Genomic DNA, 221,794 nt, shown 5'->3' on the forward strand with positions numbered 1-221,794 from the left:
AACGGGCCGTCGCTCCAGACCAGGTCGTAAACGCTGTCTACGCCCTGAATGTACATCGCCAGACGTTCCAGGCCGTAGGTGATTTCACCGGTGATAGGCTTACATTCCAGACCACCCACCTGCTGGAAGTAAGTGAACTGCGTCACTTCCATCCCGTTCAGCCACACTTCCCAACCCAGACCCCAGGCACCCAGCGTCGGGTTTTCCCAGTTATCTTCAACAAAGCGAATGTCGTGAATGGTCGGATCCACGCCCAGCGCTTTCAGCGAACCGAGATACAGTTCCTGAATATTGTCCGGTGAAGGCTTAATCACCACCTGGAACTGATAATAGTGCTGTAAGCGGTTCGGGTTTTCGCCGTAACGACCATCGGTAGGACGACGCGACGGCTGCACATAGGCAGTAGCCATCGGCTCGGGTCCCAATGCACGTAAACTGGTCATCGGGTGTGAAGTGCCTGCGCCCACTTCCATGTCCAAAGGTTGAACGATGGTGCAGCCCTGGCGAGCCCAGTAATCCTGTAAAGTCAGGATCAGGCCCTGGAAGGTCTTGGTATCAAACTTTTGCATAGTTTTTCGTGCTGGATACGTGTGTTTTGAATGGAAGCGATCAGTATACCCGCTGACCGGAAGATATACAGTACGAAACGGGTTTGTTTAAGGAAAATTGGGAAATAAGCTTTTTAGCGTACCGCGCGCCGCTGACGACCTGCGCTAGCGCATAGAGAGATGCAAAAACTGCCCTTCCGCGTCGAATGAACAGACAAAGCTCTCTTTACGATCGGTATAACCGCGCATCTCATAGCTGCCCTGGAACTGCTCGAAGCCGGTAACATCGACTTTTTGCGCGCCGGTATTGTAACGATGCGCCGCCTGATCCTTGCAAAGATGTTCCATATTTAATGACCGTTCCGGGCTGACTTTACTTTTTTGCGCTTTCTGCGCCGGGGCGTCATCCGGTGTACTGCATCCTGCCAGTGACAGGACAATAAACAGTGATACAGCGCGCTTCATCATCATTTTTATTACCGCCTTATGTTCTGGCTGTTATTTTTAGTCATACGCTTTATAGATTATGGCGCCGCATTCTGCGAATCTCCCACCCGCGACACAAGGCAGCGGAAACAAACTCAGAATTATCCAGTGAGAGACCGGCCAGCAATGAGAGTCAGACCATTTTTACCATGGAGTCAGAGGAACTGATGCAGTCAAAAATTAACTGGATAGATAATTTGCGAGGGATAGCCTGCTTAATGGTGGTGATGATCCATACCACGACCTGGTATATCACCAACGCCCACAGCATCAGTCCACTGAACTGGGATATCGCCAATATCCTTAACTCTGCCTCCCGCGTCAGCGTCCCGCTCTTTTTCATGATTTCCGGGTATCTCTTTTTTGGCGAGCGCAGCGCGCAGCCGCGCCATTTTGTCCGTATCGCCTTATGCCTGCTGTTTTACAGCACCGTCGCGTTGCTCTATATCACCCTGTTTACCTCGATAAACGCGGAACTGTCGCTGAGGAATCTGCTGCAAAAACCGGTTTTCTATCATCTGTGGTTTTTCTTCGCCATTATCGTTATCTACCTGGTTTCTCCGTTGATTCAGGTAAAAAACGTGGGCGGCAAGATGCTGCTGGCACTGATGGTGGTCATTGGGCTGCTCGCCAACCCCAATACCCTGTCGCAGAAAGTGGGCGGATTTGAATGGCTGCCGGTCAATCTGTATATCAACGGCGATACGTTTTACTACGTGGTTTACGGCTTACTGGGCCGCGCTATCGGCATGATGGAGACGCAAAAGCCACGGCTGACATGGCTTTGTGCCGCGCTGTTTATCGGAGCGGTAGTGGTGATTTCGCGCGGGACTTTACATGAGCTGCGCTGGCGGGGGAATTTTGCCGATACCTGGTACCTCTACTGCGGCCCGATGGTCTTTATTTGCGCCGTCTCTCTGCTCACGCTGGTGAAGAACACCCTGAATACGCGTCCGCTGCCTGTGCTGGGATTGATTTCGCGACACTCATTGGGGATTTATGGTTTTCATGCGCTGGTGATCCACGCCCTGCGCACGAACGGCGTGGAGTTCAAACGCTGGCCGGTGTTCGATATCGTCTGGATTTTCACCGCGACGGTCCTGGTGAGCCTGCTGCTGTCGGTGCTGCTGCAAAAGCTCGATACGCGTCGCTTTGTCAGTTAACGAGCCGTTGTTTCGCCCGGTGAAACTGACGCGGAGAGGAGAATCCGGCCGCGATGGCCGCGTGCTCCACGCCGCGTCCCTGCCGCAGCCACTGTTGCGCGATGGCCAGTCGAAGCTGTTCCAGGTAATCGCGCACGCTAATACCTAAATGTTCCTGAAAAAGCCGGGTTAAATGGCGGGGGCTGACGTGCGCCATAGCGGCGATATCGGCCAGATGCCAGCCTCTTTGCGGCTCTGCCGTTAACGCATCCTGTGCACGGTGTATCGCCGGATGAAGGTGATTACGATAACGCAGCCAGGGTGAAAGTTGCGGGTCATCACCCGAACGCCGGAACCAGACGACCATTTCGCGCGCCACCGCCAGCGCCTTTTCCGGGCCGCACAAACGGTTGATCAGATGCAGGGCCAGATCTATTCCGGAAGTAATACCCGCGCTGGTCCACAAATTATCATCCTGCACGAATATTCGATTTTCTTTGATGACCGCCCCCGGTGCGGCAGTACGCAGTCGCGCGATCACATCGTGATGCGTCGTACAGTGCTTACCGTGCAGCAGGCCGGACTTTGCAGCCAGTATCGCGCCCGAGCAGACGCACATGACGGTGATGGCCTGCCGCTGAATATCAGGCTGCTGTCGCATTAGCCAGTGCTGAACGGCCAGCGCTGCGGGGGTAGAAAAGTGTAGGGAAGAGTCGGCAACGCCCGGCAACACCAGCAAACTGCCTGCCGGCAGGCGCTCTGGCAGCGGGGCGATACCGCTCATCGTCAGGCCAATCGAGGTCGCCACGTCTGTCTGTGGGCCAATGTAATGCAGGCGAAACGCATCGCCTGCCAGCGCAAAGGTTTCTGCCGGACCGGTCATATCCAGCGAAAGGACTCCCGGCAACATCACAAACCAGACGTCAATACTCATCAGAATGACTCCAGCGTCTCCGCAACGGTTTTAATTTCAGCAAAACGTCCGGCCAGCACCGTTTCAGTCCGGTGGCGTAAATCGTGGGTATCAAGGGTTATGCCCCGGTACGTCATGGGAAACGTCAGGGTTGCCTCGCTGACAAAGATAACGCGATAGCCAAGATCCGACGCCACACGTGCTGTGGTTTCACAACACTGCTCCGTACGCAGCCCGCAGATAATCAGACAATGAATGTCCCGTTCGCGTAACCAGCGATCGAGCCCCGTATCGGTAAACGCATTATGGACATGTTTCTGGAAAATTACCGCCGGTTTATGACGTAAAAAGGACATGGGTTTGACATGGCCGCTTTGCAGCGAGAAAGGCCCGCTGTCGTCAACATGGAAGATATCCACTACCGGTATGCCACGAGATTCACACCCTTCGATAAGGCCCAGCATCGCCTGCTGGAACGCGCCAAACCCCGCCTCCTGCCAGTACTCGCGATGATGAAAGGACTGCTGAGTGTCGATATTTATTAATGCCGTACGCGTCATGGTAACTCTCCTCGCCGATGGGTGTAACCCTATACTGACGAGGAGATCGCGCGCTGAGAAGACCAAAAAAGGACATCCTCATGCCGCTGAAGGCCAGGCTGTTGTTATGACATCAGTGGCAAAAGCTGTTGGTAAATTTTGCGGAAAACGTCGCGTTGTCTGGCATAGCGCGCATGACGTTCCGCATCCGGACGATGGGACTGCTCCAGTGGCAATTGCGGCAGAAGTTCTGTCAGGGCTTTGCCCGGATTCATGGCGATTTGCGCCAGACGTGCTGCTCCCAGCGCCGGGCCGACGTCACCGCCGGTGCGATAATCCAGCGTCAGGCCGCTGATATCTGCCAGCATTTGTCGCCAGTAGCTGCTCCGCGCACCGCCGCCAATCAGCGTAATGTGCCCGGGCTTCAGGCCGCAATCGTGCACCACGTCCATTCCATCGGCCAGAGCATATCCCACGCCTTCCAGCACCGCACGGGCCAGCTCGGCAGGGCCATGCTGATGGGTTAAACCAAAGAAAACACCCTTGGCCTGCGGGTTATTATGCGGCGTACGTTCGCCGGAAAGATACGGCAGGAACCAGACAGGGTCGGCCTCTTCATCCGCCTGCTGTGCCGCCGCAATCAACGCCGGGACATCGTCTGCGCCGGTGAGTTTGGCCGCCCAGTCCAGACAAGATGCCGCACTGAGCATGACCGACATCAGATGCCATTTACCCGGCAGCGCATGGCAAAAACTGTGCACCGCGCTTTCAGGGTTGCTGAGATACCCTTCACTGACGGCAAAGTAGACGCCCGACGTGCCAAGCGACAGCATCGCCTGACCCGCATCGACCATCCCGACACCCACCGCACCGGCGGCATTATCGCCGCCTCCGGCCACGACAGGAATAGCGGGTAAATTCCAGCGTTCGGCCACTGAGGCTAATAACGTCCCCGTCACCTCACTGCCTTCAAAAAGTGCAGGCATGTGTTCGCGCGTGAGATGACACGCCGCGAGCATTGTCTCGCTCCAGTCGCGTCTGGCGACATCCAGCCACAGGGTGCCAGCCGCATCGGACATGTCGCTGGCAAACTCACCGGTCATCCGAAAACGCAAATAGTCTTTAGGTAACAAAACCTTCGCTACCTGTTGAAAAACCTCCGGCTCATGACGCTGAACCCACAGCAGTTTCGGTGCCGTAAACCCCGGCATCATCAGGTTGCCGGTAATATCGCGTGAGTCAGGCACCTGCGCTTCAAGAAGGGCGCACTCTTCGGCGCAACGACCGTCATTCCAGAGAATCGCCGGGCGCAGCACGCGGTTTTCGCGATCAAGCAGCGTGGCGCCATGCATTTGTCCGGCAATCCCTAACGCCTTAACGTCGCGCAGGCTGTGCTGTTCGCCCAGGGCTTTTATTGCACGATCCGTTGCCAGCCACCACTGCTCGGGATCCTGTTCTGACCATAACGGGTGCGGACGCGAGACGTGCAGCTTTTCCGTTTGCGAGGCCACCACCTCTCCCTGTTCGCTTAAAAGAATGGCTTTCACACCCGATGTGCCAAGATCGATCCCGATATACATTGCGGTGACTCCTTTAAAAGAAATGCCCGGTTGCACAACGCTGACCGGGCTTATCCACGTCTTTCCCGACGAATTACTTATCGAACAAGTAGTAATTCACCAGGTTTTCCAGCAGCTCCTGATGCCCACTCTGGTGCTGCGGTGCCAGGTTGTGTTGTTCAGCGTACTTCGCAATATCCGCCAGGGATAACTGGCCTTTTAAAATTTGCTGACCCAGCTCACTGTTCCAGCCGGCATAACGCTTCGCAACGCGCTTATCCAGCTGGCCGTCTTCAATCATGCGCGCCGCGACTTTCAGCGCCAGCGCCATGGTGTCCATCGCGCCGATGTGACCATAGAACAGGTCGTATTTATCGGTGCTTTGACGGCGGACTTTGGCATCGAAGTTCAGACCCCCCGTCGTGAAGCCACCTGCTTTAACAATTTCATACATTACCAGGGCGTTCTCTTCGACGCTGATCGGGAACTGGTCAGTATCCCAGCCCAGCTGCGGATCGCCGCGGTTGGCATCGACAGAGCCGAAGATACCCAACGCGATAGCAGAAGCAATCTCATGATGGAACGAGTGGCCCGCCAGCGTGGCGTGGTTCGCTTCAATGTTCACTTTGATCTCTTTTTCCAGACCGAACTGCTTCAGGAAGCCATACACGGTCGCCACATCGTAGTCGTACTGGTGCTTGGTGGGCTCTTGTGGTTTAGGTTCAATGAGCAGCGTGCCGCGGAAACCGATTTTGTGTTTATGGTCGACAACCATCTGCATGAAGCGGCCAATCTGCTCGCGCTCCTGGCGCAGATCGGTATTGAGCAGCGTTTCGTAACCTTCACGTCCTCCCCACAGTACGTAGTTTTCACCGCCCAGCTTGTGGGTTGCATTCATTGCGGTGACCACCTGCGTAGCGGCCCAGCTGAACACTTCCGGGTCAGGGCTTGTCGCGGCACCCGCGCCGTAACGTGGATTGGTGAAGCAGTTTGCCGTGCCCCACAGTAATTTCACGCCGCTTTGTTGCTGTTTTTCACCCAGATAGTCGACCATCTGCGCAAAGTTGTTCAGATACTCTTTCAGCGATGCCCCTTCCGGAGAGACGTCCACATCGTGGAAACAGTAGTAAGGCACATTCAGCTTGTGGAAGAATTCAAATGCGACATCCGCTTTGCGTTTCGCCAGCTCCAGCGCCTCGCCCGGCTGCTGCCACGGACGATCAAATGAACCGACACCAAACATGTCCGCGCCGTTCCAGCAGAAGGTATGCCAGTAACACGCGGCAAAACGCAGATGATCTTCCATGCGCTTACCCAGCACCAGCTCGTCCGGATTGTAATGACGGAATGCTAAAGGATTGGTGGATTTCGGGCCTTCGTAGCGAACGCGATCGAGTTGGTCGAAATAAGCTTGCATATTGAACTCCATAATCAAGAGGTGCGGCGAGTAATCGATACTGCAGTAATAGTGAATACTCATTTCACGTTGCTCAATTACGTTATTTCACACTGGCATTCAGAGAATGCACAAACGTGCGCTGGCTCGCAAAAACAATACGCCTGCAAACGATTTTTCGGCGTTTATTCCAGAATCATGTGTAATTAATAAGTTACGCATTTGAAAATCAGATCGCGGTCATAAATTGACAAATAAACCAAATATCGTAACGAGAAGATAAAAATCAGTAATTGCCAGTTTGCCATTCCACGTTAAGAATTTGCTGCGTATCCGGCAGTGAATGATTCTTTTGTCTCCGTTTCACCACCCTACAAAAAAGGTAATATAATGATGATGATAAAAAACCTGTGCCTGACTCTCTGCGCCTCGCTACTGCTGACGAGCGTTGTGGGCCATGCCAAAGAAGTCAAAATTGGGATGGCAATTGACGATCTTCGCCTCGAACGCTGGCAAAAAGATCGCGATATTTTTGTGAAAAAAGCGGAATCCCTCGGTGCAAAAGTGTTTGTTCAGTCCGCCAACGGAAATGAAGAAACACAAATATCGCAAATCGAAAATATGATTAACCGCGGTGTTGATGTGCTGGTTATTATTCCTTACAACGGTCAGGTATTAAGTAATGTTGTTAAAGAAGCCAAACAAGAAGGCATTAAGGTATTGGCTTACGATCGTATGATTAATAATGCTGATATTGATTTTTATATTTCTTTTGATAACGAAAAAGTGGGCGAAATTCAGGCGCAAAGCCTGGTCAATAAGGTGCCGCAGGGAAATTATTTCCTGATGGGCGGTTCGCCTGTTGATAACAATGCCAAATTGTTCCGCGAAGGCCAAATGAAAGTCCTCAAGCCCTATATTGACGAGGGCAAAATTAAAATTGTCGGCGATCAATGGGCTGACGGCTGGCTACCGGAAAATGCGCTAAAAATCATGGAAAATGCGCTGACTGCCAACAATAACAAAATCGATGCCGTGGTGGCATCCAACGATGCTACCGCAGGCGGCGCCATTCAGGCTTTAAGTGCGCAAGGGCTGGCAGGTAAAGTGGCGATCTCCGGACAAGATGCCGACCTCGCTGGGGTAAAGCGTATTCTCAACGGCACGCAGACCATGACCGTTTATAAACCTATTACTCAGCTTGCTAACACGGCCGCAGAGATTGCCGTTGAACTGGGTAATGGCCAACAGCCGAAAGCCGATTCCAGCTTAAACAACGGCCTGAAAGATGTGCCTGCACGTTTACTGACGCCTATTGAAGTGAATAAAGAAAATATCGACGCCACCGTTGTGAAAGACGGCTTCCACCAAAAGAGCGAACTCTAACCCCTCGTGGCCCCTGATTTCAGGGGCACGTCGACATGTACGGTTTTTCCTTCAGGTTATGTGGAGCCGTTATGCCTTATTTACTCGAAATGAAAAGTATCACCAAAGCCTTTGGTGTGGTGAAGGCTGTGGACAATGTCAGCCTGCGGCTCAACCCCGGTGAGATCGTCTCGCTGTGTGGTGAAAATGGTTCCGGCAAATCCACGCTGATGAAAGTGCTGTGCGGCATTTATCCCCATGGCAGCTATGACGGCGAAATCATCTTTTCTGGCGAAACGCTACAGGCCACCCATATCCGTGATACCGAACGCAAAGGTATCGCCATTATACATCAGGAGCTGGCGCTGGTTAAACACCTGACAGTGCTCGAAAACATTTTCCTGGGCGCAGAGATTTCCCGTCACGGCGTGCTGGACTACGACACCATGACGCTACGCTGTGAAAAGCTGCTGGCACAGGTGAGCCTGGCCATTTCGCCCAATACGCGCGTGGGCGATCTGGGGTTAGGCCAACAACAGCTGGTTGAAATTGCCAAGGCACTGAATAAACAGGTGCGCCTGTTGATTCTCGACGAACCGACCGCCTCGCTGACCGAACAGGAAACGGCGGTTCTGCTCAATATTATCCGCGACCTGCAAAACCACGGGATCGCCTGCATTTATATTTCGCACAAACTCAATGAAGTGAAAGCCATATCGGACACCATCTGCGTTATTCGCGATGGACAGCATATCGGTACGCGCGATGCCGCAGGCATGAGCGAGGATGACATCATCACCATGATGGTGGGTCGCGAGCTGACGGCATTATACCCCTCGGAACCGCATGCCGCCGGCGCAGAGATCCTGCGTGTCGAAAACCTGACGGCGTGGCATCCGGTTAATCGCCATATCAAGCGCGTTAATGACATCTCATTTTCCCTGAAGCGTGGAGAGATTCTGGGGATTGCCGGGCTGGTCGGGGCCGGTCGGACGGAAGCCGTACAATGTTTGTTTGGCGTCTGGCCGGGGCGCTGGGAAGGAAAAATCTTTATTGATGGCCAACAGGTGCAAATCGCTACCTGCCAGCAGGCGATTACCCACGGCATTGCTATGGTGCCGGAGGATCGCAAAAAAGACGGCATCGTACCGGTCATGGCGGTGGGGAAAAATATCACACTCGCCGCGCTGGATCAGTTTTCCGGCGTGTTGAGCAGCCTGGACGATGCAGCAGAACAGCAGTGCATACTCCAGTCGCTGGACCGACTCAAAGTGAAAACCTCCTCTCCCGAGCTGGCGATAGGACGCCTGAGTGGCGGTAATCAGCAAAAAGCCATTCTGGCGCGCTGCCTGTTGCTCAATCCCCGTATTTTGATCCTTGACGAGCCGACGCGAGGAATCGATATCGGCGCGAAGTACGAAATCTACAAACTTATCAACCAGCTGGTCCAGCAAGGCATCGCCGTTATTGTGATCTCCTCTGAGCTTCCAGAAGTGCTCGGGCTGAGCGATCGCGTGCTGGTAATGCACGAAGGCAAGCTGAAAGCCAACCTGATTAACCAAAACTTGACCCAGGAAAAGGTAATGGAAGCCGCATTGAGGAGCGAACGTCATGTCGAAAAGCAATCCGTCTGAGGTAAAAGTCGCTGTTCCGACGCCCGGCGCGTTCACAGGGTTGAAAGCGTTAAACCTGCAAGTCTTCGTGATGATTGCCGCCATCATCGCAATTATGCTGTTTTTTACCTGGATGACCGACGGCTCTTACTTAAGTGCGCGCAACGTCTCTAACCTGCTTCGCCAGACCGCCATCACCGGGATTCTGGCCGTGGGCATGGTGTTTGTGATTATCTCGGCCGAGATAGACCTCTCGGTGGGCTCCATGATGGGATTGCTGGGCGGCGTTGCGGCAATCTTTGATGTCTGGCTGGGCTGGCCCCTGCCGTTGACCGTGGCGGTCACGCTGGTGCTGGGTCTGCTACTGGGCGCATGGAATGGCTGGTGGGTCGCCTATCGAAAAGTCCCCTCGTTTATTGTCACTCTGGCGGGAATGCTGGCGTTTCGCGGTATCCTCATCGGTATCACTAACGGCACCACCGTGTCTCCCACCAGCGCGTCGATGTCGCAGATTGGACAGAGCTATCTCTCTGACGGTCTGGGCTTTACGCTGGGCGCGATCGGTTTGATGGCATTTGTCGGCTGGCAGTGGCGCGGACGTATGCGTCGTCAGGCCTTAGGCCTTGCTGCGCCCGCCTCCACCTCTGTGGTGGGGCGCCAGGCCTTAACCGCCGTGATCGTATTAGGGGCCATCTGGCTTCTGAACGATTATCGCGGTGTGCCTACGCCCGTGCTGATCCTGACGTTGCTGTTGCTGGCCGGTATGTTTATGGCGACCCGTACGGCGTTTGGACGGCGGATCTATGCCATCGGCGGCAATCTGGAAGCGGCGCGCCTGTCAGGGATCAACGTCGAACGCACCAAGCTTGCGGTATTTGCAATTAATGGCCTGATGGTGGCCATCGCCGGGCTGATCCTGAGCTCACGTTTAGGGGCAGGTTCACCTTCTGCGGGGAACATCGCCGAGCTGGATGCGATCGCGGCCTGTGTGATTGGGGGAACCAGCCTTGCAGGCGGTATTGGCAGCGTGGCGGGGGCCGTCATGGGTGCATTTATCATGGCGTCGTTGGATAACGGAATGAGTATGATGGACGTGCCGACGTTCTGGCAGTATATCGTTAAGGGCGCCATTCTGTTACTGGCCGTATGGATGGATTCCGCAACGAAAAGACGAGCCTGAGAATCACTTTTTTGGGGAAAGGTAAGCCATGTTTGAAAAGCGTCACCGCATTACGTTGTTATTCAATGCCAACAAAGCCTATGACCGCCAGGTTGTGGAGGGCGTAGGTGAGTATTTGCAGGCGTCGCAATCCGAATGGGACATCTTTATAGAAGAGGACTTCCGGGCCAGTATCGAAACCATAAAAGACTGGCTGGGTGATGGCGTCATCGCAGATTATGACGATCCTGATATCCAGCGGATGCTGGTCGGTGTCGACGTGCCGATTGTCGGCGTCGGCGGCTCTTTCCATTCTCCCGAGAAATATCCGCCGGTGCATTACATCGCGACGGACAACCACGCGCTGGTTGAAAGCGCGTTTCTGCACCTGAAAGAAAAAGGGGTACACCGCTTCGCCTTCTACGGCCTGCCCGCGTCCAGCGGGAAAGGCTGGGCGATGGAGCGTGAATATGCGTTTTGCCAAATCGTGGCGCAGGAGAAGTATCGCGGTGTGGTCTATCAAGGGCTGGAAACCGCGCCGGAGAACTGGCAGCACGCACAAAATCGTCTCGCCGACTGGCTGCAAACATTGCCTCCACAAACGGGCATCATCGCGGTTACCGATGCCCGGGCGCGTCACATCCTTCAGGTATGCGATCATTTGCATATCCCCGTCCCTGAAAAACTGTGCGTGATTGGCATTGATAACGAAGAGCTGACCCGCTATTTGTCACGCGTGGCGCTGTCGTCCGTAGCGCAGGGCACTCGTCAGATGGGCTATCAGGCGGCAAAACTACTCCATCGCCTGCTGGATAATGAATCACTTCCTCTGCAGCGTCTTCTGGTCCCGCCCGTTCGTGTCGTTGAACGACGCTCTACGGACTATCGCTCGTTAAACGATCCGGCGGTCATCCAGGCAATGCACTACATACGCAATCATGCCTGCAAAGGCATCAAAGTTGATCAGGTGCTGGATGCCGTGGGAATTTCGCGCTCCAATCTGGAAAAACGCTTCAAAGAAGAGGTTGGCGAAACCATCCATGCGGTGATTCATGCTGAAAAGCTGGAAAAGGCCCGCAGCCTGTTGATATCCACGTCATTGTCGATCAATGAAATTTCGCAGATGTGCGGTTACCCATCGCTGCAATATTTCTATTCGGTCTTTAAAAAGGAGTATGACACCACACCGAAAGAGTATCGGGAGCGGTACAGCGAAGTGCTGGTGTAATGCTTTTGGAATAAAGAAAAACGCCTTCCAGTGGAAGGCGTTTTTTTTGGCAATTACATATGTGCGGCAATTAAGCGCTGATTATCCTGATACATGGCGAAGAGATAATTGTTATAGCTCTTGCCCTGTGTGGAATACCCTTTCAGCTTGTGAATCATCGTGCTTGCTGTCACTTCCTGATCCGCCTTACGCAGCTGAGCGCGTGACTTACGGAACGACGAATAGGCCGGATGCGTGTTCAGATTCACCACATAGGCGTTCACGGAATCTTTAACCGATTCAAACTGTGAGTACCCTTTCACTTTTCCTGGCGCGTTCGTACAACGCCCCTTGGCGCATTTCATGCCAAAGAGATTATTGTTGTTACGAGCAAGCTTAGACGTACCCCAGCCACTTTCGGCGGCGGCCATGGTGGCGACCATGCTGCCCGGGATAATATCCACGCGCTCAAGCAATGTGTTCCACGGAACACGACGCGTATTACCGTTCCAGCTCACTTTATAGCGTTTCGCAATGTCCTTCAGGCGATTGCGTTCCGTCGGTGACCAGCGGCTTTCGTACTGTTTTGAGATCAGCCAGTTACGATCCGCGGTAATCGCAGAGTTTTGGCTTGTAATATAAGGCATTACCGTCCGGAGAAACGCTTTTTTCCTTGGTGTTCCGGAAGGGTATTTTCGCAAATCAGGCAGTGAACGACTTTTTACACTATTGCGAGAATACTCTTGTTTACTGCTAACCTTACTCTTACTGTTTACTGTCGTCGTCTTTATGACGTGGGCTTTCTTACTCGTTGTGTCCGTGTGCGTCTTCGCAAGCACCTCACCTGAAAATGTCACGGTGAGCAACATGAGTATCGTAGCCCCAAATCGTCGTATGGGAGTCGATATCATTAGGTCTCCTGGTCGGATATAAACGTTCCAACCCTTTATTTTTTTCACAAAATTGAGAGCTGAATCTCAAATCATATCAAAAATAACCTTTCAGAGCACTCAAAGAAATAGTCCATTTCCGAAACTATGTCACCTGAAACTTGCTCACTTAAACATCATTTCTGCAAATTTGTGTGCGATCTCGCAGATAAACGCTTAATTTTGCGCGGGATCACTCATCCTTGCGCCTCCTCCTGGCAGAAACGGACGGAGGAGGAGTCAGTCATTTCAACCTGATGGCACACTGGTTAAAATAGCCGCAACAGGAAGATGGAATGCAACGCGCCGCTTTAGCCCTATTGCTTTTACCTACAATCGCCTCTGCCGAGTGGGCCTCAACGGGATTCTCTGCGTTTAATTCACAAGGCACGGGGATATTTACCAGCCATGCCGAGCTCGCGAAGGGTACCCGACCCCTCACGCTACATCTTGACCAGACGTGCTGGCAGCCCGCAGAAACCATAAAACTCAATGTGATGCTCTCTCTTAAACCCTGCGAAGGCACGCCGCCTCAATGGCGATTGTTCCGCGATGGGCGCTACCAGATGCGCGTTGATACGCGATCCGGTACGCCAACGTTGATGTTGACGGTAGAAAGCGAGGCCGAAACCTCCGTCGCCAGTGTGATTCGTCAGTGCCCAAAATGGGAGGGTAACCCCCTTACCCTGACGGTTTCAGACACCTTCCCGGAAGGGACCGTCGTCCGCGATTTTTACAGCAAACAAACCGCAACGGTGCAGCAGGGCAAAATTACGCTACAGCCCGCCGCGAACAGTAACGGATTATTGTTGCTGGAGCGGGCAGAAACCGACAAGGCCGCGCCGTTTAGCTGGCAAAACGCCACGGTCTACTTTGTGCTGACCGACCGCTTTATGAATGGCGACCCCACCAATGACAATAGCTATGGTCGTCATAAAGACGGCATGCAGGAGATCGGCACCTTTCACGGCGGCGATTTAAAAGGGCTGGCGAGCAAGCTCGACTATTTACAGCAGCTCGGCGTCAATGCGCTGTGGATCAGCTCACCGCTGGAGCAGATCCACGGGTGGGTCGGCGGCGGGACGAAAGGCGATTTTCCGCATTATGCCTATCACGGCTACTACACCCAGGACTGGACGAAGCTCGACGCCAATATGGGCACCGAAGACGATTTACGTCATCTTGTCGACGAGGCGCACAAGCGAGGGATCCGCATTCTTTTTGACGTCGTCATGAACCATACCGGCTACGCTACGCTGGCGGATATGCAGGCGTTTCAGTTCGGGGCCTTATACCTGCAGGGCGATGAGCTGAAAAAAACGCTGGGCGAACGCTGGACCGACTGGACGCCGAAAGCCGGGCAAACCTGGCACAGCTTTAATGATTATATTAATTTCAGCGACAAGGCGGGATGGGACAACTGGTGGGGCAAAAAATGGATCCGTACCGATATCGGCGATTACGACAATCCGGGCTTTGACGATCTGACGATGTCGCTGGCCTTTTTGCCGGACCTCAAAACAGAATCGACGACCCCGTCTGGTTTGCCAAACTTTTATCGTCATAAGCCCGACACACAGGCTAAGGAAATCGCCGGTTACACGCCGCGCGATTATCTGACCCAGTGGTTAAGCCAGTGGGTGCGCGATTACGGCATTGATGGATTCCGCGTCGATACCGCTAAACACGTTGAGATGGCGGGATGGCAGCAGTTGAAAGCGCAAGCCACCGCCGCGCTACAGGCCTGGAAGCAAGCCAACCCGGATAAAAAGCTCGATGACGCCCCCTTCTGGATGACCGGTGAATCCTGGGGCCATGGCGTAATGCAAAGCGAATACTATCGTCATGGTTTCGACGCGATGATCAACTTTGATTATCAGGAGCAGGCCGCAAAAGCGGTTGATTGCCTGGCAGACATGGATTTGACCTGGCAGCAGATGGCAGAAAAGCTGCAAAGCTTTAACGTCCTGAGCTATCTCTCATCGCACGATACGCGCCTGTTCCGCGAGGGCGGTCAGCGTGCAGCCGAACTGTTACTGCTTGCCCCTGGCTCGGTACAGATTTTCTACGGTGATGAATCAGAACGTCCCTTTGGCCCGACGGGGTCCGATCCGCTACAGGGAACCCGTTCAGAGATGAACTGGCAGGACATTACCGGTTCGCAGGCGCAAACGGTGGCCCACTGGCAAATTCTGGGGAAATTCCGTGCTCGTCATCCCGCCATTGGCGAAGGAAAACAGACGACCTTGTCTATGAAGCAGGGCTATGGCTTTGTGCGCCAGCATGAGGGCGATAAGGTGATGGTAGTCTGGGCCGGAAATCAGTAACCGCTGTAGCTCTCCTCTTCCGATGGTAGAGGAGAGCCTGACGGAACGATCGACTGCTTAATCAGCAATCCATAACATTAAACAATAACCCGCCCCGCTTTTCCCCATTTGCACCCGCGCATCTGCCGCGTTATGGTGGCCCACTCTTAGAATAAGCACGATAGATCACCTGTTATGACCTTTTCACTTTTCGGCGATAAATTCACCCGCCATTCAGGTATTACACGCCTGATGGAGGACCTTAACGACGGGCTGCGCACACCGGGCGCAATCATGCTCGGCGGCGGTAACCCGGCGCAAATTCCGGAGATGAACGAATACTTCCAGACCCTGCTGGCAGAGATGCTGGAAAACGGCAGCCTCACCGAGGCGCTGTGCAACTATGATGGTCCGCAGGGGAAAACAGCGCTTCTCGCTTTGCTCGCCAACATGCTGCGCGAGGAGCTGGGATGGGATATCGAACCGCAGAATATTGCACTGACAAATGGCAGTCAGAGCGCATTTTTCTACTTATTTAATCTCTTCGCCGGACGTCGCGCCGACGGCACCACCAAAAAAGTGCTTTTCCCTCTCGCGCCGGAATACATTGGCTACGCCGATTCCGGTCTGGAAGAAGACCTGTTTGTCTCTGCGCGCCCTAACATCGAGCTTCTGCCAGAGGGCCAGTTCAAGTATCACGTCGATTTTGAGCATCTGCATATTGGCGAAGAGACGGGCATGATCTGCGTGTCGCGCCCTACCAACCCCACGGGCAACGTGATCACCGATGACGAGCTGATCAAACTCGATGCGCTGGCGAACCAGAACGGTATCCCGCTGGTCATTGATAACGCCTATGGCGTCCCTTTCCCGGGCATTATTTTTAGCGAGGCGCGACCGCTGTGGAACCCAAACATCGTGCTGTGTATGAGCCTGTCGAAGCTCGGCCTGCCAGGCAGCCGCTGCGGGATCATTATCGCGAATGAAAAAATCATCACCGCCATCACCAACATGAACGGCATTATCAGCCTGGCGCCAGGGGGAATGGGCCCGGCAATGATGTGCGAAATGATCAGGCGTAACGATCTGCTGCGCCTGTCAAACGACGTGATTAAACCGTTCTATTATCAGCGTGTTCAGGAAACGATCGCGACGCTTCGCCGCTATTTACCCGAAGAACGCTGCCTGATTCATAAACCGGAAGGAGCCATCTTCCTCTGGCTCTGGTTTAAAGACCTGCCGATCTCCACCGAGCTGCTTTACCAGCGCCTGAAAAAACGCGGCGTGCTGATGGTGCCGGGGGACTATTTCTTCCCGGGTCTCGATAAACCCTGGCCGCACACGCATCAGTGTATGCGCATGAACTACGTGCCGGACCCGGAGAAAATCGAAGCAGGCGTGAAGATTCTGGCCGAAGAGGTCGAGCGCGCCTGGCATGAGGGCGATCTGTAACGGTTTACGCCAAATGACGCAGACGTTCAGCGCGTAATCTGGCGGGATCGACCAGGCGTAATGCGCGGGTTGGACAGGCCGCCACACAGGCCGGTCCCTCCTCGCGATGCGAACACAGATCGCATTTTAGCGCCTGCACCTTCTCCCCGGACCATTCGACCTGCATGGCGCCGAACGGGCACGCCATCATGCAGCTTTTGCAGCCAATACAGCGCGCCTGGTCCACGCACCAGGCCCCTGAGCGAAGACCTATGGCATGGGTTGGGCACGCACTGGCACAGGGCGCATCTTCACACTGATGGCAGGCCACTGCCGTCGTAAACGCCCCGCCCTTCACGACCCGAATCCGCGCGGCAAACTGAGAAACCGTGGCGCAATCCTGCTTGTCCTGATGAGCAACGACGCAGGCCACTTCGCAGGTGCGACAGCCTATGCATTTCGTTGGATCTGCCATGATAAAGTGATTCATTCACGACTCCGATCGGACAGTAAATCCCAGTTCGCGCGAAATGGCGTCCGCCGTCTCACGCAGAGGTTTCAGCAAATTCTTTTCACCCACCTGCTTCATACGCGATGTCGATAAGGAAATTGAGATGGCGTACGGCACGCGGCCATGAATATCAAACACCGGCACCGCAATACAGGAGACGCCCAGCTCGTTTTCTTCTTTGTCCATCGCCATGCTGCGCTGACGAATTTCTGCCAGCTCATCGTACATCGCATGCAGGTCGGTGATGGTATTACGGGTGAGCGGTTGAATAATGTCCTGGTGGCTCTGCCAGTAACTTTCCACATAATCCTGATGGCCGAACGCCATGTAAATCTTACCCATAGCAGAGCAATACAGCGGCATGTGTTGGCCGATGTAGGCTCGCGTGCGCAGCATGCCCGTCGTCGGCTCAAGCTTATAAATCAGAATCGCATGATCGTCTTCCCGGCTGGAAAAGTTCACGGTTTCGCCCGTCACCAGATTCAGCGTTTCAAGGTGCGGCGCCGCCACGTGGATAATATTCAGTGATGACAGAGCCTTCTGCCCAACCGCGATAAATTTTGTGGTCAGCCGATAGCTGCCTGCCGCAGGCGCTGGCGTCACATAGCCACACGACTGCAACCCCTGTAACAGTCGATGCACGGTGCTTTTGTTTAACCCGGCAAGTTCAGATAAGTGTGCAAGCGGACAACCGTTTGGATAGTTACTCAAAATTTCAATCAGCATCAGGCCGCGAAACAAGCTCTGGCTGCCTGCTGGCCTCTCTTTTTCTTGCGTCGTTTCGCTCTCTTTCATGCTCATCAAATTGCTCTCCATTAATCGCGCCCTGATGGTAGCGCAAAGTGTGGTTCAGTTCACGATCTCAACAGAAAAATCACAATCCATTGATTTTAATCGATTTTGAAAATCATGAATGTCGTTGATCTGGCAAAAATTGATCGCTATATTTGAAATCAGATTTCGCATAGTGAAATTTAGCGATAAAAAAGCACACACTTGCCCGCCAAAAATTCAGGAGACCAGGGATGAAAGTGACCTTTGAAGAGTTAAAAGCCGCCTTTAATGAGGTGCTGCTCAAGCGCGGCGTAAAAGCGGATACCGCGGATGCCTGCGCCGAGATGTTTGCCCGCACAACCGAATCCGGCGTCTATTCCCACGGCGTGAACCGTTTTCCCCGTTTTATTCAACAGCTCGATGCCGGGGATATCATCCCTGATGCCGTCCCCAGGCGAATCACCACGCTGGGCGCAATTGAGCAATGGGATGCCCAGCGCGCTATTGGTAATTTGACCGCGAAAAAGATGATGGATCGGGCCACTGAGCTGGCCTCCGATCATGGCATCGGCCTGGTGGCGCTACGTAACGCCAATCACTGGATGCGCGGCGGCAGCTACGGCTGGCAGGCAGCAGAGAAAGGTTATATTGGCATTTGCTGGACCAACTCCATTGCCGTGATGCCGCCGTGGGGAGCCAAAGAGTGTCGTATTGGCACCAATCCCCTGATTGTCGCTATTCCCTCAAGCCCTATCACCATGGTTGATATGTCGATGTCGATGTTCTCCTACGGCATGCTTGAGGTTAATCGTCTGGCCGGGCGCGAACTGCCGGTTGATGGCGGCTTTGATGACGAAGGCCACTTAACCAAAGAGCCGGGCGTGATTGAGAAAAACCGTCGCATTCTGCCGATGGGCTACTGGAAAGGATCGGGCTTATCTATCGTTCTGGACATGATTGCCACCCTCCTCTCAGACGGTGCCTCCGTGGCAGAAGTTACCCAGGACAACAGCGATGAATATGGCGTCTCGCAGATCTTTATTGCCATTGAAGTCGACCGGCTCATCGACGGCGCGACCCGCGATGCCAAACTCCAGCGCATCATGGATTTCATCACCACCGCTGAACGTTCCGATGAAGAGGTTGCGGTCCGTTTGCCAGGGCACGAATTTACGCGCCTGCTTGAAGAGAACCGTCGCAACGGCATTACCATCGACGACAGCGTGTGGGCGAAGATTCAGTCGCTGTAAGGAGTGACGCCATGATATTCGGACATATTTCTCAACCCAACCCATGTCGGCTGCCGGTAGCAATTGAAAAGGCGCTGTCATTTTTACGCAACACCGATTTCACCACTCTCGAACCCGGCGTGGTTGAGATCGACGGGCGCAAGATCTTTGCGCAGATACTGGATCTGAAAACCAAAGCCCAGGCTGAAAATCGTCCTGAAGTGCATCGTCGCTATCTTGATATTCAGTTTCTGGCGTGGGGAGAAGAAAAAATTGGTGTGGCTATCGACACCGGAAATAATCCCGTAAGCGAATCACTGCTTGAAGAACGCGATATTATTTTCTATCAGAAGATGGAAAATGAAACGTTTATAGAATTAGTACCAGGGCATTACGCCATATTTTTTCCACAGGATGTGCATCGTCCTCAATGTCATAAACACAAGGAATCGGCCATTCGTAAAATTGTCGTTAAAGTGGCTATCAGCGAATTAGTTTAAAGCGATAAAATAAACAGGAAGGCGAAATGACTCACACCGATTTTATTATTGGTGCGTACCCCTGCGCACCGTCGTTTCACCAGAGAGGGGAACAAGAAGAGGCCCATTTCTGGCGTGAACTTGCCGATACGCCATACGTGCGCGGCATTGAACAACCCATACTGGAAAATATTCACCCTTATGGGGATGACTGGCTGTTTCGCCACACTCCGGCAGAGTGGCGCATCGTCGCAACAGCCGTTATGGAAACGATGCGTCGGCGGGGCAGCAACGGCGGTTTTGGCCTGGCCTCAGCGGATGAAGCGCAGCGTCGTGAAAGCGTGGAATTTTATCGGCATCTCCTGCAAAAAGTCTCAACGATAAATACCCGTTTTCCCGGCAAAGTGATTGCGCTCGAAATGCAGGCAGCCCCACAAGCGGGCAACGCGTCAGTAGCCCAGGCCACGGACGCGTTTGCGCGCTCAATTAACGAGATTGCCGCCTGGGACTGGCCCTGCGATCTGATTCTTGAACACTGCGACGCGATGACGGGAAGCGCGCCGCGCAAGGGTTTCCTTCCCCTTGAGCAGGTTCTGGAAGTCGTGCGTGAAACGGATATCAGTCTCTGCATCAACTGGGCGCGGTCGGCAATTGAAGGTCGCAACACCACCCTGCCGGTTCAACACGTTAATGTGGCCGTAAAAGCCGGCAAACTGGGCGCGCTGATGTTCTCAGGCACGACCGCAACCGGGGAGTACGGCCAGTGGCAGGATCTTCACGCGCCCTTTTCTTCGTTCTGCCCTGAAAGTTTAATGACGACGGAACATGTCAGCGAACTGTTTACTGCGGCCAGTGCCGCAACCTTGAAATTCTCCGGTATTAAGTTACTGGAAATAAATGCTAATGCTGACGTCAGCCATCGCATCGCTATTTTGCGCGACGGTATTAGCAACCTGAAAAAAGCATAAAAATAATAAAACATAATTTCGTTACACCTCCAGATACATTAACGAGACAAAAATTATGAATACTTCTTCTGATACTCTACACGCGGATATTCCGCGCCAACGCTGGTTAAGAATAATTCCACCCATTCTTATCGCCTGCATAATTTCTTATATGGATCGCGTGAATATTGCGTTTGCGATGCCTGGCGGTATGGATGCGGAATTAGGGATCACCGCCACGATGGCCGGGCTGGCGGGGGGGATATTTTTTATTGGTTATCTGTTCCTGCAGGTTCCTGGCGGCAAGATAGCCGTTCACGGCAGCGGCAAAAAATTTATCGGCTGGTCGCTGGTCGCCTGGGCAGTTATCTCCGTACTCACAGGGCTTGTCACCAATCAGTATCAACTGCTGGCATTGCGCTTTTTACTCGGGGTCGCGGAAGGGGGCATGTTGCCCGTGGTACTCACCATGATCAGCAACTGGTTCCCGGATGCCGAACGTGGACGCGCTAATGCCATTGTGATCATGTTCGTGCCGATTGCGGGGATCATCACCGCCCCCCTCTCCGGCTGGATTATTACGGCTCTCGACTGGCGCTGGCTGTTCATTATCGAGGGGCTACTGTCCATCGTGGTGCTGGTGTTGTGGGTAAATACCATCTATGACCGACCGCAGGAGGCCAAATGGATTTCAGAAGCAGAGAAAAACTATCTGGTTGAAACGCTGGCCGCGGAGCAGCGGGCGATTGCCGGTAAAGAGGTCATCAATGCTTCGCTGGGGTCGGTGCTCTCTGACAAAACCATGTGGCAGCTGATCGCGTTGAATTTCTTTTATCAGACCGGAATTTATGGCTACACCCTCTGGCTGCCCACCATTCTGAAAGAGCTTACCCATTCCAGTATGGGTCAGGTAGGAATGCTGGCCGTGTTGCCTTATATCGGTGCCATTGCCGGCATGTTCTTGTTCTCCACGCTGTCCGATCGTACCGGCAAACGCAAGCTGTTCGTCTCCCTGCCGCTCATCGGCTTCGCCCTGTGTATGTTCCTCTCGGTGGCGCTGAAAGAAAACATCTGGCTGGCCTATGCCGCACTCGTGGGCTGTGGCTTCTTCCTGCAATCTGCAGCGGGGGTGTTCTGGACCATTCCGGCGCGTCTGTTCAGTGCCGAGATGGCCGGAGGTGCACGCGGCGTGATTAACGCCCTGGGCAATCTCGGCGGTTTCTGCGGCCCTTATGCGGTCGGGGTATTGATCACCCTGTACAGCAAAGATGCCGGTGTTTACTGCCTGGCGGTATCACTGGCGCTGGCGTCCATTTTAGCCCTGCTTCTGCCCGCCAGGTGCGATGCCGGATCGAACCGTCGTGCCACGGTGAATCCGCAAAAGCACGCGGCCTGATGACCTGCCCTCTCCCCCCGGAGAGGGAGTCGGACAAGAGAGTCAACAATGACCGAAAAAGCATCCTTCTGGCTGGGTATCGATTGTGGTGGTACCTATCTCAAAGCCGGTTTATACACCCGCCAGGGAAAAGAAGTCTGTATTGAGCGTTGCTCCGTCGCCACGCTCAGCCCGCGTCCGGGCTACGCCGAACGGAATATGAACTCACTCTGGGAGCATTGCTACATCACCGTTGCCAGACTGCTGAAACAGGCCGACGTTGTCGGCGAGCAGATCAAGGGCGTGGGTATCTCGGCTCAGGGCAAAGGGCTATTCCTTCTGGATAAAAATGACCAGCCGCTGGGCAATGCGATGCTCTCCTCAGACAGACGCGCACTGGCGATTGTGCAGCGCTGGCAGCAGGACCTGATCCACGAAAAACTGTATCCGCATACCCGCCAGACGCTGTGGACGGGACACCCGGCTTCGCTTCTGCGTTGGGTGAAAGAGAACGAACCGCAGCGGTATCAGCAGATTGGCTGCGTGATGATGGCGCATGACTACCTGCGCTGGTGTCTGACCGGAAAGAAAGGCTGCGAAGAGAGCAATATCTCCGAGTCTAACCTCTACAACATGCGCACCGGTCAATACGACCCACAGCTCACCCGTTGGCTGGGTATTAATGAAATTGACGGTGCTTTGCCACCCGTTGTTGGTTCAGCAGAAATTTGCGGGGAAATCACCGCTCAGGCAGCCGCATTGACCGGTCTCGCGGCGGGTACGCCCGTTGCAGGCGGTCTGTTTGATGTGGTTTCCACCGCACTTTGCGCCGGACTGCAGGATGAACATACGCTCAATGCGGTGATGGGCACCTGGGCCGTCACCAGCGGCCTGGCCAACGGCCTGCGCGACCATGAACCCTACCCGTATGTCTATGGTCGCTATGTTCATCCGCAGCAATACATTGTGCACGAAGCCAGCCCCACCTCCTCGGGCAACCTCGAATGGCTGACGGCGCAATGGGGAGATCTGTCGTTCGAGGAGATTAACGAGGCTGTCGCCAGCCTGCCAAAAGCCGAAAGCGAAGTGCTCTTTCTGCCGTTTCTCTACGGCAGCAACGCCGGTCTTGAAATGACCAGCGGCTTTTATGGCATGCAGGCGATACACACCCGCGCACATCTGCTTCAGGCGGTTTACGAAGGGGTGGTGTTCAGCCACATGACCCATCTTAACCGGATGCTGGAACGCTTTACCCACGTGCGGACGCTCCGCGTGACGGGTGGCCCGACGCACTCTGACGTATGGATGCAGATGCTGGCGGACGTCAGCGGACTGGCGATTGAGCTCCCCCAGGTTGAAGAGACGGGCTGCGCCGGTGCCGCGCTGGCTGCGCTCGTGGGCACGGGAATTTATCCCGACTTCCGCACCGCCCAGCGCCATCTTAACCACCCGATCCGCGTAATTGAACCCGACATGCAGGCACACCTCGCCTACCAGCGCAAATATCACCGTTATCAGTTACTGATTGCCGCTTTACAGGGCTATCACGCCCACATTAAGGAGCACGACCTATGAGCCGACCATTACTCCAGCTGGCGCTCGACCATACCAGCCTGAAGGCCGCACAGCATGACGTTACCTTGCTACAGGATCACGTCGACATCGTCGAAGCCGGAACCATTCTGTGCCTGACTGAAGGGTTACCCGCCGTACGCGCCCTGCGCGAGCAGTGTCCGGATAAAATTATCGTCGCCGACTGGAAAGTTGCCGATGCCGGGGAAACGCTGGCCCAACAGGCATTTGATGCCGGTGCAAACTGGATGACAATTATCTGCGCCGCACCGCTTGCAACGGTAGAAAAAGGACATGCGGTGGCAGTGGCGCGCGGCGGCGAAATCCAGATGGAACTGTTTGGCAACTGGACGCTGGACGATGCCCGGGCGTGGTATCGCCTGGGTGTAAGACAGGCGATCTATCACCGTGGACGTGACGCCCAGGCCAGCGGTCAGCAGTGGGGCGAGGCAGATCTCGCCAGAATGAAAGCGCTGTCTGATATTGGCCTGCAGCTCTCCATCACCGGCGGTATTACGCCAGCCGACCTGCCGTTGTTTCAGCAGATCAACGTTAAAGCCTTTATCGCCGGCCGTGCCCTGGCAAATGCCGCACAACCTTCGCAGGTGGCGCGGGAATTTCATGCGCAAATCCACGCCCTCTGGGGAGAATAACCATGCGTCAGCATCCGTTAGGTATTTATGAAAAAGCGCTGTCAAAGGATCTCTCCTGGCCCGAGCGGCTGGTTCTGGCAAAAAGCTGCGGTTTTGATTTTGTTGAGATGTCGGTAGATGAAACCGACGAACGTCTGTCACGCCTGGACTGGAGTACCACGCAGCGCGCCTCGCTGGTAGAGGCAATGCTCGAAACCGGCGTCGCCATTCCGTCTCTGTGTCTCTCCGCCCACCGCCGCTTTCCGTTTGGCAGCCGTGATGAAGCTGTGCGTGAACGCGCCCGCGCCATCATGACCAAAGCGATCAAACTGGCGCGCGATTTGGGCATTCGCACCATCCAGCTGGCAGGCTATGACGTGTATTACGAGGAGCACGACGCCGGGACACAGCAGCGCTTTGCCGAGGGACTGGCATGGGCAGTGGAGCAAGCCGCCGCCGCACAGGTCATGCTGGCCGTGGAGATCATGGACACCGCCTTTATGAACTCCATCAGCAAGTGGAAAAAGTGGGACGAGATGCTGGCCTCGCCGTGGTTCAGCGTGTATCCGGACGTCGGCAACCTGAGTGCGTGGGGCAATGACGTCACCGCTGAGTTAACGTTAGGCATTGACCGCATTGCCGCGATCCATTTGAAGGATACCCGGGCGGTCACAGCGGACAACCCGGGTCAGTTCCGCGACGTACCATTCGGAGAGGGCTGCGTCGATTTTGTTGGCGTATTCCAGACCCTGAATAAGCTCAACTATCGCGGCGCGTTTCTCATTGAGATGTGGACAGAAAAAGCAAAAGAACCGGTGCTGGAAATCATTCAGGCACGACGCTGGATCGAAGCCCGTATGCAGGAAGGAGGCATGACATGTTAGAAGCGTTAAAAGCAGAAGTCCTGGCGGCAAATCTGGCGCTGCCCGTCCACCAGCTGGTGACGTTCACCTGGGGGAACGTCAGCGCCATCGATCGCGCGCGTGGGCTGATGGTTATTAAACCCTCCGGCGTAGAGTACGACGTCATGACGGCAGAGGATATGGTGGTGGTCGACATTGCCAGCGGTACGGTGGTGGAAGGCGCTAAAAAACCCTCCTCGGATACCCCGACCCATCTGGCGCTCTACCGCCGTTATCCGGAGATCGGCGGTATCGTGCACACCCACTCGCGTCATGCCACCATCTGGTCGCAAGCCGGGCTGGATCTCCCCGCCTGGGGCACCACGCATGCCGACTATTTCTACGGCGATATTCCCTGTACGCGGAAAATGACGCCCGCGGAAATCGCGGGCGAGTACGAGTATCAAACCGGAGAGGTGATCATTAAAACTTTCGAAGAACGTAACCTGAGTCCACAGCAGATCCCGGCGGTATTAGTCCATTCACATGGTCCTTTTGCCTGGGGCTGCGATGCCGCCGATGCCGTACACAATGCGGTTGTGCTGGAAGAGTGTGCTTATATGGGGTTGTTCTCACGCCAGCTCTCACCGCAATTGCCCGCCATGCAGCAGGATTTACTGGATAAACATTACCTGCGTAAGCACGGGGCAAACGCCTATTACGGGCAGTGATCAACCGGAATTGATGTGTTCTTTCGAGTACCGCCGTTTCCAGACGGCGGGCGTTAATCCCGTATGTTTGCGAAAAATCTGCCGAAAATAGCCGACATCATTAAAGCCACAGCGGTTTGCCACCTCGGTGAGTGAAGAGGCGTTATCCAGTAAAAGCTTCTCAGCCGCTCTGACACGCTGGCGATGGATGGCCTCGGTCAGGGTGAGATGGAAATTGCGCCGAAATACCCGGCCCAGATAATCGGCATTACAGTGCAACTCTTTCGCCAGCCAGGAGGTAGAAATCGCCAGATGATATTTGGTAAGTATTAATTGTTTGGCTTTCCACGCCATTGAAGCGCCCGCTTCGTCACTATTTTCTTCTACCCCTCCCGACTGCGCAATTTGCTGAAGAATTAACAGCAAAATAAACTCTAACGCCACACTGCGTTTAAGCTTTTCCTGCTCGCTTAAAAACTGACGGAACAGCGAAATAACATACTGTGCGTCATGGACATGGCAATATTGCTCAATGGCTAATAACGCAAGATTATTGTGGTTATTATCCATGGGTTCAACATCAAAATGGAGCCAGTAAAACTTCAGATCGGCCGGAAAATCCTCCACCCCCACGTGGCGTCGGTTTGGCCACAGCAGCAAACTCTCTCCGGCACTGACGTCAAACACGCGATTCTCCTCCTGAATCGTTAATGTCCCCTTTTCGACAAAAATGATTTCCCACGAGGTCAGTTTTCGGGAGGGATGACGCCCTGTACCGCGGGAAATAAATAACCCGCCATTCTGGACTTTAATCGGAAGCGCTATGGATAATTCTAGCATCGGTATTCATTATCTCGCTTTTATGCACCATTTTTAATTTCTTGCTGGTTGATTATTAGTAAATAATTGACCGCGTGCCCGATCTAAATCACATTTTTATTATCAGGTCGGAATCCTCACCTTTTTATACTTTTCCCTTCCCTTGTTGCTTCGATGATTCAGAGCAGAATTAATGGGTACCCAACACAAACACAATAAAAACTCGTTAACCGAGGAGTGACCTCATGACTTCCACGCCGATAACACGCTCTGACGTCGTGCAGCAGAACGTCGACGACCGCCTCTCCATCCGCGAAAAAATCGGCTACGGCCTGGGCGACGCGGGTGGGACGGTGATTACCTGTCTCATCATGAATTTTTTAACCTTTTTCTATACCGATGTGTTTGGCCTGACTCCTGCGCTGGTGGGCACGTTGTTTATCGCCCTGCGCGTTTTTGACGCCGTCTCCGACCCGATCATGGGCGTCATAGCGGACCGGACCCAAAGCCGCTGGGGGCGTTTTCGTCCCTGGCAGCTGTGGATTGCCCTCCCGATTGGCATCATTGGCGTGCTCACCTTTACCGTCCCGGACGCCAGCATGGGGGTGAAAATTGCCTGGGCATTTGGCACCTACCTGCTGCTCTCCGTGGGCTATACCGCCATCAACGTGCCTTATTGCGCGCTGATCAACACCATGACCACGCGCCACAATGAAGTGATATCTTGCCAGTCCTGGCGTTTTGTCCTGTGCGGCGTGGCGGGTTTCCTGGTCTCCGTAGGGTTACCGTGGCTGGTAGATGTCCTGGGAAAGGGCAACGTGGCGCAAGGGTATCAGCTGGGGGTCGGCGTGTTGTGCGCCATCGCCGTGGTGATGTTCCTGTGCTGTTTCTTCTGGGTTCGCGAACGTGTGCCGCTGGCCTTGATGGGCCGCTTTACCCTGCGTGAGCATCTGGCCGGCCTGCGCAAAAACGATCAGCTTTTATTGATGCTGGTGATGTCGTTCCTGTTGATTAACGTCTTTAACATCCGCGGCGGCGGATATATGTATTTCATCACCTACGTGCTCCAGGGCAGCACCGCCTATACATCGCTGTTCTTCACCATGGTGACCTTTGCCGCCATTCTGGGCGCGGTCATCGTGAACCCGCTCACGCGTCGTATTGATACGGTGAAACTGTACTACTACACCAATCTGGTACTGGCCGCGCTCGCGGTGGGAATGTGGTTCTTACCGGGTGGCCCGGCCTATCAGACGCTGTGGCTGCTGGTCATTCTGGCGAACGGCGTGATCCTTGGCTTTACGCTGCCGCTGCACTTCTCATTGATGGCCTTCGCCGACGACTACGGCGAATGGAAAACGCGCGTGCGCTCTTCCGGCATGAACTTCGCCTTTAATCTCTTCTTTATCAAGCTGGCGTGGGCCTCCAGCGCGGGCATTATCAGCCTGATTTTTATCTCTGTCGCTTATCAGCCTGGCGCGGGCAACCAGACGGCCGCCTCGCTCCAGGGCATTACGGCCATGGAGACATTACTCCCTGCCCTCTTCCACCTGCTTTTAGCGGTCTCTATCCGCTGGTGCAAGCTCAATAACCCTATGATGACGCGCATTGCAACCGATCTGCGCCAGCGTCACGTTCAGTCCTGAGGAGAACACGATGTCCATAATGGAACCCGATCTGCACAAGCTTAAAATCAACGATCCGTTCCTGGGTCAGTATCAACGTCTGGTTCGCGATGTGGTGATCCCCTACCAGTGGGATGCGCTTAACGACCGCGTGACGGAGGCCGAACCGAGCCATGCCATCACCAATTTCCGCATTGCGGCGGGGCTGGAAGAAGGCGAGTTTTACGGCATGGTATTCCAGGACAGCGACGTGGCGAAATGGCTGGAAGCAGTGGCATGGTCGCTGTGCCAAAAACCGGATGCGGAGCTTGAAAAAACCGCCGATGACGTGATTGAGCTGGTGGCCGCCGCACAGTGTGAAGATGGCTATCTGAACACCTACTTCACGGTGAAAGCCCCCGGCGAACGCTGGACCAATCTGGCTGAATGCCATGAATTGTACTGCGCCGGACATATGATTGAAGCGGGGGTGGCGTATTTTCAGGGCACCGGCAAGCGTCGCCTGTTAGAGGTTGTCTGTAAGCTTGCGGACCATATCGACGCCGTCTTTGGCCCTGGTGACAATCAGCTGCACGGCTATCCCGGTCATCCGGAAATCGAACTGGCGCTGATGCGGCTTTACGATGTCACGCAAGAACCACGCTACATGGCGCTGGTGAAATATTTCATCGAAGAGCGTGGCGCTCAGCCCCATTTTTATGACATCGAATATGAGAAGCGTGGCCGGACGTCGCACTGGAATACCTACGGCCCGGCGTGGATGGTTAAAGATAAAGCCTACAGCCAGGCGCATCAGCCCCTTTCAGAACAGCAAACGGCGATCGGCCACGCGGTCCGCTTCGTCTACCTGATGGCAGGCATGGCGCATCTGGCGCGTTTGAGTCATGACGAAGGCAAACGTAAAGACTGCCTGCGCCTGTGGAACAACATGGTACAACGCCAGCTTTATATCACTGGCGGTATCGGCTCACAAAGCAGCGGCGAGGCCTTCAGCAGCGATTACGATCTGCCAAACGATACGGTTTATGCCGAAAGCTGCGCCTCGATTGGTCTGATGATGTTTGCCCGCCGCATGCTGGAGATGGAGGCGGACAGCCAGTATGCCGACGTGATGGAGCGTGCGCTTTACAACACGGTACTGGGCGGGATGGCGCTGGATGGCAAGCACTTTTTCTACGTCAATCCGCTGGAAGTTCATCCGAAATCACTCGCCTTCAACCACATTTATGACCACGTTAAACCGATCCGCCAGCGCTGGTTTGGTTGCGCCTGTTGCCCGCCGAACATCGCTCGCGTCCTGACGTCTCTCGGTCATTATATCTTTACCGCACGTCCGGATGCCTTGTTTATCAATCTCTACGTGGGGAATGACATTGCCATACCGGTAGGCGATCGGGCATTGCAGTTACGGATTAGCGGCAACTATCCGTGGCATGAACAGGTGAATATCAACATTACGTCTCCGGTTGTGGTCACCCACACGCTGGCGCTGCGCCTGCCGGACTGGTGCGAAAACCCTACTGTGACGCTGAACGGCGAAGCGGTTACCGGTGATGTGGTACGTGGTTATCTCTACCTCACCCGCAACTGGCAGGAAGGGGATGCATTAACCCTGACGCTGCCGATGCCGGTTCGACGCCTTTACGGAAATCCGCAGGTCCGACAGCAGGCGGGTAAAGTGGCGATCCAGCGCGGTCCGCTGGTTTATTGCCTGGAAGAGGCCGATAACGGACCCGGCCTGCATAATCTGTCGCTGCCTGCTGACAGTGAATTCAGGGTCTTTGAAGGAAAAGGCATATTTGCGCACAAGATGCTGATTCAGGTGCAAGGGGTGGCGCATCGCGCGTCAGACGCGGGTTCACAAGCGCTCTGGCAGTACGATCGCTCGCCGGTTAAACCTGAGTCCCATACGCTGACATTTATCCCGTGGTTTAGCTGGGCCAATCGGGGTGAAGGCGAAATGCGGATTTGGGTGGACGAGGCCTGATGCCCTCACCCCGCCCCTCTCCCACGGGAGAGGGAGTTTAAACCGGGCCAGCTGAAGCCGCCGTCCGGTGGCTCACGCGCTAAAATCTGTCAGCCCCCTCCGTGGGGGCATTGTTAACCATCAGAAACGCCAGGTCAGGCCGGTCATCAGGGCAAAGCTCTCCTCACGATCGATCATCGGGCTGTTCTTCACGTCATCGGGGAGCACCGTGTAAACCGCGCTGGCATGAAGGTACAGTTTTTGTGTCAGCTGGTATTTCGCCGCGAGTCCAACATAGGGGGTCCAGCTGTCACCGGCGGTGTATTTATTCAGGCCGGAGCGACGGGACTCGTTACCGGATACGCCGTAGTAGTAATCGTTATAACTTTCGTCACTGTAAAACACGCCAAAGGATGGCGTCAGGGTCAGGCGTTCCATACGGATCGGACGGAAGTAAGAGATCTCGCCTACCACACCGCCGCTTTCGTCCATAGCATCGCCGGAGGCGGCAATTTTCAGGCTACCCCACCGTTCATGGCGGTAATAAGCGCCGCCCACAAAAGCAGAGGCTTTACGTTCATCCAGGGTTTTCATCTGACGATCGTCGTTGTTATCCGGGTCAAAATGCAATGGCATCCAGGATGCGGTGAAGCTTAATTCATTTTTCTCGTCTTTCCACAGAATCCAGCCGCCCGTCGTCTGACGAATGTAAAAACGATCGCCTTCGTAGCTAATTAAAGGCACTGCTGAAGTCGTCTCATTATACCCTTTGTAAGGCGATTCATTAAATACGGCGCCCGCCCCAAGAGAGAACTCACCCGCCATAGCCGATGATGTCGCAAATAACGCGGTGATAATCAGTAAATTCTTTTTAATAGTCATTTATTGCAATCCATTTAGACGCCAAACAAGCGAGGCGATTCTAATGGTTACAAATTTGCCAGTGCAATAAAGCAGTTTATATAATATTATATATATAATCATATAGATGGGCGTGCATAATGAATAAATTACAATTAAAGCCGCGTGAATTAAAGATTATTTCCGTCATCGCCGCAACACGCAGCATCGGTGATGCCGCCGCGCTGTTGGGCATGGCGCAGGCCAATGTGAGCAAGTATCTGTCTGATTTTGAAACACGCGTGGGGCTGAAAGTTTTTGAACGCACCACTCGCCAGCTCGCCCTCACTCAGTTTGGTGAGGCACTCCTGCCGTACGTGAATGCCACGCTGGATAAAAATAGCCAACTGATTAATTTTATCGCGGACTACAAACATGAGAAGCGTGGAAGAGTCACCCTTTACGCCCCAACCGGTATTGTCACTTATCTGGCACGCCATGTTATTCATCAGATCGAAGAATTAGGTGATATTCATCTCTCGTTGAAAACCTATAATCTCGATCGTAATGAATTTTCCGAGGGTGTGACGTTTCCTGACGACTGCGATATTTTAATTACTTACACCCAGCCCAAAGATGAAAATTTGGTTGCTACCGTTCTGACAAAATACTCTATTACCGCGTTTGCTTCCAAAGAGTATTTAAACAGGCACCCTCTTTCCGGCCCTGAAGAGTTAATTAATCACTCGTGTATTTTAATTGACTCCATGCTCGTTGACGATGCCAACATCTGGCGGTTTCGCGTTCACGGCAGCGATGAAGTGCGCGATTACAAAGTGACGGGAAACTATATCTGCGACAATACGCAGACGGCCCTTGAGCTGGCAAGAAATAACCTCGGGATCGTTTTTGCGCCAAAGGAGAGCCTGAAAAAAGAGTTATCCCAGGGCATGCTGGTGCCTTGCTTCCCCCATGAAGAGGAGTGGTGGCTTAATTTAACCGCGATATTCCGCAAACGTGATTATCAACCGTGGCGGGTGCAATATGTTCTGGATGGCGTGCTGAACTGTCTTCGCCAGCAAATTGCTCAGGCCGCATCAGGGCGGCCTGAGTCTGAGGATCAAAACAGCCCGAGCGGCTTATCGGAATAACTGACCAGTAAGCATTTGGTTTGCTGATAATGGTCCAGCATCATTTTATGGGTTTCACGGCCTATGCCCGACTGTTTATAGCCGCCGAACGCCGCATGAGCAGGGTATGCGTGATAACAGTTAGTCCAGACGCGCCCGGCCTGAATACCGCGCCCCATCTTATACGCCAGATTACCGTTGCGGCTCCAGACGCCCGCCCCCAGCCCGTATTGCGTATCGTTTGCCAACGCCAGCGCCTCTTCCATGGTTTTAAAGGTCGTCACCGCCAGCACCGGGCCAAATATCTCCTCCTGGAAGACGCGCATATCGTTTTTGCCGTAGAGAATGGTCGGCTCGAGGTAGTAGCCCTCTTTCAGTTCACCCTCAAGCAGTTTACGACGGCCCCCGGTTAGCACATCCGCGCCCTCTTTTTTACCGATATCAATATAGTTGAGGATGGTTTCAAGCTGTCCATGTGACACCTGCGCCCCCATTTGTGTCCCGCTGTCGAGCGGGTTACCGCTGCGGATGGACTCTACGCGGCGGATCGCACGCTCCATAAAGCGCTCATAAATGGACTCCTGCACCAGCGCCCGGCTTGGACAGGTACAGACTTCGCCCTGGTTAAACGCAAACAGCGCAAAGCCTTCCAGCGCTTTGTCAAAGAAGGCATCTTCCTCGTCCATGACGTCCGCGAAGAAGATATTCGGCGATTTACCGCCCAGCTCCAGGGTGACCGGAATAATATTCTGCGTGGCGTACTGCATAATTTGCTGGCCCACTTCCGTGGAGCCGGTAAAGGCTACTTTGGCGATACGTTTTGAGGTAGCCAGATATTCGCCAATTTCACCGCCCGCGCCGTTGACCACGTTAATCACCCCTGGCGGCACCAGATCGCCAATGATTTCCATCAGCAACAGCACAGACAGCGGGGTCAGACGTGCGGGCTTCAGCACCACGCAGTTACCTGCGGCTAATGCGGGGGCCATTTTCCAGCTCGCCATCAGCAGCGGGAAGTTCCACGGGATAATTTGCCCTACCACGCCGAGTGGTTCATGGAAATGATACGCCACGGTTTCACTGTCCACTTCGCTGATCCCGCCCTCCTGCGCACGAATACAGGACGCAAAATAGCGGAAATGGTCGATGGCCAGCGGCACATCCGCCGCCGTCGTTTCACGGATGGGTTTACCGTTATCCCACGTCTCTGCAGCCGCCAAAAGCTCCAGATTTTGCTCCATGCGATCGGCAATTTTAAACAATATCGCCGCCCGGTCCTGAATGGACATCTGTCCCCATTTGTCTTTTGCTTTATGCGCCGCATCCAGCGCCAGATCGATATCTTTTTTACCCGAGCTGGCTATCTCACACAGCGGCTGGCCGGTGACGGGCGTCAGGTTGGAATAATATTCGCCGTCGACGGGGGCCACCCAGTCGCCGCCGATAAAGTTGTCATAACGGGGCTTAAGCTTCAGGGGATAACCATACTCGCCGGGCTGCATACGCGTTGAGGGAGGATTATTCGTCATGACCGTCTCCTTGCTGTGAATGTCTTACAAGGGTAGTCACGACTGATGCTTTTCTCGCCAGTTGATAACAGCTTTACGATAAGTATCACGGATTACCTTACTTTACGTTTCGTTTTTGCTACTCAGCCATACTTAGGATTAACGAAATGGGTGAGGGTACAACGATGGGGCTGTTTATCGGATTTGACGTGGGGGGCACCCATATTAAGCATGGCGTGATTGATGATGAGGGTAACGAGCTGGATTGCGATGAGTTTGATACCCCTGACAACGCGGAATCCTTCAAAGAGCAATGGCAGAAGGTCGTGGAGTCCTGGCAAAAATCCCATGACATCCAGGCTATTGGCGTCAGTTTCCCCGGCCATATCAATACCCATACCGGCCAGGCAGCCAAAGCAGGTGCCCTCAGTTACCTGGATGAGGTGAATCTGTATGAACTCTTTGGCGGGCTGACCGATCTCCCCGTTATCGCTGAAAATGATGCTAACTGCGCGGCACTTGGCGAGCGCTGGCGCGGGGCCGGACGCCATTACGAGAGCTTTGTCTGCATGACGATTGGCACCGGCATCGGCGGCGGCATTGTGACGGAAGGCGATCTCTACCGTGGCGCGCATTACCGCGCCGGTGAGTTTGGCGTCATTCCCGTGGGGAATAAGGGCGAATGCATGTATGAAGTCGCCTCGGCGCGCGGGCTGATGGAGGCCTGTCGTAAGGCGCTCGCCCTGTCAGAAGACGATATGCCCGACGGCGAGGCCCTCTTCACGCGCATGAACAGCGACGTCCATCTGCGTGAGGCCATCAATGAGTGGGCGTTGTACCTGTCACGCGGCGTATATAGCGTGATATCCATGTTTGATCCGCAGGCGGTGCTGATTGGCGGCGGGATTAGCGAGCAGGAAAAGATATATACCCTGATGGAAAAGCACCTGGAAACGTTCGAAGAGTGGGATGCGCTGCGCGTCCCCATTATGCCCTGCGAGTTAGGTAATCAGGCGGGACGGCTGGGTGCAGTCTGGCTGGCCCGGCAAAAATGGGCATCCCGCGCCTGATTCAGGGTTTGGTTGTCTCCGGAAAGAGCATTGCATCACGCAGCAGGTGATCGTTACCGCGACGGCGGGTAAAGCCAATGCGATTAAAATATTCCAGTATCTGAATCGCCAGCTTGCGTCCGACGTTGAGACGATCGCGGAAATCCGCCGCGCAGGTGGAGCCGCGCGCCTGATCCAGTTCACGGATCAGGCTGGCGAAGGTGACAATACGATCGTTGCGATAGTAACGATCTTTCACGATCGCGGTAATCAGCCCTTGCTGCGCCGCATGCCGCAATACCTGGCGCATTAAGGCTTCATCTGCGCCGGTTTCACGAGCCAGATCGCGCACCCACCAGGGTTCATCGCCAAACAGCGGCGCGGCTTTTTGCCAGATGGCCTCTTGCTCTGGCGTAAATCCGGCTTTGTGATCGGGTAAATGCAGCCAGCCGTGATGACTTTGAATCACGCCGCTCTCGCGCATCTGCTCGATTAACAGCAGCACCAGCGCATCGTCTTCCATCGGCAGCGCCATGCGGCGCAATCTCTCGCGCCCCGGCCCGGGTTCATCCTGATGCTGTTCATGATAGGTCGCCAGGGTTGTGAGCACTTTACGCTGCCAGCGCGCCGCGACGGGGGCACTCAGTAAGCTATTTCCCGCCTGAATAAAACCGGGCTGCTGCGTCAGCTGCCGTAGGCCTTCGCCATTAAGCTGGCGTGCCCAGGCAAAATCAGCAAGGTTTACCGCACCGCGCTCAAGACGTACCGCCAGCGCGGCGTCATCACCTTTTGCCAGCGCCAGCGCCGCCAGCCATTGCAGATAGTCTGGTTTACGTTTGCCGCGGCGGGGCGGATTGAGCATCACGACACGGGCCCCCGCCAGGGTTTCGCGAGCAGAGATATCACGCAGCACCAGTCTGTCGTTGTCCGCCAGCCAGAGCGGCGTGTCGAACACCAGCTCCGCAAGATCGTTTTCCAGCAGCGAAACGCGGCCGGTGACGTGGCTGGCAGCATGGTGGATATGCACCGGCTGCCATTGGGTGAGCGCCCCGAGCGTGTGTAGCGAGACAACCACCCGTTCAGACGGCTCAGGCGGCGCATCGGCCAATAGCCAGTCGCCGCGATTGAGCTGCTCTTTTTCCGCATCGCCCGCAATATTTAAGGCGATGCGTTGCCCCGCAGACGCACGTTCCGCAGGTTGGTTTTGCGCATGCAGGCCGCGCACGCGCATCGGTTTGTTGACCCCGGTTAGCCAAAGGGTGTCACCCACGTTTACGTCACCGCTGAGTGCGGTGCCGGTGACCACCAGCCCGGCCCCTTTGACGGTAAAGGCCCGATCGATTGCCAGGCGGAAGCGATGATGGCTGGCCTGCTCACGGGAAGCGAGCTGCGTGAGGTGTTCGCGGAGGGCCTCAATACCGCGGCCTTCCGTCGCCACCGTGACAAAAACGGGGGCATCGTCAAAACCATATTCGCCCAGCACGCGGGCGATCTGGTGACGAACCTCGTCAACACGCGCCTCATCCACGCGGTCGGCTTTGGTGAGCGCGACGGTGAGTTGAGGGTTGCCGGTCAGTTGCAGGATCGCCAGATGCTCGCGGGTCTGGGCCATCACGCCGTCATCGCAGGCAACCACCAGCAGGGCATGATCGATACCGCCGACGCCTGCCAGCATATTGGTGAGAAATTTTTCGTGGCCGGGGACATCGATAAAACCCAGCACGCGTCCATCCGGCTGCGGCCAGTAGGCATAGCCCAGATCGATGGTCATGCCGCGTTTTTTTTCTTCCGGCAGGCGATCGGCGTTTATCCCCGTGATCGCCTGTAATAGCGTGGTTTTACCGTGGTCGACATGACCCGCAGTGGCAATAATCATTTCAGCAACATCTCCAGAAAACGCTGTTCATCTTCAAGACAGCGTAGATCCAGCCATAAACGTCCGTCGTATATCCGACCAATGACAGGAGCGGGCAGCGCGCGCCAGCGCATCGACAAGGCCTCAAGCTGGCTTCCTCGACCGTCCTTCGGCGTAAACGTTAACGCCGCGCTGGGCAGCCTGTCCACCGGCAGCGAGCCGCTGCCGATTTGTGACTGACACGGCTCAACGCGAACATCGAACTGCGCAAAATGTGGCGCAATCTGCGCCTGCAAGCGCACGCCCTGGGCATGAATGGCGTCGGCATCGCGGGTCAACAGCCGCAGCGTGGGCAGACGTTCGGCCAGCTTCTCGGGGTGCAGATAGAGCCGCAGCGTGGCATCCAGCGCGGCGAGCGTCATTTTATCGGCGCGAAGAGCACGTTTCAGTGGATGAGCCTGCAACTGCGCGATCAGGTCGCGCTTGCCAACGATAATCCCCGCCTGCGGCCCGCCCAGCAGTTTGTCACCGGAAAAGCTCACCAGGCTGACGCCCGCGGCGATCATCTCCTGTGGCATCGGCTCCTTTGGCAAACCGTAATGGCTCAGATCCACCAGCGAACCGCTGCCTAAATCGGCAATGACCGGCACGTTCAGTTCGCAGCCCAGCGCGGCAAGCTCGGCTTCATCCACCGCTTTGGTAAAGCCTTCAACCTGATAATTGCTGGTGTGGACTTTCATCAGCAGCGCGGTATTGTCATTTACCGCGGCACGATAATCTTTGGCATGCGTGCGGTTGGTGGTGCCGACTTCATGCAGCACGCACCCGGCCTGACGCATCACGTCGGGAATACGAAAGGCGCCGCCAATCTCCACCAGCTCACCCCGCGACACCACGACCTCTTTACCCGCCGCCGTCGCCGCGAGCATCAGCAGCACGGCAGCGGCGTTGTTATTCACAATGCAGGCATCTTCCGCGCCCGTGATCTGGCAAAGCAATTCGGCCAGCGCGCGATCGCGATGCCCGCGTCCCGCGCCGTCCAGATCGTACTCCAGGGTAACGGGCGAACGCATCGCCTGGGTGACGGCCTCTATCGCCTCTTCGGCCTGCTGCGCACGGCCAAGATTGGTGTGCAGAACCGTGCCGGTAAGGTTAAACACCGGCTGCAGCGCCCCCGCCTGCCGTTGTTCGAGCCGTGCCTGTACCGCCTGAGCCCAGTTATCGTTCCATTCAGGCAGAATGCCTTCCTCACCAATCGCCCGGCGTGCGTCGTTTTGCAGCGTTCTGAGCGTATTCACCACGCGCGTATGCCCGTACCGGTTCAGTAACGGTTCAAATGACGCGTCACGCAGTAAGCGGTCCGTAGCGGGAAGGTGTCGGTAGAGCGAGCGGGAATCCGGTTTCATAAATCTGCCTGAGAATAAGAAAACTGCGGCTATTTTAGCAGGTTGATGCGTACGAGTCCTGAAAGGTGCAGCGAGCCTTTATCCAGATCAATTTATAAAATAACCCTCCCCCGCAAAGGAGATTTTCGCTAAATCACCTGCAATTAAAAGTGATTAACCCGCTGAATTTAATAGTACATTAAGCCGACGCTGTTATCCGCTGGGTCAGCGTGATCAGAAATAACAGCGACACGCGATAAAAAATAAACGATGTACAGAGCGGTAAGCGTCACCCGCTCTGGATAAATAACCCAATGAAGAAAGACAGTTAAATGATTAGGCTTTTGGCGGCTCGGTGCGTGCGAAGCTATCCCGCTGGAAAAGCGTCTCGGCCAGCTTAACCAGCAGCGGGCGTTCGACGCACCAGCCCGGCGCAACGCGGCGGAAATTGAGGTAGCCAATGGCGCAGGCGATGGCGATGGTGGCCAGATTGACGGCATCAGGCTCAATTTTACCCTCGCGGATCAGCGCTTCGCATCGGTCCAGGCTCCGGTTGATTTTCTCTCTTTGACGCAGCAATTCCGTTTCTGATTGTTGTGCAACCGGACGCGCCTGCTCACGAACGGAGGTCAGCGCGGCATCCATAATCCCATCGGCAAGAGCTTCAATCTGCTTAATAACCAGCGCGGCTTTCGGCTCACGCGGCATCATGGCCGGCGCGATGCCCAGCAGTTCGATGTATTCCGCAATGATGGGCGAATCAAACCAGGTCTCACCGTCATCGGTGACCAGCGCCGGTACTTTGCCTAACGGGTTATAAAGCGCCACGCCGTTTTCCGCATTGTAAGGCTGCTCGTTAATAAACTCGAAGGTGATGCCTTTTTCCAGCAACAGCACGGAAATTTTACGCACGAAGGGGCTGGTATAGCTGCCGATAAGTTTCATTGCCTGATCCTTGAACACTCAAAACGCTAAGTATGGATCAGACAATGAAAAATGGCAGGCGTTAGTGATCGAGATAGAGGTAATGCATCCAGCTGGTCATGCGCAGTAAAACTTTACGCATCACCGACACGTGCGAGAAGTGGTCGGAATAGACCGCCACCTGCGCATAAATGCCGTCTGGCAGGGCATCAACATCGGCATTTGGCGCCAGTTCAATGGTCCCCAGCACACCGTCAGTTCCCGGGGTAACCGTCAGGGACTGTAGGGCACCCTGCGCCTGATAAGAGCCTCCCGGCACCACCGGCAAAATGCTGGTGAGCTTACCGGCGAACACCTGGCCGGGCAGCGCGCTGAACACTACTTCGGCTTCGTCGCCCGGTTTAAGACGCAGCAACGAGTTCTGGCGGAACTGCGCGATAATCTGACGTTTCTGTTCAGGGATAAAGACCATCACCGGACGCAGCGGCAGTGCGGCTGCATACGTGCCCGGACGGATGAGCACCTGGGTGACATAACCATTGCTCGGTGCCCGCACCACGGTCTGATCAAGATTGTATTTGGCTTCTGCAAGCTGAGCACGCAGTGAAGCAATCTGCGACTGCTCGCCGTTGACCATGCTGTCCAGCTGACTCTGAATTTGTACCTGGTCTGCAACGGACCCTTTTACCATGGCATCCTGCGCCAGGTAATTTTGCCGCGCGTTGTCGATATCGCTTTCAGAGAACGGGTTAACCTTCGCCCGGCTGCCTTTCAGATAGCGTTGATAATCTTTATACAGACGGTCACGCTCTGCGGACACGCGGCTGGTGTTGGCGACCGCCTCCGTAAGCTGCGCTTTCAGGACGTCAATATTATGGGTGGCAGTGACTAAATCAGCATTCAGTCTGTCGACGCGCGCCTGATAACGGCCAGGGTCAAGTTTAAATAACACGTCGCCTTTTTTAATGAGTTGATTATTTTTATCGGTGACTTCGCTAACAATTCCCGTTACCTGCGGCGTAATCGGAATGGAAATAACCGCTTTTTGCGCCGTAAAAGTATAGGGATGGTTGTAGTTCATTAATAAAATAAGCCCGGCAACAATAAATACTCCGCCTAACGTGGCGGTTGCCAGTGTCCACTGGTTTACCGGAATGCGGAATATTTTAAAAATGGCCCAGGCGAAAGCCACATAGGTCAAAATAATGAGCAAATCCATGATTAATGCTCCTGGGTGTTCTGGGCAGCGGTCGGTTGCAGCGTGGCCAGTTTGTTTTCCAGCTCGGCGACGCGTAAGGCAAGCGCATCGACCTCAGGAAGCCGGTCTGACTCCAGACGAGGGTTTTGCATTCCCCAGCCACGCTCAGGCTGATAGAGGGTTGCCCAGATCCACAGAAATGGCCAGATAGCATGTAACGTAAACAGGCTAATCCAGCCCGCCGTATGAATCGCATCCGCATGAGGATGTTGACGTTTTTTTGCGATGTTATAGGGAATATCATGGATGGCGATGATTCCGTAAAACAGAACCAGAAAAACAAAAATCAATACACCCAGGGCAAAATAATTGAGAAACATATTTTCCTCACATAAACTGCGTAAACTCATTAACTTTGTAAAATGATAAGCAGCCAAATTAATTTGATTTAAGCGCAACGCTTGCACTTATTACGTAAGCGTCGTGGAGTATTGTTTTTTATTATAACTGCGTGCAAGTTTATAAGCGTGTCAAAATATAACATGAATAATAATATACTTAATCTTACACTGAGCGTAATGCAGGTTAAGACTTTTCGCCATACTACATAATGGAGGAATTTTTTTAGCATTGAATGTGAATTAATAACACTTGCAGACCCTGCCGTAAGACAGAGTTTGACATTAATCACATCCAGATAACTCCGCATAAAAATATTTTGTGAATTCAGTCACATTACAGAAACAAAGCCGCCCTTGTAAATTGTGACGCGCATCACAAAAGAAGGGCCGAAGCGCCTGTTTTTTGCCCGTTGTATTTTTTTTATTCGCCATTTATGTGATGGAGATCACTCTATAAATTACCCTCCCCCCTACATTTACGTGATGGAGATCACACAAAATTCCTCTGTCTGGACAGTTGAACGATTCAGTGCCAGATTTCACAGCATCAGAACAGGGCTCGGCTACCTCTCTGCCGCCGCGCATTAACAATAAACCTCGGGCCGCAAGCCTAAGCGTAACCAGAAGAAGGGGTGTTTTATGTCATCCGATTTCAAGATCAAAGTTCAAAGCTTTGGTCGTTTCCTCAGCAATATGGTGATGCCAAATATCGGCGCGTTTATCGCGTGGGGTATCATCACTGCCTTATTTATTCCAACAGGATGGATGCCAAACGAAACGCTGGCGAAGCTTGTTGGCCCAATGATTACTTATCTGCTGCCACTGCTGATCGGTTTTACCGGTGGTCGTCTGGTTGGCGGTGACCGCGGTGGCGTGGTGGGTGCCATTACTACGATGGGCGTGATCGTCGGTGCGGACATGCCGATGTTCCTGGGCGCCATGATTGCCGGTCCTCTGGGCGGCTGGGCGATTAAGAAATTCGACGTCTGGGTTGATGGCAAAATCAAATCCGGCTTTGAAATGCTGGTGAACAACTTCTCCGCGGGCATCATCGGGATGATCCTCGCGATTCTGGCGTTCATGGGCATTGGCCCTGCGGTTGAAGTGCTGTCCAAAGCCCTGGCGGCGGGCGTTAACTTCATGGTTATCCATGACATGCTGCCGCTGGCGTCTATCTTCGTTGAACCGGCAAAAATTCTGTTCCTGAACAACGCCATTAACCACGGTATCTTCTCACCGCTGGGCATTCAGCAATCCCACGAACTCGGCAAGTCTATCTTCTTCCTGATTGAAGCGAACCCGGGTCCCGGTATGGGCGTACTGCTGGCCTATATGTTCTTTGGTCGTGGTAGCGCGAAACAGTCTGCTGGCGGCGCGGCAATCATTCACTTCCTGGGCGGTATCCACGAAATTTACTTCCCGTACGTGCTGATGAACCCACGTCTGATTGTGGCCGTTATCCTGGGCGGTATGACCGGCGTGTTCACGCTGAGCGTGCTGGGCGGTGGTCTGGTCTCTCCTGCCTCTCCAGGCTCTATCCTGGCGGTACTGGCGATGACGCCAAAAGGCGCTTACTTCGCGAACATTGCTGCTATCTGTGCGGCGATGGCGGTCTCCTTCGTGGTCTCCGCAATTCTGCTGAAAACCAGCAAAGTGAAAGAAGAAGACGATATCGAAGCAGCGACCCGTCGTATGCAGGATATGAAATCTGAATCGAAAGGCGCGGCGACCCCGCTGTCTGCGGGTGACGTTTCTAACGACCTGAGCCACGTGCGCAAAATCATCGTTGCCTGCGATGCAGGTATGGGTTCCAGCGCCATGGGTGCAGGCGTACTGCGTAAGAAAGTGCAGGATGCGGGGCTGACCAACATCTCTGTAACCAACAGCGCGATCAACAACCTGCCACCGGATGTTGACCTGGTGATTACGCACCGCGATCTGACCGAGCGCGCCATGCGTCAGGTTCCTCAGGCGCAGCATATTTCACTGACCAACTTCCTGGACAGCGGTCTCTATACCAGCCTGACCGAGCGTCTGGTGGCAGCACAACGCCATGAAACTAACGAAGTGAAGGTGCGTTCCAGCCTGCAGGACAGCTTTGATGAGAGCAACGCTCACCTGTTCAGGCTCGGCGCGGAAAACATCTTCCTGGGCCGCACGGCAAGCCACAAAGAAGAAGCCATTCGCTTTGCGGGTGAGCAACTGGTGAAAGGCGGCTACGTTGAGCCAGAATACGTTCAGGCCATGCTGGACCGTGAAAAACTGACCCCGACCTATCTGGGCGAGTCAATTGCGGTTCCACACGGTACGGTTGAAGCGAAAGACCGCGTGCTGAAAACCGGCGTGGTATTCTGCCAGTATCCGGACGGCGTGCGCTTCGGTGAAGAAGAGGACGACATCGCCCGTCTGGTGATTGGTATCGCTGCCCGTAACAACGAGCATATTCAGGTGATTACCAGCCTGACCAACGCCCTGGATGACGACACGGTCATTGAGCGTCTGGCCAATACCACGAGCGTGGAAGAAGTACTGGCCCTGCTGAACAAATAAGCATGTCCTGACCCCTCTCCCTTCGGGAGAGGGTTAGGGTGAGGGAAATGCCTCACCCCAGCCCTCTCGGGTACAAACATTGATGAAGGTTAATACGATGAAAGCATTACATTTTGGCGCAGGTAATATCGGTCGTGGCTTTATCGGCAAACTGCTGGCAGACGCGGGCATTACGCTGACATTCGCCGATGTGAACCAGGTGGTGCTCGACGCCCTGAATGCCCGTCATAGCTACCAGGTCCATGTCGTTGGTGAAAACGAACAGGTTGAAACAGTCTCTGGCGTAAACGCAGTGAGCAGCATTGGCGACGACGTCATCGATCTTATCGCCACCGTCGATCTGGTCACGACCGCCGTCGGTCCGGTTGTTCTTGAGCGCATCGCGCCTGCCGTGGCGAAAGGCCTGGCTAAACGTAAAGCACAGGGGAATGAAGCCCCTCTGAACATCATCGCCTGCGAGAACATGGTGCGCGGCACCACGCAGCTGAAAGGGCACGTACTCGCCGCTGTTGCCGACGAAGACAAAGCCTGGGTGGAAGCACACGTCGGGTTTGTCGATTCCGCCGTTGACCGTATCGTTCCGCCGTCAGAATCCGCGACCCACGATCCGCTGGAAGTGACCGTAGAAACCTTCAGCGAGTGGATTGTTGATAAAACCCAGTTTAAAGGCACGCTGCCCACTATTCCGGGGATGGAATTAACCGATAACCTGATGGCCTTTGTCGAACGCAAACTCTTCACGCTGAACACCGGGCATGCTATAACCGCGTACCTCGGAAAATTAGCCGGTCATCAGACCATTCGTGACGCGATTCTCGATGAGAAAATCCGTGCGGTGGTAAAAGGGGCGATGGACGAGAGCGGCGCGGTACTGATTAAACGCTACGGTTTTGATGCCGAAAAACACGCGGCATATATTCAGAAAATCCTCGGTCGTTTTGAAAACCCGTATCTGAAAGATGACGTTGAGCGCGTTGGCCGTCAGCCTTTGCGTAAACTGAGCGCGGGCGACCGTCTGATCAAACCGCTGTTGGGTACGCTGGAATACAGCTTGCCGCACGCCAACCTGGTAAAAGGGATTGCCGCCGCGATGCACTATCGCAGCGAGCAGGATCCACAGGCACAGGAGCTGGCGCAGCTGATTGACGCGCAGGGTCCGCAGGCCGCGCTGGCGCAGATTTCAGGGCTCGAGGCGAACAGTGACGTGGTTGCGGAGGCGGTTAACGCATACAACGCCACTAAATGATGCAGAATACGGCGCAGGTCATCCTGCGCCCGAACAACAGATTGTCAGATATGCAGGCAATAATGGAACAAACCCAGGCCTTTGAAAATCGTGTGCTTGAGCGTCTGAATGCTGGCAAAACCGTACGAAGTTTCCTGATCACCGCCGTGGAGCTATTAACCGAGGCGGTCAATATTCTGGTGCTTCAGGTGTTTCGCAAAGACGACTACGCGGTAAAATATGCTGTAGAACCGTTACTGGACGGCGACGGACCGCTGGGCGATCTCTCTGTGCGTCTGAAGTTGATCTACGGCCTTGGCGTACTCAGCCGTCACGAATATGAAGATGCTGAACTGCTGATGGCCCTGCGGGAAGAGCTTAATCATGATGGCAATGAGTACGCGTTTACCGATGACGAGATACTCGGCCCCTTTGGCGAACTTCACTGCGTAAGCGCCCTGCCGCCTGCACCGAATTTTGATAAAAGCGATCCCGAGCTTCATGCGATGCAAAAGCTGAGGTATCAGCAAGTTGTGCGTTCCACCATGGTCCTTTCCCTGACTGAGCTGATTTCCCGAATCAGCTTAAAAAAAGCGTTTCAGAAGTAAGACAGCGCGCATTGGTGTATCCTTCCCTGTAATTCCCCCGATTTTAGAGCTATATGTGATGAAAGAAGTCGAAAAAAACGAAATTAAACGCCTGAGCGACCGCCTGGATTTGATCCGCCATCAGCAAGCGGGTCTGTCCTTAGTGGAGTCTGCCGATAAGTTCGCCGAGCTTGAGAAAGAGGTTGCCACCCTGGAAGCCGAAATCGAGCGCCTGCGCGCCGTTAAAGGCCATAAGCTGAGCAAAGAAGCCCAGAAGCTGATGGACATGCCGCATCGTCGAGCGATCACTAAAAAAGAACAAGCCGACATGGGTAAGCTGAAGAAAAGCGTCCGTGGCCTGGTGGTCGTTCATCCAATGACCGAACTTGGCCGTGAAATGGGCCTGAAAGAGATGACGGGCTTTTGTAAGACGGCATTCTGAATAATTTAACTTAAAGTAAATTTTTAAGCCTGATATATTCATTATGTGTATATATCAGGCTTTTTTATTGATCAAGATAGTAATTGTGATTGATTAATCTTCTGCAATAATGATAACGATGGGTTCACAATCCCTTTCCAGAAGAGTACAGTAAATACTTACCTTATAAATCTAAATAATACACCCAATAAACCTCTGAAATATAATATATTCAAAGGTTTGATGGTTAGTCATTGAATTAGGTTATCAATCTATGAACTCTACTGAACACACAGCCTTTCAAAACAGTGCACTTTCATTAGAACAAAAACTTGAAAAAGCCAGAGCTGAACTGCTTGATCTGGGTGCCAGAAATCGTTTACTTAACATCCCAAGATCTAAAAATACTCGCTTCCTTGAAGTTATAGACGAACGTTCCGATCTCATTTATGACCTGCTCGTCAATGAAAAAAAAGCATTCACTTTTCTCCATGGAAAATCGGGAAAAGAAGAAGACATCGAGCTGAAAGATGAGGATAACTCCTCAGATGAGAAAAAATTCGTTTATCAGTTTGATGAGACAAGTACCGAGACAAGGTCACAGCACCTTGACACAAAGCTTCAAACCCGTCTTACACCTAAAGGCTTACAGTCACGCCTGCTTGATCTCTATCATGACTCAAAAACACTAGAAGAAGAGCAAGGTGCCAATATTCTTTTTCTCGCACTGGGAACACTTAAGTGGATCGATCCCGCTAATAAAGAAAATATACGCTATGCGCCTTTGATACTTGTGCCTGTGAGCCTTGAACGAGGCAATGCAGGTGAACGTTTCAAACTAAGAGCACGTGCAGAAGACATTATATCGAATCTTTCACTGGAAGCATTTCTTGAACGGGTTCACCATATAAGCGTGCCTGAAATGCTGTGTGATGATAATGATAACATTGACGTAAAAAGTTACTTTGAAGCTGTTAAACAGGCAATAGCTTTAAAGACCGATTGGGAAGTCAATGACAACGATATTATCCTCGGTTTATTTTCGTTCTCTAAATTTTTGATGTACCGGGATTTAGATCCTGCAAATTGGCCTGATGGAGAAGCGATTACCTCCCAGTACCTTATACGCGCGCTTATGGAAGAGGGTTTTGAAGAAAGCGATGGACTTATCTCAGACGAGAGTTCTATAGATCCCATTATCTCACCAAAAGACATGCTGCACATTATGGACAGCGATAGCTCACAAACACTCGCTATTCATGAGGTGAGAAAAGGCAAAAACCTGGTGATACAAGGGCCACCGGGAACGGGTAAGTCACAAACCATAGCCAATATTATTGCATCTGCTATCGCAGATGGAAAAACAGTGCTTTTCGTTGCTGAGAAAATGGCAGCTCTGGAAGTAGTAAAACGACGTTTAGACCAAACGGGCGTTGGCGATGCTTGTCTTGAGTTACATAGTAACAAGGCCAATAAGCGTATTTTATTAGAAGAGTTGAAACGTGTATGGGAGCTGGGATCGCCTCGTGGAGAATATCCTGACGAGCTGATCGAAAATTTAACTGAGGCCCGTGATACTTTAAATGAACACCCTGCTCGATTACATAAGATTTTTACCCCATCCAAATTAAGCCCATATCAGGTGATTGGGCAACTTGTTCGCTTACGTCAAAACGGACAAGCACCTACCGACTTCCATCTCCATGGCTTTGCTGAATGGAGTAACACTGATCTGTTAAAACGCCTGGATCTCGTCAAAGAAATTATTGAGCGTATCGAGGATATTGGCCTACCTCAGAATCATCCATGGAATGGGGTCAAACGGGAATCGATTTTGCCGAGCGAAACGGAAAGGCTGATTCCCAAAATAGATGCATTACTAAGCCAGACGAAAATCTTCCATGAGTTAATGTTATCTACAGCCTCTCTTATCGGATTAAATCCAAAGCCCACCTACTTTGATGATACGGTTAAAATTACAGAGCGCGCTACTGCCCTTAATCAAGCTCCAGAATTTGAAGAGTCTGCTCTCATTGCACCAGTTTGGTCGAATTCATCCTCCAAAATAAAAGACCTGATTGATAAAGGTGAAACTTTCACCAAAGGTTACGATGAAGTACAAAGCTTCATTTATCCAAATCAATTTGATACCGACCTTCTTGAACTTCGTGATGAATTACAGTCTCTCCCCTGCCCCCTTCAGCCTGGTGCCTTCGCTTCTGCCAAAATGTTGCTGCCCTTACTTCCGCAAATCAGCACAGCTGTGACAAATCTTGCAAAAGAACTTGGTACAGATGCTCAATACATTTCGAGTAGAGACATCAAAAACCTTATCACCCTCAGCCAGCGAGTTGCAGACGCACCAGATGCAAGCCCTCAAGCATTTATTGCTTCTGTGTGGGAACATGGTGTTGAGCAAGCCATGGATCTGGTCGAGGCCATTGCCAGTTTCAATTCTCTGCGAAAAAAACTTAATCCCCTTGTATTTGAAACTGTATGGGAAACGGAGCTCACGCAAATCAGGCATCATCTCGCCGTCAATACAGGCGTGTTTAAATTTCTGAACGGAGATTGGCGACGCTCCCGAGCGCTTTCGAAAACACTGATTCGTGATACGAATCAACCCTTAGTTCAGCAAATTGAAATCCTGGATAATATAATTCAGGCACAAGCACTCAGAAAAAAAATCTCGGGCTGTAATGAATTTGGTAGTAACGCATTTGGTCCACATTGGCGTAGTGAAAATAGCGACAGCATTGCTCTCAAAGCTTTAGTCGAGTGGATGGCTACGATTAAGGACGTCGGTCCGGAAGCACGTATGCTAGCGAGCCAACTTTCAGATCGCGAGATGCTTAAGCATCTCAGCGGCCAGTTGTCACTGCTTTTGGAGAGCGCCAATGTCGAACTCAATCTACTGTGGAAGGCTTTCGGCCCATCACCAGAGCCTTGGTTTGATAACAATTATTCTGTCAAACGGGTTCCCCTGAATTTCATTCAGGCTCTCATACAAAAGCTTGTTCGTCTTGATACATTGTCTCACCAGATTATGCAATGTCCGGCAGATGACTTGGGCGAACGTCTCAGTCTGATCAAAAAAATCATTGATCTGCAATACCAGAAAAAATCAATCGAATCTCAATCAGAATTAGGAAACGCTGCATTTGGAAAAGACTGGTTAAGCTATCACTCAAGTTGGGATCGACTAAAAAAAGATTATGACTGGATGGTTGAATATGGTGATTTACGATTTATCAGCGCAACTATCAAAGACCGTGATGAATTAATGGAGACGGTAAACCAACTTACTACAATGAATTCGACCATTCTTGACGGACTGAAAATACTCGCTAAAGAGCTCCACTCCGGATTTGATGATCTTTTCTGTTCAGATAATAATGCCTTAATAAGTATTCAGCGCCTCTCTGACAAACTTGAGTCCTGGATCGAGCACTCAGAACAGCTATCAAAATGGGTTGCATGGCAGCATCGGCGTAATCAGGCTAACCAGTCGGGGCTTTCGGAAGTCATTGACAGAATTGAAGATGGGCGCTTGCCTCTTAATGAATGCTACACCTCCGTTGAATATTCTTATTTCGATTCGCTGTTTACTTTAATGGCTGAAAATATACCTTCTCTTTCTCGTTTTGATGGTGAGCTTCATACGCGAAAAGTGAACTCGTTCGCAGAAATGGACCTGCGACGTATTAAGTCTTCCAGCCTTGAAGTTGCACGAGCCCACCATCGGCGCATTCCTTCTAAAATGGGTGCTGCAGGGCCTGTAGGCATTTTGCGAGCTGAAATGGCAAGAAAAAGAGGGCATATGCCTATACGTCAGCTCATGCTCAAAGCTGGCCCGGCAATACAGGCATTAAAACCAGTAATTATGATGAGTCCGCTTTCCGTTGCGCAATTTTTGATCCCAGGAAAACAAAAATTTGATCTGCTCGTGATGGATGAAGCCAGCCAGATCCAGCCCGTTGACGCTATTGGTGCTATTGCACGTTGTCGGCAAGTCGTCGTCGTAGGTGATGAAAGGCAATTACCGCCGACCAGCTTCTTCTCACGAATGACCGAAGCCAGTAACGATGGGGATGATGACGATGCAACTCAAGTTGCTGATATCGAGAGCATCCTGGGTCTATTCGTGGCCAGAGGATTACCTCAACGGATGCTACGATGGCATTATCGCAGTCGCCATCAATCTCTTATTGCCGTCTCAAATAGCCAGTTCTATGAGAATAAGCTCTTTATCGTACCAAGCCCCTATACGGAAGAAGCGGGAATGGGTTTACGATTCCATTATGTTGAACAGGGTGTTTTTGAATCAGGAGGCAGTAACTCCAATCCCATTGAAGCCAGGAGAGTTGCAACAGCAATTCTGGAGCATATCCAGTCAAATCCGGAACTTTCGCTGGGTGTTGCAACATTTTCCGTTTCCCAACGCAAAGCGATCCAGGACGAGCTAGAGTTCCTTCGCCGATTGAACCCGCAATACGAAGATTTCTTCCAGTCCCATCATGGCGAGCCTTTCTTCATTAAAAATCTTGAGAATATCCAGGGTGATGAGCGAGATGTCATCATGATCTCAGTAGGGTATGCCCGAAATGCTCAAGGTTATCTCGCTATGCGATTTGGCCCACTTGGTTCACAAGGTGGAGAACGGCGCTTAAATGTTTTAATTAGTCGCGCAAAACGTCGCTGCGAAGTCTTTGCCTCCATTACCGATGAAGATATCGATCTCGAACGTGCAAAAGGTATTGGCGTACTGGCGTTCAAACTTTTCCTTCAGTATGCCCGTACAGGCCGTTTATCAATGTCAACGCCTTCAGGGCGTCCCATGGATAGCATTTTCGAAGAACAAGTTGCAGCAGCGCTGCAAGCTAAAGGCTATCAGGTGCATCCGCAGGTTGGGATAGCAGGTTTCTTCATTGATCTGGCCATTGCCGATCCTGACATGCCGGGACGTTATCTCCTCGGAATTGAATGCGATGGGAGCGCCTACCATTCTTCGCGCTCGGCCCGAGAGCGAGATCGCTTACGCCAGGCGGTGTTGGAGGATCATGGATGGTTCATCCATCGCATCTGGAGTACCGATTGGTTCCAGCGCCCAGAAGAACAGCTTCAGAAAGTCATCAATGCTATCGAAAATGCAAAGGACCAGCTGAAAAACAGAGCGCAACATGCATCTTCTCATTTACGTGCGGTTCCCATTGAGATAGTGACTGTTGAACGAGATAACGTCATTGAAGTCGGCTTAGATAAATCTAATCCCGCAAATGACCAATCGATTAACTATGAAGAATCGAAGCCTGAAGCTAATTTTGCCTATGCTTTACACGAAATGCCTACAGGTGTTCTTGCAGACATGATCGAAAAAATCGTCTCCGTTGAAACCCCTGTCCACTTAAGCGAAATCATCACCCGTCTGCGTACCGCATGGGGATTGCAACGTGCTGGCGCTCGCATTGAAAACGTCGTTAGCCAGTCTGCCCAATTAGCATGTAAAAAGGGCAAGATCTCAGAAGAAAATGGCTTCTTTTTCTATACGGGAGCGGCCATTCAGCTTCGCAATAGACAAAATGTGTTATCAGCAGGCCTACGCAAACCAGAGATGATTGCTCCGGAAGAAATTGCCTCAGGCACGGTTGAATTCGTTAAAGTCGGCTTGGGTGCCACAGAGGATGAAGTTATTACCGCGGTTTCGAGAATGCTGGGTTTTAAATCGACGAGTAGCCTTCTGAAGCGAGTCATTTCTGACGTAGTTGAGCAGTTGATCAAAGATCACAAGCTTAAGCAAAGTGACGGTTTAATAACTTACGCGGAGGAAGAGGACAGTAAAAAAGTCATTTGAGCCCTCCTGAAGGCCAGTTTCGCGGGGAGTCGCCGTATTGCCCGCCTCCCGTGAAATTGGCCCAACCAATTCCCCTTTTGATTGTCCCCTGGTTCACACTTCTGCCATTTCTGCTCACAAAACCATTGCTCATGCATAACAATTGATTAACCATTTGTTGTCATTAACCCTACATCACCCTATTGGCAGGACCACTTTTACACTGACTGTGACGCAGAGATGAGCACAGACTCACCGCCGAACCGATCGTGTGGTCCTCAGGAGACCTGCATGAGCCTCTGGCAACAAAACTACGATCCGGCCGGGAATATCTGGCTGTCGAGCCTGATCGCATCGTTACCTATTCTGTTCTTCTTTTTTGCGCTGATTAAGCTCAAATTGAAGGGCTATATCGCCGCCACCTGGACCGTGGCCATTGCCTTAGTTGTGGCCCTCCTCTTCTATAAAATGCCTGTCGATCGCGCGCTGGCGTCGGTCGTTTATGGCTTTTTCTACGGTCTCTGGCCGATAGCCTGGATCATCATCGCTGCCGTATTTGTCTATAAAATCTCGGTGAAAACCGGGCAGTTCGACATTATCCGCTCGTCGATCCTCTCCATCACCCCTGACCAGCGTCTGCAAATGCTGATTGTCGGGTTTTGTTTCGGTGCGTTTCTGGAAGGTGCCGCAGGATTTGGCGCGCCCGTAGCGATTACCGCCGCGCTGCTCGTGGGGCTGGGCTTTAACCCCCTTTATGCCGCGGGCCTGTGCCTTATCGTGAACACGGCGCCGGTGGCCTTTGGCGCAATGGGTATTCCCATTTTGGTTGCCGGACAGGTGACCGGGCTGGATAGCTTTGAAATTGGTCAGATGGTGGGTCGTCAACTGCCGTTCCTGACCATTATTGTGCTGTTCTGGATCATGGCGATTATGGACGGCTGGCGCGGGATTAAAGAGACCTGGCCTGCGGTCGTCGTGGCGGGCGGTTCATTTGCTATCGCCCAGTACCTCAGCTCAAACTTTATCGGCCCCGAACTGCCGGACATCATCTCGTCGCTGGTTTCTCTTGTGTGTCTGACGCTGTTCCTGAAGCGTTGGCAGCCGGTACGCACCTTCCGCTTTGGCGACATGGGCGCCTCGCAGGTGGATCAGACGCTGGCCCGGACGCACTACACTCCCGGACAGATTATCCGCGCCTGGTCACCGTTCCTCTTTCTGACGGCCACGGTTACGCTCTGGAGCGTTCCACCGTTCAAAGCGCTCTTTGCGCCAGGTGGCGCGCTCTACGACATGGTGTTCAATATCTCTGTGCCGTTCCTCGACAAAATGGTCGCGCGGATGCCGCCGGTCGTTCACGACGCGACGCCGTATGCGGCGGTCTATAAATTTGACTGGTTTTCTGCCACCGGCACCGCCATTCTGTTTGCCGCTATCCTGTCTATAGTGTGGTTGCGCATGAAGCCGGCCGCCGCGATACAGACCTTTGCCAGCACGCTGAAGGAACTGGCGCTGCCGATTTACTCTATCGGCATGGTGTTGGCGTTCGCCTTCATCTCCAACTATTCCGGCCTGTCGTCGACGCTGGCGTTAGCGCTGGCCCATACCGGCCATGCGTTTACCTTCTTCTCGCCGTTCCTCGGCTGGCTGGGGGTGTTCCTGACCGGATCGGATACCTCATCTAACGCCCTGTTTGCGGCCTTACAGGCCACTGCCGCACAGCAGATTGGCGTGTCGGATGTGCTGTTAGTCGCCGCCAATACAACGGGTGGCGTGACGGGCAAAATGATCTCCCCGCAGTCCATCGCCATTGCCTGCGCCGCGGTGGGACTGGTCGGTAAAGAGTCGGACCTGTTCCGCTTTACCGTAAAACACAGCCTGATATTCACCTGCATGGTCGGGATAATCACCACGCTGCAGGCCTATGTCTTAACCTGGATGATTCCATGATAGTGATGCCCAGACGCCTGTCCGACGAGATCGCCTCTCGCGTGCTGGCGCTGATTGAAGAACAACAGCTTGAAGCGGGCATGAAATTGCCCGCCGAGCGCCAGCTTGCCGCACAGCTTGGCGTCTCGCGCAATTCCCTGCGTGAAGCACTGGCAACGCTGGTCAGTGAAGGCGTTTTACTGAGCCGTCGCGGGGGCGGCACCTTTGTGCGCTGGCAGCATGATGACTGGTCCGGGCAAAACATCGTTCAGCCGCTGAAAACGCTGATGGAGAACGATCCGGACTACAGCTTCGATATCCTTGAAGCCCGGCATGCTATCGAGACCAGTACCGCCTGGCATGCCGCTATGCGCGCCACGGATGCGGACAAAGAGAAACTTAAAGCCTGCTTCGAGGCGACCCAAAGCCGCGATCCGGATATCGCGTCGCAGGCCGATGTGCGTTTTCATCTGGCGATTGCCGAAGCGTCGCACAATATTGTCCTGCTGCAGACCATGCGCGGTTTTTTTGACCTGCTGCAATCCTCCGTGAAGCAGAGCCGTCAGCGCATGTATCTGGTGCCCCCCGTTTTTGCCCAACTGACCGAGCAGCATGAAGCCGTTCTGAACGCCATTCTGGCAGGGGATGCCGAGGCCGCTCGCAAAGCGATGATGGCGCATCTGGGCTTTGTGCATACCACCATTAAAGAGTTCGATGAAGATCAGGCCAGGCAAGCGCGTATTACCCGTCTGCCCGGCGATCATGATAATTCCCGGGAGAACAATGCATGATTATTTCCGCAGCCAGTGACTATCGCGCCGCGGCGCAGCGCATCCTGCCGCCCTTTTTGTTTCACTACATTGACGGAGGCGCTTACGCTGAATACACCCTGCGCCGAAACGTAGAAGATCTCTCTGAAGTGGCGCTGCGTCAGCGCGTGCTGAAGAATATGTCGGACCTGAGCCTTGAGACGAAACTGTTCAACGAGACGCTCTCCATGCCCGTTGCGCTGGCCCCCGTGGGTTTGTGCGGCATGTACGCCCGGCGGGGCGAAGTACAGGCCGCGGCGGCGGCGGATGCAAAAGGGATCCCGTTCACCCTGTCCACCGTGTCGGTCTGCCCTATCGAAGAGGTTGCTCCCACCATTAAGCGACCTATGTGGTTCCAGCTTTATGTCCTGCGCGATCGCGGTTTTATGCGCAACGCGCTGGAGCGAGCCAAAGCAGCAGGCTGTTCAACGCTGGTGTTTACCGTGGATATGCCCACGCCCGGCGCACGTTATCGCGATGCGCACTCCGGCATGAGCGGTGCGAATGCGGCAATGCGACGTTACTGGCAGGCGGTGACGCATCCACAGTGGGCCTGGGACGTCGGGGTTAATGGCCGTCCCCATGATTTGGGGAATATCTCGACCTACCTCGGTAAGCCGACCGGGCTTGAAGACTATATTGGCTGGCTGGCGAATAACTTCGATCCGTCTATTTCGTGGAAGGACCTTGAGTGGATCCGGGAATTCTGGAATGGCCCGATGGTGATCAAAGGGATCCTGGATCCGGAAGATGCCCGCGATGCCGTGCGGTTCGGCGCGGATGGCATTGTCGTTTCCAACCACGGCGGTCGTCAGCTGGATGGCGTGCTGTCTTCTGCACGCGCGCTCCCTGCTATTGCTGATGCGGTAAAAGGGGATATTGCGATTCTGGCCGATAGCGGTATTCGTAACGGCCTGGATGTCGTGCGCATGATTGCCCTGGGTGCGGACACCGTACTGCTGGGCCGCGCGTATTTGTATGCACTGGCGACGCACGGCCAGGCGGGCGTGGCGAATTTGCTTAACCTGATTGAGAAAGAGATGAAGGTGGCGATGACGCTAACGGGAGCAAAAACGATCGGGGAAATCAGCAAGGATTCGCTTGTGCAGGAGCTGAGTAAATTACCCGCGGCGCTGGCACCGCTGTCGCAGGGGGATGCGGCGTAACCGTGGTGCGGTGTTGTGCGGCCTGATGCCCTCACCCCGGCCCTCTCCCACAGGGAGAGGGAGAAAAACCTGTGCCATCACTCGACCCTGTCCCACAGGGAGGGGGAGAAAACCAGTGCCTGTCCCACGGGGAGCGGGAGGTAGAAATATTCCCTCTCCCTGCGGGAGAGGGTTAGGGTGAGGGCAAAACTCTGCTATTCTGCCCCCGCATATAAGGGGGCAGCATGCTTAACATCGTTTTATTCGAACCTGAAATTCCACCTAATACCGGTAATATTATCCGCCTGTGCGCCAATACCGGTTTTCGTCTGCATATTATCGAGCCAATGGGCTTTGCGTGGGATGACAAACGTCTGCGTCGCGCAGGGCTGGATTATCACGAGTTTACTGCCGTGATGCGTCATCAGGATTACGCCGCCTTTATTGAGGCAGAAAAGCCGCAGCGCATGTTTGCCCTGACGACAAAAGGCACGCCAGCGCACAGCGCAGTTAGCTATCAGGACGGTGACTATTTGATGTTTGGCCCGGAAACACGTGGTCTTCCGGCGACTATTCTGGATGCCCTGCCGCCCGCACAAAAAATCCGAATCCCCATGATGCCGGACAGCCGAAGCATGAATTTGTCGAACGCGGTGTCGGTGGTGGTGTATGAAGCATGGCGCCAGTTAGGTTATCCCGGCGCCATTCTCAGAGATTAAATCCCGTCGCCATACTCAAAGGTATGGTGGATGCCGTTAAAGTGCTGATCCATATCCATCGACGGCTTATCGCTGTCTGGTTTGCCGACGATACGCGCCGGTACGCCAGCAGCGGTTGTGTGTGGCGGAACGGGTTGTAACACCACGGAGCCCGCGCCAATCTTCGCGCCACGCCCCACTTCAATGTTACCGAGGATCTTTGCACCAGCGCCAATCATAACGCCTTCGCGGATTTTAGGGTGACGATCGCCGCTGGTTTTGCCCGTACCGCCCAGGGTGACCGATTGCAGAATAGAGACGTCATCTTCGATGACGGCGGTTTCACCCACCACGATGCCCGTCGCATGGTCGAGCATGATGCCACGACCAATCGTCGCAGCCGGATGGATATCGACCTGAAAGGTCACGGACACCTGGTTTTGCAGAAAGATAGCCAGCGCGCGGCGGCCTTCATTCCATAGCCAGTGACCGATACGGTAAGCCTGCAAGGCATGAAAACCCTTGAGATAGAGCAGCGGCGTAGAATATTTATCTACCGCGGGATCGCGCGTGCGCACGGCCTGGATATCGCAGGCGGCAGAAGCGATCATTTCAGGATCGGCGGCGTAGGCCTCTTCCACCACTTCACGAATGGCAATGGCCGGCATAATCGAAGAGGCCAGCTTATTGGCGAGCATATAGCTCAGCGCGCTGCCAAGGTTTTCATGCTTAAGTAGCGTTGCGTGGTAGAAGCTGGCGAGCATAGGCTCGCAGTCGGCTAAAGCCCGGGCTTCAGCTTTAATATTATTCCAGACGATATCCAGTTCTTCACACGGCATTGCTTACTCCAGACGACAGGTTAATGACCAGCCAGTTCTGCGCTGGCTGGGTCATTCAGATGACTACGGTTCCGATTAGTTATTGCTACGCTCGTCCTTGCGTGAGCGACCCAGTAAGGTCAATGCTGCCTCGCGCGCATTTTTTCCGCAATACAATACCTGATAAATTTCCTCGGTTATTGGCATTTCGACACCAAAGCGGTGCGCCAATTCGCGAACTTCTTTGGTATTGCGGTAACCTTCCACGACCTGGCCAATCTTTTCCTGTGCGCCAATCACGTCCATGCCCTGGCCGAGCATCATGCCAAAGCGGCGATTACGAGACTGGTTGTCGGTACAGGTCAGCACCAGATCGCCTAAACCCGCCATCCCCATAAAGGTGGTGGGATCGGCGCCAAGCGCGGTGCCCAGACGAGACATTTCGCTCAGGCCACGGGTGATCAGCGCCGTACGGGCATTTGCACCAAACCCGATACCGTCGGACATGCCTGCACCAATCGCAATCACGTTCTTCACCGCCCCGCCCAGCTGCACGCCGATAAAATCGGGATTGCTGTAGACGCGGAAGCTCTTACCGCAATGCAAAAGCTGCTGCAGATCGTCCGAGAACGCCCGATCGGTAGACGCCAGTGAAATGGCCGTCGGCAGGCCTGCCGCCAGCTCTTTAGCGAAGGTTGGCCCGGAGATTACCGCCAGCGGAATATCATCACCCAGAACTTCACGGGCTACGTCCTGCAACAGACGTCCGGTTTCGGCTTCCAGCCCTTTCGTGGCCCACACAATACGCGCGTCGGCGCGCATCAGCGGTTTGATCTGATGTAAAACCTGGCCAAAGACATGGCTCGGGACGACAACCAGAATATTGCGGCTGGCTGCCAGCGCGGTCGCGAGATCGCTTTCGAGATGCAGCGAGTCGGGGAAAGGGACATCCGGAAGAAAAGCCACGTTGCAGCGATCGTGTTGCAACGTCGCAATGTGTTTGGGATCGTGGCCCCAAAGCACCACTTCATGGCCATTTCGGGCCAGGGTGATGGCAAGAGCGGTGCCGTACGAGCCGGCACCGATCACTGTCATTGACGCATTAACAGTACTCATCAGGCATCCTGATGTTGTTCAGTACCTTCGCCAGCTTGCTGTTGCAGATAGTTCATGAACAGCGCATCAAAGTTAACTGGCGCAAGGTTCAGTTGCGGGAATGTACCGCGAGAGACCAGGCTGGTGATGCATTCACGGGCATACGGGAACAGAATGTTCGGGCAGTATGCACCCAGGCAATGCGCCATCTGGTTGCCTTCAATGCCGCCGATGGAGAAAATCCCGCCCTGCTGAACTTCACACAGGAACGCAGTTTCTTCGCCCAGAGAAGCGGTAACGGTCACGCGCAGCACGACTTCGTATACATCGTCTGCCAGTTGGGTAGACGCGGTATCAAGATCAAGTTTAACTTCAGGCTGCCAGTCTTTCTGGAAAACCTGTGGTGCATTTGGAGCTTCAAAAGAGACATCTTTAGTATAGATGCGCTGGATCTGGAAGCTCATTTCGTTGTTGTTTTGTTCTGACATGGAAATACCCTTTTTAATTATCCTAAAACGCCTTAGCGCAGCAGGGGTTCTAGTCCACCGCTTGCATCAAGCGCATACAAGTCATCACAGCCGCCAATGTGCTGCGCATCAATAAAAATCTGCGGAACCGTGGTACGGCCACTACGTTTAATCATCTCTTCACGTTTTGCCGCATCGCCATCAATAGGCAGTTCCTGGAAGGTCACGCCTTTACTGCTCAGCAGAGCTTTTGCGCGATGACAGAACGGGCAGGTCGCTTTGGTATAGATTTCAATATTGGCCATAACGTATTCCTCTTATTTGCCGCGAACCAGCGGCAGGTTTTCACCGCTCCAGCCGGAGACGCCGTCTTTCAGTACATACACTTTTTCGAAGCCCGCTTTGATAAGCGCGCTTGCCGGATCCTGTGCCTGCATTCCGGTACCATCAACAACGATGATCGGTTGAGCTTTATGCTTTTCCAGTTCACCTACGTTGTTGGCCTTGATTTCAGCGGGTAACAGGTTGATAGCACCGGCAATGTGACCTTTGCGGAAATCGTCGCGCTGACGCAGATCCACAACCACCGCATCTTCTTTATTAATCAGACGCGTTGCTTCACCACGGGTAATCACCTTAACTTTAGAAGTCAGGCCTTTAAATGTAGTAAACAGCACAGCGGCCAGTAAACCAATCCACGCGATACTCAGTACCGGATGGCGGCTAACAAATTGCATAATTTCTTGCATGGGGGGTAACAACTCCCGACGTAGTGATAAAAAAACCAGGACAGGAGTATACCTGTGCGTTGTGGCAAATACAGCCAGCGAGAATAAGCTAATCCATTTTCTGCGGCATGCCACGAAAAAAATGACCCAAAATGGTCTTTACGGGCGCTTGCCCCCACGCTTTCTTTGATCTTCTGCGGCTATTTGATCGATTCAGCTGTAGTAAAATTACGCAAATTTTTTTATCTCTTGAGCATGAGGTTGTCGCAATGTCGGTTTCTAAAAAACCTATGGTACTGGTGATTCTGGATGGCTATGGCTACCGTGAAGATAGCCAGGATAACGCCATTTTCAACGCAAAGACCCCGGTCATGGATGCCCTGTGGGCGAAACGTCCGCATACGCTGATTGATGCATCTGGCCTGGAAGTGGGTCTGCCAGACCGTCAAATGGGTAACTCTGAAGTGGGTCACGTCAATCTGGGTGCGGGCCGTATCGTCTATCAGGATCTCACCCGTCTGGACGTTGAAATTAAAGAACGCACCTTCTTCTCAAACAACGTGCTGACCACCGCCGTCGATAAAGCCGTTAAGGCCGGTAAAGCGGTACATATCATGGGCCTGCTCTCCGCCGGTGGCGTACACAGCCATGAAGATCACATTCTGGCAATGGTTGAACTGGCGGCTGAACGCGGCGCAGAAAAAATTTACCTGCACGCTTTCCTGGATGGACGTGATACGCCTCCTCGCAGCGCAAAATCTTCCCTGCAAACTTTCGAAGATAAATTTGCCGCGCTCGGTAAAGGTCGCGTCGCGTCTATCATTGGTCGTTACTACGCCATGGACCGTGACAACCGCTGGGATCGCGTTGAACAAGCGTATGATCTGATGACGCTGGCAAAAGGTGAATTCCAGTTTGATTCCGCGGTGGCCGGTCTTGACGCCGCGTATGCCCGCGATGAGAACGACGAGTTCGTTAAAGCGACGGTCATCCGTGCAGAAGACCAGCCAGACGCGGCAATGGAAGACGGCGATGCGCTGATTTTCATGAACTTCCGTGCTGACCGTGCCCGTGAAATCACCCGCGCCTTCGTGAACGCTGATTTCGACGGTTTCGCTCGTAAAAAAGAGGTTAACCTCGATTTTGTGATGCTGACGGAATACGCCGCTGACATCAAGGTTCCGTGCGCTTACCCACCAGCCTCTCTGGCCAATACCTTTGGTGAGTGGATGGCGAAGAACGACAAAACCCAACTGCGCATCTCCGAAACGGAAAAATATGCTCACGTCACCTTCTTCTTTAATGGCGGCGTCGAAGAGCCGTTCAAAGGCGAAGACCGTATTCTGATTAACTCACCGAAAGTCGCGACCTACGATCTGCAGCCTGAGATGAGCTCAGCCGAATTGACCGAAAAACTGGTCGCCGCCATCGAAAGCGGTAAGTACGACACCATTATCTGTAACTACCCGAACGGCGATATGGTGGGCCACACGGGCGTGATGGAAGCGGCAGTAAAAGCCGTTGAGACGCTGGATCATTGCGTTGAACAGGTGGCTAAAGCGGTCGAGTCCGTAGGGGGTCAGTTGCTGATTACGGCCGATCACGGTAACGCAGAGCAGATGCGCGATCCTTCTACCGGTCAGGCCCACACGGCGCACACTAACCTGCCTGTGCCATTGATTTATGTCGGTAATAAATCACTGAAAGCGGTCGAAGGCGGCAAGCTTTCCGACATCGCGCCAACGATGCTGACGCTGATGGGTATGGAAATCCCGAAAGAGATGACTGGCAAGCCGCTGTTCATCGTGGAATAATCCTTCCCCATGAGGGGAAAGGCGATTTTTTCAATCACATGGGCCGTGAAGCCGTTTCGGTTATCCATCAGGCCTGTGCTTTACGCCAGCGCGCTTAGCGCTGGCGTATTGTTGTGCGCCGCTTCCGCCCATGCGGACGACCGCGATCAGTTAAAATCAATCCAGGCAGATATCGCCGCCAAAGAGCGTGCGGTACGCCAGCAGCAGCAGCAGCGCTCCTCGCTGCTTGCGCAACTTAAGCAGCAGGAAGAGGCGATCTCCGCTGCCACCCGTAAATTGCGCGAAACGCAGAACACCCTCTCCCAGCTCAATAAGCAAATTGACGAGATGAATGCGTCCATTGCAAAGCTGGAACGTCAGCGAGATGCGCAGGAGCGCAATCTGGCGGCCCAGCTCGATGCGGCGTTCCGCCAGGGCGAACACACTGGCATTCAGCTCATCCTGAGCGGTGAAGAGAGCCAGCGCGGCCAGCGCTTACAGGCCTATTTTGGCTATCTGAACCAGGCACGCCAGGAGACCATCGCGCAGCTTAAGCAAACGCGGGAAGAGGTCACCTCGCAGAAAGCCGAACTGGAAGAAAAACAGAGTCAGCAGCAAACGTTGCTGTATGACCAGCAGGCGCAGCAGGCGAAGCTCGAGCAGGCGCGTAACGAGCGTAAGAAGACGCTCGCCGGGCTGGAATCCTCTATCCAGCAGGGCCAAAGCCAGCTCAGTGAAATGCGCGCTAACGAATCTAAGCTGCGCAACAGTATTGCCCGCGCCGAAGCGGCAGCAAAAGCCCGTGCAGAGAAAGAAGCGCGTGAAGCGCAGGCGGTGAAAGATCGCCAGCAGGAAGCCTCCCGCAAAGGGACCACCTACAAACCAACGGAAACGGAACGTTCGCTGATATCACGTACCGGCGGACTGGGCGCACCGCGCGGACAAGCCTTCTGGCCCGTTCGCGGCACAATTCTGCATCGCTATGGCGAACAGCTACAAGGTGAGCTACGTTGGAAAGGTATCGTTATCGGTGCGTCTGAAGGGAGTGAAGTCAAAGCTATCGCCGATGGCCGCGTCATTCTCGCCGACTGGTTGCAGGGCTACGGGCTGGTCGTGGTGGTTGAGCACGGTAAAGGCGATATGAGTCTTTACGGCTATAACCAGAGCGCGCTGGTCAGCGTGGGTACGCAGGTCCGTGCTGGACAACCCATCGCCCTTGTGGGCAGCAGTGGCGGTCAGGGCCGCCCGTCACTCTATTTCGAAATCCGTCGCCAGGGTCAGGCGGTCAATCCACAGCCGTGGTTGGGAAGATAGGTTTTGCTTCAATTTCGTCGTTTTGTTTTCTCCATCGTCAGTGCACTGGCGCTGGCTTCTCCGGTATACGCAGGCAAACTTGCCATTGTGATTGATGACTTTGGTTATCGTCCGCACACGGAAAATCAGGTGCTGGCCATGCCGCAGGCCATCTCCGTCGCCGTGTTACCCAATGCGCCACACGCGCACGAAATGGCGACCAAAGCACACAATAGCGGGCACCAGGTCCTGATTCATCTGCCGATGGCCCCCCTCAGTAAGCAACCGTTAGAAAAAGACACGCTTCGCCCGGATATGAGCAGCGACGAGATCGAACGCATTATTCGCGATGCGTATAACAAAGTGCCGTTTGCGGTCGGACTGAACAACCACATGGGCAGCGCGATGACCTCCAGCCTGTTTGGAATGCAAAAAGTGATGCAGGCGCTGGAACGCTACAATCTCTTTTTCCTCGACAGCGTAACCATCGGAAATAGCCAGGCGATGCGTGCCGCACAGGGCACGGGTGTGAAGGTGATTAAGCGTAAAGTCTTCCTGGACGACACGCAGAACGAAGCGGACATTCGCGTCCAGTTTAATCGCGCCGTTCAGCTGGCGCGGCGAAATGGATCCGCCATTGCCATTGGGCATCCGCATCCGTCCACGGTGCGCGTATTGCAGCAAATGCTGCCGACCCTGCCCTCTGATATCACGCTGGTCCGTCCGGGCGATCTGCTGAACGAACCACAGGTGGATACCTCACGACCACATACCCCGCCGCCGGCTACGGCACCGCGTAATCCGTTCCGGGGGGTGAACATGTGCCAGCCGAAACAAACGCCTGAGCCGGTCTACGCGACGCGCTTCTTTACGGTGATTGGGGAGAGTATGAGCCAGAGCACACTGGTGCAGTACTTTAAGCACCAGTGGCAAGGCTGGGGTAATAAAGCTTAATTATTCAACAAGATGAGAGTCCGTATGCTCCTTAGCAACGGGCTCTTTTTTGTCTTCATGTTGATACCAGGCTTTAAAGTATTTCAAAAAGCTGTATGAAGTGGCGTACAGGCCCGTCACGACACCCACCTTCCCCTGCCGCCAGGCTCCGCTAAAGAGATACCATTTGAAGAACGCGCCAATGGCGCTGACGATCCCTCGGCCAATGGACGGGCGAACGTTCTGGTATTTCACCAGCCGCGAGGTGTAGCTGTTCAGCTTATTGAAGACTTCGTGCAGCGTATAAAAGGTGTCATGGCGCACGCGCCCTGGCATTTTCACGGTGTGCAGCCTGCCTTCCACCTTGTCATCCACGGGGCGATGGTTAAATCGCGCCTGGGTCCGGTTAAAAAGCCGCACCGGGAAATCGGGTGACGAGACAGGATAAAGGGTTCGCACCTCCTGCCCCAGCACGTGCCAGTAGCGGGTGATACGCCAGGCGTTGTCCACCGCAGGCTCTTCACCGGCCTTTAGCGCCAGAATAAAATCGATCGTTTCAGCATCCAGAATTTCATCGCTGTCCATGCAGAGCACCCAGTCATTGGATGCCAGGCCAATGGCATGATTCATTTGCATACCGTGCATGGCGTAAGGATGTAGATGCGGGGTCAGGCCATATTCATGGCAGATATCCAGCGTGTTATCCGTACTGCCGGAATCCACCACAATGATTTCATCGCCCACGATCAGCAAGGGAGGCAGGACTTCGCGCAGGAGTCGCGCTGAGTTACAGGTCAATAAACAAACGGTCAGCTTGAACATAGTCACTGTAAAGGTAAACGGGAGTTAAACAAACTTTATAAGCGTGTGGATAAAAAAGCGAAATAAAACTCGAAATAATCCGATTGCGGATCGCAAAATTGTGAAGACGCTGCAAAAAAAAGCGCCCGCAGGCGCTTTTCAGGGGTTAATCCCAGCTTAAGATGACCTTCCCGGACTGGCCAGAGCGCATCGCATCAAAGCCCTTCTGGAAATCATCAATGCCGAAATGGTGCGTAATGATCGGCGTCAGATCCAGACCAGACTGAATCAGCGCCGCCATCTTGTACCAGGTTTCGAACATTTCGCGACCGTAGATACCTTTGATGAACAGCCCTTTAAAGATCACTTTGTTCCAGTCGATGGACATATCGGACGGTGGAATACCCAGCATCGCAATACGACCACCGTGGTTCATGGTGTCGAGCATGGTACGGAACGCCGGTGGGGCGCCGGACATTTCCAGACCCACGTCAAAACCTTCGGTCATCCCCAGCTCGGCCATCACGTCGTTCAGGTTCTCTTTAGAGACGTCCACCGCGCGGGTTACGCCCATTTTGCGCGCCAGCGATAAGCGATACTCATTGACGTCAGTGATCACGACATTGCGTGCACCCACGTGTTTCGCCACGGCCGCCGCCATAATGCCGATAGGGCCTGCGCCAGACACCAGCACATCTTCACCCACCAGGTCAAAGGAGAGCGCCGTGTGCACGGCGTTGCCGAACGGGTCAAAGATAGAGGCCAGGTCGTCAGAGATGTTGTCCGGGATCTTGAACGCATTGAACGCCGGGATCACCAGGTATTCAGCAAAGCAGCCCGGACGGTTTACGCCAACACCGACCGTATTACGGCACAGATGGGTTCGTCCGCCGCGGCAGTTACGACAATGGCCGCAGGTAATGTGACCTTCGCCGGAAACGCGGTCGCCAATTTTAAAGCCTTTCACTTCCTGGCCAATGCCAACCACTTCGCCGACGTACTCGTGACCGACAACCATCGGTACCGGAATGGTTTTTTGCGACCACTGATCCCAGTTATAAATGTGAACGTCAGTGCCGCAAATGGCGGTTTTACGAATTTTGATCAGCAGATCGTTATGACCGACTTCCGGCTCCGGCACGTCGGTCATCCAAATCCCTTCTTCCGCTTTCAGTTTGGATAACGCTTTCATCACACGTCCTCAGGCAACTACGCCCAGTTGTTTGCCGATGCGGGTAAAGGCTTCTACCGCACGCTCAATTTGTTCAGGCGAATGCGCCGCAGACATCTGGGTGCGAATACGCGCCTGACCTTTTGGCACCACCGGGAAGAAGAACCCGGTGACGTAAATCCCTTCTTTTTGCAGCTCGCGAGCAAATTTCTGCGCCACCACTGCATCGCCCAGCATCACCGGGATAATGGCATGATCGGCACCCGCCAGGGTGAAGCCCGCGGCACTCATTTTTTCACGGAACAGACGGGCGTTTGACCACAGACGCTCGCGCAGCTCTGCGCCGGATTCCACCATCTCCAGCACTTTGATGGAGGCGGCAACAATCGCGGGTGCCAGCGAGTTAGAGAACAGATACGGACGGGAACGCTGACGCAGCCACTCCACCACCTCTTTACGCGCCGCGGTATAGCCACCGGACGCGCCGCCGAGCGCTTTACCCAGCGTGCCGGTGATGATGTCAACACGGCCCATCACGTCACAGTATTCGTGCGAACCACGACCATTCTCGCCCACAAAGCCGACCGCGTGAGAGTCGTCGACCATCACCAGCGCATCGTATTTGTCTGCCAGGTCACACACGCCTTTCAGGTTGGCGATCACGCCGTCCATGGAGAACACGCCATCGGTGGCGATCAGCACGTGGCGGGCGCCCGCTTCACGCGCCTCCTTCAGACGTGCTTCCAGCTCGGTCATGTCGTTATTGGCATAGCGGAAGCGCTTCGCTTTGCACAGACGTACGCCGTCGATAATGGAGGCATGGTTCAGTGCGTCAGAAATGATCGCGTCTTCTGCACCCAGCAGCGTCTCAAACAGACCCCCGTTGGCGTCAAAGCAGGAGGAGTACAGAATCGCATCTTCCATGCCCAGGAAATCAGCCAGCTTTTGCTCAAGCTGCTTGTGGCTGTCCTGCGTGCCGCAGATAAAGCGCACGGAGGCCATACCAAACCCGTGGGTGTCCATGCCGTTTTTGGCGGCGGCAATCAGCTCAGGGTGATTAGCCAGACCTAAGTAGTTGTTCGCACAGAAGTTGATCACATGGCTGCCGTCGGCAACGGTGATGTCCGCCTGCTGAGCAGACGTGATAATACGCTCTTCTTTAAACAACCCTTCCGCACGTGCGGTATCGAGGTCGCTGTTTAACTGTTTGTAAAAATCACCACGCATTGCAATTCTCCAGACTCGGCAAATTTCGGCACATATTACCCAAAGCTATACGTCTATACGAGACGACGCATTATCTCTTCTCGTTTTTGCAGCATAAATCACGCGTAACCTTTTTAGACATACACAAAATCATTCACGTTGCATCAAGGCGGCAAGAGAAAAAATCCCCGGGAGCATAGATAACTATGTGACCGGGGTTTCTGAACGCCGCCAACGCCGGGGCAGCGTGAAGGATGAAGTGTATGTCGGTGAATGGCTGAAGACAGGGCATTGTGATGATATGATAAGAACATTAGCGTCCGGGATTGTGCCCGGGCTCCACACTTCAAAGGTTACAGTTATGATTATCGTTACCGGCGGCGCGGGCTTTATTGGCAGCAATATTATCAAGGCCCTCAATGATAAAGGCATCACCGATATTCTGGTGGTGGACAACCTGAAAGACGGCACCAAGTTTGTTAACCTGGTGGACCTGAACATCGCTGACTACATGGATAAAGAAGACTTCCTTATCCAGATTATGGCGGGTGAAGATTTCGGCGAGATCGAGGCTATCTTCCACGAGGGCGCGTGCTCTTCCACCACCGAGTGGGACGGCAAGTACATGATGGATAACAACTATCAGTACTCAAAAGAGATCCTGCATTTCTGCCTGGAGCGTGAAATTCCCTTCCTGTACGCCTCTTCTGCGGCGACCTACGGCGGACGCACTTCTGACTTCATTGAATCCCGTGAATATGAGCAGCCGCTGAACGTCTACGGTTACTCCAAGTTCCTGTTCGACGAATACGTCCGTCAGGTTCTGCCAGAAGCAAACTCTCAGATTGTTGGCTTCCGTTACTTCAACGTCTATGGTCCGCGCGAAGGCCACAAAGGCAGCATGGCGAGCGTGGCGTTCCACCTGAACACCCAGCTTAATAATGGCGAAAGTCCGAAACTGTTCGAAGGCAGCGACGGCTTCAAGCGTGACTTCGTCTATGTGGGCGACGTGGCGGCCGTGAACCTGTGGTTCTGGGAAAACGGCGTGTCCGGTATCTTTAACCTGGGTACCGGCCGTGCAGAGTCCTTCCAGGCCGTTGCGGATGCCGCGCTGGCATACCATAAAAAAGGCAGCCTCGAGTACATTCCGTTCCCGGAAAAACTGAAAGGCCGCTATCAGGCGTTTACCCAGGCTGACCTGACTAACCTGCGCAAAGCGGGCTATGACAAGCCGTTCAAGACCGTTGCCGAAGGCGTAACGGAATATATGGCCTGGCTGAATCGCGACGCGTAAGTATGAAAATTCTGGTGATCGGCCCGTCATGGGTGGGCGACATGATGATGTCGCAAAGTCTCTATCGCACGCTCAAGGCGCGTTATCCCCAGGCGATAATTGATGTGATGGCACCAGCCTGGTGCCGTCCGCTGTTATCGCGTATGCCGGAAGTGAACGAGGCGATCCCAATGCCGCTGGGCCATGGGGCGCTGGAAATCGGCGAACGCCGCGCGCTTGGTCATAGTCTGCGCGAAAAACGCTATGACCGCGCTTACGTCCTGCCCAACTCCTTTAAATCTGCCCTCGTGCCCTTCTTTGCGGGCGTGCCGCACCGCACCGGCTGGCGCGGGGAGATGCGCTACGGTCTACTAAACGACGCGCGCGTACTCGATAAAGACGCCTGGCCTCTGATGGTCGAGCGCTACGTGGCGCTGGCGTACGACAAAGGCGTGATGCGCAGCGCAAAAGATCTGCCGCAGCCGCTGTTGTGGCCGCAGTTACAGGTGAACGAGGGCGAGAAATCGCAGACCTGCGGTGCCTTTAATCTTTCGGCGGAACGCCCAATCGTAGGCTTTTGCCCTGGCGCGGAATTTGGCCCGGCGAAACGCTGGCCGCACTATCATTATGCGGAACTGGCGAAGCAGCTGATTGACGAAGGGTATCAAATTGTCCTGTTTGGCTCGGCGAAGGACCACGAGGCAGGGAACGAAATCCTCGCTGCGCTCAGTACCGAACAGCAGGCCTGGTGCCGTAACCTGGCAGGGGAAACCCAGCTTGAGCAGGCGGTGATTCTGTTGGCCGCCTGCAAAGCGGTGGTGACCAATGACTCGGGCCTGATGCACGTAGCCGCGGCGCTTAACCGTCCGCTGGTGGCGCTGTATGGCCCAAGCAGTCCCGACTTTACGCCGCCTCTTTCCCATAAAGCGCGCGTCATTCGGCTGATCACCGGCTATCACAAAGTGCGAAAAGGCGATGCGGCTGAAGGATATCACCAGAGCCTGATCGACATTACGCCAGAACGTGTCCTTGAAGAGCTCAACGCGCTACTGTTGAGTGAAGAAGGATAACGAATGCGGGTATTGATCGTTAAAACCTCTTCAATGGGCGATGTGTTGCATACCCTCCCGTCGTTGACGGACGCTGTGCAGGCGATTCCCGGCATCCGTTTTGACTGGGTCGTGGAAGAAGGCTTTGCGCAGATCCCGACCTGGCATGCGGCGGTAGACCGCGTGATCCCGGTTGCGATCCGTCGCTGGCGTAAAGCGTGGTTTTCCGCGCCGATTAAAGCCGAGCGCAAGGCCTTTCGTGAGGCGGTGCAGGCGCAGCGTTACGATGCGATTATCGATGCCCAGGGGCTGGTCAAAAGCGCCGCGCTGGTGACCAGACTGGCGCACGGCGTAAAGCATGGTATGGACTGGCATTCGGCCCGCGAGCCGCTGGCGAGCCTGTTCTATCATCGTCGCCATGCGATTGCAAAGCAGCAGCACGCCGTGGAGCGCACGCGTGAACTGTTCGCCAAAAGCCTGGGTTACGCCAAGCCCGCAAGTCAGGGCGATTACGCCATATCGCAGCATTTTCTGCACGATTCCCCGCAAGAAGAGACGCCTTATCTGATTTTCCTTCATGCCACCACCCGCGACGACAAGCACTGGCCGGAGTCCCACTGGCGCGAGCTGACAGGCTTACTGCGTCACGCAGGCGTTCGCATTAAGCTTCCGTGGGGTGCGCCGCATGAAGAGGCGCGGGCCAAACGTCTGGCTGAAGGGTTCGACTACGTGGAAGTATTGCCGCGCATGAAACTCGATGGCGTGGCGCGAGAATTAGCCGGCGCCACGGCGGTGGTCTCCGTTGACACCGGGTTAAGCCACCTGACGGCGGCGCTCGATCGTCCTAATATTACGCTCTATGGCCCGACGGATCCGGGTCTTATCGGCGGCTACGGAAAAAACCAATATATCTGCCGTCCGGAACATTCAACGCAGTTAGGCGACCTCAATGCCGCTGCGGTTTTTGCGCAATTAGCGCCTTTGCTGGCAGCAGAGAGAGCCTATGACTGATTTTTTCTCAGCAGAGCGCCCACCTAAGCGCGTGCTGATCATCAAGCTGCGTCATCACGGTGACGTCCTGCTTACGTCACCCGTTTTCACGGTACTGAAAAGAAACTGGCCGGATGTTGAAGTCGATGCCCTCGTGTATGACGACACGCAGGCGATGCTGACCAGCCATCCTTATATCGATCGGGTGCATACCATTGGGCGTAACTGGCGTAAACAGGGCTGGTTTGCCCAGTTCCGCCTGTATCGGGCGCTGGTGAATACCCTGAAAGCGCGAAATTATGATGTGCTGATTAACCTGACCGAGCACTGGCATGGCGCCCGTCTGGCGCGTCGACTTAAGCCTCGCGTCTCCGTGGGCTTCAAGCCGGAAAAACGCAGCGGTCTGGCGCGACGTCGCTGGGTGAAGTCCTTTACCACGCTCTATCCGGCCATTCAGGACAACAGCCGTCATATGGTTGAGGTCAATCTGGATGCGCTGCGCCGCATCGGTATCCACCCGCAAAACGTGGAAGATAAATACACGCTTTTTGTCCCGGGTGAGGAAGCAGAAGCCTCCGTCGCTGAAAAACTGGCGGCCTTCGGTGTCGCGAATAATTCATATATTCTGGTGCACCCGACTTCACGTTGGATGTTTAAGGCCTGGGATATCAAAAAGCTGGCAGCCACTATCGATAATCTGGCCTCGCGAGGCTTGCCGATCATCCTGTCCGCTGCGCCGTCAAAAGAAGAGACCGCCTACATGGATGAGCTGCGCGCGGCCCTGACCCAGCCGGTGTTTGATCTGAGCGGTCAGCTGAACCTGAAGGAGCTGGGGGCGCTGATGAAGCATGCCCGCGTCTATTTTGGCGTCGACTCCATGCCAATGCATCTGGCAAGCGCCGTCGGAACCCCCACCGTCGCCATCTTTGGCCCTACCGGCGCCATTAAGTGGGCACCGTGGGGCGTGAGATATCGCGTGATCACCGCCGGATTTACCTGTCAGCCCTGCGGCAAAGCGGGTTGTGGTGACAGTGGGGTATCGGACTGCATCACGGCGATCTCTGCCCAGCAGGTCCTGAGCGCCATTGATACTCTGCTACTGGAAAACCCGGCATGAAACTGGCGATCGTCCGACAGACCTACAACCCCAACGGCGGCGCGGAGCGCTTTGTCTCCCGTGCGCTGAACGTGCTGGCACAGGATACTTCGCTGGATGTGACGTTGATTGCCCGCCAGTGGGAAAACGCCGCCGGCTGGCAGACGTTAACGGTTAATCCGCCTTTCCGTAATCGTGTTGCGCGCGAATCCGGCTTCGCCACCGAGGCGGCTGCCCATTTTTCTCAGTTCGATATTGTGCAGAGCCACGAACGCATCCCGGGCGCGACCATTTTTCGCGCCGGCGATGGCGTCCATGCTACCTGGCTTGAACAATACAGCCGTATCCTGTCGCCGCTGGCGCGTTGGGCACAGTCACTAAGTCGTTATCATCGTTATATTTTGCAGGCTGAAGCGCAGATGTTTCAGCATCCGCAGCTTCGCAACGTCATTTGTAATTCAAGAATGGTGCGCGACGATATTGCCCGCCGTTTTGGCTTATCGGACGACAAGCTCACCGTCATCTACAACGGCGTCGATACCGGGCATTTCACCCCCGATGTAAAGGCGTTCTCACAGCGTGAGGCGCTGAATATTCCGTTGGATGCCCCCGTTTTAGCCTACGTCGGCTCCGGCTTTAGCCGCAAAGGGGTTGCCACCGCGTTGCGTGCCATCGTGCCGCATCCCGGGGTCTTTTTGCTGATCGCCGGACGCGATAAACAGGCGCGGAAATATGAAAAGCTAGCCTCCTCGCTGGGCGTTGCTTCACGCGTGCGTTTTCTTGGACCGGTTGCAGAAGTGCGTGAAGTATACGGTACCGCCGATGCGCTGATTTTACCCACGCTCTACGATCCGTTCCCGAACGTGTGTGTCGAAGCCCTGGCCTGCGGGTTGCCGCTGATGACGAGCCACGGCTGCGGCGCCGCCGAATGGATTGAAGAAGGGGTCAATGGCTGGGTGCGGGATGCTCTCGACAGCGAAGGTTATCAGCAGGTGATTACGGCGTGGCTCACAGGGCGCGAGCAGGGCACAAATTACTCAGCCGCCGCAAGGGCGACCGCTGAGCCGTACACGCTGGACAATATGGCGAAAGAGTTACAAGCGCTTTATCGCGATCTGTTGCGCTGAGCCGCATCGGAGAAGACTTTCTCCATCGCATCTAGCATACATTCACGGGTTAAATGGGCACACAGGTAGTCATACCCCTGCTGCGCCAGCGTCTCGCGTAAGGCGGTATCGTTATACAGTTTCAGTATCGCGTCCTGAAGCGCCGCCTCGTCGCGCTGGGCAATCAATATTCCCGTCTTGCCGTTAATCACTGCATCTGCCGTACCGCCCGCATCGGTCGCGATGGTCGCCACGCGCGAAGCCAGTGATTGCAGGACGCCTTGCGGCACCCCTTCCATATCATGAGATGGGCTAAGAGCAATATCGAACGCCGGGAACCACTGTTCAGGATCGCTGCGGTGCCCCGCCATCACCACGCGCTGCTGCAAGCCAAGCCCCATAATCTCCTGTTCCAGCGTCGCTTTATGCGGGCCTTCACCGACAATGACCAGTTTGATCCCGGGCTGGTCGATTTTCGCCAGCGCACGCAGCAGAACGCTGTGGCCCTTATTGGGGCGCAGATGCGACACCACGCCCAGCCAGAAATCGTCCTGTGACAAATCACACTGCGTTCTGGCCTGGTGTTTATCCGCCGGATGAAAGCGCTCCGTGTCCACGCCGCTCGGCACTGAGGTGCTCTGAGACATCGGCACGCCGATATCGGCCATCTGATGACGCAGCGCCTCACCCGTGGTCACAATGTGCGCACAGGCTTTGCGGAACAGCCAGCGCGTGGTCCAGTTGTTACGCGGTACGCCCGAGGCATGACGCGTCCGCACCAGGGGTACCGGGTCCGGGAGGGTTAAATTGGCAAGGGCCACCAGCCAGGTATCGGCAGAATTGTGACTATTTATTACATCAATAGTTTTACGATGTTCTGTCAGCCAGCGCCGCAACAATTTCAGGTTGTTCAGGTTCTTACGCTTTAACGGAAGCGTCACCACCGTCAGGCCGGCTTCCCGCGCCAGCGCGTGCAGCGGCGCCGTGTCCGGGCAGAGAATGGTCACCTGATGTCCACGATGAATCATCCCCAGGGATTCGTTGATGATGCGTAAAGGTTGTCCGCCTTTACCGCCGTCTGCTTCAGTGTGAACAATATGCATATATTTCCTGTCGTTGGACTTAACCTGCCTGAGCGAGGATTATAACCCTTGTAAATGCCGGAATGCACAAACGGATTAGTCTTGCTTACAAACTTTATCCTTCTGTAGTTATGGCATCTGTGGTAATTTTCACGGGCTTTTATTCCGTCTGGAATGACCTGGAATTTGCGAACAGCAATGTTAACTAACCGGTTAAAATACCGAAATCCTTAACCAGTACTAAAACTATGAAAAATATTCGTAACAATCTGACAGGCCTTTTAATCCTGTCGGTACTGGCTTTATGTTTTATCTGGCCAATCCCGAATGACCAACTTCCTTTCCATCGTAATGGCCTGATTTACCCAAATATTGTAGTGACGCTCGGACTCTTTTTCAGCTCACTCGCCGCACGAAGCTCGCTCAACTTAAACAAAATTAAGTTCGTTCTCATTGTGATATGGGTATTAACCTTCTTTATCCTGATCAACGGGCTATTTGTCGCCCCTGATATTAAAGAGATGGTTTCGACCTGGGACGGACAATGGCTCCGGCCGGTATTACTGTTCTGTATGGGGCTGGTGCTTGTACCGGTGATTCAGGACAAATTTCCGTCCATGTCTGCCGCCCGTTTCTTTACCCTGATCGTCCTCTTCTTCTGGGGCGTCGTGTGTATCCATTTGCTTGATACGATTTGGCTTTACTGGCGCGATGGCGTGATCCATTGGGGTGAAACGCGTATTGTCTTCAACCGTACGCGCATGAGCTTCCAGGTGAATATGATCACCGGTTTTATGCTGGCGGAACTGCTTGCACGCGGCCTGCTGCAGCAACGTTTCTTACGCCTGAAGACGCCTGTGCTGGCCTTTATGCTGCTCTGCAACCTGGTTTGCACCGCGCTGGTGGATACGCGCTGGGGCACTATCGGCCTGGTAGGGAGCCTGTTCTCCTCCTTTGTGCTGTTGAGTTTGCACAGCATGCGCCGCAGCCGCGTGCTCTTAACCGGTGGGATTCTTATCGGCATCATGGTGACCTCTGTGCTGCTGGGCTATGCCTCCTGGAAGACCGACCCGCGCTGGCAAAGCCTTGAAGACGATGCTGTTACCGGCTGGAATGCTCCCTTTACGAGCTATTGCTATAACAAAACGAACGGCATCGTTCCTTTGAACAGCCAAGGTCGCCCGATGGATCACTCCAACGGCTGTCGCGCCAGTTTCTTCCATCAGGGCTGGGCGCTGGTGGCTGAACATCCGGCAGGGATGGGTCCGCGTAAAGAAGCGTTCCGCTACGTGTTACGTCGGGATACGCAAGATAAACGTATCAATATCCCTCACAGCCACTACGGCCTGATTGAGTTTGGTATTCAAAACGGGATTGCCGGTATCGCAGGCTGGCTTATTTTGCTGGCGGGCTGCTGGTATATCGGCTGGCGTGAATTCCGCCACGGCAACACCATGGTGGGGATGTTCCTGCTGCTATTTACCGTCGGCTTCTTCTCCAGAACGCTGGTCGATCACAACCTGAAAGATCACTATCTGGAGCAGTACCTGTTCTTGACCGGACTGCTGATTGGGATGTGCGCATTGCGCCCCAGAACACCTCAGGACACACCTTCCTGATGGTTTAAACAGGATGCCGGGGGGAGTCAGCCCCGGTCACCTGTTTCCAGAGAACTCTTTTGCCTGCCGGCTGTCGAAAAGCCATCGCACGTTACAGTAAGACATTGATCGTACGTTATCGCGTAATAATACGGAGTAAGCATGTCTGGAACGCCTCAATTAAGCCTGATTGTCGCCGTCTATAATGGCGAAAATTTCCTGAGCGCTTTTTTTGACAGCATTAAAAAACAGAACCTGCCTGACCTTGAGCTTATCATTGTGAATGATGGTTCCACCGATGCATCGGCTGAAATTATTGCTCGCTATGCCGGCGAATTTGCTGATTTTAAGGTCATCGATCAGGCTAACGGTGGCGTCTCCGCCGCCCGTAATACCGGGCTTGCCGTGGCGAAAGGCGAGTATGTAGCCTTTCCCGACATTGATGATGTGATTTATCCGGGCATGTATCCGCGCTTGCTGGAAATCGCCCACGCCGGGCAATTGGATGTCGCCACCTGCAACGGGACCTATATTTACGACGACGGACGTCCTTCGAAAAAGATTTTCCCGTCTGACAAGCTTGCGTCAACCGGCGTGCTCGATGGCCCAACCTGGCTGCAAATGGCGCTGGAGTCGCGTAAGTTTCTTCATGTCACCTGGCTGAATATCTATCGCCACGCCTTTATCAAAGAGCAGGGCTTTACCTTTGAACACGGCCTGCGTCATCAGGATATTCCCTGGACAACGGAAGTGCTGCTCACGGCCAAACGCGTGCAGTACATCGATGAAGTCTATTACGACTACCTGATCCACTCGGCATCGGTCTCTCATACGCCGGGCACCGACGATACGCGTATGCGCTCTTCACGCCACTATATGAAGATCCTGGAAATGCTCGATGCCATCAATAATCGGCATCCTGAACAGGTCAAGCGCGTGCCAGCCTGCCACTGGCAAATTGCGAAAGAAGGGCTGGGCATTCTGCACAGCATCAACAATATCGATGATATGGCGAAGAAACGTGAAATCACCCGCGAGCTTTTCGAGCGCGGTATCTGGCGCATGATCTGGCAAAACGCCCGTGGTTTTCGTCAGCGCTGGCGTCTTGGACGTCGTTACTTCCGTCTTAAAAAAATTCTCGGCTAACGGATATTATGAGCAAACTCAAATTACACGCGGTTTCTCGCGCGGACTTCATCGCTAAAAACTATGCAGATTTCCAGACGCTGCTGGATAACCGAGTTAATCCGGACAGCATCCCTGAACGCTTTTATTGTGGCGGCCGTGGCGGCTGGACTTTCCAGACTACGCTTGCGCTAAAGCACTATTACGGCGACGAGATCGAATGCTCGTTTGGTTCTGAATGCCGGGCGGATGCCATCAATCTGATGCATAACGACGACTTCGGCTCGCGCGTGAAACCCTGGCGCGGCGTTACGGTGGTGGCGCGTGCCGATCGTCCACCGGTGGTCGGCGCGGATGTTGTGGTGGATCAGAACCCGGAAGTCGATGGTCACAGTAACCGCATATTTGTGCCGTACTGGCCACAGCCGGGCGTCAAACCGCGTCAGCGTACCGATGAAACCGTCAAGACCGTCGCCTTTTTTGGCCGCGTTGACAGCTTCCCGGACGAGTATCGTGACGGCAATTTCAAACAACGTCTTGCCGAACAGGGCATCGAACTGCGTATCTCCTTTGATAACTGGACGAACTACCAGGACGTGGACGTTTGTATCAGCTTCCGCAAATCACATGACCACAAGTTAGCCCGCAAGCCCGCCAGTAAGCTGATTAATAACTGGCTCGGTAAAACCGTCATGGTCTGTGATGATGAGCCGTCTTACCGCGCGATTCGTGAAAGCGAACTGGATTACCTGATCGCTAAAAACCCTGACGAAGCCTTCGAGGCGATCATGAAGCTCAAAAATACCCCTGAGCTTTATCGTCAGATGCGCGAGCAGGGAGATAAACGTTTACAGGTCTACTCCCGCGAAGCGGTTGCCGCGCGCTGGTTTAACCTGTTTGAGGAGACCTGGCGTAAAGGATTGCATAATCGCCCAACATGGGTTCGCGCACTGCGCTTTGGCTTTGGCAAAGCCATTCGTCCGCTGACTAAAAAGTTCTGACCGGGATTGAGTTCTTTCATGTTCAAAACATCTACACGTTCTTCACTCACCATGCGCAGCAACCTGTTGCGTACACTGGGGCTGACGCTGGCTTTTCTGCTGCTGTTTTCGCTATCCGAAATCATCATTCTGTTAAAAGACCACGTGTATCAGCCAAAAGCGGGCGATATTTCGCTTTATCTCATCATTTCGCTGCTTGCTGCGGTCAGTGCACGCTTTTTCCTGACGCGCCTGCTGCTGGCGGTGACATTCATCGTCCAGATCTCTGAAGCCGTCTATTACCAGTTTTATGGGCAATTTTACGGTCCCAGTGAAGTCTGGCTGGCCTTTGTCGAAACGAAAGATATTGCCAGCGGCATCACCGACAGCCTCGGATCGCTTGGCATCTATTTCGCCATCATGGCCGTTGCGGTTATTTTTGCCCTGGTCTTTACGCGCCGCCTGGCTCCCCTGTGGCATAAATGGCTGGCGCTGCCGTGCCTGCTTGCCATCGTGGTCATGTTTGCCGGGCAGTTCTATAAAGCGATTGACGGGCAAATGTACAAGTTCAACCCGGATCTGCGTCATTCCCTGCTACGTAATGGTCTCTCGGCGATGAGCTTTAGCGCGATCCGTTTGATTCCGGAAGCGCTGTCTGGCGAAAACCAGAGCGTCACCCATTACGATCCATACAAGGTCACGCCGATTGAAGGCACACACGCGGGTAAATACTCCATCATTCTGGCCATCGGCGAGAGCCTGAACCCGCATCATGTGAGTGCGCTGGGCTACGAGCGCGACACGACGCCAGAGCTGAAAGCGCTGCTGAAACAGTATCAGGGAACCGGTCGTCTGATCGTCTCTAATGCCGTCTCCACGCGCGTGGCGATTCCTATGCTGGTCAACAACCTGCGTGAGCCTGATAACTACGGCGCCTACAAATCAAAATCGACCAATATTTTTGCCAACGCGAAAAAGCACGGTTACCAGACGGCCTTTATCTCGGCCCAGGGTCTGGAAGGACTGAGTAACTGGATTGGCATCCACGATATCGATCTGTGGGAAGACACGCAGATTCGTCCGGCTCCGGATGTCGGTGCCGACGTGGTGCTGACCCCCTCTGTCGAAAAAGCGACCCTGGACTGGAACAAACCGTTCCTGATGGTGCTGAACAGCCGCGCGCCGCATATCCCTTACGAACGCAACATCCCGCAGGGTTTTGCCAAATTCTCTACGCCGCGCCTGAACGATGACGTTGCGCAGAAGAAAAACGAGTATGACGATGCGGTTCGCCTGTACGACAAAGAGCTGGCCTCGGCGATTCGCACGGCGATGGCTAAATCGGCACTGCCTGTCCTGGTCTTTATCACTTCCGACCATGGCGAACGCGTGGGTGACGGCGGGCTGTTTGGCCATTCAGTTGTCGAGATGCCGATTGCTCAGGTACCGTTCTTGTACTTCAGCAACGATCCCGCCTACTCCATGCAGGCGATAGGCCCGCAGGTCCCGCTTAACCATTATCAGGTGGCGACCTTAATCAATAAAATGCTGGGCTATACGGTCAGTAATCCCAACCAGAAAGATGACAGCTTCTTCATCACCGGGGGCGACATTCGGGGCCTTTCGGAGCGAGTCACCTATCATCTGAACGCGCTTCCTGAAGCAGAGCGTTAATCCAGAAGACATTGAACGGGCAAGCAATTGCCCGTTTTTTTATCCGCAAATGCCTGTAACACCGTCAAATGGACAAGCAAAAGCGCCAAAGAGATAGCTTTAGACGGCCTAAATGCTTAGAATTTGCCCGCCGAAACTAAAAAACGGATAATCGCTTGGAATTGTTGTATACCGCTCTGCTCTACATCATTCAGCCACTGGTGTGGCTGCGACTATTGCTTCGTAGCCGTAAAGCGCCTGCGTACCGAAAACGCTGGGCCGAACGTTATGGCTATTGCCGCAATAAGGTGGCGCCGGACGGTATTCTGCTGCACTCCGTATCTGTCGGCGAAACGCTGGCGGCCATCCCGCTGGTTCGCGCCTTGCGCCATCGCTATCCTTCGCTTCCGATCACCGTGACCACCATGACGCCTACCGGGTCGGAACGCGCGATGTCGGCCTTTGGCAAAGACGTCCATCACGTTTATCTGCCTTACGACCTGCCCTGCGCCATGAACCGTTTCCTCAACACCGTGCGACCCAAGCTGGTGATTGTGATGGAAACCGAACTGTGGCCGAACATGATTTCTGCACTGCATGCCCGCAAAATCCCGCTGGTCGTGGCCAATGCCCGTCTTTCAGAACGTTCAGCGAAGGGTTACGGAAAGCTCGGGAAATTTATGCGCCGTCTGCTGAGTAAAATTACGCTGATTGCCGCGCAAAACGACGAAGATGCCGCGCGCTTCCTTTCCCTGGGCCTAAAGCGTAACCAGCTTGCCGTTACCGGCAGCCTCAAATTTGATATTTCAGTGACGCCAGAGCTGGCGGCACGCGCGATCACGTTACGCCGCCAGTGGGCGCCGCGTCGTCAGGTCTGGATTGCCACCAGCACCCACGATGGCGAAGAAGAGATCATCCTGCAGGCGCACCGTCGCTTGCTGGAGAAATTCCCGGACTTACTGCTGATTCTGGTTCCACGCCATCCGGAGCGCTTCAAAGACGCACGGGAACTGGTGCAAAAAGGGGGATTCAGCTTCACCCTGCGCAGCACCGGCGAAATCCCGTCTAACAGCACCCAGGTGGTGATTGGCGATACCATGGGTGAATTGATGCTGCTTTACGGCATTGCCGATCTGGCCTTCGTCGGCGGAAGCCTTGTCGAACGGGGCGGACATAACCCACTGGAACCTGCCGCTCATGCGATTCCGGTTCTGATGGGCCCGCACATCTTTAACTTCAAAGATATCTGCGCGAAATTGCAGCAGGCCGATGGCCTGATTACCGTTACCGATGCGGACTCTGTCGTGAAAGAGGTTTCCACCCTGCTGACCGACGAAGATTACCGCCTGTGGTACGGCCGCCATGCGGTTGAAGTGCTGCATCAGAATCAGGGCGCTTTAACGCGCTTACTGGAACTTCTGCAACCTTATCTGCCTCAGCGGAGCCATTAATGCCACTGCGCCTGTCGGTCGTGATGATCGCCAAAAACGCTGCCGACCTGCTGCCTGACTGTCTGGCTTCTGTCGCCTGGGCCGACGAAATTGTGCTGCTTGATTCCGGCAGCGAGGACGCAACCCCCGACGTCGCCCGTGCGGCAGGTGTAAAGGTTTATACCAATACGGACTGGCAGGGTTACGGCATTCAGCGTCAGCGCGCGCAGGCGTATGCAACCGGCGATTACGTGTTGATGATTGATACAGACGAACGCATCACGCCGGAACTCAGGCAATCCATTCAAAACGTGCTTCACGCGCCCGCCCCCGGTGCGGTTTACAGTATCGCCCGTCGTAACTATTTTCTGGGCCGCTTTATGCGTCACAGCGGCTGGTACCCCGATCGTGTCACGCGCCTTTATGCGCGTACGGACTATCAGTACAACGATAACCGGGTGCATGAATCGCTGGCCTGCGACCATGCGCAGGTGGTTGCCTTACGCGGGGATTTGCTCCACCTGACCTGTCGCGATTTCGCCAGCTTCCAGCAAAAGCAGCTGAACTATGCCACCGCCTGGGCACAGGAACGGCATCAGCGCGGCAAGAAGACCAGCCTGACGGGGATCTTTACCCATACGCTTGGCGCGTTCCTGAAAACATTGCTTTTACGGGGTGGCGTGCTGGACGGTAAGCAGGGCTGGTTACTGGCAGTGGTGAATGCGCAGTATACTTTCAATAAATACACCGAGCTGTGGGCGCTAAACCGCGGCTATTCAGAGAAAGCGTAAACGATGAGCACAAAAGCGATTTATCCGGGCACGTTTGATCCCATCACCAACGGCCACGTCGATATCATCACCCGCGCGGCAAGCATGTTTGGTACCGTCATCCTGGCCATTGCCGCCAGCCCCAGCAAAAAACCGATGTTTGACCTCGACGAGCGCGTTGCGCTGGCCAGGGAGGCGATTGCCCATTTGCCAAACGTCGAAGTGGTCGGGTTTAGCGATCTGATGGCGAACTTCGCCCGTGCGCAGCAGGCGAATATCCTGATACGCGGCTTACGGGCGGTTGCAGACTTTGAATACGAGATGCAGCTGGCCCATATGAATCGTCATCTGATGCCAGAACTGGAAAGCGTCTTTCTGATGCCGTCGAAAGAGTGGTCGTTTATCTCTTCCACGCTGGTCAAGGAAGTGGCGCGTCACCAGGGTGACGTCACGCACTTCCTGCCTGCAAACGTGCACAAGGCGCTGATGGCAAAGCTGAAATAGCTTATTTCTGACACTGGCGGCAATAGAAGGTGGCGCGCTGCGCGTGCTTCGTCGCCACAATCGGTGTGCCGCAGACTCTGCACGGCTCGCCTTTACGCCCATAGACCTGTAGTTCCTGCGCAAAATAACCTGGCTTACCGTCACTTTGCAGGAAGTCTTTCAGCGTCGTGCCACCCTGCTCAATCGAGCGCTGCAACACCGCCTTAATGACCTTGACCAGCAATTCGCACTCGGCGTCCGACAGGGAAAGCGCAAGCCGATCGGGATGGATCCCGGCGGCAAACAGCGATTCGCTGGCGTAGATATTCCCTACGCCCACCACCAGCTTGTTATCCATCAGCCAGGGTTTGATCGCCGTTTTCTTCTTCGCGCACTGTGCTTTCAGGTAGGTGGCGTCAAACGCCTCGCTTAGCGGCTCTGGCCCAAGATGGGCCAGCACGTTATGGCCGGCAAGCTCTTTAGTCCATAACCACGCGCCAAAGCGGCGAGGATCCGTATAACGCAGCACTTTGCCGTTGCTCAGCACTAAATCCACGTGGTCGTGTTTTGCCGCAGGCAACTCTTCCGTCAGGATGCGCAGGCTGCCGGACATCCCCAGGTGGATGATAATCCAGCCGTCAGGCAGCTCCAGCAGCAGGTATTTGGCGCGACGCTGTACGCTCAGCACCGGTTTATCGCTTAATGCATGTATCTCATCAGAAACGGGCCAACGGAGACGGCCGTTACGCACAATGGCATGCAGAATCGTTGCGCCGACCAGATGCGGCTCGATACCGCGGCGGCTGGTCTCTACCTCAGGTAATTCAGGCATGTTTCCTCCTTTGAGATACATAGAATGCAAAAAACCCGGCCGAAGCCGGGTTTTTCATACAAAGGAAACCAAAATTATTTGATTTTAGCTTCTTTGTACAGTACGTGCTGGCGTACAACTGGATCGAATTTTTTCAGTTCCAGTTTTTCCGGCTTAGTACGTTTGTTCTTCGTGGTGGTGTAGAAGTGACCTGTACCAGCAGAAGAAACCAGCTTGATTTTCTCACGAATACCTTTAGCCATGATCTATTTCCTCTTTAAGTACTTAGTACTTTTCGCCACGGGCACGCAGTTCGGACAGAACTGTATCGATGCCTTTCTTATCAATTACACGCATACCTTTAGCAGATACACGCAGGGTGACAAAACGCTTCTCGCTCTCAACCCAAAAACGGTGAGAGTGCAGGTTCGGCAGGAAACGGCGTTTAGTCGCGTTCAGTGCGTGGGAACGGTTGTTACCGGTCACCGGACGCTTGCCAGTAACTTGGCAGACTCGGGACATGTCTATTCTCCAAAAATCAAATTAGCTCGAGCTTCGTATGGGGTATCGGCGCCTCGTCAGGCTTTACAGCCCGGTCATCGCATAGTTCTAAGTGAACTCTCGATTGCCAGGCCCAAATGCCAAACCCGAGATTCTCAAAGGTGGCGTAGTATACGCTGACTCGGCGATGTGCTCAAGTCCCGAACAGACAAAGATCCCAATGGATCGCGAGAACGGGGTTAAATCCAACCCCGCTCTGCAAAAGAGACGTACTCTCCACGGCCAATTATCAGATGGTCTAAGACACGAATATCCATGAATTGACAGCATTTAATAATACGATCGGTGATCTGTCTGTCGGCTTTACTCGGTTCGGCACAGCCCGAGGGGTGATTATGCGCGAGGATCACCGCCGCTGCATTCACTTTTATCGCTTCTCGCACAATTTCTCGCGGATGTACCTCAACATGACTCAGTGTTCCCGAAAAAAGACGGCTGTGTTTGAGCACATGATTTTTATTATCCAGAAAGATCACCATAAAGATCTCGCGTTCCGCATCCGAAAGCTGGCTTTGCAGAAAATCACGCGTCATTTGGGGGCTGAGCAGCAATGACTCCTCCTGCATACGCACGTTGTAAAATCGCCGTGCCAGCTCTGCAATCCCCTTAAGCTGGGCGAATTTGGCTAAGCCGATGCCCTCAACGTGCTTAAATTCCGCGTGCTCCGCGGTGAGCAGGCCGTACAACGAGCCGAAATGATGTAGCAGCTCCTGCGACAGCATATACACGCTCTTTCCCGGTATGCCTGTCCGTAAAAACAGCGCCAGTAACTCGGTATCCGTCAGTGATGTGATGCCGTGATTGAGCATCTTTTCACGCGGCAATAGTGGCAATGTCGTATCCATGTCCCTCTCCTTTTGCCGCCACTTTGCCATAGCCCTTTCAGCCCTTCGACGGACCCGTTTTCTTCTTGCGTAGCGCCTCGCAAAGTGGAACGCGTACAAAATCACGTCGCTTTTCTTATTGTGATAAAATGCCCCTCTCTGGTGAACCCCAACAGGAAAGAATCAACATGAGCCTGGCCGGTAAAAAAATCGTACTTGGCGTCAGCGGCGGAATCGCTGCGTATAAAGCGCCAGAACTGGTGCGTCGCTTGCGCGACCGTGGCGCAGACGTGCGCGTCGCGATCACAGAAGGGGGCAAAGCCTTTATCACCCCTTTAAGCCTGCAAGCCGTATCAGGATACCCGGTTTCGGATAGCCTGCTCGACCCGGCTGCAGAAGCGGCCATGGGCCATATTGAACTGGGCAAATGGGCAGACCTCGTTATCCTTGCCCCCGCTACCGCCGATTTAATCGCCCGCGTCGCGGCTGGCATGGCAAACGACCTGGTCTCAACCATTTGTCTGGCCACGCCTGCGCCCGTTGCCGTGGTGCCCGCCATGAACCAGCAGATGTACCGTAACGCGGCGACCCAGCACAATCTCGCGACGCTGGCCTCGCGTGGCATGTTGATTTGGGGCCCGGACAGCGGCAGCCAGGCCTGTGGCGATGTCGGCCCTGGCCGTATGCTCGATCCCCTGACGATTGTCGATATGGCCGTCGCGCATTTCTCGCCTGTCAACGATCTGCAACATCTCAACATCATGATTACGGCGGGCCCCACGCGTGAGCCGCTGGATCCGGTGCGCTATATCACCAACCACAGTTCGGGCAAGATGGGCTTTGCGATTGCTGCCGCAGCGGCTAAACGCGGGGCAAACGTCACGCTGGTGAGCGGCCCGGTCTCGTTACCGACGCCGCCGTCTGTGCAGCGTATTGATGTTACCACCGCACTGGAAATGGACGCTGCGGTGCAGGCGCATGCACAGAATCAGCAGATTTTTATCGGTTGTGCCGCCGTCGCAGATTACCGTGCCGGGACAATTTCGCAGGACAAAATTAAAAAGCAAGGCGATGAATTAACACTAAAAATGGTGAAGAACCCCGATATCGTTGCAGGGGTCGCCGCATTAAAAGAGCATCGACCTTACGTTGTTGGGTTTGCCGCCGAAACGAATAATGTGGAAGAATATGCCCGGCAAAAACGTAGCCGCAAAAACCTCGATTTGATTTGCGCGAACGACGTATCGCTGGCCACACAAGGTTTTAACAGCGACAGCAACGCATTGCACCTTTTCTGGCAGGATGGAGATAAACGCTTACCGCTTGAGCGTAAGGAACTCCTGGGCCAACAATTACTGGACGAGATCGTTACCCGTTATGATGAAAAAAATCGACGTTAAGATTCTGGACCCGCGTGTAGGTACGCAATTTCCCCTGCCAACCTACGCCACCTCCGGCTCTGCCGGTCTTGACCTGCGCGCCTGTCTCGATGACGCCGTAGAGCTGGCGCCGGGTGTCACCACCCTGGTGCCAACTGGCCTTGCCATTCACATTGCAGACCCGTCACTGGCGGCGGTGATTCTGCCGCGTTCGGGTCTGGGCCATAAGCATGGCGTGGTACTGGGTAACCTGGTCGGCCTGATCGACTCTGATTACCAGGGCCAACTGATGGTTTCCGTCTGGAACCGTGGTCAGGACAGCTTCACGATTGAACCGGGCGAGCGTATCGCACAGATGGTCTTTGTACCCGTGGTACAGGCAGAATTTAACCTGGTGGCAGACTTCGACGCCACCGATCGTGGCGAGGGCGGCTTCGGCCATTCCGGGCGCAAATAAGCCCGTTAAGACGTCTTACACAGCGTATTAATGCAATAACATACCGCAAACACCTGTTTGCGGTCGCTGTGTGGATGCCAGCCTGACAGGCGCTTATTTTCAGGGGTATTTTGTAACATGGCAGAAAAACAAACCGCGAAACGGAATCGTCGCGAAGAAATACTTCAATCTCTGGCACTGATGCTTGAATCCAGTGATGGTAGCCAACGCATCACCACCGCTAAACTTGCCGCCTCTGTTGGGGTTTCTGAAGCGGCGCTGTATCGCCATTTCCCGAGCAAAACGCGGATGTTTGATAGCCTCATTGAGTTTATCGAAGATAGCCTGATTACCCGTATCAACCTCATTCTGAAAGACGAGAAAGATACCACCGCCCGATTACGGCTAATTGTTTTGCTGATTCTGGGTTTTGGTGAACGCAATCCGGGCCTTACGCGGATCATGACGGGCCATGCGCTGATGTTCGAACAGGACAAGCTGCAGGGGCGTATCAACCAGCTTTTCGAACGTATCGAAGCGCAGTTACGTCAGGTTCTGCGTGAAAAGAAAATGCGCGAAGGAGAAGGCTACGTCACGGACGAAAATCTGCTGGCGGGGCAACTACTGGCCTTTTGCGAAGGGATGCTCTCACGCTTTGTGCGCAGCGACTTTAAATATCGCCCTACGGACGATTTTGATACCCGCTGGCCGCTGGTGGCCGCGCAGTTGCAATAACCGTGTTGCCGGAGGGTGGACGTCCCCCTCTCCGGCTTACACGTCAGGCAGGCCCGGCAAGCATAGCGTCGCCGGGCAGCATGCTTAAACGCCGAATGCTTCCCGATACTCACGCACCGACGCCAGATGATCCGCCATCTCAGGCTTCTCTTCCAGGTAAGCAATCAAATCCTTCAGCGTGATGATAGAGATCACGTTGCAGCCATAATCACGTTCCACTTCCTGAATGGCCGAGATATCGCCGCGCCCGCGCTCCTGGCGGTCAAGCGAGATCAGTACGCCCGCCAGCGTCGCATTCTGCGCCTGGATAATCTCCATCGACTCACGGATCGCCGTCCCGGCAGTAATGACATCATCTACCAGCATCACGCGCCCCTGCAACGGGCTCCCGACCAGATTACCGCCTTCGCCATGCGTCTTGGCTTCTTTGCGGTTAAAGCAATAAGGGACATCGCGATCGTGATGCTCCGCCAGCGCCACCGCAGTGGTCGTGGCAATCGGAATGCCTTTATAGGCCGGGCCAAACAGCAGATCGAAATCAATCCCGGAATCCGCCAGCGCTTCGGCGTAAAAACGGCCTAACAGTGCCAGGTCGCGCCCGGTGTTAAACAGGCCGGCGTTGAAGAAATAGGGGCTTTTGCGCCCAGATTTCAGCGTAAATTCGCCAAACTTAAGGACCTGCTTGTTAAGCGCAAACTCAATAAACTGGCGCTGATACGGTTTCATGGATTTGCTCCTTCAGACTTTTTACGGACAAAAAAAAGAGCGACAACGTCGCTCTTAAAATTAATTTTCTAACGCCGCTTTCTGAGTCGTGACAATGGATTCGATTCCCCCTCGGGCTAACGCCAGCAGGGTAAGAAGCTCTTCATGGGTAAACGGCTCGCCTTCTGCGGTGCCCTGTACCTCGATGATGCGGCCATCTTCGGTCATCACCACGTTCATGTCGGTTTCCGCTGCGGAATCTTCAACGTATTCCAGATCGCAAAGCGCTTCGCCATTGACGATGCCCACGGATACCGCAGCCACCATGCCTTTCATCGGGTTCTTTTTCAGCTTACCGGCGGCAACCAGTTTGTTCAGCGCATCGGCCAGCGCCACACAGGCACCGGTAATTGACGCCGTACGCGTGCCGCCATCGGCCTGAATCACGTCACAGTCGAGCGTAATGGTGAATTCACCCAGGGTTTTCAGATCGACCGCGGCACGCAGCGCACGCGCGATCAGTCGCTGGATTTCCATGGTACGGCCACCCTGTTTACCCTTCGCCGCTTCACGGGCGTTACGGGTATGGGTCGCACGCGGAAGCATGCCATATTCAGCGGTGATCCAGCCTTGCCCCTGGCCTTTCAGGAAGCGCGGCACGCCTTCTTCAATCGATGCGGTGCACAGCACTTTGGTGTCACCAAATGCAACAAGCACGGAACCCTCAGCGTGTTTTGTATAGTTACGGGTCAGGGTGACGGGGCGCACCTGATTGGCGCTACGGCCTGATGGACGCATGGTGTTATCTCCGGCTTGAAACGAATGTGGCTGCGCATTATACGGATTAAACGCGCTTATTCCTATCCTGACAAAGCCCCGAAAGCTATAATCCCCCCATCTCTCCTTCAAAAACGGGAATGTCTATGATTCGCAGTATGACCGCCTACGCCCGGCGTGAAATCAAGGGTAGCTGGGGTAGCGCTACCTGGGAAATGCGCTCGGTAAACCAGCGCTATCTGGAAACCTATTTCCGTATGCCGGAGCAATTCCGCAGCCTGGAGCCCGTCGTACGTGAGCGAATTCGTGCGCGCCTGACGCGTGGCAAGGTCGAGTGCAACCTGCGCTTTGAACCTGATGCGAGCGCACAAGGTGAACTGATCCTTAACGAAAAGCTGGCTAAACAGCTGGTCAACGCGGCGAACTGGGTCAAAATGCAGAGCGATGAAGGGGAAATTAATCCTGTCGACATTCTGCGCTGGCCGGGCGTAATGGCCGCCGGCGAGCAGGATCTGGATGCGATTACCGCTGAAATCCTCGGTGCGCTTGACGGCGCGCTGGACGACTTTATCGTGGCCCGCGAAACCGAAGGTCAGGCGCTTAAAACGATGATTGAACAGCGTCTGGAAGGCGTCAGCGTTGAGGTACAGAAAGTGCGCGCGCATATGCCAGAAGTGCTGCAATGGCAGCGCGAACGTCTGGTCGCCAAACTGGAAGAAGCCGAAGTGCAGCTGGAAAACACGCGTCTTGAGCAAGAACTGGTCCTTATGGCCCAGCGCGTTGACGTGGCCGAAGAGCTTGATCGCCTCGAAGCGCATGTAAAAGAGACGTACAACATTCTGAAGAAAAAGGAAGCCGTTGGCCGCCGTCTGGACTTTATGATGCAGGAGTTCAACCGCGAATCGAATACGCTGGCGTCAAAATCCATTAACTCTGACGTGACGAATTCCGCGATTGAGCTGAAAGTGCTTATCGAACAGATGCGTGAGCAGATTCAGAATATCGAGTAACCGTTACGTTTTCTTAATGCGTAAAGTCTTATCGGTTAACAAGGTCATAATTCATTATGACCTTTTATTTTTTACATTTATTCACCATTGAAGGTTCTCCTTAAGCCCTCTTTGCCCATCTCAGCCCAGGAATTTCTTTAGATTATTTGATACACTGCGCTTCGCCTTCCCTATCCAAAATGTTTAATGTCCAGGAAACATAATGGCAAACATCAACTTATCACTTGAGGAATCCCGAAGCCTCCCGGTTGATCGTGAGTTCCGGCAGGACATTAACCTGCTGCGTGGAATTGCCATTCTCTCTGTCGTGTTTTATCACTTTGCCGCCACGCTGCTCCCGGGCGGGTTTGTCGGCGTCGATGTCTTTTTTGTGATATCCGGCTTCCTGATGACCAAAATTATCGCCACGGCACTGGATAAGCGAACCTTCAGTTTCTTTACCTTTTATGCGGCACGCTGTAAACGGATTATTCCGGCACTATTAGTTATGTGCCTAATATTATCCGCTGCAACCTATTTCTGGTTACCCACCAGTGAATATAAAAAACTGGGTAATTACGTTGGCTACGCCGCTTTATTTATTTCCAATCTCAAATTGAACAAAGAATCGGGAGATTATTTCGCTACCGACTCTCACGAAAATTGGTTCCTGCACACCTGGTCTCTGTCCGTCGAATGGCAGTTTTATCTGGTATTACCCTTCATTATGATGGCCTTATATCCCCTCAGGAAACGGGTGGATATGGGATTGTGCCTGTTAATACTGGCTGTGGGTTCGTTATGGTTTAGTTTAACCAGCGCCACGGTAGATGCTTCTACACGCTTTTATCTCATGCCGTATCGTGCCTGGGAGATGCTCTGTGGCGGGGTCGTCTGGTACGCCGCAAAGCGCTTTACTCCGCCGATGTCCCTGCGTCCCCTTGCGGCGATCGCGGGATATTCGCTGATTCTTCTGTCTCTGCTGTTTATCCATGCTGAAGATGCCTGGCCTGGCCTGCTGACAGTGATCCCGGTAACGGGGGCAATGCTTGTGATCTTCAGCCATTATTCCCCGCTGGTGAACGTGATTGACCGCAACTTCCGCTGGGTCGGGCTAAGTTCCTATTCTGTATATTTATGGCACTGGCCCATTGCCGTCTTTTTAGTGTATGCCGGCCATCAGCATGACGTTTTATGGGTGTTTAGCGCTATCGCGCTCTCATTCGTTGCCGGGTGGTTATCCTGGGTGCTGGTTGAACAACCGGCAAAAGAGTTTTTAAATCAGCGCTCGGCCGTGGCGTTTTGGTCGGTCCTGTTTGGTTTTATCGGTATTGCCTGGGTATTTAGCTATCTGGTCAAAAATGAATATCTTGTCAGCCGCCCCGATCCCATGGTCGATAAAATCGCTGCGCAAGCGCATAACAAGAACTTTGCCGTCGACCCTAAAACGCATTTAAGTTATTACGGTACCGGCGAGCCTGCCGCCATTATTATTGGCGACAGCCATGCAGAGGCCACGGCCACCGCGCTCGCAGAAGCGGCCAGGGAGTCTGGTTCCGTTATTGGCATAACCTACTCAGGCTGCCCTACGCTTGCCAATGCCGAGCTGACGGAGCATAACCGTTGCGGGAAATTTAACCGTTCACTGACTAACAAACTGCGTGAATACCCGGCGAATGTCCCGGTGGTCATTGTGAATCGCCTGACGCACTACGCTGAAAATAAACAGGTTATCTTTAAATCGGCTGCTCAGAATGCAGGCTCTTATCAGACACAGTATGCTGATTCTATTGTGGAGATGGCTTGCACGCTTAACCGCGATCACCCTGTTTATCTGGTCCATCCCGTTCCTGAAATGGGCGAAAACGTGCCACGGACTTTGTCTCACCGCCTGATGACCCAGGGAACTGCCCAGGATATTTCTTTGCCGCTAACGGTGTATCAGCAACGAAACCGCATGGTGATTGATGCGCAAAATCGGGCTGCACAACAGTGTGGCGTGAAGGTTCTCGCCCCAGATGATTATCTTTGTACGTCAGGTCGCTGCATGGGGAGCCATAACCTACAGCCCCTCTATTTTGACGATAATCATCTCAGCGAGACGGGGAACAAATGGCTCGTACCCATGTTCCAGACCATCTTTAACAAACACTGACTCAATACATGAGTAAATCTAATGGCTGATTTAGTTTATTAGCCACCATGAGCAGCAATAAGCGCAAACATGAATAAGAAAAACTAAGGGTAACAACCTCGCACAAGAAAATCTCAATCGTGACGCTGCTCACGAAACGTTACCCTACCGCCCTCAACTCTGGGGGATGAATGCTTCTACATACTCTTTATCTGATCGGCATCACGGCTGAAGCGATGACTGGCGCGTTAGCTGCCGGACGCCGCCGCATGGATACTTTTGGCGTCATTATTATCGCCACAGCGACAGCCCTTGGTGGGGGGTCGGTTCGCGATATTTTGCTGGGCCATTATCCCTTAGGCTGGGTGAAGCACCCTGAATATGTCGTGATCGTCGCGGCTGCGGCGGTGTTAACAACGCTGGCAGCGCCTGTCATGCCCCATTTAAGGCGCCTGTTTTTAGTGCTGGACGCACTGGGTCTGGTTGTTTTCTCCATTATCGGTGCGCAAATTGCACTGGATATGGGTGAAGGCCCGATCATCGCGATAATTGCTGCTGTGGTTACCGGCGTGTTTGGCGGCGTATTGCGCGATATGTTCTGCAAGCGCATCCCCCTTGTTTTTCAAAAAGAGCTTTATGCGGGCATATCATTTGCCTCAGCTGTTCTGTACATCGCTTTGCAGCATTATGTGTCCAATCAGGAGGTCGTGGTCATTGCCACATTGCTGTTTGGTTTTACCACCAGACTGCTGGCCCTGCGATTGAAGCTAGGTTTACCGGTATTTCATTACACGCATGACACGCATTGATTTCTTAACGGAACGACAACAGGTCCGAAAAAGCACATGAAGTGCATAAATCAGCCTCTTAAAGCGGGATATACTGCTGAGCGCCTGCATCCATAAAATAGCTCTAAGAAATAATGTCATTTGCTAAAGCCTCCGCGCTCACGATAAATAAAAAACTCAGCGGTCACTTTTTGATTTTGCTGATGCTCTCAGTCGCAATCCAGCTCTGGCCGGTACTGTTCACGCAACCCGTCCGCTTTGCTATTCGCATCGCACTCTGCAATGTATTTCTCCTGCTGGCCGCCGCGGGGATCTATCGTTATCTGCCAGGTAAGATTATCGCCCTCATTCTATCGGCGCTGCTGACGCTCAATTTTGCCATTGCGTTCAGCACCTGGAATGTTTACCAGAGCGAGTTCAATACCGTTTTTGCGATGAGTATTCTGGCAACCCATCTGGCAGAAGCCAAAAGTATGTCGGGGCTTTATCTCCGTTCTATACCCGTCGTGCTGGGGTATTTTCTCATCACCTGGTACGCCATTAAATCACTGAGCGAGAACCTGTCTGGCCGGATAAAGACGGTTGGGGTCATTCTGCTTGTGATTTATATGGGGTGGTACTCAACCGCCAACTGGTTAAAAAAGCGTAAAGACCTTGAGGTTTATTACCCACTCAGCGCCAGAATTCTGACTAATACACCGTTTTACACGGGGGCTGAATTTATCATTGCCCACCGCGATAATGCTCTGGCTGAGAAAATCAGCCAGGAAAGCGTGCATTACCCTGCGCTGCAGTATCACGAAACTGGCATTGAGAACTATGTCGTGATCGTGGGGGAATCCGCGCGCCGCAGCAATATGCAGCTCTACGGCTTTAATCAGGAAACAACCCCGGTCGAATCTGCTTTTAAAAATAATGCGTTAATTTTTAGTCATGCCACCGCACCAGCGTCTGCCACCGTTTTAGCCGTACCCATGATTTTAAGCAAAGCCGATCCGGATCACTTCACAGCCGATAAACTGGCCGATAATATCGTCAGCATTGCGCGTAAAACGGGCTATCATACCGAGTGGATTAGCGCGCAAGGCCACTCAGGCAAAAGTAATAATTACATTGTGGCAATCGCGTCCACCAGCCAGAAAGCCCAGTGGATAGATACACAATACGACACCGAGCTGTTGCCTGCTCTTGACCAGGCGCTCACCGTACCCGGCAAAAAATTTATCGTTCTGCATATTAATGGCAGCCACGAAATTGCGTGCGATCGTTATCCCCCTTCCGCCAGCGTGCTTAATTCGGGCGATAAATTCGAAGACTGCTACAACAATGCCATCCGATTTACGGATTACTTTATCGGCGAAGTGGCAAAACGTCTGCAGGGCAGCGCCTCCTCGATACTGTACTTCTCCGATCACGGCCTGGAAAAAAACCCCCAGCTGGACTCCCTGTATATGCACGGATCGCGCAACCCGAGCAAAGAGGCCTATGACGTTCCGCAGTTCATCTGGTATAGCCAAAAAGCGCTGGATAGCCAGAAGCGAAAGCTCGGCTGGGTGCAGGAAAACTGGCCAACGACCCATAATTACGAGCTGATGCTGAGCTGGCTTGGCATTTCAACCGGCATTGAAAATTGCCAATCTTTACTTGAGACCTGCTATCAGGGTTCGACGCTTTTATCCGTTATGGACGGGGGACGTCATATATTCGATTACGATCAGCTTCGCGATACGTTCAGTTCTCCTGCCAGGGATACCCCCTGGCGTAAGGCAAAAGCGAACTCGCTTTAAAACCCCTGGACGCCCTGCTCGCCCAACCAGCGCGACAGGGCGTCCAGCGTGGGATGATGGATAAACTCGACTATCTTGCGCGCTTTTTCCGGCCCCACGCCCGGAAGGCGATGCCAGCTTTCAGCATCCCGTTCCCGTAACTGCTGCCACGTTTGCTGCCCCAGTGCCTTCACCGCAGCTTGCGGTAAAGGCAAACCTAACGCATTTATCCAGCGAACAAAGGGTTGATGGCGAGCAAACTCAAAACGATGCCAAAGCTGCAAGCCGCGCGATGCGCTCAGACCGGGGGTGTTTTGCAGTTGTTCTTTGGTCAGCGCCAGCCATGAGAAAATATGGTCAAAGCGCCAGGCCTGATGCAGCGTCCGCCAGCCTGACTCACCTAAACCGCTTATATCCAGTACCGGCGATGAACCTAACCAGACAAGCCTTGCGATAAACTGCCGGGCGCACGCCGGCGAAGCGTAAAAGCAGGTGAGTGTCGTAAATCGCGCCGGGGGAGGCACTGGCTTCGTTCTGTCGACGCCGCGCCACACCACCTTATCCACCCGGGGAATGCCCTGGCCTGCCAGACTTAACAAAACCTGATCCCCCGGGGCGATATCCAGCGTCTGCCAGCGCCCTGTTGAGCCAAGGTTGACGCGCTGAACGCGTTTATCATCCAGTTGTACGGGCGCTAACGCAGCGACGACGGAAATTTTCCCCGTTCTCCCCACGGCAAACAGAATATCGTTTACCTCTGCTATCTGAGCGACGGGGGTGTACTTCCAGGCAACAAGCCAGCTACCGGAGCCGGGCAGCCAGCGCTGGCCGGACGGCTCCTGCGCCGAACGCACCACAATGCCATCGGTGACAAAAGGCAGCGGCGACGTCAGCCAGTGCTGGCGTTGTTTTTCAACCTCGTCAGGTGAACTCACCGGCAGCGTATAGCGGGCGGTTAAGGTAAAGCCTGCCTGCGTTAACGCTTTAAGCCGCTGCGGCATGGCCTGCGGCCCATCTGGCCACGCCCAGATAAACAGGCCTATCGTCTTCAGCGCGGTCTTGTCCTCATGACGCATCAGGGCACCAGCCACAACAGCCCGTGCATTCATTCCGCCCATCTGTTTCTGGACATGGCCGTCGCGCTGTAAAAAGAGCTCACCCTGCAGCACGCTATCCGCCAGCGGGCCACTTATGTTATCCGGGACGGAAGGAATGCCTCGCACCCGGGCTGTCCAGTCTTCCCCTTTCTCGCCATCACCCCGACTGATTGCGCGCACCAGCTTGCCCTTCTGATAAACCAGCGTCACCGCTACACCGTCTACTTTAGGCTGAACCCACAGGTCGTGATGATTCAGCATCCACTGGCGCAACTCTTCTTTCCCCGCCACTTTGTGCACGCCGGTATGGGCGACCGGATGGCTGAGCGAGCCATTTTTTGGGGGGATATCCTCAGAGGGTTTGTCACCAAAACAGCGCTGCCACTGTTTCAGGCGGGCGTTGAGCTGATCGTAAACATCGTCACTCACCTCGCTTTTGCCCTGCTTCCAGTATGCCTCGTCCCACCGGGTAATCTGTGCCTGCAGTCCCGCCATCTCCTGTGCCGCTTTGGCCGGCGACCAGACGGGGCACACGGCCATACCGTTTACGCTCCACAACATCAATCCTATGCAAACGCCTTTCCACATCGCCTGTCCTCCCTGTTTTGCGAAGGGTATACCCCGTCTTGCCACGCCTGACGACCAGAAAAGCGCAGGTTCTCGGGATGGCTTCTGTCTTTAATTTTTGTTGCTGCAAATGACAGGAAAAACAGGATAACGGTGTGCAAAATTCTTTTATTGAATGGAAAAAGTGTGACAAAGGCTACGTCACGAGGCGGCGACGTGTATAATAAGCCCGTATGTAGGACTTCATCGCTAACACATACGAAAGACTCTCATGGCTCAAGGCACGCTTTATATTGTTTCTGCCCCTAGTGGCGCGGGTAAATCCAGCCTGATTCAGGCATTGTTAAAAACCCAACCGTTATACGATACGCAAGTTTCTGTTTCTCATACCACGCGCCAGCCGCGCCCGGGTGAAGTACACGGTGAACACTATTTCTTTGTGAATCACGATGAGTTTCGGTCGATGATCGGCAGAGAAGCGTTTCTTGAACACGCCGAAGTTTTCGGTAACTACTACGGGACGTCGCGTGAAACCATTGAGCAGGTCCTGGCGACGGGCGTAAATGTGTTCCTGGATATCGACTGGCAGGGCGCGCAACAAATTCGCGCTAAAATGCCCCAGGCACGCAGTATCTTTATTTTACCGCCGTCAAAAGAAGAGCTGGACCGCCGTCTGCGTGGACGCGGCCAGGATAGCGAAGAAGTTATTGCAAAACGTATGGCCCAGGCAGTTGCAGAAATGAGCCATTACGCCGAATATGATTACCTGATTGTGAATGATGATTTTGATACCGCCCTTGGCGATCTTAAGACTATTATTCGCGCCGAACGTCTGCGCATGAGCCGCCAGAAGCAGCGACATGACGCATTAATCACCAAACTGTTGGCAGACTGAACCCACATTCAGTATCATGCCCAGTCATTTCTTCATCTGTGGAGCATTTTAAGTATGGCACGCGTAACTGTTCAGGACGCTGTAGAGAAAATTGGTAACCGTTTTGACCTGGTACTGGTCGCCGCGCGTCGCGCTCGTCAGATGCAGTCCGGTGGTAAAGATCCGCTGGTACCAGAAGAAAACGATAAAACCACCGTTATTGCGCTGCGTGAAATCGAAGAAGGTCTGATCAACAGCCAGATCCTCGACGTACGTGAGCGCCAGGAGCAGCAAGAGCAGGAAGCCGCAGAACTGCAGGCCGTCACCGCCATTGCTGAAGGTCGTCGTTAATTAATCCTGCGGGTCGCCCTTGTATCTGTTTGAAAGCCTGAATCAACTGATTCAAACCTACCTGCCTGAAGACCAAATCAAACGTCTTCAGCAGGCGTATCTCGTTGCACGTGACGCTCACGAGGGTCAGACACGTTCAAGCGGTGAACCCTATATCACGCACCCGGTTGCAGTCGCCTGCATTCTGGCCGAGATGAAACTCGACTATGAAACGCTGATGGCTGCGCTTCTGCATGACGTGATCGAAGATACCCCCGCCACCTACCAGGATATGGAACAGCTGTTTGGCAAAAGCGTTGCCGAACTGGTGGAAGGGGTCTCTAAGCTTGATAAGCTGAAGTTCCGCGATAAGAAAGAGGCGCAAGCCGAAAACTTCCGCAAGATGATTATGGCGATGGTGCAGGATATCCGCGTCATTCTCATCAAACTGGCTGACCGCACCCATAACATGCGCACGCTGGGCTCTTTGCGCCCGGACAAACGTCGCCGCATTGCTCGCGAAACCCTCGAAATCTACAGCCCGCTGGCGCACCGTTTAGGCATACATCACATTAAAACCGAGCTGGAAGAGCTGGGTTTTGAAGCCCTGTATCCAAACCGCTATCGTGTGATTAAAGAGGTGGTGAAAGCCGCACGCGGCAACCGTAAAGAGATGATTCAAAAAATCCTCTCTGAAATTGAAGGCCGTTTACAGGAAGCGGGAATTCCGTGCCGCGTCAGCGGTCGCGAAAAGCACCTGTACTCCATCTACTGCAAGATGGTGCTTAAAGAGCAGCGTTTTCACTCCATCATGGATATCTACGCATTCCGCGTGATCGTTCATGATTCCGACACCTGTTATCGCGTACTCGGTCAGATGCACAGCCTGTACAAACCGCGTCCAGGGCGCATGAAAGATTACATCGCCATTCCAAAAGCGAACGGCTATCAATCTTTGCACACCTCGATGATCGGTCCCCACGGCGTGCCTGTCGAAGTACAAATCCGCACTGAAGATATGGATCAGATGGCGGAAATGGGTGTTGCTGCACACTGGGCGTATAAAGAGCACGGTGAAACCAGCACGACCGCGCAAATCCGCGCCCAGCGCTGGATGCAAAGCCTGCTGGAGCTGCAACAGAGCGCCGGTAGCTCGTTTGAATTTATCGAGAGCGTTAAATCCGATCTCTTCCCGGATGAGATTTACGTTTTCACGCCAGAAGGCCGCATTGTCGAACTGCCCGCAGGCGCTACACCGGTCGATTTCGCCTATGCCGTTCATACCGATATCGGACATGCCTGCGTGGGCGCTCGCGTCGACAGACAGCCTTATCCGCTGTCGCAGCCGCTGACAAGCGGCCAGACGGTCGAAATCATTACCGCCCCGGGCGCTCGTCCGAACGCGGCGTGGCTGAACTTTGTTGTCAGCTCGAAAGCGCGCGCCAAAATTCGTCAACTGCTGAAAAACCTCAAGCGTGACGACTCCGTCAGCCTTGGGCGTCGTTTGCTTAACCACGCGTTGGGCGGCAGCCGTAAGCTGGCCGAAATCCCGCCAGAGAACATTCAGCGCGAGTTGGACCGCATGAAGCTCGCCGTCCTTGACGATCTGCTGGCTGAAATTGGGCTGGGCAATGCGATGAGCGTTGTGGTGGCGAAAAACCTGCAGCAAGGTGATGCTTCCGCGCCAGCGACCACCACGCAGGGTCAGGGTCATCTGCCGATTAAAGGCGCCGATGGCGTGCTGATTACCTTTGCAAAATGTTGCCGACCGATTCCTGGCGACCCGATTATTGCCCACGTCAGCCCGGGTAAAGGCCTTGTTATCCATCACGAATCCTGCCGTAACATCCGTGGCTATCAGAAAGAGCCTGAGAAGTTTATGGCGGTCGAATGGGATAAAGAGACCGCACAAGAATTTATCACCGAAATTAAGGTCGATATGTTCAACCACCAGGGTGCACTGGCAAACCTGACGGCGGCAATCAATACGGCCACTTCCAACATTCAGAGCCTGAACACGGAAGAGAAAGATGGCCGCGTTTACAGCGCATTTATACGCCTGACGGCCCGCGATCGTGTCCATCTGGCGAACATCATGCGCAAAATCCGCGTGATGCCGGACGTCATCAAAGTGACGCGTAACCGAAACTAGCCTTATGAATGCACAGCGTTATGCGCGGATTTGTGAAATGCTCGCCAGGCGTCAGCCTGACCTCACGGTGTGCATGGAGCAGGTCCATAAACCTCATAACGTCTCTGCCATTGTGCGTACCGCCGACGCCGTTGGCGTGCATGAAGTTCACGCCGTCTGGCCGGGGAACCGCATGCGCACCATGGCTTCCAGCGCCGCAGGCAGCAACAGCTGGGTAACGGTAACCACGCATTCCACCATTGCAGATGCCGTGTCGCAGCTCAAGGCGCGCGGTATGCAAATCCTTGCCACCCACCTTTCCGATGATGCCGTTGATTTTCGTGAGATCGACTATACGCGCCCGACCTGCATCCTGATGGGTCAGGAAAAAACCGGGATCACGCAAGAAGCGCTGGATCTGGCGGATCGGGACATCATCATCCCGATGACCGGCATGGTGCAGTCGTTGAACGTCTCCGTCGCCTCAGCGCTGATTCTGTATGAAGCCCAGCGCCAGCGTCAGAATGCGGGCATGTATAAGCGCAGCAACAGTATGTTGCCGGAAGAAGAGCAACAGCGTTTGCTGTTTGAAGGCGGTTATCCCGTGCTGGCCCGCGTGGCAAAACAGAAAAATTTGCCTTACCCCCACGTTAATGCGCAGGGCGAGATCGAAGCCGATGCTGCGTGGTGGGCCACGATGCAATCGGCGAAGTTAAGATGAAAGGCCGTCTGCTGGACGCGATACCCCTTAACTCGCTGACCGGCGTAGGTGCGGCGCAAAGTAACAAACTGGCCAAAATCGGCCTGCACACCGTTCAGGATTTACTTCTTCATCTCCCCTTACGCTACGAAGATCGCACGCAGCTTTATGCCATTGGCGATCTCCTGCCGGGTATCTACGCCACCGTCGAAGGCGAAGTCCTGAACTGTAACGTGACGTTTGGCGGTCGCCGAATGATGACCTGCCAGATTAGCGACGGCTCCGGCATTCTTACCCTGCGCTTTTTCAATTTCAGCGCAGCAATGAAAAACAGCCTCGCCACCGGGCGACGCGTGCTGGCTTACGGCGAGGCAAAACGCGGCAAATACGGCGCGGAAATGATCCACCCTGAGTATCGGGTACAGGGCGATCTCAGCACCCCAGAATTGCAGGACACGCTGACGCCGGTCTACCCCACCACCGAAGGCATTAAGCAGGCGACGCTGCGCAAACTCACCGACCAGGCGCTTGAACTGCTCGACACCTGCGCCATCGCTGAACTGTTACCGCCTGAGCTGGCACAAGGCATGATGAGCCTGCCGGAGGCGCTGCGCACGCTGCATCGCCCGCCGCCCACCCTGCAGCTCAGCGACTTAGAAAGCGGGCACCACCCTGCCCAGCGGCGGCTTATCCTTGAAGAATTACTGGCGCATAACCTGAGCATGCTGGCGTTACGCGCCGGGGCACAGCGGTTTCACGCCCTGCCGTTAAAGGCGAAGGATGATTTAAAAGATAAGCTGCTGGCCTCATTACCCTTTAAACCTACCGCGGCTCAGAAACGCGTCACCGCAGAAATTGAACATGACCTGGCGCTTGATATTCCTATGATGCGTCTTGTTCAGGGCGACGTGGGATCGGGTAAAACGCTGGTGGCGGCGCTCGCCGCACTGCGCGCCATTGCGCTGGGTAAACAGGTGGCGCTCATGGCGCCGACGGAACTGCTCGCCGAGCAACATGCGATCAACTTCCGCAACTGGTTCGAACCGCTTGGCATTGAAGTGGGCTGGCTTGCCGGCAAGCAAAAAGGGAAAGCGCGACTTGCGCAGCAGGAGGCGATTGCCAGCGGTCAGGTGCAGATGGTGGTCGGGACGCACGCCATATTCCAGGAACAGGTGCAGTTCAACGGTCTGGCGCTGGTGATCATTGATGAGCAGCACCGCTTTGGCGTTCATCAGCGGCTGGCGTTGCGCGAAAAAGGCCAACAGCAAGGATTCCACCCGCATCAGTTAATCATGACGGCCACGCCGATCCCGCGTACGCTGGCAATGACGGCCTATGCCGATCTCGACACCTCCACCATCGATGAGCTGCCTCCGGGACGTACCCCTGTTACCACGGTCGCGATTCCGGACACCCGCCGCAGCGAGATTATCGAGCGCGTGCGGCAGGCCAGCACCACGGAGAATCGTCAGGCCTACTGGGTGTGTACGCTGATTGAAGAGTCCGACCTTCTGGAAGCCCAGGCGGCAGAGGCCACGTGGGAAGAGTTAAAGCTGGCTCTGCCAGAACTCCGGATTGGGCTGGTCCATGGGCGAATGAAACCCGCAGAGAAGCAGGCGGTGATGCACGCCTTTAAACAGGGCGAGTTGCATTTGCTGGTTGCTACTACCGTGATTGAAGTGGGCGTGGATGTACCTAATGCCAGCCTGATGATTATTGAAAATCCGGAGCGCCTCGGGCTTGCGCAACTCCACCAGCTGCGTGGTCGGGTGGGTCGCGGATCGGTGGCGTCTCACTGCGTGCTGCTCTTTAAATCGCCTCTTTCCCGAACCGCACAGATGCGCCTGCAGGTTCTGCGCGACAGTAATGATGGCTTCGTCATCGCGCAAAAAGACCTCGAAATTCGTGGCCCCGGTGAACTCCTCGGCACCCGCCAAACGGGTAATGCGGAATTTAAAGTGGCGGATTTGATGCGCGATCAGGCCATGATCCCCGAAGTTCAGCGTCTGGCACGCCATATTCATGAACGTTATCCGGAACAGGCGGCAGCGCTGATTGAACGCTGGATGCCGGAAACCGAACGCTACTCCAACGCCTGAAACTGCTTACCGAATCTGGTGATAAAAATTATAAATGCAATCGTTTGCTTTTACCGTCTGGTCAGATAAAATGCCCGCTTTTCCACCGTGGGATTGCCGCCGATGTCCAGTAACGCCTTAGAGTCCGCTGATGCGCAACCGATTGCGCACGCGCAGCATAATAGTGAATTGATCTACCGCCTTGAGGATCGTCCTCCGCTGGCGCAAACGCTGTTCGCAGCCTGTCAGCATCTGCTGGCCATGTTTGTTGCGGTCATCACCCCCGCTTTGCTGATCTGCCAGGCTCTCGGTTTACCCGCTCAGGACACGCAGCACATCATCAGCATGTCGCTGTTCGCCTCTGGTGTCGCCTCCATTATTCAAATAAAAGCCTGGGGGCCGGTGGGCTCGGGTTTACTCTCCATTCAGGGCACCAGCTTTAACTTTGTTGCCCCGCTGATTATGGGTGGAACGGCGCTTAAAACCGGTGGTGCGGATGTGCCAACCATGATGGCGGCCCTGTTTGGTACGCTGATGCTGGCCAGCTGTACCGAGATGGTTATCTCCCGCGTACTTCATCTGGCACGCCGCGTGATTACGCCGCTGGTCTCCGGCGTGGTGGTCATGATTATCGGCCTGTCGCTGATTCAGGTTGGCCTGACCTCTATTGGCGGCGGTTATGCGGCAATGAGCGATCACACCTTTGGCGCGCCGAAAAACCTGCTGCTCGCAGGCGTCGTGCTGGGCATTATTATTTTGCTCAACCGTCAGCGTAACCCTTACCTGCGTGTTGCCTCGCTGGTGATCGCCATGGCGGCCGGTTATCTCATGGCCTGGGCGATGGGGATGTTGCCGGCAACGACCCCACAGACTGACGCGCCGTTGATCATGGTGCCGACGCCGCTGTATTACGGTCTGGGCATTGACTGGAACCTGCTGCTGCCGCTGATGCTGGTCTTTATGATCACCTCCCTGGAAACGATCGGCGACATTACCGCCACGTCTGACGTCTCTGAACAACCCGTCTCAGGCCCGGTCTACATGAAGCGCCTGAAAGGCGGCGTGCTGGCAAACGGGCTGAACTCTTTTGTCTCTGCGGTATTTAATACCTTCCCGAACTCCTGCTTCGGTCAGAATAATGGCGTCATCCAGTTGACCGGCGTCGCAAGCCGCTACGTGGGCTTCGTGGTGGCACTGATGTTGATCGCGCTGGGCCTCTTCCCGGCCGTGAGCGGTTTTGTACAGCACATCCCAGAGCCCGTGCTGGGCGGCGCCACGCTGGTGATGTTTGGGACTATCGCCGCCTCCGGTGTGCGCATTGTCTCCCGCGAGCCGCTGAACCGTCGTGCCATTATGATTATTGCGCTGTCGCTGGCCGTGGGCCTGGGCGTCTCTCAACAACCGCTGATCCTGCAGTTTGCCCCGGACTGGGTGAAAAACCTGCTCTCTTCCGGCATCGCTGCCGGGGGGATCACCGCCATTGTACTGAACCTCGTTTTCCCGCCTGAAAAGAATTAATTCCCCTTCACGGCAGGCGGTCAATGCCTGCCGTGACATCTTATTACACCATTCCCGGCTTGAGGATTGCGCATAAATCGTGCATAACTCCTAGAGGTGCGTTTGACGGGATGGAAGACCATGAAATTTATTGGAAAGCTGCTTATCGGGTTTTTGATGGCGATACTGGTCGCGATCCTGGCGGTGTATATTCTCATTCAGACTCGCTGGGGCGCCGCACAGGTCAGCAGCTGGGTCAGCGTTAACACGGATTACGAACTCAATTTCGACCAGATGGATCATCGTTTTTCCACGCCTTCGCATATCATTCTGGAAAACGTGACCTTTGGCCGTGATGGCAAACCGGCCACGCTGGTCGCCAAAAGAGTCGATCTCGGTTTGAGCAGCCGACAAATTACCGATCCGATGCATATGGATACCATTACTCTGGTAGATGGGACGCTCAATCTTTCACCCGAAACGGCGCCCCTTCCCTTCCAGGCCGATCGCCTGCAGTTGAAAAATATGGCTTTCAATAGCCCCAATATGGCCTGGGATTTGAGTGCGCAAAAAGTCACAGGGGGCCTGAGCCCGTGGCAGCCCGAAGCGGGCAACGTGCTCGGCAAAAAAGCCCAGATTCAGATGAGTGCGGGTTCGATGACGCTCAATGGTGTCCCCGCCAGCAACGTGCTCATTCAGGGCGAAATCAACGGTCAGGAAGTGGTGTTGAGCACGGTTGGTGCTGATATGGCGCGTGGCTCGCTCACCGGTAACGCACGCCGCAACGCGGAGGGCGGCTGGATAGTCGATACCCTGCGCCTGAACGATATCCGTCTGCAAAGCGACAAATCGCTGCAGGCGTTCTTTGCCCCAATCGCTACCCTGCCGTCTTTGCAGATTGGTCGACTGGAGGTCACCGATGCCCGTCTTCAGGGGCCGGACTGGGCGGTCACCGAACTTGATTTAAGCCTGCGGAATCTGACGTTAACGCAGGGAGACTGGCAAAGTCAGGACGGACGGCTCTCAATGAATGCCAGTGAATTTATCTTTGGTTCACTGCACCTGTTCGATCCCATTTTCAATGCCGAGTTCTCCCCGCAGGGGATCGCGCTGCGCCAGTTTACATCACGCTGGGAGGGCGGCATGGTGCGCACCTCCGGCAACTGGTTGCGTAAAGGCAAAGCGCTGGAGCTGGACGATGTCGCCGTCGCCGGGCTGGAATACACCCTGCCAGAAAACTGGAAAACGCTGTGGATGGACCCGTTACCGGAATGGCTGAACAGCGTCGTGCTGAAAAAATTCGGCCTGAGCCGTAACCTGGTTATCGACATCGATCCGACCTTCCCCTGGCAGATCACCTCGCTTGATGGGTACGGCGCGAATCTGCGGCTGGCAAAAGATCGTCAGTGGGGCGTATGGGGCGGAAATGCCACGCTGAATGGCGCGGCGGCAACGTTTAATCGGGTGGATGTCCGGCGGCCTTCGCTGGCGCTCGCAGCGAATGCGTCTACCGTAAATATCAGCGACCTGAGCGCCTTCACTGAGAAGGGGATCCTGGAGGCTACGGCCACCGTGTCTCAGCTGCCACAACGCCACACCACCGTCAGCCTGAATGGTCGCGGCGTGCCGCTTAATCTTTTACAGCAGTGGGGATGGCCAGCCTTATCCATCACCGGCGACGGGAATATCCAGCTGACGGCCAGCGGTCAACTTCAGGCGAAAGCGCCTCTGAAGCCGACGGTGAATGGAAAACTGAGCGCGGTCAACATGGATAAACAGCGCGTCACGCAGACGGTGGTCAATGGCGAGGCGACAGATAACGCCATCGCACAGCCTCAGTAATCGTTCGCCAATAAATCCGCCTGACGGCGCGTCGCTGCTCAGGCCCGCCGGTTCAGGTAACTCACTGAAATCACGCTACCAGTAGGCCGGGCGTCGCCGCCCGGCAAACCAGGCAACCCGTTAAAGGTGAATAACCAGCTCGTTGCCTTCAGGTTTTACCACCACACCCCATTCGCTGCCCGTATGGGATGCGCCCTCAACGCGGCTCACCTGCTGAATGTTACGCAGACAAATCGACCAGTTTTGCGCTTCGCCCTCCCCTTTCACCGTCAGGGTCTCGCCGTTTCGCGTCGCCGTTAACCGGAACGCCACTGACCCATCCGCTGCCGGTACGTGGCTCGCTGCCGTACAGCCCTCGCCCAGGTTAAACAGCTGGAATGCCGTGCCGTCGTTCCACGCGTAGTCCGGCTTCTGGTTATTGCTTCCCAGCGCCAGCAACGTGTTTTCCCGGACATAGACCGGCAGGCTCTGGAAGTCGTGCTGCTGTTTATGCCACCGCCCCCCCTGCACGTCGTCGTTGTGCCACAGATGCGTCCAGCGCCCTTCCGGCAGATAAAACTGCACGTCGCCCGCCTCGCTGAAGACCGGCGCAACCATAATGGCATCACCCAGCATGTACTGGCGATCAAGATAATCGCACGCCGGATCGTCCGGGAACTCCAGCATCATGGCGCGCAGCATCGGTGTACCCACTTCACGGGCCAGCGCCGCCTGACGATACAGATAAGGCATCAACTGGCATTTAAGCTGCGTAAAGTGGCGCACCACGTCGCAGGACTCATCGTCATAAGCCCACGGCACACGGTAGGATTTGCTGCCGTGCAGGCGGCTGTGGCTGGAGAATAACCCGAAGGCGCACCAGCGTTTATACACATGCGCGGGCGCGGTGTTTTCGAACCCGCCGATATCATGGCTCCAGAAACCAAAGCCCGACAGACCAATCGACAGGCCGCCACGCAAGCTTTCCGCCATGGATTCGTAGTTGGCGTAACAGTCCCCACCCCAGTGCACCGGAAATTTCTGTGCCCCCACGGATGCCGAGCGTGCAAACAGTACTGCCTCCTCTTCGCCCACCGTCTCTTTCAGCACATCCCAGACCAGCTCGTTATAGATATAGGCGTAATGGTTGTGCATCTTCTGCGGGTCAGCGCCATCAAACCACTGCACGTCCGTTGGAATACGCTCGCCAAAATCGGTCTTAAAGCAATCCACGCCGATATTCACCAGCCCTTTTAGCTTATCGGCATACCATTGACAGGCGTCCGGATTAGTAAAGTCATAAATCGCCAGACCCGGCTGCCATTTATCCCACTGCCACACGGCGCCGTCCGGGCGTTTCAGCAGATAGCCTTTCTCTTTCAGCTCGTTGAAGACAGGAGATTTTTGCCCGATGTAGGGGTTAATCCAGACGCAGACCTTTAGGCCTTTCTCTTTCAGGCGGCGAATCATGCCTTCCGGATCGGGGAAGGTGACCGGATCCCATTCAAAGTCGCACCACTGGAAGGCCTTCATCCAGAAGCAGTCGAAATGGAAAACGTGTAGCGGCAGATCGCGCTCCGCCATCCCGTCGATAAAGCTGTTAACCGTCGCCTCGTCGTAATTCGTGGTAAACGAAGTGGTCAGCCACAGGCCGAACGACCAGGCAGGCGGCAGCGCCGGGCGGCCTGTGAATTGCGTATAACGGTTCAATACCTCTTTTGGCGTCGGGCCATCGATAACAAAATATTCCAGATGCTCGCCTTCAACGCTGAACTGCACTTTAGAGACTTTTTCTGAACCCACTTCAAACGACACGCTCTCCGGATGGTTCACCAGCACGCCGTAGCCGCGGTTGGTCAGATAAAACGGAATATTTTTGTACGACTGCTCAGTGCTGGTGCCGCCGTCGCGATTCCAGGTTTCGACCGTCTGACCGTTGCGCACCAGCGCGGTAAAGCGCTCGCCCAGGCCATAAACCGTTTCGCCCACGCCCAGGTCCAGGCGTTCGAACATATACTGGCGGTCGGCATTGCCATCCTGCACGTAGCCATTATTTTTCAACTGGCTACCGGTAATGCGCTGGCCGTTACGCAGGAAATCCAGCGCCCAGAACTCACCTTTGGTTACCCGCACGCTGAGGTTGCCGCTTTTCAGCTCGGCGTACTCCGCGTTATTTTCAATCTGAACGTTGACCTCGTTAAGCACGTTCAGCGGATAGTGCGGGCCGTTGTTCAGCGCCCCCTGAAAATGTTCGATTCTCACCCCAACAATCCCTTCCTGCGGCGCAAAAAGGCGAACCGTAAACATCAATGTGTCCAGCTGCCAGGTGCGTTCGCGCACGTCGCGCGGCGCAACATAGACGACCAGGTCATTCCCCTGCTGCTCTACGTCGAACACCTGGACCGGGTAGGTTACATTCAGACCCGGTTGAATGAGCCAGTTTCCGTCACTGATTTTCATCTTATCGTCCTCTTAGTTCTGAAATTCTTTGCTGACCGTCGGGTGTTCAAAATCCTGCGCGTTGCGATGCGCGCCTTCTGCCAGTTCGGCCATGATTTTGAGCAGGAAGGGGGTTTTCAGCGTGTAGTAACGTTTTGCCACGACCGCGCTCACCAGGTAGCACGCCGCCGGAACCAGCGTGAACAGGGCAATGATGATGGTAATGGTCGCGCTGTTTTGCACTTTGGCCGCCGCGTCATAGCCGCCCCCGGCCAGCATCCAGCCAATCAATGCACCACCCAGTGCCAGACCCAGCTTCAGCACAAACAGCGTGCCTGCAAAACTGATCCCGGTCAGGCGCTTACCGTTGGTCCACTCACCGTAATCGACGGTGTCAGACATCATGACCCACTGGATCGGCGTGACCAGCTGGTGCAGGACGCCGATGACGAAAATAAAGCAGAACATGAGCAGGTTGGCATTCATCGGCACGAAGAACATCGCCACGCTCAGAACCGCCAGCGCCGCGTTGGTCCACCAGAAGACGCTGACTTTACATTTCCAGTCGGTGAGCGGTTTCGCCAGCGCTGAACCAATCAGGTTGCCGACGCAGTAGGTGGTCAGGAACGCGACGAAGATTTCCGGCGATCCCATAATCCAGGTGCAGTAGTACATCATCGCGCCGCCGCGCACGCAGACAGCGAGGATGTTTAGGATGGTCAGCACGCCGACGATGCGCCACTGGTCGTTTTGCCAGATATCACGCAGGTCTTCCCGCATGGAGGTGGTGCTCGGCGGCACCTGAATGCGCTCTTTGGTGGTGAAGAAGCAAAATGCCAGCATCAGGAACGCCACGACCGACAGCACGGCGATCCCGCCCTGGAAACCGACGGCTTTATCGTCACCGCCAATCAAATTAACCAGCGGCATCATCAGTACCGTGGAGAGCATGCCACCCGCCGTCGCCAGCACGAAGCGCCACGACTGCAGGGAGATACGTTGCGTCGGGTCGTTCGTAATAACGCCCCCGAGCGCGCAATACGGGATATTCACCACCGTATAGAGCAGCGTCAGCAGCGTATAGGTGACGGCGGCATAAATCATCTTGCCGTTCAGGCTGAGGTCCGGCGTGGTGTAGGCCAGCACGCAGACGAGACCAAACGGGATGGCACCAAACAGGATCCAGGGACGGAATTTCCCCCAGCGGCTGCGCGTGCGGTCGGCCAGCAGGCCCATACACGGGTCCGAAATCGCATCCAGCCCGCGCGCCAGCAGGAACATGGTGCCAACAAAGCCAGCGGGGATGCCGAAGATATCGGTATAGAAAAACATCATATACAACATGACATTATCAAAAATGATATGGCTGGCGGCGTCACCCATGCCGTAGCCAATCTTTTCCTTAACAGTTAACACTTCGCTCTTCATTTTTTTAATCCTTTGACGCTGTAGGGGCGCAGAGACCGGTTCCGTGTTTTTAAACCATTGTTTCGAGAGCGTGTATTGCGTTTTCTGGTTACTAACTTACGTTTCTTCTTTTTTGTGATCGCGGTAAAACTCGCAGAGCGAAAAGGTAACCTGAGGAAATTCTTAGGATTTACCCTAAACAACCCGATTCAGGTCAAAAGAGAGGTGAAAAAAACACACGGAGGGATAGGGTAAACGATTGAAAGTAGCTATAATGCGCCCGCCTCCATGTAGCAATGCAGGCGCGGAAGATCGTCATCTCCGGTGAGGTGGCTGGATTTCAAATCCAGTTGGGGCCGCCAGCGGTCCCGGGCAGGTTCGACTCCTGTGATCTTCCGCCAGTTTGTTTCTACTTAACTCTTCCGAAGTCAGTACCCCCGATTCTAACCCATTGTTTATCAGGATTTTTTGCACCATGAGGTCAACCCGTAATTTGGGGATGCATTATCATGGCAAACTTTTCCCAGCGGCATTTGCAGCATAATAAACGCAATCCGTCTAATGAGCTTCAACAGGGATCTCTGGCATACTAGGTTGATTACAGCAATTTTAGTCAGATCTATGCGGAGGCGACATGACAGATAAATACTTTATTCCATCCCCTGCTGGTGAATTCGTTATGTTTGCCAGCGATGACGGTAAAGTACGCGTTGAATGCCGCTTTGAGCAAGAAACACTCTGGCTCCCACAGGCAACCATCGCAAACCTTTATCAGATTACTCCCCAAGCCGTTACCCAGCACATTAAAGCGATCTATGAAGAAGATGAACTTGACCAAAACGCAACCTGTAAGTCTTACTTACAAGTTCAACAGGAAGGTAGTCGCCAGGTAAGTCGCAATCGGCTTCACTACAGCCTGTCTGTCATCCTTGCAGTTGGCTATCGGGTTCGCTCCCCCCGCGGCACACAGTTCCGTCAGTGGGCCACCCAGACGCTCCAGGAATACCTGATCAAAGGTTTTGTGATAGACGATGAGCGACTGAAAAATCCGCCAGTTGGCACATCGGCTGTACCTGATTACTTTGATGAGATGCTCGAGCGCATCCGCGATATTCGCGCCAGCGAGCGCCGGGTGTATTTGCGGGTGCGGGAAATTTTTGCGTTAGCTGCCGACTATCAACCGTCGCTAAAGGAAACCACGCAGTTTTTTCAAACTATCCAGAACAAGTTGCATTTTGCCTGTACCGGCCATACCGCTGCTGAACTCATCCACAAACGTGCCGATGCCAGCCAGCCGCACATGGGCTTAACCAGCTATAAAGGCGAAGAGGTACGTAAAGGAGATGTGACAGTAGCAAAAAACTATCTCAGCCAGGATGAAGTCAGTGAGCTCAACCGCGTAGTTAACATGTGGCTGGATTTTGCTGAGGATCAGGCCCGTCGTCGTCGACAGGTATTTTTACGCGACTGGCAGGATAAGCTGGATCAATTTCTTCAATTTAACGACCGTGAGGTTCTACAAGGCGCGGGTAAAGTCAGTAAGAAAATAGCCGATGAAAAAGCGCAGGCGGAGTATGTTCAGTTTGCCGAACAACAACGGCATTTAAAAGAAGCCCAAGGCGAGCAGGATATTGCCACTTTGCTACAGTGGAATAAAGTGCCGAAAAAGTAGCTCAGAATATCCCCAAACGTCACAGACAAAATTGTTGGAGGGTATAAAACATAGCTCATTTACCCAATACAAACATGGTTTTAAAATCAACATGTTAAGCATTAAATAAAATCGGTGTAACCATCCCAGACAACATTTTCAACCACGATGGCAAGAGGCTAAACACCAGCTTTACGATCCCCGTGATACCGTAGATGCAGCAAGGGAAAGGGGTTGCCTTGCCCGTCCAGTTCCGAGCGTCCAACCGACACAAACCCCATATGGCGATAAAACTCAACACCCTGCGTATTTTGCTCGTTCACATCCAGTTCATTCGCACCGAGCTGTTCAATTGCGTATCTCAGCAACATTTTTCCCGCGCCTTTTCCCCGGCTCGCATCGTCAACGAACAGCATTTCCACGCGATTATCGTCCACACCCACAAAGCCGTGAATCATGCCCAGCGTATCGCGAGCAAAAAAGACGTTTAAGTTGGGCAAATAGCGATGGAGCAATAGCGGACGTAGCGCCGCGATATCACTCGCCTGTAAAAAGTGGTGCGTCGCGCTAACGGAGGATTCCCAAATCGCGATAAGGCGAGGGAAATCTGAGGGTATTGCGGATTCAATATTCATTTTATGAAGGTAAATACCTTACTGCGCTGTGCCAGTACCTGAGTTTCTCAAAGCTTTTCACATATCGCCATATTCAGCCGGACAAATTCATCCCAACCAATCACATCCCGTAGCTTTGCGCGATAATAATCCTCAACCCGACACACCAGCGGACGCGTCGTGTAGATGGCGCACAAATGGGTCTCTTCAACGAAATGCTGGCAAACGCCGTCACCGCGATCGAGGAAGGCCGTTTCGGGGCTGGCGTTGACCCTGCGGCAACATTTGCCGCAGGCGTTACAGGGGAAAGGCGTGAGCGCGTCGTCACTCATGCAAATTGGCTAAGCCGTGAGGCAAGGCGCTGCGCTTCCAGTACGCTCTCGCTCAAGGCTCGATCCTGCTGGCTGGCCATATCCCGTGCCGCTTTAACCTTGTCCAGCTGCGCGTCAAACCAGGGCGTTAAGGATTCATCCACCAGCCGTATCGCGTTTGCTTCAAACTGCGAGGCCGTAGTATGGGCGAAGTCATCGATCTCCTGCAGAAAGCGTTCCCATTCGCGTCGCTGCTGTTCGCTATGCTCGCGCGCTTTTTTGGTCTCGTTATCTTCAGCGAAGATATCCCACAGCGAGCCGATCACGGTAATAGCGGGCCCGACGTAAGGGATCCATTTTCCTACTACCGCCGCCCCCCATTTTTCCATGGTTTTCGGTCCAATGCCTTTCATTAGCGAAGGTAGCCACTCTTTTACCAGCTTCAGGCCGCTGACAATGTGCTCCGGTCTGGCAAGGGATCCCAGCGAGTTCACGGCATGATTGACCATCTCCGCGTTGATCCCGCCTTTTTCGGATGGATCGGCGCGATCCGCTCCCGGCTGGGTGTCTGGCATTTGCGGCAGGCCGTTCAGCGTATGGCTTTGCCCCTGACGGGTCAGCGTCGCTTGCAGGCTATCGACATCGTCTTCAAATCGCTGTACCAGATACTCCATCTCGCGAGTTTGCACCCTCTCAATAGCCCCGCTGGCCTGAATGAATAAGCTTTCGATCCTGGCCTGCGCATGCTCAGGGTCCTGACGGAGTGCCGCTTTACTTCCACGGTACATGTCGTCGCGCTGGCGTCTGACCTCATCGACAATATTTTTACGACACTCATGTTGCTGCACGACCATGTTTTTCAGCAGCGTATCGACATGACGCACCGTTTCACTGGTGGACTGGCGGTCGAGCGTCTGAAGAAGTTTGTCCAGAAAAGCGTTCAGTTCGCTCCCCAGTCGACGATAAATATGCTGGCTGTCGATGCTGGCAATAAACGCCGTTAATGTCTCTTCGAACTGCGGAAACTCGCTCAGTCGTAACAGACCGGGGACATTGTCCAGCTTCGCCTGCAACGCCATCTCCGCATTAACCCGCAGCACAGGAATATCCTGCAAAACATCCTCCATTCCCTGCTCTGCAGCCAGCGCCTGGAGGCGAATGCGAATATCATTTTTAAGACGGGTGAAGACCTCCACGTCCATGCGATCTTTATCGTTGAGGACCAGGAAAAGCTTTTTCTTCGCCTGTAAAATCTCAATCAACACCTTGAGGGTTTTCTCTTCCTCGGCGGCACCAGAGGGGTTGACGACAAAAATCACCGCGTCGGCTTTCAGCATCTGCTCGCGGGTCACTTTTTCGTGTTCCATGGGTGCATCCACCCCCGGCGTATCCAGAATAATGCTGTTGTTCCAGCGGTAATCATCCACGCTGCTGGTCATTGGAATATCGCCGGTTTTTGCCACGCGCTCGCCGATGAGGGCGTTAATTAGCGTACTTTTACCGGCGTTATAGACGCCATACACCATGATGCAGGCATCTGGCTGAAGACGTTTATCGTCAAACTGTTGCTGAACCGGAGCAAACTCACGCGCAAGTTCAGGAAACTGGTTTGCCAGTTTCGCCGTAAGATCGAAGGTGGCAAAAAGATCGGCTGCGGACATTTCCATCATGTTAGTGAACCTTGCTGGCGAGCTGTTTTTCGGTACGTGTTTTCAGCGCGATCAACGCACGCTCAAAGGCTTTAATTTCATCATTGAGCTTCGTGCAGGACGCTTCCATATCCTCAAGTAACGCGCTAAACAGCGTGTTAACTTTATGCCGGATTTCGCGCTCAATGCTGTCGTGATAGAAACTCAGCACCTGATCCCGCACCTCGTTGAGGTTGTCGCCCACGGCAATTTCAATTGTGCGCGTCGTCTGCTGAGCGCTGTCGCCTGTCATGGAACCAATGCCCGCGCCGATGCTGGCACCGATTGCCGCGCCCACCGGACCGAGTAACATGCCTGCGGCGCCGCCTAACAATGCGCCTAGTCCACCGTTACGTCCCCGTGTGCTTTTGGTGTATCCCTCCGGGATTTGCTCGGTGACTTTCTCCAGCGAGAACGACGGCAGCGTCAACGGCGACTGGTGCCACGTTGTGATCACTGCCGTTTTAAACGCCTTCATTACGTCGTCTAAAATGGCCTCCAGCGCGTTGTCTACCCGCGTGGCCCTGAGGTTATCCCACTGAGGCTGAGCCTCCTGCAGCGCACGGTTGAGGTGCTGTTCATCATCGCGAGACGCTGCCATGGCATCAAAGCGCGAAACGATGGCATTGCGCAGGGCAGATTGCGCCTCGCGCGTGGCGGGCACGACCTTTTTCTGCACGTTTGCGTTCAGGTTACTCAGCATCGTTGCCCACGAGCCCGTTAGCTGGTGATATTCCGCCACTTCCAGCAGGCAACCGGTTAAGAAGTTTTTAAAATTGGTCATTGGCACGGCGCGCTTCATGCGCACGCCACGCGCCTGTGATATTTCATGCAGTCGGGCAAAAAGCTGCCCCATGCCGCTGTCGTGGATGGCCGCAGGGTTGTCAGCATGTAATTCCGCATAGCGGGCCGAAACCGACAAAATATCCACGTCGCTGGCATCAATCTGGCTGCTTTGCAGTTCGTCGCGCACGAATTTCTGCTGCATCTCGCGATCCTGGCGGGATTTCATTACGCAAAGCTCTGTCGGCTCCTCCCTGACCGCATCCCAGCCGTGCTGTTTTTTATCGCTACCCGTCAGCAACAGCATGATGCTTTTTTCTTTGCCAACGAGCTGGCGGATCTCATGGAGATCGCTGGCCCTGCCCGGCGCATCCGATTTCATGGTATACAAAATCAGGTCAGCATGATCGGCATGCTCTTTCGCCAGCTCGCCATTTTGTGACCGCACGGAGTGCAAGCCTGGAGAATCAACCCAGGTCAGGCCCGGCAGGCGAAAGCTTTGAATGGAACTGGTCGCCTCCGTTGCATCCACGCGGAATTTGCCCTGCTTCTCTGCTTCGTGCTGCGCATCGCCGTTTTCGGCATCCGTATTGTCATAGGATTTATAGCTCAGCGCGGTGTTGCCTTCCTGCTGCTCAGCGGTCGGATTAACATGCCCCCAGGCCATATAATTCCCCAGCGAGCTTTTACCTGATTTCACCTTCCCATAAACATATACCAGCAGCGAATCTTCAAAGTTCTGGCGAAAGCTTAGCCCTTTGTTTTGTTTCTCCAGCTTGGTTTTCCAGGCCTTATCGAGCGTCTTTAGCCCGGAGATAAACCCGCCCAACGACTCACTTAACGGGCTGGTCTCCGGCAGCTTTGCCTGCGCGTCTTCCAGAAGCCCGAACAAATTGGTGCGAAACCGTGTGTAGTGGTCCGCAAAGGTTTTATCTAACGCTTTGGCCTGGTCCAGCGAGGCATCGAATTGCGCCTGCAGCGTCTGAAAAGAGTCCAGCAGGTCTTCGCGCAGCATCTCGTTATTCATGTGTTCTCTCACCTTCTTAGCGACTCAAATGCTGGCGAATGCGCTCAAACTGCTCGCGGTAGTCCTGAAGCACCTGCAGTTGTTCCTGGCAATCAATCAGCTCGTCCACGGCGTCATAAAATTGTTCCGTCATGGTCAACTCAACGTCGTAGCAGGCCTCAAACTCCGTGAGGTTTTCCCGGGTAGTGCGATTCAACATCACGAGTTCATTGATATCAGTGAAAGATTCCGCAACCACGCGCTTGTATTGTTTTCCGGTTTGTAAAACGACGGCTTTAAAGGCCGGCTGACTTTGCCAGGCGACATCGACCCACCCCGTCAGCGTGTGCTCGAAATCAGCGCGACGCTCCTCACCTTCTTTTATGAGCGCCGCTTTGATGGAGTCACGCTCCTCCTGCTGTTCGCGCTCGCGACGTTCCCGTTCGGCGCGTTCCCGGCGGCGGCGTTCTTCGTCGTCTCCGTTACCGTTTGAGCTGTCGTCATCGCTGGATGCAGAAGCAATGAGTGCGCCTACGCCTAAAACCGCTGCGCCAATTAACCACGGAAGTGCCATTTGCTCTCTCCTTAGACAGCGGGGAAGTTTTTGAGGGAGTGCTCCATTGAAGCGCGGAAGTTTTCCATCACCTTATCGAAAGGCTGGAAACCGTTTTGAATTTGAGATTTCTTGCGCACAAATTGTTCATGCAGCGCCGTCTCAGCCTGGATAAACTCCGCGATAATCTCTTCTACGGCCACGCGTTGACGCTCACGTTTTACGTTAACCGCATCGGTATTTAATCCGTCCAGATGTTCCGCCAGATCGTAAAGACGGCTGGCGCGAATAAGACCTTCCTGTTTTTGCATTACGCCCGCGTGGAAGCGTGAACCCGAAAGGGCATAGCAGCGTGGCATAAAGCCAAGGTCGTCGCGGCATTGTTCCAGCATGCGCTTTTCAATAGCAGCGATATTCTCAGCGCTTTCGACATCCGCTTTGCTCAGAATAAGAATGATATTTTGTTCGGCATACTCGCCGAATGAGGCTTTAAGCTGGCGCAAAAAATCCATTTCTATCTGTTCCAGCTCACCCTGAGGCTGGTGTACAAACAGGACGATATCCGCTTTCGCCGCACCCTGCAGCGCAATCAGGTCATCGGCATTATTGGCATCAAGGCCGGGAGTATCGAGAAAAACAAAATCGTCGGTTTCAAATTCGCTTAATTCCGCCGTTTCACGGATGTCATTCGTGCGAAAACATTCGGTTTGAATGTGGTTCGTGAGCATATTGAGCAGAAAGCTTTTTCCGGCATTCATTAATCCCCACGCGGCAATAATCGGTTTACCTGCGGTGATTTCCTGCTCAAGTAAGGCATCTGCCTTTTGTAATAACGAGGCGTGCGAAGGTGTACAGACATTAACCATTGGGGGGTCTCGCTGCGTTAAAGGTGATGAAAATGGCTTAACTCTTTTAGAAAGAGTTAACGGCCAAAAAAAAAGAAACTTAAGACGCCCTACGATTATTGATAGGAAGCGTGAGGATAAGAGTAGAGCGTGGCGCTGACAGCTTGTGTCAGTTCAAAGCGGGTGTCCGATCAATTCTGATCGAATTTAACGTCATCTTTTACAGGGGCGACTTTGCGATATGTTTGCCGTTCAGATTGGCCTGAACGGGCGTATAACGACGCGCAACGATATTACTCTACGGCAATCACGAATATCGTTGCGCCCTGTTTACTGTTTTACCCACACCAGTTGGTCGACGCGGAACCCCAGCCCTTTGGCGATATTCAGGTAATCTTGCTTCACCGCGTCCGGCATATTTGGCGTACGCGACAGGAGCCAGAGATAATCGCGATTCGGTCCACTGACCAGCGCGTACTGATATTTATCATCAAGCGCAATCACGTTATATCCGCCGTAGAACGGGCCAAAGAAGGAGACTTTCAGCGCAGCCGTGGTGGGCTTGCCGGTGAAATAGGCCTTACCTTCGCTCTCATTCCATTTATTTTTTACCGGATCGTAGCCCCGGTTCAGCACGGTGATACCGCCATCGCTACGCTTACCATAGGTTGCCGTTACCTGTTGCAGCCCGCGCTCAAAGCGGTTTTCCAGGCGGGCGACCTCGTACCATTTGCCTAAATAACGGCCAGCATCAAAATCAGTAATGGGTTGAACCCCTTTAGGCGGGGTCGGTGATTTACAGGCCACCAGCGCGAGGGAAATCGCGACACCTGTTAAAACGGGCCATAACTTCATAAGAACTCCTTTCCAGTGCACCTAGGTTAGTAAGTGTAGTGCACGCAGCACCGGCTTTATTCAACGGATGACCAATCGCCGTATATTAAGACTTATCTTTTAGCGGGCGACTTATAGCATTGGCAGGTTTGTCCGCCGTTGCGCGAACAATATCACCAGGCGTAATGCAAGGGTCGCCCCGTAAAAGGGGTGCTCCAGTTATCACGAAAAGTTGAATACTCTTTTGCAATCAACCTGCTAGATTTTCCCTTGTGATTTAATCTGACAGGACATCAACATGAATAAACTCTCTGGCCTTATTATTCTTTCTTCTCTGGCAATGGTTCCAGCGGCATTTAGCGCACCGGTCGGTACATTAAGTGTTCATATTCTGAATCAGCAAACCGGGCTTCCCTCCCCTGGCGTCACCGTCACGCTGGAAAAACAGCAGCAGAATAACTGGACGTCTGTCGCGAGCGGCAAAACCGATGCTGACGGCAGAATTAAATCCCTGTATCCACAGGATCAGGACATGCAGCCAGGTGTCTATAAAGTGACGTTCAAAACGAACGATTACTTCCAGAGCCAGAAACTGGAATCCTTCTTCCCGGAGGTCCCGGTTCAGTTCACCGTGACCCGCACGAACGAAAAACTGCACATTCCCCTTCTGTTAAGCCAGTACGGGTATTCAACCTATAAAGGCAGCTGATCCTCTCTGGCGCTTAATACCCTCTGTTAAGCGCTTTTTTTGACATCCTATCTCCCTGATATTACTCACTATAAAAAATTAAACCCTCCAAAACTTAGACAAACAATATTATTTGTGTAAGTTTTAGCTATACTGTTTTTATCGTCGCAAACAGATTTCCGGAGGAGCGCCTCATGAACAAGCAGCCCGTACTAGGTATCAGCGGATGCCTGACCGGATCGGCCGTGCGCTTTGACGGCGGCCATAAACGAATGGGATTTGTGATGGATGCGCTGGCAAAACGGGTGACCTTCAAACCCGTCTGTCCGGAGATGGCGATTGGCCTGCCGGTTCCGCGTCCGGCGCTGCGCCTGGTAAAAACGACCGTTGGCGATATCCAGATGCGTTTTACTCACGCACCGCATGATGACGTTACCGATAAAATGGCTGATTTTACGGCGAAGTATCTGCCCACTGTCGCCCATTATGACGGCTTTATTGTCTGCGCTAAGTCACCCAGCTGCGGCATGGAGCGCGTCCGTCAGTATGACGAAAAGGGGAATCAGGGCAGCAAAGTTGGGGTGGGGACATTCACCGCAGCCTTAATGGAAAAATACCCGTGGCTGCCGGTGGAAGAAGACGGACGCCTGCACGATCCGGTGCTGCGCGAGAACTTTATTGCCCGGATATTTGCCCTGCATGAGCTGAACACCCTTCGCGATAAAGGACTGACGCGCGGCGCGCTGCTGGCCTTCCACAGCCGCTATAAGCTGCAACTGCTGGCGCATAACCAGCGCGCATACCGTGAAATTGGTCCTTTTGTCGCATCGCTTCACGAGTGGAAAGATCTCGATGATTTCTTTGTGGCCTATCGCGATAAGCTGATGGCGATCCTCAAACAGCCTGCATCGCGTAAAAACCACACCAACGTGCTGATGCATATTCAGGGCTATTTCCGTGAAAAACTGAACGCCCGCCAGCGTTCCGAACTGCGCGAAGTGATCCTGAATTACCGCGCGGGGCTGTTGCCTATCCTCGCGCCATTGACCCTGCTGAAGCACTATCTGGCAGAACATCCGGATAACTATCTGCTGACGCAGAACTACTTTGATCCCTACCCCGATGAGCTCGGGTTACGGCTCGCCATCAGTTAACGCTTCATAACGCGAAGGCCCCTTGCCCGAAGGGTCCGAACAGGTAGCACCCTTAGACGACATCCTCACTGTCGTCTTTTTTTATGTTTTTTTCTAATAATACTGGCATTATATACAGGGTTATAGGACAACTGCGGGTGCTTCCTGATGATTAAAACGCTGCACATTGAAAACTACCGCTCAATTCGTCGCCAGTCTCTGGAGCTGGAACAGCTCAATATTGTGTTTGGCCCAAACGGCAGCGGTAAATCCAATATTTATAAAGCCATTCATCTGATGCACAGCGCGGCACAGGGGCAGTTTTCGCAGGCGCTGGCAAACGAAGGGGGCATCCTTAAGGTTTTCTGGGCAGGAAAATCACGCAGCGACCAGCTACGGCGCATGTCGCTGGCGGTAGAAACCGATACGTATGAGTACGAACTGCAGGTCGGTTTCGTCGAAAAAGTGCCTTATCCCTCTCAGTTCAACCTCGACCCCGTAATCAAAGAAGAGTCAATTTGGCTGAGCAACCAGCATCGCCGCCCCTCTGCCCGCCTGATGCAGCGCAAGAATCAGACCGTTTTCCTCAACAACGTCCATCACGAAAAGGTGACCCACAGCGGCACGCTGTATGAGAACGAATCGGTGTTTGGGCAACTGGGTGAGCCGCATCTTTATCCGGAGGTGTCGCAGATGCGCGAATCGCTGCGCAACTGGCGTTTTTATCACGAGTTTTCCGTCTCCTCCGGCTCGGCGATGCGGGCTCCGCAGGTCGGCTTTCGCTCGCCGATCCTGGCCAGCGACGGCGCAAACCTGGCGGCCGCTTTCCAGACCATTGTCGAAATTGGCGACGAACTGCTGCTGATGCGCATTCTGGATCAGGCTTTTCCCGGCTGCGTCTTTTACAGCGACAATAGCGACGGCCGTTTTCGCATGATGATGCAGCGCGAAGGATTAAGCCGTCCGCTCGAGCCCGCCGAGTTTTCCGACGGTACGCTGCGTTTTCTGTGCCTGGCTGTGGCCCTGTTAAGCCCGCGCCCGCCGGCGTTTATTGCCCTTAACGAGCCTGAAAATAGCCTGCACCCGCAAATGCTGCCCGCGCTGGCGAGCCTGATTGCCGAGGCCAGCCGCTACTCGCAGATCTGGCTCACCAGCCACTCGCCGGAACTGGCAGAGCTTATCGAAAAACACTGCGCCTTTTCGCTCTATCAGCTGTCGATGGAGGAGGGGGAAACGCGGATGCAGCAGCTTCGCTGAACCTGTTACCCGTTCAGAATTATGCGTTGCGAAACGTCTTTCGCCACTCGGCGGGACTGACGCCGAAACGCGATTTGAACTGTTGCCGGTAGGTGACGGGCGAGACAAAGCCCACCTGTTCTGCCACGGTTTCAATGGGCAGGCTGCCTGATTCCAGCAGGATCTGGCTGCGGCGCAGACGTTCGGCAGTGAGCCAGTCGGCAACGGTCATACCCGTGGCTTTCACGAAGTGGCGGGTTAAGGTACGGCGGCTCATTGAAACCACCTCTGCCAGCGAGTCCAGGTTGTGCCGCTCATGAATATGGCGCTGCAGATAATCGATCAGGCAGTTTATTCGCGTATCACGGGTGTTTTCCGGAACCGGCTGGGCGATAAACTGCGCCTGTCCCCCTTCGCGGTGCGGGGGGACGATCATCCGGCGGGCAATCTGATTCGCCACCACGCTGCCGAAACGCTGGCGAATAATGTACAGGCAACAATCAATCGCCGCCTGGTCCCAGTGATCCTCATGAGTATGGGTCACAATAACCGCATCGACATCGACAATCTTATCCACTCCGAAAGGGAGATCGACCATCGGATTGCGTATTTCAGCGTGTGCCGTTCCTGGAAAACCCGGCCAGGCACCTTTAGGCGCAAGCATCGGGTCAATCAGAAAGCGTTTTCCTGCATAGGTAATAATCTGGGTCGCATTGCGAATTTGGGTAATCTTCATCGTCATTCCTCCATTAGGGTATGACGAAAGAATAATCCCGGCCTGCTTTTTGCGATGTGGGCATACGGGCGATGATCGATGAAATCGGGCCAACGTTTACCAGCCAGGCACCGCGCCGCCGTTAAAGACTTTCTCTGCCGCTTTCGCCACTTCCGGTGACTGATAGGATTGAATGAATTCCTTCACGTTTTCGGCGTCTTTATTCTCTTCCCGCGTCACAATAATGTTTACGTAGGGCGAATTTTTGTCTTCGATAAAGACGCTGTCATGCACGGGTGACAGGCCCGTTTGCTGAAGATAGGTTGTGCTGATGATGGCCACATCGACTTTAGGATCGTCGAGCACGCGCGGCAGTTGCGCCCCCTCCAGCTCCATAATCTTCAGGTGATGCGGGTTGGCGGTAATATCCAGCGCGGTCGGAAGCAGACCCACGTCGGGCTTCAGGCTAATAAGCTTCTCGTTTTGTAACAGCAGTAACGCCCGGCCCAGATTGGTCGGGTCATTTGGGATGGCGACCGTCGCCCCGTCCTGTAGCTCGGAAACGGATTTAATTTTGCGGGAATAGCCTGCCATCGGGAAGACGAAAGTATTCGCCACCGCCACCAGTTTGTAATGATGCGCTTTGTTGTCTTCGGCAAGGAAAGGACGGTGCTGGAAGACGTTTGCATCCAGCTCGCCGTGATTGGTCGCGTCGTTTGGCAGCAGCGAGCCGCTAAAACCGACCAGTTCAACGTCGAGACCGAATTTCTCTTTGGCGACTTTTTTTGCCACCTCTGCCACGTCCTGCTCAGCCCCGTTGATCACACCCACTTTGATGTGTTTGGCATCGCTACTGCTCTGATCGCAGCCCGCCAGCAGCAGGCCCGCAATCAGTAATGCGCCGAGTCGATATTTCATCCGTCCTGTCCTTTTCACACACGTTTTCATGACTATAGCGGCAACGAAGCGGTACGCGAAAAAACGAAAAAGCATCAACCAGACGAAAAAGATATATGTGATTACCGGTGGGGTGACGGGGATTTATCCGGGCGATCCGATGTCCCCCGGCGTAACGGTGATTCACGCAAAAACCACGACAGCACAAAGGCCAGCACCATAATTCCCGCCGCCATCATAAACACGGCGTGAATGGCGGTACCAAACGCATCCAGGTAAGCCAGACGCAGAGTGTCGGGAAGATGGTGAATCGCCACCGGATTCAGCTCGCGCGGCAGCTCCGCGCCTTCGGGCAGCCGCTCAAGCAGGCCTGACTGCAGCACATGGGTGAACACCGCGCCAAACAGCGCCACACCGATAGCACCGCCAATGGAACGGAACAGCGTCACACCGGATGTCGCCACGCCATACTGACTGGCAGATACGCTGTTCTGCACAGCCAGAACCAGCACCTGCATCACTAACCCAAGCCCCATTCCCAGCACGCCGGTAAACAGATAAAGCTGCCACGTAGGCGAATGAATGGAGATCCGCGTCAGTAACACCATGCCCACCACGCCCAGCAGGGTGCCAAGGATCGGGAACAGTCGATATTTCCCGGTGTGGCTGATGATGCGTCCACTGATAATTGAGGTAAGCAACAGCCCGCCCATCAACGGGATCAGCTGTAAACCTGCCTCTGTGGGCGTGGCCTCTTTTACCACCTGCAGATAGAGCGGCAGAAACGTCACCGACCCGAACAGCGACATCCCGATGATAAAGCCAATCAGGCTGCACAGCAGAAAGCTGCGGTCGCGGAAGAGCGACAGCGGAATAATCGGCTCCCACGCCAGACGCTCTTCATAGATAAATCCGGCAATCCCCGTCAGGCCAAACGCCAGAATGCACCACAGTTGCGGGTCGTTCCACGGGCGTATCGTTCCCCCTTCCGAGGTGAACAAGATAATGCACAGCAGGGCCATGCTGAGGTAAAACGCCCCCAGAAAGTCGATTTCATGTTTGCTGCGTTTGGCACTGCTATGGAATACGGCGCCGATGACCAGCAGCGCAAACAGCCCCAGCGGCAGATTGATATAAAAAATCCAGCGCCAGGAGGCGTGCTGGACGATAAACCCGCCCACCAGTGGCCCAATGACCGTCGCCAGACCGAACACCCCGCCGAATAAGCCCTGGTAACGGCCCCGCTCGGCGGGTGGGATCACATCGGCGACCGCCGCCATGCTAATGACCATCAGGCCGCCGCCACCCAGCCCTTGCAGGGCGCGCATCAGCACCAGCTGCGTCATGTTTTGCGCCAGGCCGCACAGGGCCGATCCCACCAGAAACAGGACGATAGCGATTTGCAGCACGATTTTGCGGCCAAACAGATCGCCAAATTTACCGTACAGCGGCACAACGATGGTTGAACTGAGAATATAGGCGGTCACCACCCAGGAGAGCTTATCCAGCCCGCCCAGTTCACCCACGATGGTGGGTAATGCCGTCGATACAATGGTCTGATCGAGGGCAGATAACAGCATCACCAGCAGCAACGCACTGAATAACAACCGAATGGACGGTGCTTTTTGCCCAGTGTTCGAGTGAGTCGAAGAATCAGACTCCATAAGACACCACTTGAAATTAATTAATTAGATAATTAATATTTATCTAAGTGATGCATAAGATCAAGGGATCCCGATAGCATGTCAGCACATAGAGATAATTCTGAACCGCGCCGTCCCGGTCGTCCACGAGGGGGGAAACGGGCCACCGCCAGCCGCGAACAGCTTCTGGACATCGCCCTGAACCTCTTCTCCCGTCAGGGGATCGCCAATACCTCGCTGAACGCCATCGCCAAAGAAGCGGGCGTGACGCCTGCCATGCTGCATTACTATTTCAATTCCAGAGAGCAGTTGCTTGACGCCATGATCGAGGAGCGTTTTCTGCCATTACGCAACAAAATCGGCGCCATTTTCGTTGAACATGCCGATTCGCCGGTGAAAGCGTTAACGCAGATGGTCAAGGTACTGGCCGACCTGGCGGAACAGCATCGCTGGTTTGCCCCGCTGTGGATGCAGGAGGTGATTGGTGAAATGCCTGTCCTGCGCACGCACCTGCATGCGCGGTTTGGGGATGAGAAATATCAGGCGACGCTCGCCACTATCAAAGGCTGGCAGCAGGAGGGGGAACTGAACCGGGATCTTGCCCCTGAGCTGCTGTTCACCACGCTGCTCAGTCTGGTACTGGTGCCCTTCTCGCGGATGCGCAATGACGAGAGGCTGAATGCACTCTCGCCGGACGTTATTGTTAAACATGCCCTCGCGGTCATCGGCGCGGGTTTAGGCGGTCAGAGCCGTTTAGCCAAATAGTGTCGCTGCATGCCTTCATGAGGATAGTCCTGCACGGAAAATTGCAGCGCGTAACCCTGCTTCTCGTAAAACGGGCGCGCCTGGAAACTGGCTGTGTCCACCAGCGCATGGCGACAGCCCTGACGCCTGGCCTCTTCTTCTGCGGCGTTAATCACCTGGCTGCCCAGCCCTGACCCCCGCGCGCCTTCGCTAACCCACAGAAAATCGATATTCAACCAATCGCCTTTGCGCGTCCCGATTAAGCCTCCCGTCAAGACGCCATTCTCGTCTCGCGCATAAACCGCAATGTCGCCACTAAAGTTGGCTAAATTCAGGAACTGGGCGTTATAGGCGCGCAGACCCGTCAGCAATTCCTCTTTGTCCTGGGGCGTAACGTGGTGGGTAATGTTCAGCTGCATAGGGTTCTCCTTTTCGTCGTTACTCCCACACTATCGCACAGCTTTATCCCGATAAATACACCCCGACTTGGGCGGAAAACCCCTTTATTACAGCGACTCACCGCGAACAACGCGCGGTCGCGAAACATTTTTTTACCCGGCCGTCATGGCCGCTAAAAAGTGCGGCTACGCTTAAGTGATCTCATACCGATGCGCGCCAAAAATCATACTTTCGGCTTGAACCACAACGGTGAATGTAACTATATATTTCAGGAAGCGACGCGTGTTTTTTTCGGGGGTTTTATGAAAGTTGCCCATCTGTTTTGTCTGATTGTATGCCTGCTTTTCGCAGCCTTCGTTCATGCTCAGGAGAAGATCGATCCGGCCAAAGAGGCCAAAATGAGAGAGACGATCATGAAAGATGTGAAGAAAGTCTGCTCACCGCAGAGAAAGCAGTCTGATAAAGCGTGGCGGGCCATGATTATGTCTTCAGAGGCGAACCAGTTGCTGATTAAAAATGCCGTACTGGCGATGGAGCGCGATAACCTGGATAACTACTGGGAAGCCGTGGGAAAGGTTGACTGTATGGAGGATTATTAAGCGTGAAGCCTGCGCTTCACGCACGCTGTTTACCGCTTACGCACATCCGGAATAATTAAATCCCCGCGCAGAACATACGCGCCCAGCATCTGCGTTTTTTCATTCAGCCAGCTGACAATCCGCGCCGCCATGGCATCCATTGAGTATTCAATGGCCGGAATCACCGGGATACCCGGCAGATGTAACGAACCGGCCAGGCTGAACACCATGATGTCTTCAGGCACCGATTTATTGAACGCCTGTAGCTGGGGGATCACCCGCTGGGCTTCCTGTTCGTCTGCCACTAAGAGGGCATTGAAGTTCAGCGTGGTCGCGTTATTGAGCAGCTCCTGCAAGGCAACCGAGGACGATGTCGCGTCCATAAAGACCAGATTGCGGTTAAAAGGCAGGAAGTTCTTTTCGAGCGCGTGTTTATAACCCAGCAGAACCTGGTCGGCAAAGCCGCTGCCCTGCGGGTGAATCAACGCAATCTGACGACGCCCCTGACTGGTCAGGAAGTTACAGGCGGTTTCTGCTGCAAAAGCATGGTCATACTGGATGCTGTTGGCGTTATCCGCTTCCATACAATCCACCAGAATGACGTTATCCTGATCGACATTCAGCGGGAAACGCGCGCCGATAATGAGGATGTCATCGCAAAGTCCGCAGGAGAGTTCATCAAGGGCATTCATCACCTCGGCTTTGGTATTGGCAAAGCGAAGCAGCAAATGCTTTTGATGCTGGCTGAGATGCTTCTCCAGCGCATAGAGATAACCGGTGGTCTGGTTAATGTTATCCTGCGCGCAAATCACCCCGATGCAGCCGGTGGACTGGCTCAGCAGCGACTGGGCTATAACGTTGGGCCGATAGTTCAGCTCATCCGCCGCTTTTAAAACGGCCTGACGGCTGGCTTCCTTGACACCGCGCGACCCGCTCAACACCCGTGATACCGTGGCTTTGGACACCCCGGCCAGACGTGATACATCGTTGATTGTAGACATCTCTCTCCCCTGACAGGCACCACCGGTCCCTGCAAATCCCATTACCACTGCGGCTCACATTATAGCCAATCAGGAGTATATCCGTTTCCGTTTTCCATGGAAACCGATTTTCCGTTTCCACTCATTTTGATGCTAAAAGCGCCAAATAATGTGATCGCTATCCTGATAATTAGCCTTATAAGTAACGGATTTTGATAGTTGTCACACTTCTCTCTTTTATAAATGGAAACCGGTTTCCGTATGATGTCCAATCATCTCCGCAATAACTTTTTACATTTAGAGGATGGTTGTCGATGTTCAAGATTATGCTGTGCTGCTCTGCCGGGATGTCCACCAGCCTTTTGGTGAGGAAAATGGTCGATGCGGCGGAGGAGCGGGGTCTTCCGGTGAAGATTGATGCGTACGGCGTATCCGAATTTGATACGCAATTTCCGCACTATCAGGTCGTGCTTCTCGGACCGCAAGTTAAATACATGTTAAAAACACTCGCAGACAAGGCTGCCACGCAGGGTATTCCGGTTCAGGCCATCGACATGATGGACTACGGGATGCAGCGCGGCGATAAGGTGCTGGACTACGCTCTGTCGCTTATCGAAGCGGCACACTAAGAAGGTGTTCTCATGAGTTCGTTATACCAATCCATGGTTGCTGTGATTGAGCAGTCCATTACCCCGCTGGCGGCAAAGCTCGGACAGCAAAAGTACGTGATTGCGATTCGTGACGGCTTTACCGCGGCGCTGCCGTTCATGATTATCGGCTCGTTTATGCTGGTCTTCATCTTCCCGCCCTTCTCGGCGGATACCACCAACAGTTTTGCCCGCGGCTGGCTGGATTTCTCCCAGACCTACCGTGAACAGCTGATGCTGCCGTTTAACCTCAGCATGGGCGTGATGACGTTCTTTATCTCGGTGGGCATTGGGGCAAGCCTGGGTCGCCAGTTTAACCTCGATCCGGTGATGTCCGGCCTGCTGGCCTTTATGGCGTTTCTGCTGGTAGCGGCACCGTATGCCGACGGGAAAATCTCTACCCAGTATTTATCGGGCCAGGGGATATTTACCGCGCTGATCACCGCTATTTACTCCACCCGTGTTTACGCATGGCTCAAGGAGAACAAGGTCACGATCCGTTTGCCTAAAGAGGTGCCGACAGGCGTCGCTCGCTCGTTTGAAATCCTGATTCCGGTGATGGTGGTGATCGGTACGCTGCATCCGTTGAACCTGTTCATTGAAGCGCAAACCGGCATGATTATCCCGCAGGCCATTATGCACCTGCTGGAACCGCTGGTCTCTGCATCGGACTCCCTGCCAGCCATTTTGCTCTCCGTGCTGCTGTGCCAGATCTTCTGGTTCGCGGGTATCCACGGCTCGCTGATTGTGACCGGCATTATGAACCCGTTCTGGATGGCAAACCTGTCAGCAAACCAGGCGGCGCTGGCGGCGGGCGCGGCGTTGCCGCACGTTTATCTGCAAGGATTCTGGGATCACTACCTGTTGATTGGTGGCGTGGGTTCCACCCTGCCGCTGGCCTTCCTGCTGCTGCGTAGCCGCGTGACCCATCTGCGTACCATCGGCAAAATGGGCGTGGTGCCAAGCTTCTTTAACATCAACGAACCGATCCTGTTTGGCGCGCCGATCATCATGAACCCGATGCTGTTTATCCCGTTCGTGTTCGTGCCGCTGGTGAATGCGTGCCTGGCCTATGCGGCTACCCGACTCGGCTGGCTGGCGCAGGTTGTTTCCCTCACACCGTGGACGACACCGGCACCTATTGGGGCGTCATGGGCGGCAAACTGGGCCTTTAGCCCGGTGGTGATGTGCGTAATTTGTATGGTGATGTCAGCGTTGATGTATCTGCCGTTCCTGCGTGCCTATGAACGTTCTTTGATGAAAACCGAAGAACAGAAAGCTCAGGCTACGGTCGGCGTCGCTGAAACCGCCAGTCGTTAAGTCAAAGAGGAAGCATTATGAAATATTCATTTCCCGATAACTTTTGGTGGGGAAGCGCCAGCTCCGCGCTGCAAACCGAGGGCGACAGAGCGGGCGAAACCACCTGGGATCGCTGGTATGCCAATGAGCCAAACCGTTTTCATCAGGGCGTCGGTCCGCAGGATACCTCGACATTCTGCCAGCACTGGAAAACGGACATTCAGCTGTTAAAGCAGCTGAACCATAACAGCTTTCGCACGTCGATTAGCTGGGCTCGCCTGATCCCCGATGGCATCGGTGAAGTGAATCCGCAGGCGGTAGACTTTTACAATCAGGTGTTCGACGAACTGCTTGAGCAGGGGATCACGCCGTTTATCACGCTGTTCCACTTCGACATGCCGATGGCGATGCAGGAGATAGGCGGCTGGGAAAACCGCGACGTGGTGGCGGCCTATGCCCGCTACGCGCAGGTCTGCTTTGAGCTGTTTGGCGATCGCGTCCTGCACTGGTTTACGTTCAACGAGCCCATTGTGCCGGTGGAAGGCGGTTATCTGTACGACTTCCATTACCCTAACGTTGTCGATTTCCGTCGTGCGGCGACGGTGGCCTATCACACCGTACTGGCACACGCGCAGGCCGTTCGCGCCTACCGCGCCGGGCATTATGCGGGTGAAATTGGTATTGTGCTGAACCTGACGCCTTCCTATCCGCGTTCACAGAACCCGGCGGATCTGAAAGCGGCGCACATTGCCGATCTGATGTTCAACCGCAGCTTCCTCGACCCGGTGTTGCGCGGTGAATATCCGGCCGATCTGGTGGCCTTATTGCGTTCCTACGATCAGCTCCCGGCATGTGAACCCAACGACAGCGCGCTGATCGCCGAAGGCACTATTGATCTGCTGGGCATTAACTATTATCAGCCGCGTCGCGTGAAGTGTCGCGACAGTGCGGTCAACCCTCAGGCTCCGTTTATGCCGGAGTGGTTCTTTGATAATTATGAAATGCCGGGTCGCAAAATGAACCCGTATCGTGGTTGGGAAATTTACGAGCCGGGTATTTACGATATTCTGGTTAACCTGCGTGAAAATTACGGCAACCCGCGCTGCTTTATTTCTGAAAACGGCATGGGCGTCGAAAATGAACAGCGTTTTATTGAAAACGGGCAAATTAACGATCGGTACCGTATTGATTTTATCGCTGAGCATCTTAAATGGGTACACAAAGGCATAACCGAAGGCAGCCACTGCCTGGGTTATCATATGTGGACATTTATCGATAACTGGTCATGGTGTAATGCCTATAAAAATCGCTACGGCTTTATTCAGCTGGATTTAGCGACGCAAAAACGCACCATAAAGAAAAGTGGAGAATGGTTCGCCGCCACGTCTCTGAATAATAGTTTTGAGAAAGAGTAAACAATCATGATCGTCTTAGAAGATGCCGTAATGGAAATTATCGTCAACGCCGGTCAGTCGCGGAGCCTGTGCTTTGAAGCCCTGCACGCGGCGCGTAATGGCAACATTGACGAAGCCAAAAGCCTGCTGCGCGAAGCTGACGGCTACGCGCGCCAGGCGCATCAAATGCAAACCAGTCTGATTGAACAGGATGCGGGCGAAGCTCGCCAGCCGATGACCTTAATTATGGTGCACGCCCAGGACCATTTAATGAACTCGCTTCTGGCACGTGAGCTATCCGAAGAAATAATTCATTTATATCAGAGATAAGCTATGGGGAAATAAATCGTTAATGTAATACCTCTGTACCTATAAATAAAAATCAACTTATTCTGATGATAGCGACATATTCTGTCAGATCGGAATCGGGTGGTTATTGTCTGAATAAAATTAAACTATATTGAGATAACCATGAACATGATTAAAAAACTTCCATTAACAATGGCGGTAATCGCCGCGCTTTGCCCAATTTCCGTGCTCGCACAGGAATTTACCCAGGAGCAAATCGACGCCATTGTGGCCAAAGCGGTGGATAAAGCACTGGCAGAACGTCAGGCCAAAATGGATGCGGCGATCGCGAAGAAAACGGACGTGGTCACCGAGCCGCAAAGCGCGGCGCAATCCCCGGATATGGCGATTCCGTTCGGGGTGAAATTTACGGGTTACGCCCGCTACGGTGCCCACTTCCAGGCGGCTGACCAGAAGTACGTCGCCGTCGATGGTTCCTATAACGGCGCATCCGCCATCGGCCGTCTGGGTAACGAAGGCAACGGCGGTGAATTCCAGCTCTCCAAAGCTTTTAAAGGCGACAACGGTGCGATCTGGGACATCAACGTGATGATCGACCACTGGGGCGACGAAGTTAACCTGAAAAAAGCCTATGCGGGCGTGACGAATATTATGGCGTCTAACCCGAACGCTTACTTCTGGGCGGGTCGTGACTTCCACCAGCGTCCGCAACAGGGCATCAACGACTACTTCTGGATGAACCACGACGGCCAGGGTGCCGGGGTGAAGAACTTCGACATCGGCGGCGTGCAGTTTGACGTCGCGGCCGTGGCAGCGGTGGAATCCTGTAATCCGGAAGTGATGGAAGACGACACGAACCCATCTCGCATCTCTTGTACCGGCGGTTCCGGTACGGGCGACAAAGGCAACTATGCCGCAACGTCTAAAATTCACGGCATGAAGCTGGGCCCATTAGACCTTGAGCTGTACGCCAACTACGGCTTCGACTCAAAAGCGATTGATAGCGAAGAACGCCTGAAGGCCTGGCAGGGCGGCGTGGTGCTGAGCCACACCAACGACAGCGGCGTGAACAAGGTGATTGCTCGTTACTCTGATAACTCGGACAACAGCGTCTTCAACAAGACTGAAGATCTGACCACGGTCTACGCCAGCTTCGAGGGGTTATACAAATTCACCCAGGCCACGCAGGTGGAGTATATCCTTGCCTTCCACGATTACGACAACAGCCGTGATGACACCGACAACCGTAAGAACTACAACGCCATTATTCGTCCAATGCACTGGTGGAACGATGTTCACTCCACCTGGCTGGAAGCGGGCTGGCAGCATGTTGATTACGACAACGGCGGCGATAACAAAGGCTGGAAGCTGACGCTCTCCCAGAATATGTCCATCGCGATGGGTCCGGAATTCCGCCCTATGCTGCGCTTCTACGTGACCGGCGGCAAAGTGGATAACGAACGCACGGCGCGCGTGAACAATACCAAAGACGAAACGCTCGACGATTTCAACGTCGGCGCGATGTGGGAAGCCTGGTTCTAAGGAAGGTGAGTGTATGCCCCCTCTCCCCATGGGAGGGGGCCGGAATGAGCGCATCAGACCCGCTTTTCTCCCTCTCCCGTGGGAGTGGGCTGGGGTGAGGGCACCAGACCCGCTTTTCTCCCTCTCCCGTGGGAGGGGGCCGGAATGAGCGCATCACACCCTCTTTTCTCCCTCTCCCGTGGGAGAGGGCCGGGGTGAGGGCACCAGACCCGCTTTTCTCCCTCTCCCGTAGGAGGGGGTCGGGGTGAGGGCACCAGACCCGCTTTTCTCCCTCTCCCGTGGGAGAGGGCCGGGATGAGGGCACCAGACCCGCTTTTCTCCCTCTCCCGTGGGAGAGGGCCGGGGTGAGGGCATCAGGCTACGCGGATGCCTTAACCCTTCTTCTCGAATCCATCGAAATCAGTATCACAGACGACACAATCAGCAACGTTCCCAGCCAGTCCGGCAGCGTAAAGGCCACGCCCAGCAGGAGCACCGAGAGCAGCGCACTGCTCAGCGGCTCGGCGCAGCTCAGAATGCTCGCTTTCGGTCCACCTATCATCTGAGCGCCTTTCAGATACAGGCTGAACGTCAGCGCCGTTCCGATCACCACCAGATAGAAAAACGCCAGCAGCAGGCTGGTATCGATCACGAAGGATGTTCCGCGTCCGGCATAAAACGGCGTCAGCATTATGCCCGCGATCAGCATACTCCAGCCGACAACCGGCAGCGTGCCGTAGCGGGCAATCAGCGCAGAAGGATAGGTAGTGTAAAACGCAGCGGCGAACGCGGAGGCAATACCAAAGAACAGCGCGGCCGGGGAGATAGTGAGCGAGGTCGGATCCCCGTGCGTGACCAGCAGGAAAGTGCCAATAAGCGAGGTGAATATTGCCGACAGTACGAAGATTCCCGGACGTTTTTTCCTCGCCAGCGCGAACCACGCCACAATAATGGTGGGGGATAAAAATTGCAGTACGGTGGCGGTCGCGGCGTTGGATTTTTCAATGGTCAGCAGGAAGGTAAGCTGCACGGTGAGGGCGCCCACAATCGAGAAAAACAGCAGGCTGATAGCCTCCTTGCGATTTTTGATGATCGCGAAAATTTTGTCGCCGTGGACGAAGGATAACGTCAGAAGTATTACGCCGGTAAACAGCAGGCGGATCATCGTCAGATAAGGCGAAGAAATCTGGCTTTTTTCCATGATGTATTGCGCACAAACTCCCGAACTACCCCATAAAACGGCGGCGATCAGAACGTTTAGCATCCCTTTGCGTGTGGAACCCATGTTCTCCCCTGCGATGTGTAATGTTGGCTTTGGGCGACAGGATAGCATGGGATGCGGCGTGGCAGGTGCGATCTGGTGCCCTCACCCCGGCCCACTCCCACGGGATAGGGAGAAAAACGGGGCGCAGGTGCGGCGTGATGCCCTCACCCCGACCCTCTCCCACGGGGAGAGGGAGAAAAACGGGGCGCAGGTGCGGCGTGATGCCTTCACCCCGACCCTCTCACACGGGGAGAGGGAGAAAATGGGGCGCAGGTGCGGTCTAATGCCCTCACTCCGACCCTCTCCCATGGGGAGGGAGAAATACGGGGCGCAGGTGCGGTCTGATGCCCTCACCCCGACCCTCTCCCACAGGGAGAGGGAGAAAAACGGGGCGCAGGTGCGGTCTGGTGCCCTCACTCCGACCCTCTCCCACGGGGAGAGGGAGAAATACGGGGCGCAGGTGCGGCGTGATGCCCTCACCCACGGGGAGAGGGAGAGAGGAAGGAACTACTTCGCCTTCACCTTACTCGCCACCAGCAGCGCCGTTAACAGCATTAACGTGCCGGAAATCACCAGCGGTGAGGTCAGACCGATATGGTCCAGCGCGATCCCGCCTACCGCAGCGCCACAGGTGTTCGCCAGCTGAATCACCGCCACCTGAATCGACCCGGCTTTTTCGGCCTGATCGGCAAGCGAGCGGGTGATCCAGGTAGACCAGCCAACCGGCACCAGCGCAAAAGCAAAGCCCCAGATGATGGCGATCGCGGAGGCCACCCACTTATCGCTCCCCCACACAATCAGTACAGCCGCACTCACGGCCAGGACCAGCGGCGCGCCTGCCAGCGCAACCTTCAGCGAACGTTTAAGAAACTGTGCCGACAGCGACGTACCGACAAAACTGGCGATACCAAAGCTCAACAGCACCAGCGTCAGGCCATCCACGTCAAAGCCTGCCATGGTCATAAACACCGGGCGAATATAGGTAAAGAAGGCAAACTGACCGGCAAAGGCCATAAAGATCGCCGTCATCCCGGCCAGCACACCGGGGCGTTTCAGCAGGCTAAACATGTTTTGCTTATGGTGCGCGGCCTCGCCGGGCAAGGAAGGCAACGCCTTCCATACCCAGAAAATACAGAAAATCCCCATTATCGCCGCGCCGTTAAATACGTTGCGCCAGCCAATAATTCCGCCAAGGAAACTGCCCAACGGCGCGGCAATCACCAGCGCTATCGACACCGCGCCAAAGATCACAGACAGCGCTTTTGGCACCGTTCGCGCGGGCACCAGACGCATCGTCAGTGACGCGGACATCGCCCAAAAGCCGCCCAGCCCCAGGCCCAGACAGGCTCGGCCCAGAAGCAGCAGCGTAAAGTTATCGGCGAACGACACCAGCACGCAGGAGAGAGTGAGCAAAACGGCAAATAAAATCACCACCTTGCGACGGTCAATAGTGCCAATAATCTGGGTGATAAACAGGCTGGCAAACATGGCGACAAAGGCGGTTACGGTCACCGACTGCCCCGCCACGCCTTCGGAGATGCCCAGATCCTGCGCCATGGGCGTCAGCAGGCTAACCGGCAGAAACTCCACGGTAATCAGGCAGGCGACGCAGAACGCCACAGAAAAAACCGCCGACCAGTTAGGTCGCGAGACCTCTTTGCTCTGCGGTGTGGGCGTGGTCTGGATATGTTCTGTCATGGCGTCACCTGAGATAAAACGTGCGGAAAAGTCGCGCAGTTTATCATCAAAAGTGTGACGAATTTAACGTTTTGACAACTTTTGTTTGATTGCTGACGCTGGTCTCATCTGTTACCCGCAATCAGTGCAGGAAAAACACGCCCTCTTCCGGCAGGAAAAGTTGATTGTAGCGAAGCTGAAACGCATTGAATTCGTAAGGATCGGGTTCGATTTCCCGCATAAAACCCAGCGCCAGACGGACCTGCGCATCGGTGATCGGGGCCGCCAGACGGGCTTTCCGCAGCATTCGATACCAGGTTTGCAGGTTTTCTTCGCTGCCGTCGACAATGCAGACCTGCCAGATCAGCAGAACCTGCGCCGCATTGAGCAAGTGGGCTTCATCTGGTCGCTCAAGGTAGCGGATAAATTCATTGCCAGCGGTTTTGCCGCACTGGTCAATCATCGACTCCAGCGGAACGGGCGTGATCCCCAGACGCTCGCTTAACCGTTTGATGGCGCGGCGGGAATCCGAAGTCAGGATGCGAAATCCGACCACAAACACCACGACAAGCGTTGCCAGCATTATCCAGATCATGCGTTCTCCTTAAAGTAGCCGTCCATGATATCGGGAAATGTGCCGGGTCGACAGCGGGCAACGCCATAATAATGTGCTGAAAAAAAAGGGGGGAAATTGCGATGAACGTGGGTGGGTTAACCCCGCATTGCCCGCGCCCGCTGGCTGCGTGGACAATGCGGGTGAAAATCAGCGTGCCTGAAGCCCTTTCAGCAGTGCCTCGTGGAAGCGTTGCGGGTCCTGCATCTGCGGGGCGTGGCCCATGTCGTTAAATTCGACAAGCGTGGCATGCGGGATGCGCTTCGCGGCATCCTTCCCGAGCACCTCATAACGGCCAAGCTGCTTGCGCACCTCCGGCGGAGCCAGATCTTTCCCGATGGCGGTATTGTCTTTGGTACCGATCATCAAAAATACCGGCATTTTCAGTTCGCCAAATTCGTAGATCACCGGCTGGGTATAGATCATGTCGTAGAGTAACGCCGAGTTCCAGGCCACGCGCGCTTTGCCAGGCCCATTGTTCAGCCCGGCGAGCATCGTTACCCAGCGCTCATATTCTGGCTTCCACTCCCCGGCATAGTAGGTATTTTTCTCATACTGGCGGATGCCGTCGGCGCTGGTTTTAAGCTCTCGCTGATACCATTGATCGACCGTAATATGCGGCACGCCGCGGGCTTTCCAGTCTTCTAAACCGATTGGGTTCACCATTACCAACTGTTCCACTTCCTGGGGCCACATCAGCGCGTAGCGGGTCGCCAGCATCCCTCCGGTGGAATGCCCAATAACCGTGACACGATCGACGCCCAGCTGTTTAAGCAACGCGTGGGTGTTATCCGCCAGCTGCTGGAAGCTGTACTGGTAATGCTCGGGTTTGGTGGATTTACAGAACCCAATCTGGTCTGGTGCTACCACGCGGTAACCGCTGGCAGACAGCGCGCGGATTGTCTCTTCCCAGGTTCCCGCGCAGAAGTTTTTACCGTGCATCAGCACCACGGTGCGGCCGTTGGGCTTATCAGGCTGAACGTCCAGATAGGCCATATCAAGCGGCTGATTTTGCGAGGTAAAGGTGAAGTGTTTTACCGGCCAGGCGTAATCAAAACCTTCCAGCTTTTCGCCATATGTTGGCGCATCCGCGGCTATTGCGGGGGAAGCCAGCGCCATCAGTAGCGCAAGACAGGATAGTCGTCGGGTCAACATGCAAGCTCTCCATAACAAAACAGATAAACGCTGCGCGATGTGGCAGCAAAATTAAAATGTAGAGCATGCTGGGGAACGGGTCTGTAAAGCGGGGTAAAGGGGGACGTAAAATATACGCATCCCCTTTTATGGAATGTTTTAAAGGATATGCAGTGATGAGCCTGAGTGTTTTAAAACGCCAGGCGCCGAAACGTCTGGCTTTGTAGTAAGTACCACAGCTGGTACAACGCACTTGAGGAAGATGCGATCCTCATTACAGCTTGCGGATATCACGACCTCATAATCGACAAATATACTGTTTGCGGGCACTTTTCTTAATTTCATAAAACTATTATCCACTCATTATCCTGAGGTTAAGCAAGGCTATAACCTTGCTTAAAATGAATTCAGGATAATGCTATGAATACAATAGAGGAATCTGGGGGGACGTATTTCTATCGAGGGAATTCGAACGTAACCCCACAGGAGCTATTTTTGCTGATATTCGCTGAGGGTCTGGCGAACCATTTGGGCGTAACGATAGAGACTGCTGCAACAATCCTTGCAGGTCAGCCTCTAATACCCAAGCGTAAGGTGTTAGGCGCGTCAGGCTCGCGTACAAGTGTTGCCTCCAAACTAGCACGTCGCATATTAAAGGGAGTCCGCTTTCCTGGAGGGATGAGGGTGGAGACCATTATCGGTATGGGTAAAACAAGACAAACAAATAAGGTTGGGGCAGTAGTTGGAAGGGCTGTTCCGTTCGTTGGCTATGCCCAGGCAATCATTGTATTTGCCCTTGTGGCCAAAGAAACCAGAAACAAGTACAACCTGATAGCTCGACCGAAAGATCGGATCGAATGGACATACTTCTAATGTTATTGCCTGATGATCAAGAATTTTTAGATTACATCACTGAAAACTACAGTGAACTGAAACGTCCCGCCCAGAAGGAGTGGACCTTCCGGGAGCATTTCAACCTCGTTCCTGAAGATCTTGAGGACATGCTGCTTGACCTTTTCAATCGCTATGGGATTGAGTACAGCAACTTTGTTCTGGACAACTATTTTGAGCCGGAGCTGTTTTGGTTTCAGTTTGGACTTAGAAAAAGGTTTTGGGATCGACAGTATAAGCCGCTAACGCTCGAAATGATTATTGAGTCAGCCAAAGCCGGGCGCTGGTTATATGATTAAGGGGCTGCTTGCCCCTTACGTTCTTTACGCTGACTGGCGTTCGTTCCAGGCATCGCTAAAGATGATGTTCCCGTCGTTATGCTTCCATGTAATTTTCTCGTAACGTAGTTCAACCGTTTCCATATGGTTTTCGTTAGGGTTATCGCCTGGTGCCATCGCTGGTGAGATAGAAACGACACTGACGCCTTCGAGCAGCATATTAAAGTACTCTTCTTCCTGGCCGGAGTAGTTAATCCTATACCATTTTATCTCAGCAGAGACCAGGCTCTGCCCTGTCGCTACCGCTTTATAGAGGTATGGGCTTGAGCAATCGAATTCTTTAATGATCAACATAGGTGAATGCATGCGCGTACCGGTTATTTTACCGGTGGCATTGTCTGTTGGGATCATGAGGTTATGGTGGAATCCTTTTACCTCAATGCTGCATTCTCTGTGCTGAACATCAACTCCGCCTTTGATTAATGCTCCACCGTCATCCTTAAGCCATAAGTAAGCTGGTATAGCCATGTTAATTTTTCCTTGAGCAAGTTGTAATAGTCAAACACCGGGTTGTGTTCTGGCTAGTAGTTGGCTTGAAAACTTCATTCATGTTCTTCTTTTTAGTGCGCCTATCTCCCCCAGCGTATGCCCGGTGCGGCTATAAAAGTTCAAGCCAGGTCATGTTTACGCCTGTTCGATCTCTTTTGAGATATTGACCAAGCATTTTTAACCATATTAAGAAGTTAGATGATGAACGTTCCAGAAAACACCGTGTGACCGGCTGCGGGTGGAGTGAAAAATGAACCGTAATCTTTTTTCTGAGGGGTAGCGGGAAGGAAAAAAAGCCCGGCGGTCAGCCGGGCAAAGATGTTACCTGCATACTTAAACCGCATTCAGTGCGTGTAAGCGTTTCTCACGACGAATCTTACGTTCTTCCAGTACAGCAACCATCGCCATCAGGCAGATACAGGCGATCGCGGCGGCGTCCAGCGCTGCGAAGGTGCCCGCCCAGCCGGTCAGGCCGAAAATCGGCGTGCCGTCGGCGATCATACCGAGGCCCAGCTTGGCGAAGCTGTCACCAATCAGATAGGCGAAGGTGCCCTTAATTCCATCGGCAGCGCCGATCGCTTTTTTCGGCACAAATCCCACCGCCGCAACGCCAATCAACAATTGCGGGCCAAATACCAGGAAGCCCAGCGCGAACAATGACATAAGATAAACGTACTGGTTGCTGGCATGCTGATAGACGCCAAGGGTGGCGATAATCAATGCCAACGCGACGCAGGCCACCAGCGCACGACGCCCGTTGGCCAGATCCGACAGCCAGCCCCACAGCAACGTCCCTACCAGCGCCCCCACTTCAAACAGGGTAAAGCCCTGAATCGCCACCTCTTTGGATAGCTTCAGCTCCTGGAAGGCATACACCGTGGACCACTGGTCGATACCGATGCGCACCACGTACAGGAAGATGTTGGAGAAGCAGAGCAGCCAGATCACTTTGTTTTTCAGCACATACTCAACAAAGATCTGCCATTTGGTCATCGACTCATTTTCAGCTTCTTTGTCTTCTTCACTGATCGCTTCCCCAAACAGCTCTTCAGCGTTGCCGAGACCGTAGGATTCCGGGGAGTCGCTGCCGTAGCGCAGGCCGATAAAGCCCACAATCAGCGCGATAATGGACGGGAAGATAAACATCCCAATGACGTGGCCGTCGAACAGCACGTTCGCCCCGAACAGCGCTACACCCGCCGCGCCCGCGCCGCCAAGGTTATGCGAAATGTTCCACATGCCCAGGTATGAACCCCGCTTGCGGCGTGGCGTCCATTTGGTGATGGTGGAGTAGCTGCACGACCCGCCGGTACTCTGGAAAAAACCGCTCAGGGCGTAGAAAGCGATCATCATGAACAGGCTGACGGAACCCGCCCCCATGCTGGCGCTAAAGCCCAGCATACAGATGGCGGAGAGGATCAGCATAAACGGCAGGAACTGCTTGGTGTTTTTACCGTCCGCATAGTAAGAAACAACGGTTTTGCCCACGCCGTAGGTGATGGAAAAGCCCAGACCAATCATCCCCAACTGCGTCATGCTCAGCCCGTAGGTGGTGATCATGTCGTTCTGCGCGATGTTGAAGTTTTTGCGGATAAGATACATCGTCAGGTAGCCGATAAAGACCACCAGATAGGACTGCATGAACGGTTTGAACCACATCTTGCGCCGCACATCGAGCGGCAGATCCAGGGTCGGCTTGCGCACCTGATTCAGAAAGGCCAGCATGGGTATCTCCTGAGCTGATTTTTATACCTGCGAATGGCAGGCATTGTAAAAATCAGCCGGGAGAGACGCCTGAGACAGCGTCCAGGTCAAACCGGGAAAATATCTTAGTTTTGCGTCACTCGGCATTAAAAGGTGAAGCGCGTCACGCTTCTCGCGGTGCCTGCGCATTCAGAAACGGCAGCAGCAACAGAGCAGAAATCCCTGCAGCGATAGCGATGACCGCGAAAAACCCACTCCAGTGCCAGGCGTCGATCACCCGCGCCAGCGGCCAGCCGGACAGCGACGCACCGAGATAGGCAAACAGGCCGACAAAGCCCGTTGCCGCCCCGGCGGCCTCTTTATGCGAGCACTCGGCCGCCGCCATGCCAATCAGCATCTGCGGGCCAAACACAAAGAAACCGGTGGTGAAGAAGCACGCTGCCTGCATCACGTAGCTGGCAAAAGGCATCAGCCACAGCGAACCAACGGAAAGCAAAATCCCGGCGGCGAAGATGAGATTCATCGGGCCGCGGTTGCCGTTAAACAGTTTGTCCGAGCCCCAGCCCGCCACCAGCGCACCGATGAATCCGCCCAGTTCAAACATCGTCACCGCCGAGTTCGCGGTGACCAGGTCCACGCCCAGCGTTTCGGACATGTATAAATTGCCCCAGTCGTTGATCGCCGCACGCACCACGTAGACCAGCACGTAGCAAAGCGACAGCAGCCAGATATAGGGGTTCAGGAGAACGTATTTGGTAAGGATCTCTTTGCGCGTCAGCCCTGCTCCTTCCTGCTGTTGCGCGATATCCATCTCATCGTGCCGCCACTCCCCAACCGGCGGCAGACCCACGGTTTGCGGGCGATCGCGCAAGCGCCAGCACAGAAACAGCCCGGCGACGATCGCCAGAACACCCGCAATCATCATGCCCGTGCGCCAGCCGTAGTGTAGCGCGGCGGCTCCCACTACCATGGGGATCAGCGCCCCGCCAACGTTGTGCGCCGTGTTCCAGATAGCCCACCAGCCGCCGCGCTCGTTACGCGAATACCAGCTGGTAAGCAGACGGGCACACACCGGCGCCCCCCAGCCCTGAAAAAAAGCGTTCAGCGCCCACAGCAGGGCAAAGGCCCAGAGCGAGGTGGAAAAGCCAAACAAAATGTTCACCACGCCGGTGGCGATCAGGCCTATCCCCATGAAATAGCGCGCATTTGAGCGGTCGCTGACGATGCCGGAGAAGAATTTCGACAGACCGTAAGTGATATAAAACAGCGTCGCCAGCAAGCCGATGTCCGTACGCGTCATCACGCCGCTGGCGAGGATTTCCGGGGCGGCGGCGTTGAAGCTCTTACGGGTAAAATAAAACAGCGCGTAGCCCAGCCAGAGGGTGATCAGAATATGGCGTCGCCAGTAACGGTAACGGGCGTCAATGTCGGCGCGGTTACCCACAGGTGCGGCGTTAGCCGGGGTTTTCAGAAACGTGAACATGACAGGTCCTCAGAGATAACGCAGCGGCAGGTTGACGCTGACGCGTGTGCCATGCGTACAGGAAAGGGTCAGCGTACCGCCCAGCGCCGTGACGCGCTCACGCATCCCGGCCAGACCAAAGCCCTCCTGCCCTGAACCGGGCGGCAGGCCGCAACCATCATCTTCAATCACCAGCATCAGACGATCTTTCTGTTGCCAGCCTTTCAGGGCCATCGCCGTCGCGCTGGCGTGTTTCACGATATTGTTCAATCCTTCCTGACAGACACGAAACAGCGTGACGCGCTGGCCTTCGCTCAGCAACGCTTCTTCAATCTTCCAGTCCAGGTGGCTGACGATGCCCCGGCTTTCCAGCTCCATTTCCCGCATCATCGACCGCACGGCCTGCTCAAGCGACAGATCGTCCAGCTGACGCGGGCGTAATCGCCCAAGCAGTCGACGAACGGAGTCGTACACCCCAAGAGAAAGCTGTTCGATATGCGCGCCGCTTTGCTTTACGCCACCGTTCTCTAAGGCGAGGCGCTGGACGATCCCGGCCTGGGTACGTATAGCCGTAATGGTCTGGCCGATATCATCGTGAAGTTCTCGCGCCACTTCCTGACGCACGCTCTCTTCGGTTTCCACCAGCCGCTCGGCCAGACGGCGATTGCGCGCCAGCTCGTTTTGCAGCGACTGATTCAGCTCGCGCAGACGCTGAATGCCGGCTCCCAGCAGCAGTCCGGTGAGGCTTTGTGCCAGCAGCGAGAGCAGCAAATCGACGGGGTGATCGTGCCAGGTCTGGCTGGCAATCAGTGCGATGGCATTCATCAGGGTGGCGATCAGCGCCCCCTGCCAGCCGTAATGCCACGCCAGGGCAATGATCGGCAACGCCAGGCAGAACGGGGTAAAGCGTGAGAGTTCCGCAGGCAGACCCAGCTGCAACCAGAGACTGACGACGAAAAGCAGCAGATACCAGATGAGGTGTCGCGCCCGCCAGTTCACCGGCTGGGACACCAGGGCAGGCCCCAGGGGTTGCCAGACGGTGCTGGTCAGATAGTGCCAGATCACCAGGCACGTCGGCGCCAGCGTCAGGCCGCCGGTCAGGGTGAGCAGTAAAACGGTCAGAGTATCGGTCTGACCGAGCCACGGCAGGGATTGCAGGAGCGCGGCAGCGATCAACGCTCCGCCCTGATGCAACAGCGTTCGCCAGTCGCGCTGATGACGATAGCGGGAGATCAGCGCCGCAGGCAGCAACGTCAACACGCTCCCGATCATCAATAAGGGAACGTGCGCCAGCCCCACTTGCTTTGCCAGCCAAAGGAGCAGTATGCCCTCTGCGCCCAGCAAGACGGGCCAGTAGCCGCGCGGGCACTGCAGCGTTAACCCCAGACGCAGGCCAAACGGAAACAGCAAAACGGCAAGCTCCGGGCGTTCGACCAGATGAAGGCTAATGCTCCACAGGCAGAACCAGGCGGCAGAAAAGATAAAAAAGCAGGCGACAACGGAGATCAGTCGCGACAAAAAAGGGTTCATTGCCAGCCGTCGAACATACGGTGCGCCAGCTCAACGTCGTTACTGACGCCCAGTTTTTCCATCAGGTTAGCGCGGTGGACGTGAACCGTTTTCGGCGACAGCCCAAGCGCCACGGCAATCTCTTTCACCGCCATGCCCTGCACCAGTTTTTCTGCAACCTGACGTTCACGTTTCGTCAGGGGATCCTGGCGGCCTGCGGCCAGCTTGATGGCAATGTCCGGCGTCAGATAACAGCCCCCGGTCGAGACGGTACGCACGGCAGAAATCAGTTCGTCAGGGCTACAGCGCTTCGAGAGAAAACCCCTCGCTCCGGCATTCAGCGCCTGTTCCACCAGCGCCGGGCTGTCGTGGACGGAGAGCATAATCGTCGACATCCCTTTGGGAAGTTGATTCAGCAGCTCCAGCCCGGAGAGGTCCGGCATAGAGATATCACAAATACACACTTGCACGCCGCGCCCCGGCAAGCCCGCCAGCGCCTCGCGGCCCGAGCCAAATTCCGCAACGACCTGAAAATCCGGTTCCAGACTTAAAAGCTGGGCAAAACCAGAGCGGACAATCAGATGATCGTCGATAAGGGCAATGGTGGTCATGTGGCTAACCTTACGGGGAGAAAAACGCGCTTACCTTAACGATAAGCGCGGGGCTGTTCAAGCTGTGAGCGATTTATTCGAAGAAGACCGAGATCTTATTAAACATGGTTGGGTCGGACTGGTTACGAACTACGCGGGTCACATCTTCCAGCTTGTCGATTTGCGCGATCATCTGCTCCAGACGCTGGTCATCATTGACCAGCAGCCAGATCCGGCTCTGTTCACTGCCCTGAATCGGCAAACACAGAATGCCTTCGACGTTAAACGCCCGACGGGCAAAAAGACCGCAAACGTGGGTCATGACCCCAGGATGGTTGCGTACGGTGAGTTCAAGAATGACGTTATCACATTGTTTCTGCATGGCTTATTCCCCCACCATTTCTGTATTGGCCGCACCCGGTGGGACCATTGGATAAACTTTTTGCTGTGCATCGATACGAACGTGAATCAACGCGGGGCCGGGACGGGAAATCGCCTCCTGCAATGCGGCCTGCGGATCCGCTTCGGCGTTTAAATCACAGGCGTGCAGGCCAAATCCAGCGGCGATCTGCATAAAGTTGATCGTTCCCGGATAGGTAGCGGCAAACACGCCCTGCTTATAGAACAGGCTTTGTTGCTGATGCACCAGACCCAGCGCTTCGTTATTCATCAGGATAATTTTTACGTCCAGCTGATTTTCAGCCGCCGTGGCCATCTCCTGAATATTCATCATCAGGCTGCCGTCGCCGGAGAAACAAATCACTTTGCGATCCGGGTTCGCCAGCGCTGCGCCGACCGCCGCAGGCAGACCAAAACCCATGGTGCCAAGGCCGCCGGAGGTCAGCCACTGACGCGGACGGTTCAGGGGATAGGCCTGCGCGGTCCACATCTGATGCTGACCCACGTCTGTCGTAATAATGGCGTTGTCGTCAACGCAGGCGGCCACGGCGTTAATCAGCCCGTAATGGCTCAGGGGATCGCCTTGTGCGGGGATGGCGCTCGGGAATTCCTGCTGCAAATCCGCCACCAGCTTACGCCAGTCGGCGCGGTCAGAGGCGTGCGTTTGCGGAATCAACTGCGCCAGAACCTCGGCAACATCTCCCTGAATCGCCACGTGCGGCTGCTTGATTTTACCGAGTTCAGCACGATCGATGTCGACGTGAATAATTTTGGCATTCGGGCAGAACTGCTCGGTTTTACCAATCGCCCGGTCATCAAAACGTGCGCCCAGCACGATCAGTAAATCCGCCTCCTGCATAATAAAATTGGTGCTGCGCGCCCCGTGCATGCCCAGCATCCCTAATGACAGTGGGTGCGCTTTTGGCAGCATACCCAGCGCCATTAAGGTCATGGTGGTGGGCAGACTAGCTTTTTCGGCGAGTTCACGCGCGGCAGCGGAGGCATTGATCGCCCCGCCGCCCAGATAGAGCACCGGGCGCTGGGCGGCGTTAATCATTGCCGCAGCGTCACGTATGCTTTCCTCGCCGAACTCAGGCGGACGAGTACGCTCACCCGGTTCAGGGAAGTGGTCGATGTCAATCTCTGCGGTCTGGACGTCCTTAGGAATGTCTATCCACACCGGGCCGGGACGGCCAGACTGGGCGATGCGAAAAGCATCGCTAATAACCTGCGGAAGTTCGGCGATATCGCGAACTAAATAGTTATGTTTGGTGATGGGGATAGAGATGCCGTAGGTGTCCACTTCCTGAAACGCATCGGTGCCGATCATGGAGGAAGGAACCTGGCCGGTAATGCAGATCAGTGGAATAGAGTCGAGACGGGCGTCGGCGATGGCCGTAACCAGATTGGTCGCACCCGGGCCGCTACAGGCCATGCACACCGCGGGTTTACCCTGCGTTCGTGCGATGCCTTGGGCAATAAACCCGGCGCCCTGCTCGTGTCGTGCCAGCACGTGACGAATCTGCGTACTTTCGCTCAACGCATCATACAGCGGCAGAACCGTACCGCCCGGGATGCCGGAAACCAGCGTGATGCCCTGACGTTCCAGTAAATGAACGATTAACTGCGCGCCAGTGAAACGCGTTTTTGTGGATGTTGTGCCCGAACTTGCCATGCTCCAGTCCTTTTCTTCTGGGCCTGCGTTCCGGGAAGGGCTCTTAAACGAAAAACCCCGCCCGGTTTGCGCCGGCGGGGTTTTGGATTCGTGTGTTGATCCAGTCCCTACGGCGCGTTGCCGACGACCACCACCACACGTACGACGACCACTGCGGCAGATTGCGCAGTTTTTAGTAGGGTCGACGTCATCATGGAAGTTGTCATTTAGGACCTGTGTTTAGAATCATTGATAGAATTTATACAACCACAGGTTCCGGAGCCTGACAATGGAAATATTTTCATCCACATGAATTTGTGTCAGGGATCACGTTTCGCTTGTCAGGTGCTGAAAACAGCCTGGCTCGATTTTTATCTCATTCGATAAAGAGCGCGGGCGATACGCCAAAGCGTGCAGCCAGCTTTTTAATATGGTTTAACGTGAGCTGACGTTGGCCATTAAGCACCCTTGAAACCATTGATTTACTGCCAATTTCGTCCGGAAAATCAGATAGGGTCAGGTTGTACTGATCCATCAGTGTTTTTAACACTGCAATCCCGGCAGGTATGGCGTTCATCTCCTGGCGTAAGGCAACCATGTCAGGTTGACGCGCCTCATAATGGCTGATTCTTGCACAGACAATATCCAGTAAGGGACTACCGGGTTCATTGACGAGCAAATACTCAACCAGTTCCAGAGCATCGTTGTAATCCTTCTCGCTCGGATGTTCACCTAACAGAGGAACAGCGGCAACAAGGGCATGCGTAGCTTTAATTGCTTCAGCGACGATCGTCATTTCTTCCCCTTAGTGCGATGTTTCTCCGTAAAACGGTCATATTCCTTATGATTGAAAACATGGCGCACATAAAACTTTTGGCTTTCAAAGAAAATGAGAGCCACAACTCTGAGATTGTTGTTTGCAATATCAATCACATAATGCTTATCGAGATACTTAAAATTATCCAGCGTTGGAAAGAGTTTTTTAAGCGCAGCAGGCGTCGGGCAATGGCTTTTTTCGATAATTTTGCCCAGAAAAAGAAGCTCTTCCCTGTATTGAGGAAACTGCCTGACCGCATCCAAAAGAGCTTTCATTGAGATTAAATGCATACTGCATGCCTGCCGCGTCCGTTGCCATTATGGCAACGATATCACGCCTTATCAGCGCGTCAACAGGCATCGTTATTATTGCGATAGCAGAAAACAAAAAACCTCGCCGGAGCGAGGTTTTTTTCAGGGTTTTGCGGTTGGTTTCCGCAGAACACACTGTGTTACGTCAACGCAAAAAGTATACGCGATCGCAGACGAACGCGCAATTTCAGGCACGGATTTTGACGTTTTGAAGTATGGATCGGCTGCTGAATTTTGTCCATAAAATACTGTTCATGCATACAGTATTTATCTATACTGAGATTGTTCGCAGTGAGCGAGGGGGCCGCAATTTAACCGGCGCAACGAAGTCCTGGCTGAAACGGGTGGTGCCGTCAGTGCCTTAACCCCCTGAAGTGAGCACACTGTGTTACGTCAATAAAGGTGCTGGCCACAGGCGGCGGAAAGGTACGCCAGCATCGTGCTCCTTTGAACCAAAAGGAGACGCGTATGAGCGTCGTGGATATGGTGGTTTTAATCCTCAAACTCATTGTTGCGGTACTGCAACTGCTTGATGCCGTCCTGAAATACCTGCGGTGATTCAGGTTCAAGTCGCACCTGAGAGGGGCGGGAAACCGCCCCTCTTTAATAACGAGGGAATGCTATGTCACGTCTGTTAATTGAGCCGGTTACGCCTGATGAGCCGGGATATATCGCGCTAAAAGCCGAGAGTCTCGCGCTGAATTTCAATATGCTGCGCCGGCTCGAGGAGAACTGGCAGCGCGGTGAAAATCGTTTCAATGCCCCGGGTGAAAAGCTGCTGGGCGCGTTTCTCAACGGGAAACTGGTGGGCGTATGTGGGTTAAACCGCGATCCCTTTAGCCAGCAACCGCGCGCCGGGCGTATTCGTCATTTGTACGTCAGTGAAAAGTGCCGTGGTATGGGGATCGGTAAACAGCTCCTTTCCGTGGTGATGGCCGATGCCAGTATCTGGTTTGATTTCCTGAATACCCATGCGCCGCAGGCGGCATACGGTTTTTATCATCACGCCGGTTTTCGCCTGGTGGCCGACGAGCCGCGGGTTACGCACCGTCTGTTTTGCGCCGTATAACGAACTGGCGGCCTCTCGGCGTGAATGTTACATTTATGTGACATCCATCGCCTGAAAGCATTATGACTCTCACCGTTTTCGCCATTTTACTCTTCGCCGCACTGTTACATGCCAGCTGGAACGCCATCGTAAAAGCCGGTACGGACAAGCTCTACTCTGCCATTAGCGTGAGTGGCTCAGCCGCCATTATTGCGCTGGTACTGCTGCCCTTCTCGCCTCAACCTGCAATGGCAAGCTGGCCTTATCTGGTTATCTCATGCGCGTTACAGGTGGTGTATACGGTCCTTGTGGCCAGAACCTATCAGGTTTCGGATATGAGTCAGACCTACCCGCTGATGCGCGGCACGGCGCCGTTGCTGGTGGCGCTCGTCAGCGTGCTGGTGCTGGGTGACCCTTTATCAGGGCTTGCCTGGTGCGGCATTGGCGTGGTGTGCCTGTCGATCCTCACCATGGCGCTGGCCGGGCGAATGCAGTCGCGTAAAGGGATCTGGCTGGCGCTTATTAACGCCTGTTTTATCGCCGGATACACTCTGGTGGACGGCACCGGCGTCAGGCTCTCTGAAACCGCCCTCGGCTATACGCTCTGGACGTTCTTTATGAACGGTTTTTGTCTGCTTTGCTGGGCCATGGTGGCGCGGCGTCGGCAGGCGTCACATTACCTGCGTCTGCACTGGAAAAAAGGGCTCCTCGGCGGCGTCGGGACCATGGGGTCATATGGCCTGGCATTATGGGCGATGACGCAGGCTCCGCTGGCGGTGGTCGCCGCACTGCGCGAGACCTCAATTCTGTTTGGGGCGCTGATTGCTTTTCTTCTTTTAAAAGAGAAAGTTGCAGGTCTGCGTATTCTTGCGGCGCTGGGTATCGCAGGCGGAGCGATCTTACTGAGGCTGGCGTAAGGAACTGGCAACTTTAGTTGCCGATATTGTCTACAAATCCTGCCTTCATCCTTCCATTCATACATCTGCTAAATACTTAACTTGCCATCTGATTGTGATAGATTCCTCGCGCATTTATGGGAATGCGTAGTCACTTATTCTTTCTTTTCGACTTTTGGCAAAAGTATTCAGCGACATGAAAAAGCAAAGGAACGTTAATTTACTGTTGATGCTGGTGTTACTGGTCGCCGTCGGACAGATGGCGCAAACCATCTATATCCCGGCGATTGCGGACATGGCGATTGCGCTAAACGTCCGCGAAGGCGCGGTTCAGAGCGTGATGGCCGCTTATCTGCTGACCTACGGCGTCTCACAACTCTTTTATGGCCCCTTGTCCGATCGCGTCGGTCGCCGGCCGGTGATTCTGGTGGGAATGTCCATTTTTATGGTCGCGACGGTCATTGCCATCACCACCCATAGCCTGCCTGTTTTGATCGCGGCCAGCGCTCTGCAAGGCATGGGCACGGGCGTTGGCGGTGTGATGGCGCGAACGCTGCCGCGCGATATGTATCAGGGAACGCAGCTTCGCCATGCGAACAGCCTGCTTAACATGGGGATTCTGGTGAGCCCGCTTCTGGCACCGCTTATTGGCGGCGTGCTGGACAGCATCTGGTCATGGCGCGCCTGTTACGCCTTCCTGCTGGTCTTGTGCGTTATCGTCACCTTCAGTATGGCGCGCTGGATGCCTGAAACGCGTCCGACAGAGGCACCACGCACCCGGCTGATGGCCAGCTATAAGACCTTGTTCGGGAATGGCGCATTCAGCTGCTATCTGCTGATGCTGATTGGCGGCCTGGCGGGGATCGCGGTGTTCGAAGCCTGCTCCGGCGTTTTACTCGGTGCGGGGCTTGGCCTGAGCAGTATGGTGGTCAGCATTCTTTTTATCCTGCCTATCCCTGCGGCCTTTTTCGGCGCATGGTTCGCCGGACGGCCGAACAAACGCTTTTCCACGTTAATGTGGCAGTCGGTGATCAGCTGCCTGGCGGCAGGGCTGATGATGTGGATCCCGGGGCTGCTCGGAGTGATGACGGTCTGGACACTGCTTATCCCGGCAGCGTTATTTTTCTTCGGCGCCGGCATGCTCTTCCCCCTCGCCACCAGCGGCGCGATGGAGCCTTTCCCGTTCCTCGCGGGCACCGCCGGGGCGCTGGTCGGTGGCCTGCAAAATATTGGCTCTGGCGTGCTGGCCTGGCTGTCCGCCATGATGCCGCAGACCGGCCAGTCTAGCCTGGGTTTACTGATGACCCTGATGGGGCTATTGATTTTGCTGTGCTGGCTGCCGCTGGCTTCACGCGAGCCGCATCACGAGCAGACGATTTAATGAGATGATGGCCCGGCTTATCGTCGGGCTTGTCGCAATCCGGCGTCATCATGGCCTGGAGCAACGGCTCCAGCCCCGGACGCCACGCCCCCTCTTCCCCATCGTAAAACTGAAAATCGGCGTTAATCGCATAGGGTATTTTTGCCTTTTGCAGCTCGCAGGCCATAAAGCTGGCAAAGGCGCGTTGCGATGCCGTGGGCGTCAGATGGATAGACTCTCCCACACCCCAGCCGCCGACCCAGCTGACATGTCCGGTTTTTTGCTGCCAGTGTAGCGCGGCATTTATCCGGCTGCGGATCGCCGTTTTTTCGGCAGCGGTGCCGGACGTCCAGGGATATTTTCCATTACTCTTCAGCGGCCCCCAGGGGAAGATATGCCACTCCCCCAGCACCGTGTTTTGACTCTGTGCGGGGAGCCTGAGGCTGGTTAACTCTTCCGGCGCCGCTCGCAAGCGCGGTGCCACAAAGATCATCCTCCCGGCATCGATACTGTGTATCGCTTTGATGGATTTCTCATAGACGCGATTAAGCGAAGCAGGATTGTGATTGAGCTTATCCGCGGGTTCATAAATCAGATCAAACCCCAGTAGCGGGTAACTCTGGCCAAAATAATGCGCTACCGCACTCCACCAGTTCACCACCTCTTTTTCATTATCCGCTTTCGGATCGCTTTTATACCGATCGGCCTGATAGGCGATAATGGGGATCACGCCGTACTGGTTGCAGGCCTCCACCAGTTTGCGCAGATGAATGAGCCGCGCTTCCGTGGGCTCGCCCGCCACGCGAATGCGTACGTGGGTGATACCTTTGGCGCGAAAATCACGTACAACCAGCGGGTCGAACTCCCGAATACCCCGCTCGGTTCGCGCCCAGTCCACGGCCATTCCGGTGCCCAGCATCTGCGCATAGCGCGCAGCCGTGAGCGGTGGCTCAGCGGCAAAGCTCCAGCCCGTGGTGAAAAGCAGCGCGGCGGCAATCAATGGTTTTAACACGGTTAACCTTGCGAGAAATCAGAAGCAATACTCTGTATTTAGCACGCTTTTTCCGGTTTGGTGTAGAGCCAAAGGGTAATAATTCTTTCTCAAGACTGGGTTTTTCACCCGTTGATTACGCGGTGACGAACGGGACGCCGGCTTTGCTGCCGTGCAAAACATAAAACGCATTCGCGACAGCGGCACGAGACTGGCCCTGCCCAGAACCACAGCGACATTTATTGCCCCGGGGGTTGCATCTCACTGCTCGTTCCTGCTTTCCTTACCTATCTGAGCGCGAAGAGACATCCTATGGAACACGCAAAAATCACCGCCTTAACCACGCAATTTCCTCTTGTCGAGGCGCTGATTGCGCTGAAAGAGACCACCTGGCTGAATCCACGCGCGACCACGCTCGCTGAAGGGTTGCCGTATGTCGGGCTGAGCAAAGCCGATGTGGACGACGCGCATGCACGCCTCAACCGCTTTGCGCCGTATCTGGCAAACGCGTTCCCCGAAACGGCGGCCACACAGGGGATTATCGAATCCGAACTGGTGGCGATTCCGGCGATGCACAAGAGGCTGGAGAACGAATCGGGGGTGGCTATTCCCGGCACGCTGCTGCTGAAAAAAGACAGTCATTTGCCCATTTCCGGCTCCATTAAAGCGCGCGGGGGCATCTATGAAGTGCTGACCCACGCCGAGAAACTGGCGCGGGAAGCAGGGTTGCTGAGCGTCGAAGACGATTACCGCATTCTGCTGGAGCCGCGCTTTAAAGCGTTCTTCAGCCAGTACAGCATTGCCGTGGGATCCACCGGCAACCTCGGAATGTCCATTGGCATCATGAGCGCGCGTATCGGCTTTAAGGTCACGGTGCATATGTCCGCCGACGCCCGCGAATGGAAGAAAGCCAAACTACGCAGCCACGGTGTGATCGTCGTGGAATATGAGCAGGATTACGGCGTGGCGGTGGAGCAAGGGCGCAAGGCCGCGGAGAGCGATCCGAACTGTTTCTTTATCGACGATGAAAACTCCCGCACGCTGTTCCTGGGCTATGCGGTGGCAGGCGAGCGGCTAAAAGCCCAGTTTGCCGCCCAGGGCCGCGTGGTGGATGCGGACCATCCGCTGTACGTCTATCTGCCGTGCGGTGTCGGTGGCGGTCCCGGTGGCGTGGCGTTTGGCCTGAAGCTGGCCTTTGGCGACCACGTGCATTGTTTCTTTGCCGAACCGACGCACTCTCCGTGCATGCTGCTGGGCGTCTACACCGGGCTGCATGATGCCATCGCCGTGCAGGATCTGGGTATCGACAACGTGACGGCCGCCGACGGGCTGGCGGTTGGACGCGCGTCTGGCTTCGTGGGGCGGGCGATGGAGCGGTTGCTTGACGGGTTCTATACCCTCTCCGATCAAAGCATGTACGACATGCTCGGCTGGCTGGCACAGGAAGAAGGCATTCGTCTGGAGCCGTCGGCGCTGGCGGGCATGGCAGGGCCGGTGCGCGTGCCTGTCGCCTCCGCGAACGCGACCCATCTGGTCTGGGCGACCGGCGGCGGAATGGTGCCGGAAGACGAGATGGCGAACTACCTGGCTAAAGGGAAAAGATAAACTGCAGATGGGTGGCCGCAAACAGCAGTGACAACGACAGCACCGCGAGGGCGATGAGGAATTTATCGCGCACCGCCTTCGGCTGTACAAAATCATCCTGCGCCACATCCATAACGTTGCGACTGCGGGTATAGCGCCACAAAACGATCGCCACGAGCGCCAGCACGACCAGTGAGATCCAGAAGGGGACACCGGTGCGATGCCAGTTGTGCTTGATCGCAAGGGCAATCAGCGCGCCATACCCCAGCAGCGTCCGCAGCCAGGCCAGCGACGTCCGCTCCGGCTGCAGGCCGGGGTCGGCTTCGCGTCGCGCTTTGCGGCTATCCGGCATACAACACCAGCACCATCACTACGCCCGCCACCGCCAGCAACATCGTGCTGATGATGAGCAACCCGCGCGTATAGGGGAGGTCTTGCTTGAGCCGCATCGCCTTTTCATTACGCAGCCAGCGCAAATAGCCGTAGATCGCCAGCACGCCGGCAAACAGACACAGCAGCAGCGCCAGCACTTCACGAATCAGTGGGGTGGCAAAATCCGGCGCAAGCTGATCGAGGCCCACACCTGCGGCAAGAAAACCGAGTGCGGTTCGAATCCACGCCAAAAACGTGCGCTCGTTAGCCAGCGAGAAGCGATAATCCGGCGCTTCACCAAGGCGGGAGATTTTCATGAAGAGTCCTTGTCTGATGCAGGCAGGTTCCAGCATAGCGTAAATCGACAAGGACAAGGAGACCGGCATCGGGCGATGCCGGTCAGGAAGATCACTGTAGCGCTGGCCAGTAGGCTTTATTGGCCTCGATCAGATCGTCCAGAATCGCTTTCGCAACGGAGGCGCTCGGCACCGTTTTCGACAGCGTTATCGCCTGCCACAGTTTGTTATACGAGCGATGCTCCCAGGCATCAACGACCAGTTTTTCTACCGCCACCTGCTGGCTCATCAACCCTTTCTGGAAGTGCGGAATATCGCCCACGGTTAACGGCTCCGGCCCGTTATGACCGACCAGGCAGGGAATTTCAACCATCGCGTCGGCATCAAAGTTATGAATGGCACCGTTGTTAGGCACAATCAGCAGCATGCGCTCCTGCGTATTAAACGCAATGGCTGTCGCCAGGTCGACGATGTACGACGCATGTTCGTCGATTTCCAGCTCCCCGGCAGAAGATACACCGGCTTCGATAATCGCCCGGCAGGCGCTGAACACATGCTTCTCACGATGATCCATCACCTCGTTAGCGCGCGTGCGTTCCGGATTCGAGTGTGCAACCACGTAGTCCGGGAAGAGATAGTATTTCAGATAGGTGTTCGGCAGCGTGTCGGGATCCAAGGCCTGTACGTCTCTCGCCTTCGCAAAAGTATCATTCCAGCTGGCTTCGGTATGGGCATCCTCGGCCGGCGGAACATAGCCATTCTTCGCAACATAATCCCGTAACGCAGGCATTAAATCATTACCCTTGAGATCTTCGACCGATGTCCACCAGCCAAAGTGATTCAGGCCGTAATAACGTACCCGCATCTCTTTACGATCTTTTAGACCGACGATTTGCGCCATTCGTCCTTCAATGCCAATGGGCATATCGCAGATATTGAGAATTTTAGCGTTCGGGCGCAGGCGGCGGGTCGCTTCCGCCACAATCGCAGCCGGGTTGGAATAGTTCAGCATCCACGCTTCTGGCGAGTACTGCTCCATGAAGTCCACTAATTCCAGTACGCCGCCAATAGAGCGCATACCGTAGGAGATGCCGCCCGGGCCGCAGGTTTCCTGGCCCAACACGCCATGGCGCAGCGGAATTTTTTCGTCCTGTTCGCGCATCGGGTATTTACCCACGCGAATATGTGCCATGACAAAATCGACATCGGTGAAAGCCGCTTTTGGATCGGTGGTATAGCTAAATTCAATCTCCGGCGCCTGTTCCTGGAGAATGATTTTGCACGCTTCGGCGATGATCTCCTGGCGCGCACCGTCGTTGTCATAGAACTTCAGCGTGCGCAGCGGGAAACGATCGCGGTTTGCCAGCAGCATCAGGACAATACCTGGCGTGAAGGTGCTACCGCCGCCTGCAATAACAACTGAGAATCTTTTCATGATACAGCCTCTGTCAGGGTAATGGAGTCGTGGGAGGAAGGGGTTTTCATCAGCGATTCAAGCTGTTCGCGAACCTGTGGAACGTGCAGCCCGACAATCACCTGGATACCGTTGCCGCGTCGCACCACGCCGTGGGCGCCCAGCGCTTTAAAAACGTCGTCGCTTTGGGTATTCGCCATATCAACCAGCGCGATTCGTAAGCGGGTGGCGCAATTATTGATGCTGTCGATATTGGCGGCGCCGCCAAGCGCCTGTAAGAAACCGGCTGCCTGACCGACCTGTTGGCTTGCCGCCGCAGGCGCCGTGGTTTGCCCACGTGAAGCCTTATAGTCAGCCTTGCTATAGAGTTTGACCTCGCTCTCTTCGCGCCCCGGCGTTTTAAGATTCAGGCGCTCAATCAGCGTCTTGAAGACCATAAAGTAGAGGCCGGTGAAGCCCAGGCCAATGCCCACCTGGATGAAAACCGTCGAAGCATGATTGTGGAACATCGGGATCCAGTTTTGCGGCAGGAACTGGTCAAGCAACCCGCCGCCCATATTGCCCACGACGCCGAAGACGTACATCATCGTCGCCATGGTCGCGGCCAGTACCGCGTGGACGGCAAACAGCAGCGGTGAAATAAACAGGAAGGTAAACTCCAGCGGCTCGGTGATGCCGACCAGCACAGCGGTCAGCGTAGCCGGGATCAGCAGTCCCGCGACTTTCACCCGGTTTTCTGGCGCGGCGGTGTACCACAGCGCCAGCGCAATCCCGACGGAACCAAACACTTTTGAGTTACCGTGCAGGGCAAAGCCGCCTTCCGGGAATAAGGTTTTCAGGGGTTCAGTGCTTTGGCTGAATTCCTGTAAATGCTGCGCCCAGTAAACCTGAATACCGCCTTCAACGACTGCCGGGCCAAAAATAAAGGGACCGTAGACAAAATGGTGCAGTCCGGTAGGGATTAAAATACGCTCCAGGAAGGTGTACACCCACACCCCCAACGCGCCCGCAGAGCGTAAGAATGCCTGTAGCGATTCGATGCCCATTTGAACTTTCGGCCAGCCAAGCAGGGTCAGCCAGGCGCAGGGAATCATCACAAAGAAAGCGATAATGACGACAAACGAGGTGCCCTGAAATATGCCCAGAAAAACCGGAAGTGGTTTGTCGAAAAAACGGTTATGGATAGCGGTTACCAGCCCGGAAATAATAATGGCGCCAATAATGCTGGTATCGAGCGTTTTAATTCCGGCGATCATCGCCAGCCCGCTGCCTGCGGTAGGTTCAGCCATAAAATTCACGCCAAAGAATTGCCCCCAGGTCATTCCCATAGCGTTGATAAAGTAGTTCCAGGTCAGGAAGCTGATCAGCACCGCCAGGCAGGCCCGGCCCTGAGCCTGCTTTGCCAGGCCAATCGGAAGTCCGACAGCGAAGATGAGGGGCATATTGCGAAAGACGGCCCAGCCACCTTCTTCAATAATATGGACAATCTGGGCAAATAAATGATTGGGTGCGGTTAAGGCCTCACCCACAAAAAGCGGGTTGCGCAGCATAATGGCAATGCCCACCACCATGCCCGCAAAAGGAAATAAAAGCACCGGGGTAAACATGGCGCCGCCGAAACGTTGTATTTGACTGAGCATCTTGAAATCCTCATTAAACAACCTGTAGGGGAAGAGGCCTTTTTGGTTTTGTACTGGCCTGAAAGGAGAATAAGAACTCGCTTAGCCGTTCACATGGCCTGCCGCTGCGATTCGTGATCGCATTCATGGTTTTAATTTGTGCACTCAGGTCTACTTTTTACGTTAAATATGGACATGTTAAGACAGAGGTCATGGCTGGAAAGTCACAGAGAGGTCTACAGGTGATCTATAAATCAATAGCCGACAGATTGCGTTTGCGGCTGAATTCATCGGGCTACAATGTCGGCAGCCCGCTTCCCGGCGAAAAAACCCTGGCGCTGGAATTTGGCGTGGCGCGCATGACCGTCCGAAAGGCAATTGACTTGCTGGTGAGTTGGGGGCTGGTAGTGCGTCGCCATGGAAGCGGCACTTTTGTCGCCCGGAAGGATGTGCATCATGAAACCACCAACCTCACCGGGCTGGTTGAAGTGCTTCGCCAGCAGGGAAAAGAGGTACAAAGTAAGGTATTGCAGTTTGAAGTCATGCCCGCCCCACCCGCCATTGCCAGCCAGCTGCGGATACAGATTGATGAGCGTATCTATTTCTCGCGCCGGGTGCGCTACGTTGAGGGAAAACCGCTCATGCTGGAGGACAGCTTTATGCCCGTTAAGCTGTTTCGCCATCTCTCGCTGGCGCATCTTGAAGGTTCAAAGTTTGATTACATCGAGAAGGAGTGTGGGATCACCATTAGCGGAAATTATGAGAGTCTGACGCCTGTCCTGGCTGACAAGCAGCTAGCCCAATTATTGAATGTGGCAGAACACACGCCGTTGCTGCGAATCACCTCGCTCTCTTATAGCGACAACGGCGAGTTTCTGAATTATTCCGTTATGTTTCGTAATACCAGTGATTACCAGGTGGACTACCATTTGCGGCGCATCCACCCTGACGAACTCTTACCCCATCCCCCAGAACAACACGGCCAGTAGCTGCGGGGTGATGATGCGCAGGAACATCACCAGCGGGTAAACGGTGGCGTACGAAAGCGCTGCCGCACCGCTGGTGGCGTGCAGGTTGTTGGCAAAGGCAAGCGCAGGTGGATCGGTCATTGACCCGGCGAGCATGCCGCACAGCGTCAGATAGTTCATCTTCGTCAACATGCGCGCCACAATCCCGACCGTCAGCAGCGGAACGGCGGTGATAACGATGCCGTAACCAATCCAGCTGACCCCTTCACCCTGGGTCAGGGTATCGATGAAATCGCCTCCGGATTTCAGGCCAACCACCGCAAGGAACAGAACAATACCCAGTTCGCGCAGCGCCAGATTCGCGCTGGGCGGCATGAACCAGTACAGCTTGCCGATGGAGCCAATGCGCCCAAGAATCAGCGCCATAATCAACGGGCCGCCCGCCAGGCCCAGCTTAAGCGCGACCGGGAAGCCAGGCACATACAACGGAATAGAACCCAGAAGGACGCCCAGACCAATACCAATGAAAACCGGCAGCATCTGCACCTGCTGTAATTTCTGTTGCGCGTTACCCACCATGTCAGCCACAGCATCGATGGAGGATGGCCGCCCCACCAGATTCAAAATATCGCCAAATTGCAGGCTGGCGTCCTGGCTGGCGACCAGTTCAACCCCGGCACGGTTTAGCCGCGAGATCACTACGTCATAGCGCTCTTTCACCTGCAGATCGCGGATTTTCTTCCCTAATACCTGCTCATTTGTCACCACGACGCGCTCGACGCGCATATCGGTGCCGCGCGTGGAGAGCGAGGTATCGACCTCCTGGCCAATCACCAGCTGTGCATTGTGCAAATCACCCGGTTGCCCGACGAGATGGAGCAAATCCCCGGTCTGAATCACCGTGCCCGGCGACGGGACCATCAGCATCTCTTCCCGCTTCAGGCGGGAACAGATGATCGTGGGACTGTTCAGAATCGGTACATCCTGAATAGCCATATTATTGAGATTGGGGTTTTCGACGCGAATATTGATGGTTTTGATCAAGGCATGACCATTGGTCAGCGTGGACTCGTGCGCTTTTGCCTCGTCCTCCACGTTAATCCGAAACAGCACGCGCACCAGCCACATGGTCAGCAAGATGCCGCAAATGCCGAACGGATAAGCCATGGCATAGCTCATCCCCATCTGATCGACGACATCCGGTGAAATCCCCAAATCACGCAGAATTTGCTGTCCGGCACCCAGCGCTGGCGTGTTGGTTACCGCGCCGGAGAAGATGCCCAGCACGACGGGAAGCGGGATGTCGAAAAGTTTATGCAGGATGGCGGTTACCAGCCCGCCCAGCAGCACAATGGCGAAAGCGAACAGGTTTAAGCGCAGTCCGGAGACACGCAGCGAGGCAAAGAAACCCGGACCCACCTGGATACCGATGGTATAGACAAAGAGGATCAGGCCGAATTCCTGGATGAAATGCAGCATTTCTGCACTGAGAGACAGGCCCAGCAGATCGGCAAAATGGCCCACAAAAATGCCGCCAAACAGCACACCGCCAATGCCAAACCCCACACCACGAATTTTGATGTTGCCAATCCATAGTCCTACCACCGCGACCAGGGCCAACACGCTAACGGTTAACGCGATACCACTCATGATCCACTTCCTTGCTATAACCTTAGTTATAACAAGGATTCTCTCAGAGCCGGACGGGGATGTATGGGCGATGGCGCACAAAAAAGCCCTGCCGGGGCTGCCCCTGTTAGCGTTTAACGTCCTGGGTTATTGACGCTGCAAGCTCAAGATTCCCTCCCTTAACAAGCAACTCACATAAGCGGTTGCTCGCACGACGAGTTAAGCGGCGTTATTTCGAGCAGGCTGAGAAGAGAGAATGTAAATTCATTCCTGACAGCGGCGATCGCCAGGAACCAGGACATAGCCAGCGTTTGTAGGACAAAAACACGCTTTGGTAGATAAAAGGTATTGGGATCGGAGCAAAAGGAAATGGCTGCAACGATCTGCGAAAGCATAAAGGCTGTTATGGTATATCCGTTGAAAAATTGTCCTGGCGCCTACCCACTTCCCCCTGAATTTCAAAGGGTGATATAGTTGACCTATAGGTCTATTATCCAGAGAGAATGATGTCTCCAGTCCTAAATAACAGCGGGAGTTTTGATATGGCGGTGATACCGATGTCATACAGCCCCGCCACTATGGCGCGGGAATACCGTAAAATTGGTGAAACGACGGTCAACGGCCGGGCGGTGGATATTTACATCCACAATGACCGACACCATGCCGTCGCGGTCTATGGTGAACCTGATGATATTAATGGCGATTTGCGCCATGTTATTGTGGCCAAAATTGACCTGAAATCGCGACAAAGTGAGGATGAAACCGAAACCATCCTGGCTGTTATCGGCTATTACGAACTTGAAACAACTCCGCTCCAGGTTGAGGGTGTAATAGTCACCAAGCGTGAGCGAAACGTCAACGTGGCCAGCGCCCTCTATAAGGCGCTCATCAATGATGGCATTGTGCTGGTAAGCGATAATGTGCAATTCCCTGGCGGCAAGGCGTTGTGGGCTCGTATGGCCCGTAAAGAGGTCGGCATTGACGTATTCGTGTTTGACTCTGAACGTCGCGCATTCTGGCCGTATGATGGTGAGCGCGTGAAGTACGATGGTCGTAGCATCCCGGAAGAGCAAATCTGGAGCCTGGCGCCAAATGAGTCCCGCAAAGGTATCGTGCTGGTGGCAGAAAAACGAGGCGAAGAGCAGACTTGAGGGCATTCATTTACTCCGGGCTGCTAGCCGCGCGGCATAAGGCCGCTGGCAGTACCCGGAGTTATCCAAATGGCACGAACACGCGCCGAACGCCGCCACCATGCGGCACGTCTCAAACACAAACGCGCAACCTATAACAACAGCGGTGCTGGAACACCAGCACACACTGGAATGGTCTATCGAACCCCCTGCAGTTGTTCTTGCCACATGTGCGGCCACCGGCGCCGGATTAATGGCATGGGCATACAGGAACTAAGTGCGAGGGGCATTGAGAGAGAGCGGAGGCAGCATGTATCTACTACAGGAGCATTTTTAGAACCTTTTAAGGAGTCTAAAAATGTCTGTTTTTCATCGAGTAAAAGACCGTGATCGCCACGGCAAGCCGCTGCCTCATGCGCATGTTGGCTACCCTGGCTGTGAGGGGAAAATGGCGCACTATGCCGATCTTGCACCTGGCCGCTGGCCGGACTGGAACACCAGCCACAACCCAAGTGCCTGGAACAATCTTTACCACACCCGACCGCGCCGCGCGTCTGACCGTCAGAACCTCAGTCGTGTGATGCAAGGTAAGGATCCGGATTGCATTATCTGGCACACACACAAAAAGCCGTACACCTACTTTTACTGACACCCAACCCGCTGCGGCGGGTTTTTTTATGGGTTCTCGCACACATGAGGCCGCCGGGCGGTTTTAACGAATAAGGCCGCATAAGAAAGTTAGCGAGGCGCACAGCGTGTTTGACAGCCTGGGTGAGGGATAAAAAAAAGCCCTGCCCACCGGGGGCAGGGCTGATTCTTTTCACCCTCTTCCAGAGGGAGAGGGCCGCGGTGCGGGCATACGCCCGCACAATATTAGCTATTCAACGCGGGGCGCTCGCTAATGGCGATACGCTGCGGGGCCAGAGCTTCTGGCACGTTCCGGGTCAGATCGATATGCAACAACCCGTTATTGAAGGTCGCGCCGGAAACCTCCATATGATCGGCCAGGGTAAAGCCCAGGCTGAACGGCTGGATCACCAGCCCCTGATGTAACCACTGGGTCTCGGTTTCAGGTTTTTGCGGCGTGCCTTTCACCGTCAGACGGGTACCCTCAAGCTGGATCTCAAGATCGTCCTGGCGGAACCCGGCCAGCGCAAGGGTGATGCGATAGTGGTTATCATCACTTTTTTCAATATTGTAGGGCGGGAAAGCCTGATGGTCAGCGGTGCTTTGCAGGGCGTTAGCCAGTTTGTCAAAACCAATCCACTGACGCAGAAGTGGGGATAAATCGTAGTTACGCATACTAAATCTCCTTCTAAGAAGCGAGTTCGGCACAGTTTATTTTTGTGCACAGTTGTCCTGTAAATCCTGACGGATTCACCTATGCTCCCATTACGGCAAGCAATTCTGGGTGGGCCGCTGACGCGACCCGTCTAATCAATTAATTTCGATACGGCGCGGTTTTTTCTCTTCCGGAATCACACGTTCCAGATCGACAAACAGCAGGCCGTTGACCAGGTTCGCGCCTTTAACATGAATGTTTTCGGCTAACTGGAATTTGCGTTCGAAATTGCGCTCCGCGATGCCCTGATACAGATAGGTACGCTCTTTCTGCTCAGCTGAATGCGAGCCTTTCACCACCAGCAGGTTGTCCTGCGCGGTGATCTCCAGTTCGCTTTCGGCAAAACCGGCGACGGCAATGGCGATGCGGTAGTGGTTTTCGTCAACCAGTTCAACATTGTATGGAGGGTAGCCGTTGCTCTGGCTCTGATTATTTTCTAAATGGTTGAACAGGCGATCGAAACCAATAGCAGAACGATAAAGCGGAGAGAGATCGAAGTTACGCATAAGTCATTGCTCCTGAAATCAGCGAGAATATTGAGCCTTCCACCATGGACAGGCCACTGCGCCCCTGAACACCCATTCGGCGAGTTCGTTATCGGGCCACAACAATAAAATGGGTCTGTATCCGATCTTTTCAAGAGTTTTATCGCAAGATTTTTTTGCACTTTACCGGCACTCGCATAGACTGGGACTACAGCACAAAGGGTTAAATTGCGATGACCGCCACAGTGCAGGGGTTCCGGGCTGTCCATTTTGATCAAGGCTCGCTATAACCCTGAGTTGCAGGTCTATGCAGTAACATTAACGATGACTGAGTGATGATGAAAAATGTTCTGATAAAGCTGACGACGTTCAGCGGGGTTGTTTTACTTTGCGGGTGTTCGAGCGTGATGTCTCACACTGGCGGTAAAGAAGGAACATATCCGGGCACGCGTGCCAGCGCGCAGATGATCTCGGATGACGACACCAACTGGGGCACAAAATCCCTGGTGGTACTGGATATGCCGTTCACCGCCGTTGTCGACACGCTCTTACTTCCATGGGACTTCTATCGTACTGACAGTTCAGTTCGCTCTCGCGTAGAGAAAAGCGAGCAGGAAAATCTGGCGACGAACGCCGTTATTCCGCCCGCCGCCATGCCCCCACGCTAATTCAGGCGGTTTCCGTCACCCAAAGCTGACGAAAACCGTCCACCTCTTCCATCCAGGCAATCCACTGCCCGTCAGGTGAGAACACCACAGCATCGCCAGACGGCGGATTGCCATGATCGGACGTCAAAAAGAGCACCTGGCCCGTCAGCGCATCGCAACGGGCGATACGATTTTCGAGGACGAAGCCCAACGATTCACCGGAAGGATGCCAGTTAAACGCCGACTGGATATCGCTGCTGTTATGCGTTAATTGACGCGTTTCGCCGCCGTCAGGTGAAATGAGCCACAGCTGCACCACCCCGTTATCATCACGCATCAGGAAAGCAATCGCTGTTCCCTGCGGGTTCGCTCTGACCCAATGGCGGGGCGTAGTTACCAGCCCGGGAAAACGACGATCGTGCGTAAAGGTCAGACGACGTTGCGCCACACCCGCGGGCGGGGCAGGCATGGTCTGCGGCGTACCTTCCAGCGGATCGCGGCCCGCCTGCTTCCAGCCGCTTTCGTTATGCGGAAGATCCACAATAAACAGTTCCGGTACTTTTACTCCCGTGACTGACAGCGTATCGCCGATGAACGCCAGCCGGTTATTGCCCACCCAGCCCTCTTCATACGCACGGTTAATTTCATCGCTGCCCGGTTGCGGCGTGGGCGTGGTACGGCTGACCAGCACGCTCCAGCAGGTGCCTGCATATTCACGGGGGTGATTTCCCTGGGGCGTGACCGGGCCAAACGGCGTGGCGACGCCGACGTTGCGCAAATCGAGCGTCGCATCGCGTTCATGCAGGACGTGGTCGTTATAGGTAAAGCTCACCGCGTCACCCTGCGGGCTATAGACATGGACGTGAGTGCCGCCGCGTAAGGCACCAGGCGTATAAGGGGCGGTGATGTCCATCGCCTCGAGCGCGCTGAGATGCTCGCCGTGTGCAATGACGCCACGTCGATGATGAAAATCGTACTGCCAGCCTGCATCCGGATGCTCCGGGCCGTGGATAAAGACGTACTTATCCTCAACGGGATGAACGGTCACCACGCCGACGCAGGCCCCGTGATGCGCACGATAGATTACCTGCACCTCGCCCGACTCAACGTTCACCCGTTCGATGGTTTCGCCGGTAAACGACGCGCCAGAAGGGCGAACGTCAAACACCAGCCACTGGCTGTCTGCCGTCCAGGTATTGATGTTGGTAAGTTGATGATGGCGATGAGCTGAGGTGATTTGTTTCATGTGGATACCCTGATGCGCGGTTATCGCATCAGGGTAAAGCATCGCAATAAATTAGCCTACTCGTTTAACATTGCCGACCAGCAGGATGTAAGACAGCGCGCCAATCAGGGCCACTGCAGAGATATAAACCAGCGCCGGGCCAAAACCGTAATCCTGAGCCAGATAACCCACAACCAGCGGAACGGTGATGCCTCCCAGACCGCCAACAAAGTTAAACACGCCCCCGGTCAGGCCAATCAGCCGCATCGGCGCAAGTGATGACACCAGGGACCAGGTGATGGACGCAAAACCGTTGCCGAAGAAGGCAAGTGCCATCAGCGTCATAATCCATACCGGATCGTTGGTGTAGTTGGCCCCCATAATGCAGGTCGAGATAAGCAAGCCGCAGATGATGGGCGTTTTACGCGCCGCCCCCAGCGAGTAACCTTTTTTCACCAGCTTATCGGCCAGCCAGCCGGAAAGCAGCACGCCAAAGAACGCCGCCAGGAAAGGCACAGTGGTCATAAAACCGGCTTTTAGCGCCGTAATGCCCTTTTCCTGCGTCAGATAGTTGGGGAACCAGGTCAGGAAGAACCACAGCGTGGAGGTCACCGCGAACTGCCCGATATAAACGCCGATCAGCTTGCGATGAAAGACCAGCTTCCACTCGGCTTTCGTCAGCGGCTGGCGAGCCTCTTTCTTCGCTGGCGCATCGCCGTCGATTAGGCCCCCGCCGTCACGAATGTAATCCAGTTCCGCCTGAGTAATATTTTTGGTCAGGCGCGGTGGCTGGTAAACCTTGAACCAGATAAAGGACCAGATAATGCCAATACCGCCGGTAATGATAAACACCCAGTGCCAGCTCAGCATCTCCTGGATCCAGATGAGCAGCGGCGTCAGGAAGGCCAGACCGACAAATTGCCCGGAGGTGTAGAAGCCCACCGCTGAAGCACGCTCCTGCTCGGGGAACCAGCTTGTCACCATGCGGTTATTGGTTGGAAACGCCGGTGCTTCAAAGATGCCCGTAATGGCGCGCAGCCCAATCAGCGACATCAGCCCCGTGGCGAACCCCTGAAATAGCGTCGCCACCGACCAGCCAAAGATGGCAATGAAATAGGTCAGGCGCGACCCGACGCGGTCCAGGAACCAGCCACCCGGGATCTGACAGAGGGTATAAAGCCAGGCAAACGCCGAGAATACGTAGCCCATTTCCGCTTTGGTAATGCCAAACTCTTCCTGAATATGGGCCGACGCCACCGCCAGATTGGCGCGGTCAACGTAGCAAATCACGACGGTAATAAAGATCATGATGAGCGTCAGATAGCGACGACGCCCGGGTTTTGCAGCGGTTACTGGAATATCCATTGTTATCTGTCTCCAGATTTTGGGCATAGCGAAGCCGCTCACCATGCCCTGTAGTTTCAGAGGGGGTATTGGGTTTTTTTATTATTTGTGGTGTCCAGAATCATTCGTGGTGCAGGAAGGCGGCAAGATTGTAAATCCCCGGGAGCTTACTCAAGTAAGTGACTGGGGTGCACAATCGAAGCCAACGCATCTGCGGCGCGAAGGATGAAGGACATTACCATTCGGCGACGGAGCCGTCTTCATGACGCCACAACGGATTACGCCAGTCCGGCGCATTTTGACTCAGCTCTATGACCCTGGCTTCGTCAATGTCCACGCCCAGGCCCGGCTTCGTTAACGGTTTAAAGAAACCGCCTTCCATGCTGAAGTCTTCTTTGTTTTTCACAAAATCGAGCAGTTCCGCGCCCTGGTTATAGTGAATGCCCATGCTCTGCTCCTGGAACACGGCGTTGCGCGAAACAAAGTCGACGTGCAGACACGCCGCCAGTGCGATCGGTCCCAGCGGACAGTGCGGTGCCAGGGCCACGTCGTAGGCTTCGGCCATACCGGCGATTTTGTAGCATTCGGTAATGCCGCCAGCGTGCGACAGATCGGGTTGCAGAATTGCCAGACCGCCCGCTTCCAGAACGCGCTTAAATTCAAAGCGCGAGAACATGCGTTCGCCAGCGGCAATAGGAATATGGGTTTGCGCCGCCAGTTTTGGATAATATTCCGCCTGTTCTGCCAGCACCGGCTCTTCAATAAACAGCGGCCGATACTGCTCCAGTTCTTTGATCAAGACTTTCGCCATTGGCGCACTGACGCGGCCGTGGAAATCGAGGCCAAATTCAATCTCATTCCCGAAAGCTTCGCGAATTTGCGCAACGGTGCTCACCGCCTTGTCCACGGCACGTGAATTATCAATCACGCCCATCTCTTCGCAGCCATTCAGCTTAAAGGTGTCAAAGCCGATATTGCGCAACGTTCTTATACCCTGAATGACATCTGCAGGACGATCGCCGCCCACCCAGCTATAGGCTTTAATTTTATCGCGTACCAGACCGCCCATAAGTTGCCAGACCGGCGCATTCAACACTTTCCCTTTGATATCCCACAATGCCTGATCGATGCCTGCAATCGCGCTCATCAGAACGGGGCCACCACGGTAGAAACCTGCACGATACATGACCTGCCACAGGTCGTTGATGCGTGCCGGATCCTGGCCAATCAGGTATTCACTGAGTTCATGCACGGCGGCCTCAACGGTGCGTGCGCGTCCTTCGATAACAGGCTCACCCCAGCCAACCACGCCTTCATCGGTTTCAATTTTCAAAAACATCCAGCGCGGGGGTAAACGGTACGTGGTGATGTTAGTTATTTTCATTTCACTGCCTCTCGATACGCTTCTACAAATGCCGCCGCCTGAGTGGCGGTACGTTCAACGGACTGCCCGGCGCGATAGAGATCGCTGCCCAGCCCTGCTCCCGCACAACCGGAGTTAATCCATTGCGCCAGGTTTTCAGGCGTCACGCCCCCCACGGCAAAGACCGGAACGCTGGCGGGGAGTACCGCTTTCAGCGCCTTGATGTAATCCGGCCCAAAAGCCGATGAAGGGAAAATTTTGAGCGCCTGGGCACCTGCATCGAGAGCCGTGAAGGCTTCTGTCGCCGTCGCACAGCCAGGGCAGACGGTCATGCCATAACTGACGGCTCGACGGATCACCTCAGGGTGAATATTTGGCGTGACGATGAGTTTGCAGCCCATTTTCGCAAGCTGATCTACCTGCTCGGGCTGCAATACGGTGCCAGCCCCGATCAGCGCTTTGTCACCGAACGCCTCCACCACCGCCGGGATGCTCTTTTCCCACTCGGGAGAATTAAGCGGGATTTCCACGGCGTCAAAACCGGCGTCGATCGCGGCGCCAACGTGCGCGACTGCCTCGTCGGGCGTGATGCCGCGCAAGATAGCGATAAGGGGAAGATTAGTTTGCCACTGCATGAGCGATGCTCCTTATTCCTGCCTGAAATGCCGTGTCGCCATCAACCGCTGAGACATCACGCCCCACGGCATTGAACGCCTGGCGGTAACGAGAGGTCAGCGATGAACCCGCGACGAGGGTGATGGCCTGTTGCCCGGCGAACTGCTCACTCAGGCTGGCGACTTCTGCGCCAATCAACAGGCCGGATAAAAATTCGCTGACCTGCTCGCGGGGCAGGTTTCCCAACACGTGCGACGCGCGAACTTCAAAGAGATGTGGCAATACGGCAGGCGAGGCGAGGCCGCGCTCAAGCCCGGCGGTAAACGCCTGTGCAGACGAGTCCTGCTCCGGCAAACCCGCACCCACCAGCGAGTGTGTGAGCAGCAAATGATGCAATTCACCGGTCATCACGGTACGAAAATCGTGGATTTGCTTCTCATCTGCCTGGACCCATTTGCAATGGGTGCCGGGCATAACGTAGACAGACGAAGGAGAAAGGGTGCGGGCGCCAAGCAATTGTGTCTCTTCACCGCGCATCACGTTATGGTTATCGTCACGTGAAACGCAAAGACCGGGAATAATCCACACATTGTCGCCAACGGACGTTAACTGCTGCCCAATGGCAGAGAAACAGGTGGGAACAGGCAGATAAGGCACAGCCTTCCAGCCCACATTGCTGCCCACCATACCCGCCATGATGACTGGCGTGGCGCTGTCGCGCCATCCAGAGGTCACTTTCGCTAACACCGCCTCGGGTGATTGACCGTTCAGGCGCGTCACGCCCGATTCTGATTGCCTGCTCTCCAGACATTCGTCGCCCTGGTAAAGCCAGGCGCGCAGATTGGTCGATCCCCAGTCTATGGCGATGTAGCGAGGTGTCATGTGATTTCCTTTAACCTTCGTGTTGAGCTGGCGATCATCGTGAGTGCCGCCTGCTCTGCCGCATCGCTATCCTGATGCCGTATCGCATCGAATAGCGCCTTATGTTCCTGAAGAGTTTTTGGCATGTTGGCCTCATCACCCATCCAGGTTCGTTCAAAGACGGCTCGCTGCAGCGAACTGATCGCCACGCTAAGCTGTTGTAAGACCGGGTTATGTACTGACTGCAATACGGCCTCGTGGTAGCGGATATCCGCTTCGTTAAAGGCATCCCGGTCCTGGTTATTGGCGATCATATCGTTGAGCGCCGATTCAATTTGCGCCAGATCGCCTGACGTTGCGCGTTCGGCTGCCCAACGGGCGATGGCCGGTTCAACCAGATTACGTACCTCACTCATCGCGCCAATCAGTCTTGGGTCGTAGTCATTTTCCAGCACCCACTGCAGGACATCGGTATCGAGGTAGTTCCACTGGTTACGCGGGGCGACGAAGGCGCCGCGATAACGTTTCATTTCTATCAACCGCTTCGCCATCAACGAGCGAAACACTTCGCGGATGATGTTGCGCGAGGTTTCAAACTCTTCGCAGAGCTCGGCTTCTGCGGGTAACGGCGAACCGGGAACGTATTTGCCACCCACAATCTGGGTACCCAGCGTGATCACAATGCGATCGGTTTTATTCAGCGTCATGGAGAGTCCTTGTGCTCTGTAAGTCCATCCCTACTTTACCGCGAGCGCTGAATTTCGCCTCACTTTTGCAGTACAAACGTGATGCCTTTCGTCATTGCCGTGGCTGTAATGTAGTACAATCATTTAATGTTGTACTACAATCCAGATCACAAAAAGAACAATTCGATAAATTCAACGCAAAAAAAAGCCCCGGTTGATAACCGAGGCTGATGAGTTTCAGCAGAACTTAGTTCAGGACAAATTTCTCGATCGCGTAGGCAACGCCGTCTTCCAGGTTGGATTTAGTGACGAAATTGGCGACTTCTTTCACCGACGGAATGGCGTTATCCATCGCCACACCCATGCCCGCATATTCGATCATAGCGATGTCGTTTTCCTGATCGCCCAGCGCCATGATCTCTTCTGATTTAATCCCCAGCGTATCCGCAAGAGATTTCACACCGGTGCCTTTATTGACGCGTTTATCCAGGATTTCGAGGAAGTACGGCGCACTTTTCAGCACGGTGTATTTCTCTTTTACCTCTGCCGGGATACGCGCAATCGCTTTATCCAGAATTTCAGGCTCGTCAATCATCATCACTTTGAGGAACTGCGTAGCCGGGTCCATTTTCTCGGCTTCACAGAACACCAGCGGAATTGTGGCAACAAAAGACTCATGCACCGTGTAGTAGCTGATATCCCGATTAGCGGTATAGAGCGTATTACGGTCGAGCGCGTGGAAATGAGAACCGACCTCGCGTGACAGTTTTTCCAGGAACAGATAATCGTCATAGTTCAACGCGGTTTGCGCCACCGTGCTGCCGTCCGCCGCCTTCTGTACCAGTGCGCCGTTATAGGTAATGCAGTAATCACCCGGCTGATTCATGTGCAGCTCTTTCAGGTAGCTGTGCACGCCCGCATACGGACGACCGGTGGTCAGGACGACATTGACGCCCTTTTCACGGGCAGCGGCGATGGCATTTTTGACAGCAGGAGAGATGGTGTGGTCAGGCAGCAGCAACGTGCCGTCCATGTCGATTGCGATGAGTTTTATGGCCATGAGATCCCCAGGTTAAATGAGTCTTGGATCATGCTAACGCGATTCCGCTCAAAAAACACGGTAAGAAAGGGGATGGGGTGTGAGGGGGGGATTCCTCTTTTGCGCAGGTTTTCCCCTCACCCTCTGCTTCAGGCAGAGGGACCGTACACCCTCTCCTTGTGGGAGAGGGCTGAGGGGAGGGGGATAACTTAGATATCGATATTCGCTGCTTTCAGGGCGTTCTCTTCGATAAAGGCACGGCGCGGTTCAACCGCATCGCCCATCAGGGTCGTGAACAGCTGATCGGCAGCAATCGCATCTTTAACGGTGACGCGCAGCATACGACGGCTTTCCGGATCCATGGTGGTTTCCCACAGCTGTTCCGGGTTCATTTCGCCCAGGCCTTTATAACGCTGAATGTACAAGCCACGACGCGACTCTTTCACCAGCCATTCCAGCGCCTGCTCGAAGCTGGTCACTGGCTGACGGCGTTCGCCACGCTCGATGAACGCATCTTCTTCAATCAGATCGCGCAGTTTTTCACCCAGCGCGCACAGACGACGATATTCGCCACCGGTCACAAACTCGTGATCCAGTGGATAATCGGTGTCCACACCATGCGTACGCACGCGAATAATCGGCTCGAACAGGTTCAGTTCGGCGTTTTCACGCACGTCAAACTTCCACATGCTGCCATGCTGTTCGTTCTCGTTCAGATCGGTCACCAGCTGGTTGACCCAGCGCGTCACGGTCTGTTCGTCGCTCAGATCCGCTTCAGCCAGCGTTGACTGATAGACCAGTGCTTTCAGCAAGGTGCGCGGGAAACGGCGCTCCATGCGGCCAATCATTTTCTGCGTGGCGTTATATTCAGAAACCAGACGTTCCAGCGGCTCACCGGCCAGCGCGGGTGCATGCGCATTGGCGTGCAGCGTTGCGCCATCCAGAGCAATGGAGATTTGATACTGGTCCATCGCTTCGTCGTCTTTAATGTACTGTTCCTGCTTGCCTTTTTTCACTTTGTACAGCGGTGGCTGGGCAATGTAGATATGGCCGCGCTCGACGATTTCTGGCATCTGACGATAGAAGAAGGTCAGCAGCAACGTACGGATGTGTGAACCATCGACGTCGGCATCGGTCATGATGATGATGCTGTGATAGCGCAGTTTGTCCGGGTTGTACTCATCGCGACCGATGCCGCAACCGAGCGCGGTGATCAGCGTCGCCACTTCCTGAGAAGAGAGCATTTTGTCAAAGCGCGCCTTTTCCACGTTCAGGATTTTACCCTTCAGCGGCAGGATCGCCTGATTTTTACGGTTACGGCCCTGCTTCGCGGAGCCGCCCGCAGAGTCCCCTTCCACAAGGTACAGTTCAGAGCGAGCAGGATCGCGCTCCTGGCAGTCCGCCAGTTTGCCCGGCAGGCCAGCCAGGTCCAGCGCGCCCTTACGGCGGGTCATCTCACGCGCTTTACGTGCCGCTTCACGCGCACGGGCGGCATCGATAATTTTGCCGACCACGATTTTCGCATCCGTTGGGTTTTCCAGCAGGTATTCGCTCAACAGTTCGTTCATCTGTTGTTCAACCGCCGTTTTCACCTCGGAAGAGACCAGTTTGTCTTTGGTCTGAGAAGAGAATTTAGGGTCAGGAACTTTTACCGACACAACCGCAATCAGGCCTTCACGCGCATCATCACCAGTGGCGCTGACTTTCGCTTTTTTGCTGTAGCCTTCTTTGTCCATGTAGGCATTCAGCGTACGGGTCATTGCCGTACGGAAGCCGACCAGGTGCGTACCACCATCGCGCTGTGGGATGTTGTTGGTGAAGCAATAAATGTTTTCCTGGAAACCGTCGTTCCACTGCAGCGCCACTTCCACGCCGATACCGTCTTTTTCAGTAGAGAAATAGAAGATATTTGGGTGGATTGGCGTTTTGTTTTTGTTGAGATACTCAACAAACGCCTTGATGCCGCCTTCGTAATGGAAATGGTCTTCTTTGCCGTCACGCTTATCGCGCAGGCGGATAGAGACACCGGAGTTCAGGAATGACAGCTCGCGAAGACGTTTCGCCAGAATGTCGTATTCGAAATCAGTGACGTTAGTAAAGGTTTCGTGGCTTGGCCAGAAGCGCACCGTGGTACCGGTTTTTTCGGTATCACCGGTCACGGTCAGCGGAGCCTGCGGCACGCCGTGGGTATAAACCTGATTATGTATTTTGCCTTCGCGGTAGATAATCAGCTCCAGTTTCTGCGACAGGGCGTTAACAACGGAAACGCCGACGCCGTGCAGACCGCCTGAAACTTTATAGGAGTTATCATCGAATTTACCGCCCGCATGCAGAACGGTCATGATGACCTCTGCCGCCGACACGCCCTCTTCCGGGTGAATACCGGTTGGGATACCACGCCCGTCATCCTGTACGGATACGGAGTTATCGCCGTGAATGGTGACGATAATATCTTTACAGTGACCCGCGAGTGCTTCGTCGATTGCGTTATCCACGACCTCGAATACCATGTGGTGCAGACCGGTGCCGTCATCGGTATCGCCGATATACATACCTGGGCGCTTACGCACCGCATCCAGCCCTTTCAGGACTTTGATACTGGAGGAGTCATAAGAATTCGACATCAACGTTTCTCGCTCATTTTATCTTGGGTTAATCCGTTATTTTACCCTTTTCCACGGTAAACATCTTCGAATTTTCGTCCGACATGTCTATAACGTGTTCAGCGCTAATTGCGCTGACGAAAACCTGCGACTGCGTGGCTTTTAAGCGGCTGGCAAGCAGCCCGCGCCGTGCGTCATCAAGTTCCGAGGCAAAATCATCTATCAGGTACAGACAGCGTCGCCCGCTCTCACGAGTCAGGAATTCTCCCTGCGCCAGACGTAGCGCGCACATCAGGAGTTTGAGCTGCCCGCGTGATAAGGTATCTTCGACCGGTGCGCCATCGGCACGAATGCGAAAATCCGCTTTGTGTGGGCCGTGCGCGGTATAGGTCAGCATGCGATCGCGTTCAAAGCTTCTCTCAAGCACTTCGGCATAATCCGTCTCTTTCTCCCAGCCACGCTGGAAGGAAAAGGTGAGAGAAAACTCCGGTAAAAACTGTTTGCAGGTATCCGCCATATCTTCGGCAATACCCGCGCTGTATTCGGCTCGCCAGCGGCTGAGTTGTTCCGCCAGTGGAATGAGTTCTAAATCCCAGGGACGCAGCTGGGCGTAGCGGGTCACCTGGCGCAGGGCGGCGTTACGTTGCTTGAGCAGCCGTTTCAGGTTGCTCCAGGCGCTGAAAAATCCCGCCTCATTATGGAAGCATCCCCAGTCGAGGAAGGCTCTTCTGTATTTGGGGCCGCCATTGAGTAAAGTAAACCCCTCAGGCGTGATCAGCTGCATCGGCATCAACAGCGCCAGCTCGGCAACTTTATGACCGTCGGTGCCATCGATGCGCACTTTGCTGTCGCCAAGCTTGTCCTTCGTCAGGCCAATCGCGGTTTCGTGATCCTGCCCCTGCAAACGCCCGTGAAGGATAAACGCATCCTGTTCATGGCGAATGACGCGGCCAATCTGCAAGCTGCGAAATGCCCGCCCATGACCAAGCGTATAAATAGCTTCCAGCACGCTGGTTTTGCCGCTGCCATTGGCGCCAACCAGGAAATTAAAGCCGGGAGATAAAGCGAGATCCGCGTTTTCGATATTGCGGAAATCTTTGATTAACAGGCGCGTCAGTGACATATCAGGGTATCTTCGGGCCAGGGCGTAATCGGCGCAGCCGGTTTCAACGTGGACGGCACGCCGTCTCTGGCACGTACAGGAACCAGGTGACAGAGACGCGCACAGCCCAGGCTGAAAAAGGCAGGTAAGATCGCCCGATATTCTTCACTACAGTCGCATTGGCATAACAACGTATGCCGCCGACTGCGATGCGGCGTCTTCGATCTGCACGCTCGAAACGGAGTCGGTCAGCAGAATACGGACGTTTTCACACTTCAGCGCGTTCAGTACGTCGAGCACGTAGCTGACGTTAAAGCCGATTTCCATCTCAGCCCCGGCGTAGGTGACGTCCAGAATCTCTTCTGCTTCTTCCTGTTCGGGGTTGTTGGCGGTGATTTTGATCTGGTTTTCGTGAACAAACAGACGCACGCCGCGGAATTTCTCGTTAGAGAGGATAGCCGCACGCGCGAAGGCCTGTTTAAGGATATCGCAGCCCGCTTCCAGCGTTTTGTCCGGATTCTTGGGCAATACGCGACGATAGTCCGGGAAGCGACCATCTACCAGCTTGGACGTGAAGATGAAATCGCCCACGTGAGCGCGGATGTTGTTACTGCCAATCTGCACGCGCAGCGGGTTTTCGCCGCCGTCGAGCATACGCATCAGTTCGATCACGCCTTTACGCGGCACAATCACCGAATGGTTCGGCAGGCTCTCTCCAACAGGCATGGAGCAGACGGCCAGACGGTGTCCGTCCGTCGCCACGGTACGCAGCTCTTCACCTTCGGTTTCGAACAGCATGCCGTTTAAATAGTAACGAACGTCCTGATGGGCCATCGAGAATTGCGTGGCTTCGATCAGACGCTTCATCGTCGCCTGCGGCAGGGTGAATTCAACTTCACTCTGCCAGTCATCCAGGTTCGGGAAGTCGATAGCCGGCAGCGTGGAGAGCGAGAAACGGCTGCGGCCAGAACGCACCAGCATCCGATCGCCTTCCAGCTGAACGGCGATTTCCGCGCCTTCGGGCAATCCACGGCAGATATCAAAGAACTTACGCGCAGGGACGGTCGTTGCGCCTGCGTCATGCGGCTGAGACAGCGTGACACGCGCAACCATTTCCATTTCAAGATCGGTACCCGTCAGCGACAGCGTGCCGTCAGCGACCTGCAACAGCAGATTGCCAAGAATAGGTAGCGTCGGGCGGCCACCTAATGGGCCACTCACCTGTTGCAGCGGTTTTAATAAATGTTCACGTTCAACGGTAAATTTCATAGCGTCACGATGATAGGGTTCTGATTAAATTGGAAAAGTCTTCTTTTATGTCGTGGCTTTCTTCACGCAACTGCTCAATCTTGCGGCAGGCATGAAGGACGGTCGTATGGTCACGGCCACCAAACGCATCGCCGATTTCCGGCAGACTGTGGTTGGTTAGCTCTTTTGCCAGTGCCATCGCCATCTGACGCGGACGCGCTACCGAGCGAGAACGTCGCTTGGAGAGCAGGTCTGCAATTTTGATTTTGTAATACTCGGCCACCGTCTTCTGAATATTATCAATAGTGACCAGTTTTTCCTGCAATGCCAGCAGATCGCGCAGCGCTTCGCGCACAAAATCAATGGTAATCGCCCGGCCGGTAAAGTTGGCGTTAGCGATAACGCGGTTCAGTGCGCCTTCGAGTTCACGTACGTTTGAACGCAAACGCTTCGCGATAAAGAACGCCACTTCGCCTGGCAGACGAATGTCGTTTTCATCGGCTTTTTTCATCAGGATCGCGACGCGGGTTTCCAGCTCCGGTGGCTCGATCGCCACGGTCAGGCCCCAGCCAAATCGGGATTTCAGACGATCCTCAACCCCGTTGATCTCTTTAGGATAGCGATCCGACGTCAAAATGATCTGCTGATTACCTTCCAGCAGCGCATTAAAGGTGTGGAAAAACTCTTCCTGGGATCGTTCTTTATTGGCAAAGAACTGGATGTCATCGATCAGCAGCGCATCAACAGAACGGTAGTAGCGTTTAAATTCTTCGATCGCATTGTTTTGCAGGGCTTTAACCATGTCCTGAACGAAGCGCTCGGAGTGCATATACACCACTTTCGCATTGGGCTTACGGGCCACAATGCCATTTCCCACCGCGTGCAGCAGGTGAGTTTTACCCAGACCGGTGCCGCCATAAAGAAACAGAGGGTTATACGCGCCGCCTGGGTTATCCGCTACCTGGCGGGCCGCTGCACGCGCCAGCTGGTTGGACTTACCTTCAACGAAGTTATCAAACGTGTGCTTCACGTTAACGTTAGAACGGTAGGTCTGCTCAGCGGGTGCTGGAACGTTATCCCAGCCTGCGCGTGCAGGCTGAACAATGCGGGGAGTAGGCACATGAATTTGCGCAGGTGCGGCAACATTCACGGTTTCTCTGAGCGTTTGCGTCACCGGCTTGGTACCGACTTCAAAACGCAGCTGCGGCGCATCGGTGCCGCAAAAATCGTTTAACAATCCATTGATGTTATTGAGGTATTTATCCCTTACCCAATCAAGCACGAAACGGTTTGGCGCATACAAAGCCAGCGTGTTATCGCTCAGTTCCGCCTGCAATGGGCGGATCCACATACTGAATTCTGTGGCTGGTAACTCATCCTGCAATCGGGCAAGACATTGCTGCCAAAGCGAAAGTGACACGGCGGACTCCACTCGAACAATAAAAGAAAAATACTGAAAATTCGTGATTTTTGACACACGTCGAAAAGACCCTGTGCAAAAGGGTGACGTGCGAATTGCTCTCTGCAATTTCTCCCAATCGGGCCCCTGGGATCCCGATCAGGACCGCGGATCATAGCCTAAACTGAGCCAGAGATCTTCTGTTTCTCACAGATTCTTCCCGATTTATCCACAGGAAGATCCGAAACCGAGTAAGTGTAAACGATCCTGGTACGCGTGCCCCACGATTTAGGCCGCATATTGAAAAATTTAATAAGCAGGGACCTTTTTTGGCTTAAAAGATCTCACGAAGATCCTGGACGATCCTTGCGATTTCAACGAGAGACCGTATAATCCCCCACCCGGCGCGTGATGCTCGACTTCCTGCGTCGTCCGTTGCTCATTTTGCACGCGAAAACGTGCGGAAATACGCGGGAAATAAGGAAAGAGAATTGACTCCGGAGTGTACAATTATTACAATCCGGCCTCTTTAATCACACACGCTGAGGCGTTAGTCGTTCGTTATTCGTTCGGGTATACGCGAAAGTCAGTGAAATTATTCAAGTTTAGGTAGAAATCGCCATGAAACGCACTTTTCAACCGTCTGTACTGAAGCGCAACCGTTCTCACGGCTTCCGTGCTCGTATGGCTACTAAAAATGGTCGTCAGGTTCTGGCACGTCGTCGTGCTAAAAGCCGTTCTCGTCTGACCGTTTCCAAGTAATAAAGCTAACCCTGCGTGGTTAAGCTAGCATTTCCCAGGGAGTTACGTTTGTTAACTCCCACTCATTTCACTTTCGTCTTCCAGCAGCCACAACGGGCTGGCACGCCGCAAATCACCATCCTCGGCCGCCAAAATTCGCTGGGGCATCCCCGCATCGGTCTCACAGTCGCCAAGAAAAACGTTAAGCGTGCGCATGAACGCAACCGGATTAAACGTCTGACGCGTGAAAGCTTCCGTTTACGTCAACACGAACTGCCTTCAATGGATTTCGTGGTGGTGGCTAAAAAGGGGGTTGCCGACCTCGATAACCGTGCTCTCTCGGAAGCGTTGGAAAAATTATGGCGCCGCCACTGTCGCCTGGCTCCAGGGTCCTGATAGCCCTTATTAGGGTTTATCAGCGCCTGATTAGCCCGCTACTCGGGCCACACTGTCGTTTCACGCCAACGTGCTCAAGCTACGGAATTGAGGCATTGCGCAGGTTTGGAGTGATAAAAGGCAGTTGGTTGACGGTGAAACGCGTATTAAAATGCCACCCTTTACACCCAGGTGGAGACGATCCCGTCCCCCCAGGACCTTTTGATACCAGAGAACACTAACGATGGATTCGCAACGCAATCTTCTTATCATCGCTTTGTTGTTCGTGTCTTTCATGATCTGGCAGGCATGGGAGCAGGATAAAAATCCTCAACCTCAAGCTCAACAGACCACGCAGACCACGACCACCGCAGCGGGTAGCGCCGCCGACCAGGGCGTACCGGCCAGTGGCCAGGGGAAACAGATTACGGTTAAGACCGACGTGCTTGAGCTGACTATTAACACCCGTGGTGGTGATGTTGAGCAGGCGCTGCTGTTGACCTACCCGAAAGAGCTGAAGTCTAACGAACCGTTCCAGTTGCTGGAAACGACGCCAGAGTTTATCTACCAGGCGCAAAGTGGCCTGACCGGCCGTGATGGCCCGGATAACCCGGCTAACGGTGCGCGTCCTCTGTATAACGTCGACAGTGATACCTTTGTCCTGGCTGATGGCCAGAACGAAATCGCAATTCCGATGACCTATACCGATGCCGCAGGCAATACCTTCACCAAAACCTTCACCCTGAAACGCGGTGAATATGCGGTGAATGTGGGCTACAGCGTTCAGAACACCGGTGCGAAACCGCTGGAAGTGTCGACCTTTGGTCAGCTGAAGCAGTCCATCAATCTGCCGTCTCACCGTGACACCGGAAGCAGCAACTTTGCGCTGCATACCTTCCGTGGCGCGGCGTACTCCACGCCAGATACCAAGTACGAGAAATACAAATTCGACACCATCGCTGATAACGAAAACCTGAACGTCAGTTCTAAAGGCGGTTGGGTTGCGATGCTGCAACAGTATTTCGCGACGGCCTGGGTGCCAAACAACGATGGCTCGAACAACTTCTACACCGCGAACCTGGGTAATGGTATTGCAGCCATCGGCTACAAATCACAGCCTGTTCTGGTTCAGCCGGGTCAAACCGGTAACCTGGCCAGCACCCTGTGGGTCGGCCCGGAAATCCAGGACAAAATGGCAGCCGTTGCGCCGCACCTGGATCTGACCGTAGATTATGGTTGGTTGTGGTTCATCTCTCAGCCGCTGTTTAAGCTGCTGAAGTTCATCCACAGCTTCCTGGGTAACTGGGGCTTCTCCATCATCGTTATCACCTTTATCGTTCGTGGCATCATGTACCCGCTGACTAAAGCGCAGTACACCTCCATGGCGAAGATGCGTATGCTGCAGCCGAAGATTGCGGCGATGCGTGAGCGTCTGGGCGATGACAAACAGCGTCAGAGCCAGGAAATGATGGCCCTGTACAAAGCAGAGAAAGTAAACCCGCTGGGTGGTTGCTTCCCGCTGCTGATTCAGATGCCAATCTTCCTTGCGCTGTACTACATGCTGATGGGTTCCGTTGAGCTGCGCCATGCGCCGTTCGCACTGTGGATCCATGACCTGTCTGCACAGGACCCGTACTACATCCTGCCGATCCTGATGGGCGTGACGATGTTCTTCATCCAGAAGATGTCGCCGACCACCGTGACCGACCCGATGCAGCAGAAGATCATGACCTTTATGCCGGTCATCTTCACCGTGTTCTTCCTGTGGTTCCCGTCAGGTCTGGTGCTGTACTATATCGTCAGCAACCTGGTGACCATCATCCAGCAGCAGTTGATTTATCGTGGTCTGGAGAAGCGTGGCCTGCATAGCCGCGAAAAGAAAAAGTCCTGATACTCTTCATTCTTCAAGCCGCAGGCGCGTTGGCTGCGTTTGATTGCCCCAGTCACTTACTTCTGTAAGCTTCTGGGGCGCACAAACTTGCCGCCTTCCTGCAACTTGAATTATGTCGAGTATTCACGGTAGAGTCATGCCAGAGAAGGCGGTCATTAGACCGCCTTTTTCACATTTACAAAGAGACCAACCATGAGCCATAACGACACTATCGTCGCCCAGGCAACCCCACCGGGACGCGGTGGTGTAGGTATTCTGCGCATCTCCGGCCTGAAGGCGCGCGAGGTGGCCGAAGCGGTGCTGGGTAAACTGCCTAAACCGCGCTACGCGGATTACCTGCCCTTTAAAGATGCCGACGGCACGCCGCTGGACCAGGGCATAGCGCTGTGGTTCCCCGGCCCGAACTCCTTTACCGGCGAAGACGTGCTGGAGCTGCAGGGCCACGGCGGTCCGGTGATCCTCGACCTGCTGTTAAAACGCATTCTGACGCTGCCGGGCCTGCGTATCGCGAAGCCGGGCGAGTTCTCCGAGCGCGCCTTCCTGAACGATAAGCTTGACCTGGCCCAGGCCGAGGCGATTGCCGATCTGATCGACGCCAGCTCTGAGCAGGCGGCCCGCTCTGCGCTGAACTCGCTTCAGGGGGCGTTTTCTGCTCGCGTGAACCATTTAGTGGAAGCACTTACTCACCTGCGAATCTACGTCGAAGCAGCGATTGATTTTCCGGATGAGGAGATCGACTTCCTCTCCGATGGCAAAATCGAAGCCCAGCTCAACAATGTGATGACCGATCTCGATGCGGTGCGTGCCGAAGCGCGCCAGGGTAGCCTGCTGCGCGAAGGAATGAAGGTGGTTATCGCCGGTCGTCCAAACGCCGGTAAATCGAGTTTGCTGAACGCACTGGCGGGCCGTGAAGCCGCGATCGTTACTGATATCGCCGGGACCACCCGTGATGTTCTGCGCGAGCACATCCATATTGACGGTATGCCGCTGCACATCATTGATACCGCGGGCCTGCGTGATGCGAGCGATGAAGTAGAACGCATTGGCATCGAACGCGCCTGGCAGGAAATAGAGCAAGCCGACCGCGTGCTGTTTATGGTGGACGGCACCACGACCGATGCCGTTGACCCGGCGGATATCTGGCCGGACTTTATTGCACGTCTGCCGGCAAAACTGCCGATTACGGTTGTGCGTAACAAGGCGGATGTCACAGGCGAAACGCAGGGTCTGAGCGAGGTGAACGGTCACTCACTGATTCGCCTGTCGGCCCGTACCGGCGAAGGCGTTGAAGCGCTGCGTAACCATCTCAAACAAAGCATGGGCTTTGAAACCAGTATGGAAGGCGGCTTCCTCGCGCGTCGTCGCCACTTGCAGGCACTGGAAGAGGCGGCAAATCATCTCGACCAGGGCAAAGCGCAGCTGCTTGGCGCATGGGCAGGTGAACTGCTGGCTGAAGAGCTACGGTTAGCGCAACAAAGCTTAAGCGAAATCACCGGCGAGTTTACCTCGGACGACCTGCTGGGACGGATCTTCTCAAGCTTCTGTATTGGTAAGTAACCCGCCTGAATAAGTGATTTCCTCCCGGGAAATCACTATTGTCCAAATGGCAACTCGCTTCTTCTTGCTCCACCCCCTATGCTTTGCGCCTGCCTGACATGGGGGATTTATGGCGCGTTTTCTGTTTTGTAGCTTTGCTTTAGTTCTGCTTTATCCATCAGGTATTGATATGTATCTGGTGGGGCTACCGCATATCGCACGCGATCTGGGGGCCAGCGAAGCGCAACTTCATATCGCGTTTTCCGCTTACCTGGCAGGGATGGCCTCATCGATGGTCTTTGCCGGCAAGATCGCCGATAAAGCAGGCCGGCAGCCGGTGGCCATTACCGGGGCGGTGATTTTCGCTCTCGCCTCCGGACTCTGTTCTCTGGCCGATAACAGCACGCTGTTTTTAATCGGACGCTTTATTCAGGGCATTGGCGCGGGTGGCTGCTATGTGGTGGCGTTTGCCATTTTACGCGACACCTTAAGCGCACAGCGCCGTGCAAAAGTGCTCTCCATGCTGAACGGCATTACCTGCATCATTCCGGTACTCGCGCCCGTTATAGGCTATCTGATCATGTTAAAGCTGCCCTGGCAGAGCCTGTTCTGGACGATGGCCGCGATGGGGATGCTGGTCTTTATCCTCTCGATGACGGTTCTCAAAGAGACGCATCCTGGCGCGCATCACGCGGCCACACCGGCCACGTTCCAGCCCAGTGAAAAATTACTTAATCGCTTTTTCATCAGTCGGCTGCTGGTGACAACCTTCAGCGTGGCGGTGATCCTGACCTATGTAAACGTTTCCCCGGTTTTACTGATGGAGGTGATGGGGTTCGATCGCGGCCAATATTCCACGGTGATGGCATTAACCGCGATGGTGAGTATGGCGGTCTCTTTTTCCACGCCGTTTGCCCTGAACGTGTTTAAACAGCGTACCCTGATGCTGACGTCGCAGGTGCTGTTCCTTGCGGCGGGCGTGATTCTGGCGACCGCAAGTGAACACGCTCTCATGCTGGTGGGCATTACGCTTATCTGTGCAGGGTTTTCTGTTGGGTTTGGCGTGGCAATGAGTCAGGCGCTGGGTCCGTTCTCACTGCGTGCCGGCGTGGCAAGCTCGGTACTGGGCATAGCGCAGGTTTGCGGGTCGTCGCTCTGGATTTGGCTGGCCGCCATTATCGGTTTAAACGCCCTGAATATGCTGATCGGGATTCTGATTGGCTGTAGCATACTCTGCATTCTGCTACTGATGATGGTCCGGCCCGCAGCACACTATGAAGAAATCTCTCAGCAGTCTTGATCTCAACCTGCTGCTTTGTCTGCAGTTATTGTTGCAGGAACGCAGCGTCACCAAAGCGGCGAAGCGGATGAACGTGACGCCGTCTGCGGTCAGCAAGTCGCTGGCCAAGCTGCGGGAATGGTTTGAAGATCCGCTCTTTGTGAAAACACCGCTGGGGCTGCTTCCTACCCCGCTCACCGTCAGCCTTGAGCAGGACCTGACCGACTGGATGCAGATAGGTAATCAAATCCTCGATAAGTTTCATCACGACTCGCCGGGGAGCATCAAGTTCGAACTGGCGGCAGAAACGCCGCTTATGCTGATTCGGTTTAACGCCCTGCTGGAACAGGTTAATCAACGTTATCCGCAGGCGACGGTGCGTATGCGTCACTGGGATTATGACTCTCTGGATGCCATTACGCGGGGTGAGGTGGATCTGGGGTTTACCGGCCGCGAAACGCATCCCCGCTCCCGCGAACTGTTAAAACTGATGCCATGGTTTATCGACCACGAAATTTTATTCAGCGATCGTCCCTGCGTCTATTTGCGTGAAGACCACCCGGCACTCCAGGAGGAGTGGAATCTCGATACGTTCCTGCGCTATCCGCACATCAGCATTTTTTGGGAGCGTAGCGACACCTGGGCACTGGACGAAGTGCTTAAAGAGATGGGGCGTGAGCGTAATATCGCCATGAGCCTTCCCGGCTTTGAGCAGTCGATGTTTATGGCTGCACAACCGCACCATAACTACATTGCCACCGCGCCCTGGTACTGCCGTCACTATAATCAGCTCCACCAGCGTAAGCTGGTGGCACGCCCGATTCCGGTGGATGAGGCTCTGGCCGAGAAGCTCACCGTCCCCTTTACGCTCATCTGGCATAAGCGTAACAGCCACAACCCAAAACTCATTTGGCTTAAGGACACCATTAAGTCGTTATACGGTGATTCCTTGCGTTAAAAATGCATCTTTTGCCCCTGCGAATGTAAAGTTCGGTCCCTAAGCTTCTCATCCCATCATTTACCGATTAAAAGAGAGTGAGAGTTAAGCGATAATGATGTAACCGTTTAACCTGGCTTAGACCATTATCACGGAGCGAAAAATGGCAACGCATTTTGCACGAGGAACACTGACAGAAGGACGACTTGTGTCAGCCAGGCTTTCCTCAGCCTGTTATAACGAGGCGGATAAGCTACCAGAATACCGGCGCACGCGCTTTTTAGCCTCGCGGGCACTGCTCGCGGAGCTGCTGTTTATGCTTTACGGCACGCTTGAACTGCCAGAAATCATTCTTCAGGGAGAAGGCCGCCCTGTGTTTGCCGATCCTGAACTGCCGCGGTTCTCTGTGGCGTATATCGGTAATATCGTCGGGGTAGCGCTGACGACCGAAGGCGATTGCGGGCTGGACATGGAACTTCAGCGCGCGACCCGAGGCTTTCACAGCGGCCCTCATGCCCATGACGCCTATCCTTTATCCAGCAATGAGGCGCTATGGGTCAGAAATCAAAATGACCCTGACGAAGCCAAAGCACAGCTGATTACCCTGCGCCAGAGCGTTCGTAAGCTCTGCGGTTGCGCCTCTGACGACGCCAGCCTGCTGCAACTGCTGCCCGGCTCGGGAAGGTTGCGGGCGACGAAAGCGTCGCGCATTGAAGCCCTCAGCGATGCAGAAGATGTGTTGATTTGGGCAATTTCCGTCTCCCCGGCGATCGAACGCCTCAAAATCTGGGAATTTGACAGCCGCCACGGTTGGCATAGTCTTGCGGATGTACCGGAACGTGCGAATGAACCCGAAGCGCGGCTCATACGCTTAACCAGTTTACCCGCAGAAAAGCATTTACCTTGAACTGACCCATACAGGGCCATCATGACGAAACAGGAGTAATCATGTCTGAGACGCTGAAAGTTGTTACGTTACTGGGGAGCCTGCGTAAAGGTTCATTCAACGCCATGGTGGCGCGTACGTTACCTGGCATCGCCCCTGCTGGCATGGCGATTTCCGCTTTGCCTTCCATCGGTGAGATCCCTTTGTATGACGCCGATATCCAGCAGGAAGAGGGATTCCCGCAAAGCGTCGAAGCGATAGCTGAGCAGATCCGCCAGGCGGATGGCGTGGTGATTGTCACCCCCGAATATAACTATTCCGTACCCGGCGGTTTGAAAAACGCGATCGACTGGCTTTCACGCCTGCCAGAGCAACCGCTGGCGGGTAAACCTGTGCTGATTCAGACCAGCTCTATGGGGGCTATCGGCGGGGCACGCTGCCAGTATCATCTGCGCCAGATCCTGGTGTTCCTGGATGCGATGGTCATGAACAAACCCGAATTTATGGGCGGCGTGATTCAGAATAAAGTCGACCCCCAGACGGGAGAAGTGGTTGATCAAAGCACGCTGGATCACCTGAGCGGTCAGCTGACTGCGTTCGGGGATTATATTAAGCGGGTGAAGGCGTAATTTCAGCGCGGGCTGATGCCCTCACCCCAGCCCTCTCCCACGGGGAGAGGGTACAAACACAAAAGCCCTTTTCGAAGAAAAGGGCTTTTTGCTTATTTGGCGTCGATAAACACAATCTTCAGTACAAACAGCAGTGCAACCACGATGACGCATGGGCTGAGATCGCGGAAACGTCCGGTGCCAATCTTCATCACGCAGTAAGAGATAAAGCCCAGCGCGATGCCTTCGGTAATCGAGAAGCTAAACGGCATCATCACGGCGGTGATAAACGCCGGGACCGCTTCAGTTAAATCATCCCACTTCACGCGCGCCAGGCTGGACGTCATCAGCACGCCAACGTAAATCAACGCACCGGCTGCCGCATACGGCGGAACCATGCCGGCCAGCGGAGAGAGGAAAATCACCAGCAGGAACAGGATACCGACAACGACCGCGGTTAAACCGGTACGACCGCCGACGGAGACGCCCGACGAGGACTCAATGTAAGCGGTAACAGACGAGGTGCCGATGAAAGAACCCGCAACCGAGGAGACGCTATCCACAAACAGCGCCTGCTTCATGCGAGGGAATTTCCCTTTTTCATCCGCCAGGCCCGCTTTATCCGTCACGCCAATCAGCGTACCGGAGGAGTCGAACAGGTTCACCAGCATAAAGGAGAAGATGACGCCCGCCAGACCCAGGTTAAACGACCCCGCCAGATCAACGTGACCGATAACGGTGGAGACACTCGGCGGCGCAGAGATGAACCCTTTGTATTGCACATCGCCCAGCATCCAGCCCAGCAGAGTGGTCACCACGATGGAGACCAGCACCGCCGCGTGAATATTACGGGAAGCCAGTATCGCGATGATAAAGAAGCCCAGCACGCCCAGCAGCACGTTATGTGACGTCAGGTGACCGATGCTCACCAGCGTATCCGGGTTCGCCACAATCACACCGGCGTTTTTCAGGCCCATCATGCCGATAAACAGACCAATCCCGCTGGTAATGCCCACACGCAGGCTCACCGGGATATTGGCAATCATCCAGTAGCGTACGCGGAAGATCGTCAGCAGCAGCAGACCCACGGCGCCCCAGAAGATGGCCCCCATGCCGACTTGCCACGGCAGACCCATTGCCTGAACCACCACGAACGCGAAGAAAGCATTCAGGCCCATGGCTGGCGCCAGTGCGACCGGCAGGTTAGCGAACACCCCCATCAGAATGCTGCCAAGCGCAGCGATCAGGCAGGTCGTCACAAAGACGGCGCTGGTATCCATGCCAGCAACGCCCAAAATTTGCGGGTTAACAAAAACGATATACACCATCGTCAGGAAGGTGGTGAAACCGGCAATCACTTCGGTGCGTGCCGTGGTGCCATGCTCGCGCAGTTTAAACACGCGCTCAAGCAAACCCTGACCAGACGTCTGGGTAGTGTGTTGTTGACTCATCATCAATTTCCGAACAAGGAGGGAAAATCCGTCGCTATCCTATACCAAAATGCGACAATAGTGGCGGTTGCGAGAGACTTTTTTCATTGATTTTGCTTATACGGCAACGATTGCGTATGGTCATTCAGCAGCACGTAAACGTTAAACTGGTAAAAAAGGGAAAGGCATGTCCGGAATTGAAGCGGTATTTTTCGACTGCGACGGTACGCTGGTCGACAGTGAGGTCATTTGTTCCCGCGCGTATGTCGCCATGTTCCAGGAATTTGGCATTACGCTCGATCTTGAAGAAATTTTTAAACGTTTTAAAGGCGTTAAGCTCTACGAGATCATCGACATCATTAACGAAGAACACGGCGTGGATCTCGCGAAAGCCGATCTTGAGCCTGTGTACCGCGCCGAGGTCGCACGCCTTTTTGACTCGGAACTGGAGGTGATTGCTGGCGCCAATGCGCTGCTGGACAGCATGACGATCCCCATGTGTGTGGTCTCGAATGGCCCGGTCAGCAAGATGCAGCACTCTCTGGGTAAGCTTAAGATGCTGCACCATTTCCCGGAAAAATTGTTCAGCGGCTACGATATTCAACGCTGGAAACCCGATCCGGCCCTGATGTTCCATGCGGCCAACGCCATGAAGGTGAACGTCGAGAATTGCATCCTGGTGGATGATTCATCGGCCGGAGCCCAGTCGGGCATTGATGCGGGAATGGAGGTGTTTTACTTCTGCGCCGATCCGCACAACAAGCCGATCGATCATCCCAAAGTGACCACCTTCACCGATCTGGCGCAACTGCCGGCGCTGTGGAAGGCGCGTGGGTGGGATATTACTCGCTAAGTTTTACCCCTCACCGGCCCTCTCCCAAAAGAAGAGGGAGAAAACCATCTTGTCCCCTCTCCCTTAGGGAGAGGGTTAGGGTGAGGGTAAAAATCACTCTTTCGGATCTTTACCCGCCAGCAGCTTATCCAGCTCATCACCGCCGACGTGACGGAAATCCTGCCCCTTCACGAAGTAGAAGATATATTCACAAATGTTCTGACAGCGGTCGCCGATACGCTCGATGGAGCGTGCGCAGAAAAGCGCCGTCAGCACGCTTGGAATGGTGCGCGGATCTTCCATCATGTAGGTCATCAGCTGACGCACGATGCCTTCATATTCCTGGTCGACCTTTTTGTCTTCCCGATAGATACGCACCGCTTCGTCCAGATCCATACGCGCAAAAGCGTCCAGCACGTCATGCAGCATCTGCACGGTGTGGCGCCCCAGCGACTCAAGGCTGACCAGCAGCGGCTGGTGCTGGTGGGAAAACTTCTCCAGCGCCGTGCGGCAAATTTTGTCTGCCACATCACCAATACGTTCCAGCTCGGCGATCGTTTTGATAATCGCCATCACCAGACGCAGGTCGCTGGCGGTCGGCTGGCGTTTCGCAATGATGCGCACGCAGGCCTCGTCGATGGCGACTTCCATCATATTGACGTTTTTGTCGCCTTCCACCACGCGCTGGGCCAGCTCGCTGTCCTGGTTATGCATCGCGGTAATCGCATCGGAAAGCTGCTGCTCCACCATGCCGCCCATGGTCATTACCTGGGTACGGATGCTCTCCAGTTCAGCGTTGAACTGGCCGGAAATGTGTTTATTAAGATTAAGGTTATCCACAACGAGCTCCTGACTCAGCCGTAACGACCGGTAATGTAGTCTTCAGTTTGTTTTTTCGCGGGCCGGGTGAACAGCGCATCCGTATCGCTGAACTCAATCAACTCGCCCAGATACATAAACGCCGTGTGGTCGGAGCAACGCGCAGCCTGCTGCATGTTGTGCGTAACGATCACCACCGTGTAATCCTGCTTCAGCTCGGTGATCAGCTCTTCGATACGACCGGTTGAAATCGGATCCAGCGCGGAACATGGCTCATCCAGCAGCAGCACTTCCGGGCGAATAGCGATTCCACGAGCGATACACAGACGTTGCTGCTGACCACCGGAGAGAGAGTATCCGCTCTGGTGCAGTTTATCTTTGGTTTCGTTCCAGAGTGCGGCCTTGGTCAAAGCCCACTGCACGCGCTCGTCCATATCGGCACGTGACAGTTTTTCGAACAGGCGCACACCAAAGGCGATGTTGTCATAGATGGACATCGGGAACGGCGTCGGCTTCTGGAACACCATACCGACCTTGGCGCGCAGCAGCGCGATGTCCTGGGAATGGGTGAGAATGTTGTCACCATCCAGCAGGATTTCGCCTTCTGCACGCTGCTCAGGGTAGAGCGAGTACATTTTGTTAAAGGTGCGCAGGAGCGTGGATTTCCCGCAGCCTGACGGACCGATAAACGCCGTAACCTGGTTCTTAGCAATATCCAGATTAATGTTCTTCAGCGCATGGAATTTACCGTAGTAGAAGTTCAAATCACGAACCTGAATCTTACCCGGTGCAGTATCAACCATACTCATTGACTCATTTCCTCATTCGGCGCCGCGTTGTGCCGCGCCGTAAAAAATTAACCGTGTTTCTTCTTCGCGAAAATGACGCGCGCCAGAATGTTCAGCAACAGTACACAAAGGGTGATAATCAGCACCCCGGCCCAGGCCAGCTGCTGCCATTCCGCGAAAGGACTCATCGCGAATTTAAAGATGGTCACCGGCAGGTTGGCGATTGGCTGCATCATATCGGTGCTCCAGAACTGATTGGAGAGGGAGGTAAACAGCAGCGGGGCCGTTTCACCCGCAATACGTGCCACCGCCAGCAGGATACCGGTCATGATCCCGGAGATGGACGCCTTCAGCGTAATCGCGGAGATCATTTTCCACTTTGGCGTACCCAGCGCGTAAGCCGCTTCACGCAGGCTGTCCGGCACCAGTTTCAGCATGTTCTCGGTGGTACGAATCACGATGGGCACCTGCAACAGCGCCAGCGCAATCACGCCCGCCCAACCGGAGAAGTGTTCCATTTGCGCCACGACTACGGTGTAAACAAACAGACCAACCACGATCGACGGGGCTGAAAGCAGAATGTCGTTAATGAAGCGAATCACTTCTGCCAGCCAGGATTTACGCCCGTACTCCGCCAGATAGATACCGGCCATGATGCCAAGCGGCGTCCCAAAGACGGTCGCCCACAGGATCAGCAGGCCGCTGCCCGCCAGGGCGTTCGCCAGACCCCCGCCCGCGGTGTTCGGCGGCGGCGTCATCTCGGTGAACAGCGACAGTGACATCCCATCAATCCCGCGTACCACGGTAGAAAACAGGATCCAGACCAGCCAGAACAGACCAAATGCCATCGTACCCATCGAGAGCGTCAGGGCGATGCGGTTTTTCAGGCGGCGACGGGACTGCATTTTGCGGCGGGATTCCGCCAGCGCAGCGGTGCTTTGCATTTCGAGAGTCGCCATTAGCGTGCCCCCTCATTTTTCGCCAGACGCATCACCATCACTTTTGAAATCGCCAGCACGATAAAGGTAATCACAAACAGAATCAGACCCAGCTCCATCAACGCTGCCACGTGCAGCCCGGATTCCGCTTCGGCGAATTCGTTAGCCAGCGCAGAGGTAATGCTGTTACCCGGCATATAGAGCGAAACGCTGTCGAGCTGGTAGGTGTTACCGATGATAAAGGTCACCGCCATGGTTTCACCCAGCGCACGACCCAGACCCAGCATCACGCCGCCAATCACCCCATTTTTGGTGAACGGCAGGACGATGCGCCAGATCACTTCCCAGGTGGTGCAGCCGATGCCGTAGGCCGACTCTTTCATCATCACCGGGGTTTGTTCGAAGACATCGCGCATGACCGCCGCAATGTACGGAATAATCATAATAGCGAGGATCACGCCCGCAGCCAGAATACCGATACCGAACGCCGGACCTGAGAACAGCGCGCCCACGAACGGAATTGTCGACAGGACGTTGCCTACCGGCTCCTGGAAGTAGGTGGCAAACAGCGGCGCAAAGATAAACAGGCCCCACATGCCATAGACGATACTCGGGATCGCAGCCAGCAGTTCGATGGCGATACCCAGTGGACGTCTTAACCAGCCTGGCGCCAGTTCCGTCAGGAACAGGGCGATACCAAAGCTCACCGGAACCGCAATCAACAGGGCGATGAACGACGTCACCAGCGTGCCGTAAATCGGCACCAGCGCGCCGTAGATGTCATTTGGCGCATCCCACTCTTTGGTCCAGAGGAAGGAAAAACCGAATTTCTGGATGCTCGGCCAGGAGGAGAAAACCAGTGACACGATAATGCCGCCCAGCAGCAATAGCACAATCAGCGCAGCCAGTTTTACCAGCGCGCTGAAAATTTTGTCACCATTTTTACCCGGAGGGTTAAAAGCAGGCTTGGTTGCAGCCATAAATTACTCTTCTGTTAAAAACGTCTTACGAATATGCCCGGTAACGCTGACGCTTCCGGGCCTACAGGGTTAACCGTAGGGCGGGTAAGCTGTCGCGCCACCCGCCATCTTCGTCAAAAAAATTCTGTTAGTACAGCGCTTTACCGCTGCTGTCTTTGACGTTGGTTTTCCATGCAGCACGAATCTGCTCAACCACGCTGTCCGGCAGGCTTGCGTAATCCAGGTCGTTAGCCTGTTTGCCGCCGTTTTTGTAAGCCCAGTCAAAGAACTTCAGAACTTCAGTGCCTTGTTCAGGTTTCTTCTGATCTTTGTGCACCAGGATAAAGGTGGTCGAGGTGATTGGCCATGCTTCGTCACCTTTCTGGTTCGTCAGATCCTGAGCGAAAGATTTGCTCCAGTCAGCGCCTTTTGCGGCGTTAGCGAAGTTTTCTTCCGTCGGGCTTACCGGTTTGCCATCAGCAGAGACCAGTTTGGTGTAAGCCAGGTTGTTCTGCTTCGCGTAAGCGTACTCTACGTAGCCAATTGAGCCAGGCAGACGCTGTACGAACGCGGCGATACCGTCGTTACCTTTACCGCCCAGACCGGTCGGCCAGTTTACGGTAGAGCCGGAACCTACTTTCGATTTCCACTCTTCGTTAACTTTCGCCAGGTAGCTGGTGAAGACGAATGAGGTACCGGAACCGTCAGCACGACGAACCACAGCGATGTTCTGCGAAGGCAGTTTTACACCCGGGTTCAGTTTGGTGATGGCTTCGTCATCCCATTTTTTGATTTTGCCGAGGTAGATGTCACCCAGGGTCTTACCGTCCAGAACCAGTTCGCCTGATTTCAGGCCTGGAATGTTAACGGCCAGCACAACACCGCCGATGACGGTCGGGAACTGGAACAGGCCTTCCTGAGCCAGCTTGTCATCAGACAACGGAGCATCTGATGCGCCGAAATCAACGGTGTTCGCGGTGATTTGTTTTACGCCACCGGAGGAGCCGATACCCTGATAGTTAACCTTGTTGCCGGTCTCTTTCTGGTAAGTATCTGCCCATTTGGCATACACCGGCGCAGGGAAGGTTGCGCCAGCGCCAGTCAGGCTTGCTGCTGCGAATACAGAGAAAGCGCTCATCGATAAGGTCGCGGCGACAACAGTTGCGACAGTGGTACGCATAACTTTCATAATGTCTCCTGCAAGGATTTCGTAAATCATTGTTTAGTGGCTACGCTGAGCAAAATAGGACAATCAGGTGACAGATAAATGTACGAATTATGACAGTTTTATGACACAGAAAATTTCACTTAAAATAAAGCAAAATTACTTATAAATAACATTAAGTTAAATCACTACATGACAGGATGTTTACACTAAAATTTTATTTGTGTGACACTGGAAAAAGTAGCTGAAGATGACAGATTGTCATATATAAAAATGAAGAGGCATTGATTAAAAACAAACCAGGAAGGCGAGAAAAGCTCCACCCGAAGGTGGAGCCTGAAGGGATTATTCTACGGTAACAGACTTCGCCAGGTTACGCGGCTGGTCAACGTCGGTGCCTTTGATCAGCGCCACGTGATAGGCCAGCAGCTGCAGTGGAACGGTGTAGAAGATCGGCGCAATCACCTCTTCGACATGCGGCATCTCAATGATGTGCATGTTGTCGCTGCCCACAAAACCCGCATCCTTATCGGCAAAGACATACAGTACGCCACCGCGAGCGCGGACTTCTTCGATATTGGACTTCAGTTTTTCCAGCAGCTCGTTGTTCGGTGCGACAACGATAACCGGCATGTCCGCGTCAATCAGCGCCAGCGGGCCGTGTTTCAGCTCGCCTGCTGCGTATGCTTCCGCGTGAATGTAGGAGATCTCTTTCAGCTTCAACGCGCCTTCCAGCGCAATGGGATACTGATCGCCACGGCCGAGGAACAGCGCGTGATGTTTGTCAGAGAAATCTTCCGCCAGCGCTTCAATGCGTTTGTCCTGAGACAGCATCTGCTCAATACGGCTTGGCAGCGCCTGGAGCCCGTGAACAATATCCTGCTCAATGGACGCATCCTGCCCTTTCAGTCGAGCCAGCTTCGCCACCAGCATCAGCAGAACGGTGAGCTGAGTAGTAAAGGCTTTGGTCGACGCCACGCCGATCTCTGTGCCTGCTTTGGTCATCAGCGCCAGGTCGGATTCACGTACCAGCGATGAGCCCGGCACGTTACAAATGGCCAGCGACCCCAGATAACCCAGCTCTTTAGAAAGACGCAGGGCAGCCAGGGTATCCGCCGTTTCACCAGACTGTGAAAGGGTGATCATCAGGCTGTTGCGGCGCACCGCGGATTTGCGATAGCGGAACTCAGAGGCAATTTCGACATCGCACGGCACGCCAGCCAGTGCTTCGAACCAGTAGCGCGAAACCATACCGGAGTTGTAAGAGGTCCCGCAGGCCACGATCTGAATGTGCTCAACGTTGGCGAGCATCTCGTTAGCGTTCGCGCCCAGCTCGCTTAAATCGACTTCACCGTGATTGATACGCCCGATCAGGGTGTTTTTGATCGCGTTTGGCTGTTCGTAAATCTCTTTTTGCATGTAGTGACGGTAAGCGCCTTTGTCACCAGCGTCGTACTGCAGGCTGGATTCGATCTCCTGGCGTTTCACCTGCTCGCCTTTGGTATCGAAGACCGTCACGCTGCGGCGCGTCACTTCAGCGATATCGCCCTCTTCCAGGAAGATAAAGCGACGGGTGACCGGCAGCAGCGCCAGTTGGTCAGACGCGATAAAGTTCTCGCCCATACCCAGACCGATAACCATTGGGCTACCGGAACGCGCGGCCAGCAACGTACCCGGATCGCGGGAATCCATGATCACCGTACCGTATGCGCCACGCAGCTGAGGAATAGCACGCAGCACAGCTTCACGCAGTGTGCCGCCTTGTTCCAGCTCCCAGTGCACCAGGTGAGCAATCACTTCGGTGTCGGTTTCAGAGACAAAGGTGTACCCGCGCGCTTTCAGTTCTTCGCGCAGCGGTTCGTGGTTTTCGATAATGCCGTTATGTACCACCACAATGTGTTCAGACACATGCGGGTGCGCGTTACCTTCTGAGGGTTCACCGTGTGTCGCCCAACGGGTGTGTGCAATCCCCGTACCGCCATGCAGCGGCGTCTCTTCCGCGGCCTGAGCCAGCATTTGCACTTTACCGAGGCGACGCAGGCGGGTCATATGACCTTCTGCATCCACAACAGCCAGACCGGCTGAGTCGTAACCACGGTATTCAAGACGACGTAAACCTTCGATAAGGATTTCAGCAATATCACGCTGCGCAACTGCGCCAACAATTCCACACATAGTTAAATTTCCTGATTATGGCGTTATGCCATGCGTTGTCGCTGACCTGTATTTACCCGTTTTACGGGTGCCCCGAGCCTTGTAGAGAGTGGGGTTATCGTTATAAGTACTGCTGGTGGGTGGGGGATTATGTTATCCCCTCATCCCGAAAAAACGGTTACTTCTTCTTCACAGGACGTTGCCAGCCCTGCTTGTGTACCTGCGGTACGCGGCTGATTACCAGCTCGTTATCCGCCACATTACGCGTCACGGTTGTCCCGGCGGCAATCGTCGCACCATGGCCAATCGTGACTGGCGCCACCAGCTGCGAATCGGAACCGACAAAGACGTCATTGCCGATGATGGTTTTAAACTTATTGGCGCCGTCATAGTTACAGGTGATGGTTCCTGCACCAATGTTAACGTTATCGCCAATGTCAGCATCGCCCAGATAGGTCAGATGGCCGGCTTTGGAGCCTTTACCCAGACGCGCTTTTTTCATTTCGACGAAGTTGCCAACGTGGGCGCCTTCCAGCAGCTCAGCACCGGGGCGCAAACGCGCAAACGGGCCAATGGTGCATGCGGCGTCCAGACGGGCATCTTCCACGACGCTATAGGGACTGATTTCACAGTCGTCACCGATGATGCTGTTTTTAATCACACAGCCAGCGCCGATTTTGACGCGGTGACCAAGCTGAACGTCACCTTCAAGGATAACGTTAGTATCAATTTCTACGTCACGCCCGTGCGCCAGGGTTCCGCGCAGATCGAAGCGGGCAGGATCGCGCAGCATAACGCCAGCCAACAGCAGTTTTTCTGCCTGCTCAGCCTGATAAACGCGCTCAAGTCGAGAAAGCTGCAGACGGTTGTTCACCCCCTCCACTTCACTCAGGCGTTCAGGGTGGACCGCGACAATCTCATGGCCTTCCTGATAGGCCATCGCGATGATATCGGTGATGTAGAATTCACCCTGGGCGTTATTGTTGTTCAGATTCGACAACCAGCGCTTCAGGTCTGCGCCATTGGCGATGAGAATGCCGGTATTGATCTCCTGAATCTCACGCTGCGCTTCGGAAGCATCTTTATGCTCCACAATGCCGGTCACTTTTCCGTTCTCACGGGTGATACGGCCATAGCCGGTTGGGTCGTCAAGTTTGACCGTCAGCAGCCCAATGCCGCCCTGCGGTTTTGCGTCACGCAGGCGAATCAGCGTATCGACAGCGATAAGCGGGACATCGCCATACAGCATTAAGATGTCTTCATCGTCGTTAAAATACGGCGCAGCCTGCTGCATGGCATGGCCTGTACCGAGTTGCTCTGCCTGGAGCACCCAGTTAAGGTTGTCGTGACTGAGCGTCTCTTTAAGCAGATCGCCGCCGTGGCCATAGACCAGATGAACCTGACGAGCCCCTAAATCATTAGCAGCATCAATGACATGCTTCACCATTGGCTTTCCTGCCAGGGTGTGCAATACCTTCGGGAGATCGGAATACATGCGGGTTCCTTTGCCAGCGGCAAGGATGACCACGCTCATTGTATTATTCAACATACGCGTCCTGACTGTAATTTAAGTGAGAAGTAGAACCCTTTAACGTTGAAAATTCTACATATTTTGCGTCATAAAATGGGCTGTCTGTAAAACGTTCAACAACGGCCATTCCTGGCCGTTTGAGGATACTTTTGAGGGCAGAGTAAATCACTTTTCTTCCGGAAAATAGCCTTCTGGCGATAAGTCGCCAGCCGGGACAAGAGGTTAGCCATTTTTTCGTCTCCTGAAAGAAGATCCCTTAAAAACAAAACATCGTTTTAATTATCCAATAATGTGACTTTAGAAAAAGAAACACTGTTTCATCTTGATGATAATGGCGCTCAATTATCACTCAGGAGAATAAAATGAATTATAAGATACCTCTGGCCCTAATGATGTACAGCGCGTTATCCGCAGTGGCAGCAGCGCAACCTGTCTGGAAAGCGGTAGCCTTTGGGCAATCAACCGATCTCAATTTTTCCTCTAACGTGTTACCAGAAAAAATCGGCGTTAATGATGTTTCTGTTGAGGGAAAAGTACTCACACCGCAGGACACAGCCGATCTGTCCAAACCCATCACCCTGGAAAGCCGTGGGGGCAAAATCGCCAATTCACACGACGGTTTAACCTTCTTTTATACCGAACTTCCCACCAGCCAAAACTTTGTCCTGGAAGCCACGGTCACCGTCGATCAGTTTGGCCCAGAAAATGGGGCAAAACCTGCCGCTCAGGAGGGGGCGGGGCTGTTAGTGCGTGACGTCATTGGGAACCCGCGCCAGCAACCGCTGAAAGAAGGCTACGAAGAGTTTCCTGCGGCATCGAATCTGGTGATGAACGCCATCATGACGCAGGATAAGAAAGATCATCATCGAATCAAGCTACAGGCCATTACCCGGGAGGGAATCACCCAGCCGTGGGGTAATGCGGGCGCGGCGATCAAAAAACAGAGTTACCAGGAAGAGGTGGATATCAGCCAGACGCCGACCTTTCGTTTAAAGCTGGCGCGCACTAACGACGGGTTTGTCACCGCATGGGCTCCCGCCGGCAGCGATGCCTGGGTGAGTAAAAGCGTGCCGCGCGCCGAACTGATCGCCGTGCAGAAGCCTGAATCTTACTATGTCGGCTTCTTTGCATCGCGTAATGCCAGAATCACCGTCTCCGATGCCACGCTCACCACCTCAGCGGCGAACACCGTGGCATCTGCACCCTGGCAGCCGATAGCGCTTCCTGCTGTTGTCCAGCTCGCCTCTGCCACGCAAAGCACCACAGCCGCGTACCTGGTTCAGGCCCGCGCGAATGTCGATGGCGTATTCAGCCTGCGCCAGAATGAAGTGGTGATCGGGAGTGATAAACCCGTTAAAGCGGGAACGATGTATAGCGTAGCCACCACGCTTGGGGAGAGTAATGACTTTAGCCTGCTGTTTACCCCTGCCAGTGGGGAAGCGATACACCAGACGTTCTCCGTGACAAAGTTGAAGGGCGTTCACGGTGAGACGATACACGTTGCCCCCGATGCAAAAGCAGAAGGTCAGGGGACGGCTGCGTCTCCGGTGGATTTAGCCACCGCCATAGCTCGGGTTTCCCCTGGCGGGAGTATTATTCTGGCCGCCGGAGATTATCCGCTCAGTGAAATCCCGGTTTCCGCCAGCGGCAGCGCGGAAAAGGTGACGTCGTTGCAGGCAGACGGAAAGGCCGTGATCCATGGACTGCGGTTGGATGCGAGCTACTGGCATCTCAAAGGCATTGAAATCACCGGGAAAAGCCTGCGCATTCAGGGCAGCCATAACCTTATCGAAAACGTCAAAGCTTACCGTAACGACGATACCGGCATTCAAATCTCCTCGCCGGATAACGTGGGTCGCCCACTGTGGGCCAGCGATAACCGGGTGATCAATTCTGAATCCTACAGCAATGAGGATCCCGGTAAGATTAATGCTGACGGCTTTGCCGTGAAGATGCGCGTCGGGGAAGGTAATCGTCTGGAAAATTGCTACGCCCACGACAATATCGACGACGGTTTTGATCTGTTTAACAAGATCGAGGATGGCGCAAACGGCGTGGTGGTGATCGAGAATTCAGTTGCCCGCAATAACACCAGTAACGGTTTTAAGCTCGGTGGCGAAGGCCAGCCCGTCGCGCATGAAATCCGCAACAGCAAAGCGATCGGAAATCATCTGGACGGTTTTACCGATAACTTTAATCCTGGCGCGCTGGTGGTCTCTCATAACGTAGCGATCGACAATCACCGCTTTAACTTTATCTTCCGCCCAAGCCCGTATGGCGAACCTTCCACTCAGGGGGTCTTCACGGGGAATAAGTCAGTGCGCACACAACCCGGGCAGTATAACGATGCGGTGGTGGGGAATATTGATGAGACGAATTATTTTATTGAGGATGGACGCAGCGTAAACCGCGCAGGAGAGACATTGCCCGATGGCGCTTCGCTTATCACACAACGGTAAGCGCATGCGCCACTCGGCATTCAGCGTATTAGTGGTTGATCGTACCGAAAGAGACGTTCATGTTGCTGAAGAGAGCGATGACTTTGTTGATCAGTTTCATAATGGTTTCCTGATTTTCTGAAGGTTAATGTGTGATCTTCATCACAAAAAGAAGTCTACACCTCAGGAATTTACCGATCAACATTTTTGTGACGCTTATCACAAAATAATAAAACGCCATTTTAGTTTCATCTTTACTGAAACGCAGCCATAAAAAAAGCCAGTCTGAATCCAGACTGGCTTTTGTACTTTTCAAGCCGGTGTTACATCGCTTTTTTAGTCAACTCGATAACGCGCAGTTTCGCGATCGCTTTGGCCAGCTCTGCTGATGCCTGAGCGTAATCCACGTCGCCATGAGAGCTCTTAATGTGCTCTTCTGCTTTGCGCTTCGCTTCCAGAGCTCGCGCTTCGTCGAGGTCCTGACCACGAATAGCAGTGTCAGCGAGAACGGTCACGCTGCCAGGCTGCACTTCAAGAATGCCGCCGGACAGGTAGATAAACTCTTCATGACCGAACTGTTTAACGATGCGGATCATACCAGGCTTAATGGCGGTGAGCAGCGGTGCGTGACCCGGGAAAATACCCAGTTCACCTTCACTACCCGTTACCTGGATTTTTTCGACCAGACCAGAGAACATTTGTTGCTCTGCGCTGACGACGTCCAGGTGGTAAGTCATTGCCATATCACCCTCCGATTAAGGCGTTAAAGTTTTTTGGCTTTTTCCACGGCTTCGTCGATGGAACCAACCATGTAGAACGCCTGCTCCGGCAGGTGATCGTATTCGCCTTCCATGATGCCTTTAAAGCCACGGATGGTGTCTTTCAGGGAAACGTATTTACCTGGAGAACCGGTGAATACTTCCGCAACGAAGAATGGCTGGGACAGGAAGCGCTGGATCTTACGCGCACGTGCTACCACCAGTTTGTCTTCTTCAGACAGCTCATCCATACCCAGGATGGCGATGATGTCTTTCAGTTCCTGGTAACGCTGCAGCAGGGACTGTACGCCACGCGCGGTGTCGTAGTGTTCCTGACCCACAACCAGTGGATCCAGCTGACGGCTGGTGGAGTCCAGCGGGTCAACGGCCGGGTAGATACCCAGAGACGCGATCTGACGGCTCAGTACCACGGTTGCGTCAAGGTGTGCAAAGGTGGTGGCTGGTGATGGGTCAGTCAAGTCATCCGCAGGTACGTATACCGCCTGAACGGAGGTGATAGAACCGGTTTTGGTAGAGGTGATACGTTCCTGAAGAACACCCATCTCTTCCGCCAGGGTCGGCTGGTAGCCTACCGCTGAAGGCATACGACCCAGCAGTGCAGATACTTCTGTACCGGCCAGGGTATAACGATAGATGTTATCAACGAACAGCAGAACGTCACGACCTTCGTCACGGAACTTCTCAGCCATAGTCAGACCGGTCAGCGCAACGCGCAGACGGTTTCCTGGTGGCTCGTTCATCTGGCCGTAAACCAGGGATACTTTATCCAGAACGTTGGAGTCGGTCATTTCATGGTAGAAGTCGTTACCCTCACGAGTACGCTCACCCACACCTGCAAACACGGAGTAACCGGAGTGTTCGATCGCGATGTTACGGATCAGCTCCATCATGTTTACGGTTTTACCTACGCCCGCACCACCGAACAGACCGACTTTACCGCCCTTAGCGAACGGACACATCAGGTCGATAACCTTGATGCCGGTTTCCAGCAGTTCCTGAGAGCTTGACAGCTCTTCATAGGAAGGTGCCGCACGGTGGATAGCCCAACGGTCTTCTTCACCGATGTCGCCTTTCATGTCGATGGGTTGACCCAATACGTTCATGATACGACCCAGTGTTGCTTTACCTACTGGTACTTCGATTGGGTGCTCGAGGTCCTGAACTTCCAGACCACGACGCAGACCGTCGGAAGAACCCATGGCGATAGTACGTACGATACCACCACCGAGCTGCTGCTGAACTTCCAGCACCAGGCTCTCATTACCATTCTTAACCTCAAGAGCATCGTACACGCGCGGTACGGCATCCTGAGGGAATTCGACGTCAACCACGGCGCCGATTACCTGGACAATTTTTCCAGTAGCCATCTTGAATCCTCTACGAATTAACCTGGTTATACCGCGGATGCACCACCGACGATTTCGGTGAGTTCCTGAGTAATGCTGGCCTGACGAGCTTTGTTGTATACCAACTGCAGCTCTTTAATCAGGCTGCCGCCATTGTCGGTCGCGGCTTTCATCGCCACCATACGTGCGGCCTGCTCGCTGGCCAGGTTTTCTACCACGCCCTGATAAACCTGAGATTCAACGTAACGACGCAGCAGGGTATCCAGCAGCGGTTTCGGATCGGGTTCATACAGGTAATCCCAGGCTTTTTGCTTCAGCTCGTCATCTTCTGATGCCGGTAAAGGCAGCAGCTGAGTCAGCGTCGGAACCTGAGACATGGTATTAATAAATTTGTTGCTGACAACGTACAGCCTGTCCAGACGGCCTTCATCATAGGCCTGCAACATCACTTTTACCGGGCCGATCAGTTCGGACAGGGATGGGTTATCACCCATACCGGTCACCTGAGCGACAATGTTGCCGCCTACGGAATTAAAGAAAGAGACGCCTTTAGAGCCGATCATCGCGATATCGCTCTGAACGCCTTTATCAGACCAGACTTTCATTTCCGCCAGCAGTTTTTTGAACAGGTTAATGTTCAAACCACCGCACAGACCACGGTCGGTAGACACCACCAGGTAGCCCACGCGCTTAACGTCGCGTTCTTCCAGGTAAGGATGCTTATACTCCAGATTCCCGTTCGCAAGGTGACCAATCACTTTGCGCATGGTATCTGCATAAGGACGGCTGGCCGCCATGCGATCCTGCGATTTACGCATTTTGGAAGCGGCGACCATTTCCATCGCTTTAGTGATCTTCTGCGTATTCTGGACGCTTGCGATCTTACTACGTATCTCTTTTGCGCCGGCCATGAGCTTCTCCTCAATGCCTTGCGGCCTGTCCTAAGACAGACCGCCGGACGTTACCAGGACTGGGTTGCTTTGAAGGAATCGAGGATGCTTTTCAGCTTGCCTTCGATTTCGTCGTTATAGCCACCGGACTGGTTGATCTCTTGCATCAACGGAGCGTGATCACGGTCAACGTAAGCCAGCAGAGCGGCTTCGAAGCTACCGATTTTCGCCAGTTCAACATCTTCAAGATAACCACGTTCTGCCGCGAACAGCACCAGGCCCTGTTGTGCAACAGACATAGGGGCATACTGTTTCTGTTTCAGCAGCTCGGTCACTTTCTGACCATGGCTCAGCTGCTTACGGGTTGCTTCATCCAGATCGGATGCGAACTGAGAGAACGCAGCCAGTTCACGATACTGTGCCAGTGCGGTACGAATACCACCGGACAGTTTCTTGATGATCTTGGTCTGAGCAGCACCACCCACACGGGATACGGAGATACCCGGGTTAACCGCAGGACGAATACCGGAGTTAAACAGGTTGGTTTCCAGGAAGATCTGACCATCGGTAATCGAAATTACGTTGGTTGGAACGAACGCAGAAACGTCACCCGCCTGGGTTTCGATAATCGGCAGGGCAGTCAGGGAGCCGGTTTTACCTTTAACTTCACCTTTGGTGAAGTTCTCTACGTATTCCGCGTTTACGCGGGATGCGCGCTCCAGCAGACGGGAGTGGAGATAAAACACGTCGCCCGGGAAGGCTTCACGTCCTGGTGGACGACGAAGCAGCAGGGAAACCTGACGATAAGCAACAGCCTGTTTAGACAGGTCATCGTATACGATCAGCGCATCTTCACCGCGGTCACGGAAGTATTCGCCCATTGCGCAACCTGCATACGGTGCCAGGTACTGCAGTGCAGCGGATTCAGACGCTGTTGCTACCACAACGATGGTGTTAGACAGTGCGCCGTGCTCTTCCAGTTTACGAACCACGTTAGAAATGGTGGACGCTTTCTGGCCGATAGCCACGTACACGCATTTGATACCGGAGTCGCGCTGGTTGATGATCGCATCAATCGCCATTGCGGTTTTACCGGTCTGACGGTCACCGATGATCAGTTCACGCTGGCCACGTCCAATTGGAATCATGGCATCGACGGACTTATAACCCGTCTGAACAGGCTGATCGACCGACTGACGATCGATAACGCCCGGTGCAATAACTTCGATTGGCGAGAAGCCATCGTTATCAACTGGACCTTTACCGTCGATTGGCGCACCCAGGGTGTTCACCACGCGACCCAGCAGGCCACGGCCAACTGGAACTTCAAGAATACGGCCAGTACATTTAACCTTCATGCCTTCGGCAAGGTCAGCATACGGACCCATCACTACTGCACCTACGGAGTCGCGCTCCAGGTTCAGTGCGATAGCGTAACGGTTACCCGGCAGGGAAATCATCTCACCCTGCATACAATCGGCAAGGCCGTGGATGCGGATAACACCGTCACTTACAGAAACAATAGTACCTTCGTTGTGAGCTTCACTCACAACACTGAACTGAGCAATGCGCTGCTTGATCAGTTCGCTGATTTCGGTGGAATTCAGTTGCATGCTCCAGTCCCCTTAAGACTGCAAGACGTCTGCAAGGCGTTCAAGACGGCCGCGTACGCTGCCATCAATGACCATATCACCCGCTCGGATGATTACGCCTGCCATTACAGACTTATCGATTTTGCAATTCAGCTTAACTTTGCGTGACAGACGTTTTTCCATCGCGGCGCTGATTTTCGCAAGCTGTTCTTCACTCAGTTCATTTGCCGACGTCACTTCGACTTCGACAGTGGCTTCACTGAGGGCACGTAAGTGCTCGAACTGCTCCAGAACATCAGGGAGCACGCGCAGACGACCATTCTCGGCCATGACCTTAATCAGGTTCTGGCCGTTGGCATCCAGCTGCTCGCCACACACGGCGATAAACGAGGCAGCCAGCGTTTCAGGTGCCAGTGCACCTGAAAGCAATTCTGCCATTTGCTCGTTTTTCGTTACCTCAGCGGCAAACGCCAGCATATCCTGCCAGCGGTCGACATTTTGGTGTTCGACAGCAAAGTCAAAAGCTGCTTTGGCGTAGGGGCGAGCTACCGTAACAAATTCAGACATCAGCCCCTCCCTCCTTACAGTTCAGCGACAAGTTTGTCCACGATGTCGCTATTAGCAGCTTCATCCACGGAACGTTCGATGATCTTCTCGGCGCCAGCAACAGCCAGGATCGCAACCTGCTTACGCAGTTCTTCACGAGCACGTTTACGCTCAGCATCAATTTCAGCCTGAGCCTGTGTCACGATCTTAGTGCGTTCCTGTTCTGCTTCCGCTTTGGCTTCGTCCAGGATCTGAGAACGGCGTTTGTTAGCCTGTTCAATGATGACCTGAGCTTCCGCCTTGGCTTTTTTCAGCTGGTCTGTCGCGTTGGCCTGTGCAAGGTCCAAATCTTTCTTAGCGCGCTCTGCAGAAGCCAGACCGTCAGCAATTTCTTTCTGACGTTTTTCGATGGCTGCCATTAATGGCGGCCATACATACTTCATGCAGAACCAGACAAAGAGAATAAACGCGATGGCCTGGCCGAGGATTGTTGCGTTCATGTTCACAGCACAATACCTCTTTAATTTCTGTGGCTTAGGTTTGTAAGACTACTACTACGCGACAGCAAACATCACGTACAGACCCAGACCTACAGCGATCATTGGGATTGCATCCACCAGACCCATAACGATAAAGAACTGAGTACGCAGCAGAGGAATCAGATCCGGTTGACGCGCAGCGCCTTCCAGGAATTTGCCCCCGAGGATGCCGATACCGATCGCAGCACCGATAGCCGCCAGACCCATCATCACAGCGGCAGCCATGTACAGCAGATCCATATTCAGGTTTTCCATGACAGTCTCCAGTTTGTTTCAATAAAAACGTAGTAGTGTTGGTAAAAAATCAGTGCTCTTCAGACGCCATCGACAGATAGACGATCGTCAGAACCATGAAGATAAAGGCTTGCAGCGTAATGATCAGGATGTGGAAAATGGCCCATGGCACATTCAGAACCCACTGTGACCACCACGGCAGAAGACCCGCGATCAGAATGAAAATCAGCTCACCCGCATACATGTTACCGAACAGTCGCAGACCAAGAGAAACTGGTTTGGACAGCAGGCTAACGCCTTCCAGAATCAGGTTGACCGGAATGAACGCCCAGTGATTGAACGGCTGCAAGGTAAGCTCTTTCAGGAAGCCGCTTACGCCTTTCATTTTGATGCTGTAGAAAAGAATGAGGATGAATACGCCCAGCGCCATAGACAGGGTGATGTTCACGTCCGCAGACGGTACCACACGCAGTGCAGGCAGACCAAACACATGCTCGCCGATGTACGGCAGCAGGTCGATAGGCAGAAGGTCCATCAGGTTCATCAGGAAGACCCAGACGAAGACAGTCAACGCCAGGGGAGCAATCAGCTTGCTCTTGCCGTGATACATGTCTTTGACGCTGCCATGAACAAAGCCGATGACTAATTCGATTGCCGTCTGGAATTTCCCTGGAACACCGCTGGTCGCTTTTTTAGCAACGCTGCGGAACATGGCCAGGAACAACAGACCCAACACCACCGAGAAGAACATGGAGTCAATGTTGAGTGTCCAGAAGGTGGCCGGGGCGTTATGCGGATCCACCAGCGAGAATGTACGCAGATCAATCTGAAGGTTCGTCAGATGGTGACCTATGTAATCCTGCGGCGTCATATTTTCTGAAGCCATGATGCCTTTTACCCTTTGTTGTTGATTACAGCTGGTGCCAGAACTTGTACCACCAGCACCAAAACCCACGTCGCGATCAGCGGCAAAAATACCACTTTGAAAACGGCCAGCGCCATCACCAGTAACCCGAAGGTGAACAACACCTTACACACTTCGCCCAGAGCGAAGGACCAGGCCACGCGGCCTTTGGCAGGTGTATGTGCCTGATGACACCAGGCAAAAATCATAAATAACATGTTTGGCAAAACTACCGCCAAACCTCCACACGCAGCGGAGATGCCCCAGAAGGGGTCTTTGAGGCAGAACAGCAGTCCACTTGCTATCACGGCCAGAAACTGAATGAACAGAAGTTTGCGAGCAACGTTCTTGTTCAAGAGCGACACTGACATCACGTTTAACTCCTGCTCCCTTCGAGGTATGCCGCGTGTCGTATAAAACGTTCTTTAAGGCTCAGAGTCAAGCATCAAAAAGCGGTCAAATTATACGGTGCGCCCTCGTGAATTCAAACAATAAGTAGCGAAAAGGTGAATAAATGTTTAAATATTTTTCGCCGTCGCTATTTTTCAACTTTTCATCAATGATCGCGCAGCGGTGCAAAACTGCAAATTGCGCGGAAACGCTGATGATAAAGCGTGCACGAGATCACAAAATACACATTTACGATAAGGACATATTTATCAAATCAATAATTCACTGAATTTCATCTTTCTGATATTAAAGGCAAATGACAGTAACTATTTGCAAAACAGCCCTATATACAAGAAAAACCTTTCATTGACATTTTTAATAAATATTTAACATTAATTTATCATTACTCAATTCTACTTTTAGCAGACTGATATTTTCAATGTTGACTATCTAACGCGTCATTTCGTACGGCCAGGTTAAACCAGCGATAACCCCTGGTAAATAAGAGGTTAAAAGCCCTTAGTCTGCACTTCGCTTTCCCTCGCGTTTTTTAACACGCTAAGAACCGCACAAATTCCACATTTTTTATTAATTTTTAAAATTAAGCGTGTGTAATGATCACCAGATGACGTTCGCCTTCCAGCTGGGGGACGCGCAATTTGGTGATATTTTCGACACTGAAGCCGTCAGGCAGTTGGGCGATTTCGTCTTCAGGCACCAGACCTTTCAGGGCATAAAAGCGACCGTTCTGACCCGGTAAGTGTTTGCACCAGCTCACCATATCGTTCAGCGAGGCGAAAGCACGGCTGATCACGCCATCAAACGGTGGCTCAGAAGGAAAGTCCTCTACCCTGCTCTGTACGGGCTCGATATTCTCAAGCTTCAGTTCATGCTGGACCTGGCGCAGAAAGCGGACACGCTTGCCCAGGCTGTCCAGCAGCGTGAAATGACTCTCAGGGCGCACAATCGACAGCGGAATACCCGGCAAACCAGGGCCTGTCCCGACATCGATAAAACGTTCGCCCTGCAGATGGGGCGCCACCACGATACTGTCGAGAATATGACGCACCAGCATCTCGTTGGGATCGCGTACGGAGGTGAGATTGTACGCCTTGTTCCATTTATTCAGCATATCGACATACGCCACCAGCTGATTTTTCTGGTGATCGGTGAGCGAAATACCTGCCTGTTCCAGCAGACGAGAGAGTTTGTTGAGCACGGTGAATACCTGTTGAGATACTGAGCGGCGGGTGGCGCAACGCTAACCCGCCTTACGAAGTTCGGTCGCCCGGTGCGCTTATTAGCAAACCGGGCGATGTTTAACGTCTTATGCGCTGCGGCGCAGCATACCTTGTTTTTTCAACCAGACCAGCAGGATTGAAATCGCTGCTGGCGTCACGCCTGAGATACGCGATGCCTGACCAATAGAGGCCGGTTTATGATCGTTAAGTTTAGCGATCACTTCGTTAGACAAACCTGACACCTGACGGTAATCCAGGGTCGCAGGCAGGATCGTGTTCTCGTTACGCTGCTGTTTGTCGATCTCATCTTGCTGGCGCGCAATGTAACCTTCGTATTTCACCTGAATTTCGACCTGCTCTGCCGCTTCGGCATCTTCCAGACCCGGCGTAAACGGCGTCATCTGGACCAGCTGCTCATAGGTCATTTCAGGACGGCGCAGCAGATCTTCACCACTGGCTTCACGTGAGAGCGGCGCAGTTAAGTGAGCGTTCACTTCTGCAGCAGACTCGGCCAATGGATTGACCCAGGTGGATTTCAGACGCTGACGTTCCGTTTCGATACGTTCCAGCTTCTCGTTGAAACGCGCCCAGCGTTCGTCATCGACCAGACCTAATTCACGGCCTTTTTCGGTCAGACGTAAGTCCGCGTTATCTTCACGCAGCATCAGACGGTATTCCGCACGAGAGGTAAACATGCGGTACGGTTCTTTGGTGCCCATTGTGCTGAGGTCGTCCACCAGCACGCCGAGATAGGCCTGATCGCGTCGTGGCGCCCAGCCTTCTTTATCCGCAGAGAGCCGCGCAGCGTTCAGACCGGCCAACAGCCCCTGGGCGGCAGCTTCTTCATAGCCCGTGGTGCCGTTGATTTGACCCGCGAAGAACAGACCCTCGATAAACTTGCTTTCCAGGGTTGGTTTTAAATCACGTGGGTCGAAGAAATCGTACTCGATAGCATAGCCAGGGCGAACGATTTTGGCATTTTCCATGCCCTGCATGGAGCGAACAATTTGAATCTGCACGTCGAACGGCAGGCTGGTGGAGATCCCGTTCGGATAAATTTCGTTAGACGTGAGTCCTTCCGGCTCCAGGAAGATCTGGTGCTGGTTTCGATCGGCAAAGCGCATCACCTTGTCTTCGATCGATGGGCAATAACGCGGGCCGATCCCTTCGATCACCCCGGCATACATCGGGCTGCGATCGAGGTTGCTGCGGATCACGTCATGCGTTTTCTCGTTGGTATGCGTGATATAGCACGGCACCTGCTGAGGGTGCTGGGACGCATTGCCCATGAACGAGAAGACCGGCATGGGGTTATCACCATGCTGCTGTGCCAGTACGCTGAAATCGATAGTTCGTGCGTCGATACGCGGAGGCGTACCGGTTTTCAGTCGGTTTACGCGCAGCGGCAATTCACGCAGACGTCGTGCGAGCGGGATAGACGGCGGATCGCCAGCACGGCCGCCGCTGTAATTATCCAGTCCGATGTGAATTTTTCCGTCAAGGAAGGTTCCGACGGTCAGCACAACGGCTTTTGCACGGAACTTGAGCCCCATTTGGGTCACCGCGCCCACCACACGATCGTTCTCGACGATCAGATCTTCAACCGCCTGCTGGAAGATCATCAGGTTCGGCTGGTTTTCCAGCGCAGTACGCACCGCCTGCCGATAGAGCACGCGATCCGCCTGAGCACGGGTGGCCCGCACGGCGGGGCCTTTGCTCGCGTTTAGTATCCTAAACTGAATGCCTGCTTGATCGACGGCTTTCGCCATCAGGCCGCCAAGTGCATCCACTTCTTTTACCAGGTGTCCTTTCCCAATGCCGCCAATCGCCGGATTGCAGGACATTTGTCCCAGCGTGTCGATATTGTGTGTCAAAAGCAGGGTCTGCTGACCCATACGCGCTGCGGCCATTGCGGCCTCAGTGCCTGCATGACCCCCGCCAATGATGATGACGTCAAAAGGATCCTGATAAAACATGGTGGTCTGCCTCGCGTAAAGCGGTATGAAAATGGATTGAAGTCCGGGCCGTGGATTCTACTCAACTTTAGTCTTTCGAGAAAGCATTGGGATCTTGGACTATTAAAAAGAAGATCTATGTATTTAGAGATCTGTTTTATTATGATCTCTTATTAGGATCGACCGATCGTGTGGATAAGCCCGATCTCTCAATAAAGATCATGACCTTAGAAAGGATCGTTTGCTGTGAATGATCGGTGATCCTGAGCCGTATAAGCTGGGATCAAAACAGCTCTTTATCCACAGCCTAAAAACTGAGCAAGGGTTGTTATTGGGATAACTACTGCTTAATCCAAGGTTTTAACCAGAGTTATCCACATCTGATCGCACGATCTTTAAGCGTTTTTGAGTAAATTTTTCCATTCACCCAGCCATTCTTCTGCTGGATCCTCCGGAATATCGTGATCGAGGACGTTGATCTTGAGCGTTTCACCGATCTGTTTGGCCCCACACGACGTTAACGCCGCCTCTACTTTCTCTATTGCACCGCAAAAGGTGTCGTATTCGCGGCTGCCAATACCGATTGCGCCGAAACGCACGGCGGAAAGCTCAGGCTGCTGTTCCTGCAGTTCATCATAGAGCGGCTGAAGGTTGTCCGGGATATCACCTGCGCCATGCGTTGAGGTGATCAGTAGCCAGATCCCTTCTTTATTAAGGTCGTCCAGCAGTGGTCCGTGCAGCGTTTCAGTGGAGAAACCCGCGTCTTCCAGCTTTTCGGCCAGATGTTCCGCAACGTATTCCGCTCCGCCAAGAGTACTGCCACTGATGAGAGTAATGTCCGCCATTGATCGCTCGCTCATATAAAGAGGGGATCATTGTACGCTGTGAGCGAGCTGGGATCTACCTGTGGAAAATGTGGGAATGAAATTGCCCGATCACGGGCGGATGGTACGCATAATCGGGTTTTGCAGGGAGATCAGCGTCTCGGTGGACTGAATTTCATCAATTGTTTGGATCTTGTTGATAAGTACCTGTTGCAGGGCATCGATGGATCGGCACATGACCTTAATAAAGATGCTGTAATGCCCGGTGGTGTAATAGGCTTCCGTCACTTCATCCAGCGCGTTGAGTTTCGCCAGCGCCGAAGGGTAATCCTTTGCGCTTTTAAGAATAATGCCAATGAAGCAGCACACGTCGTAACCCAGATGCTTTGGACTTACGTCGATGCGCGCCCCGGTGATAATGCCCGCTTGCTTCATTTTCTCGACACGTACGTGAATTGTGCCCGGGCTGACGCCAAATTGTTTGGCTAGTTCGGCATAGGCGGTACGCGCATTTGCCATTAAGGCCTCAAGGATGCCGCGATCCAGATTATCGATCTGATAATTTTCCATCGTTTTTTCTTATGAAGATTAATGATTAAAACTATTCTAGCGTGTTTTTTTAACGAATCAAAAGTAAGAAGGCCTTTTTGTTGTTTGATTATTGTATTTGACGCCCTTTCTGTTGCTTAATCATTACCAACAGGACGCAGGAGTATAAAAATGAAAACCGCTTACATCGCAAAACAACGCCAGATCAGTTTCGTTAAATCCTATTTTTCACGTCAGCTTGAAGAGAAGCTCGGTCTTATCGAAGTCCAGGCTCCCATTCTTAGCCGCGTGGGCGACGGGACGCAGGACAACCTGTCTGGATGCGAAAAAGCGGTACAGGTCAAAGTGAAAACCTTGCCGGACGCCCAGTTCGAAGTCGTACATTCACTGGCAAAGTGGAAGCGACAGACGCTGGGACAACACGACTTCAGCGCGGGCGAAGGGCTCTACACGCACATGAAAGCCCTTCGTCCCGATGAAGATCGTCTCACTGCCATTCACTCTGTCTACGTTGACCAGTGGGACTGGGAACGCGTAATGGGTGACGGTGAGCGCCATATGGGGACGCTGAAAACGACCGTAGAAGCACTCTACGCCGGGATCAAAGCGACCGAAAAGGCCGTGAGCGAAGCGTATGGACTAGCACCGTTCCTGCCAGAGACGATCCACTTTGTTCACAGCCAGGATCTGCTGAGCCGTTTCCCTGATCTTGACGCCAAAGGCCGTGAGCGAGCGATCGCTAAAGAGCTGGGCGCGGTGTTTCTGATGGGGATTGGCGGTGCGTTGTCTGACGGGAAACGTCACGATGTTCGCGCACCTGATTACGACGACTGGAGCTCAGAGAGCGAGGGGAACTATGCCGGGCTGAACGGCGATATTCTGGTATGGAACCCGATTCTGGAAGATGCTTTTGAGCTTTCGTCTATGGGGATCCGCGTTGATGCTGCAGCGTTAAAACGTCAACTGGCGGTGACGGGGGATGAAGATCGCCTGAAGCTGGAGTGGCATCAGGCGTTACTGCGCGGCGAAATGCCTCAGACCATTGGCGGCGGTATTGGCCAGTCGCGCCTGACCATGCTTCTGCTGCAACTGTCTCATATTGGACAGGTTCAGTGCGGCGTATGGCCGCAGCAGGTCCGTGCGAGCGTCGACGCGCTGCTTTAATTAGCGTTTCCACCGCCTGATCAAACGACTACGCAGCCCGGTATCAAAGCGCCAGATATGATCGAAGATGCGCATGATCCCGGGTTTTCCATGTGCAGACATTGCCACCGCATGAAAACGATGCTGATGAACGCGTTGTAATGTTTTCACGTTATTGACCACATCATCGGGAAGACGCTGGGCAATAAAATCGGAAATCACCACCGCATCGGCATCATGCCACTCACCGCCCTGCATTCGCTCAATGATGGCGCGAAAGCAGCGGGCCAGGTCGGTACCGCCCCGAAAGCGCTGGCTTAAAAAACGGATTGCCTGCTCTATGCCCTCTTGCCCCGTCAGTTCATAGGCCACGACCTCACTGGAAAAAAGCATAATGTAACAGCGGCGGCGATCCGCGAGCGCAACGCGCATCAGGGCCAGGCAAAAGGCTTTGGCGCACTGTTCATTGAAGCCACCCATTGAGCCGGAAGTATCCACACAGACAATAAACGGCCCGCGCGGTTGCTCATCAAAATCCTGATGAATCACCGGACGCTGGCTTATCTTCTCCCGCCAGGACTCTCCGTGCAGCCTGTAGGTCAAAAGCTGTTTCTCCACCAGCCGACGATAAAACTCATATTCCAGTTCAGTAATGCCAAGCGTCGCCAGTTCTGTGGGCAATAAACGCAGAATATCGTCACTTTGCTGAAGCCCATCTACCTGTTCCGGCACGGTGGCCGGTTCGCGTACCAGCGTGCGAAATGTTTCCATCGGCGCATCTTTTTTGGGCACCGATTTCGCTTCGCGCGAGCGGCCCAGCTGTTCGGCCAGTTGCATCAGCTCCGGCTGCAGGGTCAGAAACTCACCGTATTTCACAATCAGCTGATAATCACCGCGCCTGAGCTTCCCGGCGCTCATATCCCACAAACGTCCCGCAGCATTCTCGTTTTCGACCAGCACCTCTTCAAGCTGACCGCTTAGCGTCATCCGTTCCTGAACTTCACTGAGCAATTGCTCGCGCTCTTCTTCCAGAAGCTGTTGATTAAGCGACGTCGTCTGTACCACCAGACTTAATCGCCATCGCTGTAAAAAGAGGGTGTGCAGCGCGGGAGTAAACGTGGCGTTCTCGGCTGAGAGCGTGCGCGCCTGGCTTGCATAAGGGGAGTGCACCTTATCGAGCAGCGTCAGGATTTGCGGCAGCTGGGTGTTAAACTGTGGGGTAGAGAGCCGCTGGCTTTCCTGATAACAGGTGACCTCTTCGGTTAACTCTGGCGGGACTTCCGTCTCTCTGAGTCGTCTTCGCAGGCTGTCGCGCCAGCGCGGGAGATCGTCGGTAACCGCTTTTTTGATCCGCGGGAATTTCTCAAAGAAGGCAGCCAGTTGAGGTGTAGCGAGAAGCGTAATCATCACTTCTTCAATCAGCCCCTCTTCACTCACGGCCAGCATCATATTGAGGGTATCCAGCGTTAGCATTGACGGGCCTGTTTGATCTGCGCGCTCACGTCCTGCAGGCTGGCTTCGATACGACCTAACCAGTCGCTATGGATAAAGAGACATTTCTGCTGCTCGCTGAACCGCGTGTGCTGTTGATGCCATTCGGTATCCAGCGCGTCCAGCTGCTGCTTGATCTCCTCCGGTACGCTGTCCGTGGCATTACCCGGTAGCGCAAGACGTGAACCCTGCAGGCTTACGTCGCGGATAACCAGATGCATACTGGTGTCTACTTCCAAATTCAATATCTGAGCAAAACCGATGCCGTTAAGCTTGCCCCGGATTTCGCCGCTTTTATCCAGCCATTGCGCCAGGGCGTCTCGTTCGACGGTAATATGCACGACCTGCATATCATGCAGCTTAAGCGGTTGCTGGAGCAGTAATGTCAGAGAGGATTCGGTCACATCGGCAGGCAATTCATAGTGCGGCTTACGGGCAAACATCCCCCCTAAGCGACTCACTTTTAGCGCCGTTTTGTCGCTTTGTTGCTGCTGCAACTGGAGGCGTCTCTGGGTGATTGCGCCCAGTTTATTTAACATCGTCTGCTGACCCCAGGCGTGTCCGGTCATCAATATGTCAAGCTGTTGCTGCATAAGATTCATGCCTTCGGCGTCATGCCACAAACAATCCTTCAACAAAATAAGATCGATGGGGGCAACGGCTTCACGTCCGCTGAAAAACGCGCAGGCCTGCAACAGGCGTATGGCTTTTTTCCAGCGGCGGTCAGAGACGTACGGGGCGGACGGCAGCAAATCCAGCTGCTGGCGCAGCATATAGATCAGTTCAAAGACCGCATCAGGCAGGTTAATTTTGCCGATATCCTGCTGCCACTGCTGGTATTCGTCATCCGTGACCTGAAGCGCAGGAGGGACCGGGTTTTCATTTTCATCCTGCTGGCTTACCAGCAACGAGCGGAAATTCGATTTATCCTGCACTTTATCAAGCCACAGACGAATCAACATGCGATCGTACAGCGCTTCCAGGCTGCTGTCCGCTTCCGGAAGCTCATTCGACGCGGCCACCAGCAAACGCATGGGGATCTTCTCTTCACTGGCGCCGTTACGGAAACGCCGTTCGTTAATGGCCGTCAGCAGGGTGTTCAGAATGGCCGGGCCTGCTTTCCAGATTTCATCCAGAAAGACGATTTCGGCCTCAGGAAGATAGCCTGCCGTTAAACGCTGATAGCGCCCTTCATCTTTAAGCGCCTGGATAGACAGCGGGCCGAATACCTCCTCCGGCGTGGAGAAGCGGGTCATCAGGTATTCGAAGGCGCGGGCGTTCTGGAACGCGAATTTCAGCCTGCGGGCGATCAGACTTTTGGCAATACCCGGTGGGCCGAGTAAGAAAACGCTTTCGCCGCTCAGCGCGGCCAGCAAACACAAGCGAACGGCGTGGCTACGCTCGAAAAGGCCTTTTTCCAGCGCGCTGCTGAGGCGGGAAATTCTTTCTGCTAATAAGTGGGAGTGAGCCATAATAGTTTTGCATCCTTTCGCTGTCGATACAGCTAATTGAAGCGAGTATAGACGTTTCGGCATGGGCTGGTAATAGACTGAAGTGCGGCGTTATTTTCTTTGCGCTACATTAATGCGGTTGAATTTAGGGATACGATCTTGCGAATAATCGTGCATACTGTGCGCCTTTTTGTGGGCCAAGGGACTAAGCACACATTTGTTATATAACGAAAAGACTAGTCTATGAGCACTGATAATAAGCAATCATTAAGCGCAGTAACGCTTGCGGCTATTGGGGTTGTGTACGGTGATATCGGCACCAGCCCGCTTTATACGCTTCGCGAATGTCTGTCTGGCCAGTTTGGTTTTGGTGTTGAACGTGATGCCGTCTTTGGCTTCCTGTCTCTCATCTTCTGGCTGCTGATCCTGGTGGTTTCCTTAAAGTATCTCTCTTTCGTCATGCGGGCGGATAACGCCGGTGAAGGGGGGATCCTGACGCTTATGTCCCTGGCCGGGCGAAATACGTCGGCAAGAATGACGTCGGTCCTGGTCATTATTGGCCTGATTGGCGGCAGCTTCTTCTATGGTGAGGTCGTCATCACGCCCGCTATCTCGGTGCTTTCGGCAATCGAAGGGCTTGAGATTATCGCGCCGCAGCTTGAAACCTGGGTTGTCCCGCTGGCTATTATGGTTCTGACGCTACTGTTTGTGATTCAGAAGCACGGTACGGGGCTGGTGGGGAAACTGTTTGCGCCGATAATGCTGGTGTGGTTCCTGATCCTCGCGGCACTGGGTTTGCGCGGCATTATTGCCAACCCGGAAGTGCTGCAGGCACTGAATCCTTACTGGGCTGCGCATTTCTTCCTTGAATACAAAGTCGTCTCATTCGTCGCGCTGGGCGCGGTCGTGCTCTCCATCACCGGGGTTGAAGCGTTGTATGCGGATATGGGCCACTTTGGCAAACTGCCTATACGTTTAGCCTGGTTTAGCGTGGTGCTGCCGGCACTGGTGCTGAACTACTTTGGTCAGGGCGCGCTGTTGCTCGCTCATCCTGAAGCCATCAAAAACCCGTTCTTCCTGCTGGCACCGGACTGGGCGCTGGTGCCGATGCTGATCCTCGCCACTCTGGCGACCGTGATCGCGTCTCAGGCGGTGATTTCTGGCGTGTTCTCCCTGACGCGTCAGGCGGTACGTCTGGGGTATCTCTCTCCGATGCGTATCATTCATACCTCGGAAATGGAGTCCGGGCAGATCTACATACCATTCATTAACTGGCTGCTCTACGTGGCCGTGGTGATAGTGATTGTCAGCTTCGAACACTCCAGCAACCTGGCGGCGGCGTACGGTATCGCGGTCACCGGCACCATGGTGCTGACCTCCCTTCTTTCCACCACGGTGGCGTACCGAAACTGGCACTGGAATAAATTCCTTGTGGGGATGATTCTGGTTGGTTTCCTGTGTATCGATATTCCGCTGTTCTCGGCAAACCTCGACAAGATTGTCTCTGGCGGCTGGCTGCCGCTGACGCTGGGCCTGGTGATGTTCATTGTGATGACCACCTGGAAAAGCGAGCGATTCCGTCTGCTGCGCCGTATGCACGAGCACGGTAATTCTCTGGAGGCGATGATTGCCTCCCTGGAAAAATCCCCCCCGGTTCGTGTGCCAGGTACCGCTGTCTATATGTCGCGCGCGCTGAACGTGATTCCGTTTGCCCTGATGCATAACCTCAAGCACAACAAAGTGCTGCACGAACGCGTGATCCTGCTGACGCTTCGCACGGAAGACGCGCCTTATGTCCACAACGTGCGTCGTGTTCAGATCGAGCAGCTGTCGCCAACCTTCTGGCGCGTGGTGGCAAGCTACGGCTGGCGTGAAACGCCGAACGTGGAGGAGGTGTTCCACCGTTGCGGTCTGGAAGGGTTGAGCTGCCGTATGATGGAGACCTCGTTCTTTATGTCGCACGAGTCGCTGATTATCGGCAAGCGTCCCTGGTATTTACGCCTGCGCGGCAAGCTCTATCTTCTCCTGCAACGTAACGCGCTGCGTGCACCCGATCAGTTTGAGATCCCGCCTAACCGCGTCATTGAACTGGGTACGCAGGTCGAGATTTAAGGTTTTTGTAACCTGATGCCCTCTCCATTACCCTCTCCCGCGGGAGAGGGCGCAAACATAAAAAAACGGTAACCGCAGGGTTGCCGTTTTACATTTATCTCCTCTGCATTTCACTTAGCGAAACGTTTCGACGCCGATCACAAATCTGTTACGTCATGATGGTTTTCTGAACACCGTTAGGATTAAACTCATGTCAGCGAAACGTTTCGCTAGTGGAGCAAGAAAATGAAGAAAGGCACGGTACTCAACTCAGAAATCTCATCGGTTATTTCCCGTCTTGGGCATACCGATACGCTGGTGGTTTGCGATGCAGGCTTACCGGTTCCGCGCAGCACCACTCGTATCGATATGGCATTAACGCAGGGCGTTCCTTCGTTTATGCAGGTACTGAGCGTGGTCACCGCGGAGATGCAGGTTGAGACCGCCATTCTCGCCGCGGAAATCAAACAACATAATCCGCAACTCCATGAAACGTTGCTCAGCCACATAGAGCAACTGCAACAACACCAGGGAAACACCATAGAAATTCGTTACACAACGCACGAGCAATTCAAACAACAAACCGCAGACAGTCAGGCGGTGATTCGCAGCGGGGAGTGTTCCCCGTATGCGAATATCATTCTCTGTGCTGGCGTCACTTTCTGAGGCCGTCATGGACGCATTACTGCAACTTAAAGGGATCGATAAGTCGTTCCCGGGCGTAAAAGCCCTCTCCGGCGCGGCACTTAACGTCTATCCTGGCCGCGTCATGGCGCTGGTGGGTGAAAACGGTGCCGGCAAATCCACCATGATGAAGGTGCTGACCGGCATCTATCAACGCGATGCAGGTTCACTGCTGTGGCTGGGAAAAGAGACCACCTTTAACGGACCTAAATCCTCCCAGGAAGCGGGCATCGGTATCATTCACCAGGAACTGAACCTGATCCCGCAGCTCAGCATTGCGGAAAACATCTTCCTTGGCCGTGAATTCGTCGGCCGCTTTGGCAAGATCGACTGGAAAACGATGTACGCCGAAGCGGACAAGCTGCTGGCGAAGCTGAACCTGCGCTTTAAAAGCGACCGTCTGGTAGGCGATCTGTCCATTGGCGATCAGCAAATGGTCGAAATCGCCAAGGTGCTGAGCTTTGAGTCAAAAGTCATCGTCATGGACGAGCCGACAGATGCATTGACCGACACCGAAACCGACTCCTTATTCCGCGTTATTCGCGAACTCAAATCGCAAGGCCGCGGCATCGTCTACATCTCCCACCGTATGAAAGAGATCTTCGAAATTTGCGATGACGTGACGGTCTTCCGCGACGGGCAGTTTATTGCCGAACGCGAAGTGGCGACGCTCAGTGAAGACTCACTTATCGAAATGATGGTGGGACGTAAGCTTGAAGATCAGTATCCGCGCCTGGATAAAGCACCGGGTGGCTTGCGTCTGAAGGTGGATAATCTGTGCGGGCCGGGCGTGGATAACGTGTCGTTTACGCTGCGCCAGGGGGAAATCCTGGGGGTGGCGGGGCTCATGGGCGCGGGGCGTACCGAGCTGATGAAAGTGCTCTATGGCGCACTGCCTCGCAGCAGCGGTTATGTCACCCTCGACGGCCATGAGGTGGTGACTCGTTCTCCGCAGGATGGCCTGGCGAACGGTATCGTTTATATCTCTGAAGACCGTAAACGTGACGGCTTAGTGCTGGGCATGTCGGTAAAAGAGAATATGTCACTTACCGCGCTGCGCTACTTTAGCCACAACGTCGGCAGCCTGCGGCATAAAGATGAGCAGCAGGCGGTCAGCGATTTTATCCGTCTTTTCAATGTGAAAACACCGTCAATGGAGCAGGCAATCGGCCTGCTGTCCGGCGGTAATCAGCAAAAAGTGGCGATTGCCCGCGGCTTAATGACGCGTCCGAAAGTGCTGATCCTCGATGAACCTACCCGTGGGGTGGACGTCGGGGCGAAGAAAGAGATTTATCAGTTAATCAACCAGTTCAAGGCTGATGGCCTGAGCATCATTCTGGTCTCTTCCGAGATGCCAGAAGTCTTAGGCATGAGCGATCGTATTATTGTTATGCATGAAGGGCATCTCGGCGGTGAATTCACTCGCGAGCAGGCCACCCAGGAAGTTCTGATGGCTGCCGCTGTGGGCAAGCTTAATCGCGTGAATCAGGAGTAAGAAGATGACAACCCAGGCTGTTTCTGGTCGCCGGTATTTCACCAAAGCATGGCTGTTGGAACAAAAATCGCTGATTGCGCTGTTGGTGCTGATCGCGGTGGTGTCCACCATGAGTCCCAACTTTTTTACCGTTAATAACCTCTTCAACATACTTCAGCAGACCTCCGTGAACGCCATTATGGCGGTGGGGATGACGCTGGTGATTTTGACCTCGGGTATCGACTTGTCCGTTGGTTCCCTGCTGGCGCTTACCGGCGCGGTCGCGGCATCTATTGTCGGGATTGAGGTTAATGCGCTGGTGGCCGTTGCCGCCGCGCTGGCGTTGGGTGCCGCGATCGGTGCCGTGACCGGTATGATTGTGGCGAAAGGCCGGGTGCAGGCGTTTATCGCCACCCTGGTGATGATGCTTTTACTGCGCGGCGTGACGATGGTTTATACCAACGGCAGCCCGGTGAATACCGGCTTTACGGATAATGCCGATCTGTTTGGCTGGTTCGGTATTGGTCGCCCGCTGGGTATCCCAACGCCCGTATGGATTATGGGGATCGTCTTCCTGGCAGCCTGGTACATGTTGCACCATACGCGTCTTGGCCGTTATATCTATGCGTTGGGCGGTAATGAAGCGGCAACGCGTCTGTCCGGCATCAGCGTTAACAAAGTTAAAATCATTGTTTACTCCCTGTGCGGCTTACTGGCCTCGCTGGCAGGCATCATTGAAGTCGCACGTCTTTCATCGGCGCAGCCTACGGCAGGCACGGGCTACGAGCTTGATGCGATTGCAGCGGTGGTGCTGGGCGGGACGAGCCTTGCGGGGGGTAAAGGTCGCATTGTTGGGACCTTGATCGGCGCACTGATCCTTGGTTTCCTGAATAATGGCTTGAATTTATTAGGTGTTTCCTCCTATTACCAGATGATCGTTAAAGCGGTGGTGATTTTGCTGGCGGTACTGGTAGACAACAAAAAACAGTAACTGACGACACTACAGGACATCTTAGATATGAACATGAAAAAACTGGCTACCCTGGTTTCTGCGGTCGCGCTGAGCGCAACCGTGAGCGCTAACGCCATGGCGAAAGATACCATTGCGCTGGTCGTCTCAACGCTGAATAACCCATTCTTCGTTTCCCTGAAGGATGGCGCACAGAAAGAAGCCGACAAACTGGGCTACAACCTGGTGGTGCTGGATTCTCAGAACAACCCGGCGAAAGAGCTGGCGAACGTTCAGGACCTGACCGTTCGCGGGACCAAAATCCTGCTGATCAACCCAACCGATTCCGATGCGGTGGGTAACGCAGTGAAAATGGCAAACCAGGCGAAAATCCCCGTGATCACTCTGGACCGTCAGGCCTCTAAAGGCGAAGTGGTCAGCCACATCGCGTCTGATAACGTACTGGGCGGTAAAATCGCCGGTGACTACATCGCGAAGAAAGCCGGTGAAGGCGCAAAAGTGATCGAACTGCAGGGCATTGCCGGTACGTCAGCGGCCCGTGAACGTGGTGAAGGTTTCCAGCAGGCGGTTGCCGCGCACAAGTTTAACGTCCTGGCCAGCCAGCCTGCAGACTTCGACCGTACCAAGGGTCTGAACGTAATGCAGAACCTGCTGACCGCACACCCTGACGTGCAGGCGGTGTTTGCACAGAACGACGAAATGGCGCTGGGCGCGCTGCGCGCGCTGCAAACGGCAGGTAAATCTGATGTGATGGTTGTCGGATTTGACGGTACGCCAGATGGTGAAAAAGCGGTAAATGATGGCAAACTGGCTGCGACCATCGCCCAGTTACCAGAGCAGATTGGCGCTACCGGCGTACAGACTGCAGATAAAGTGCTGAAAGGCGAAAAAGTTCAGGCCAAATACCCTGTTGACCTGAAGCTGGTCATCAAGCAGTAACTGGCGATTCAGGTCGCCCGTGGCGGCCTGAGGGACACCCTATAAAAGAAAAGTGTGGCATACGCCACCGGGTAAAACCGGTGGCGCTCTCAGATGGACACCTCAACAATGAAAACCGCAGGCAATCTCGTCGTCCTTGGCAGCATCAATGCCGATCACATTCTTAACCTTGAATCGTTCCCGACACCGGGCGAAACGGTCACCGGTAATCACTATCAGGTGGCTTTTGGCGGTAAGGGGGCAAACCAGGCCGTCGCCGCCGGACGCAGCGGCGCCCACATCGCTTTCATTGCCTGCACGGGAGATGACGACACTGGCGAACGCGTCCGCAAACAGCTGGTCAGCGACAAGATTGATGTTGCGCCCGTGAGCGTGGTGGCAGGTGAATCCACCGGCGTGGCGTTGATTTTCGTCAATGCCGAAGGTGAGAATGTTATCGGTATTCATGCCGGTGCTAATGCTGCGCTGGATGTGGCGCGCGTTAACGCTCAGCGCGAACGTATTGCTCAGGCTGATGCTCTTCTGATGCAGCTTGAATCCCCGGTCGACAGCGTGCTGGCTGCGGCGAAAATTGCCCATGAAAATCATACCACTGTCGTACTTAATCCAGCCCCGGCACGTGTATTATCGGATGAGCTTCTGGCGCTGGTGGACATCATCACCCCGAACGAAACCGAAGCAGAAAAGCTGACGAATATTCGTGTTGAAAACGATGACGACGCTGCGCGTGCCGCCAGGGCCTTGCATGATAAGGGCATTGGTACCGTAATTATTACCCTGGGCAGCCGTGGCGTCTGGGCGAGCGTTAACGGTGAAGGCCGCCGGGTTCCTGGCTTCAGGGTCAAGGCGATTGATACCATTGCTGCCGGTGATACCTTTAATGGTGCGCTGGTGACAGCACTGCTTGAAGGTGAGCCTATGGATAAGGCGATCCGTTTTGCCCATGCAGCTGCGGCAATTGCCGTAACGCGAAAGGGCGCTCAGCCTTCCGTTCCATGGCGTAAAGAGATTGATGAATTCCTGAGTCAGCAGAGGTAGCGCTTGGCCACAATGAAAGATGTCGCCCGCATGGCGGGCGTTTCTACGTCGACCGTCTCACACGTCATTAATAACGATCGCTTTGTGAGCGAAGCGATTCGGGAGAAGGTCGACGCGGCAATCAAAGATCTTAACTATGCCCCTTCGGCGCTCGCCCGCAGCCTCAAGCTTAACCAGACGCGCACCATCGGCATGTTGATCACCGCCAGTACCAACCCCTTTTATTCTGAACTCGTTCGCGGCGTGGAACGCAGCTGCTTTGAACGTGGTTACAGCCTGGTACTGTGTAATACGGAAGGCGATGAACAGCGCATGAACCGTAACCTGGAGACGCTGATGCAAAAACGCGTCGACGGATTACTGCTGCTGTGCACCGAAACGCATCAGCCTTCGAAAGAGATTATTCAGCGCTACCCTTCTATACCCACGGTCATGATGGACTGGGCCCCCTTCGACGGTACCAGCGATTTGATTCAGGATAACTCTCTGCTGGGGGGCGACATGGCCACCCAGTATCTGATCGATAAAGGCTATACCCGCATCGCCTGTATTACGGGGCCGCTGGATAAAACGCCGGCCCGTTTGCGTCTCGAAGGCTATATTGACGCAATGGCGCGTGCCGGTCTGCCAGTACCCGAGGGATATCAAATTACCGGTGACTTCGAATTCAACGGTGGGTTTGAGGCGATGCAGAAACTCCTGAAGCAAGAATCGCGACCGCAGGCCGTATTCATTGGTAATGATGCGATGGCATTTGGTGCGTATCAGGCGTTATATCAGGCAGGATTGCGCGTCCCTCAGGATATGGCGGTGATTGGCTACGACGATATCGAACTGGCGCAATATATGACGCCCCCGCTGACAACGATTCATCAACCGAAAGATGAACTGGGAGAGCTGGCCATCGATGTCTTAATCCATCGTATGGCGCAACCCTCCCTGCAACAGCAGCGGCTGCAACTTACTCCTGTTCTGATGGAACGCGGTTCGGTTTCGGCTGGTGGCGCTCTTTAATCAGGTTTCGACCATCCTTAGGTTTTAACAGCATAAAGACCAGTGCGGAGACCACCGTAATCACCCCCATGGTGATAAAGGTGTAGTGAAACTGCTCCACCGTATTGGTTCCTTCGAAACCCTCATAGACGCGCAGCACCGCTGCGCTGACAGCAACCCCCAGACTAATGGACAACTGCTGCGTGACGGCCAGGACGCTATTCCCGCCGCTGGCGTTCTCGTCAGTCAGATCGGCAAGCGTGATGGTATTCATCGACGTGAACTGAATAGACATCGCCATTCCCAGAACAAACAGCGGCAGGATCAGCATCCAGACGGGCAGGGCCGATGACTGCAAGGAGAATTGCGCAATCATCGCCCCGATAAACACGGTGATGCCCACTAACGTCTTGCGATAGCCTAGCCTGCGCAATATGTTCGTTACCATCGATTTCGCCAGAATAGAGCCAACGGCGGTAGGAGCCATCATGATGCCAGCGATTAAGGCCGGGTAACCAAATCCCACCTGCAGCATTAATGGCATCAAAAACGGAACGCATCCGGTGCCTAAACGTGAGGCGATGTTCCCGCCAATCCCGACGGAGAACGTTCGGGTCTTAAACAGTAAAAGTGAAATGAGTGGCGTAGGGTGGCGACGCGCATGACGTATATAAAGAAGAAAGAGACAAATACTGGTTAAGATGATCGCCAGCGCAATCCATGTTGCGACAATCCGTTCACCGAACAGCTCCATCCCGATAGAGAATAACACCAGGCTTATGCCGAACAGGAAAAAGCCGCCCATATCAAAACTGCGTCTGGGGGTCGTGAAGTTCGGCATATATTTACGGGCGTAGCAAAGCCCGGCGACACCAATCGGAATGTTAATCAGGAAAATCCAGTGCCAGCTTGCCCATGTCACCAGTACACCACCCAGCACGGGCCCCAGGATAGGGCCCACCAGTCCGGGCATGGTCACAAAGTTAAGTACCGGGAGAAGCTCACTGCGAGGATAGGCGCGCAGCAGGGCAAGGCGGGCGACAGGCATCATCATCGCGCCGCCGACGCCCTGTAAGACGCGAAAGATAACCAGCTCGCTCAGGGACGTTGAAAGTGCGCAGGCCAGCGAGCCAAGCGTAAAGAGCAGAACGGCGAGCATAAATACCCGGCGTGTGCCAAAGCGATCGGCCAGCCAGCCACTAACGGGAATCAGCATGGCAACGGTCAGCGTATAACTAATGATGGCTGACTGCATCGCCAGCGGTGACCGGTTAAGACTTTCCGCAATTGCGGGTAGCGCGGTGTTTAAAATGGTGGCATCCAGTGCCTGCATAAAGAAAGCCATTGCCGCAATCCATGGCAATCCGGCCATACTGCGCGCTTTTTTTTCTGTCATTGTGGATCCTGTTACGGGTTTGGTGCAGCTAATAAAGCCTGGCAAGCATTCAACGCCCGCTGACCATCGCTGTCCTGTATGGCATCAACGATGGCCTGGTGTAAATCGAGCTTCACCACGTCGTTTTGCGTAATGGCGGTAAAGTAGGTGCGATACACCGAATGGAACAGCGAGGCAAAGGAGATCAGGAAAGGATTTCCACTCATATAATAGATGTGTTCGTGCCAGGCCATATCCACTTCAACCCAACGCTCCCGGTTAAAGTGTTTCTTCAGGTAGGTCATCTCTTCCATTAAGGTATTCATCCGGGCTTTCTGTTCTGCACTGCCGAGCGTTGCCGCGAGCAAACAGGCCCGGGGCTCAAGGCTGCTTCGCATCACGAGGAAGTGATCGATCACCTGATGGACGTTTTCTTCGGTCATCCACCAGGAAAGCAGCTCCTGATCGAGAAAGTTCCAGTTACCCTGAGGCATGACGCGTGTTCCGATGCGGGGGCGTGGCAGCACCATCCCTTTCGCAGTGAGCGTTTTAACGGCCTCCCGAACGGCGGTACGGCTTACGCCAAATTGCTCACCCAGTTCCATTTCGCCCGGGAGAATACTCCCCGGGGCATATTTGCCGGCCAGAATTCGCTGAGCTAACTTCTCAGCCAGTACATAAGAGAGGTTTTTTTGGGCTGCCAGCTGTTGTGCGCTTAAGGGCATCGCTCTTATTCCTTAATTATTCATGCTGGTAAGTATGCCATCTGCAGGGGGATTGTGGTTGCAAAGACGCCAAATAGAACAATTAGTAGCTTAATACGGACGCTTTTGGTGAAAAAAAACGCGGTCAGAAACTTTTTTTAAATTTACGCTTGTCACCGCCGAAGAACTCCCTATAATGCGCCTCCACTGACACGGAACAACGGAACACAAGCCGCCGGGTCAGCGGGGTTCAGCGATGAACGCCGGCAGAGAAAAGCGAAAACAAACGCTTGACTCTGAACGAGGAAAACGTATTATACGGGACCTCGCAACGGTGAGCGAAAGCCGCGTTGCACTGCTCTTTAACAATTTATCAGACAATCTGTGTGGGCACTCAAAGTGACATGGATTCTAACGT

General features: G+C 54.2%; 205 protein-coding genes, 1 tRNA gene and 1 other annotated feature (1 of these 207 running past the window's edge). Of the genes, 101 read left to right on the plus strand and 105 right to left on the minus strand.

All coding sequences use genetic code 11. From position 1 onward, the window contains the following. Positions 1–569: the 5' portion of a glycine--tRNA ligase subunit alpha gene (gene glyQ, locus LZP96_RS14990; RefSeq protein ID WP_064324361.1), read on the minus strand. Its footprint begins 343 nt before the window's first position; only the first 569 of its 912 coding nucleotides appear in the window; the start codon lies at positions 567–569; the stop codon falls past the left edge of the window. A 144-nt stretch (positions 570–713) separates the two neighbouring features. Further along, on the minus strand, positions 714–1,019 hold the full coding sequence (locus LZP96_RS14995; protein ID WP_064324360.1) for a YsaB family lipoprotein: 306 nt from the start codon (positions 1,017–1,019) through the stop codon (positions 714–716). Between the two features lie 182 nt (positions 1,020–1,201). Here LZP96_RS14995 and LZP96_RS15000 point away from each other — a divergent pair, with 182 nt between their 5' ends. Continuing rightward, the gene (locus LZP96_RS15000; RefSeq protein WP_064328047.1) at positions 1,202–2,197 is read left to right on the plus strand and encodes an acyltransferase; all 996 of its coding nucleotides are present in this window, start codon (positions 1,202–1,204) and stop codon (positions 2,195–2,197) included. Here the strand turns inward: LZP96_RS15000 and LZP96_RS15005 are convergent. The 4 genes from LZP96_RS15005 to xylA all read right to left on the minus strand — a co-directional run bounded on the left by LZP96_RS15005 (position 2,190) and on the right by xylA (position 6,604). Next, entirely contained in the window at positions 2,190–3,110 is a 921-nt protein-coding gene (locus LZP96_RS15005) for a GlxA family transcriptional regulator (protein ID WP_064324359.1), read from the minus strand. The genes LZP96_RS15000 and LZP96_RS15005 overlap by 8 nt on opposite strands. Further along, positions 3,110–3,649 (minus strand): isochorismatase family protein, encoded by a 540-nt coding sequence (locus LZP96_RS15010; protein WP_064324358.1) that lies wholly within the window; start codon positions 3,647–3,649, stop codon positions 3,110–3,112. Before LZP96_RS15010 ends, LZP96_RS15005 begins: the two co-directional genes overlap by 1 nt. Positions 3,650–3,753: 104 nt before the next feature. Continuing rightward, a complete protein-coding gene (gene xylB / locus LZP96_RS15015; RefSeq protein WP_064324357.1) occupies positions 3,754–5,208 on the minus strand; it encodes a xylulokinase in 1,455 nt (484 codons plus the stop codon). Positions 5,209–5,281: 73 nt separating this feature from the next. Further along, positions 5,282–6,604, minus strand: a complete 1,323-nt coding sequence (xylA, locus tag LZP96_RS15020; protein ID WP_087892539.1) for a xylose isomerase — start codon at positions 6,602–6,604, stop codon at positions 5,282–5,284. 372 nt (positions 6,605–6,976) lie between these two features. Between xylA and xylF the strand changes: the two genes are divergently transcribed. The 4 genes from xylF to xylR all read left to right on the plus strand — a co-directional run bounded on the left by xylF (position 6,977) and on the right by xylR (position 11,948). After that, positions 6,977–7,969, plus strand: a complete 993-nt coding sequence (gene xylF / locus LZP96_RS15025; RefSeq protein WP_258926168.1) for a D-xylose ABC transporter substrate-binding protein — start codon at positions 6,977–6,979, stop codon at positions 7,967–7,969. A gap of 71 nt (positions 7,970–8,040) precedes the next feature. Beyond that, positions 8,041–9,582, plus strand: a complete 1,542-nt coding sequence (locus LZP96_RS15030; protein ID WP_064324356.1) for a xylose ABC transporter ATP-binding protein — start codon at positions 8,041–8,043, stop codon at positions 9,580–9,582. Further along, the gene (gene xylH / locus LZP96_RS15035; RefSeq protein ID WP_064324355.1) at positions 9,560–10,741 is read left to right on the plus strand and encodes a xylose ABC transporter permease XylH; all 1,182 of its coding nucleotides are present in this window, start codon (positions 9,560–9,562) and stop codon (positions 10,739–10,741) included. The genes LZP96_RS15030 and xylH overlap by 23 nt, the downstream gene beginning before the upstream one ends. Positions 10,742–10,769: 28 nt before the next feature. Next, complete coding sequence (xylR, locus tag LZP96_RS15040; RefSeq protein WP_064324354.1) at positions 10,770–11,948, plus strand: D-xylose utilization transcriptional activator XylR; 1,179 nt, start codon at positions 10,770–10,772, stop codon at positions 11,946–11,948. 53 nt (positions 11,949–12,001) lie between these two features. On the opposite strand, the gene LZP96_RS15045 is transcribed toward xylR, so the two are convergent. Further along, complete coding sequence (locus LZP96_RS15045; RefSeq protein WP_071892477.1) at positions 12,002–12,838, minus strand: protein bax; 837 nt, start codon at positions 12,836–12,838, stop codon at positions 12,002–12,004. Between the two features lie 314 nt (positions 12,839–13,152). Between LZP96_RS15045 and LZP96_RS15050 the strand changes: the two genes are divergently transcribed. Both LZP96_RS15050 and avtA read left to right on the plus strand, forming a co-directional pair. Continuing rightward, positions 13,153–15,183: an alpha-amylase gene (locus tag LZP96_RS15050; RefSeq protein WP_064324352.1), complete on the plus strand. Its 2,031-nt coding sequence runs from the start codon at positions 13,153–13,155 to the stop codon at positions 15,181–15,183. A gap of 174 nt (positions 15,184–15,357) precedes the next feature. Beyond that, a complete protein-coding gene (avtA, locus tag LZP96_RS15055; protein WP_064324351.1) occupies positions 15,358–16,614 on the plus strand; it encodes a valine--pyruvate transaminase in 1,257 nt (418 codons plus the stop codon). Positions 16,615–16,618: 4 nt separating this feature from the next. Here avtA and LZP96_RS15060 read toward each other — a convergent pair whose 3' ends face one another. Beyond that, complete coding sequence (locus LZP96_RS15060; RefSeq protein ID WP_064324350.1) at positions 16,619–17,083, minus strand: 4Fe-4S dicluster domain-containing protein; 465 nt, start codon at positions 17,081–17,083, stop codon at positions 16,619–16,621. Further along, the gene (gene yiaJ, locus LZP96_RS15065; protein ID WP_064324349.1) at positions 17,084–17,905 is read right to left on the minus strand and encodes an IclR family transcriptional regulator YiaJ; all 822 of its coding nucleotides are present in this window, start codon (positions 17,903–17,905) and stop codon (positions 17,084–17,086) included. It lies immediately after the preceding gene. 224 nt (positions 17,906–18,129) lie between these two features. On the opposite strand from yiaJ, the gene yiaK reads away from it, so the two are divergent. The 8 genes from yiaK to araD are packed head-to-tail and all read left to right on the plus strand — an operon-like array spanning position 18,130 to position 25,685. Then, complete coding sequence (gene yiaK / locus LZP96_RS15070; protein WP_064324348.1) at positions 18,130–19,128, plus strand: 3-dehydro-L-gulonate 2-dehydrogenase; 999 nt, start codon at positions 18,130–18,132, stop codon at positions 19,126–19,128. Between the two features lie 11 nt (positions 19,129–19,139). Further along, positions 19,140–19,607: a YhcH/YjgK/YiaL family protein gene (locus LZP96_RS15075; RefSeq protein WP_064324347.1), complete on the plus strand. Its 468-nt coding sequence runs from the start codon at positions 19,140–19,142 to the stop codon at positions 19,605–19,607. Between the two features lie 26 nt (positions 19,608–19,633). After that, positions 19,634–20,554, plus strand: a complete 921-nt coding sequence (locus LZP96_RS15080) for a DUF4862 family protein (RefSeq protein ID WP_064324346.1) — start codon at positions 19,634–19,636, stop codon at positions 20,552–20,554. A 55-nt stretch (positions 20,555–20,609) separates the two neighbouring features. Further along, entirely contained in the window at positions 20,610–21,929 is a 1,320-nt protein-coding gene (locus LZP96_RS15085) for an MFS transporter (RefSeq protein ID WP_064324345.1), read from the plus strand. 48 nt (positions 21,930–21,977) lie between these two features. Then, positions 21,978–23,483: an FGGY-family carbohydrate kinase gene (locus tag LZP96_RS15090; RefSeq protein WP_064324344.1), complete on the plus strand. Its 1,506-nt coding sequence runs from the start codon at positions 21,978–21,980 to the stop codon at positions 23,481–23,483. After that, the gene (gene ulaD / locus LZP96_RS15095; protein WP_258926136.1) at positions 23,480–24,133 is read left to right on the plus strand and encodes a 3-keto-L-gulonate-6-phosphate decarboxylase UlaD; all 654 of its coding nucleotides are present in this window, start codon (positions 23,480–23,482) and stop codon (positions 24,131–24,133) included. The genes LZP96_RS15090 and ulaD overlap by 4 nt, the downstream gene beginning before the upstream one ends. 2 nt (positions 24,134–24,135) lie before the next feature. Then, on the plus strand, positions 24,136–24,996 hold the full coding sequence (locus LZP96_RS15100; RefSeq protein ID WP_258926137.1) for an L-ribulose-5-phosphate 3-epimerase: 861 nt from the start codon (positions 24,136–24,138) through the stop codon (positions 24,994–24,996). Continuing rightward, positions 24,990–25,685 carry an L-ribulose-5-phosphate 4-epimerase gene (gene araD / locus LZP96_RS15105; RefSeq protein WP_258926138.1) on the plus strand — a complete coding sequence of 232 codons (696 nt, stop codon included), beginning with the start codon at positions 24,990–24,992 and terminating at the stop codon, positions 25,683–25,685. The genes LZP96_RS15100 and araD overlap by 7 nt, the downstream gene beginning before the upstream one ends. On the opposite strand, the gene LZP96_RS15110 is transcribed toward araD, so the two are convergent. Beyond that, positions 25,686–26,504 carry an AraC family transcriptional regulator gene (locus LZP96_RS15110; RefSeq protein WP_064324340.1) on the minus strand — a complete coding sequence of 273 codons (819 nt, stop codon included), beginning with the start codon at positions 26,502–26,504 and terminating at the stop codon, positions 25,686–25,688. A 224-nt stretch (positions 26,505–26,728) separates the two neighbouring features. Between LZP96_RS15110 and LZP96_RS15115 the strand changes: the two genes are divergently transcribed. Beyond that, positions 26,729–28,129: an MFS transporter gene (locus LZP96_RS15115; RefSeq protein ID WP_064324339.1), complete on the plus strand. Its 1,401-nt coding sequence runs from the start codon at positions 26,729–26,731 to the stop codon at positions 28,127–28,129. Between the two features lie 10 nt (positions 28,130–28,139). Continuing rightward, positions 28,140–30,095, plus strand: coding sequence for a glycoside hydrolase family 127 protein (locus LZP96_RS15120; RefSeq protein ID WP_258926139.1), 1,956 nt, complete (start codon positions 28,140–28,142; stop codon positions 30,093–30,095). A 120-nt stretch (positions 30,096–30,215) separates the two neighbouring features. Here LZP96_RS15120 and LZP96_RS15125 read toward each other — a convergent pair whose 3' ends face one another. Further along, positions 30,216–30,956 carry a MipA/OmpV family protein gene (locus tag LZP96_RS15125; protein ID WP_258926140.1) on the minus strand — a complete coding sequence of 247 codons (741 nt, stop codon included), beginning with the start codon at positions 30,954–30,956 and terminating at the stop codon, positions 30,216–30,218. 119 nt (positions 30,957–31,075) lie between these two features. Between LZP96_RS15125 and LZP96_RS15130 the strand changes: the two genes are divergently transcribed. Then, the gene (locus LZP96_RS15130; RefSeq protein ID WP_258926141.1) at positions 31,076–32,065 is read left to right on the plus strand and encodes a LysR family transcriptional regulator; all 990 of its coding nucleotides are present in this window, start codon (positions 31,076–31,078) and stop codon (positions 32,063–32,065) included. On the opposite strand, the gene aldB is transcribed toward LZP96_RS15130, so the two are convergent. Next, entirely contained in the window at positions 32,035–33,573 is a 1,539-nt protein-coding gene (gene aldB / locus LZP96_RS15135) for an aldehyde dehydrogenase AldB (RefSeq protein ID WP_258926142.1), read from the minus strand. The genes LZP96_RS15130 and aldB overlap by 31 nt on opposite strands. Positions 33,574–33,737: 164 nt before the next feature. Between aldB and LZP96_RS15140 the strand changes: the two genes are divergently transcribed. After that, the gene (locus LZP96_RS15140; RefSeq protein WP_258926169.1) at positions 33,738–34,622 is read left to right on the plus strand and encodes an ROK family protein; all 885 of its coding nucleotides are present in this window, start codon (positions 33,738–33,740) and stop codon (positions 34,620–34,622) included. Between the two features lies 1 nt (position 34,623). Here LZP96_RS15140 and selB read toward each other — a convergent pair whose 3' ends face one another. The 5 genes from selB to LZP96_RS15165 form a co-directional block, all read right to left on the minus strand. Further along, on the minus strand, positions 34,624–36,477 hold the full coding sequence (gene selB, locus LZP96_RS15145) for a selenocysteine-specific translation elongation factor (RefSeq protein WP_258926143.1): 1,854 nt from the start codon (positions 36,475–36,477) through the stop codon (positions 34,624–34,626). Then, complete coding sequence (selA, locus tag LZP96_RS15150) at positions 36,474–37,862, minus strand: L-seryl-tRNA(Sec) selenium transferase (protein WP_258926144.1); 1,389 nt, start codon at positions 37,860–37,862, stop codon at positions 36,474–36,476. The genes selB and selA overlap by 4 nt, the downstream gene beginning before the upstream one ends. Before the next feature lie 315 nt (positions 37,863–38,177). Then, entirely contained in the window at positions 38,178–38,786 is a 609-nt protein-coding gene (locus tag LZP96_RS15155; RefSeq protein ID WP_258926145.1) for a glutathione S-transferase, read from the minus strand. A 61-nt stretch (positions 38,787–38,847) separates the two neighbouring features. Beyond that, positions 38,848–39,984 carry an HlyD family secretion protein gene (locus tag LZP96_RS15160; protein ID WP_258926146.1) on the minus strand — a complete coding sequence of 379 codons (1,137 nt, stop codon included), beginning with the start codon at positions 39,982–39,984 and terminating at the stop codon, positions 38,848–38,850. Positions 39,985–39,986: 2 nt separating this feature from the next. Then, positions 39,987–40,343 carry a DUF3302 domain-containing protein gene (locus LZP96_RS15165; RefSeq protein WP_258926147.1) on the minus strand — a complete coding sequence of 119 codons (357 nt, stop codon included), beginning with the start codon at positions 40,341–40,343 and terminating at the stop codon, positions 39,987–39,989. Positions 40,344–41,003: 660 nt separating this feature from the next. Here LZP96_RS15165 and LZP96_RS15170 point away from each other — a divergent pair. The 9 genes from LZP96_RS15170 (at position 41,004) to trmL (ending at position 55,576) form a co-directional block, all read left to right on the plus strand. Beyond that, positions 41,004–42,914: a PTS mannitol transporter subunit IICBA gene (locus LZP96_RS15170; RefSeq protein WP_258926148.1), complete on the plus strand. Its 1,911-nt coding sequence runs from the start codon at positions 41,004–41,006 to the stop codon at positions 42,912–42,914. Between the two features lie 97 nt (positions 42,915–43,011). Continuing rightward, on the plus strand, positions 43,012–44,160 hold the full coding sequence (gene mtlD, locus LZP96_RS15175; RefSeq protein WP_480070940.1) for a mannitol-1-phosphate 5-dehydrogenase: 1,149 nt from the start codon (positions 43,012–43,014) through the stop codon (positions 44,158–44,160). Beyond that, positions 44,157–44,747 (plus strand): mannitol operon repressor MtlR, encoded by a 591-nt coding sequence (mtlR, locus tag LZP96_RS15180; protein WP_064324326.1) that lies wholly within the window; start codon positions 44,157–44,159, stop codon positions 44,745–44,747. Before mtlD ends, mtlR begins: the two co-directional genes overlap by 4 nt. Before the next feature lie 58 nt (positions 44,748–44,805). Continuing rightward, positions 44,806–45,168 carry a YibL family ribosome-associated protein gene (locus LZP96_RS15185; protein WP_064324325.1) on the plus strand — a complete coding sequence of 121 codons (363 nt, stop codon included), beginning with the start codon at positions 44,806–44,808 and terminating at the stop codon, positions 45,166–45,168. Positions 45,169–45,421: 253 nt separating this feature from the next. Next, entirely contained in the window at positions 45,422–50,998 is a 5,577-nt protein-coding gene (locus LZP96_RS15190) for a DUF3320 domain-containing protein (protein ID WP_258926150.1), read from the plus strand. A gap of 270 nt (positions 50,999–51,268) precedes the next feature. Then, positions 51,269–52,924 carry an L-lactate permease gene (lldP, locus tag LZP96_RS15195; RefSeq protein WP_258926151.1) on the plus strand — a complete coding sequence of 552 codons (1,656 nt, stop codon included), beginning with the start codon at positions 51,269–51,271 and terminating at the stop codon, positions 52,922–52,924. Further along, a complete protein-coding gene (gene lldR, locus LZP96_RS15200) occupies positions 52,921–53,694 on the plus strand; it encodes a transcriptional regulator LldR (protein ID WP_064324322.1) in 774 nt (257 codons plus the stop codon). The genes lldP and lldR overlap by 4 nt, the downstream gene beginning before the upstream one ends. Further along, on the plus strand, positions 53,691–54,878 hold the full coding sequence (gene lldD / locus LZP96_RS15205; protein WP_064324321.1) for an FMN-dependent L-lactate dehydrogenase LldD: 1,188 nt from the start codon (positions 53,691–53,693) through the stop codon (positions 54,876–54,878). Before lldR ends, lldD begins: the two co-directional genes overlap by 4 nt. 224 nt (positions 54,879–55,102) lie before the next feature. Beyond that, entirely contained in the window at positions 55,103–55,576 is a 474-nt protein-coding gene (trmL, locus tag LZP96_RS15210) for a tRNA (uridine(34)/cytosine(34)/5-carboxymethylaminomethyluridine(34)-2'-O)-methyltransferase TrmL (protein WP_064324320.1), read from the plus strand. On the opposite strand, the gene cysE is transcribed toward trmL, so the two are convergent. The 5 genes from cysE to LZP96_RS15235 all read right to left on the minus strand — a co-directional run bounded on the left by cysE (position 55,573) and on the right by LZP96_RS15235 (position 58,684). Next, entirely contained in the window at positions 55,573–56,394 is an 822-nt protein-coding gene (cysE, locus tag LZP96_RS15215) for a serine O-acetyltransferase (RefSeq protein ID WP_064324319.1), read from the minus strand. The two genes, trmL and cysE, sit on opposite strands and share 4 nt — an antisense overlap. Positions 56,395–56,469: 75 nt before the next feature. Next, complete coding sequence (gene gpsA, locus LZP96_RS15220; protein WP_064324318.1) at positions 56,470–57,489, minus strand: NAD(P)H-dependent glycerol-3-phosphate dehydrogenase; 1,020 nt, start codon at positions 57,487–57,489, stop codon at positions 56,470–56,472. Next, positions 57,489–57,956: a protein-export chaperone SecB gene (gene secB / locus LZP96_RS15225; protein WP_064324317.1), complete on the minus strand. Its 468-nt coding sequence runs from the start codon at positions 57,954–57,956 to the stop codon at positions 57,489–57,491. The genes gpsA and secB overlap by 1 nt, the downstream gene beginning before the upstream one ends. 32 nt (positions 57,957–57,988) lie before the next feature. After that, entirely contained in the window at positions 57,989–58,240 is a 252-nt protein-coding gene (grxC, locus tag LZP96_RS15230) for a glutaredoxin 3 (RefSeq protein ID WP_064324316.1), read from the minus strand. A gap of 12 nt (positions 58,241–58,252) precedes the next feature. Then, positions 58,253–58,684 carry a rhodanese-like domain-containing protein gene (locus LZP96_RS15235; protein WP_064324315.1) on the minus strand — a complete coding sequence of 144 codons (432 nt, stop codon included), beginning with the start codon at positions 58,682–58,684 and terminating at the stop codon, positions 58,253–58,255. A 248-nt stretch (positions 58,685–58,932) separates the two neighbouring features. On the opposite strand from LZP96_RS15235, the gene gpmM reads away from it, so the two are divergent. The 3 genes from gpmM to LZP96_RS15250 are packed head-to-tail and all read left to right on the plus strand — an operon-like array spanning position 58,933 to position 62,703. Then, positions 58,933–60,477 carry a 2,3-bisphosphoglycerate-independent phosphoglycerate mutase gene (gene gpmM, locus LZP96_RS15240; RefSeq protein ID WP_258926152.1) on the plus strand — a complete coding sequence of 515 codons (1,545 nt, stop codon included), beginning with the start codon at positions 58,933–58,935 and terminating at the stop codon, positions 60,475–60,477. A gap of 33 nt (positions 60,478–60,510) precedes the next feature. After that, positions 60,511–61,770, plus strand: a complete 1,260-nt coding sequence (envC, locus tag LZP96_RS15245; protein ID WP_232462984.1) for a murein hydrolase activator EnvC — start codon at positions 60,511–60,513, stop codon at positions 61,768–61,770. Positions 61,771–61,773: 3 nt separating this feature from the next. Further along, positions 61,774–62,703, plus strand: coding sequence for a divergent polysaccharide deacetylase family protein (locus tag LZP96_RS15250; RefSeq protein ID WP_064324312.1), 930 nt, complete (start codon positions 61,774–61,776; stop codon positions 62,701–62,703). Here LZP96_RS15250 and LZP96_RS15255 read toward each other — a convergent pair whose 3' ends face one another. From LZP96_RS15255 to kbl, 3 genes are all read right to left on the minus strand, one after another. Continuing rightward, positions 62,704–63,504, minus strand: coding sequence for a glycosyltransferase family 2 protein (locus tag LZP96_RS15255; RefSeq protein ID WP_064324311.1), 801 nt, complete (start codon positions 63,502–63,504; stop codon positions 62,704–62,706). 145 nt (positions 63,505–63,649) lie between these two features. Further along, positions 63,650–64,675: an L-threonine 3-dehydrogenase gene (gene tdh / locus LZP96_RS15260; protein ID WP_064324310.1), complete on the minus strand. Its 1,026-nt coding sequence runs from the start codon at positions 64,673–64,675 to the stop codon at positions 63,650–63,652. A gap of 9 nt (positions 64,676–64,684) precedes the next feature. Continuing rightward, on the minus strand, positions 64,685–65,881 hold the full coding sequence (kbl, locus tag LZP96_RS15265; protein ID WP_064324309.1) for a glycine C-acetyltransferase: 1,197 nt from the start codon (positions 65,879–65,881) through the stop codon (positions 64,685–64,687). Between the two features lie 340 nt (positions 65,882–66,221). Here kbl and rfaD point away from each other — a divergent pair, with 340 nt between their 5' ends. The 5 genes from rfaD to LZP96_RS15290 are packed head-to-tail and all read left to right on the plus strand — an operon-like array spanning position 66,222 to position 71,395. Continuing rightward, on the plus strand, positions 66,222–67,154 hold the full coding sequence (rfaD, locus tag LZP96_RS15270) for an ADP-glyceromanno-heptose 6-epimerase (RefSeq protein WP_064324308.1): 933 nt from the start codon (positions 66,222–66,224) through the stop codon (positions 67,152–67,154). A 2-nt stretch (positions 67,155–67,156) separates the two neighbouring features. Next, positions 67,157–68,203 (plus strand): ADP-heptose--LPS heptosyltransferase RfaF, encoded by a 1,047-nt coding sequence (gene rfaF, locus LZP96_RS15275; protein WP_064324307.1) that lies wholly within the window; start codon positions 67,157–67,159, stop codon positions 68,201–68,203. A 3-nt stretch (positions 68,204–68,206) separates the two neighbouring features. Then, positions 68,207–69,193: a lipopolysaccharide heptosyltransferase RfaC gene (rfaC, locus tag LZP96_RS15280; protein WP_064324306.1), complete on the plus strand. Its 987-nt coding sequence runs from the start codon at positions 68,207–68,209 to the stop codon at positions 69,191–69,193. Then, on the plus strand, positions 69,186–70,289 hold the full coding sequence (gene rfaQ / locus LZP96_RS15285; protein ID WP_064324305.1) for a putative lipopolysaccharide heptosyltransferase III: 1,104 nt from the start codon (positions 69,186–69,188) through the stop codon (positions 70,287–70,289). Before rfaC ends, rfaQ begins: the two co-directional genes overlap by 8 nt. Beyond that, a complete protein-coding gene (locus tag LZP96_RS15290) occupies positions 70,286–71,395 on the plus strand; it encodes a glycosyltransferase family 4 protein (protein ID WP_064324304.1) in 1,110 nt (369 codons plus the stop codon). The genes rfaQ and LZP96_RS15290 overlap by 4 nt, the downstream gene beginning before the upstream one ends. Here the strand turns inward: LZP96_RS15290 and LZP96_RS15295 are convergent. Beyond that, on the minus strand, positions 71,374–72,477 hold the full coding sequence (locus LZP96_RS15295) for a glycosyltransferase family 4 protein (protein ID WP_064324303.1): 1,104 nt from the start codon (positions 72,475–72,477) through the stop codon (positions 71,374–71,376). The two genes, LZP96_RS15290 and LZP96_RS15295, sit on opposite strands and share 22 nt — an antisense overlap. A gap of 227 nt (positions 72,478–72,704) precedes the next feature. Here LZP96_RS15295 and LZP96_RS15300 point away from each other — a divergent pair, with 227 nt between their 5' ends. From LZP96_RS15300 to coaD, 7 genes are all read left to right on the plus strand, one after another. Further along, the gene (locus LZP96_RS15300; protein ID WP_258926153.1) at positions 72,705–74,075 is read left to right on the plus strand and encodes an O-antigen ligase family protein; all 1,371 of its coding nucleotides are present in this window, start codon (positions 72,705–72,707) and stop codon (positions 74,073–74,075) included. A gap of 141 nt (positions 74,076–74,216) precedes the next feature. Further along, positions 74,217–75,200: a glycosyltransferase gene (locus LZP96_RS15305; RefSeq protein WP_064324301.1), complete on the plus strand. Its 984-nt coding sequence runs from the start codon at positions 74,217–74,219 to the stop codon at positions 75,198–75,200. Positions 75,201–75,208: 8 nt separating this feature from the next. Continuing rightward, positions 75,209–76,180, plus strand: a complete 972-nt coding sequence (locus tag LZP96_RS15310) for a glycosyltransferase family protein (protein ID WP_064324300.1) — start codon at positions 75,209–75,211, stop codon at positions 76,178–76,180. 18 nt (positions 76,181–76,198) lie between these two features. Next, positions 76,199–77,833 carry a sulfatase-like hydrolase/transferase gene (locus tag LZP96_RS15315; RefSeq protein WP_258926154.1) on the plus strand — a complete coding sequence of 545 codons (1,635 nt, stop codon included), beginning with the start codon at positions 76,199–76,201 and terminating at the stop codon, positions 77,831–77,833. A gap of 155 nt (positions 77,834–77,988) precedes the next feature. Further along, on the plus strand, positions 77,989–79,263 hold the full coding sequence (gene waaA, locus LZP96_RS15320) for a lipid IV(A) 3-deoxy-D-manno-octulosonic acid transferase (protein WP_064324298.1): 1,275 nt from the start codon (positions 77,989–77,991) through the stop codon (positions 79,261–79,263). Then, a complete protein-coding gene (locus LZP96_RS15325) occupies positions 79,263–80,033 on the plus strand; it encodes a glycosyltransferase family 2 protein (RefSeq protein ID WP_064324297.1) in 771 nt (256 codons plus the stop codon). The genes waaA and LZP96_RS15325 overlap by 1 nt, the downstream gene beginning before the upstream one ends. A gap of 3 nt (positions 80,034–80,036) precedes the next feature. Beyond that, positions 80,037–80,516: a pantetheine-phosphate adenylyltransferase gene (gene coaD / locus LZP96_RS15330; RefSeq protein ID WP_064324296.1), complete on the plus strand. Its 480-nt coding sequence runs from the start codon at positions 80,037–80,039 to the stop codon at positions 80,514–80,516. A 1-nt stretch (position 80,517) separates the two neighbouring features. On the opposite strand, the gene mutM is transcribed toward coaD, so the two are convergent. From mutM to radC, 4 genes are all read right to left on the minus strand, one after another. After that, positions 80,518–81,327, minus strand: a complete 810-nt coding sequence (gene mutM / locus LZP96_RS15335; protein ID WP_064324295.1) for a bifunctional DNA-formamidopyrimidine glycosylase/DNA-(apurinic or apyrimidinic site) lyase — start codon at positions 81,325–81,327, stop codon at positions 80,518–80,520. A 74-nt stretch (positions 81,328–81,401) separates the two neighbouring features. Then, positions 81,402–81,569 (minus strand): 50S ribosomal protein L33, encoded by a 168-nt coding sequence (gene rpmG, locus LZP96_RS15340; RefSeq protein ID WP_003024094.1) that lies wholly within the window; start codon positions 81,567–81,569, stop codon positions 81,402–81,404. 22 nt (positions 81,570–81,591) lie between these two features. Further along, positions 81,592–81,828 carry a 50S ribosomal protein L28 gene (gene rpmB, locus LZP96_RS15345; protein ID WP_002436699.1) on the minus strand — a complete coding sequence of 79 codons (237 nt, stop codon included), beginning with the start codon at positions 81,826–81,828 and terminating at the stop codon, positions 81,592–81,594. 218 nt (positions 81,829–82,046) lie between these two features. Continuing rightward, complete coding sequence (radC, locus tag LZP96_RS15350) at positions 82,047–82,712, minus strand: RadC family protein (protein ID WP_064324294.1); 666 nt, start codon at positions 82,710–82,712, stop codon at positions 82,047–82,049. Positions 82,713–82,879: 167 nt separating this feature from the next. On the opposite strand from radC, the gene coaBC reads away from it, so the two are divergent. The 3 genes from coaBC to slmA all read left to right on the plus strand — a co-directional run bounded on the left by coaBC (position 82,880) and on the right by slmA (position 85,241). Further along, a complete protein-coding gene (gene coaBC, locus LZP96_RS15355; RefSeq protein ID WP_258926155.1) occupies positions 82,880–84,091 on the plus strand; it encodes a bifunctional phosphopantothenoylcysteine decarboxylase/phosphopantothenate--cysteine ligase CoaBC in 1,212 nt (403 codons plus the stop codon). Continuing rightward, positions 84,069–84,527, plus strand: a complete 459-nt coding sequence (gene dut / locus LZP96_RS15360) for a dUTP diphosphatase (RefSeq protein ID WP_230353121.1) — start codon at positions 84,069–84,071, stop codon at positions 84,525–84,527. Before coaBC ends, dut begins: the two co-directional genes overlap by 23 nt. A gap of 117 nt (positions 84,528–84,644) precedes the next feature. Continuing rightward, entirely contained in the window at positions 84,645–85,241 is a 597-nt protein-coding gene (slmA, locus tag LZP96_RS15365; RefSeq protein WP_064324291.1) for a nucleoid occlusion factor SlmA, read from the plus strand. A gap of 84 nt (positions 85,242–85,325) precedes the next feature. Here slmA and pyrE read toward each other — a convergent pair whose 3' ends face one another. Beyond that, on the minus strand, positions 85,326–85,967 hold the full coding sequence (gene pyrE / locus LZP96_RS15370) for an orotate phosphoribosyltransferase (protein WP_258926156.1): 642 nt from the start codon (positions 85,965–85,967) through the stop codon (positions 85,326–85,328). Positions 85,968–86,027: 60 nt separating this feature from the next. Beyond that, positions 86,028–86,744 (minus strand): ribonuclease PH, encoded by a 717-nt coding sequence (gene rph / locus LZP96_RS15375; RefSeq protein WP_064324289.1) that lies wholly within the window; start codon positions 86,742–86,744, stop codon positions 86,028–86,030. Between the two features lie 125 nt (positions 86,745–86,869). Here rph and LZP96_RS15380 point away from each other — a divergent pair, with 125 nt between their 5' ends. From LZP96_RS15380 to LZP96_RS15395, 4 genes are all read left to right on the plus strand, one after another. Beyond that, positions 86,870–87,733, plus strand: coding sequence for a YicC/YloC family endoribonuclease (locus tag LZP96_RS15380; RefSeq protein WP_064324288.1), 864 nt, complete (start codon positions 86,870–86,872; stop codon positions 87,731–87,733). Between the two features lie 202 nt (positions 87,734–87,935). Continuing rightward, entirely contained in the window at positions 87,936–89,867 is a 1,932-nt protein-coding gene (locus tag LZP96_RS15385; RefSeq protein ID WP_258926157.1) for an acyltransferase family protein, read from the plus strand. Between the two features lie 170 nt (positions 89,868–90,037). Then, positions 90,038–90,655: a trimeric intracellular cation channel family protein gene (locus tag LZP96_RS15390; RefSeq protein ID WP_064324286.1), complete on the plus strand. Its 618-nt coding sequence runs from the start codon at positions 90,038–90,040 to the stop codon at positions 90,653–90,655. A 113-nt stretch (positions 90,656–90,768) separates the two neighbouring features. Further along, on the plus strand, positions 90,769–92,421 hold the full coding sequence (locus tag LZP96_RS15395) for a phosphoethanolamine transferase (RefSeq protein WP_064324285.1): 1,653 nt from the start codon (positions 90,769–90,771) through the stop codon (positions 92,419–92,421). Here LZP96_RS15395 and ligB read toward each other — a convergent pair. Then, entirely contained in the window at positions 92,418–94,085 is a 1,668-nt protein-coding gene (ligB, locus tag LZP96_RS15400; RefSeq protein WP_064324284.1) for an NAD-dependent DNA ligase LigB, read from the minus strand. The genes LZP96_RS15395 and ligB overlap by 4 nt on opposite strands. Before the next feature lie 250 nt (positions 94,086–94,335). On the opposite strand from ligB, the gene gmk reads away from it, so the two are divergent. From gmk to LZP96_RS15435, 7 genes are all read left to right on the plus strand, one after another. After that, on the plus strand, positions 94,336–94,959 hold the full coding sequence (gene gmk / locus LZP96_RS15405; RefSeq protein WP_064324283.1) for a guanylate kinase: 624 nt from the start codon (positions 94,336–94,338) through the stop codon (positions 94,957–94,959). A gap of 54 nt (positions 94,960–95,013) precedes the next feature. Then, entirely contained in the window at positions 95,014–95,289 is a 276-nt protein-coding gene (gene rpoZ / locus LZP96_RS15410) for a DNA-directed RNA polymerase subunit omega (protein ID WP_039030179.1), read from the plus strand. Positions 95,290–95,308: 19 nt separating this feature from the next. Beyond that, positions 95,309–97,420, plus strand: a complete 2,112-nt coding sequence (gene spoT, locus LZP96_RS15415; RefSeq protein WP_064324282.1) for a bifunctional GTP diphosphokinase/guanosine-3',5'-bis pyrophosphate 3'-pyrophosphohydrolase — start codon at positions 95,309–95,311, stop codon at positions 97,418–97,420. 4 nt (positions 97,421–97,424) lie between these two features. Then, entirely contained in the window at positions 97,425–98,120 is a 696-nt protein-coding gene (trmH, locus tag LZP96_RS15420; protein WP_064324281.1) for a tRNA (guanosine(18)-2'-O)-methyltransferase TrmH, read from the plus strand. Then, positions 98,117–100,198, plus strand: coding sequence for an ATP-dependent DNA helicase RecG (gene recG, locus LZP96_RS15425; protein WP_064324280.1), 2,082 nt, complete (start codon positions 98,117–98,119; stop codon positions 100,196–100,198). Before trmH ends, recG begins: the two co-directional genes overlap by 4 nt. A gap of 102 nt (positions 100,199–100,300) precedes the next feature. After that, positions 100,301–101,695: a nucleobase:cation symporter-2 family protein gene (locus LZP96_RS15430; protein ID WP_064324279.1), complete on the plus strand. Its 1,395-nt coding sequence runs from the start codon at positions 100,301–100,303 to the stop codon at positions 101,693–101,695. 120 nt (positions 101,696–101,815) lie between these two features. Beyond that, positions 101,816–103,516 carry an AsmA family protein gene (locus LZP96_RS15435; RefSeq protein WP_064324278.1) on the plus strand — a complete coding sequence of 567 codons (1,701 nt, stop codon included), beginning with the start codon at positions 101,816–101,818 and terminating at the stop codon, positions 103,514–103,516. A 120-nt stretch (positions 103,517–103,636) separates the two neighbouring features. Here the strand turns inward: LZP96_RS15435 and yicI are convergent, their stop codons facing one another. After that, positions 103,637–105,955: an alpha-xylosidase gene (yicI, locus tag LZP96_RS15440; RefSeq protein ID WP_064324277.1), complete on the minus strand. Its 2,319-nt coding sequence runs from the start codon at positions 105,953–105,955 to the stop codon at positions 103,637–103,639. Between the two features lie 12 nt (positions 105,956–105,967). Next, the gene (locus tag LZP96_RS15445; RefSeq protein WP_064324276.1) at positions 105,968–107,362 is read right to left on the minus strand and encodes a glycoside-pentoside-hexuronide family transporter; all 1,395 of its coding nucleotides are present in this window, start codon (positions 107,360–107,362) and stop codon (positions 105,968–105,970) included. 285 nt (positions 107,363–107,647) lie between these two features. Here LZP96_RS15445 and LZP96_RS15450 point away from each other — a divergent pair. Further along, positions 107,648–107,742 (plus strand) — tRNA-Sec (locus LZP96_RS15450). 233 nt (positions 107,743–107,975) lie between these two features. Then, positions 107,976–109,013 carry a virulence RhuM family protein gene (locus LZP96_RS15455; RefSeq protein WP_064324275.1) on the plus strand — a complete coding sequence of 346 codons (1,038 nt, stop codon included), beginning with the start codon at positions 107,976–107,978 and terminating at the stop codon, positions 109,011–109,013. Positions 109,014–109,171: 158 nt separating this feature from the next. Here the strand turns inward: LZP96_RS15455 and LZP96_RS15460 are convergent, their stop codons facing one another. The 7 genes from LZP96_RS15460 to LZP96_RS15490 form a co-directional block, all read right to left on the minus strand. Continuing rightward, a complete protein-coding gene (locus LZP96_RS15460; protein WP_064324274.1) occupies positions 109,172–109,627 on the minus strand; it encodes a GNAT family N-acetyltransferase in 456 nt (151 codons plus the stop codon). 47 nt (positions 109,628–109,674) lie between these two features. After that, positions 109,675–109,938 carry a YkgJ family cysteine cluster protein gene (locus tag LZP96_RS15465; protein ID WP_071892298.1) on the minus strand — a complete coding sequence of 88 codons (264 nt, stop codon included), beginning with the start codon at positions 109,936–109,938 and terminating at the stop codon, positions 109,675–109,677. Then, a complete protein-coding gene (locus tag LZP96_RS15470; protein WP_258926158.1) occupies positions 109,935–111,587 on the minus strand; it encodes a GTPase in 1,653 nt (550 codons plus the stop codon). The genes LZP96_RS15465 and LZP96_RS15470 overlap by 4 nt, the downstream gene beginning before the upstream one ends. A gap of 1 nt (position 111,588) precedes the next feature. Next, positions 111,589–113,415 (minus strand): dynamin family protein, encoded by a 1,827-nt coding sequence (locus LZP96_RS15475; protein WP_258926159.1) that lies wholly within the window; start codon positions 113,413–113,415, stop codon positions 111,589–111,591. Positions 113,416–113,431: 16 nt separating this feature from the next. Continuing rightward, positions 113,432–113,968 carry a hypothetical protein gene (locus LZP96_RS15480; RefSeq protein WP_064324271.1) on the minus strand — a complete coding sequence of 179 codons (537 nt, stop codon included), beginning with the start codon at positions 113,966–113,968 and terminating at the stop codon, positions 113,432–113,434. 11 nt (positions 113,969–113,979) lie between these two features. Next, a complete protein-coding gene (locus LZP96_RS15485) occupies positions 113,980–114,813 on the minus strand; it encodes a GTPase (protein ID WP_064324270.1) in 834 nt (277 codons plus the stop codon). Between the two features lie 309 nt (positions 114,814–115,122). Further along, positions 115,123–115,647 carry a lipocalin family protein gene (locus LZP96_RS15490; RefSeq protein ID WP_064324269.1) on the minus strand — a complete coding sequence of 175 codons (525 nt, stop codon included), beginning with the start codon at positions 115,645–115,647 and terminating at the stop codon, positions 115,123–115,125. Positions 115,648–115,924: 277 nt separating this feature from the next. Between LZP96_RS15490 and uraH the strand changes: the two genes are divergently transcribed. From uraH to LZP96_RS15505, 3 genes are all read left to right on the plus strand, one after another. Next, complete coding sequence (gene uraH, locus LZP96_RS15495) at positions 115,925–116,335, plus strand: hydroxyisourate hydrolase (RefSeq protein ID WP_064324268.1); 411 nt, start codon at positions 115,925–115,927, stop codon at positions 116,333–116,335. 173 nt (positions 116,336–116,508) lie between these two features. Beyond that, positions 116,509–117,468 (plus strand): YbgA family protein, encoded by a 960-nt coding sequence (locus LZP96_RS15500; RefSeq protein WP_064324267.1) that lies wholly within the window; start codon positions 116,509–116,511, stop codon positions 117,466–117,468. A gap of 147 nt (positions 117,469–117,615) precedes the next feature. Then, positions 117,616–118,704: an AAA family ATPase gene (locus LZP96_RS15505; protein WP_064324266.1), complete on the plus strand. Its 1,089-nt coding sequence runs from the start codon at positions 117,616–117,618 to the stop codon at positions 118,702–118,704. Between the two features lie 19 nt (positions 118,705–118,723). Here LZP96_RS15505 and LZP96_RS15510 read toward each other — a convergent pair whose 3' ends face one another. The 3 genes from LZP96_RS15510 to LZP96_RS15520 all read right to left on the minus strand — a co-directional run bounded on the left by LZP96_RS15510 (position 118,724) and on the right by LZP96_RS15520 (position 121,959). Continuing rightward, on the minus strand, positions 118,724–119,425 hold the full coding sequence (locus LZP96_RS15510) for a helix-turn-helix domain-containing protein (RefSeq protein ID WP_071892295.1): 702 nt from the start codon (positions 119,423–119,425) through the stop codon (positions 118,724–118,726). Positions 119,426–119,515: 90 nt separating this feature from the next. After that, on the minus strand, positions 119,516–120,316 hold the full coding sequence (gene nlpA, locus LZP96_RS15515; protein ID WP_064324265.1) for a lipoprotein NlpA: 801 nt from the start codon (positions 120,314–120,316) through the stop codon (positions 119,516–119,518). Positions 120,317–120,417: 101 nt separating this feature from the next. Next, positions 120,418–121,959 (minus strand): MDR family MFS transporter, encoded by a 1,542-nt coding sequence (locus LZP96_RS15520; protein ID WP_064324264.1) that lies wholly within the window; start codon positions 121,957–121,959, stop codon positions 120,418–120,420. A 78-nt stretch (positions 121,960–122,037) separates the two neighbouring features. Between LZP96_RS15520 and LZP96_RS15525 the strand changes: the two genes are divergently transcribed. Further along, entirely contained in the window at positions 122,038–122,703 is a 666-nt protein-coding gene (locus LZP96_RS15525) for a TetR/AcrR family transcriptional regulator (protein ID WP_064324263.1), read from the plus strand. Here the strand turns inward: LZP96_RS15525 and LZP96_RS15530 are convergent. Further along, positions 122,682–123,101: a GNAT family N-acetyltransferase gene (locus tag LZP96_RS15530; protein WP_064324262.1), complete on the minus strand. Its 420-nt coding sequence runs from the start codon at positions 123,099–123,101 to the stop codon at positions 122,682–122,684. The two genes, LZP96_RS15525 and LZP96_RS15530, sit on opposite strands and share 22 nt — an antisense overlap. Before the next feature lie 282 nt (positions 123,102–123,383). Here LZP96_RS15530 and LZP96_RS15535 point away from each other — a divergent pair, with 282 nt between their 5' ends. Then, positions 123,384–123,680, plus strand: coding sequence for a YicS family protein (locus tag LZP96_RS15535; protein ID WP_064324261.1), 297 nt, complete (start codon positions 123,384–123,386; stop codon positions 123,678–123,680). A 29-nt stretch (positions 123,681–123,709) separates the two neighbouring features. Here LZP96_RS15535 and LZP96_RS15540 read toward each other — a convergent pair whose 3' ends face one another. Then, entirely contained in the window at positions 123,710–124,660 is a 951-nt protein-coding gene (locus LZP96_RS15540; RefSeq protein WP_064324260.1) for a LacI family DNA-binding transcriptional regulator, read from the minus strand. Between the two features lie 293 nt (positions 124,661–124,953). Here LZP96_RS15540 and LZP96_RS15545 point away from each other — a divergent pair, with 293 nt between their 5' ends. From LZP96_RS15545 to LZP96_RS15565, 5 genes are all read left to right on the plus strand, one after another. Beyond that, positions 124,954–125,268 carry a PTS sugar transporter subunit IIB gene (locus tag LZP96_RS15545; RefSeq protein ID WP_064324259.1) on the plus strand — a complete coding sequence of 105 codons (315 nt, stop codon included), beginning with the start codon at positions 124,954–124,956 and terminating at the stop codon, positions 125,266–125,268. Positions 125,269–125,280: 12 nt separating this feature from the next. Continuing rightward, entirely contained in the window at positions 125,281–126,606 is a 1,326-nt protein-coding gene (locus LZP96_RS15550; RefSeq protein WP_064324258.1) for a PTS sugar transporter subunit IIC, read from the plus strand. Positions 126,607–126,623: 17 nt separating this feature from the next. Next, on the plus strand, positions 126,624–128,000 hold the full coding sequence (gmuD, locus tag LZP96_RS15555) for a 6-phospho-beta-glucosidase GmuD (protein ID WP_064324257.1): 1,377 nt from the start codon (positions 126,624–126,626) through the stop codon (positions 127,998–128,000). Between the two features lie 6 nt (positions 128,001–128,006). Next, the gene (locus tag LZP96_RS15560; RefSeq protein ID WP_258926160.1) at positions 128,007–128,309 is read left to right on the plus strand and encodes a PTS lactose/cellobiose transporter subunit IIA; all 303 of its coding nucleotides are present in this window, start codon (positions 128,007–128,009) and stop codon (positions 128,307–128,309) included. A gap of 141 nt (positions 128,310–128,450) precedes the next feature. Continuing rightward, positions 128,451–129,830 carry a carbohydrate porin gene (locus tag LZP96_RS15565; RefSeq protein WP_064324255.1) on the plus strand — a complete coding sequence of 460 codons (1,380 nt, stop codon included), beginning with the start codon at positions 128,451–128,453 and terminating at the stop codon, positions 129,828–129,830. A 358-nt stretch (positions 129,831–130,188) separates the two neighbouring features. Here LZP96_RS15565 and LZP96_RS15570 read toward each other — a convergent pair whose 3' ends face one another. The 4 genes from LZP96_RS15570 to LZP96_RS15585 all read right to left on the minus strand — a co-directional run bounded on the left by LZP96_RS15570 (position 130,189) and on the right by LZP96_RS15585 (position 134,518). Then, positions 130,189–131,094: an EamA family transporter gene (locus tag LZP96_RS15570; RefSeq protein ID WP_064324254.1), complete on the minus strand. Its 906-nt coding sequence runs from the start codon at positions 131,092–131,094 to the stop codon at positions 130,189–130,191. 486 nt (positions 131,095–131,580) lie between these two features. Further along, positions 131,581–132,771: a purine ribonucleoside efflux pump NepI gene (gene nepI, locus LZP96_RS15575; RefSeq protein WP_064324253.1), complete on the minus strand. Its 1,191-nt coding sequence runs from the start codon at positions 132,769–132,771 to the stop codon at positions 131,581–131,583. Between the two features lie 121 nt (positions 132,772–132,892). Further along, positions 132,893–133,345, minus strand: a complete 453-nt coding sequence (locus LZP96_RS15580; protein WP_064324252.1) for a DUF1198 domain-containing protein — start codon at positions 133,343–133,345, stop codon at positions 132,893–132,895. A gap of 168 nt (positions 133,346–133,513) precedes the next feature. Continuing rightward, entirely contained in the window at positions 133,514–134,518 is a 1,005-nt protein-coding gene (locus LZP96_RS15585) for an alpha/beta fold hydrolase (protein ID WP_064324251.1), read from the minus strand. A gap of 399 nt (positions 134,519–134,917) precedes the next feature. On the opposite strand from LZP96_RS15585, the gene LZP96_RS15590 reads away from it, so the two are divergent. Both LZP96_RS15590 and LZP96_RS15595 read left to right on the plus strand, forming a co-directional pair. Further along, complete coding sequence (locus tag LZP96_RS15590) at positions 134,918–135,370, plus strand: STM2901 family protein (RefSeq protein ID WP_064324250.1); 453 nt, start codon at positions 134,918–134,920, stop codon at positions 135,368–135,370. After that, complete coding sequence (locus LZP96_RS15595) at positions 135,370–135,687, plus strand: DUF1493 family protein (RefSeq protein WP_082904901.1); 318 nt, start codon at positions 135,370–135,372, stop codon at positions 135,685–135,687. Before LZP96_RS15590 ends, LZP96_RS15595 begins: the two co-directional genes overlap by 1 nt. 24 nt (positions 135,688–135,711) lie before the next feature. Here the strand turns inward: LZP96_RS15595 and LZP96_RS15600 are convergent, their stop codons facing one another. The 10 genes from LZP96_RS15600 to LZP96_RS15645 all read right to left on the minus strand — a co-directional run bounded on the left by LZP96_RS15600 (position 135,712) and on the right by LZP96_RS15645 (position 144,640). Continuing rightward, positions 135,712–136,194 carry an Hcp family type VI secretion system effector gene (locus LZP96_RS15600; RefSeq protein ID WP_064324248.1) on the minus strand — a complete coding sequence of 161 codons (483 nt, stop codon included), beginning with the start codon at positions 136,192–136,194 and terminating at the stop codon, positions 135,712–135,714. A gap of 354 nt (positions 136,195–136,548) precedes the next feature. After that, on the minus strand, positions 136,549–137,940 hold the full coding sequence (uhpT, locus tag LZP96_RS15605; protein WP_064324247.1) for a hexose-6-phosphate:phosphate antiporter UhpT: 1,392 nt from the start codon (positions 137,938–137,940) through the stop codon (positions 136,549–136,551). Between the two features lie 142 nt (positions 137,941–138,082). Further along, on the minus strand, positions 138,083–139,402 hold the full coding sequence (locus LZP96_RS15610) for an MFS transporter (RefSeq protein ID WP_064324246.1): 1,320 nt from the start codon (positions 139,400–139,402) through the stop codon (positions 138,083–138,085). Between the two features lie 9 nt (positions 139,403–139,411). Then, positions 139,412–140,911, minus strand: a complete 1,500-nt coding sequence (gene uhpB, locus LZP96_RS15615) for a signal transduction histidine-protein kinase/phosphatase UhpB (RefSeq protein WP_258926161.1) — start codon at positions 140,909–140,911, stop codon at positions 139,412–139,414. Beyond that, positions 140,908–141,501 carry a response regulator transcription factor UhpA gene (gene uhpA / locus LZP96_RS15620; RefSeq protein WP_064324244.1) on the minus strand — a complete coding sequence of 198 codons (594 nt, stop codon included), beginning with the start codon at positions 141,499–141,501 and terminating at the stop codon, positions 140,908–140,910. The genes uhpB and uhpA overlap by 4 nt, the downstream gene beginning before the upstream one ends. A 73-nt stretch (positions 141,502–141,574) precedes the next feature. Next, a complete protein-coding gene (gene ilvN, locus LZP96_RS15625; protein WP_064324243.1) occupies positions 141,575–141,862 on the minus strand; it encodes an acetolactate synthase small subunit in 288 nt (95 codons plus the stop codon). A 3-nt stretch (positions 141,863–141,865) separates the two neighbouring features. After that, entirely contained in the window at positions 141,866–143,554 is a 1,689-nt protein-coding gene (gene ilvB, locus LZP96_RS15630) for an acetolactate synthase large subunit (RefSeq protein WP_064324242.1), read from the minus strand. A gap of 107 nt (positions 143,555–143,661) precedes the next feature. After that, the gene (gene ivbL / locus LZP96_RS15635) at positions 143,662–143,760 is read right to left on the minus strand and encodes an ilvB operon leader peptide IvbL (protein WP_071892292.1); all 99 of its coding nucleotides are present in this window, start codon (positions 143,758–143,760) and stop codon (positions 143,662–143,664) included. Between the two features lie 149 nt (positions 143,761–143,909). After that, positions 143,910–144,329, minus strand: coding sequence for a helix-turn-helix domain-containing protein (locus tag LZP96_RS15640; RefSeq protein WP_064324241.1), 420 nt, complete (start codon positions 144,327–144,329; stop codon positions 143,910–143,912). Beyond that, positions 144,326–144,640, minus strand: a complete 315-nt coding sequence (locus LZP96_RS15645) for a type II toxin-antitoxin system HigB family toxin (RefSeq protein WP_064324240.1) — start codon at positions 144,638–144,640, stop codon at positions 144,326–144,328. Before LZP96_RS15645 ends, LZP96_RS15640 begins: the two co-directional genes overlap by 4 nt. A gap of 489 nt (positions 144,641–145,129) precedes the next feature. Here LZP96_RS15645 and tisB point away from each other — a divergent pair, with 489 nt between their 5' ends. From tisB to emrD, 4 genes are all read left to right on the plus strand, one after another. Continuing rightward, complete coding sequence (tisB, locus tag LZP96_RS15650) at positions 145,130–145,219, plus strand: type I toxin-antitoxin system toxin TisB (RefSeq protein WP_071599731.1); 90 nt, start codon at positions 145,130–145,132, stop codon at positions 145,217–145,219. A gap of 64 nt (positions 145,220–145,283) precedes the next feature. Further along, the gene (locus LZP96_RS15655) at positions 145,284–145,730 is read left to right on the plus strand and encodes a GNAT family N-acetyltransferase (protein ID WP_064324239.1); all 447 of its coding nucleotides are present in this window, start codon (positions 145,284–145,286) and stop codon (positions 145,728–145,730) included. A gap of 62 nt (positions 145,731–145,792) precedes the next feature. Then, positions 145,793–146,626, plus strand: a complete 834-nt coding sequence (locus LZP96_RS15660; RefSeq protein WP_064324238.1) for an EamA family transporter — start codon at positions 145,793–145,795, stop codon at positions 146,624–146,626. Positions 146,627–146,801: 175 nt separating this feature from the next. Beyond that, positions 146,802–147,986: a multidrug efflux MFS transporter EmrD gene (gene emrD, locus LZP96_RS15665; protein ID WP_064328044.1), complete on the plus strand. Its 1,185-nt coding sequence runs from the start codon at positions 146,802–146,804 to the stop codon at positions 147,984–147,986. Here the strand turns inward: emrD and LZP96_RS15670 are convergent. After that, on the minus strand, positions 147,889–148,977 hold the full coding sequence (locus LZP96_RS15670; protein WP_064324237.1) for a cellulase family glycosylhydrolase: 1,089 nt from the start codon (positions 148,975–148,977) through the stop codon (positions 147,889–147,891). The genes emrD and LZP96_RS15670 overlap by 98 nt on opposite strands. Before the next feature lie 291 nt (positions 148,978–149,268). On the opposite strand from LZP96_RS15670, the gene dsdA reads away from it, so the two are divergent. Next, positions 149,269–150,561, plus strand: a complete 1,293-nt coding sequence (gene dsdA / locus LZP96_RS15675) for a D-serine ammonia-lyase (RefSeq protein ID WP_064324236.1) — start codon at positions 149,269–149,271, stop codon at positions 150,559–150,561. On the opposite strand, the gene LZP96_RS15680 is transcribed toward dsdA, so the two are convergent. The 4 genes from LZP96_RS15680 to LZP96_RS15695 form a co-directional block, all read right to left on the minus strand. Next, positions 150,545–150,892 carry a DUF202 domain-containing protein gene (locus LZP96_RS15680; RefSeq protein ID WP_064324235.1) on the minus strand — a complete coding sequence of 116 codons (348 nt, stop codon included), beginning with the start codon at positions 150,890–150,892 and terminating at the stop codon, positions 150,545–150,547. The genes dsdA and LZP96_RS15680 overlap by 17 nt on opposite strands. Next, positions 150,882–151,229 (minus strand): YidH family protein, encoded by a 348-nt coding sequence (locus LZP96_RS15685; protein ID WP_064324234.1) that lies wholly within the window; start codon positions 151,227–151,229, stop codon positions 150,882–150,884. Before LZP96_RS15685 ends, LZP96_RS15680 begins: the two co-directional genes overlap by 11 nt. A 91-nt stretch (positions 151,230–151,320) precedes the next feature. Then, entirely contained in the window at positions 151,321–152,643 is a 1,323-nt protein-coding gene (locus tag LZP96_RS15690) for a 6-phospho-alpha-glucosidase (protein ID WP_064324233.1), read from the minus strand. Continuing rightward, the gene (locus tag LZP96_RS15695) at positions 152,640–154,262 is read right to left on the minus strand and encodes an alpha-glucoside-specific PTS transporter subunit IIBC (protein WP_064324232.1); all 1,623 of its coding nucleotides are present in this window, start codon (positions 154,260–154,262) and stop codon (positions 152,640–152,642) included. Before LZP96_RS15695 ends, LZP96_RS15690 begins: the two co-directional genes overlap by 4 nt. 221 nt (positions 154,263–154,483) lie before the next feature. Between LZP96_RS15695 and LZP96_RS15700 the strand changes: the two genes are divergently transcribed. Further along, positions 154,484–155,230: a GntR family transcriptional regulator gene (locus tag LZP96_RS15700; protein WP_064324231.1), complete on the plus strand. Its 747-nt coding sequence runs from the start codon at positions 154,484–154,486 to the stop codon at positions 155,228–155,230. Here the strand turns inward: LZP96_RS15700 and LZP96_RS15705 are convergent. Then, positions 155,198–156,859 (minus strand): putative transporter, encoded by a 1,662-nt coding sequence (locus tag LZP96_RS15705; protein WP_064324230.1) that lies wholly within the window; start codon positions 156,857–156,859, stop codon positions 155,198–155,200. The two genes, LZP96_RS15700 and LZP96_RS15705, sit on opposite strands and share 33 nt — an antisense overlap. Positions 156,860–157,380: 521 nt before the next feature. On the opposite strand from LZP96_RS15705, the gene LZP96_RS15710 reads away from it, so the two are divergent. Continuing rightward, positions 157,381–157,989 carry a hypothetical protein gene (locus LZP96_RS15710; protein ID WP_064324228.1) on the plus strand — a complete coding sequence of 203 codons (609 nt, stop codon included), beginning with the start codon at positions 157,381–157,383 and terminating at the stop codon, positions 157,987–157,989. A gap of 337 nt (positions 157,990–158,326) precedes the next feature. Next, a complete protein-coding gene (locus LZP96_RS15715; protein WP_064324227.1) occupies positions 158,327–158,617 on the plus strand; it encodes a hypothetical protein in 291 nt (96 codons plus the stop codon). Positions 158,618–158,841: 224 nt separating this feature from the next. On the opposite strand, the gene ibpB is transcribed toward LZP96_RS15715, so the two are convergent. Beyond that, on the minus strand, positions 158,842–159,270 hold the full coding sequence (gene ibpB / locus LZP96_RS15720) for a small heat shock chaperone IbpB (RefSeq protein ID WP_064324226.1): 429 nt from the start codon (positions 159,268–159,270) through the stop codon (positions 158,842–158,844). A gap of 135 nt (positions 159,271–159,405) precedes the next feature. After that, the gene (gene ibpA / locus LZP96_RS15725) at positions 159,406–159,816 is read right to left on the minus strand and encodes a small heat shock chaperone IbpA (RefSeq protein ID WP_064324225.1); all 411 of its coding nucleotides are present in this window, start codon (positions 159,814–159,816) and stop codon (positions 159,406–159,408) included. Continuing rightward, positions 159,810–159,882, minus strand: a sequence feature (ROSE (Repression Of Heat Shock gene Expression) occurs in the 5'-region of heat shock genes and acts as an RNA thermometer to modulate expression.). It overlaps the preceding gene by 7 nt. 248 nt (positions 159,883–160,130) lie before the next feature. On the opposite strand from ibpA, the gene LZP96_RS15730 reads away from it, so the two are divergent. Then, positions 160,131–160,463 (plus strand): YceK/YidQ family lipoprotein, encoded by a 333-nt coding sequence (locus tag LZP96_RS15730; RefSeq protein WP_064324224.1) that lies wholly within the window; start codon positions 160,131–160,133, stop codon positions 160,461–160,463. 1 nt (position 160,464) lies between these two features. On the opposite strand, the gene LZP96_RS15735 is transcribed toward LZP96_RS15730, so the two are convergent. The 11 genes from LZP96_RS15735 to dnaA all read right to left on the minus strand — a co-directional run bounded on the left by LZP96_RS15735 (position 160,465) and on the right by dnaA (position 173,948). Next, the gene (locus tag LZP96_RS15735) at positions 160,465–161,688 is read right to left on the minus strand and encodes a YidR family protein (RefSeq protein ID WP_198324745.1); all 1,224 of its coding nucleotides are present in this window, start codon (positions 161,686–161,688) and stop codon (positions 160,465–160,467) included. A gap of 51 nt (positions 161,689–161,739) precedes the next feature. After that, positions 161,740–163,077 carry an MFS transporter gene (locus LZP96_RS15740; RefSeq protein ID WP_082904900.1) on the minus strand — a complete coding sequence of 446 codons (1,338 nt, stop codon included), beginning with the start codon at positions 163,075–163,077 and terminating at the stop codon, positions 161,740–161,742. 169 nt (positions 163,078–163,246) lie between these two features. After that, positions 163,247–164,395, minus strand: a complete 1,149-nt coding sequence (gene dgoD / locus LZP96_RS15745) for a galactonate dehydratase (protein WP_064324221.1) — start codon at positions 164,393–164,395, stop codon at positions 163,247–163,249. Continuing rightward, positions 164,392–165,009, minus strand: coding sequence for a 2-dehydro-3-deoxy-6-phosphogalactonate aldolase (locus LZP96_RS15750; protein ID WP_064324220.1), 618 nt, complete (start codon positions 165,007–165,009; stop codon positions 164,392–164,394). Before LZP96_RS15750 ends, dgoD begins: the two co-directional genes overlap by 4 nt. Continuing rightward, the gene (locus LZP96_RS15755; RefSeq protein ID WP_064324219.1) at positions 164,993–165,871 is read right to left on the minus strand and encodes a 2-dehydro-3-deoxygalactonokinase; all 879 of its coding nucleotides are present in this window, start codon (positions 165,869–165,871) and stop codon (positions 164,993–164,995) included. The genes LZP96_RS15750 and LZP96_RS15755 overlap by 17 nt, the downstream gene beginning before the upstream one ends. After that, positions 165,868–166,557: a D-galactonate utilization transcriptional regulator DgoR gene (dgoR, locus tag LZP96_RS15760; RefSeq protein WP_064324218.1), complete on the minus strand. Its 690-nt coding sequence runs from the start codon at positions 166,555–166,557 to the stop codon at positions 165,868–165,870. The genes LZP96_RS15755 and dgoR overlap by 4 nt, the downstream gene beginning before the upstream one ends. Before the next feature lie 226 nt (positions 166,558–166,783). Then, positions 166,784–167,596 (minus strand): sugar-phosphatase, encoded by an 813-nt coding sequence (gene yidA / locus LZP96_RS15765; protein WP_064324217.1) that lies wholly within the window; start codon positions 167,594–167,596, stop codon positions 166,784–166,786. Positions 167,597–167,784: 188 nt separating this feature from the next. Next, the gene (gene gyrB / locus LZP96_RS15770; RefSeq protein WP_064324216.1) at positions 167,785–170,199 is read right to left on the minus strand and encodes a DNA topoisomerase (ATP-hydrolyzing) subunit B; all 2,415 of its coding nucleotides are present in this window, start codon (positions 170,197–170,199) and stop codon (positions 167,785–167,787) included. A gap of 28 nt (positions 170,200–170,227) precedes the next feature. Then, complete coding sequence (recF, locus tag LZP96_RS15775) at positions 170,228–171,301, minus strand: DNA replication/repair protein RecF (RefSeq protein ID WP_064324215.1); 1,074 nt, start codon at positions 171,299–171,301, stop codon at positions 170,228–170,230. Positions 171,302–171,448: 147 nt separating this feature from the next. Continuing rightward, positions 171,449–172,549 carry a DNA polymerase III subunit beta gene (dnaN, locus tag LZP96_RS15780; RefSeq protein WP_064324214.1) on the minus strand — a complete coding sequence of 367 codons (1,101 nt, stop codon included), beginning with the start codon at positions 172,547–172,549 and terminating at the stop codon, positions 171,449–171,451. 4 nt (positions 172,550–172,553) lie between these two features. Continuing rightward, positions 172,554–173,948 (minus strand): chromosomal replication initiator protein DnaA, encoded by a 1,395-nt coding sequence (dnaA, locus tag LZP96_RS15785; RefSeq protein ID WP_064324213.1) that lies wholly within the window; start codon positions 173,946–173,948, stop codon positions 172,554–172,556. 255 nt (positions 173,949–174,203) lie between these two features. On the opposite strand from dnaA, the gene LZP96_RS24290 reads away from it, so the two are divergent. From LZP96_RS24290 to LZP96_RS15830, 10 genes are all read left to right on the plus strand, one after another. Then, on the plus strand, positions 174,204–174,320 hold the full coding sequence (locus LZP96_RS24290; RefSeq protein WP_442359980.1) for a hypothetical protein: 117 nt from the start codon (positions 174,204–174,206) through the stop codon (positions 174,318–174,320). Between the two features lie 228 nt (positions 174,321–174,548). Continuing rightward, entirely contained in the window at positions 174,549–174,689 is a 141-nt protein-coding gene (gene rpmH / locus LZP96_RS15790) for a 50S ribosomal protein L34 (RefSeq protein WP_002220736.1), read from the plus strand. Positions 174,690–174,704: 15 nt separating this feature from the next. Beyond that, on the plus strand, positions 174,705–175,064 hold the full coding sequence (gene rnpA / locus LZP96_RS15795) for a ribonuclease P protein component (RefSeq protein WP_064324212.1): 360 nt from the start codon (positions 174,705–174,707) through the stop codon (positions 175,062–175,064). After that, positions 175,028–175,285, plus strand: coding sequence for a membrane protein insertion efficiency factor YidD (gene yidD, locus LZP96_RS15800; RefSeq protein ID WP_001307474.1), 258 nt, complete (start codon positions 175,028–175,030; stop codon positions 175,283–175,285). The genes rnpA and yidD overlap by 37 nt, the downstream gene beginning before the upstream one ends. A gap of 2 nt (positions 175,286–175,287) precedes the next feature. Beyond that, the gene (gene yidC / locus LZP96_RS15805; RefSeq protein ID WP_064324211.1) at positions 175,288–176,934 is read left to right on the plus strand and encodes a membrane protein insertase YidC; all 1,647 of its coding nucleotides are present in this window, start codon (positions 175,288–175,290) and stop codon (positions 176,932–176,934) included. 192 nt (positions 176,935–177,126) lie between these two features. Then, positions 177,127–178,491 carry a tRNA uridine-5-carboxymethylaminomethyl(34) synthesis GTPase MnmE gene (gene mnmE, locus LZP96_RS15810; RefSeq protein ID WP_258926162.1) on the plus strand — a complete coding sequence of 455 codons (1,365 nt, stop codon included), beginning with the start codon at positions 177,127–177,129 and terminating at the stop codon, positions 178,489–178,491. 109 nt (positions 178,492–178,600) lie between these two features. Beyond that, the gene (locus LZP96_RS15815; protein WP_258926163.1) at positions 178,601–179,770 is read left to right on the plus strand and encodes an MFS transporter; all 1,170 of its coding nucleotides are present in this window, start codon (positions 178,601–178,603) and stop codon (positions 179,768–179,770) included. Further along, complete coding sequence (yidZ, locus tag LZP96_RS15820; protein WP_258926164.1) at positions 179,745–180,707, plus strand: HTH-type transcriptional regulator YidZ; 963 nt, start codon at positions 179,745–179,747, stop codon at positions 180,705–180,707. Before LZP96_RS15815 ends, yidZ begins: the two co-directional genes overlap by 26 nt. A gap of 142 nt (positions 180,708–180,849) precedes the next feature. Beyond that, positions 180,850–181,593 (plus strand): 4'-phosphopantetheinyl transferase family protein, encoded by a 744-nt coding sequence (locus tag LZP96_RS15825; RefSeq protein WP_258926165.1) that lies wholly within the window; start codon positions 180,850–180,852, stop codon positions 181,591–181,593. A gap of 41 nt (positions 181,594–181,634) precedes the next feature. Continuing rightward, on the plus strand, positions 181,635–182,201 hold the full coding sequence (locus LZP96_RS15830; RefSeq protein WP_064324206.1) for an NADPH-dependent FMN reductase: 567 nt from the start codon (positions 181,635–181,637) through the stop codon (positions 182,199–182,201). Positions 182,202–182,293: 92 nt separating this feature from the next. On the opposite strand, the gene LZP96_RS15835 is transcribed toward LZP96_RS15830, so the two are convergent. Beyond that, positions 182,294–183,631, minus strand: coding sequence for an NCS2 family permease (locus tag LZP96_RS15835; RefSeq protein WP_258926166.1), 1,338 nt, complete (start codon positions 183,629–183,631; stop codon positions 182,294–182,296). A 166-nt stretch (positions 183,632–183,797) separates the two neighbouring features. Between LZP96_RS15835 and yieH the strand changes: the two genes are divergently transcribed. Beyond that, on the plus strand, positions 183,798–184,463 hold the full coding sequence (gene yieH / locus LZP96_RS15840; protein WP_258926167.1) for a 6-phosphogluconate phosphatase: 666 nt from the start codon (positions 183,798–183,800) through the stop codon (positions 184,461–184,463). 93 nt (positions 184,464–184,556) lie between these two features. On the opposite strand, the gene phoU is transcribed toward yieH, so the two are convergent. From phoU to glmU, 7 genes are all read right to left on the minus strand, one after another. Beyond that, on the minus strand, positions 184,557–185,282 hold the full coding sequence (gene phoU / locus LZP96_RS15845) for a phosphate signaling complex protein PhoU (protein WP_064324203.1): 726 nt from the start codon (positions 185,280–185,282) through the stop codon (positions 184,557–184,559). A 14-nt stretch (positions 185,283–185,296) separates the two neighbouring features. Continuing rightward, a complete protein-coding gene (gene pstB / locus LZP96_RS15850) occupies positions 185,297–186,070 on the minus strand; it encodes a phosphate ABC transporter ATP-binding protein PstB (RefSeq protein WP_064324202.1) in 774 nt (257 codons plus the stop codon). Between the two features lie 47 nt (positions 186,071–186,117). Continuing rightward, complete coding sequence (gene pstA / locus LZP96_RS15855) at positions 186,118–187,008, minus strand: phosphate ABC transporter permease PstA (RefSeq protein ID WP_064324201.1); 891 nt, start codon at positions 187,006–187,008, stop codon at positions 186,118–186,120. Beyond that, positions 187,008–187,967 (minus strand): phosphate ABC transporter permease PstC, encoded by a 960-nt coding sequence (gene pstC / locus LZP96_RS15860; protein ID WP_064324200.1) that lies wholly within the window; start codon positions 187,965–187,967, stop codon positions 187,008–187,010. The genes pstA and pstC overlap by 1 nt, the downstream gene beginning before the upstream one ends. A gap of 127 nt (positions 187,968–188,094) precedes the next feature. Beyond that, positions 188,095–189,135 carry a phosphate ABC transporter substrate-binding protein PstS gene (gene pstS, locus LZP96_RS15865; RefSeq protein WP_064324199.1) on the minus strand — a complete coding sequence of 347 codons (1,041 nt, stop codon included), beginning with the start codon at positions 189,133–189,135 and terminating at the stop codon, positions 188,095–188,097. 321 nt (positions 189,136–189,456) lie between these two features. Next, on the minus strand, positions 189,457–191,286 hold the full coding sequence (glmS, locus tag LZP96_RS15870) for a glutamine--fructose-6-phosphate transaminase (isomerizing) (protein WP_064324198.1): 1,830 nt from the start codon (positions 191,284–191,286) through the stop codon (positions 189,457–189,459). 157 nt (positions 191,287–191,443) lie between these two features. Beyond that, positions 191,444–192,814, minus strand: a complete 1,371-nt coding sequence (gene glmU / locus LZP96_RS15875) for a bifunctional UDP-N-acetylglucosamine diphosphorylase/glucosamine-1-phosphate N-acetyltransferase GlmU (RefSeq protein ID WP_064324197.1) — start codon at positions 192,812–192,814, stop codon at positions 191,444–191,446. 344 nt (positions 192,815–193,158) lie between these two features. On the opposite strand from glmU, the gene LZP96_RS15880 reads away from it, so the two are divergent. Both LZP96_RS15880 and LZP96_RS15885 read left to right on the plus strand, forming a co-directional pair. Next, on the plus strand, positions 193,159–195,255 hold the full coding sequence (locus LZP96_RS15880) for a right-handed parallel beta-helix repeat-containing protein (RefSeq protein ID WP_064324196.1): 2,097 nt from the start codon (positions 193,159–193,161) through the stop codon (positions 195,253–195,255). Then, positions 195,227–195,376 carry a hypothetical protein gene (locus LZP96_RS15885; protein ID WP_157685344.1) on the plus strand — a complete coding sequence of 50 codons (150 nt, stop codon included), beginning with the start codon at positions 195,227–195,229 and terminating at the stop codon, positions 195,374–195,376. Before LZP96_RS15880 ends, LZP96_RS15885 begins: the two co-directional genes overlap by 29 nt. A gap of 181 nt (positions 195,377–195,557) precedes the next feature. On the opposite strand, the gene LZP96_RS15890 is transcribed toward LZP96_RS15885, so the two are convergent. The 13 genes from LZP96_RS15890 to asnC form a co-directional block, all read right to left on the minus strand. Further along, positions 195,558–195,977 (minus strand): F0F1 ATP synthase subunit epsilon, encoded by a 420-nt coding sequence (locus tag LZP96_RS15890; protein ID WP_003023809.1) that lies wholly within the window; start codon positions 195,975–195,977, stop codon positions 195,558–195,560. 20 nt (positions 195,978–195,997) lie between these two features. Then, entirely contained in the window at positions 195,998–197,380 is a 1,383-nt protein-coding gene (gene atpD / locus LZP96_RS15895; protein WP_064324195.1) for a F0F1 ATP synthase subunit beta, read from the minus strand. 26 nt (positions 197,381–197,406) lie between these two features. Then, on the minus strand, positions 197,407–198,270 hold the full coding sequence (gene atpG / locus LZP96_RS15900) for a F0F1 ATP synthase subunit gamma (RefSeq protein ID WP_064324194.1): 864 nt from the start codon (positions 198,268–198,270) through the stop codon (positions 197,407–197,409). A 50-nt stretch (positions 198,271–198,320) separates the two neighbouring features. Then, positions 198,321–199,862, minus strand: coding sequence for a F0F1 ATP synthase subunit alpha (gene atpA, locus LZP96_RS15905; protein ID WP_064324193.1), 1,542 nt, complete (start codon positions 199,860–199,862; stop codon positions 198,321–198,323). Between the two features lie 12 nt (positions 199,863–199,874). Then, the gene (gene atpH, locus LZP96_RS15910) at positions 199,875–200,408 is read right to left on the minus strand and encodes a F0F1 ATP synthase subunit delta (RefSeq protein ID WP_064324192.1); all 534 of its coding nucleotides are present in this window, start codon (positions 200,406–200,408) and stop codon (positions 199,875–199,877) included. 14 nt (positions 200,409–200,422) lie between these two features. Continuing rightward, entirely contained in the window at positions 200,423–200,893 is a 471-nt protein-coding gene (gene atpF / locus LZP96_RS15915; protein ID WP_014072436.1) for a F0F1 ATP synthase subunit B, read from the minus strand. A 48-nt stretch (positions 200,894–200,941) separates the two neighbouring features. Further along, entirely contained in the window at positions 200,942–201,181 is a 240-nt protein-coding gene (gene atpE, locus LZP96_RS15920) for a F0F1 ATP synthase subunit C (RefSeq protein ID WP_000429386.1), read from the minus strand. Positions 201,182–201,230: 49 nt separating this feature from the next. Then, on the minus strand, positions 201,231–202,046 hold the full coding sequence (atpB, locus tag LZP96_RS15925) for a F0F1 ATP synthase subunit A (protein ID WP_064324191.1): 816 nt from the start codon (positions 202,044–202,046) through the stop codon (positions 201,231–201,233). An 8-nt stretch (positions 202,047–202,054) separates the two neighbouring features. Next, positions 202,055–202,435 (minus strand): F0F1 ATP synthase subunit I, encoded by a 381-nt coding sequence (atpI, locus tag LZP96_RS15930; RefSeq protein WP_064324190.1) that lies wholly within the window; start codon positions 202,433–202,435, stop codon positions 202,055–202,057. A gap of 620 nt (positions 202,436–203,055) precedes the next feature. After that, on the minus strand, positions 203,056–203,673 hold the full coding sequence (rsmG, locus tag LZP96_RS15935) for a 16S rRNA (guanine(527)-N(7))-methyltransferase RsmG (RefSeq protein ID WP_064324189.1): 618 nt from the start codon (positions 203,671–203,673) through the stop codon (positions 203,056–203,058). 108 nt (positions 203,674–203,781) lie between these two features. Then, on the minus strand, positions 203,782–205,671 hold the full coding sequence (gene mnmG / locus LZP96_RS15940) for a tRNA uridine-5-carboxymethylaminomethyl(34) synthesis enzyme MnmG (protein WP_064324188.1): 1,890 nt from the start codon (positions 205,669–205,671) through the stop codon (positions 203,782–203,784). A 374-nt stretch (positions 205,672–206,045) separates the two neighbouring features. Next, positions 206,046–206,495, minus strand: coding sequence for an FMN-binding protein MioC (gene mioC, locus LZP96_RS15945; protein WP_064324187.1), 450 nt, complete (start codon positions 206,493–206,495; stop codon positions 206,046–206,048). Between the two features lie 90 nt (positions 206,496–206,585). Continuing rightward, positions 206,586–207,044, minus strand: coding sequence for a transcriptional regulator AsnC (gene asnC / locus LZP96_RS15950; RefSeq protein ID WP_023333916.1), 459 nt, complete (start codon positions 207,042–207,044; stop codon positions 206,586–206,588). Positions 207,045–207,194: 150 nt separating this feature from the next. Here asnC and asnA point away from each other — a divergent pair, with 150 nt between their 5' ends. After that, positions 207,195–208,187, plus strand: a complete 993-nt coding sequence (asnA, locus tag LZP96_RS15955) for an aspartate--ammonia ligase (RefSeq protein WP_064324186.1) — start codon at positions 207,195–207,197, stop codon at positions 208,185–208,187. On the opposite strand, the gene viaA is transcribed toward asnA, so the two are convergent. Both viaA and ravA read right to left on the minus strand, forming a co-directional pair. Continuing rightward, a complete protein-coding gene (gene viaA, locus LZP96_RS15960; protein ID WP_064324185.1) occupies positions 208,188–209,639 on the minus strand; it encodes an ATPase RavA stimulator ViaA in 1,452 nt (483 codons plus the stop codon). It abuts the gene before it with no gap. Continuing rightward, entirely contained in the window at positions 209,633–211,129 is a 1,497-nt protein-coding gene (ravA, locus tag LZP96_RS15965; RefSeq protein ID WP_064324184.1) for an ATPase RavA, read from the minus strand. Before ravA ends, viaA begins: the two co-directional genes overlap by 7 nt. A gap of 222 nt (positions 211,130–211,351) precedes the next feature. Between ravA and kup the strand changes: the two genes are divergently transcribed. The 7 genes from kup (at position 211,352) to rbsR (ending at position 219,318) form a co-directional block, all read left to right on the plus strand. Beyond that, a complete protein-coding gene (gene kup / locus LZP96_RS15970) occupies positions 211,352–213,220 on the plus strand; it encodes a low affinity potassium transporter Kup (RefSeq protein WP_064324183.1) in 1,869 nt (622 codons plus the stop codon). A gap of 225 nt (positions 213,221–213,445) precedes the next feature. After that, on the plus strand, positions 213,446–213,865 hold the full coding sequence (gene rbsD, locus LZP96_RS15975; protein ID WP_064324182.1) for a D-ribose pyranase: 420 nt from the start codon (positions 213,446–213,448) through the stop codon (positions 213,863–213,865). A gap of 7 nt (positions 213,866–213,872) precedes the next feature. Continuing rightward, a complete protein-coding gene (rbsA, locus tag LZP96_RS15980) occupies positions 213,873–215,378 on the plus strand; it encodes a ribose ABC transporter ATP-binding protein RbsA (RefSeq protein ID WP_064324181.1) in 1,506 nt (501 codons plus the stop codon). 4 nt (positions 215,379–215,382) lie between these two features. Beyond that, entirely contained in the window at positions 215,383–216,348 is a 966-nt protein-coding gene (rbsC, locus tag LZP96_RS15985; protein WP_064324180.1) for a ribose ABC transporter permease, read from the plus strand. Between the two features lie 27 nt (positions 216,349–216,375). Continuing rightward, a complete protein-coding gene (rbsB, locus tag LZP96_RS15990) occupies positions 216,376–217,266 on the plus strand; it encodes a ribose ABC transporter substrate-binding protein RbsB (RefSeq protein ID WP_064324179.1) in 891 nt (296 codons plus the stop codon). A 108-nt stretch (positions 217,267–217,374) separates the two neighbouring features. Beyond that, positions 217,375–218,304 carry a ribokinase gene (gene rbsK, locus LZP96_RS15995; RefSeq protein WP_064324178.1) on the plus strand — a complete coding sequence of 310 codons (930 nt, stop codon included), beginning with the start codon at positions 217,375–217,377 and terminating at the stop codon, positions 218,302–218,304. A gap of 3 nt (positions 218,305–218,307) precedes the next feature. Continuing rightward, positions 218,308–219,318, plus strand: coding sequence for a ribose operon transcriptional repressor RbsR (gene rbsR / locus LZP96_RS16000; RefSeq protein WP_087892531.1), 1,011 nt, complete (start codon positions 218,308–218,310; stop codon positions 219,316–219,318). Here the strand turns inward: rbsR and mdtD are convergent. Continuing rightward, a complete protein-coding gene (gene mdtD, locus LZP96_RS16005) occupies positions 219,266–220,693 on the minus strand; it encodes a multidrug transporter subunit MdtD (RefSeq protein ID WP_064324176.1) in 1,428 nt (475 codons plus the stop codon). The genes rbsR and mdtD overlap by 53 nt on opposite strands. A gap of 11 nt (positions 220,694–220,704) precedes the next feature. Further along, positions 220,705–221,397, minus strand: a complete 693-nt coding sequence (locus LZP96_RS16010) for a FadR/GntR family transcriptional regulator (protein ID WP_064324175.1) — start codon at positions 221,395–221,397, stop codon at positions 220,705–220,707. Positions 221,398–221,794 lie beyond the last annotated feature (397 nt).

The sequence above is a fragment of the Huaxiibacter chinensis genome (genome assembly GCF_022171985.1).
Taxonomy (GTDB): domain Bacteria; phylum Pseudomonadota; class Gammaproteobacteria; order Enterobacterales; family Enterobacteriaceae; genus Enterobacter; species Enterobacter chinensis_A.

Excerpts from the sequence above, each read along its gene's own strand:
- LZP96_RS14995 (WP_064324360.1), bottom strand. The coding sequence starts at position 1,019 with ATGATGATGAAGCGCGCTGTATCACTGTTTATTGTCCTGTCACTGGCA.
- LZP96_RS15045 (WP_071892477.1), bottom strand. The coding sequence starts at position 12,838 with ATGATATCGACTCCCATACGACGATTTGGGGCTACGATACTCATGTTG.
- LZP96_RS15255 (WP_064324311.1), bottom strand. The coding sequence starts at position 63,504 with ATGTTCAAGCTGACCGTTTGTTTATTGACCTGTAACTCAGCGCGACTC.
- LZP96_RS15610 (WP_064324246.1), bottom strand. The coding sequence starts at position 139,402 with ATGTTCACGTTTCTGAAAACCCCGGCTAACGCCGCACCTGTGGGTAAC.
- trmL (WP_064324320.1), top strand. The coding sequence starts at position 55,103 with ATGCTTAACATCGTTTTATTCGAACCTGAAATTCCACCTAATACCGGT.
- emrD (WP_064328044.1), top strand. The coding sequence starts at position 146,802 with ATGAAAAAGCAAAGGAACGTTAATTTACTGTTGATGCTGGTGTTACTG.
- atpI (WP_064324190.1), bottom strand. The coding sequence starts at position 202,435 with ATGTCAGTGTCGCTCTTGAACAAGAACGTTGCTCGCAAACTTCTGTTC.
- ligB (WP_064324284.1), bottom strand. The coding sequence starts at position 94,085 with ATGTGGAAAGGCGTTTGCATAGGATTGATGTTGTGGAGCGTAAACGGT.
- LZP96_RS15595 (WP_082904901.1), top strand. The coding sequence starts at position 135,370 with ATGTTATTGCCTGATGATCAAGAATTTTTAGATTACATCACTGAAAAC.
- rpmH (WP_002220736.1), top strand. The coding sequence starts at position 174,549 with ATGAAACGCACTTTTCAACCGTCTGTACTGAAGCGCAACCGTTCTCAC.
- LZP96_RS15295 (WP_064324303.1), bottom strand. The coding sequence starts at position 72,477 with ATGCATATTGTTCACACTGAAGCAGACGGCGGTAAAGGCGGACAACCT.
- LZP96_RS15110 (WP_064324340.1), bottom strand. The coding sequence starts at position 26,504 with ATGCTAGAATTATCCATAGCGCTTCCGATTAAAGTCCAGAATGGCGGG.
- mnmG (WP_064324188.1), bottom strand. The coding sequence starts at position 205,671 with ATGTTTTATCAGGATCCTTTTGACGTCATCATCATTGGCGGGGGTCAT.
- rbsB (WP_064324179.1), top strand. The coding sequence starts at position 216,376 with ATGAACATGAAAAAACTGGCTACCCTGGTTTCTGCGGTCGCGCTGAGC.
- atpE (WP_000429386.1), bottom strand. The coding sequence starts at position 201,181 with ATGGAAAACCTGAATATGGATCTGCTGTACATGGCTGCCGCTGTGATG.
- LZP96_RS15500 (WP_064324267.1), top strand. The coding sequence starts at position 116,509 with ATGAACAAGCAGCCCGTACTAGGTATCAGCGGATGCCTGACCGGATCG.
- dgoR (WP_064324218.1), bottom strand. The coding sequence starts at position 166,557 with ATGACGCTGAATAAAACCGATCGCATTGTGATCACGCTGGGTACCCAG.
- yicI (WP_064324277.1), bottom strand. The coding sequence starts at position 105,955 with ATGAAAATCAGTGACGGAAACTGGCTCATTCAACCGGGTCTGAATGTA.
- rbsA (WP_064324181.1), top strand. The coding sequence starts at position 213,873 with ATGGACGCATTACTGCAACTTAAAGGGATCGATAAGTCGTTCCCGGGC.
- LZP96_RS15570 (WP_064324254.1), bottom strand. The coding sequence starts at position 131,094 with ATGGGTTCCACACGCAAAGGGATGCTAAACGTTCTGATCGCCGCCGTT.
- pstC (WP_064324200.1), bottom strand. The coding sequence starts at position 187,967 with ATGGCTGCAACCAAGCCTGCTTTTAACCCTCCGGGTAAAAATGGTGAC.
- kup (WP_064324183.1), top strand. The coding sequence starts at position 211,352 with ATGAGCACTGATAATAAGCAATCATTAAGCGCAGTAACGCTTGCGGCT.
- asnC (WP_023333916.1), bottom strand. The coding sequence starts at position 207,044 with ATGGAAAATTATCAGATCGATAATCTGGATCGCGGCATCCTTGAGGCC.
- pstB (WP_064324202.1), bottom strand. The coding sequence starts at position 186,070 with ATGAGTATGGTTGATACTGCACCGGGTAAGATTCAGGTTCGTGATTTG.
- LZP96_RS15545 (WP_064324259.1), top strand. The coding sequence starts at position 124,954 with ATGTTCAAGATTATGCTGTGCTGCTCTGCCGGGATGTCCACCAGCCTT.
- mnmE (WP_258926162.1), top strand. The coding sequence starts at position 177,127 with ATGAGCCATAACGACACTATCGTCGCCCAGGCAACCCCACCGGGACGC.
- avtA (WP_064324351.1), top strand. The coding sequence starts at position 15,358 with ATGACCTTTTCACTTTTCGGCGATAAATTCACCCGCCATTCAGGTATT.
- LZP96_RS15660 (WP_064324238.1), top strand. The coding sequence starts at position 145,793 with ATGACTCTCACCGTTTTCGCCATTTTACTCTTCGCCGCACTGTTACAT.
- nlpA (WP_064324265.1), bottom strand. The coding sequence starts at position 120,316 with ATGAAATATCGACTCGGCGCATTACTGATTGCGGGCCTGCTGCTGGCG.
- LZP96_RS15690 (WP_064324233.1), bottom strand. The coding sequence starts at position 152,643 with ATGAAAAGATTCTCAGTTGTTATTGCAGGCGGCGGTAGCACCTTCACG.
- LZP96_RS15825 (WP_258926165.1), top strand. The coding sequence starts at position 180,850 with ATGGCAACGCATTTTGCACGAGGAACACTGACAGAAGGACGACTTGTG.
- gyrB (WP_064324216.1), bottom strand. The coding sequence starts at position 170,199 with ATGTCGAATTCTTATGACTCCTCCAGTATCAAAGTCCTGAAAGGGCTG.
- LZP96_RS15550 (WP_064324258.1), top strand. The coding sequence starts at position 125,281 with ATGAGTTCGTTATACCAATCCATGGTTGCTGTGATTGAGCAGTCCATT.
- LZP96_RS15300 (WP_258926153.1), top strand. The coding sequence starts at position 72,705 with ATGAAAAATATTCGTAACAATCTGACAGGCCTTTTAATCCTGTCGGTA.
- LZP96_RS15510 (WP_071892295.1), bottom strand. The coding sequence starts at position 119,425 with ATGACGATGAAGATTACCCAAATTCGCAATGCGACCCAGATTATTACC.
- LZP96_RS15380 (WP_064324288.1), top strand. The coding sequence starts at position 86,870 with ATGATTCGCAGTATGACCGCCTACGCCCGGCGTGAAATCAAGGGTAGC.
- LZP96_RS15585 (WP_064324251.1), bottom strand. The coding sequence starts at position 134,518 with ATGTTGACCCGACGACTATCCTGTCTTGCGCTACTGATGGCGCTGGCT.
- dsdA (WP_064324236.1), top strand. The coding sequence starts at position 149,269 with ATGGAACACGCAAAAATCACCGCCTTAACCACGCAATTTCCTCTTGTC.
- LZP96_RS15885 (WP_157685344.1), top strand. The coding sequence starts at position 195,227 with ATGGCGCTTCGCTTATCACACAACGGTAAGCGCATGCGCCACTCGGCA.
- LZP96_RS15080 (WP_064324346.1), top strand. The coding sequence starts at position 19,634 with ATGACTCACACCGATTTTATTATTGGTGCGTACCCCTGCGCACCGTCG.
- rpmG (WP_003024094.1), bottom strand. The coding sequence starts at position 81,569 with ATGGCTAAAGGTATTCGTGAGAAAATCAAGCTGGTTTCTTCTGCTGGT.
- rfaD (WP_064324308.1), top strand. The coding sequence starts at position 66,222 with ATGATTATCGTTACCGGCGGCGCGGGCTTTATTGGCAGCAATATTATC.
- dgoD (WP_064324221.1), bottom strand. The coding sequence starts at position 164,395 with ATGAAAATAACTAACATCACCACGTACCGTTTACCCCCGCGCTGGATG.
- coaBC (WP_258926155.1), top strand. The coding sequence starts at position 82,880 with ATGAGCCTGGCCGGTAAAAAAATCGTACTTGGCGTCAGCGGCGGAATC.
- mioC (WP_064324187.1), bottom strand. The coding sequence starts at position 206,495 with ATGGCGGACATTACTCTCATCAGTGGCAGTACTCTTGGCGGAGCGGAA.
- LZP96_RS15835 (WP_258926166.1), bottom strand. The coding sequence starts at position 183,631 with ATGAGTCAACAACACACTACCCAGACGTCTGGTCAGGGTTTGCTTGAG.
- mtlR (WP_064324326.1), top strand. The coding sequence starts at position 44,157 with ATGATGCAGAATACGGCGCAGGTCATCCTGCGCCCGAACAACAGATTG.
- tisB (WP_071599731.1), top strand. The coding sequence starts at position 145,130 with ATGAGCGTCGTGGATATGGTGGTTTTAATCCTCAAACTCATTGTTGCG.
- LZP96_RS15315 (WP_258926154.1), top strand. The coding sequence starts at position 76,199 with ATGTTCAAAACATCTACACGTTCTTCACTCACCATGCGCAGCAACCTG.
- LZP96_RS15715 (WP_064324227.1), top strand. The coding sequence starts at position 158,327 with ATGTCTGTTTTTCATCGAGTAAAAGACCGTGATCGCCACGGCAAGCCG.
- yidA (WP_064324217.1), bottom strand. The coding sequence starts at position 167,596 with ATGGCCATAAAACTCATCGCAATCGACATGGACGGCACGTTGCTGCTG.
- LZP96_RS15540 (WP_064324260.1), bottom strand. The coding sequence starts at position 124,660 with ATGTCTACAATCAACGATGTATCACGTCTGGCCGGGGTGTCCAAAGCC.
- aldB (WP_258926142.1), bottom strand. The coding sequence starts at position 33,573 with ATGACGAATAATCCTCCCTCAACGCGTATGCAGCCCGGCGAGTATGGT.
- LZP96_RS15140 (WP_258926169.1), top strand. The coding sequence starts at position 33,738 with ATGGGGCTGTTTATCGGATTTGACGTGGGGGGCACCCATATTAAGCAT.
- dut (WP_230353121.1), top strand. The coding sequence starts at position 84,069 with ATGATGAAAAAAATCGACGTTAAGATTCTGGACCCGCGTGTAGGTACG.
- LZP96_RS15580 (WP_064324252.1), bottom strand. The coding sequence starts at position 133,345 with ATGATCTGGATAATGCTGGCAACGCTTGTCGTGGTGTTTGTGGTCGGA.
- LZP96_RS15490 (WP_064324269.1), bottom strand. The coding sequence starts at position 115,647 with ATGAAGTTATGGCCCGTTTTAACAGGTGTCGCGATTTCCCTCGCGCTG.
- LZP96_RS15060 (WP_064324350.1), bottom strand. The coding sequence starts at position 17,083 with ATGAATCACTTTATCATGGCAGATCCAACGAAATGCATAGGCTGTCGC.
- ilvN (WP_064324243.1), bottom strand. The coding sequence starts at position 141,862 with ATGCAGAAACAATGTGATAACGTCATTCTTGAACTCACCGTACGCAAC.
- selB (WP_258926143.1), bottom strand. The coding sequence starts at position 36,477 with ATGATTATTGCCACTGCGGGTCATGTCGACCACGGTAAAACCACGCTA.
- LZP96_RS15100 (WP_258926137.1), top strand. The coding sequence starts at position 24,136 with ATGCGTCAGCATCCGTTAGGTATTTATGAAAAAGCGCTGTCAAAGGAT.
- LZP96_RS15385 (WP_258926157.1), top strand. The coding sequence starts at position 87,936 with ATGGCAAACATCAACTTATCACTTGAGGAATCCCGAAGCCTCCCGGTT.
- LZP96_RS15750 (WP_064324220.1), bottom strand. The coding sequence starts at position 165,009 with ATGCAGTGGCAAACTAATCTTCCCCTTATCGCTATCTTGCGCGGCATC.
- LZP96_RS15125 (WP_258926140.1), bottom strand. The coding sequence starts at position 30,956 with ATGACTATTAAAAAGAATTTACTGATTATCACCGCGTTATTTGCGACA.
- slmA (WP_064324291.1), top strand. The coding sequence starts at position 84,645 with ATGGCAGAAAAACAAACCGCGAAACGGAATCGTCGCGAAGAAATACTT.
- uhpB (WP_258926161.1), bottom strand. The coding sequence starts at position 140,911 with ATGAACCCTTTTTTGTCGCGACTGATCTCCGTTGTCGCCTGCTTTTTT.
- trmH (WP_064324281.1), top strand. The coding sequence starts at position 97,425 with ATGAATGCACAGCGTTATGCGCGGATTTGTGAAATGCTCGCCAGGCGT.
- xylA (WP_087892539.1), bottom strand. The coding sequence starts at position 6,604 with ATGCAAGCTTATTTCGACCAACTCGATCGCGTTCGCTACGAAGGCCCG.
- LZP96_RS15645 (WP_064324240.1), bottom strand. The coding sequence starts at position 144,640 with ATGCATTTAATCTCAATGAAAGCTCTTTTGGATGCGGTCAGGCAGTTT.
- LZP96_RS15460 (WP_064324274.1), bottom strand. The coding sequence starts at position 109,627 with ATGAATATTGAATCCGCAATACCCTCAGATTTCCCTCGCCTTATCGCG.
- pstA (WP_064324201.1), bottom strand. The coding sequence starts at position 187,008 with ATGGCGACTCTCGAAATGCAAAGCACCGCTGCGCTGGCGGAATCCCGC.
- nepI (WP_064324253.1), bottom strand. The coding sequence starts at position 132,771 with ATGACAGAACATATCCAGACCACGCCCACACCGCAGAGCAAAGAGGTC.
- araD (WP_258926138.1), top strand. The coding sequence starts at position 24,990 with ATGTTAGAAGCGTTAAAAGCAGAAGTCCTGGCGGCAAATCTGGCGCTG.
- atpD (WP_064324195.1), bottom strand. The coding sequence starts at position 197,380 with ATGGCTACTGGAAAAATTGTCCAGGTAATCGGCGCCGTGGTTGACGTC.
- pyrE (WP_258926156.1), bottom strand. The coding sequence starts at position 85,967 with ATGAAACCGTATCAGCGCCAGTTTATTGAGTTTGCGCTTAACAAGCAG.
- ulaD (WP_258926136.1), top strand. The coding sequence starts at position 23,480 with ATGAGCCGACCATTACTCCAGCTGGCGCTCGACCATACCAGCCTGAAG.
- ibpA (WP_064324225.1), bottom strand. The coding sequence starts at position 159,816 with ATGCGTAACTTCGATCTCTCTCCGCTTTATCGTTCTGCTATTGGTTTC.
- LZP96_RS15075 (WP_064324347.1), top strand. The coding sequence starts at position 19,140 with ATGATATTCGGACATATTTCTCAACCCAACCCATGTCGGCTGCCGGTA.
- LZP96_RS15480 (WP_064324271.1), bottom strand. The coding sequence starts at position 113,968 with ATGGCACTTCCGTGGTTAATTGGCGCAGCGGTTTTAGGCGTAGGCGCA.
- LZP96_RS15535 (WP_064324261.1), top strand. The coding sequence starts at position 123,384 with ATGAAAGTTGCCCATCTGTTTTGTCTGATTGTATGCCTGCTTTTCGCA.
- yidC (WP_064324211.1), top strand. The coding sequence starts at position 175,288 with ATGGATTCGCAACGCAATCTTCTTATCATCGCTTTGTTGTTCGTGTCT.
- LZP96_RS15010 (WP_064324358.1), bottom strand. The coding sequence starts at position 3,649 with ATGACGCGTACGGCATTAATAAATATCGACACTCAGCAGTCCTTTCAT.
- uhpA (WP_064324244.1), bottom strand. The coding sequence starts at position 141,501 with ATGACCACCATTGCCCTTATCGACGATCATCTGATTGTCCGCTCTGGT.
- glmS (WP_064324198.1), bottom strand. The coding sequence starts at position 191,286 with ATGTGTGGAATTGTTGGCGCAGTTGCGCAGCGTGATATTGCTGAAATC.
- ivbL (WP_071892292.1), bottom strand. The coding sequence starts at position 143,760 with ATGACAACTTCCATGATGACGTCGACCCTACTAAAAACTGCGCAATCT.
- LZP96_RS15130 (WP_258926141.1), top strand. The coding sequence starts at position 31,076 with ATGAATAAATTACAATTAAAGCCGCGTGAATTAAAGATTATTTCCGTC.
- LZP96_RS15565 (WP_064324255.1), top strand. The coding sequence starts at position 128,451 with ATGAACATGATTAAAAAACTTCCATTAACAATGGCGGTAATCGCCGCG.
- LZP96_RS15695 (WP_064324232.1), bottom strand. The coding sequence starts at position 154,262 with ATGCTCAGTCAAATACAACGTTTCGGCGGCGCCATGTTTACCCCGGTG.
- LZP96_RS16010 (WP_064324175.1), bottom strand. The coding sequence starts at position 221,397 with ATGCCCTTAAGCGCACAACAGCTGGCAGCCCAAAAAAACCTCTCTTAT.
- atpB (WP_064324191.1), bottom strand. The coding sequence starts at position 202,046 with ATGGCTTCAGAAAATATGACGCCGCAGGATTACATAGGTCACCATCTG.
- gpmM (WP_258926152.1), top strand. The coding sequence starts at position 58,933 with ATGTCGGTTTCTAAAAAACCTATGGTACTGGTGATTCTGGATGGCTAT.
- LZP96_RS15880 (WP_064324196.1), top strand. The coding sequence starts at position 193,159 with ATGAATTATAAGATACCTCTGGCCCTAATGATGTACAGCGCGTTATCC.
- recG (WP_064324280.1), top strand. The coding sequence starts at position 98,117 with ATGAAAGGCCGTCTGCTGGACGCGATACCCCTTAACTCGCTGACCGGC.
- recF (WP_064324215.1), bottom strand. The coding sequence starts at position 171,301 with ATGTCACTGACGCGCCTGTTAATCAAAGATTTCCGCAATATCGAAAAC.
- LZP96_RS15655 (WP_064324239.1), top strand. The coding sequence starts at position 145,284 with ATGTCACGTCTGTTAATTGAGCCGGTTACGCCTGATGAGCCGGGATAT.
- LZP96_RS15735 (WP_198324745.1), bottom strand. The coding sequence starts at position 161,688 with ATGAAACAAATCACCTCAGCTCATCGCCATCATCAACTTACCAACATC.
- LZP96_RS15465 (WP_071892298.1), bottom strand. The coding sequence starts at position 109,938 with ATGAGTGACGACGCGCTCACGCCTTTCCCCTGTAACGCCTGCGGCAAA.
- lldP (WP_258926151.1), top strand. The coding sequence starts at position 51,269 with ATGAGCCTCTGGCAACAAAACTACGATCCGGCCGGGAATATCTGGCTG.
- LZP96_RS15890 (WP_003023809.1), bottom strand. The coding sequence starts at position 195,977 with ATGGCAATGACTTACCACCTGGACGTCGTCAGCGCAGAGCAACAAATG.
- LZP96_RS15680 (WP_064324235.1), bottom strand. The coding sequence starts at position 150,892 with ATGCCGGATAGCCGCAAAGCGCGACGCGAAGCCGACCCCGGCCTGCAG.
- gmuD (WP_064324257.1), top strand. The coding sequence starts at position 126,624 with ATGAAATATTCATTTCCCGATAACTTTTGGTGGGGAAGCGCCAGCTCC.
- LZP96_RS15530 (WP_064324262.1), bottom strand. The coding sequence starts at position 123,101 with ATGCAGCTGAACATTACCCACCACGTTACGCCCCAGGACAAAGAGGAA.
- LZP96_RS15050 (WP_064324352.1), top strand. The coding sequence starts at position 13,153 with ATGCAACGCGCCGCTTTAGCCCTATTGCTTTTACCTACAATCGCCTCT.
- viaA (WP_064324185.1), bottom strand. The coding sequence starts at position 209,639 with ATGCTAACGCTGGATACCCTCAATATGATGCTGGCCGTGAGTGAAGAG.
- mtlD (WP_480070940.1), top strand. The coding sequence starts at position 43,012 with ATGAAAGCATTACATTTTGGCGCAGGTAATATCGGTCGTGGCTTTATC.
- yidZ (WP_258926164.1), top strand. The coding sequence starts at position 179,745 with ATGAAGAAATCTCTCAGCAGTCTTGATCTCAACCTGCTGCTTTGTCTG.
- LZP96_RS15390 (WP_064324286.1), top strand. The coding sequence starts at position 90,038 with ATGCTTCTACATACTCTTTATCTGATCGGCATCACGGCTGAAGCGATG.
- LZP96_RS15000 (WP_064328047.1), top strand. The coding sequence starts at position 1,202 with ATGCAGTCAAAAATTAACTGGATAGATAATTTGCGAGGGATAGCCTGC.
- mdtD (WP_064324176.1), bottom strand. The coding sequence starts at position 220,693 with ATGACAGAAAAAAAAGCGCGCAGTATGGCCGGATTGCCATGGATTGCG.
- LZP96_RS15475 (WP_258926159.1), bottom strand. The coding sequence starts at position 113,415 with ATGAATAACGAGATGCTGCGCGAAGACCTGCTGGACTCTTTTCAGACG.
- uhpT (WP_064324247.1), bottom strand. The coding sequence starts at position 137,940 with ATGCTGGCCTTTCTGAATCAGGTGCGCAAGCCGACCCTGGATCTGCCG.
- tdh (WP_064324310.1), bottom strand. The coding sequence starts at position 64,675 with ATGAAAGCGTTATCCAAACTGAAAGCGGAAGAAGGGATTTGGATGACC.
- lldD (WP_064324321.1), top strand. The coding sequence starts at position 53,691 with ATGATTATTTCCGCAGCCAGTGACTATCGCGCCGCGGCGCAGCGCATC.
- dnaN (WP_064324214.1), bottom strand. The coding sequence starts at position 172,549 with ATGAAATTTACCGTTGAACGTGAACATTTATTAAAACCGCTGCAACAG.
- LZP96_RS15190 (WP_258926150.1), top strand. The coding sequence starts at position 45,422 with ATGAACTCTACTGAACACACAGCCTTTCAAAACAGTGCACTTTCATTA.
- xylB (WP_064324357.1), bottom strand. The coding sequence starts at position 5,208 with ATGTATATCGGGATCGATCTTGGCACATCGGGTGTGAAAGCCATTCTT.
- LZP96_RS15445 (WP_064324276.1), bottom strand. The coding sequence starts at position 107,362 with ATGAAGAGCGAAGTGTTAACTGTTAAGGAAAAGATTGGCTACGGCATG.
- LZP96_RS15290 (WP_064324304.1), top strand. The coding sequence starts at position 70,286 with ATGAAACTGGCGATCGTCCGACAGACCTACAACCCCAACGGCGGCGCG.
- LZP96_RS15590 (WP_064324250.1), top strand. The coding sequence starts at position 134,918 with ATGAATACAATAGAGGAATCTGGGGGGACGTATTTCTATCGAGGGAAT.
- LZP96_RS15155 (WP_258926145.1), bottom strand. The coding sequence starts at position 38,786 with ATGAAACTTATCGGCAGCTATACCAGCCCCTTCGTGCGTAAAATTTCC.
- LZP96_RS15005 (WP_064324359.1), bottom strand. The coding sequence starts at position 3,110 with ATGAGTATTGACGTCTGGTTTGTGATGTTGCCGGGAGTCCTTTCGCTG.
- LZP96_RS15030 (WP_064324356.1), top strand. The coding sequence starts at position 8,041 with ATGCCTTATTTACTCGAAATGAAAAGTATCACCAAAGCCTTTGGTGTG.
- gpsA (WP_064324318.1), bottom strand. The coding sequence starts at position 57,489 with ATGAGTACTGTTAATGCGTCAATGACAGTGATCGGTGCCGGCTCGTAC.
- LZP96_RS15455 (WP_064324275.1), top strand. The coding sequence starts at position 107,976 with ATGACAGATAAATACTTTATTCCATCCCCTGCTGGTGAATTCGTTATG.
- LZP96_RS15685 (WP_064324234.1), bottom strand. The coding sequence starts at position 151,229 with ATGAAAATCTCCCGCCTTGGTGAAGCGCCGGATTATCGCTTCTCGCTG.
- xylR (WP_064324354.1), top strand. The coding sequence starts at position 10,770 with ATGTTTGAAAAGCGTCACCGCATTACGTTGTTATTCAATGCCAACAAA.
- lldR (WP_064324322.1), top strand. The coding sequence starts at position 52,921 with ATGATAGTGATGCCCAGACGCCTGTCCGACGAGATCGCCTCTCGCGTG.
- LZP96_RS15170 (WP_258926148.1), top strand. The coding sequence starts at position 41,004 with ATGTCATCCGATTTCAAGATCAAAGTTCAAAGCTTTGGTCGTTTCCTC.
- uraH (WP_064324268.1), top strand. The coding sequence starts at position 115,925 with ATGAATAAACTCTCTGGCCTTATTATTCTTTCTTCTCTGGCAATGGTT.
- rfaQ (WP_064324305.1), top strand. The coding sequence starts at position 69,186 with ATGACTGATTTTTTCTCAGCAGAGCGCCCACCTAAGCGCGTGCTGATC.
- LZP96_RS15520 (WP_064324264.1), bottom strand. The coding sequence starts at position 121,959 with ATGGAGTCTGATTCTTCGACTCACTCGAACACTGGGCAAAAAGCACCG.
- LZP96_RS15600 (WP_064324248.1), bottom strand. The coding sequence starts at position 136,194 with ATGGCTATACCAGCTTACTTATGGCTTAAGGATGACGGTGGAGCATTA.
- LZP96_RS15435 (WP_064324278.1), top strand. The coding sequence starts at position 101,816 with ATGAAATTTATTGGAAAGCTGCTTATCGGGTTTTTGATGGCGATACTG.
- LZP96_RS15115 (WP_064324339.1), top strand. The coding sequence starts at position 26,729 with ATGACTTCCACGCCGATAACACGCTCTGACGTCGTGCAGCAGAACGTC.
- rfaC (WP_064324306.1), top strand. The coding sequence starts at position 68,207 with ATGCGGGTATTGATCGTTAAAACCTCTTCAATGGGCGATGTGTTGCAT.
- LZP96_RS15470 (WP_258926158.1), bottom strand. The coding sequence starts at position 111,587 with ATGATGGAAATGTCCGCAGCCGATCTTTTTGCCACCTTCGATCTTACG.
- glmU (WP_064324197.1), bottom strand. The coding sequence starts at position 192,814 with ATGTTGAATAATACAATGAGCGTGGTCATCCTTGCCGCTGGCAAAGGA.
- LZP96_RS15235 (WP_064324315.1), bottom strand. The coding sequence starts at position 58,684 with ATGCAAGAAATTATGCAATTTGTTAGCCGCCATCCGGTACTGAGTATC.
- grxC (WP_064324316.1), bottom strand. The coding sequence starts at position 58,240 with ATGGCCAATATTGAAATCTATACCAAAGCGACCTGCCCGTTCTGTCAT.
- xylH (WP_064324355.1), top strand. The coding sequence starts at position 9,560 with ATGTCGAAAAGCAATCCGTCTGAGGTAAAAGTCGCTGTTCCGACGCCC.
- rph (WP_064324289.1), bottom strand. The coding sequence starts at position 86,744 with ATGCGTCCATCAGGCCGTAGCGCCAATCAGGTGCGCCCCGTCACCCTG.
- ilvB (WP_064324242.1), bottom strand. The coding sequence starts at position 143,554 with ATGGCAAGTTCGGGCACAACATCCACAAAAACGCGTTTCACTGGCGCG.
- rbsC (WP_064324180.1), top strand. The coding sequence starts at position 215,383 with ATGACAACCCAGGCTGTTTCTGGTCGCCGGTATTTCACCAAAGCATGG.
- asnA (WP_064324186.1), top strand. The coding sequence starts at position 207,195 with ATGAAAACCGCTTACATCGCAAAACAACGCCAGATCAGTTTCGTTAAA.
- LZP96_RS15430 (WP_064324279.1), top strand. The coding sequence starts at position 100,301 with ATGTCCAGTAACGCCTTAGAGTCCGCTGATGCGCAACCGATTGCGCAC.
- LZP96_RS15740 (WP_082904900.1), bottom strand. The coding sequence starts at position 163,077 with ATGGTGAGCGGCTTCGCTATGCCCAAAATCTGGAGACAGATAACAATG.
- LZP96_RS15395 (WP_064324285.1), top strand. The coding sequence starts at position 90,769 with ATGTCATTTGCTAAAGCCTCCGCGCTCACGATAAATAAAAAACTCAGC.
- kbl (WP_064324309.1), bottom strand. The coding sequence starts at position 65,881 with ATGCGTGGTGATTTTTACAAACAGTTAAACAGCGACCTCGATACCGCA.
- LZP96_RS15090 (WP_064324344.1), top strand. The coding sequence starts at position 21,978 with ATGACCGAAAAAGCATCCTTCTGGCTGGGTATCGATTGTGGTGGTACC.
- yiaJ (WP_064324349.1), bottom strand. The coding sequence starts at position 17,905 with ATGAGCATGAAAGAGAGCGAAACGACGCAAGAAAAAGAGAGGCCAGCA.
- LZP96_RS15505 (WP_064324266.1), top strand. The coding sequence starts at position 117,616 with ATGATTAAAACGCTGCACATTGAAAACTACCGCTCAATTCGTCGCCAG.
- rpmB (WP_002436699.1), bottom strand. The coding sequence starts at position 81,828 with ATGTCCCGAGTCTGCCAAGTTACTGGCAAGCGTCCGGTGACCGGTAAC.
- LZP96_RS15815 (WP_258926163.1), top strand. The coding sequence starts at position 178,601 with ATGGCGCGTTTTCTGTTTTGTAGCTTTGCTTTAGTTCTGCTTTATCCA.
- xylF (WP_258926168.1), top strand. The coding sequence starts at position 6,977 with ATGATGATAAAAAACCTGTGCCTGACTCTCTGCGCCTCGCTACTGCTG.
- LZP96_RS15305 (WP_064324301.1), top strand. The coding sequence starts at position 74,217 with ATGTCTGGAACGCCTCAATTAAGCCTGATTGTCGCCGTCTATAATGGC.
- LZP96_RS15310 (WP_064324300.1), top strand. The coding sequence starts at position 75,209 with ATGAGCAAACTCAAATTACACGCGGTTTCTCGCGCGGACTTCATCGCT.
- LZP96_RS15525 (WP_064324263.1), top strand. The coding sequence starts at position 122,038 with ATGTCAGCACATAGAGATAATTCTGAACCGCGCCGTCCCGGTCGTCCA.
- LZP96_RS15485 (WP_064324270.1), bottom strand. The coding sequence starts at position 114,813 with ATGGTTAATGTCTGTACACCTTCGCACGCCTCGTTATTACAAAAGGCA.
- LZP96_RS15640 (WP_064324241.1), bottom strand. The coding sequence starts at position 144,329 with ATGACGATCGTCGCTGAAGCAATTAAAGCTACGCATGCCCTTGTTGCC.
- selA (WP_258926144.1), bottom strand. The coding sequence starts at position 37,862 with ATGAAACCGGATTCCCGCTCGCTCTACCGACACCTTCCCGCTACGGAC.
- yieH (WP_258926167.1), top strand. The coding sequence starts at position 183,798 with ATGTCCGGAATTGAAGCGGTATTTTTCGACTGCGACGGTACGCTGGTC.
- rpoZ (WP_039030179.1), top strand. The coding sequence starts at position 95,014 with ATGGCACGCGTAACTGTTCAGGACGCTGTAGAGAAAATTGGTAACCGT.
- atpH (WP_064324192.1), bottom strand. The coding sequence starts at position 200,408 with ATGTCTGAATTTGTTACGGTAGCTCGCCCCTACGCCAAAGCAGCTTTT.
- LZP96_RS15085 (WP_064324345.1), top strand. The coding sequence starts at position 20,610 with ATGAATACTTCTTCTGATACTCTACACGCGGATATTCCGCGCCAACGC.
- LZP96_RS15560 (WP_258926160.1), top strand. The coding sequence starts at position 128,007 with ATGATCGTCTTAGAAGATGCCGTAATGGAAATTATCGTCAACGCCGGT.
- atpA (WP_064324193.1), bottom strand. The coding sequence starts at position 199,862 with ATGCAACTGAATTCCACCGAAATCAGCGAACTGATCAAGCAGCGCATT.
- LZP96_RS15710 (WP_064324228.1), top strand. The coding sequence starts at position 157,381 with ATGGCGGTGATACCGATGTCATACAGCCCCGCCACTATGGCGCGGGAA.
- LZP96_RS15120 (WP_258926139.1), top strand. The coding sequence starts at position 28,140 with ATGTCCATAATGGAACCCGATCTGCACAAGCTTAAAATCAACGATCCG.
- LZP96_RS15325 (WP_064324297.1), top strand. The coding sequence starts at position 79,263 with ATGCCACTGCGCCTGTCGGTCGTGATGATCGCCAAAAACGCTGCCGAC.
- ravA (WP_064324184.1), bottom strand. The coding sequence starts at position 211,129 with ATGGCTCACTCCCACTTATTAGCAGAAAGAATTTCCCGCCTCAGCAGC.
- mutM (WP_064324295.1), bottom strand. The coding sequence starts at position 81,327 with ATGCCTGAATTACCTGAGGTAGAGACCAGCCGCCGCGGTATCGAGCCG.
- secB (WP_064324317.1), bottom strand. The coding sequence starts at position 57,956 with ATGTCAGAACAAAACAACAACGAAATGAGCTTCCAGATCCAGCGCATC.
- yiaK (WP_064324348.1), top strand. The coding sequence starts at position 18,130 with ATGAAAGTGACCTTTGAAGAGTTAAAAGCCGCCTTTAATGAGGTGCTG.
- LZP96_RS15705 (WP_064324230.1), bottom strand. The coding sequence starts at position 156,859 with ATGAGTGGTATCGCGTTAACCGTTAGCGTGTTGGCCCTGGTCGCGGTG.
- coaD (WP_064324296.1), top strand. The coding sequence starts at position 80,037 with ATGAGCACAAAAGCGATTTATCCGGGCACGTTTGATCCCATCACCAAC.
- yidD (WP_001307474.1), top strand. The coding sequence starts at position 175,028 with ATGGCGCCGCCACTGTCGCCTGGCTCCAGGGTCCTGATAGCCCTTATT.
- LZP96_RS15160 (WP_258926146.1), bottom strand. The coding sequence starts at position 39,984 with ATGGATTTGCTCATTATTTTGACCTATGTGGCTTTCGCCTGGGCCATT.
- LZP96_RS15185 (WP_064324325.1), top strand. The coding sequence starts at position 44,806 with ATGAAAGAAGTCGAAAAAAACGAAATTAAACGCCTGAGCGACCGCCTG.
- gmk (WP_064324283.1), top strand. The coding sequence starts at position 94,336 with ATGGCTCAAGGCACGCTTTATATTGTTTCTGCCCCTAGTGGCGCGGGT.
- rbsD (WP_064324182.1), top strand. The coding sequence starts at position 213,446 with ATGAAGAAAGGCACGGTACTCAACTCAGAAATCTCATCGGTTATTTCC.
- LZP96_RS15165 (WP_258926147.1), bottom strand. The coding sequence starts at position 40,343 with ATGTTTCTCAATTATTTTGCCCTGGGTGTATTGATTTTTGTTTTTCTG.
- rfaF (WP_064324307.1), top strand. The coding sequence starts at position 67,157 with ATGAAAATTCTGGTGATCGGCCCGTCATGGGTGGGCGACATGATGATG.
- atpG (WP_064324194.1), bottom strand. The coding sequence starts at position 198,270 with ATGGCCGGCGCAAAAGAGATACGTAGTAAGATCGCAAGCGTCCAGAAT.
- LZP96_RS15755 (WP_064324219.1), bottom strand. The coding sequence starts at position 165,871 with ATGACACCTCGCTACATCGCCATAGACTGGGGATCGACCAATCTGCGC.
- pstS (WP_064324199.1), bottom strand. The coding sequence starts at position 189,135 with ATGAAAGTTATGCGTACCACTGTCGCAACTGTTGTCGCCGCGACCTTA.
- radC (WP_064324294.1), bottom strand. The coding sequence starts at position 82,712 with ATGGATACGACATTGCCACTATTGCCGCGTGAAAAGATGCTCAATCAC.
- ibpB (WP_064324226.1), bottom strand. The coding sequence starts at position 159,270 with ATGCGTAACTACGATTTATCCCCACTTCTGCGTCAGTGGATTGGTTTT.
- cysE (WP_064324319.1), bottom strand. The coding sequence starts at position 56,394 with ATGCCGTGTGAAGAACTGGATATCGTCTGGAATAATATTAAAGCTGAA.
- LZP96_RS15730 (WP_064324224.1), top strand. The coding sequence starts at position 160,131 with ATGATGAAAAATGTTCTGATAAAGCTGACGACGTTCAGCGGGGTTGTT.
- rbsK (WP_064324178.1), top strand. The coding sequence starts at position 217,375 with ATGAAAACCGCAGGCAATCTCGTCGTCCTTGGCAGCATCAATGCCGAT.
- LZP96_RS15830 (WP_064324206.1), top strand. The coding sequence starts at position 181,635 with ATGTCTGAGACGCTGAAAGTTGTTACGTTACTGGGGAGCCTGCGTAAA.